The sequence below is a fragment of the Acinetobacter sp. YH01025 genome (assembly GCF_013420185.1).
In the GTDB taxonomy this organism is placed as follows: Bacteria; Pseudomonadota; Gammaproteobacteria; order Pseudomonadales; family Moraxellaceae; genus Acinetobacter; species Acinetobacter indicus.
Map to the genome: position 1 here is coordinate 1 of NZ_VOYR01000004.1, position 204,070 is coordinate 204,070.

The 204,070-nt window shown below is 45.3% G+C and carries 199 protein-coding genes, 2 pseudogenes and 1 riboswitch; of the genes and pseudogenes, 128 read left to right on the plus strand and 73 right to left on the minus strand.

The features are described from left to right. The first annotated feature begins 209 nt into the window (after window positions 1–209). A complete protein-coding gene (locus tag FTT89_RS05770; RefSeq protein ID WP_242898251.1) occupies window positions 210–626 on the plus strand; it encodes an outer membrane beta-barrel protein in 417 nt (138 codons plus the stop codon). A gap of 152 nt (window positions 627–778) precedes the next feature. On the opposite strand, the gene FTT89_RS05775 is transcribed toward FTT89_RS05770, so the two are convergent. The 3 genes from FTT89_RS05775 to paaZ form a co-directional block, all read right to left on the minus strand. Further along, window positions 779–1,273: a Dps family protein gene (locus FTT89_RS05775; RefSeq protein ID WP_005177343.1), complete on the minus strand. Its 495-nt coding sequence runs from the start codon at window positions 1,271–1,273 to the stop codon at window positions 779–781. A 267-nt stretch (window positions 1,274–1,540) separates the two neighbouring features. Continuing rightward, window positions 1,541–2,965 carry an MFS transporter gene (locus FTT89_RS05780; protein WP_160241383.1) on the minus strand — a complete coding sequence of 475 codons (1,425 nt, stop codon included), beginning with the start codon at window positions 2,963–2,965 and terminating at the stop codon, window positions 1,541–1,543. A 200-nt stretch (window positions 2,966–3,165) separates the two neighbouring features. After that, the gene (gene paaZ, locus FTT89_RS05785; RefSeq protein WP_180134078.1) at window positions 3,166–5,283 is read right to left on the minus strand and encodes a phenylacetic acid degradation bifunctional protein PaaZ; all 2,118 of its coding nucleotides are present in this window, start codon (window positions 5,281–5,283) and stop codon (window positions 3,166–3,168) included. A 261-nt stretch (window positions 5,284–5,544) separates the two neighbouring features. On the opposite strand from paaZ, the gene paaA reads away from it, so the two are divergent. The 12 genes from paaA to FTT89_RS05845 all read left to right on the plus strand — a co-directional run bounded on the left by paaA (window position 5,545) and on the right by FTT89_RS05845 (window position 16,610). Continuing rightward, window positions 5,545–6,489, plus strand: a complete 945-nt coding sequence (gene paaA / locus FTT89_RS05790) for a 1,2-phenylacetyl-CoA epoxidase subunit PaaA (RefSeq protein WP_016658270.1) — start codon at window positions 5,545–5,547, stop codon at window positions 6,487–6,489. Between the two features lie 36 nt (window positions 6,490–6,525). Continuing rightward, window positions 6,526–6,816 carry a 1,2-phenylacetyl-CoA epoxidase subunit PaaB gene (paaB, locus tag FTT89_RS05795; protein ID WP_180134079.1) on the plus strand — a complete coding sequence of 97 codons (291 nt, stop codon included), beginning with the start codon at window positions 6,526–6,528 and terminating at the stop codon, window positions 6,814–6,816. An 11-nt stretch (window positions 6,817–6,827) separates the two neighbouring features. Beyond that, window positions 6,828–7,583 carry a 1,2-phenylacetyl-CoA epoxidase subunit PaaC gene (gene paaC / locus FTT89_RS05800; RefSeq protein ID WP_168383024.1) on the plus strand — a complete coding sequence of 252 codons (756 nt, stop codon included), beginning with the start codon at window positions 6,828–6,830 and terminating at the stop codon, window positions 7,581–7,583. Between the two features lie 28 nt (window positions 7,584–7,611). Continuing rightward, entirely contained in the window at window positions 7,612–8,112 is a 501-nt protein-coding gene (paaD, locus tag FTT89_RS05805; protein WP_016658268.1) for a 1,2-phenylacetyl-CoA epoxidase subunit PaaD, read from the plus strand. A gap of 39 nt (window positions 8,113–8,151) precedes the next feature. Beyond that, window positions 8,152–9,210, plus strand: coding sequence for a 1,2-phenylacetyl-CoA epoxidase subunit PaaE (gene paaE, locus FTT89_RS05810; protein WP_005177359.1), 1,059 nt, complete (start codon window positions 8,152–8,154; stop codon window positions 9,208–9,210). Between the two features lie 24 nt (window positions 9,211–9,234). After that, window positions 9,235–10,005 carry an enoyl-CoA hydratase-related protein gene (locus FTT89_RS05815; protein ID WP_180134080.1) on the plus strand — a complete coding sequence of 257 codons (771 nt, stop codon included), beginning with the start codon at window positions 9,235–9,237 and terminating at the stop codon, window positions 10,003–10,005. Further along, entirely contained in the window at window positions 10,005–10,796 is a 792-nt protein-coding gene (gene paaG / locus FTT89_RS05820) for a 2-(1,2-epoxy-1,2-dihydrophenyl)acetyl-CoA isomerase PaaG (protein WP_160241378.1), read from the plus strand. The genes FTT89_RS05815 and paaG overlap by 1 nt, the downstream gene beginning before the upstream one ends. 2 nt (window positions 10,797–10,798) lie before the next feature. After that, the gene (locus FTT89_RS05825) at window positions 10,799–12,352 is read left to right on the plus strand and encodes a 3-hydroxyacyl-CoA dehydrogenase (protein ID WP_180172766.1); all 1,554 of its coding nucleotides are present in this window, start codon (window positions 10,799–10,801) and stop codon (window positions 12,350–12,352) included. Window positions 12,353–12,366: 14 nt separating this feature from the next. Beyond that, window positions 12,367–13,593 carry a 3-oxoadipyl-CoA thiolase gene (gene pcaF / locus FTT89_RS05830; protein WP_160243299.1) on the plus strand — a complete coding sequence of 409 codons (1,227 nt, stop codon included), beginning with the start codon at window positions 12,367–12,369 and terminating at the stop codon, window positions 13,591–13,593. 43 nt (window positions 13,594–13,636) lie between these two features. Then, window positions 13,637–14,929, plus strand: coding sequence for a phenylacetate--CoA ligase PaaK (gene paaK / locus FTT89_RS05835; protein WP_005177377.1), 1,293 nt, complete (start codon window positions 13,637–13,639; stop codon window positions 14,927–14,929). A 60-nt stretch (window positions 14,930–14,989) separates the two neighbouring features. Next, entirely contained in the window at window positions 14,990–15,937 is a 948-nt protein-coding gene (paaX, locus tag FTT89_RS05840; protein ID WP_005177380.1) for a phenylacetic acid degradation operon negative regulatory protein PaaX, read from the plus strand. 70 nt (window positions 15,938–16,007) lie between these two features. Next, window positions 16,008–16,610: a gamma carbonic anhydrase family protein gene (locus FTT89_RS05845; protein ID WP_180006546.1), complete on the plus strand. Its 603-nt coding sequence runs from the start codon at window positions 16,008–16,010 to the stop codon at window positions 16,608–16,610. 104 nt (window positions 16,611–16,714) lie between these two features. On the opposite strand, the gene FTT89_RS05850 is transcribed toward FTT89_RS05845, so the two are convergent. Beyond that, window positions 16,715–18,349 (minus strand): long-chain-fatty-acid--CoA ligase, encoded by a 1,635-nt coding sequence (locus FTT89_RS05850; RefSeq protein ID WP_163142067.1) that lies wholly within the window; start codon window positions 18,347–18,349, stop codon window positions 16,715–16,717. Between the two features lie 662 nt (window positions 18,350–19,011). Here FTT89_RS05850 and FTT89_RS05855 point away from each other — a divergent pair. Then, window positions 19,012–19,221 (plus strand): hypothetical protein, encoded by a 210-nt coding sequence (locus FTT89_RS05855; protein WP_075166751.1) that lies wholly within the window; start codon window positions 19,012–19,014, stop codon window positions 19,219–19,221. A gap of 42 nt (window positions 19,222–19,263) precedes the next feature. On the opposite strand, the gene bioB is transcribed toward FTT89_RS05855, so the two are convergent. From bioB to queG, 3 genes are all read right to left on the minus strand, one after another. Continuing rightward, window positions 19,264–20,265 (minus strand): biotin synthase BioB, encoded by a 1,002-nt coding sequence (bioB, locus tag FTT89_RS05860; protein ID WP_016658258.1) that lies wholly within the window; start codon window positions 20,263–20,265, stop codon window positions 19,264–19,266. Window positions 20,266–20,408: 143 nt separating this feature from the next. Next, window positions 20,409–20,624 (minus strand): hypothetical protein, encoded by a 216-nt coding sequence (locus FTT89_RS05865; protein ID WP_005177388.1) that lies wholly within the window; start codon window positions 20,622–20,624, stop codon window positions 20,409–20,411. Between the two features lie 120 nt (window positions 20,625–20,744). Further along, window positions 20,745–21,821 carry a tRNA epoxyqueuosine(34) reductase QueG gene (gene queG, locus FTT89_RS05870; RefSeq protein WP_180172771.1) on the minus strand — a complete coding sequence of 359 codons (1,077 nt, stop codon included), beginning with the start codon at window positions 21,819–21,821 and terminating at the stop codon, window positions 20,745–20,747. A 41-nt stretch (window positions 21,822–21,862) separates the two neighbouring features. Here queG and FTT89_RS05875 point away from each other — a divergent pair, with 41 nt between their 5' ends. Together FTT89_RS05875 and FTT89_RS05880 are read left to right on the plus strand one after the other, a co-directional pair. Continuing rightward, window positions 21,863–23,320, plus strand: a complete 1,458-nt coding sequence (locus FTT89_RS05875) for an NAD(P)H-hydrate dehydratase (RefSeq protein WP_180172767.1) — start codon at window positions 21,863–21,865, stop codon at window positions 23,318–23,320. A 3-nt stretch (window positions 23,321–23,323) separates the two neighbouring features. Further along, the gene (locus tag FTT89_RS05880; RefSeq protein ID WP_005177399.1) at window positions 23,324–23,599 is read left to right on the plus strand and encodes an acylphosphatase; all 276 of its coding nucleotides are present in this window, start codon (window positions 23,324–23,326) and stop codon (window positions 23,597–23,599) included. A 52-nt stretch (window positions 23,600–23,651) separates the two neighbouring features. Here FTT89_RS05880 and ruvC read toward each other — a convergent pair whose 3' ends face one another. Beyond that, the gene (gene ruvC, locus FTT89_RS05885; RefSeq protein ID WP_045795787.1) at window positions 23,652–24,197 is read right to left on the minus strand and encodes a crossover junction endodeoxyribonuclease RuvC; all 546 of its coding nucleotides are present in this window, start codon (window positions 24,195–24,197) and stop codon (window positions 23,652–23,654) included. A 482-nt stretch (window positions 24,198–24,679) separates the two neighbouring features. Between ruvC and FTT89_RS05890 the strand changes: the two genes are divergently transcribed. Beyond that, window positions 24,680–25,255 carry an FxsA family protein gene (locus FTT89_RS05890; protein ID WP_016658253.1) on the plus strand — a complete coding sequence of 192 codons (576 nt, stop codon included), beginning with the start codon at window positions 24,680–24,682 and terminating at the stop codon, window positions 25,253–25,255. 116 nt (window positions 25,256–25,371) lie between these two features. After that, window positions 25,372–26,007 carry a LysE family transporter gene (locus tag FTT89_RS05895; protein WP_005177415.1) on the plus strand — a complete coding sequence of 212 codons (636 nt, stop codon included), beginning with the start codon at window positions 25,372–25,374 and terminating at the stop codon, window positions 26,005–26,007. Here FTT89_RS05895 and FTT89_RS05900 read toward each other — a convergent pair. Further along, window positions 25,954–26,184 (minus strand): hypothetical protein, encoded by a 231-nt coding sequence (locus FTT89_RS05900; RefSeq protein ID WP_005177416.1) that lies wholly within the window; start codon window positions 26,182–26,184, stop codon window positions 25,954–25,956. The genes FTT89_RS05895 and FTT89_RS05900 overlap by 54 nt on opposite strands. 319 nt (window positions 26,185–26,503) lie before the next feature. Between FTT89_RS05900 and FTT89_RS05905 the strand changes: the two genes are divergently transcribed. Next, on the plus strand, window positions 26,504–26,740 hold the full coding sequence (locus FTT89_RS05905) for a hypothetical protein (RefSeq protein ID WP_370459256.1): 237 nt from the start codon (window positions 26,504–26,506) through the stop codon (window positions 26,738–26,740). A 39-nt stretch (window positions 26,741–26,779) separates the two neighbouring features. Here FTT89_RS05905 and FTT89_RS05910 read toward each other — a convergent pair whose 3' ends face one another. Together FTT89_RS05910 and metK are read right to left on the minus strand one after the other, a co-directional pair. Continuing rightward, entirely contained in the window at window positions 26,780–27,097 is a 318-nt protein-coding gene (locus tag FTT89_RS05910) for a monooxygenase (RefSeq protein WP_104489002.1), read from the minus strand. A gap of 139 nt (window positions 27,098–27,236) precedes the next feature. Then, a complete protein-coding gene (metK, locus tag FTT89_RS05915) occupies window positions 27,237–28,403 on the minus strand; it encodes a methionine adenosyltransferase (RefSeq protein ID WP_005177421.1) in 1,167 nt (388 codons plus the stop codon). Window positions 28,404–29,045: 642 nt separating this feature from the next. On the opposite strand from metK, the gene tkt reads away from it, so the two are divergent. The 3 genes from tkt to FTT89_RS05930 all read left to right on the plus strand — a co-directional run bounded on the left by tkt (window position 29,046) and on the right by FTT89_RS05930 (window position 32,268). Continuing rightward, a complete protein-coding gene (tkt, locus tag FTT89_RS05920; protein ID WP_005177422.1) occupies window positions 29,046–31,034 on the plus strand; it encodes a transketolase in 1,989 nt (662 codons plus the stop codon). An 87-nt stretch (window positions 31,035–31,121) separates the two neighbouring features. Then, window positions 31,122–31,571 carry a GNAT family N-acetyltransferase gene (locus FTT89_RS05925; RefSeq protein WP_180006544.1) on the plus strand — a complete coding sequence of 150 codons (450 nt, stop codon included), beginning with the start codon at window positions 31,122–31,124 and terminating at the stop codon, window positions 31,569–31,571. A 112-nt stretch (window positions 31,572–31,683) separates the two neighbouring features. Continuing rightward, window positions 31,684–32,268, plus strand: coding sequence for a YceI family protein (locus FTT89_RS05930; RefSeq protein WP_005177424.1), 585 nt, complete (start codon window positions 31,684–31,686; stop codon window positions 32,266–32,268). Window positions 32,269–32,353: 85 nt separating this feature from the next. Here FTT89_RS05930 and FTT89_RS05935 read toward each other — a convergent pair whose 3' ends face one another. Both FTT89_RS05935 and FTT89_RS05940 read right to left on the minus strand, forming a co-directional pair. After that, a complete protein-coding gene (locus FTT89_RS05935; RefSeq protein WP_180006543.1) occupies window positions 32,354–33,064 on the minus strand; it encodes a glutamine amidotransferase in 711 nt (236 codons plus the stop codon). Window positions 33,065–33,301: 237 nt separating this feature from the next. Further along, window positions 33,302–34,813, minus strand: a complete 1,512-nt coding sequence (locus FTT89_RS05940) for an aldehyde dehydrogenase family protein (RefSeq protein ID WP_005177426.1) — start codon at window positions 34,811–34,813, stop codon at window positions 33,302–33,304. Window positions 34,814–35,058: 245 nt separating this feature from the next. Here FTT89_RS05940 and FTT89_RS05945 point away from each other — a divergent pair, with 245 nt between their 5' ends. Then, window positions 35,059–36,240 (plus strand): transcriptional regulator, encoded by a 1,182-nt coding sequence (locus FTT89_RS05945; RefSeq protein ID WP_180006542.1) that lies wholly within the window; start codon window positions 35,059–35,061, stop codon window positions 36,238–36,240. A 57-nt stretch (window positions 36,241–36,297) separates the two neighbouring features. Here FTT89_RS05945 and FTT89_RS05950 read toward each other — a convergent pair whose 3' ends face one another. Then, complete coding sequence (locus tag FTT89_RS05950; RefSeq protein ID WP_168398626.1) at window positions 36,298–37,293, minus strand: alpha/beta hydrolase; 996 nt, start codon at window positions 37,291–37,293, stop codon at window positions 36,298–36,300. A 247-nt stretch (window positions 37,294–37,540) separates the two neighbouring features. Then, the gene (locus FTT89_RS05955; protein WP_104491824.1) at window positions 37,541–38,713 is read right to left on the minus strand and encodes an iron-containing alcohol dehydrogenase; all 1,173 of its coding nucleotides are present in this window, start codon (window positions 38,711–38,713) and stop codon (window positions 37,541–37,543) included. 454 nt (window positions 38,714–39,167) lie between these two features. Between FTT89_RS05955 and FTT89_RS05960 the strand changes: the two genes are divergently transcribed. The 4 genes from FTT89_RS05960 (at window position 39,168) to FTT89_RS05975 (ending at window position 45,517) form a co-directional block, all read left to right on the plus strand. Continuing rightward, window positions 39,168–41,186, plus strand: coding sequence for a hypothetical protein (locus tag FTT89_RS05960; RefSeq protein ID WP_180172768.1), 2,019 nt, complete (start codon window positions 39,168–39,170; stop codon window positions 41,184–41,186). An 87-nt stretch (window positions 41,187–41,273) separates the two neighbouring features. Next, window positions 41,274–42,989, plus strand: a complete 1,716-nt coding sequence (locus FTT89_RS05965) for an AAA family ATPase (protein WP_104484300.1) — start codon at window positions 41,274–41,276, stop codon at window positions 42,987–42,989. A gap of 252 nt (window positions 42,990–43,241) precedes the next feature. Next, a complete protein-coding gene (locus FTT89_RS05970; RefSeq protein WP_005177438.1) occupies window positions 43,242–44,162 on the plus strand; it encodes a LysR family transcriptional regulator in 921 nt (306 codons plus the stop codon). A gap of 173 nt (window positions 44,163–44,335) precedes the next feature. Beyond that, window positions 44,336–45,517 carry a CynX/NimT family MFS transporter gene (locus FTT89_RS05975; RefSeq protein WP_228289040.1) on the plus strand — a complete coding sequence of 394 codons (1,182 nt, stop codon included), beginning with the start codon at window positions 44,336–44,338 and terminating at the stop codon, window positions 45,515–45,517. A 43-nt stretch (window positions 45,518–45,560) separates the two neighbouring features. On the opposite strand, the gene FTT89_RS05980 is transcribed toward FTT89_RS05975, so the two are convergent. Then, on the minus strand, window positions 45,561–46,013 hold the full coding sequence (locus FTT89_RS05980; protein ID WP_034597660.1) for a DUF441 domain-containing protein: 453 nt from the start codon (window positions 46,011–46,013) through the stop codon (window positions 45,561–45,563). A 151-nt stretch (window positions 46,014–46,164) separates the two neighbouring features. On the opposite strand from FTT89_RS05980, the gene FTT89_RS05985 reads away from it, so the two are divergent. Continuing rightward, on the plus strand, window positions 46,165–46,875 hold the full coding sequence (locus tag FTT89_RS05985; RefSeq protein WP_180006540.1) for a pseudouridine synthase: 711 nt from the start codon (window positions 46,165–46,167) through the stop codon (window positions 46,873–46,875). A gap of 21 nt (window positions 46,876–46,896) precedes the next feature. On the opposite strand, the gene FTT89_RS05990 is transcribed toward FTT89_RS05985, so the two are convergent. The 3 genes from FTT89_RS05990 to FTT89_RS06000 form a co-directional block, all read right to left on the minus strand. After that, window positions 46,897–47,340 (minus strand): GNAT family N-acetyltransferase, encoded by a 444-nt coding sequence (locus FTT89_RS05990; RefSeq protein ID WP_005177446.1) that lies wholly within the window; start codon window positions 47,338–47,340, stop codon window positions 46,897–46,899. A gap of 92 nt (window positions 47,341–47,432) precedes the next feature. Then, on the minus strand, window positions 47,433–47,768 hold the full coding sequence (locus FTT89_RS05995; protein WP_005177448.1) for a type II toxin-antitoxin system RelB/DinJ family antitoxin: 336 nt from the start codon (window positions 47,766–47,768) through the stop codon (window positions 47,433–47,435). Window positions 47,769–47,880: 112 nt separating this feature from the next. Continuing rightward, window positions 47,881–48,783: an RluA family pseudouridine synthase gene (locus FTT89_RS06000; protein ID WP_016658238.1), complete on the minus strand. Its 903-nt coding sequence runs from the start codon at window positions 48,781–48,783 to the stop codon at window positions 47,881–47,883. A gap of 128 nt (window positions 48,784–48,911) precedes the next feature. Between FTT89_RS06000 and tsaE the strand changes: the two genes are divergently transcribed. The 4 genes from tsaE to hfq all read left to right on the plus strand — a co-directional run bounded on the left by tsaE (window position 48,912) and on the right by hfq (window position 52,931). Further along, window positions 48,912–49,391, plus strand: coding sequence for a tRNA (adenosine(37)-N6)-threonylcarbamoyltransferase complex ATPase subunit type 1 TsaE (gene tsaE / locus FTT89_RS06005; RefSeq protein ID WP_075166770.1), 480 nt, complete (start codon window positions 48,912–48,914; stop codon window positions 49,389–49,391). Then, entirely contained in the window at window positions 49,381–51,363 is a 1,983-nt protein-coding gene (gene mutL, locus FTT89_RS06010; RefSeq protein WP_180006539.1) for a DNA mismatch repair endonuclease MutL, read from the plus strand. Before tsaE ends, mutL begins: the two co-directional genes overlap by 11 nt. A gap of 6 nt (window positions 51,364–51,369) precedes the next feature. Further along, a complete protein-coding gene (gene miaA / locus FTT89_RS06015) occupies window positions 51,370–52,314 on the plus strand; it encodes a tRNA (adenosine(37)-N6)-dimethylallyltransferase MiaA (RefSeq protein WP_005177459.1) in 945 nt (314 codons plus the stop codon). A gap of 92 nt (window positions 52,315–52,406) precedes the next feature. Then, window positions 52,407–52,931 (plus strand): RNA chaperone Hfq, encoded by a 525-nt coding sequence (gene hfq, locus FTT89_RS06020; RefSeq protein ID WP_180006538.1) that lies wholly within the window; start codon window positions 52,407–52,409, stop codon window positions 52,929–52,931. A 132-nt stretch (window positions 52,932–53,063) separates the two neighbouring features. Here the strand turns inward: hfq and FTT89_RS06025 are convergent, their stop codons facing one another. Both FTT89_RS06025 and FTT89_RS06030 read right to left on the minus strand, forming a co-directional pair. Beyond that, on the minus strand, window positions 53,064–54,362 hold the full coding sequence (locus FTT89_RS06025) for a peptidylprolyl isomerase (RefSeq protein ID WP_016658233.1): 1,299 nt from the start codon (window positions 54,360–54,362) through the stop codon (window positions 53,064–53,066). After that, a complete protein-coding gene (locus FTT89_RS06030) occupies window positions 54,362–56,827 on the minus strand; it encodes an LPS-assembly protein LptD (RefSeq protein ID WP_180006537.1) in 2,466 nt (821 codons plus the stop codon). The genes FTT89_RS06025 and FTT89_RS06030 overlap by 1 nt, the downstream gene beginning before the upstream one ends. Window positions 56,828–56,947: 120 nt before the next feature. On the opposite strand from FTT89_RS06030, the gene FTT89_RS06035 reads away from it, so the two are divergent. From FTT89_RS06035 to pyrF, 28 genes are all read left to right on the plus strand, one after another. Beyond that, window positions 56,948–57,961: an aminoglycoside phosphotransferase family protein gene (locus FTT89_RS06035; protein WP_005177470.1), complete on the plus strand. Its 1,014-nt coding sequence runs from the start codon at window positions 56,948–56,950 to the stop codon at window positions 57,959–57,961. Then, complete coding sequence (gene murU / locus FTT89_RS06040; RefSeq protein WP_180006536.1) at window positions 57,961–58,650, plus strand: N-acetylmuramate alpha-1-phosphate uridylyltransferase MurU; 690 nt, start codon at window positions 57,961–57,963, stop codon at window positions 58,648–58,650. Before FTT89_RS06035 ends, murU begins: the two co-directional genes overlap by 1 nt. A gap of 86 nt (window positions 58,651–58,736) precedes the next feature. After that, entirely contained in the window at window positions 58,737–59,369 is a 633-nt protein-coding gene (gene rsmG, locus FTT89_RS06045; RefSeq protein ID WP_075166778.1) for a 16S rRNA (guanine(527)-N(7))-methyltransferase RsmG, read from the plus strand. Between the two features lie 24 nt (window positions 59,370–59,393). Then, complete coding sequence (locus FTT89_RS06050; protein ID WP_005177476.1) at window positions 59,394–60,176, plus strand: ParA family protein; 783 nt, start codon at window positions 59,394–59,396, stop codon at window positions 60,174–60,176. Continuing rightward, window positions 60,173–61,060 carry a ParB/RepB/Spo0J family partition protein gene (locus FTT89_RS06055; RefSeq protein ID WP_005177477.1) on the plus strand — a complete coding sequence of 296 codons (888 nt, stop codon included), beginning with the start codon at window positions 60,173–60,175 and terminating at the stop codon, window positions 61,058–61,060. The genes FTT89_RS06050 and FTT89_RS06055 overlap by 4 nt, the downstream gene beginning before the upstream one ends. Window positions 61,061–61,091: 31 nt before the next feature. Further along, on the plus strand, window positions 61,092–61,724 hold the full coding sequence (locus FTT89_RS06060; protein WP_005177480.1) for a MotA/TolQ/ExbB proton channel family protein: 633 nt from the start codon (window positions 61,092–61,094) through the stop codon (window positions 61,722–61,724). A gap of 8 nt (window positions 61,725–61,732) precedes the next feature. Next, the gene (locus tag FTT89_RS06065; RefSeq protein ID WP_005177483.1) at window positions 61,733–62,155 is read left to right on the plus strand and encodes a biopolymer transporter ExbD; all 423 of its coding nucleotides are present in this window, start codon (window positions 61,733–61,735) and stop codon (window positions 62,153–62,155) included. After that, a complete protein-coding gene (gene msbA, locus FTT89_RS06070) occupies window positions 62,155–63,879 on the plus strand; it encodes a lipid A export permease/ATP-binding protein MsbA (protein WP_180006535.1) in 1,725 nt (574 codons plus the stop codon). The genes FTT89_RS06065 and msbA overlap by 1 nt, the downstream gene beginning before the upstream one ends. Before the next feature lie 6 nt (window positions 63,880–63,885). Further along, window positions 63,886–64,902 carry a tetraacyldisaccharide 4'-kinase gene (gene lpxK / locus FTT89_RS06075; protein ID WP_180006534.1) on the plus strand — a complete coding sequence of 339 codons (1,017 nt, stop codon included), beginning with the start codon at window positions 63,886–63,888 and terminating at the stop codon, window positions 64,900–64,902. Continuing rightward, window positions 64,899–65,663: a 3-deoxy-manno-octulosonate cytidylyltransferase gene (gene kdsB / locus FTT89_RS06080; RefSeq protein ID WP_104488987.1), complete on the plus strand. Its 765-nt coding sequence runs from the start codon at window positions 64,899–64,901 to the stop codon at window positions 65,661–65,663. The genes lpxK and kdsB overlap by 4 nt, the downstream gene beginning before the upstream one ends. 8 nt (window positions 65,664–65,671) lie before the next feature. Then, the gene (locus tag FTT89_RS06085) at window positions 65,672–66,655 is read left to right on the plus strand and encodes a DNA polymerase III subunit delta' (protein WP_075166783.1); all 984 of its coding nucleotides are present in this window, start codon (window positions 65,672–65,674) and stop codon (window positions 66,653–66,655) included. Window positions 66,656–66,666: 11 nt separating this feature from the next. Further along, window positions 66,667–67,008, plus strand: a complete 342-nt coding sequence (locus FTT89_RS06090; protein ID WP_005177501.1) for a PilZ domain-containing protein — start codon at window positions 66,667–66,669, stop codon at window positions 67,006–67,008. A gap of 29 nt (window positions 67,009–67,037) precedes the next feature. Beyond that, window positions 67,038–67,811 (plus strand): TatD family hydrolase, encoded by a 774-nt coding sequence (locus FTT89_RS06095; RefSeq protein WP_005177502.1) that lies wholly within the window; start codon window positions 67,038–67,040, stop codon window positions 67,809–67,811. Between the two features lie 60 nt (window positions 67,812–67,871). Beyond that, window positions 67,872–68,486, plus strand: a complete 615-nt coding sequence (locus tag FTT89_RS06100; RefSeq protein WP_005177503.1) for a TetR/AcrR family transcriptional regulator — start codon at window positions 67,872–67,874, stop codon at window positions 68,484–68,486. A 5-nt stretch (window positions 68,487–68,491) separates the two neighbouring features. Then, window positions 68,492–69,064: a prepilin-type N-terminal cleavage/methylation domain-containing protein gene (locus FTT89_RS06105; protein ID WP_180006533.1), complete on the plus strand. Its 573-nt coding sequence runs from the start codon at window positions 68,492–68,494 to the stop codon at window positions 69,062–69,064. A 115-nt stretch (window positions 69,065–69,179) separates the two neighbouring features. Then, the gene (gene gspI, locus FTT89_RS06110; protein WP_228288776.1) at window positions 69,180–69,551 is read left to right on the plus strand and encodes a type II secretion system minor pseudopilin GspI; all 372 of its coding nucleotides are present in this window, start codon (window positions 69,180–69,182) and stop codon (window positions 69,549–69,551) included. Continuing rightward, window positions 69,548–70,183: a type II secretion system minor pseudopilin GspJ gene (gene gspJ / locus FTT89_RS06115; protein ID WP_152342358.1), complete on the plus strand. Its 636-nt coding sequence runs from the start codon at window positions 69,548–69,550 to the stop codon at window positions 70,181–70,183. Before gspI ends, gspJ begins: the two co-directional genes overlap by 4 nt. A 45-nt stretch (window positions 70,184–70,228) precedes the next feature. Continuing rightward, a complete protein-coding gene (gspK, locus tag FTT89_RS06120) occupies window positions 70,229–71,176 on the plus strand; it encodes a type II secretion system minor pseudopilin GspK (protein ID WP_075174516.1) in 948 nt (315 codons plus the stop codon). Between the two features lie 147 nt (window positions 71,177–71,323). Next, complete coding sequence (locus FTT89_RS06125; protein WP_005177512.1) at window positions 71,324–71,920, plus strand: 6-carboxytetrahydropterin synthase; 597 nt, start codon at window positions 71,324–71,326, stop codon at window positions 71,918–71,920. Window positions 71,921–71,961: 41 nt separating this feature from the next. Continuing rightward, the gene (ung, locus tag FTT89_RS06130; protein WP_005177514.1) at window positions 71,962–72,675 is read left to right on the plus strand and encodes a uracil-DNA glycosylase; all 714 of its coding nucleotides are present in this window, start codon (window positions 71,962–71,964) and stop codon (window positions 72,673–72,675) included. Then, the gene (locus tag FTT89_RS06135) at window positions 72,672–73,796 is read left to right on the plus strand and encodes an enoyl-CoA hydratase/isomerase family protein (RefSeq protein ID WP_005177517.1); all 1,125 of its coding nucleotides are present in this window, start codon (window positions 72,672–72,674) and stop codon (window positions 73,794–73,796) included. The genes ung and FTT89_RS06135 overlap by 4 nt, the downstream gene beginning before the upstream one ends. Window positions 73,797–73,799: 3 nt before the next feature. Beyond that, window positions 73,800–74,321, plus strand: coding sequence for a tRNA adenosine(34) deaminase TadA (gene tadA / locus FTT89_RS06140; protein ID WP_180134083.1), 522 nt, complete (start codon window positions 73,800–73,802; stop codon window positions 74,319–74,321). 57 nt (window positions 74,322–74,378) lie between these two features. After that, the gene (locus tag FTT89_RS06145; RefSeq protein ID WP_104473640.1) at window positions 74,379–74,810 is read left to right on the plus strand and encodes an SRPBCC family protein; all 432 of its coding nucleotides are present in this window, start codon (window positions 74,379–74,381) and stop codon (window positions 74,808–74,810) included. Between the two features lie 27 nt (window positions 74,811–74,837). After that, a complete protein-coding gene (cmk, locus tag FTT89_RS06150; protein WP_016658215.1) occupies window positions 74,838–75,521 on the plus strand; it encodes a (d)CMP kinase in 684 nt (227 codons plus the stop codon). 106 nt (window positions 75,522–75,627) lie between these two features. Next, window positions 75,628–77,304 (plus strand): 30S ribosomal protein S1, encoded by a 1,677-nt coding sequence (rpsA, locus tag FTT89_RS06155; protein WP_005177527.1) that lies wholly within the window; start codon window positions 75,628–75,630, stop codon window positions 77,302–77,304. 160 nt (window positions 77,305–77,464) lie between these two features. Beyond that, window positions 77,465–77,770, plus strand: a complete 306-nt coding sequence (locus tag FTT89_RS06160; RefSeq protein WP_005177533.1) for an integration host factor subunit beta — start codon at window positions 77,465–77,467, stop codon at window positions 77,768–77,770. 25 nt (window positions 77,771–77,795) lie between these two features. Beyond that, window positions 77,796–78,161, plus strand: a complete 366-nt coding sequence (locus tag FTT89_RS06165; RefSeq protein WP_005177535.1) for a lipopolysaccharide assembly protein LapA domain-containing protein — start codon at window positions 77,796–77,798, stop codon at window positions 78,159–78,161. Window positions 78,162–78,406: 245 nt separating this feature from the next. After that, entirely contained in the window at window positions 78,407–79,087 is a 681-nt protein-coding gene (gene pyrF / locus FTT89_RS06170; RefSeq protein ID WP_104488985.1) for an orotidine-5'-phosphate decarboxylase, read from the plus strand. Between the two features lie 69 nt (window positions 79,088–79,156). Here pyrF and FTT89_RS06175 read toward each other — a convergent pair whose 3' ends face one another. Then, complete coding sequence (locus tag FTT89_RS06175; RefSeq protein WP_104488984.1) at window positions 79,157–80,065, minus strand: lysine exporter LysO family protein; 909 nt, start codon at window positions 80,063–80,065, stop codon at window positions 79,157–79,159. A 41-nt stretch (window positions 80,066–80,106) separates the two neighbouring features. After that, on the minus strand, window positions 80,107–81,636 hold the full coding sequence (locus FTT89_RS06180; protein WP_180083839.1) for an NAD(P)/FAD-dependent oxidoreductase: 1,530 nt from the start codon (window positions 81,634–81,636) through the stop codon (window positions 80,107–80,109). Window positions 81,637–81,792: 156 nt separating this feature from the next. On the opposite strand from FTT89_RS06180, the gene FTT89_RS06185 reads away from it, so the two are divergent. The 5 genes from FTT89_RS06185 to FTT89_RS06205 all read left to right on the plus strand — a co-directional run bounded on the left by FTT89_RS06185 (window position 81,793) and on the right by FTT89_RS06205 (window position 88,898). Further along, the gene (locus tag FTT89_RS06185; RefSeq protein ID WP_168389801.1) at window positions 81,793–82,800 is read left to right on the plus strand and encodes an AraC family transcriptional regulator; all 1,008 of its coding nucleotides are present in this window, start codon (window positions 81,793–81,795) and stop codon (window positions 82,798–82,800) included. Between the two features lie 83 nt (window positions 82,801–82,883). Next, a complete protein-coding gene (gene zapE, locus FTT89_RS06190) occupies window positions 82,884–84,038 on the plus strand; it encodes a cell division protein ZapE (protein ID WP_005177549.1) in 1,155 nt (384 codons plus the stop codon). A gap of 379 nt (window positions 84,039–84,417) precedes the next feature. Continuing rightward, window positions 84,418–86,583 carry a malate synthase G gene (locus FTT89_RS06195; protein ID WP_180006530.1) on the plus strand — a complete coding sequence of 722 codons (2,166 nt, stop codon included), beginning with the start codon at window positions 84,418–84,420 and terminating at the stop codon, window positions 86,581–86,583. Window positions 86,584–86,718: 135 nt separating this feature from the next. Beyond that, entirely contained in the window at window positions 86,719–88,161 is a 1,443-nt protein-coding gene (locus tag FTT89_RS06200; protein ID WP_180006529.1) for an aldehyde dehydrogenase family protein, read from the plus strand. 68 nt (window positions 88,162–88,229) lie between these two features. After that, window positions 88,230–88,898, plus strand: a complete 669-nt coding sequence (locus FTT89_RS06205) for an SOS response-associated peptidase (protein ID WP_180006528.1) — start codon at window positions 88,230–88,232, stop codon at window positions 88,896–88,898. Window positions 88,899–88,921: 23 nt separating this feature from the next. On the opposite strand, the gene FTT89_RS06210 is transcribed toward FTT89_RS06205, so the two are convergent. Next, window positions 88,922–89,386, minus strand: coding sequence for a MarR family winged helix-turn-helix transcriptional regulator (locus FTT89_RS06210; RefSeq protein WP_005177561.1), 465 nt, complete (start codon window positions 89,384–89,386; stop codon window positions 88,922–88,924). 993 nt (window positions 89,387–90,379) lie between these two features. Here FTT89_RS06210 and FTT89_RS06215 point away from each other — a divergent pair. Continuing rightward, complete coding sequence (locus FTT89_RS06215) at window positions 90,380–91,900, plus strand: transporter associated domain-containing protein (protein ID WP_075166799.1); 1,521 nt, start codon at window positions 90,380–90,382, stop codon at window positions 91,898–91,900. Window positions 91,901–91,999: 99 nt separating this feature from the next. On the opposite strand, the gene FTT89_RS06220 is transcribed toward FTT89_RS06215, so the two are convergent. Further along, window positions 92,000–92,857: an alpha/beta fold hydrolase gene (locus FTT89_RS06220; RefSeq protein WP_180134084.1), complete on the minus strand. Its 858-nt coding sequence runs from the start codon at window positions 92,855–92,857 to the stop codon at window positions 92,000–92,002. 117 nt (window positions 92,858–92,974) lie between these two features. Between FTT89_RS06220 and FTT89_RS06225 the strand changes: the two genes are divergently transcribed. Continuing rightward, window positions 92,975–93,436 (plus strand): hypothetical protein, encoded by a 462-nt coding sequence (locus FTT89_RS06225; RefSeq protein WP_180134085.1) that lies wholly within the window; start codon window positions 92,975–92,977, stop codon window positions 93,434–93,436. Window positions 93,437–93,521: 85 nt separating this feature from the next. Here the strand turns inward: FTT89_RS06225 and FTT89_RS06230 are convergent, their stop codons facing one another. Both FTT89_RS06230 and brnQ read right to left on the minus strand, forming a co-directional pair. Continuing rightward, a complete protein-coding gene (locus FTT89_RS06230) occupies window positions 93,522–93,767 on the minus strand; it encodes a hypothetical protein (protein WP_005177570.1) in 246 nt (81 codons plus the stop codon). A gap of 489 nt (window positions 93,768–94,256) precedes the next feature. Beyond that, on the minus strand, window positions 94,257–95,549 hold the full coding sequence (gene brnQ / locus FTT89_RS06235) for a branched-chain amino acid transport system II carrier protein (protein ID WP_127799491.1): 1,293 nt from the start codon (window positions 95,547–95,549) through the stop codon (window positions 94,257–94,259). 343 nt (window positions 95,550–95,892) lie between these two features. Between brnQ and map the strand changes: the two genes are divergently transcribed. After that, window positions 95,893–96,687 carry a type I methionyl aminopeptidase gene (gene map, locus FTT89_RS06240; protein WP_075168198.1) on the plus strand — a complete coding sequence of 265 codons (795 nt, stop codon included), beginning with the start codon at window positions 95,893–95,895 and terminating at the stop codon, window positions 96,685–96,687. A gap of 174 nt (window positions 96,688–96,861) precedes the next feature. On the opposite strand, the gene FTT89_RS06245 is transcribed toward map, so the two are convergent. Then, the gene (locus FTT89_RS06245) at window positions 96,862–97,761 is read right to left on the minus strand and encodes a LysR family transcriptional regulator (protein ID WP_168395258.1); all 900 of its coding nucleotides are present in this window, start codon (window positions 97,759–97,761) and stop codon (window positions 96,862–96,864) included. Window positions 97,762–97,937: 176 nt separating this feature from the next. Between FTT89_RS06245 and FTT89_RS06250 the strand changes: the two genes are divergently transcribed. After that, window positions 97,938–98,273: a hypothetical protein gene (locus FTT89_RS06250; RefSeq protein ID WP_005177579.1), complete on the plus strand. Its 336-nt coding sequence runs from the start codon at window positions 97,938–97,940 to the stop codon at window positions 98,271–98,273. Between the two features lie 52 nt (window positions 98,274–98,325). Here FTT89_RS06250 and glnG read toward each other — a convergent pair whose 3' ends face one another. Both glnG and glnL read right to left on the minus strand, forming a co-directional pair. Further along, on the minus strand, window positions 98,326–99,801 hold the full coding sequence (glnG, locus tag FTT89_RS06255; RefSeq protein ID WP_005177581.1) for a nitrogen regulation protein NR(I): 1,476 nt from the start codon (window positions 99,799–99,801) through the stop codon (window positions 98,326–98,328). Next, window positions 99,788–100,897: a nitrogen regulation protein NR(II) gene (gene glnL, locus FTT89_RS06260; protein WP_005177582.1), complete on the minus strand. Its 1,110-nt coding sequence runs from the start codon at window positions 100,895–100,897 to the stop codon at window positions 99,788–99,790. Before glnL ends, glnG begins: the two co-directional genes overlap by 14 nt. Window positions 100,898–101,247: 350 nt before the next feature. Here glnL and rimO point away from each other — a divergent pair, with 350 nt between their 5' ends. The 14 genes from rimO to FTT89_RS06330 all read left to right on the plus strand — a co-directional run bounded on the left by rimO (window position 101,248) and on the right by FTT89_RS06330 (window position 116,308). Continuing rightward, window positions 101,248–102,591 carry a 30S ribosomal protein S12 methylthiotransferase RimO gene (gene rimO, locus FTT89_RS06265; protein ID WP_005177586.1) on the plus strand — a complete coding sequence of 448 codons (1,344 nt, stop codon included), beginning with the start codon at window positions 101,248–101,250 and terminating at the stop codon, window positions 102,589–102,591. A gap of 48 nt (window positions 102,592–102,639) precedes the next feature. Further along, window positions 102,640–103,368, plus strand: coding sequence for a UMP kinase (gene pyrH / locus FTT89_RS06270; protein ID WP_005177594.1), 729 nt, complete (start codon window positions 102,640–102,642; stop codon window positions 103,366–103,368). 79 nt (window positions 103,369–103,447) lie between these two features. After that, the gene (gene frr, locus FTT89_RS06275; protein WP_005177597.1) at window positions 103,448–104,002 is read left to right on the plus strand and encodes a ribosome recycling factor; all 555 of its coding nucleotides are present in this window, start codon (window positions 103,448–103,450) and stop codon (window positions 104,000–104,002) included. Between the two features lie 6 nt (window positions 104,003–104,008). Then, entirely contained in the window at window positions 104,009–104,761 is a 753-nt protein-coding gene (gene uppS, locus FTT89_RS06280; RefSeq protein WP_005177599.1) for a polyprenyl diphosphate synthase, read from the plus strand. Window positions 104,762–104,764: 3 nt separating this feature from the next. Then, window positions 104,765–105,589 carry a phosphatidate cytidylyltransferase gene (locus tag FTT89_RS06285; protein WP_045795728.1) on the plus strand — a complete coding sequence of 275 codons (825 nt, stop codon included), beginning with the start codon at window positions 104,765–104,767 and terminating at the stop codon, window positions 105,587–105,589. Next, window positions 105,590–106,786: a 1-deoxy-D-xylulose-5-phosphate reductoisomerase gene (ispC, locus tag FTT89_RS06290; RefSeq protein ID WP_005177604.1), complete on the plus strand. Its 1,197-nt coding sequence runs from the start codon at window positions 105,590–105,592 to the stop codon at window positions 106,784–106,786. 3 nt (window positions 106,787–106,789) lie between these two features. Continuing rightward, window positions 106,790–108,145 (plus strand): RIP metalloprotease RseP, encoded by a 1,356-nt coding sequence (gene rseP, locus FTT89_RS06295; protein ID WP_104498766.1) that lies wholly within the window; start codon window positions 106,790–106,792, stop codon window positions 108,143–108,145. 87 nt (window positions 108,146–108,232) lie between these two features. Then, window positions 108,233–110,653: an outer membrane protein assembly factor BamA gene (gene bamA, locus FTT89_RS06300; protein WP_373685555.1), complete on the plus strand. Its 2,421-nt coding sequence runs from the start codon at window positions 108,233–108,235 to the stop codon at window positions 110,651–110,653. Window positions 110,654–110,695: 42 nt separating this feature from the next. Beyond that, window positions 110,696–111,193, plus strand: a complete 498-nt coding sequence (locus FTT89_RS06305; RefSeq protein ID WP_180006525.1) for an OmpH family outer membrane protein — start codon at window positions 110,696–110,698, stop codon at window positions 111,191–111,193. Between the two features lie 3 nt (window positions 111,194–111,196). Continuing rightward, window positions 111,197–112,267 carry a UDP-3-O-(3-hydroxymyristoyl)glucosamine N-acyltransferase gene (gene lpxD, locus FTT89_RS06310; protein ID WP_104509726.1) on the plus strand — a complete coding sequence of 357 codons (1,071 nt, stop codon included), beginning with the start codon at window positions 111,197–111,199 and terminating at the stop codon, window positions 112,265–112,267. Between the two features lie 5 nt (window positions 112,268–112,272). Further along, entirely contained in the window at window positions 112,273–112,758 is a 486-nt protein-coding gene (fabZ, locus tag FTT89_RS06315; RefSeq protein WP_087662207.1) for a 3-hydroxyacyl-ACP dehydratase FabZ, read from the plus strand. Next, window positions 112,755–113,543: an acyl-ACP--UDP-N-acetylglucosamine O-acyltransferase gene (gene lpxA / locus FTT89_RS06320; RefSeq protein ID WP_016658197.1), complete on the plus strand. Its 789-nt coding sequence runs from the start codon at window positions 112,755–112,757 to the stop codon at window positions 113,541–113,543. The genes fabZ and lpxA overlap by 4 nt, the downstream gene beginning before the upstream one ends. Window positions 113,544–113,684: 141 nt before the next feature. Next, a riboswitch (glycine riboswitch) is annotated at window positions 113,685–113,771 on the plus strand. A gap of 132 nt (window positions 113,772–113,903) precedes the next feature. Continuing rightward, entirely contained in the window at window positions 113,904–115,154 is a 1,251-nt protein-coding gene (locus tag FTT89_RS06325) for a D-amino acid dehydrogenase (RefSeq protein ID WP_180006524.1), read from the plus strand. A gap of 245 nt (window positions 115,155–115,399) precedes the next feature. After that, on the plus strand, window positions 115,400–116,308 hold the full coding sequence (locus FTT89_RS06330) for an AEC family transporter (protein WP_180006523.1): 909 nt from the start codon (window positions 115,400–115,402) through the stop codon (window positions 116,306–116,308). 14 nt (window positions 116,309–116,322) lie between these two features. On the opposite strand, the gene FTT89_RS06335 is transcribed toward FTT89_RS06330, so the two are convergent. Beyond that, window positions 116,323–116,973, minus strand: coding sequence for a hypothetical protein (locus FTT89_RS06335; protein ID WP_005177627.1), 651 nt, complete (start codon window positions 116,971–116,973; stop codon window positions 116,323–116,325). A gap of 97 nt (window positions 116,974–117,070) precedes the next feature. On the opposite strand from FTT89_RS06335, the gene ispF reads away from it, so the two are divergent. Next, on the plus strand, window positions 117,071–117,559 hold the full coding sequence (gene ispF / locus FTT89_RS06340; RefSeq protein ID WP_005177629.1) for a 2-C-methyl-D-erythritol 2,4-cyclodiphosphate synthase: 489 nt from the start codon (window positions 117,071–117,073) through the stop codon (window positions 117,557–117,559). Here ispF and FTT89_RS06345 read toward each other — a convergent pair. From FTT89_RS06345 to FTT89_RS06355, 3 genes are all read right to left on the minus strand, one after another. After that, on the minus strand, window positions 117,547–118,071 hold the full coding sequence (locus FTT89_RS06345) for a protein tyrosine phosphatase family protein (protein ID WP_016658194.1): 525 nt from the start codon (window positions 118,069–118,071) through the stop codon (window positions 117,547–117,549). The two genes, ispF and FTT89_RS06345, sit on opposite strands and share 13 nt — an antisense overlap. Window positions 118,072–118,135: 64 nt before the next feature. After that, window positions 118,136–119,227 (minus strand): 3-deoxy-7-phosphoheptulonate synthase, encoded by a 1,092-nt coding sequence (locus FTT89_RS06350; RefSeq protein ID WP_005177632.1) that lies wholly within the window; start codon window positions 119,225–119,227, stop codon window positions 118,136–118,138. A 127-nt stretch (window positions 119,228–119,354) separates the two neighbouring features. Further along, the gene (locus FTT89_RS06355; protein ID WP_104490724.1) at window positions 119,355–120,245 is read right to left on the minus strand and encodes a sulfite exporter TauE/SafE family protein; all 891 of its coding nucleotides are present in this window, start codon (window positions 120,243–120,245) and stop codon (window positions 119,355–119,357) included. A 632-nt stretch (window positions 120,246–120,877) separates the two neighbouring features. Here FTT89_RS06355 and lpxB point away from each other — a divergent pair. Continuing rightward, on the plus strand, window positions 120,878–122,047 hold the full coding sequence (gene lpxB, locus FTT89_RS06360; RefSeq protein ID WP_127799507.1) for a lipid-A-disaccharide synthase: 1,170 nt from the start codon (window positions 120,878–120,880) through the stop codon (window positions 122,045–122,047). Here lpxB and FTT89_RS06365 read toward each other — a convergent pair. Further along, a complete protein-coding gene (locus FTT89_RS06365; RefSeq protein ID WP_016658191.1) occupies window positions 122,037–122,975 on the minus strand; it encodes an AraC family transcriptional regulator in 939 nt (312 codons plus the stop codon). The genes lpxB and FTT89_RS06365 overlap by 11 nt on opposite strands. Window positions 122,976–123,167: 192 nt before the next feature. Between FTT89_RS06365 and FTT89_RS06370 the strand changes: the two genes are divergently transcribed. After that, entirely contained in the window at window positions 123,168–124,373 is a 1,206-nt protein-coding gene (locus tag FTT89_RS06370; RefSeq protein WP_016658190.1) for an alkane 1-monooxygenase, read from the plus strand. A 91-nt stretch (window positions 124,374–124,464) separates the two neighbouring features. On the opposite strand, the gene FTT89_RS06375 is transcribed toward FTT89_RS06370, so the two are convergent. The 5 genes from FTT89_RS06375 to FTT89_RS06395 all read right to left on the minus strand — a co-directional run bounded on the left by FTT89_RS06375 (window position 124,465) and on the right by FTT89_RS06395 (window position 129,659). Beyond that, window positions 124,465–124,953: a GNAT family N-acetyltransferase gene (locus tag FTT89_RS06375; RefSeq protein WP_177155587.1), complete on the minus strand. Its 489-nt coding sequence runs from the start codon at window positions 124,951–124,953 to the stop codon at window positions 124,465–124,467. A 115-nt stretch (window positions 124,954–125,068) separates the two neighbouring features. After that, a complete protein-coding gene (locus FTT89_RS06380; protein ID WP_075167731.1) occupies window positions 125,069–126,268 on the minus strand; it encodes an acyl-CoA dehydrogenase family protein in 1,200 nt (399 codons plus the stop codon). 26 nt (window positions 126,269–126,294) lie between these two features. After that, complete coding sequence (locus tag FTT89_RS06385; protein WP_180006522.1) at window positions 126,295–127,590, minus strand: acyl-CoA dehydrogenase family protein; 1,296 nt, start codon at window positions 127,588–127,590, stop codon at window positions 126,295–126,297. A gap of 224 nt (window positions 127,591–127,814) precedes the next feature. Then, window positions 127,815–129,188 (minus strand): AarF/ABC1/UbiB kinase family protein, encoded by a 1,374-nt coding sequence (locus tag FTT89_RS06390; protein WP_005177645.1) that lies wholly within the window; start codon window positions 129,186–129,188, stop codon window positions 127,815–127,817. Between the two features lie 165 nt (window positions 129,189–129,353). Continuing rightward, on the minus strand, window positions 129,354–129,659 hold the full coding sequence (locus FTT89_RS06395; RefSeq protein ID WP_005177647.1) for a hypothetical protein: 306 nt from the start codon (window positions 129,657–129,659) through the stop codon (window positions 129,354–129,356). Window positions 129,660–129,856: 197 nt separating this feature from the next. Here FTT89_RS06395 and FTT89_RS06400 point away from each other — a divergent pair, with 197 nt between their 5' ends. The 3 genes from FTT89_RS06400 (at window position 129,857) to aroC (ending at window position 132,519) form a co-directional block, all read left to right on the plus strand. Next, window positions 129,857–130,234 (plus strand): lysozyme inhibitor LprI family protein, encoded by a 378-nt coding sequence (locus FTT89_RS06400; RefSeq protein WP_034597667.1) that lies wholly within the window; start codon window positions 129,857–129,859, stop codon window positions 130,232–130,234. Between the two features lie 168 nt (window positions 130,235–130,402). Next, entirely contained in the window at window positions 130,403–131,413 is a 1,011-nt protein-coding gene (gene prmB / locus FTT89_RS06405) for a 50S ribosomal protein L3 N(5)-glutamine methyltransferase (protein ID WP_045795711.1), read from the plus strand. Between the two features lie 14 nt (window positions 131,414–131,427). Then, the gene (gene aroC / locus FTT89_RS06410; RefSeq protein WP_016658184.1) at window positions 131,428–132,519 is read left to right on the plus strand and encodes a chorismate synthase; all 1,092 of its coding nucleotides are present in this window, start codon (window positions 131,428–131,430) and stop codon (window positions 132,517–132,519) included. A gap of 363 nt (window positions 132,520–132,882) precedes the next feature. Here aroC and FTT89_RS06415 read toward each other — a convergent pair whose 3' ends face one another. The 8 genes from FTT89_RS06415 to FTT89_RS06450 all read right to left on the minus strand — a co-directional run bounded on the left by FTT89_RS06415 (window position 132,883) and on the right by FTT89_RS06450 (window position 138,911). Next, window positions 132,883–133,185 (minus strand): cyd operon YbgE family protein, encoded by a 303-nt coding sequence (locus tag FTT89_RS06415; protein WP_005177656.1) that lies wholly within the window; start codon window positions 133,183–133,185, stop codon window positions 132,883–132,885. Window positions 133,186–133,188: 3 nt separating this feature from the next. Continuing rightward, window positions 133,189–133,290: a cytochrome bd-I oxidase subunit CydX gene (cydX, locus tag FTT89_RS06420; RefSeq protein WP_002120988.1), complete on the minus strand. Its 102-nt coding sequence runs from the start codon at window positions 133,288–133,290 to the stop codon at window positions 133,189–133,191. A gap of 26 nt (window positions 133,291–133,316) precedes the next feature. Beyond that, entirely contained in the window at window positions 133,317–134,462 is a 1,146-nt protein-coding gene (cydB, locus tag FTT89_RS06425) for a cytochrome d ubiquinol oxidase subunit II (RefSeq protein ID WP_180006521.1), read from the minus strand. Further along, a complete protein-coding gene (locus FTT89_RS06430) occupies window positions 134,459–136,045 on the minus strand; it encodes a cytochrome ubiquinol oxidase subunit I (RefSeq protein ID WP_127799519.1) in 1,587 nt (528 codons plus the stop codon). Before FTT89_RS06430 ends, cydB begins: the two co-directional genes overlap by 4 nt. Next, window positions 136,045–136,236, minus strand: coding sequence for a cytochrome oxidase putative small subunit CydP (cydP, locus tag FTT89_RS06435; protein ID WP_005177663.1), 192 nt, complete (start codon window positions 136,234–136,236; stop codon window positions 136,045–136,047). The genes FTT89_RS06430 and cydP overlap by 1 nt, the downstream gene beginning before the upstream one ends. A gap of 702 nt (window positions 136,237–136,938) precedes the next feature. Further along, window positions 136,939–137,556: an OB-fold-containig protein gene (locus FTT89_RS06440; protein ID WP_016658183.1), complete on the minus strand. Its 618-nt coding sequence runs from the start codon at window positions 137,554–137,556 to the stop codon at window positions 136,939–136,941. A 27-nt stretch (window positions 137,557–137,583) separates the two neighbouring features. Next, window positions 137,584–137,892, minus strand: a complete 309-nt coding sequence (locus FTT89_RS06445) for a Rieske (2Fe-2S) protein (RefSeq protein ID WP_171065079.1) — start codon at window positions 137,890–137,892, stop codon at window positions 137,584–137,586. Window positions 137,893–137,906: 14 nt separating this feature from the next. Continuing rightward, window positions 137,907–138,911, minus strand: a complete 1,005-nt coding sequence (locus tag FTT89_RS06450; RefSeq protein ID WP_180006520.1) for an adenosine kinase — start codon at window positions 138,909–138,911, stop codon at window positions 137,907–137,909. Window positions 138,912–139,047: 136 nt separating this feature from the next. Between FTT89_RS06450 and FTT89_RS06455 the strand changes: the two genes are divergently transcribed. From FTT89_RS06455 to FTT89_RS06465, 3 genes are all read left to right on the plus strand, one after another. Next, window positions 139,048–139,497, plus strand: a complete 450-nt coding sequence (locus FTT89_RS06455; protein WP_005177673.1) for a GNAT family N-acetyltransferase — start codon at window positions 139,048–139,050, stop codon at window positions 139,495–139,497. A 145-nt stretch (window positions 139,498–139,642) separates the two neighbouring features. Continuing rightward, window positions 139,643–142,582 carry an insulinase family protein gene (locus FTT89_RS06460; RefSeq protein ID WP_075167736.1) on the plus strand — a complete coding sequence of 980 codons (2,940 nt, stop codon included), beginning with the start codon at window positions 139,643–139,645 and terminating at the stop codon, window positions 142,580–142,582. A 21-nt stretch (window positions 142,583–142,603) separates the two neighbouring features. After that, on the plus strand, window positions 142,604–143,749 hold the full coding sequence (locus tag FTT89_RS06465) for a phospholipase A (RefSeq protein ID WP_005177679.1): 1,146 nt from the start codon (window positions 142,604–142,606) through the stop codon (window positions 143,747–143,749). Between the two features lie 71 nt (window positions 143,750–143,820). On the opposite strand, the gene FTT89_RS06470 is transcribed toward FTT89_RS06465, so the two are convergent. From FTT89_RS06470 to ilvA, 3 genes are all read right to left on the minus strand, one after another. Then, window positions 143,821–145,185 (minus strand): TrkH family potassium uptake protein, encoded by a 1,365-nt coding sequence (locus tag FTT89_RS06470; protein ID WP_168406313.1) that lies wholly within the window; start codon window positions 145,183–145,185, stop codon window positions 143,821–143,823. A gap of 11 nt (window positions 145,186–145,196) precedes the next feature. Beyond that, window positions 145,197–145,847 (minus strand): TrkA family potassium uptake protein, encoded by a 651-nt coding sequence (locus FTT89_RS06475; protein WP_005177682.1) that lies wholly within the window; start codon window positions 145,845–145,847, stop codon window positions 145,197–145,199. A gap of 144 nt (window positions 145,848–145,991) precedes the next feature. Next, window positions 145,992–147,530 carry a threonine ammonia-lyase, biosynthetic gene (gene ilvA / locus FTT89_RS06480; RefSeq protein ID WP_005177685.1) on the minus strand — a complete coding sequence of 513 codons (1,539 nt, stop codon included), beginning with the start codon at window positions 147,528–147,530 and terminating at the stop codon, window positions 145,992–145,994. 107 nt (window positions 147,531–147,637) lie between these two features. On the opposite strand from ilvA, the gene rpiA reads away from it, so the two are divergent. From rpiA to FTT89_RS06515, 7 genes are all read left to right on the plus strand, one after another. Then, window positions 147,638–148,309 carry a ribose-5-phosphate isomerase RpiA gene (gene rpiA / locus FTT89_RS06485; protein ID WP_005177689.1) on the plus strand — a complete coding sequence of 224 codons (672 nt, stop codon included), beginning with the start codon at window positions 147,638–147,640 and terminating at the stop codon, window positions 148,307–148,309. A gap of 110 nt (window positions 148,310–148,419) precedes the next feature. Continuing rightward, window positions 148,420–149,100 (plus strand): M48 family metallopeptidase, encoded by a 681-nt coding sequence (locus FTT89_RS06490; RefSeq protein ID WP_180006519.1) that lies wholly within the window; start codon window positions 148,420–148,422, stop codon window positions 149,098–149,100. Between the two features lie 183 nt (window positions 149,101–149,283). After that, window positions 149,284–150,339, plus strand: coding sequence for an N-acetyl-gamma-glutamyl-phosphate reductase (gene argC / locus FTT89_RS06495; RefSeq protein WP_171525122.1), 1,056 nt, complete (start codon window positions 149,284–149,286; stop codon window positions 150,337–150,339). Between the two features lie 79 nt (window positions 150,340–150,418). After that, entirely contained in the window at window positions 150,419–151,165 is a 747-nt protein-coding gene (locus FTT89_RS06500; RefSeq protein WP_075167738.1) for a DUF6776 family protein, read from the plus strand. Window positions 151,166–151,183: 18 nt separating this feature from the next. After that, entirely contained in the window at window positions 151,184–151,600 is a 417-nt protein-coding gene (gene clpS, locus FTT89_RS06505; RefSeq protein ID WP_035363010.1) for an ATP-dependent Clp protease adapter ClpS, read from the plus strand. A gap of 9 nt (window positions 151,601–151,609) precedes the next feature. Beyond that, a complete protein-coding gene (clpA, locus tag FTT89_RS06510) occupies window positions 151,610–153,886 on the plus strand; it encodes an ATP-dependent Clp protease ATP-binding subunit ClpA (protein WP_005177712.1) in 2,277 nt (758 codons plus the stop codon). A gap of 110 nt (window positions 153,887–153,996) precedes the next feature. Beyond that, window positions 153,997–154,350, plus strand: coding sequence for a YnfA family protein (locus tag FTT89_RS06515; RefSeq protein ID WP_005177718.1), 354 nt, complete (start codon window positions 153,997–153,999; stop codon window positions 154,348–154,350). An 83-nt stretch (window positions 154,351–154,433) separates the two neighbouring features. Here the strand turns inward: FTT89_RS06515 and FTT89_RS06520 are convergent, their stop codons facing one another. After that, complete coding sequence (locus FTT89_RS06520; protein ID WP_016658171.1) at window positions 154,434–154,907, minus strand: hypothetical protein; 474 nt, start codon at window positions 154,905–154,907, stop codon at window positions 154,434–154,436. A 358-nt stretch (window positions 154,908–155,265) separates the two neighbouring features. On the opposite strand from FTT89_RS06520, the pseudogene FTT89_RS06525 reads away from it, so the two are divergent. After that, window positions 155,266–156,519, plus strand: a pseudogene (locus FTT89_RS06525) (MFS transporter). Window positions 156,520–156,597: 78 nt separating this feature from the next. Here the strand turns inward: FTT89_RS06525 and argF are convergent. Together argF and FTT89_RS06535 are read right to left on the minus strand one after the other, a co-directional pair. Continuing rightward, window positions 156,598–157,512: an ornithine carbamoyltransferase gene (gene argF / locus FTT89_RS06530; protein ID WP_180006518.1), complete on the minus strand. Its 915-nt coding sequence runs from the start codon at window positions 157,510–157,512 to the stop codon at window positions 156,598–156,600. 114 nt (window positions 157,513–157,626) lie between these two features. Further along, window positions 157,627–158,277: a TetR/AcrR family transcriptional regulator gene (locus tag FTT89_RS06535; protein ID WP_075167741.1), complete on the minus strand. Its 651-nt coding sequence runs from the start codon at window positions 158,275–158,277 to the stop codon at window positions 157,627–157,629. Between the two features lie 226 nt (window positions 158,278–158,503). Between FTT89_RS06535 and prpB the strand changes: the two genes are divergently transcribed. Further along, complete coding sequence (prpB, locus tag FTT89_RS06540; RefSeq protein WP_016658168.1) at window positions 158,504–159,388, plus strand: methylisocitrate lyase; 885 nt, start codon at window positions 158,504–158,506, stop codon at window positions 159,386–159,388. Between the two features lie 4 nt (window positions 159,389–159,392). Continuing rightward, window positions 159,393–160,532 carry a 2-methylcitrate synthase gene (gene prpC, locus FTT89_RS06545; protein ID WP_045795691.1) on the plus strand — a complete coding sequence of 380 codons (1,140 nt, stop codon included), beginning with the start codon at window positions 159,393–159,395 and terminating at the stop codon, window positions 160,530–160,532. 77 nt (window positions 160,533–160,609) lie between these two features. Here prpC and FTT89_RS06550 read toward each other — a convergent pair whose 3' ends face one another. Continuing rightward, window positions 160,610–161,230 carry an aminotransferase gene (locus tag FTT89_RS06550; RefSeq protein WP_180006517.1) on the minus strand — a complete coding sequence of 207 codons (621 nt, stop codon included), beginning with the start codon at window positions 161,228–161,230 and terminating at the stop codon, window positions 160,610–160,612. A 74-nt stretch (window positions 161,231–161,304) separates the two neighbouring features. Beyond that, the gene (locus FTT89_RS06555; protein ID WP_005177742.1) at window positions 161,305–161,787 is read right to left on the minus strand and encodes a CinA family protein; all 483 of its coding nucleotides are present in this window, start codon (window positions 161,785–161,787) and stop codon (window positions 161,305–161,307) included. 209 nt (window positions 161,788–161,996) lie between these two features. On the opposite strand from FTT89_RS06555, the gene FTT89_RS06560 reads away from it, so the two are divergent. The 4 genes from FTT89_RS06560 to FTT89_RS06575 all read left to right on the plus strand — a co-directional run bounded on the left by FTT89_RS06560 (window position 161,997) and on the right by FTT89_RS06575 (window position 163,641). Next, the gene (locus FTT89_RS06560; RefSeq protein ID WP_005177745.1) at window positions 161,997–162,230 is read left to right on the plus strand and encodes a hypothetical protein; all 234 of its coding nucleotides are present in this window, start codon (window positions 161,997–161,999) and stop codon (window positions 162,228–162,230) included. A 177-nt stretch (window positions 162,231–162,407) separates the two neighbouring features. Further along, entirely contained in the window at window positions 162,408–162,551 is a 144-nt protein-coding gene (locus tag FTT89_RS06565) for a hypothetical protein (protein WP_168395233.1), read from the plus strand. A gap of 118 nt (window positions 162,552–162,669) precedes the next feature. Next, window positions 162,670–163,002, plus strand: a complete 333-nt coding sequence (locus FTT89_RS06570; RefSeq protein WP_160241333.1) for a hypothetical protein — start codon at window positions 162,670–162,672, stop codon at window positions 163,000–163,002. A gap of 402 nt (window positions 163,003–163,404) precedes the next feature. After that, window positions 163,405–163,641 (plus strand): hypothetical protein, encoded by a 237-nt coding sequence (locus tag FTT89_RS06575; RefSeq protein WP_005177751.1) that lies wholly within the window; start codon window positions 163,405–163,407, stop codon window positions 163,639–163,641. A 377-nt stretch (window positions 163,642–164,018) separates the two neighbouring features. On the opposite strand, the gene FTT89_RS06580 is transcribed toward FTT89_RS06575, so the two are convergent. The 4 genes from FTT89_RS06580 to FTT89_RS06595 all read right to left on the minus strand — a co-directional run bounded on the left by FTT89_RS06580 (window position 164,019) and on the right by FTT89_RS06595 (window position 166,274). Next, entirely contained in the window at window positions 164,019–164,366 is a 348-nt protein-coding gene (locus FTT89_RS06580) for a four-helix bundle copper-binding protein (RefSeq protein WP_104471465.1), read from the minus strand. Window positions 164,367–164,404: 38 nt separating this feature from the next. Beyond that, window positions 164,405–164,641 carry a DUF2171 domain-containing protein gene (locus FTT89_RS06585; RefSeq protein ID WP_168407358.1) on the minus strand — a complete coding sequence of 79 codons (237 nt, stop codon included), beginning with the start codon at window positions 164,639–164,641 and terminating at the stop codon, window positions 164,405–164,407. A gap of 525 nt (window positions 164,642–165,166) precedes the next feature. Next, window positions 165,167–165,652: a hypothetical protein gene (locus FTT89_RS06590; protein WP_104487559.1), complete on the minus strand. Its 486-nt coding sequence runs from the start codon at window positions 165,650–165,652 to the stop codon at window positions 165,167–165,169. Further along, on the minus strand, window positions 165,621–166,274 hold the full coding sequence (locus FTT89_RS06595; protein ID WP_104487557.1) for a hypothetical protein: 654 nt from the start codon (window positions 166,272–166,274) through the stop codon (window positions 165,621–165,623). Before FTT89_RS06595 ends, FTT89_RS06590 begins: the two co-directional genes overlap by 32 nt. Window positions 166,275–166,591: 317 nt before the next feature. Here FTT89_RS06595 and FTT89_RS06600 point away from each other — a divergent pair, with 317 nt between their 5' ends. Next, the gene (locus FTT89_RS06600; protein WP_104487555.1) at window positions 166,592–166,843 is read left to right on the plus strand and encodes a hypothetical protein; all 252 of its coding nucleotides are present in this window, start codon (window positions 166,592–166,594) and stop codon (window positions 166,841–166,843) included. Here FTT89_RS06600 and FTT89_RS06605 read toward each other — a convergent pair. Both FTT89_RS06605 and FTT89_RS06610 read right to left on the minus strand, forming a co-directional pair. After that, window positions 166,830–168,128 (minus strand): Y-family DNA polymerase, encoded by a 1,299-nt coding sequence (locus tag FTT89_RS06605; protein WP_104494738.1) that lies wholly within the window; start codon window positions 168,126–168,128, stop codon window positions 166,830–166,832. The genes FTT89_RS06600 and FTT89_RS06605 overlap by 14 nt on opposite strands. Before the next feature lie 22 nt (window positions 168,129–168,150). Next, entirely contained in the window at window positions 168,151–168,765 is a 615-nt protein-coding gene (locus tag FTT89_RS06610) for a LexA family transcriptional regulator (protein WP_168407357.1), read from the minus strand. Window positions 168,766–169,264: 499 nt separating this feature from the next. Here FTT89_RS06610 and FTT89_RS06615 point away from each other — a divergent pair, with 499 nt between their 5' ends. The 3 genes from FTT89_RS06615 (at window position 169,265) to FTT89_RS06625 (ending at window position 172,241) form a co-directional block, all read left to right on the plus strand. Then, window positions 169,265–169,780, plus strand: coding sequence for a Panacea domain-containing protein (locus FTT89_RS06615; RefSeq protein WP_168407356.1), 516 nt, complete (start codon window positions 169,265–169,267; stop codon window positions 169,778–169,780). An 11-nt stretch (window positions 169,781–169,791) separates the two neighbouring features. Next, window positions 169,792–170,802, plus strand: a complete 1,011-nt coding sequence (locus tag FTT89_RS06620) for a hypothetical protein (RefSeq protein ID WP_168407355.1) — start codon at window positions 169,792–169,794, stop codon at window positions 170,800–170,802. Window positions 170,803–171,080: 278 nt separating this feature from the next. Continuing rightward, the gene (locus tag FTT89_RS06625) at window positions 171,081–172,241 is read left to right on the plus strand and encodes an MFS transporter (RefSeq protein WP_168407354.1); all 1,161 of its coding nucleotides are present in this window, start codon (window positions 171,081–171,083) and stop codon (window positions 172,239–172,241) included. Window positions 172,242–172,289: 48 nt separating this feature from the next. Here FTT89_RS06625 and FTT89_RS06630 read toward each other — a convergent pair whose 3' ends face one another. After that, complete coding sequence (locus FTT89_RS06630; protein ID WP_016658162.1) at window positions 172,290–173,777, minus strand: amidase; 1,488 nt, start codon at window positions 173,775–173,777, stop codon at window positions 172,290–172,292. A gap of 197 nt (window positions 173,778–173,974) precedes the next feature. Here FTT89_RS06630 and FTT89_RS06635 point away from each other — a divergent pair, with 197 nt between their 5' ends. Next, window positions 173,975–174,466: a hypothetical protein gene (locus tag FTT89_RS06635; protein WP_171526481.1), complete on the plus strand. Its 492-nt coding sequence runs from the start codon at window positions 173,975–173,977 to the stop codon at window positions 174,464–174,466. Window positions 174,467–174,530: 64 nt separating this feature from the next. On the opposite strand, the gene accC is transcribed toward FTT89_RS06635, so the two are convergent. From accC to aroQ, 3 genes are read right to left on the minus strand one after another with little or no spacing between them, the layout of a single operon-like run. Continuing rightward, the gene (gene accC / locus FTT89_RS06640) at window positions 174,531–175,895 is read right to left on the minus strand and encodes an acetyl-CoA carboxylase biotin carboxylase subunit (protein WP_005177767.1); all 1,365 of its coding nucleotides are present in this window, start codon (window positions 175,893–175,895) and stop codon (window positions 174,531–174,533) included. A gap of 17 nt (window positions 175,896–175,912) precedes the next feature. Continuing rightward, window positions 175,913–176,335, minus strand: coding sequence for an acetyl-CoA carboxylase biotin carboxyl carrier protein (gene accB, locus FTT89_RS06645; protein WP_180006515.1), 423 nt, complete (start codon window positions 176,333–176,335; stop codon window positions 175,913–175,915). A 16-nt stretch (window positions 176,336–176,351) separates the two neighbouring features. Beyond that, window positions 176,352–176,807, minus strand: coding sequence for a type II 3-dehydroquinate dehydratase (aroQ, locus tag FTT89_RS06650; protein ID WP_005177772.1), 456 nt, complete (start codon window positions 176,805–176,807; stop codon window positions 176,352–176,354). Window positions 176,808–177,870: 1,063 nt separating this feature from the next. On the opposite strand from aroQ, the gene FTT89_RS06655 reads away from it, so the two are divergent. The 6 genes from FTT89_RS06655 to FTT89_RS06680 all read left to right on the plus strand — a co-directional run bounded on the left by FTT89_RS06655 (window position 177,871) and on the right by FTT89_RS06680 (window position 181,995). Continuing rightward, the gene (locus FTT89_RS06655; RefSeq protein ID WP_180006514.1) at window positions 177,871–178,128 is read left to right on the plus strand and encodes a hypothetical protein; all 258 of its coding nucleotides are present in this window, start codon (window positions 177,871–177,873) and stop codon (window positions 178,126–178,128) included. Between the two features lie 3 nt (window positions 178,129–178,131). After that, window positions 178,132–178,878, plus strand: a complete 747-nt coding sequence (locus tag FTT89_RS06660; protein ID WP_016658159.1) for a hypothetical protein — start codon at window positions 178,132–178,134, stop codon at window positions 178,876–178,878. A gap of 498 nt (window positions 178,879–179,376) precedes the next feature. Continuing rightward, window positions 179,377–179,793 carry a YeeE/YedE family protein gene (locus FTT89_RS06665; RefSeq protein ID WP_075167749.1) on the plus strand — a complete coding sequence of 139 codons (417 nt, stop codon included), beginning with the start codon at window positions 179,377–179,379 and terminating at the stop codon, window positions 179,791–179,793. A gap of 1 nt (window position 179,794) precedes the next feature. After that, window positions 179,795–180,217, plus strand: coding sequence for a DUF6691 family protein (locus FTT89_RS06670; protein WP_005177782.1), 423 nt, complete (start codon window positions 179,795–179,797; stop codon window positions 180,215–180,217). Beyond that, window positions 180,214–181,089 (plus strand): MBL fold metallo-hydrolase, encoded by an 876-nt coding sequence (locus tag FTT89_RS06675; RefSeq protein ID WP_168407352.1) that lies wholly within the window; start codon window positions 180,214–180,216, stop codon window positions 181,087–181,089. The genes FTT89_RS06670 and FTT89_RS06675 overlap by 4 nt, the downstream gene beginning before the upstream one ends. A 141-nt stretch (window positions 181,090–181,230) precedes the next feature. After that, window positions 181,231–181,995, plus strand: coding sequence for an alpha/beta fold hydrolase (locus tag FTT89_RS06680; RefSeq protein WP_168407351.1), 765 nt, complete (start codon window positions 181,231–181,233; stop codon window positions 181,993–181,995). Window positions 181,996–182,009: 14 nt separating this feature from the next. Here FTT89_RS06680 and FTT89_RS06685 read toward each other — a convergent pair whose 3' ends face one another. Genes FTT89_RS06685 through tssH form a run of 6 tightly spaced genes read right to left on the minus strand, consistent with a single transcriptional unit; the run spans window position 182,010 to window position 189,630 of the window. Beyond that, window positions 182,010–182,972, minus strand: a complete 963-nt coding sequence (locus FTT89_RS06685; RefSeq protein ID WP_075167752.1) for a M15 family metallopeptidase — start codon at window positions 182,970–182,972, stop codon at window positions 182,010–182,012. Further along, window positions 182,969–183,613, minus strand: coding sequence for a hypothetical protein (locus FTT89_RS06690; RefSeq protein WP_168407350.1), 645 nt, complete (start codon window positions 183,611–183,613; stop codon window positions 182,969–182,971). The genes FTT89_RS06685 and FTT89_RS06690 overlap by 4 nt, the downstream gene beginning before the upstream one ends. Window positions 183,614–183,627: 14 nt before the next feature. Beyond that, a complete protein-coding gene (icmH, locus tag FTT89_RS06695; protein WP_005177793.1) occupies window positions 183,628–184,434 on the minus strand; it encodes a type IVB secretion system protein IcmH/DotU in 807 nt (268 codons plus the stop codon). Window positions 184,435–184,446: 12 nt separating this feature from the next. Continuing rightward, on the minus strand, window positions 184,447–185,811 hold the full coding sequence (gene tssK, locus FTT89_RS06700) for a type VI secretion system baseplate subunit TssK (RefSeq protein ID WP_180006513.1): 1,365 nt from the start codon (window positions 185,809–185,811) through the stop codon (window positions 184,447–184,449). 5 nt (window positions 185,812–185,816) lie between these two features. Beyond that, the gene (gene tssA / locus FTT89_RS06705) at window positions 185,817–186,932 is read right to left on the minus strand and encodes a type VI secretion system protein TssA (RefSeq protein ID WP_168407348.1); all 1,116 of its coding nucleotides are present in this window, start codon (window positions 186,930–186,932) and stop codon (window positions 185,817–185,819) included. Between the two features lie 19 nt (window positions 186,933–186,951). Beyond that, the gene (tssH, locus tag FTT89_RS06710) at window positions 186,952–189,630 is read right to left on the minus strand and encodes a type VI secretion system ATPase TssH (protein ID WP_180172769.1); all 2,679 of its coding nucleotides are present in this window, start codon (window positions 189,628–189,630) and stop codon (window positions 186,952–186,954) included. A gap of 390 nt (window positions 189,631–190,020) precedes the next feature. Here tssH and FTT89_RS06715 point away from each other — a divergent pair, with 390 nt between their 5' ends. The 11 genes from FTT89_RS06715 (at window position 190,021) to FTT89_RS06765 (ending at window position 203,556) form a co-directional block, all read left to right on the plus strand. Then, window positions 190,021–190,659, plus strand: coding sequence for a hypothetical protein (locus FTT89_RS06715; RefSeq protein WP_104483770.1), 639 nt, complete (start codon window positions 190,021–190,023; stop codon window positions 190,657–190,659). Between the two features lie 20 nt (window positions 190,660–190,679). Continuing rightward, window positions 190,680–191,183 carry a type VI secretion system contractile sheath small subunit gene (gene tssB / locus FTT89_RS06720; protein ID WP_045795670.1) on the plus strand — a complete coding sequence of 168 codons (504 nt, stop codon included), beginning with the start codon at window positions 190,680–190,682 and terminating at the stop codon, window positions 191,181–191,183. Further along, window positions 191,176–192,657, plus strand: coding sequence for a type VI secretion system contractile sheath large subunit (tssC, locus tag FTT89_RS06725; RefSeq protein WP_005177804.1), 1,482 nt, complete (start codon window positions 191,176–191,178; stop codon window positions 192,655–192,657). Before tssB ends, tssC begins: the two co-directional genes overlap by 8 nt. 44 nt (window positions 192,658–192,701) lie before the next feature. Further along, window positions 192,702–193,205 (plus strand): type VI secretion system tube protein Hcp, encoded by a 504-nt coding sequence (locus FTT89_RS06730; RefSeq protein ID WP_005177807.1) that lies wholly within the window; start codon window positions 192,702–192,704, stop codon window positions 193,203–193,205. 67 nt (window positions 193,206–193,272) lie between these two features. Next, the gene (gene tssE / locus FTT89_RS06735; protein WP_045795669.1) at window positions 193,273–193,749 is read left to right on the plus strand and encodes a type VI secretion system baseplate subunit TssE; all 477 of its coding nucleotides are present in this window, start codon (window positions 193,273–193,275) and stop codon (window positions 193,747–193,749) included. Window positions 193,750–193,760: 11 nt separating this feature from the next. Further along, complete coding sequence (tssF, locus tag FTT89_RS06740; RefSeq protein WP_075175233.1) at window positions 193,761–195,566, plus strand: type VI secretion system baseplate subunit TssF; 1,806 nt, start codon at window positions 193,761–193,763, stop codon at window positions 195,564–195,566. Beyond that, window positions 195,530–196,525 carry a type VI secretion system baseplate subunit TssG gene (gene tssG / locus FTT89_RS06745; RefSeq protein WP_180108666.1) on the plus strand — a complete coding sequence of 332 codons (996 nt, stop codon included), beginning with the start codon at window positions 195,530–195,532 and terminating at the stop codon, window positions 196,523–196,525. The genes tssF and tssG overlap by 37 nt, the downstream gene beginning before the upstream one ends. Then, window positions 196,522–197,940: a hypothetical protein gene (locus FTT89_RS06750; protein ID WP_180108667.1), complete on the plus strand. Its 1,419-nt coding sequence runs from the start codon at window positions 196,522–196,524 to the stop codon at window positions 197,938–197,940. Before tssG ends, FTT89_RS06750 begins: the two co-directional genes overlap by 4 nt. 40 nt (window positions 197,941–197,980) lie before the next feature. Further along, window positions 197,981–201,796, plus strand: coding sequence for a type VI secretion system membrane subunit TssM (gene tssM, locus FTT89_RS06755; protein ID WP_160241321.1), 3,816 nt, complete (start codon window positions 197,981–197,983; stop codon window positions 201,794–201,796). Between the two features lie 31 nt (window positions 201,797–201,827). Further along, entirely contained in the window at window positions 201,828–202,787 is a 960-nt protein-coding gene (gene tagF / locus FTT89_RS06760; protein WP_180172770.1) for a type VI secretion system-associated protein TagF, read from the plus strand. A gap of 1 nt (window position 202,788) precedes the next feature. Continuing rightward, window positions 202,789–203,556, plus strand: a complete 768-nt coding sequence (locus tag FTT89_RS06765; protein ID WP_075175237.1) for an OmpA family protein — start codon at window positions 202,789–202,791, stop codon at window positions 203,554–203,556. A 405-nt stretch (window positions 203,557–203,961) separates the two neighbouring features. On the opposite strand, the pseudogene FTT89_RS06770 reads toward FTT89_RS06765, so the two are convergent. Continuing rightward, window positions 203,962–204,070, minus strand: a pseudogene (locus FTT89_RS06770) (IS5/IS1182 family transposase); the annotation flags it as partial.

Consider the following 204,070-nt stretch of genomic DNA (forward strand, 5'->3'; position numbering starts at 1 on the left):
AGATTCATGCACGCATAGCCGTATTGAACAGATTTACAGAATTAGGTCGTCCTCATACTCAAGTGATCACTTGAGTTCTGTTCAAATGAGCAGAGTGCTGTCTTTTAAATCTTTGTGCAACAAAGCCATTTTCTATTGCGCTTGGCTATGCCGGATCAAAGTTAGGCTCTGATGAATTTCTCGGAACCGAATCTTTTGATGGCTTATTTGTGAATGCTGCTTATCAGGTACATCCTAAAGCCAGCCTTTGGGCAGAGTATATGTTCCAAAGTTCAGATATTGACTACAATCAATTTGCATTCGGTTATAAATACAAATTTCTGGAAAGCGCAAAGTTGTATTCGGCAGCATCATTAGGTCTTGGCTATAGCTGGCTTGATGAAAGCGAAACCGATCCTGATTTTGGACGCGTAAGCGTTGAATTAGAATATTTCACAATTCCGGCAGCGCTGGAGGTAGGGTATAAAGTATCTCCACAGGTTGATCTGTTTGGTGCATTTGGCTATCAATGGATGTTCAACCGAGATGCCAAAGTGTGCTTCGAGGGTGAGTGTGTAGCGGGTAATGCCGATGAGCTGGATTTAAATGGAGTAACTTATAAAGTGGGTATTCGATACCATTTCTAAAACAAGCCGTCTTCGGGCGGTTTCTTCTTGGTTTTTTTGAACACCAAACTTAGCAGCTGATCCTTGTTTGTTGATCCTCACTTTAGATCAGCAGCGTCTAAAATCACCCAAAATAAAACCGGAGCATCGCCCCGGTTTTATTCTTCATCTATTTATTCTTCTAACAGGCTTCTTAACATCCAGGCAGTTTTTTCATGGACTTCCAATCGTTGGGTCAGTACATCCGCAGTTGGCTGGTCATTGGCTTCTTCCACCACATCAAAAATACTGCGTGCGGTACGGGCAACTGTTTCATGGGCACGAACCAATAACTCCACCATTTCATTGGCTTTTGGTACACCTTCGACTTCTTCAATCGACGCCAGTTTTACAAATTCTTTATAGGTTCCCGGCGCCGGAAAACCCAGCGCACGAATCCGCTCGGCAATAACATCCAGCGCATTCCATTGCTCGGTATATTGGGTCATAAACATGGTGTGTAGACTGTTAAACTGCGGCCCGGTCACGTTCCAGTGGAAATTATGGGTCATTAAATACAGGGTATAACTGTCGGCCAGAAGTCGGGAAAGTCCTTCAACAATTTTGGCCCGATTATCTTCAGAAATACCAATATCAATATGCATCGATGCTTTTTTCATTTTCGCCATGAGTCGCTCCCAAAGCTTGTCGTTATAAGGAATCAGATGATCAACATACATGAATGTAGCACAGTTGCGGCTGCAAAAAGATTGCAGATGGTAGTAATACTGTATAAGCATCATCACCAGAAATCAGATGAATTTTGAAGATGCTGAAAACGCGCAGATCAGGAGATAGAAAAGTCAATTTGAACAGGGAAGATGAGATAGGATGGATGATCTGCCAGAAATAAATGAAGAATGAGGCTGGCTCATTCTTCATCAGGGATGGAGCACTTAGTTCAATTTTTCATGCTGGATACTGTCACGATAATAGCGACAACCTTTATACAGCAGGAATACGCCAATCACACCGGCCACTGCATTGACAATTGAAATCGAGTTGCCAACCATCAGTGTGTTTTCAAAATAGTTATCGGTAATTAAAGCCACAGCCGTAGTACCCACACCCAAGGCAATCAGGTTGGAGATCAGCAGGAATTTGGCAGAAACCTGAGCACGGAGCTGGTTGGGGGTCAGCATTTGTGTCGCGGCAGCCGAGGCTGGAATCGGGAAGGTCGAGAAGAACATGGCCACAAAAATCAGCGCAAACGATAAGTACAGATTATCTACCTGGGTAAACAGCACACTTGGAATAATCAGCGCTGCACAGCCCAAAGCACCGGCACGAATAGCCGCATCGCTATAGCCACGTTTGGAGAAAAAGTCGATGAGCCAGCCGCAGAACAGCGCCCCCGCCGTATTCGCCACCAGAATAATACAGCCCAGGACATAACCGGTCTGACTGGCATCGAGACCAAAATGACGCATGTAATAGGCCGGTGCCCAGCCTAATAACGAATACAGCATCATGGTGTAGAAAGAGAAGCCAATAAAATGACAGAAGAAGGTTTTCTTGTGCAATTTAATAAAAGCCACCGAGTTCTTAAATGAGGCTTTAACGACTTCACCATCCTGACCGACTTTCACACCTTTACGGCTGGGTTCACGTACGGTCAGAATCATCACCAGGGCCAATAAAACACCTGGTAAACCGACAATAAAGAAAGTCAGTTGCCAGGTTTTTAATTCACCAATTATTGGCAATACCACAAAATCGACTTCTTTTAATAAGCCAATCACGTAGCCGCCAATCAGGAAGGCCAGACCAGAACCAATAAAGGCACCAATCGCATAAACACCTAAAGCACGGCCAAGTTTTTCTTTCGGGAACAGGTCAGCCACAATCGAGTAGAAGGCAGGTGACAGGGCCGCTTCACCGGCACCGACACTTAAACGTGCTAAAAACATCTGGATGAAGTTTTTACTTAAACCACAAGCCGCTGTGGCCAGACTCCAGAAGGCAATGCCGATGGAAATAATTTTAATCCGGGATTTTTTATCGGCCAGTGCGGCAATGGGTACGCCCATAAAGGCATAGAACAGCGAGAAGGCCAGGCCTTGCAATAAGCTGAACTGGGTATCACTGAGCATTAAATCAGCCTTAATTGGCTCAATCATTAAGGACAGAATCTGGCGGTCTACAAAAGACAGGATATAGGCCACCATACAGATAATCACCACATACCACTGATAGGTACTGCTGCTTTCCTGCGAACTAGGCGTGGCCGGCAGGTCAATGGGATGAGCCGCTTCAAACTGTTTACTTTCGGGTTGAATATTCCTTTCAACCGCATCTATCTCTAGAGTTTTATCATTCATTGTGCAACTTCCTGTGCTGAACGTATAAGATAATATGATACGTTTTAAACCTTGTTATTTTTGTTTTGTATCGTCTATCTTCAATTTATTCCTTTCTGCACAGCGGGTCAATCTGTTCTGAATAAAAAGATACATATTTTTAAGTATAAATAAAAAAAGGAATCATAAAGATTCCTTTTCTTGGTTCAATATAGTTCGGCTTAAGCTTCGCCACGTTCTACCAGTGTCAGAATATCGTAGGTGGCGACCAGTTCATTACGCTGGTTTTTCACTTTAATATCCCACACCACCACGCCGTGTGGCTTCTGGCTTGGGTCGCGTTGCTGTTTCGGGGTTTTCTGTTTGCAGGTCAGCTCGACCTGAATGGTATCGCCAATTTTCACCGGCTCGACAAAGCGCAGGTTGTCCATGCCGTAGTTGGCAATCACCGGGCCAGGCGCAGCATCGACAAACAGGCCGGCTGCGGCAGACACTACAAAGTAGCCATGTGCGACACGCTCTTCAAAAAGCGATTCTGCCGCGGCAATCTTGTCCATATGTGCATAGAAATAATCACCGCTCAAGCAGGCGAAGTTCACCAGATCGGCCTCGGTTACGGTACGGCGTGCGGTGAGCAGACGTTCACCAACACGTAATTCATCAAACGATTTTTTAAATGGATGAACCCGATCTTCAAACACCTGAGCACCGGCGGTCCAGCTATGCCCAATCTGGGTCATGGCATTCGGTGAACCTTGAATTGCGGTGCGTTGCATATAATGTTTTACCGCGCGCAAGCCGCCCAGTTCCTCACCTCCACCAGCACGACCCGGACCACCATGCACCAGATGCGGCAATGGCGAACCATGACCGGTACTTTCTTTGGCGCTTTCCTCATCCAGCACATGCACACGGCCATGCCACGGGGCAATCTTGGCAATCAGCTGTTCAATATTCTGCTCGCAATCACGTACCACCGAGGCCACCAGACTACCTTCACCGCGTGCCACCAGACCGGCCAGTTGTGCCAGATGATCATATGCCATCAGCGTTACCACCGGACCAAAGGCTTCAATCTGATGCAGGCTGCTGGCCTGTTCCGGTTGTTCACAGACCAGTACAGTTGGTGGATAGAATGCGCCGAGTTCGGGTTGATCGGCCTGAATACTAAAGTCCTGACGTAAATGGCTACCAAAGACAATTTGGGCTTCCTGGCTTAACTGTTCCACCTTGGCCGCCACGTCCTGTTTCTGTTTGAGGCTGGCCAGTGCGCCCATAGTGACCTGATCCAGCTCCGGATTACCGACTACCACTTTTTGCAGCTTGGCAATCAAACGTTCCTGCACGGTCGCTAAAAGTTCACGTGGCACAAAAGCACGACGAATCGCGGTACATTTCTGTCCGGCTTTGCTGGTCATTTCACGGAAGACTTCACGCACAAACAGGTCAATCGCCGTATCGCTGGCCTGTTCCGTCAGAATGGCGCTGTTGACAGAATCGGCTTCCATGCTAAATGGAATCGAGTACTGATTCAGGTGCGGATGTGCACGTAATTTCTGGCCGGTTGCCGCAGAACCCGTGAAAGTCACCGTATCTTGTGGAGTCAGCTGCTCAAACAGGTCATAAGTCTGGCCGCAAATCAGTTGCAATGCACCTTCTGGTAAATACCCACTGGCATGAATGGCTTTAACCACCGCATGGGTCAGCTCGGCACCTTCGGTCGCCGGTTTAACAATACACGGTACACCGGCCAATAAGGTGGGCGCGATTTTTTCCAGCATGCCCCAGATCGGGAAGTTAAAGGCATTAATATGCACCGCCACACCCGCTTTCGGGCTTAAGACGTGTTTGGCGCCAAAAGCGCCATGCTTGGATAGCGGAATCCAGCTGTCTTCCACCCAGGCGGTTTCATCACTCAGTTCGCGGCGCACCAGACTGGAGTAGGCAAACAGGGTACCAATACCACCTTCGACATCAATCCAGGCATCTTTACGGGTACAGCCGGTGGCTTTGGCCAGTTCATAAAAGTCTTCTTTACGTTCCAGCAGATATTGCGCCACCTGTTTTAGCGCATTGGCACGCTGATGAAAAGTCCAGGCAGCAATCGCCGCGCCATGCTGTTTGGCATAGTCGACCACCGCACGGGTGTCGAGGCCAAAGCTACTGACCTGATAAATGGTTTCACCGGTAATGGCATGCTGTACCGGACGGAAATCCTGACTGGCGACAAATTCCTGACCGCATACCAGTGAGCTTAAGGTCTTCAGTGCCGGGCGAACGCTTGAATAATCAGTCGCTTGTGATTCCGTCTGCGCTGTCTGGGTGTCTAACTCAAGCATGATATAACTCCTTTTATGATACGTTTTGAGTAATATTTTGGTTTTGATGTTTCATAATTTCTGACTTTAACGCGCTTTTGTCAATCATATTTCTGCTCAAATTTTGCAATAAAAAATTTTTTAAAAAATAAAAATATTAAAAAACAATAAATTGAGTTAATTTTGTGAATTATTTTATTTGATACTTAAAAATTAATATTGATTTTTAAAATGTATCGTTTTAATTTTAATACCAGAACACTTGGGATAAGTGAGGATAAAATGACAAATCAACTTCACAGCTTTGAGCAGGCAATTGAAAAGGACATTTCAATTGAACCTAAAAACTGGATGCCAGAGGCTTACCGTAAAACCTTGATTCGCCAGATTGGTCAGCATGCGCACTCTGAAGTGGTCGGCATGTTGCCAGAAGGCAACTGGATTACCCGTGCACCTAGCTTAAAACGTAAGGCCGTACTGCTGGCCAAAGTGCAGGATGAAGCCGGTCATGCGCTGTATCTGTACAGCGCGGCAGAAACTCTGGGCGCCGATCGTGACGACATGATGGACAAGCTGATTGCCGGTCGCATGAAATATTCATCCATCTTTAACTATCCAACCCTGAGCTGGGCCGATGTAGCCGCGATTGGCTGGCTGGTCGATGGCGCAGCGATTGTGAATCAGGTCGCGCTTTGCCGTACCTCTTATGGTCCGTATGCCCGTGCCATGGTGCGCATCTGTAAAGAAGAAAGTTTTCATCAGCGTCAGGGCTTTGAAGCCATGATGCAACTGGCCAACGGTACGCCAGAGCAAAAACAGATGGCGCAAGATGCGGTTAACCGTTTCTGGTGGCCGGCGCTGATGATGTTTGGTCCAAGCGATGACAACTCGCCGAACAGCGCGCAAAGCATGGCCTGGAAAATCAAACGTTTCAGTAATGATGAACTGCGTCAGAAGTTTGTCGATAACACCGTACCGCAAGTGTTGCAGCTTGGCCTGAGCGTGCCAGATCCGGATTTACATTTTAATCAAGACACTGGCCATTACGAGTTTGGTGAAATTAACTGGACCGAATTCTTTGATGTGATTGCCGGCAAAGGCCCATGTAACCACGAACGCATTGAAGCACGTCGTAAAGCCTGGGAAGGCGGCAAATGGGTGCGTGATACCGCAGCCGTTTATGCCCAGAAACAACAGACCCAGCAACAACAACAGAAAGTTGCTTAAACAGCTCACATATGGAAATGAAGAAGGAATACGCTCATGGACAATAAAAATCACTGGTCTTTATATGAAGTGTTTGTACGCAGCAAACAGGGTTTAAGTCATCGTCATGTTGGCAGCCTGCGTGCATCTGATGATGAAGTGGCGCTGCAAAATGCACGTGACGTTTATACCCGCCGCAATGAAGGGGTGAGCATCTGGGTGGTGAAATCGGAACTGATTACTTCATCTCAACCAGATGAAAAACCGGAATTTTTTGATCCTCCACTGGACAAAGTCTATCGTCATCCGACGTTTTACAATATTCCAGATGGCATTGAGCACATGTAAGGAGCAGTACAATGAATCAAACTGTATTAGCGCAATTTCTCCTGCATGTGGGCGACAGCCAGCTGATTTTATCGCACCGTCTGGCCGAGTGGTGTGGCCATGCGCCGGAACTGGAGCTGGACATTGCACTGGCCAATATCGGTCTGGACCTGCTCGGTCAAGCACGTACCGCTTTAAGTCTGGCTGGTGAGATCGAAGGTTTGGGCCGTGATGAAGACAAACTGGCTTATTTCCGCACCGAACGTGAATACCGCAACCTGTTGTTATGTGAACAGCCGAATGGTGACTTTGCCCAGACCATGGTACGCCAATGGTTGATGGATCTGTATCACCTGGAGCTGTTAACAGCTTTAAGCGAGAGCCAGCAGGCCGATGTCGCTGCTTTTGCGGTGAAATCTTTAAAAGAAGTCAAATATCATCTGCGTTTTTCTACCACCTGGATGGAGCGCTTAAGTCTGGGCACTGCCGAAGCGCATGAGAAAACCCAGCAGGGTTTGAACCAGTTATGGCGTTTTACTGCAGAGCTGTTTGAACAGACCGCAGATGAGCAGCAGCTGGTCGCACAGGGCATTTTACCAGACTTTGCACCTTTAAAAGCCGCCTGGACGGCACAGGTACAGACCGAACTGCAACGTTTTGGCCTGAGCCTGCCAGACACGGGTGCGTATCGTAGTGGCGCCAAACAGGGCCTGCATACCGAACACCTGGGCTTTATTCTGGCCGAACTGCAATATATGCAGCGTTCCTATCCAAATATGGCCTGGTAATTCAGCTTGATCACAGGGAGTGAGTCGCATGAATTTAATTCGACATTGTCTAGATGAATGCTGGGATGCGCTGGCGCAGGTGTCTGATCCGGAAATTCCAGTGCTGTCGGTGCTGGATCTGGGCATGATTCGCGGCGTTGAACTCAACGCGCAAGATGAAATTGTGGTGCGACTGACCCCGACCTATAGCGGCTGTCCGGCCACCGATCTGCTTAAAGATGAAATCACCGCGGCGTTCCAAAGTAAAGGTCTAACCCCGGTTCAGGTGGTGGTGGATTTATCGGAAGCCTGGACCACCGACTGGATGAGCGAAAGTGGCAAGCAGAAGTTGCAGCAGTACGGCATTGCGCCACCACAAGGCCAGTCACATCAATGTGGCACGCATGTGGCGCTCAGTGATGGCATTCGCTGTCCACACTGTCATAGCCAGCAGACCAAATTATTAAGCGAATTCAGTTCCACAGCCTGCAAAGCCTTATACAAGTGTCAGGACTGTCTTGAACCGTTTGACTATTTCAAATGTATATAAGTATGACAAGCATCGTCGGCATGCAAGAGGGATTTTCACATGAGCCAATTTATACCTTTAACCATTAAATCAATTCAGCCACAAACCGAACAGGCCATCTGTATTGCCTTTGATCTGGCACCTGAACAGGCCGATTTATTCCAGTATCAGCCAGGCCAGCATCTTACCATCCGTCATTTGACCGAGCAGGGTGAAATCCGTCGTTGTTATTCAATTTGCAGTGATCGTGCTGAAGACATGAGCATTGCCATCAAGAAAATTGATCAGGGCCAGTTTTCGACCTGGGCCAATGAACATCTTAAAGCCGGTGATGTATTGGAAGTGATGCCACCACAAGGCGTATTTTTTCAAAAAGCAGCCAAAACTGGCGGCCAGAATTATCTTGGCTTTGCTGCTGGTAGCGGCATTACCCCAATTTTGTCGATTGTGAAATCGGTGCTGAACCATCAGCCGGGTGCGCATTTTACCTTGGTTTATGGTAACCGTTCCTGGAAACAGACCATGTTCTCGGAACAGATCATGGATTTAAAAGACCGTTATAAAGAGCGTCTACAACTGGTCAATGTTTTCTCGCGTGAACTGAATGACAGCCAGTTACTCAATGGCCGGATTGATGCGGAAAAACTGCAACAGCTGTTTCAGGCCGGTTTAATTCATTCCCAGTTCGATCACTGCTTTGCCTGTGGCCCGGAAGAGATGATGAATGCAGTGGAAACAGTGTTACCAGAACTGGGCATCGAGCGCAGCAAAATTCACACCGAGCGTTTTAATACCGGCACTGCACCGAAAGCCAGCGCGGCACAAATTGAAAGCCGTAGCGAAGAGAAGGTCAATATTATTCTCGATGGCCGTGAGCTGATTGTCGACGTTTCCAAACAGGATGACAGCATTCTCGATGCCGCCTTACGTGCCGGTGCTGACTTGCCTTATGCCTGTAAAGGTGGGGTCTGTGCGACCTGTAAATGCAAGGTGCTGGAAGGTGAGGTCGAAATGGCCATCAACTACAGCCTGGAAGAAGATGAAGTGGCCAAAGGCTATGTGCTGAGCTGTCAGGCACGTCCGACCAGTGCCAATGTACGCTTAAGTTTTGACGAATAAGTAGCGGACAGGGAGTGACAAGCCATGGATTATTTAAAAAGCAGTCTGGCCGCGCCGGGTGTGGTGTTAATTGAACTGAACCGCCCGGAAAAGCGTAATGCCTTGAACAATGCCACCTTAAAAGAACTGGCTGGTCATCTGCAGCAGCTGGATACAGATTCCAGTGTAAAAGCCGTGGTGATTACCGGCAATCCGCAGTGTTTTGCTGCCGGGGCAGATTTAAATGAACTGGCACAACTGGATGTGGTGAGCATCCAGCAGGATCAGCGTCCATTGCTGTGGAAAGGCATTGATGAGTTTTCCAAGCCACTGATTATGGCGGTCAATGGTTATGCACTGGGGGCAGGTTTTGAACTGGCCTTGCATGGCGACATGATCATTACCGGTGAAAATGCCCAGTTTGCACTCCCTGAAATTGGTTTGGGCATGTTACCAGGCGCCGGTGGGACCCAGCGTTTGGCGCGTCTGGTCGGACAGCAACTGGCGATGCGCTGGGCCATGACCGGGGAGATGGTCTCCGCCAATACCGCGTTGCAACACGGCATTAGCAGTCAGGTCTGTCCAAGCGGCCTTACGGTGCAATATGCACTGGAACTGGCAACAAAAATTGCAGCGCAGGCGCCACTGGCCATCCGCGCCATCAAACAGTCCTTAAAGTCGATTCATGAAGTGACCTTGAGTCAGGGCCTCAAACTGGAACGTCAACATTTTGTCTGGCTGGCCGCGACCCAAGACCGTCAGGAAGGCATTCAGGCATTTTTAGAAAAAAGAAAACCGGAATTTAGAGGTGTGTAATGGATTACCAAACAATTATTGTCGAAGAAAAAAATGCAGTGGGTTATTTGACCTTTAACCGTCCGAAGCAGCTCAACAGTTTTAATGAAACCATGCATCAGGAAGTGTCCAAGGTTATGAAGGCCTGGGCCAAAGACAGCAAGATTCGCGCGGTGGTCATTTCTGCCGAAGGTCGTGGTTTCTGTGCCGGACAGGATTTGAATGACCGCGTGGTCGATCCGAATGCCGATGCACCAGATTTAGGCCTGTCAATTGAAAAATATTACAACCCTTTAATCAAGCTGATTACCGATATGCCCAAACCGGTGCTGTGCGCAGTCAATGGGGTTGCGGCCGGTGCTGGTGCCAATATTGCTTTGGCCTGTGACATTGTACTGGCGGCAAAATCGGCGTCTTTTATTCAGGCTTTCTGCCGTTTAGGTCTGGTTCCGGATTCTGGCGGCACCTGGTTCCTGCCGCGTCTGGTTGGCCGTGCCCAAGCCATGGGGCTGGCCATGCTGGGTGATAAAGTCAGCGCAGAACAGGCGCTGCAACTGGGCATGATCTGGCAGGTGGTAGAAGATGATCAGCTGAAAGCCGAAGCCGAGAAAATGGCCGAGCATTTAGCCAAACAGCCCACCTATGGTCTGTCCTTAATCAAAAAAGCCATTCATGCTGCAGCCGACAATAATCTGGATGAACAGCTCATTCTGGAACGTGACCTGCAGCGTCTGGCCGGCCGTTCAAATGATTATAAAGAAGGCGTCCAAGCCTTTATGCAAAAACGCACACCGCAATATACAGGATGCTAATCATGGAACAACTTTGTTTACAGCAGGCCCGTGTCGCGGTGATTGGCGCCGGCACCATGGGCATTGGTATTGCACAATTGGCGGCGATGCATGGCCATCCAACCCAGCTGTTTGATGTGGATGTGCAAAAATCTGAGGCTGCTTTGGCGCAATTGAAAACACAGCTGGAAAAACGTGTTACGGCCGGGAAAATGACAGCGCAGCTGTTACAGCAAACGCTGGCCAATTTAACGATTGCTAGTGATCTTCAGGCACTGGCGAATGCACAACTGGTGGTCGAAGCCATTGTGGAAAAGAAAGAGGTCAAACAAGCGCTGTTTCAGCAACTGGCGGCACTGTGTCCAGCGGAAACGATTTTTGCCTCCAACACCTCATCCATTTCTATTACTGCCATTGCCGCGACAATTCCACAGCCTGAGCGTGTGGTCGGACTGCACTTTTTTAATCCGGCACCGGTAATGAAACTGGTAGAAATTATTCGTGGTCTGAAAACCTCAGCCCAGATTGCACAGGCATTGTTCAGCCTGATGCAAAGTTGGAACAAAGTGCCAGTGACGGCCAAATCAACGCCGGGTTTCATTGTCAACCGGGTGGCGCGTCCTTATTATGCCGAAGCTTTTCGTGCCTTGCAGGAAAATGTCACCACGCCTGAACAATTGGATTTTATCATGCGTGAATGTGGCCGCTTTGCTATGGGGCCGTGTGAACTGACCGACTTAATCGGGCAGGATATCAATTTTTCCGTGACCCAAAGCGTCTATCAGGAATTCTTTTATGAGCCGCGCTATCGTCCGTCTTTAATCCAGAAAGAACTGGTGGATGCCGGCTGTTTCGGCCGTAAAAGCGGGCAGGGTTTTTATGATTATCGTCAGGCTGAACGTTCACCGGCCTATCGTTTGCCGGCCATGCCGAGCGTTGCACCGGGTGAACTTGAGATTGAGGTCAATGGGAGCTGGTCACATTCTAGCGGCTTGATCTCACGGATTCAGGCTGCCTCACAGCTGAAAGTACAGTGTCAGCCACAGGCAGATGAAGAGATTGTACTAGGTGATGTACGCCTGCGTTTAAGCCGCGGTGAATCGGTCGAGCTGGACTATAGCAAGGACAAAGTAGTGCTGATGGACTGGCATGCTGACTGGAATGTGGCACAGGCGTTACCAATCGTGGCCTCACCGGCCTGTAACGCAGCCGATATCGCCAAAGTCGAGCAGTTTTTTACCGCGATTGATCTGATACCAATCTGGACTAAAGATCATGCAGGTCTGTATGTGCTGCGTACCATTTCCATGCTGGTGAATGAAGCCAGTGAAGCAGTGCTGCATGCTATAGCAACCGAACAAGATATTGATTCAGCAATGAAATATGGTGTGAATTATCCGCAAGGTCCATTCCAGTGGGCAGAAAAAATTGGATATAACACTATTTTACAAATTTTGAAAAATATGTATCTTATTTATGCTGAAGAGCGCTACCGTTGTAGTATATATTTAAGCAAGAAGGCTGCACAGGAACGTACGCAGTCAGAGCAAGAATTAGAATTTCGCCAAGCAGGCTAAGGAAACCACAGGACATGGAACAGGTATTTATTTGCGATGGAATTCGCACCCCAATTGGCCGTTATGCCGGTGCGCTCAGCAGCATCCGTGCAGATGACCTGGCTGCCTTGCCAATACAGTATTTAAAAGCCCAGCATCCTGAACTGCCTTGGCAGGAACTGGATGAGGTGATTTTAGGCTGTGCCAATCAGGCTGGTGAAGATAACCGTAATGTGGCGCGTATGGCTGCCTTGCTGGCCGGCATGCCGGACAATGTCGCGGGCATTACCCTAAACCGTCTTTGTGCTTCAGGTTTAGATGCGGTTGCCACAGGCGCGCGTATGATCAAGGCTGGTGAAGCGCGGTTTGTACTGGCCGGTGGGGTCGAGTCCATGAGCCGTGCGCCTTTTGTCCAGTCCAAACCGGAAACCGCTTTTAGCCGTACCCCGGAAATTTTTGACACCACCATCGGCTGGCGCTTTATTAACCCGAAATTTAAAGCGCAGTTTGGTGTCGACAGCATGCCGGAAACCGCCGAGAACGTTGCAGAAAAATACCAGATTCATCGTGCCGATCAGGACCTGTTTGCCTATCGTAGCCAGCAGAAAACTGCAGTGGCCCAGCAAAACGGAATTCTGGCCGAAGAAATTATGCCGGTTGAAATTAAAGACCGTAAGAAAAACAGCATCATCTTCCAGACCGATGAGCATCCACGTGCTGACACCACGCTGGAGGCTTTAGGCAGCTTGAAAACCCCGTTTCGTAAAGAAGGTGGTTCAGTCACTGCTGGTAATGCTTCCGGGGTAAATGATGGCGCTGCCTGTGTCATGCTGGCCAATCAGGCTTTTGTGAATCAACATCAGCTGAAACCCTTAGCCAAAGTCGTGGCTTCGGCCAGTGCCGGTGTTGAAGCCAGATATATGGGCATCGGGCCGGTGCCGGCGGTACGTAAAGTGCTGGCGCTGACCGGGCTAACCCTAGATCAGATGGATATCATTGAGCTGAACGAGGCCTTCGCCGCACAGGCACTGGCGGTGACCCGTGAACTGGGCTTGCAGGATGATGATGCCCGGGTCAATCCAAATGGCGGCGCGATTGCCTTGGGACATCCTCTCGGGATGAGTGGAACGCGTCTGGTGATTACCGCCATGAAAGAATTAAAACGTCGTCAAGGGAAATATGCACTGTGCACCATGTGTGTCGGTGTGGGCCAGGGCGTGGCCATGATTATCGAAAATGTGGATGAGGACACATCCAAGTAAAAAATACAGCACTCAATCAGGATGATTGAAAAGGAGTAATAAGATGAATAACAATGCAATGGAAAAAATCGAAACTGTTTCAATCGATGAGTTACGTAGCATCCAGCTGCAACGCATGAAAAAAACGCTGCAGCATGCCTACCAGAACAGCCCGGTGTATCAAAAGAAGTTTGATGAAGCAGGGGTCCATCCTGATGATTTCAACACTTTGGAAGATCTGGCCAAATTCCCGTTTACCACCAAACAAGATTTACGTGACAACTATCCGTTTGGCATGTTTGCCGTGCCACAGGAACAGATTGTGCGTGTGCATGCCTCATCAGGCACCACCGGCCAGCCGACCGTGGTCGGGTATACCCAGCAGGATATTCAGACCTGGTCAGATGTGGTGGCGCGTTCCTTACGTGCAGCCGGTTTAAGCGCCAAAGATACCATTCAGGTGTCCTATGGTTATGGTCTGTTTACTGGCGGTTTGGGTGCGCATTATGGTGTAGAGCGCTTAGGTGCCACGGTTATTCCAATGTCGGGCGGCCAAACCGAGCGTCAGGCGCAGCTGATTCATGACTTTAAGCCTACCGCTTTAATGGTTACGCCATCTTACTGCCTGAATATTATTGAAGCGCTGGAAAAGAAATTTGGCACAGCCAAAGACTGTTCTATCCGTACCGGTATTTTTGGTGCCGAGCCGTGGACCAATGAAATGCGCAAGGAAATTGAAGAGCGCTTGGGCATTGATGCGCTGGATATTTACGGCCTGTCTGAAGTAATGGGGCCGGGTGTAGCAATGGAATGTCTGGAAAGCAAAGACGGCCCAACCATCTGGGAAGATCATTTCTATCCGGAAATTATCAATCCGGAAACTGGTGAAGTCCTGCCAGATGGTGAACTGGGCGAGCTGGTCTTTACCACCATCACCAAAGAAGGCATGCCGGTGATCCGTTACCGTACCCGTGACCTGACCCGTCTGTTACCTGGCACGGCACGCACCATGCGTCGTATGGATAAAATCGTTGGACGTAGCGATGATATGATGATTATCCGCGGTGTGAACGTGTTCCCGTCACAAATTGAAGAGCAGATTTTACATATTCCGCAGCTGATTCCGAATTATCAGATTCATATTTGTAAACAGGGACACCTCGACACATTGCATATTCAGGCAGAAATGCGTAAAGATACCAATGATGTTATGGCGCACCAGTTGGCCGGGCAGTTAAAAGCCCAGATTAAAACCATGGTGGGCATTAGCGTGACGGTGGATGTGTTGCCGGAAGGTAGTCTGCCACGCTCAGAAGGTAAGGCGCAGCGGGTATTTGATATCCGAAAGTCTGCATAGGTTCAGTGGGCGATTGACTGCGGTCAATTGCCCTCACAAACAGGGTGTGAATACATCGCAATGAATCCAAAATTAAAACAAAGTATTGATGATTTTATTCAGCATGAAGCCTTAAGTGGCACATCGCTGATTATGACCGTATTTGGTGACTGTATTTTTCATCGCGGTGGGATTATCAGTCTGGCTAGCCTGATCCAGCTGATGGATGTGTTTGGCCTGAACGAACGTTCGGTGCGTACCGCTGTGTTTCGTCTGGTACAAAACGGCTGGTTGGTGTCGGAAAAAATTGGCCGCACCAGTTATTACCGTATTACCGAAAACAGCCGCCAGCGTTTTATTATGGCGGACCAGAAAATTTACAGCTTCCAGCACAAGGAATGGGATCAGAAATGGGATCTGGTACTGCTCAGTTCGGTCGAGCTGGAAAATAAAGCCATTTTAAAGAAAGAACTGGAATGGCTCGGTTTTGCCAATATTGCCACCAACGTGATGGCTTATCCGGGCTGTGATCATCTGAAACTGCAAAATCTGCTACTGAATCTGCAAATGACCGATCAGGTGGTGATCTTTAAAGCTGAAACCTTGCAGTTATGGCAGGAGTCGTATCCAACCATTAAACGCATGGTGGCAACCAACTGGCCGGTGCCGGAACTGCATCAGCGTTATGAAAAATTCATGGGTGATTTCCGCGAATTTCTGAATCTGGTTGATGCTGAAGATGAACTGGACCCGGTACAGGCCTTCCAGATCCGGATTTTGCTGATTCATCAGTATCGCCGGATTTTGCTGAAAGATCCGAACCTGCCGTTTGAGCTGCTGCCATCGGACTGGTTATCGCTGAATGCACGCAACTTAAGTAGCAACCTGTATCAGCGTGTGGTCAGTGCCGGAGAAGAATTCTTTATGGAACTGGCGCGCACGTCGGAAGGTTCAATGCCACCGGCGCATCCGCAATTCTTCAAGCGTTTTGGCGGTATTAAAATAGAAGAACCCAGCTCATTGGCTTGAGCTTATTCATAGAGCTTCCTTGCCTCGTGGTGGGGAAGCATCTACTCCGCTTATTTTAAAGGAATAAAATATGCCGTGTTACTCCATTGATGGTGTGATTCCTGTGGTGCATCCGCAGGCTTATGTGCATCCAACTGCTGTACTTATTGGTGATGTGATTATTGAAGCCGGGGCTTATATTGGCCCATTTGCTGCCTTACGTGCCGACTTTGGCCGAATCCATATTCAGCAGAATGCCAATGTGCAGGATTCCTGTACCGTGCATGGTTTTCCAGACAGCGTGACGCTGGTAGAAGAATATGGCCATATCGGACATGGGGCAATTTTGCATGGCTGCATCATTCGTAAAAACGTACTGGTTGGCATGAATAGCGTGATTCTGGATGAAGCGGAAATTGGTGAAAATACCATTATTGGTGCCAACAGTACCGTAAAAGCCAAAGCCCAGATTCCGGCCAATGTCCTGGCACTTGGCAGTCCGGCTAAGGTGGTGCGGCCACTGGAAGACAAGGAAATTGCCTGGAAACGTCATGGCACCCAGCAATATATTGAACTGACTGCACGCTGTCTGCAGAGCATGCACGAGGTCGAGCCATTGCCTGAACAAACTGCCTCACGCCGTAGCTATCGTGATTTTTACGCCGAGCATGTGATTAAAAAAACGCTTAATTGAATATAAAAACCTGTGATCTTTAGGTATATCGCATTGTTGATCCCATAAAAAAGCGCTGAATCCATCAGCGCTTTTTTCTATCTTATCTCTACATAGACCAATATTTACACGGGCGCTTCCATCAGCACCTGACCATATTGTTCGCGTAAATCTTTTTTCAGCATTTTGCCGGTCCCGCTGAGTGGAATACTGTCAACAAAAATCACCTTGTCCGGAATCTGCCATTTGGCAACCTTATCGGCATAGTAGTCCAGCAATTCGCTTTCGGTAAGCTGACTGTCCGGCACTTTCATGGCAATCACCACCGGACGTTCATCCCATTTTGGATGGCTGGCGGCAATCACTGCGGCCATGGCAATCTCCGGATGGCACATGGCCAGATTTTCCAGTTCTACCGATGAAATCCATTCACCACCCGATTTAATCAGGTCTTTAGAACGGTCACTAATGTGCAGGAAACCATCACTGTTCAGGCTGGCAATATCACCGGTATCGAACCAGCCATCACTGGTCAGGGCAGATTCCTCTTTGCCAAAGTAACGCTCGATAATCCAGTGGCCTTTAATCTGTAAATTGCCGGTGGTCTGGCCATCACGTGGCAGCAAGTCGGTGCCTTTTTCTGCAGAAGCCAGACGTAAATCTACCCCAAATGGTGGACGACCTTGAGATAGGCGTAGCTGGGTTTTCTCTTCCGGGCTGAGCAGTTCATGCTTGGCTTTGAGCTGGTTGGCAGAACCCAGCGGACTGGTTTCAGTCATGCCCCAGGCATGAATGGTGTCGCAGTTATACTGCTCTTTAAAGGTTTTCAGCATCGCCGGCGGGCAGGCCGAGCCACCAACAACATTGCGGTTCATACTTTCCAGCGTGCTGCCAGCCTGTTTGGCTGCGGCCAGTAAACCTTGCCAGATGGTCGGCACACCCAAGGCCACCGTCACTTTATAATTATCAATGAGCTGTACCAGACTGGCACCATCCAGCCCTGGTCCCGGCAACACCAGGGTTGAGCCAACCATCGCCGCAGCATATGGCGTGCCCCAGGCATTGACATGGAACATCGGCACTACCGGCAGCATTACATCTTTGGCCGATAAATTCAGGGAGTCGGGCAGGCTGATGCCATAACTGTGCAGCAAGGTGGAACGGTGGCTGTAGAGCACGCCTTTTGGATTACCGGTGGTGCCTGAGGTGTAGCACAGGGAACTGGCCATATTCTCATCCAGTTCTGGCCAGTCAAATGTCTTGGACTGGGCGGCAATCAAATCATCATAAAACTGAACTTCAGGCAATTTTTCCCGGACCGCATCATCCGGTGCATCCAGACAGATAAAATGCTCCACCTGCGGCAAATGCTGTTTGACCCCGACAATTAGCGGCAGGAAGGTTTTATCAAAAATCACCACCCGGTCTTGAGCATCATTAATAATAAAAATCAGCTGTTCAGGAAACAGACGCGGGTTAATGGTGTGGCAGACCAGACCACTCCCGGAAATCGCATACCAGCTTTCCAGGTGACGATGATTGTTCCAGGCAATGGTCGCCACACGGTCACTCTGCTCTAGCCCTAAGGCTTGCAGGGCATTGGCAAAGCGTTTGGCATTCTCTGCCACAGCGGCCCAGTCAGTGCTGCTCATGCTGCCATCGGTATTTTTTGAAATGATGGGTGTATCGCCATGATAGCGTGCTGCATGTTCAATCAGCGAGCTAATCAATAACGGTTGATACATCATACGTCCAAGCATGTTGATATCCTTATTCCATTTTTTTGTTGTTTAAATAATGTCTTGTTTCTTGACTACTTTTCCGAGGCATCATTGCCGAAAAAGGCTGTTTTTTTCATCCTAAACACTTGCGTGATGAAATCAAGAGGGGATTACAAAAAATCTGTTTTGTGCAGACTTAAACCAAAAAATGCGCTAGCTATTTGAATATAGAGTAAAAGCTTCAATAATTATGATGAATGACGTTCAAAAGAAGTCCTTGAAATAACACTTGATCTTTTTAAAAAATGTGTTAAAAAATGAGTATAACCAATTTTGGTTATGCTTGTTTCAGGATGAAATAAGCGGCAAGAAGCTGAATGAAAAAATAATCAAAAATAGGAGTGTTAGGATGCTTCAATTATTAAAAAACTTTTTCTGCTTACATATTTATGAATATGAGCAAATGGAGGAAATTGGTGCGCATATTGAGTGTCGTAAGTGTGGGGTCAATAAATCATAGAGGGGATCAAACCAGATTCAACAAAGAAGTGGGCTAGACTCACTTCTTTTTGTTTATACACTGCATCAACATTCACGCAGGCTCATCTCCGCCTTTAAATATCTAAATCTCATTGCAAGCTGCTTTATTTACTGCCATTTCAGGCTAAAATCCTGTCATCTCTCTATAACTGAATGTGCACATGGCCAAAGATTTTAATGCCCCGACCTATATTGTAGATGATCAGCTCAGCGATACCTTGGCCTGGCTGTGTCAGCATCAGGACTGTTTTGATGCCTTTCATTTTGATGTCATCAAGCAGGAACTCACGGTTTATCATGCCAATGGTGCCGATCTGATTAAACCGGGCATGTATCTGAATGCCAATTATGGCTTGTTGATTACCTCATAAAAAAAGCCCATCCAGAAGATAGGCTTTTTCGTGTGATGCGGATTAAACCGCCATCGCATCTACCGACAGTTCCTGAACGGTCGGTTTGGCTTTTTCCGCCACCAGTCCCAGTTTCTGGAACAGTTGACGGTCTTTACCTTCACCGGCATTCGGGGTGGTCAGCAGCTTTTCACCCGAGAACAGCGAGTTGGCACCGGCCATAAAGGCCAGGGCCTGATCTGAATCAGATAAAGATTCACGACCGGCAGACAGGCGGATATAACTGGTTGGCATGATAATGCGTGCCACGGCAATAGTACGAATCCATTCGGTGACATCGAGTTTTTCTACATCGGCCAGTGGCGTCCCTTCAATTGGCACCAGCATGTTAATCGGTACAGATTCCGGATGAATCGGCAAGGTGGCCAGTTCATGTAACAGGCCAATTCGGTCTTGAGTGTCTTCACCTAAACCGACAATACCGCCGCTACAGACTTTCATGCCGGCATTACGCACATGCTCCAAGGTATTTAAACGGTCATCGAAGCTGCGGGTACTAATAATGTTGGCATAGTATTCGCGTGAAGTATCGAGGTTATGGTTGTAATAATCCAGGCCGGCATCTTTCAGACGTTCTGCCTGAGACTGGTTCAGCATACCCAGCGTCATACAGGTTTCCAGACCCAGCGCTTTTACTTCACGCACCATTTCCAGCACATAAGGCATATCGCGTTCATGCGGATTGCGCCACGCTGCGCCCATACAAAAACGTGAAGAACCTGATTCCAGCGCTTCCTTGGCTTCCTGAATCACTTTTTCAACGGCAATACGTTTTTCAGCTTCCAGCTGTGAATCATAATGAGCCGATTGAGAGCAGTATTTGCAGTCTTCCGGGCATTTACCGGTTTTAATCGAGAGTAAGGTACTCACCTGAATGGTATTGGCGGCAAAATGCTCACGATGTACGCGCTGCGCCTCAAAAACCAAATCTAAAAACGGTTGCTGATAAAGTGCCTCAATTTCTTCACGAGACCAATCATTACGTACCGGACGCATACTGCTCATAAGTCTGTCCCTAATTATCCATATTTTGCATACTGCATATTAAGCAAAAGCGGCAGGCGCTTCATTAGCAAAATATGACGTAATCCAAAAACAAAGTCCACCTGAAGTGGACTTTGTTGAGCGAGGGAACATGAACTTCAGCATTATTCACGATGATTGCCGTGCATGTTCTGGTTTTGCAGATCGGCGCGATGCTGTTTATTCAGCATCCGGTCATCCTGTTCGTGCTGGTTGTTTTTAGGGCTATCAATAGGCCCTTGGGGTTGCTGCTGTTGCTGTTTTAAATGTTCAGTCTGCTGTTCAAGTTCCTGCTTTTGCTGTTGTTTCTGCTGCTGTTGGTTTTTATGATGCGTTTGCATAATAAATTCCTCCTGATGACAACATCTTTTCTGTTGGATTCCTCTATTGAGCCACAATTCACTACCACGCGCTGTAGGGCTTGTGTGGGGATCTGTGAGCTCAGGTAAAGAAATGAAAAATTATGCAGATTTGGTCAACTGCTCCTGAATGGCCCAGTCGATATGCACATTCACCACCTCATCATGCAGCGTTTTGGCCTGTTGCAGCTGGGCAATAATATCTGCGGAATAAGGCGCATTGCCCAGACCAATCGCAATATTGCGTTTAAAACTCTGATAACCGGTCCGTCTGAGTGGACTGCCTTCGGTGCAGGCCAGGAAGGTGGCTTCATCCCATTGCCAGAGTTCCAGCAGGCTCATCCGGTCTAGCCCATTACGCGGGGCAAAATCATCCAGCGGAGTCAGCTGGGCAAAACTGTTCCAGGGGCAAATTAACTGGCAGTCATCACAGCCAAAAACCCGGTTGCCAATCGGCCGGCGCAAATCTTCAGGAATAATGCCTTTATATTCAATAGTTAAATAGGCAATACATTTACCAGCATCCAGCACGTAGGGCTCGACAATGGCTTTGGTCGGGCAGATGTCGATACAGGCGCTACAGGAACCGCAGTGCGCCGTGGCCGGTTCATCAAACGGCAACTCAAGCGAGCTAAACAGCTCACCTAATACAAAGAATGAGCCGGATTTTTTATGAATCAGCAGGGTATGTTTACCGGTCCAGCCCATGCCGGCACTTTCGGCCAGCGATTTTTCAAAGATGGGGGCTGAATCGGCAAAAGGGCGCGATTCAAAATCACCAACTTTGTCCCGAATCAGGCTGGCCAGAGTTTTAAGACGACCGCGCATGACTTTATGATAATCGCGGCCGCGGGCATAACGCGCAATAATGGCGCTATTGGGTGCATCTGGCACGTGTCGTGGTGTAGGCCGATCGACCAGATAATTCATGCGCACACAAATAATGCTCTTGGTGCCCGGCACCAGTAAGGCCGGGTTGGCACGTTTCTCCAGATTTTCGCCCAGAAAATGCATATCTGCCTGATAACCTTGTGCTAAATAGGCTTCCAAACGGGGTAATTCTGCTTGAGCATCGGGCCGGGCAATGACACAATCAGCAAAGCCCAGTGCTAAAGCCTGCGCTTTAATCCATGCTTTTAACTGGACGGGATCAAGTTGACTGACCGGAATATTCTGCATGGCAGGCGATGAGTTCATAATGACAAAACAAGGGAAAAACAATGCATCCACAAGTTTATCATAGCCGTGATATTCAAGCATGGGAGCAGCGCTGGTTTGCTCGGCAAAACTCGTCTTATGGCCTGATGCAGCAGGTGGCCTGGTCGATTGCCCAGCGCGTCATTCCCGTTTTACAGCAACATAAATATCAGACAGTGGCGGTTTGTTGCGGGCAGGGCAATAATGCCGGGGATGGCTATCTGCTGGCCAAATATTTACAGCAGGCCGGTTTTCAGGTGCATATTTATGCGGCTGAATTGGGTTCTTCACCTGATTTGCAGCAGGCTGAACACGAGGCTCGAGCGGCTGGCCTGGATATTCAATCTGGCTTTCAGTTTCAGCAGTCGTATGAGGTCTATGTTGATGCGCTGTTTGGGATTGGCCTGAATCGTGAACTGAGCGTTGAGTGGCAACAGATTATTCATCAGATGAATCAGCAGCGCGGCTTGAAAGTGGCGATTGATATTCCAAGTGGCTTGGATGCCAATTGCGGTCAGCCTTTACCCTGTGCAATTCAGGCCGATTTGACCTATAGCGTATTGGGTTTAAAAGCTGGACTCTTTACCGGTAAGGGCAAAGCCTACGCCGGACAGGTGGAAGTGATTGCTGCCATTCCTCCCGATGCCGAATTACATGCCATCGCCCAATTGGTACCCACCCAGATTCAGCTGCCACCACGACAGGCTTTTGGTCATAAAGGCAGTTATGGGCATGTGCTAGTGGTCGGCGGTCATGCTGATATGGGTGGCGCGGTAATAATGGCGGCGGAAGCGGCGTTTGCGGCTGGCTGTGGCAAAGTGACCGCGGTTTGTGATGCCAAACATCATACCGCTATTTTAAGTCGCGCTCCGAATATCATGCTGCGCGATATTAACACTCTGCAGGATGATGCCATTGAACAGCTGCTACAGCAGGTCGATGCCATCTGTTTTGGTATGGGACTTGGACGTGATGACTGGGCTGCCCGTCAATATGCACTATGGTTGCCGAAACTGTTACAGGCTGAACTGGAACGGGTACTCGATGCCGATGCCTTATGGTTTCTGGCCGCACATCCGCAGCAGTTACCTGAAGGTAGTTATTTAACGCCACATCCGGGTGAGGCGGCGAAACTTTTAGGCCTAACGACAATGGAAGTTGAGCAGAACCGCTTACAGGCTATTCAGGAATTACAGGCTCGTTATGGCGGCCAGTGGGTGCTTAAAGGCGCGGGCAGCCTGATTCTGGAAGATCAGCTCTGGCTATGTACTGCCGGCAATGCCGGAATGGGCACAGGTGGCATGGGCGATGTCCTGTCCGGCATGATCGCCAGTTTAAAAGCGCAATATCATACTGAACTCAGTTTACATGAGATTGTCACTTTACATGCGCAAGCTGGAGATGTACTGGCGGAATCCGGTATGCGCGGACTTCAGGCACAGCAGATGAATCAGGCCATTTATCAGGTCGTGAACAGGTGAGAGATGCAAGCACTTAAAATTATTATTCAGGGAAATGTGCAGGGCGTGGGGTATCGCCGCTGGTTTGAACAGCAGGCGCAAGAACTGCAGCTAACCGGCTATGTCAAAAATCTGGACAATGGTGATGTCGAAGCAGAAATTATTGGCGAGGAAATGCAGATTCAGGAAATTCTGAAACGCAGTCTGGTTGGACCATTGCGGGCACAGGTCACTAAAATTGAGCGCATCCCGTTTGATCCGGCAGAACGTGAATACACCCATTTCCAGATGATCCGTTAAGTAGAAACTCCCGATTTGGACATCCCCTCACCGGGATCAAGATGGCTTCCAGTTAGCGCCGTCTGCTGCTAGAACGGCTACGGCCGCGCGCCATACCACCCAGGGCATTCAGTACCGCCATTTTGCTCATACTGCCGGAGGCGTGGGCATGGCAGATGGCAGCGGCCAGCGCATCAGCTGCATCAGCTTGCGGTTTAATGCTTAAATTTAACAGCTTCATCACCATCATCTGCACCTGTTCTTTATCGGCTGCCCCATAGCCGACCACAGACTGCTTGATTTGGCGGGCGGTATATTCCGCCACCTGTAAATCCAGATTGGTCAGTGCGGCAATGGCAGCACCACGCGCTTGACCCAGTTTCAGTGCCGAGTCCGGGTTTTGCGCCATAAAAACCTGTTCAACTGCGGCCTCAGTCGGGCCATGAAATTTTACAATCCGGTCAATACCACCAAAAATACGTTTCAGGCGTTCAGGCATTTCCGTGGTTTCGGTCCGAATGGTGCCGGCATCTACAAAACGCAATTTTGAGCCATCACGCTCAATAATGCCGTAACCGGTAAGCCGGGAACCGGGATCGATACCAATAATCAGTGACATGCCAAGCCTTAAAAAATTACATCAAAATGAATTATATGATTTTACAGCGGTATTGTGTGAGGGAATTTGCAGCAACCGGTGCGGATACTCAAGACTATCAACAATGCTTCAAACTCGCTGGAGCTGCTATTAAAAATAGCAGGGACAATATATAGGTTATCTTGGTAAAAAAGGCTGCATCTTCATTTTGGCTTAAGTTTCGGGGTTTATACTGTACATCTACAGTCAAAAGCCGTGCAGTACAGTGGCCGCGGCAGTGTTTATCGGGCTGTGGCTGCTGCTCGTGTATGCGGCTTATGTTTATTTTTATCGTGCTACAGCATAAAGCTCAGGTCTGTCATTGAAAATATTAATGACAGGCCTGCACTTTAAAAATAGAATAATGCCCATATTGTTACATAAGCGTGTCAAAAAAAGCTTGATGCTGATTAAGCAGTTGATGCCTGCACTCTATTTATTTTGTTGAGATTAGATTAATTTTCATGAAATTATTTCTTATTATTCTGGCTGGTTTAATTCTGGAAGTATTCGTCTGGATCGGCGTGGGTGACCTGGTCGGTAGCATGTGGTACGTGTTCTTCTGGTTTATTGCCGCCTTCTTTATTGGTATGAATCTGATCCGTAAGTATTCTGCGGGCATCATGCCACAAATGCAGCAGATGCAGATGGGACAAATGAGTGCAGATCCGGCATTAAGCAATAACTTGCCTAAAATCTTTGCAGGTTTCCTGCTGTTGATTCCAGGTCTGATCACCGATGTGCTGGCTGTGCTGATTATGATTCCGGGCGTACAAAATGCCTTTAAAGCGGCCATGATGAAAGCGATGATGAAACGTCAGCAAGCCATGATGAACCAGATGATGGGGGGCATGATGGGCGATATGAATGGCATGGGTGGTGGTGCACAAGGCCAGAATCCGTTCGCCGATCTGATGCGTCAGATGCAGGACATGCAAAACCAGCAGGCGGGCCGCGACTCGACTATTATTGATGGTGAAGCGCGCGAAGTGACGCCAGAAGCAAAAAAAATTGAAATGAAAGATGTGAATAAACACTAAGCCATCTTTATTTGAAAAACCGGATCTGCAAGGATTCGGTTTTTTTATGCTTGCAGTGCTCGTATATTTTTGAACGGGCGATATAATAAATGACTTTTTAAGCTTCTCCCTGTGTTATGTCCTTACTGTTGACCATTTGTGCCTTACATTTTGTGGCACAGCTTAGTCCCGGCCCCGATATTATTCTGATTGCCAAAAGCTCGGCATCGACCACACGTCGCAATACCATTCATATTATTGCCGGAATTTCATTGGGCATTGTGCTGTGGGTGGTTTTAACCCTGCTGGGCTTTACCGTTCTGGTCGAGCAGTTTCCATGGATTCAGCAGGTATTGATGCTGATAGGCGGTTTGTTTCTGGCGAAAATGGGCTGGGCCATGCTCAGTGGCGGACTACGCAGTTTAAAACAGTCTAGTGCACTGGAGGATGTGCAGGCACAGAGCTCTGCACAGAAAAACTATTTTTTACTGGGCCTGTTCACCAATTTATCTAATCCTAAAACCCTGATTTATTTTAGCAGTGTATTTTCATTGGCGCTCAGTTCATCGGCCAGTGATTATTTAAAAGCACAGCTGGCAGTGATTATTCCGCTGCAAACCTTCCTGACCTTTGTGTTGCTGATGCTGTTATTGTCACAGCCGAAAATTAAGGCGGTGTACCAGCGTTCAGGCAGTTATATTGATATTTTATCGGGCGCCTTATTCCTGATTTTTGCCCTGTGGCTGGGCTATGACGCCATCGGTATGTTCTGATTCAGAATCTGGTTGATCCTGTTCACTAACCAAAGCAGAAACAGCCGTTTCTGCTTTTTTATGGGCAGATGAATAACGGTTTGGTGCCAGAGTGGTTTCGGTATTTTCAGAGCCATGAAAACGGCGGCTGCGGTTGGCGCGTTCGCGTAATCCGCCTTTTTTGATCAGTTGTACCATCTTCATCCTCCTGTATTTCAGTCCGCTAGTTTAAACAAAAGGGCAGCCGGATGCATCTGACTTAAGAGTAGTCCGATAAAATTATTGGCAGAGAATACGGTGTTAAAGCAGCAGCTTAAGTGTCTGAAAGCGTGCATAAAAAGATAAATAAAGTCAACAAAAGCAGGCAGGGTTTACTTAAGCTTACATAGACTCACCAGTAATAGAGCTTGCTATGCTACACAGGCTCACATAAGATAAAACAATATTACAAAAAGCGTTTTTCGCATGATGTAAAAATAAAAACAAGAATTACAGTAAATTAGGAGAACTGCCTATGCTGTACCATCAATACCATTGCTCATGTTGCAATCAAGTGGTGGCGTCAACAGAAAAAGAATGTCCAAATTGCGGTTCACACAATATTCGTAGTCCTTATGGTTTCTGGATGTTCTGTATTTTAAGTTGTCTGGCCTTTGCGGTTATTTTTAAAGTCGTGCATGTCTATTTGCAGGACCATCAGGAAACCCCGACACAGCCGACTTTATTGGAAGTCTTAAAACAGGAATCCAGCTAACTGGATTCCTTGAATCTGATGAGTTAACTCAACTTTCGTTTAGCGGGATGACGCCAGAAAAGCGGCCTGATTCAGCACCGACAGTTCAGTATTAATGTCAAAAATTTTCCCGTGAATCTTGTCGATGCCAAAACTTTGCAGACGCGCCGTGTGCATCTGTAAATATTGTTCTGCATGATGCTTTGTATCAAACAGGTAAATCCCGCCAGCCTGCTGGGTGTCACTATTTTCGGTCCAGATTTTCCAGATGAGACCTGGTTCCTGGTTAATACTGGCTGCCAGCTCGCGATAGGCCGTGGCCATTTCTGCGCCAAAAGGGCCATTTGAAGGGAAATCAACCTGAAGAATTACCGCCATCATGTTCATCCTGTTTTAAATGTTCCATCTTATTGTAAACAGTTTATGTTTTTATAAAATGATATTTCTGCCCAGAATTGCGATAAAGCAGACAATAAAAGACCCATCACGTGGATGGGTCTTTTAATATCTTCAGAGCTTAAAGGCCAGCAGCGGCTTTTAAGATATCGACTTTGTCGGTTTTTTCCCAGGTAAAGGCAGTGTCTGAACCTTCGCGGCCAAAGTGACCGTAGGCAGCAGTCTGCTTGTACATTGGTTGTAACAGGTCCAGCATACGGGTAATGCCGTATGGACGCAGGTCAAAGTGTTCACGAACTAGCTGAACAATCAGTTCATCAGCCACTTTACCGGTGTTAAAGGTGTTAATTGAAATTGAAGTTGGCTCCGCCACACCAATTGCATAAGACACCTGAATTTCACATTTGTCTGCCAGGCCAGCAGCGACAATATTTTTCGCCACATAACGACCGGCATAAGCAGCAGAGCGGTCTACTTTCGATGGGTCTTTACCAGAGAAGGCACCGCCACCATGACGCGCCATACCACCGTAGGTATCTACAATAATTTTACGGCCAGTCAGACCACAGTCACCCACTGGGCCACCAATCACAAACATCCCGGTCGGGTTGATGTGGAATTTGGTGTCGGCATGGAACATGTCCGCAGGGATGATCTTTTTCACGATTTCTTCAATCACGGCTTCTTTCAGCTGTGCTTGACTAATTTCAGGATCATGCTGGGTTGACAGCACCACCGCATCTAAACGTACCGGTTTGCCATTTTCATAGGCAAAAGTCACCTGGCTTTTCGCATCTGGACGTAACCAAGGCAGGGCACCGCTACGACGCAGTTCAGCCTGTTTTTCCATTAAGCGATGCGCATAAGAAATTGGCGCAGGCATCAGCACATCCGTTTCACGGCTGGCATAACCAAACATCAAGCCCTGGTCGCCGGCACCCTGATCTTCAGGTTTTTGACGGTCTACACCTTGGGCAATTTCTGGTGACTGCTTACCAATCATGTTAATCACGGCACAGGTTGAACCATCAAAGCCGAGGTCAGAATGATGATAGCCAATACCATTTACGGTTTGACGTACAATCGCTTCAAAGTCCACATTGGCTGTGGTTGTGATTTCACCCGCAAGTACGACCGCACCGGTTTTTACAAGCGTTTCACAAGCAACCCGCGCATATGGGTCTTCTTTTAAGATTGCATCCAAAATGGCATCACTGATTTGGTCAGCCATTTTATCTGGATGGCCTTCGCTTACAGATTCCGAGGTAAATACAGCGTACTCGCGCATAAGTCCTATCACAGTTATTTCAAAAGACGCAATATGTTACATCGAGTTAGACTTTAGGACTAGCTCAATACGACCAAATTGGCTGAATTTATTTCAATTCAATGGCTTTTTATGTGATATAGGCATTTAAAAAACTGATATAAAATCCAAAACGGTATAGATTCATCATCCGGATAAACTTGAGTTTTAATTCAATAAATCACTATTTTAAAAGCGGCTGTATTCTTATAATTTATATTAGGAATCAACCAATTATCTTGTTTTTAGAGTTTTGGGAAAATGCTGTCTGTCATCTTTTGGTCGTCATCATGCTCTAAAATGAAGTCTGTTACTGTTGAGCAGGATTGTGCAGTTTTGAATTAAATTGAATGAATTTCACAATGAGCGCTTTTTTGTATAAAAAACCATCCAAACAGGTCAGTTATGTAACGGGAAAATCCGGATGAGCTACCCGGTTATTCGCCAGAACTTCAATTTTCTCATGCCTCTAGCCAGGAATTGTACGAAAATGCGCAGGCAAACGAATAAATACCGAAAAATTACCGCTGAGGCTTTACCCCATACGCTTTTTTTAAGACAATAGACGTGTTTTGAATTCCTATTCATCTTCCTTTATTAAACGATTTATTTGGACTCTGACCTATGACGACCCCGCTTAATGAACGTCGTATTGCAAACGCAATTCGTGTATTGGCTATGGATGCCGTGCAAAAAGCAAATTCCGGACATCCAGGTGCGCCGATGGGGATGGCAGACATCGCTGACGTGGTGTGGCGTGAATTTTTAAATCATAACCCGACGAACCCGCAATGGGCTAACCGCGACCGTTTTGTTTTATCCAATGGTCATGGCTCTATGCTGCATTATGCACTGTTACATTTAACCGGTTATGATCTTTCAATTGAAGATTTAAAAGCATTCCGTCAACTACACTCTAAAACACCAGGTCACCCGGAATACGGCTATGCACCAGGGGTTGAAACCACCACTGGTCCACTTGGTCAGGGTATTGCCAATGCGGTTGGTTTTGCTCTGGCTGAAAAGACGCTGGCAGCGCAGTTCAATAAAGATGATATGCAAGTGGTTGACCATTACACCTACTGTTTCCTGGGTGATGGCTGCCTGATGGAAGGTATTTCTCACGAAGTATGTTCACTGGCCGGTACTTTAGGTCTGGGTAAACTGGTGGTTTACTATGATGACAACGGCATTTCAATTGATGGTGAAGTTGAAGGCTGGTTCTCTGATGACACTGAACAACGCTTCCTGTCTTATGGCTGGCAAGTGCTGAAAGTTGATGGTCATGATGCAGATGCTATTCGTGAAGCAACTGTGGCTGCCAAAGCTGAAACCGCTAAACCAACCATTATTATCTGTAAAACCATTATCGGTTTAGGTTCACCAAACAAACAGGGTAAAGAAGATTGCCACGGTGCACCGCTGGGTAATGATGAAATCGTGTTAACCCGCGAAGCGCTGGGCTGGACCGATGAAGCGTTTGTAATTCCTGAAGATGTGTATGCTGCTTGGGATGCGAAAACCAAAGGTGCTGAAACTGAAGCTGCCTGGAATGCTACTTTTGCTGCCTATGCAGCAAAATATCCTGCAGAAGCGGCTGAATTAAAACGCCGTTTAAGCGGTGAATTACCAGCAGAATTCCTGGCACAGGCCGATGCCTATATTGCTGAAGTGAACGCGAAAGCAGAAACCATTGCGACCCGTAAAGCCAGCCAGAATACGCTACAGGCTTTTGGTCCATTATTACCTGAATTATTGGGTGGTTCTGCGGACCTGGCTGGTTCAAACCTGACGCTTTGGAAAGGTTGCCAGGGCGTACAAGACAATGCCGCAGGTAACTATGTGCACTACGGCGTACGTGAATTTGGTATGACCGCGATTGCCAACGGTGTGGCGCTGCACGGCGGTTTCATTCCTTATGTAGCAACATTCTTAATGTTCATGGAATATGCGCGTAATGCCGTGCGTATGTCTGCGTTAATGAAGCAACGCGTAATTCATGTTTATACCCATGATTCGATCGGTCTGGGTGAAGATGGTCCTACGCACCAGCCAATTGAGCAGATTGCATCGTTACGTGGTACGCCAAACCTGAACACATGGCGTCCATGTGATACGGTTGAAGCAGCGATTTCCTGGAAATCTGCTTTAAGCCGTGCGGAAGGTCCATCTGCGTTAATCTTCTCTCGTCAAAACCTGCCATTCCAGGCGCGTACTCAAGCACAAATTGAAAACGCGGCCAAAGGTGGTTATGTGCTGGCTGAAGAAAAAGGTGAATTGAAAGCAATCATCATTGCGACCGGTTCTGAAGTGGCCTTGGCGATGGAAGCACATGCACAGCTTGAAGGTGTACGTGTGGTGTCTATGCCATGTGCTGAAGAATTCATGCAGCAAGATGCGGCGTATCGTGAAGCGGTTCTGCCATCGAATATCCGTGCCCGTGTTGCAGTTGAAGCAGCGCATGTGGATTACTGGTGGAAATTTGTGGGTCTGGACGGTCGCGTGATTGGTATGACCACTTACGGTGAATCTGCACCAGCCAAAGACTTGTTCCAGCACTTTGGTATTACCACTGAAGCAGTGGTTGCTGCAGTGAAAGAACTGACGGCTTAATCGCTCAGAAATTTCAAAAAAGACGCTCCGAATGGGGCGTTTTTTTATGCTAGTTTTAAAGGCTGAATGATATAAAAGAAGATCCACATGACAGCAATTAGCATTGTGCCTTTGGCACAGACCAGTCAGCCGCAATGGCACGCACTTTGGGCCGGTTATCAGGCCGTTTATCAAACCAAGTTATCACATGAACTGAGTGCCCATACCTGGCAGCGTCTGACATCAGCCGAGTCGGCGCATATGTATGGTTTTGCGGCACTGTTTGAACAGCAGATGGTCGGCTTTGTTCATGTGATTGAACATGACAGCTGCTGGACATTCAGGCCTTATGCCTATTTGCAGGATTTATTTACCCACCCCGATTATCGCGGGCAGGGTGTGGCCAGATTACTGATTGAACAGGTCTATATGGAAGCCAAAAAACGCCAGTGCGACCGGGTTTACTGGCTGACACAAGAAGCCAATCAAACTGCACAAATATTGTATGATAAAGTGGCACACAAGACCGGATTTATTCAATATAAACAAAGTCTGTAACGGCATCCATGCGTTAATCGTTTCATTGCTGCAACAGAACGTTTTATCTGTAGCAATGAACTCTAACAAGAAATCTATACACTAATAAGCATTCAAAAAGCGAGATAAAAGCATGAACTTTAAAGCACTTGTACTTGGTTTGGCGGTCACTTCAGTAGCAACAGCTGCGTTGGCAAAACCAGTGGCGTATCAAATTGACCCGACCCATACGGCAACTGTATTTAGCTGGGATCACTTCGGTTTCTCTACGCCATCAGGTAACTTCTCTAACATTCAAGGTACCATTAATGTTGATGAGAAACAGCCAGAAAAATCATCTGTCAACGTGACTATTCCATTAAACAGCCTGAACACCAACGTCAAAGCGCTGGATGAGCACTTAATGGCAGCAGACTGGTTTGATGCAGCAAAATATCCAACTATTACTTTCAAAAGTACCAAAGTTGAAACTCAGGACAAAAAGAACTTTAAAATCACAGGTGATTTAACTGTGAAAGGTGTAACGAAACCTGTAGTTCTGGATGCGGTACTGAACAAACAAGGTCCACATCCAATGACCAAAGCGGCAACTGTTGGTTTTAATGCCACCACGTCATTTGACCGTTCAGCATTTGGTATCGCCGGTTTTGTACCAAATGTAGGTGATAAAATTACTGTAAACATCACCACTGAAGCTTCTGTTGCTGCGAAAAAATAATCGCAAGAACAGCACAAAAAGCACCCGCTTCAGGGTGCTTTTTTTATGATGATGATAAATGTAAGGACAATTTAAAGCTTTCCGGTCAGCTTTGAGATTTTAAGCCGGCTAGAAACTGACCAAGAACCGTCGCGCTAACCTGTTGCAGTTGCGGCGCGTATTGCTGATGAGCGGCGCGTAAGGTGGGAATATCAATCTGGGCCTGACGTAATTCACAGGTATGGCCAATCAGCCATTTTTCTAAACTGTCTGCTGCAACTTCAGCATGAAACTGTAGTGCCAGAATATGTGGTCCGACCCGGAATGCCTGATTCGGATACAGGTCGGAGCTGGCCAGTAATTCAGCCTGTGCTGGTAAATCAAAAGTATCGCCGTGCCAATGTAAAACCGGTGTGTTGGCTAATGCCGCCAGTGGATGATGGGCGGCATTAGCCAGACTGAGCGTACTCCAGCCAATTTCTTTGGTATGGCCGGCATAGACTTTGGCACCCAAGGCATGGGCAATGAGCTGTGCACCCAAACAAATACCAATAGTGGGTAATTTCTTTTCCAGACGTACTTTTAGTAAGTCTATTTCTTTTTGTAAGAAAGGATAGTCTGTGGTTTCATAAACGCCAATTGGGCCACCCAAAATAATCACCAATCCTTCATGCGCAAACGCCTTTTCTAGATTTTCCACACCGGCTTCAAAATACCGTACCCGTAAACCTTGTTCATACAGGACATCTTCCCACGCGCCGAGGTCTTCAAACGCAAGATGTTGAATGGCATAGACAGTGTCGGGTAAATCGAACATGGCAGATACTTCAGGCTGAAAGGGAGATTTAATGTAACGTGAAATACACTCGAACTAAAGCGTAGCGTATGAATAAAGGATAGACTTTTAACTTGATCTTCCGGTTTATACAACGCTGAAAGAGCGTGCTGCGAAAGTCATAGCATTTTATGTCGCAATAAAAACGCCCGATGCAAATACATCGGGCGCAGCTTGAAACGGTAACTTCAACGCTGTTGGAATCCTAAAGATGAGTCTTTAGAAGAAGCCAGCAGGTTTAGTTGAGTAGCTCACCAACAAGTTTTTGGTTTGTTGATAATGTTCTAACATCATCTTGTGGTTTTCACGGCCAATACCTGATTTTTTATAACCACCGAAAGCGGCATGTGCAGGGTAGATGTGGTAACAGTTCGTCCAAACGCGACCCGCCTGAATAGCACGGCCTGCACGGTAAGAAGTGTGCGCAGAACGTGACCAAACACCTGCACCTAAACCGTAAATGGTGTCATTGGCAATTTTAATGGCTTCATCAAAGTCTTTAAATGTAGTCACAGAAAGCACTGGGCCGAAAATTTCTTCTTGGAAAATTTTCATATCATTGGTGCCTTTGAAAATGGTCGGTTCAATATAGAAACCGCTACCCACTTCCTGACGTTCACCACCACCTGTTAAAACTTGTGCACCTTCGGCACGGCCTGTTGCGATACAACCCAAGATTTTATCTTGTTGTTCTTGTGACGCCTGCGCACCAATCATGGTTTCAGTGTCTAATGGGTGACCTGTTTTAATGCGCTTAACACGTTCAATGGCTTTTTCCAAGAAACGGTCAGCAATACTTTCCTGTACTAGCGCACGTGATGGACAAGTACAAATTTCACCCTGATTCAGCGCAAACATAGCAAAGCCTTCGAGTGCTTTGTCTAAGTAGTCGTCATCTTGCGCCATAATATCTTCAAAGAAAATATTTGGAGATTTACCACCAAGCTCCAAAGTCACTGGAATGATGTTTTCAGTGGCGTATTGCATGATCAATTGACCGACCTGGGTCGAACCTGTGAATGCAATTTTGGCAATACGTGGATTGGTTGCCAATGGGCGACCCACTTCTACACCGTAACCATTGACTACGTTTAATACGCCTGCTGGCAATAAATCTTGAATCAGTTCAACCAAAACTAAAATGCTGGCAGGGGTTTGTTCTGCAGGTTTAAGTACAATACAGTTACCCGCAGCCAAAGCAGGTGCAAGTTTCCATGTTGCCATTAAAATTGGGAAGTTCCATGGAATAATTTGCCCCACAACGCCCAACGGCTCGTGAAAGTGATAGGCAATGGTATCTTCATCAATTTCAGAAATTCCGCCTTCTTGGGCACGAATACAGCCTGCAAAATAACGGAAATGGTCAATCGCCAATGGAATGTCGGCAGCCAATGTTTCCCGAACAGGCTTACCATTATCCCATGTTTCTGCCACTGCCAATAATTCTAGATTTTGTTCTAAACGATCTGCAATTTTTAACAAAATGTTAGAACGTGTTGTAGGAGATGAGCTGTTCCATTGTGCTTTGGCTTTATGGGCTGCGTCTAAAGCCAGTTCAATGTCTTCTGCCGATGAGCGTGGGACTTTGGTAAATACTTTGCCGTCCACAGGAGAGATATTTTCAAAGTATTCGCCTTTTACAGGGGCGACCCACTCGCCACCAATAAAGTTTTCGTATTGTGCTTTAAATTGAACTTTTGAACCGGGTTGATTGGGATCTACGTAACGCATAATTCTCTTCCTTTGATGGTTTTTTATAATCTGCCGTCATCTTTACCGTTTAGCACAATCCTGTGTCTAAAATCAGGTTAAATTTACGGCTAAGGTATAAGGTACTTTAGTACGTTATTTGTTTAGCATACCAATATAAGGTTGGAAAAAGGTTGGAAAGTTGCAGGTTTACAAGCAGCGAACAAATCCTTACAAAAGTAAGCGGTACAATGGATGTAATGCCCACAGGATTGTGAGAATCAATAATGATGAAAAAACAAGACCTATTGGAAAAAAGGCAGCATATTGAACAGTTTAGACAAAGCAGCAGTTTATCGCCGCTGCATGCGCAGCAAATTCAGCAGAGTATTTTAAAATCTTGGCAACGCTCTCAAATTGCTGAAATTCCTGTTGATCGGTTGGCAGCCCCGTTAAATTATAGTCTAACGCATACATGTGGTGGTTCGGCCTTACAACGTGCTGTGCAAAACTGCGCAGAAGATTTAAGACATATCGCACAGCAGTCCGACATGGTGGCAGCCGTGGGCGATGTGGGCAGTACAATTATTTGGACGGCAGCGAGCGCGCAAATGCGTAATGTGGCGGAACAGGTGCATTTTGTAGAGGGCGGGCAGTGGCGTGAGGAGTTGGTAGGTACCAATGCTTTGGCTTTGTCACTTAAAACGCAGCAAGCAAGTTGTGTGTTTTCCAGTGAACACTTTATGTCATCATTACATGACTGGGTTTGTTATGCAGCGCCTATTTTAGACCCTTATTCCAAACAAGTATTGGGCGTAATTGATTTATCGACTACTTGGAAAAACCATAACAGTTTGGGGATGTTGGCAGCAGAACGCTGTGCTTCTTTGATTCAAAATGCACTGCTTGATCAGCAAAAACAGCAGATTTATATTCGCGCGTTTCGCGTGCCACAAGTGTTATTTAATGGCAAAGTGGTGGTGATGACACCACGTCAAATTGAAATATTGGTGATTTTAGCACTTTGTCCACAAGGCATGAGTTTAGATACTTTACACCAAGCTCTATATGGTGAGCGTAAAGTCAGTATGGGCACGCTTAAAGCTGAGATGTCTCAATTACGTGATATTCTAGGCGGGATGCTTGGTTCGCGTCCTTACCGAATTTTGGCGCATATAGAAGCCGATTTTTTACAAGCTGAGCAGGCTTTAGATGCTGGTTATGTGCAGTCTGCCTTACAAACGTGTGCAGGAGTATTTTTGGCGAAAACTGAAAGTCCATTTTTATGTGCATGGCGAGATTGCTTAGAATCTCGCCTGAGTGATGCCATTTTTAATGCACAAGATACTGATGTATTGCTAAAACATTTGGCACGCAGCCCTGAAGCGATTGACGCAGTGGAGCGTTTAATTGAATTGATGCCAAAGGGGCATCCTGCACATCAAATTTTATTAAAATACACAGCTTAAGGGATGCATCAAGTCATTTAGCCGTTAATTCACTTCCTTTAGTTCTAGTTTTTAGTTTTATAGCCCCTTGCGGTTTAACCAGTCAAACAAGGACTGATACACTTCCGCACGGACTTCGGGCGCAGAAAGTACCAAATCATGCACGCCATTTTCAATTTGGCAAAGCTGAATATCGCCATGCATGTGATGTCCATATTTTTGCATATCTGCAACATTTAAAATTACGTCAGTGCGTTGCGCAATCTCATTCCATTGGCGTGGATAACTACTTTGACTCGCATGCATAATTAAGGTGGGTACACCTAAATGCACACTGGCATGAATTTCTTTTTGCGCTTCATGAATTGCACGTACAAAACTTAATCGCACTTTTGGATAACGCGGTTTCTTCCATTCCAAATTAAATAACCATTCACCATGATATTGTTTGTGTAGACTTGGTACATAAAATGGATTAAGGCGGCTTGGAAATTTCATTTCTGGCAACAATTTGCCCAATTGGCTCAAACGAGGAATGCCGAATTTTTTCTCAATCTCGCTCATATTGAAATCATAAAAAGGGCTGTTACACCATAAACCACGAATCAGTGGATGATTGGGATGATGTGCTACATATAACGTGGTGATTAATCCACCTGTTGAATGTCCCGCCAAAATCACCGAGTCATGTTCTTCTGTGGCAATTTGCTCAAGTGCAGCGGAAATTTCTGCATCATATTCAGACAAGCTGCGCACATTGTACCAATGTTGATGTGACAAATGCGAACGCCCGTATTTACGCAAATCCAACGCATAAAAGTCATAACCGCGCTGATTAAACTGGTCTGCCATTTCTGTTTGAAAAAAATAGTCAATAAAACCATGAATATAAAGTACGGCTTTACGGGTTTTCTGTTCGGCTTTTTTGCGTACCAAGGTAGCAATCACTTTGCCTTCATAATCCGAAGGAAAATCCAGCGTCATTTGTTGGTAATCGGCACCCAAAATATCGGGTTGATAGCTTGGTGTTGTTTTTTGTTTTTTACCTAACAGCATAAGGTGTTCGTCATCCATTTTATTTTGACTATATCCTTGATGCGCTGTGCGCATTTGTCAAATTGAATTATGCAAACCCTCTGCATCTACATCGCTTTAGTTTTATGCTGCGAGTTCATTTTGTTCTGAACAGCAAAAAAAAGCAGAACGCATCTGAGATGGTTCTGCCAAAGGGAAGGATAAAAATAAAACAGCAAAAGAGGAAAATTGAAAAAAAGATGGGAGATGCTGAGCAAATCGTGATTCACTCAGCAGGAGATTCAAATTACATCGCGGCTTTAAAAATTTCGACCACTTGTGCATGATTGGCTTTACGTGGGTTGGTGAGCATGCAGGCATCTTTTTGTGCATTTTCAGCCATAATCGCCAAGTCATTTTCTTTCACGCCTAACTCTGCTAAACCTGTTGGAATACCAATCGAGCTAGATAGTTCACGAATTGCATCAATTGCAGCATAAGCAGCCTCTGTGGTGGTTAATCCATCAGTATTGACTCCCATCAATTCTGCAATATCGGCATAACGCTCAGGGCAGGCAATCAGGTTAAACTCGCAAACATGCGGCAATAAAATTGCATTACAAACGCCGTGCGGCAAGTTGTAGAAACCGCCAAGTTGATGCGCCATGGCATGCACATAGCCTAGAGAGGCATTGTTGAATGCCATACCTGCCAAATATTGCGCATAGCTCATGGCATCACGTGCTTCAATATTTTCACCATTTGCCACAGCAGGGCTAAGCCACTGGCTAATCATACGAATGGCTTTTTCTGCACAGGCATCGGTAATAGGATTGGCTGCAGTTGAAACGTAGGCTTCTACAGCATGGGTTAAGGCATCCATGCCCGTTGCTGCGGTTAAACCTGCAGGTTTGGCAATCATGAGTTTTGGATCATCAATGGCGATGAGTGGTGTACAGCGCCAATCGACAATTGCCATTTTAACGTGCGTGTCTGTATTGGTAATAATACAGAAACGGGTCATTTCCGAAGCTGTACCTGCAGTGGTGTTAATGGCAATCAGTGGGGTCATTGGCACAGTACTTTTATCAATGCCTTCATAATCACGAATATGCCCACCACCTGCGGTCACTAAGCCAATGCCTTTGGCACAGTCGTGGGAAGAACCACCACCTAAGGACACAATGAAGTCGCAGTGATTGGCATTGTAGGCATCAACACCGTTATGCACGTTAATATCGGTCGGATTTGGCTCTGCACCAGCAAAGATATGGCTGGCAACGCCTGCTTCGGTGAGGTAGCCTGCAATGGTATCGGCAACGCCAAATTTAAACAGTCCTTCATCAGTCACAATTAGGGCTTTTTTGGCGCCTAAATTTTGTGCTCTTACGCCAATTTCTTTGGCACAACCAGGGCCGAAGAGTGACACACAAGGAATATAAAAACCGTTGGTTTGATCTGCAATATTTTTAAAAGCCATGCTCAGATTCCTTCTTGCATTGGATATTGGAATAATGTGTTGTTATCGCGGTGTTGAACCGTAATTTGAGTATCCATTGCTTTGTTGTGAAATCCTACCTACCAAATACCAACCCTAGTTGCTGATCAAAGAGTGTAAAATAATCACTTGAAAATTATGGATTTTTAATTTGTTTTATTATCTGAAGTAGTGCGCAGTCTATAGGCAAGAGCACAAATCTTGTTTATAGTATTTTTTGTATCTCTAATTTTAAGGTGTGAATACAGCACACACATATTTAAAGTGTAATTCAATTAATAAGTGGCTTAAGCTAGATTGAAGAATTGTCCACTTTTTGCAGATGGGAAATAAAAAACAAAAAATAGGGATGTATCACGTGATGGGTCTATTCGGTGTAATCAAATAAAAATAAGATGACACTTAGATAGACCGCACTTAAGCATGAGGAGCGTATATGCAGCCAAGTCGCCAGCATAGCCAGTTGCATGCCGTTGCACAGCAATTGGTTCGTATTTCCAGTGTGGCCGCAGAAATCTATCAAGATCAAATGGATCTGGTTGGGCATTTTACAGCACAAAATATGTTTCGAATTGATCCTTTGCAGCATCGGGTCGAATTGTTGAATGGTCTGTTTAGCCTTGAATTTTATTCGCCAAAATCGCATACAAATTTAATAGAAACCCACTTTGAATTTGCGCGGCAACAGCAAGAAGCGTTTGAAGATTTTTTCTTACATGATCTGCATTTTTTGACAGGGGATTTAAAACCGCAGCATTCCTTATTTTTGCGTAAGCAGGCGCAGCAATTGCGGCAATTGATTCTGCAGCAAGTTTATCTTTGGGTAGATGGTGCAGCACGGGTTAAGCAATTGTTGTTGCATTTAGATGCTATGCAGGCGCAAATTTTAGATCAGGCATTAATGCAGGTAGACGATCAGTATCAACCAGTATTGACCAAATTTGTGCAGCAAGGGCAGCCGATTCCTGAAGATGTTTTAACTGCTTTATCGACACTATGCGCTTTGGAATTTGTAGAGGGTGAAACCTTTTTGCCAGTGCAAGCACTGATGCAAAGTTATGATGATTTTTGTTTTAGTGCAGCAGAATTTCTACCTAAAGCCATGTATCGTATTTTAAGTATCTCATTTCCAGAGCGATTTAATTTACAGGATTTAATCGATCATCAGGACGATATTCGGCTGTTGTATCGACACGCGGTAGAGCAGAGTCATTTATTAGGCTTTGTCCGGATTATGAACCGCGCGGTCTGGGCCGAAGATAATATTCTGGCCAAACGGCATTTTCTGGAAAAAAATACCCGCATCTGGCAGACCAAAGTTGCGCGTTTGCCACTGTTTGATTATCCACGCGCAGTCAACTGGCTGTTTCGGCAATCGAAACTGGTGCTGGACTGGCTCAGTGACAATATTCATCATTCCAGTGTCCGTGTGGCGGTGGTGGCGCTAAGTTTTGTTGATTGCAGCCAGATTCATCCACGCATTATTCTGGCCACCTTGCAGTATTTCCAGTATGCCTCGGCGCGGCTGTTTATTCAGAGCTGTGATCATTTTGCGCTGCGACATCAATGGTTTGAACATCAGCATAATTCCCGGGTGGTGCAAAAAGGCCAGCGCCAGTCACTGGAAGACCCGCGAATTAGCATCAGCCCGTCTATTTTGTATTTAGATGAATGGATGAATTTGCTGGCGATTGTTGCGGCGCAGGATGAACTGCAGGTGAAACAGGTCTATGCCCGCTTAAGCCGGGTGATGCAGGCCTATATGCTGCATCTGCATAAGGTCACGGCGGAACTGCCGTCTGAATTAATACAGTTTATTCATCCGGAGAGTCAGCAATCGCGTGACTTTATGCACTGTTTACGCCGTCATCAGCTGACGCTGGAACAATTTCGGCAGCTGTTTTATTTAAAGGCCGGGCCGGTGCGTGAATCGGTGTTTGATGCTTATGTGCGCGATTATCTGGTCGATTATTTTAATGAAAAAAATTACACCCCGAAAAATGTCAGCTGGAGCAGTATTTTTCAGCGCGCGGTGCGCTGGCATCATGAAGTACATAAAGCCGAAATTCTGGCCAAGCTGAAAAAACAGTTAAACGTCAGCCACTGGCCGCCCGTATCGCTACAAGGCAGAACCCAGTATCTGGGCTGGTGCTTTGAGGAATTGAACAGTCTGGAGCGGATTATTCAGGAGTCGCGCAGTTTTCATCATTGTCTGGCGGTGAGTTATAGCCAGAAAATTATTGAAGGCGAATATGTGGCTTTTCATATGTCATCGCCGTGTTATCGCCAGTCCTTAACGCTGGGTTGTCATCTGCTCGATGGACAGCTGCGCTTTGATCAGCTGGAATATCCGAACAATCATAAAGCCGAACAGTTGCTGGTCAATATTGCGGAACAGTTTATTCAATGGCTGAACAGCCGCTTAAAACAGGACCCATCTGCCGGAACTTTATGACAAGTGATGTCGCCAGATGTGGTTTTTGCCTTAACTTTTTGCTGAAAAATGGGTAGGCTATAGCCGTTCATCTACGGTATAGGTCTTATGAAACAGGAAACTGCACTCAAACTCTTAAAAGCGGGCGAAAATGTATTTTTAACAGGCTCGGCCGGTGCAGGGAAAACCTATACGCTCAATCAGTACATCAACTATTTAAAAGCACGTAAAGTGCCGGTGGCGATTACGGCCTCGACCGGAATTGCCGCCACACATATGAATGGTATGACCATTCACACCTGGGCCGGCATTGGTATTAAAGATGTCTTGTCTGATGCCGACCTGAAAAATATGAAAGAGCGCAAATATCTGAAAGAACATCTGGAAAATGCGCAGGTCTTGATTATTGACGAAATTTCGATGCTGCATGCCAAGCAGTTGAATCTGGTCAATCAGGTACTGAAATATTTTAAGGAAAGCGATGAAGCCTTTGGTGGTATTCAGGTGATTGTCGCCGGTGATTTCTTCCAGTTGCCGCCGGTGGGCAGAAATGATGAACGTAATCGCGATAAATTCTGCTTTATGTCGGAGGCCTGGGTCGAGGCCAAATTCCGGGTCTGCTATTTGACCGAGCAGCATCGTCAGGGCAATGACTTTTTAAACGATATTCTCAATGCGATTCGTCGTCAGGATATTGGCCCGCAGCATCTGCAGGCGCTGCAAAATACCCGTCAGCAGGATATTGGCGACACCTTTACCCGTTTATATACTCACAATATGGATGTCGATACCATTAACTTTAAGCATTTAAATGAAATTGATGCTGAAAGTCGCCAGTTCGATGCCAGCTGTGATGGGAATGACAAACTGATTGAAACCTTAAAATCTTCGGTGCGTGCGCCTGAAACCTTGACCCTGAAAAAACATGCCAAAGTGATGTTTGTTAAAAACAACTTTGATATGGGTTATATCAACGGCAGTCTGGGCGAGGTGATTGGCTTTGAAGAAGATGATGAATATGGCTGCCTGCCGAAAGTCAAACTGACTGATGGCACGGTGCTGCTGGTCGAACCAGAAACCTGGTCGATTGACAATGAAGCCGGAAAAACCATTGCCAGTTTCCAGCAAATTCCGTTGCGTCTGGCCTGGGCAATTACCATTCATAAATCACAAGGCATGACTTTAGAAGCGGCAGAAATTAACCTGAGCCATACCTTTGAAAAAGGTCAGGGCTATGTGGCACTGTCACGTTTAAAAACTCTAGATGGCCTGCGTTTATTGGGCTTTAACGAGCAGGCGCTGGAGCTGGACAGTCTGGCAATTAAAGCCGATCGCCGTTTTCAGGAACTGTCAGATGAAGCAGAACAGAATTTTGCCGAAATTGACCTGACCGCACAGCATAAAGCCTTCATCCGGCATTGTGGCGGCACCTTGAATGAGGTTGAAATTGAACGCAATGAACGGAAAATCGCACGCAGTGGCGGTAAGCAGAATTATGCCTCGGCAACGCTAGATGAAACCCGGGCCTTGTTTGAAGAAGGTTATGAGATTGAAGATATTGCCCATGAACGTGGCCTGACTCCAGCGACGATTATTAACCATCTGGCGCGTTTGCATAAGGAACAGGGACTGGATATTTCGGTGGCGCATCCGGGTGAGGAAGTGGTGGAGCAAATCCGCAAAATTTATAAACGCCTGCAAAAACGTCAGCAAAGTGATCATTTTAATGATGATGGCACGATCAAGCTGCGTCCGATTGTCGAGCTGACCAGTCCGCGCATGGGCTATGATCAGGTGCGTCTGGCCTTGCTATATGTAGAATAAACTTTTCATCCTTCCGTAATAAAAGAGCATCTTAAAGATGCTCTTTTTTATGCTTATTCGTTATTTAGACGTATTTCAACTCATCTTCATCTTGCTTAAAAACAGCGTCATCTCTTAACAGCTGCCTTATTTAGAATAATGAAACCAACTCATGGAATTTATGCTAAGATGAATTTAATTCATATTTTTATTTTTAAGGCGACATTGCATTCAGCGCAGTGCATCTCCTGATTTTGAGATACTTCATTTCCCATGCTTGAAATTCGTCATTTAAAAACCTTATTGGCCTTACGCGAACATGGTTCACTGGTGGCCGCGGCCAATGATTTATGCCTGACCCCATCTGCCATTTCCCATCAGTTGAAAGAGCTGGATCACTGGTATGGGGTGGAAGTGGTTAATCGTCGCTCGCGTCCGGTGACGTTTTCCAATGTGGGGCAGCGTTTACTGAAACTGGCAGATGATATTTTGCCGCAGATCCAGATTGCCCAAACCGATATTACCCGGATTGTGCATGGGCAAACCGGCCGGATTATTTTTTCTTCGGAATGTCATAGCTGTTTTGACTGGCTGATGCCGCTGTTAAATCAGTACCGCCAGCAATATCCCGATGTTGATTTGGACTTTGCTTCCGGTTTTGAAGCCAATCCGCATGAATTATTACAACATGCCGAATTTGATTTGCTGATTACTGCTGACCCGATTGCCTTAAAAGGCATCGAGTATTTCCCGATTTTTGAATATGAGTCGCGTCTGGTGCTGTCCAATACCCATCCATTGGTACGTGCTGCGGACATTTCGGTGCAGGACCTGGCCGAAGAAACTTTAATTACCTATCCGGTGGATAAACACCGCCTGGATATTATGGCCAAGCTGTTTATTCCGGCCAATATCTATCCGAAAGCCATTCGCACCACAGATTTAACCCAGATGTTAATCCAGCTGGTGGCCAGCGGTCGGGGTGTGGCGGCCTTACCGGACTGGGTGGTAAATGAATATGAACAAAAAGGTTGGGTCACTTCACGCCGTCTGCATTGTGTTTCGGCAGAAGGACTACGCCGCACGCTGTATGCTGGCTATCGCAGTGAAGAAAAAGAAAAAAGCTATTTTGAAGGCTTCCTGAAACAGCTGGAAAAATTTTCGCAAAAGCGTAGTCATTACTATGCACAATAACATCCGCACAAATAGCGTAATTTTTGAGTAAATAATGGTGAGGATTCAGGTCGTTGAATCATCTGCCAGCTACGCCATTTATTTAGGAAAAACATAAGCTGAGATGTTTTTTCAATAAATGACAGTTACTGAACTTGATAAGCTCAAGTCACAAGATTGAAGTGAGTAAGGGTATGTCCAAAGTACAATGGTTCAGCAGGGATATTTGGATTATTTGTGCAGGTTTTGTCGCGGCGATGCATGTCGGTAAATTACCGCCAGCGGTGCCGGTATTACAGCAGGAACTGGGGATCGGGCTGGTACAAGCTGGTTTGTTGCTGTCGCTGGTGCAAGGGGCTGGTATGCTGTTTGCACTGACCTTGGGCAGTTATGTCGAAAAAATTGGACTGAAACGCTGTGTCTTGCTTGGACTGGGCTTACTAAGCGCAGCCAGTTTGCTCGGTGGGCTTAGCCAAAGCGTCAGCAGTTTGCTGCTGCTGCGGGTAGTGGAAGGATTTGGCTTTTTACTGGTGACCTTAAGTGGTCCGGCCTATATTCGCCAGCTGGTGCCGGCAGAAGAAATTTCCGCCAAAATGGGCTTGTGGAGTGCCTATATGGGCGGCGGCATGGGGATTTCCTTATTACTGACGCCGTGGCTAATCACCATGATGGGCTGGCAAGGGGTATGGCTGACGCTAACACTATTGACCTTAAACCTGTTTGCGCTGGTCGCCACCCGAGTGCCGAAACCGCAACAATCAACCCAGAAAATTGAAGTGTTTCAGCTGATCAAAACCACGCTCAAACATCCACCAGCGTGGATGCTGGCATTGATGTTCGGCACCTATGCCGGACAATGGTTTAGTCTGGTCGGTTTCTTACCGACGATTTATCAGCAAAACGAGATTTCCTTGACGCTGGCAGGCGCATTAACTGCCTCGGTGGCGATTGCCAATGCAGTCGGGACCTTTGCCTGCGGCATCATGTTGCAGCGCGGTTTGCTGCCTAAAACTTTAGTCCAAACCGGTTTTATCATCTTGATGCTGTGTGCCTTAAGTTTCTATATCTTTCAGGCCCAGTTACCATTTTTACTGCAGTTTGCCTGCGTGTTTAGCTTTTCGTTATTTGGTGGTCTGGTCGCCGCGGTGGTCTTTGCTCAAGCCTTGCGTTTTGCGCCTAGTCCGGTGGCCATTAGTGCGACCATTGGCATGATTTTACAGTGCTCAGCGACATCGCAGTTTCTGTTGCCACCAGCAATTGCTGCGATTGTTTCTGCCACCGGAGACTGGTTCTGGGTCGGTATTGTGATGGCTGCGTTCTCGGCAATGGGCTGGCTATTATGCCAAAAGCTGTTTCAGGCCGATGTACGTGCCTAATCGTGTATCCGTATCTCTTTAAAGCCGTGTCTGTATGAAGCGGCTATTTAGAACCAATCAATAACGATAAAATGCCGGCGGCAATTAATGGTCCGACCGGCACACCGCGCAGCAAGGCCACACCGGCAACCGTACCAATCAGCAGGCCAGCGACAATATTCGGTTGATGGCTCATCAGCTGTACCCCACGTGCACCGAGCCAGGCCACAAACAGGCCTATGCCAATCGCGAGTATGGATTTCCAGTGCATAAATGATTTCAGGATTTCATCACCGGGGATTTTACCGCTGGCAATGGGCGTTAGTACGCCAATGGTCAAAATGATAATGCCAATATTTAAACCATGCTGTTGCAAGAGCGGAAAATATACTTCCAGTGGTGTGATGCGAAACACGATTAACACCGCGGCGGCAATGGTGACGGCAGTATTGTGACTAAAAATACCGCAGGCCAATAAAATAAGCAGAACAATCAGGTTTAAATCGAGGTGTGACATACAGGCTGAACACGGTGGCATGGGAGAAAAAGAGGCCATTATTGTAGCCTTTTTCAGCGGGGCCTGCTGATAGATTCCAACTCCAGCGCGGTTTCAGTATAAAATACGCCATCTTCCATATTGATACAGCTTTCACTCCACAGGTAATTCGATGACTTTAGAAAAAATGTTGCAATCGCAAGGCTTTGGTTCACGCAAACACTGCCAGCAGCTGATTCAAAATGGTGCGATTGCCATTGAGGGTGAAGTCATCACCCAACCCAAACAGAAACTGCAGTTGCAGGGTTTAAAATTTTCGGTCTATGGGCAGGACTATACCTATCGGGAGAAGGTCTATATCGCGTTAAACAAACCGCAAGGTTATGAGTGTTCACATCAGGCCACCCATCATTTTAGTGTGTTTGATCTGTTTGACGATATTTTGCTGAACCGTGGCCTGCAATGTGTGGGACGTTTAGATCAGGACACCACCGGTTTGTTATTGCTAACTGATGATGGCCAGTTTTTACAGGCGCTGACCCATCCGAAAAAGTATGTGGCCAAAGTCTATCGCATGTACACCGCAGATCCGGTCACAGATGCGCAAATCCAGCAACTGGCAGATGGAGTCGAACTGCGCAATGAAAGCGGCATTTTTGCTGCCACCGATATTTGCCGTCTGGCCGAGCACGAGCTGGAAATGACCATTCATCAGGGTGTCTATCATCAGGTAAAGCGGATGCTGGCAGCAGTTGGCAATAAGGTGGAAAAGCTGCATCGTCAGCAAATTGGCGCTTTAAACCTGCCAGAACTCGAGTTGGGGCAGTGGATCTATTTAGATGACGCCCAGGTACAGCAGGCGCGTACCCGGATGCAGGATTAAACCGGCTTTTAATAGATTGGGCTATTTTAAGAAACAGTGGTAGGTCTGAAACTCATTGTCTTTAATAAAGCCCATCTGTTCATACAGTTGATGCGATTGATAGTTGTTGTTCTGGGTTTGCAGACTAATCCGTAGTGCATTGTTATGACGGGCAAAATGAATTGCGGTATCAATCAGCTGTTTGGCCGAGCCTTGACGACGATAGACCGGCGTCACATAGACATCATCCAGAATATAATAGGTGGTACAGGCCACCGAAGAAAAGCCTAAATACAGCAGGATAAAACCGGTAATCACCTCATCTTTCACATGAATAAAAATCACGCTTTCATGATTTTCAAAACGCTGTTGTAAAAACTGGTGTGAAAGCTTCAGGTTAGAAGATGCACCATAAAATTGACGATATTCATCAAATAATACGGCCAGCTGCTCGAGATCTGCTACGGTTGCGCGTCTGACAATCATCCATGACTCCCTGCATATCTTATTGTTGTCTATGCAGCATAACCAAGTTTTTAGCAGATTAAATTAAAATATTGTTTATAAATACAACACTGTTAACTTTTGTCAGTTTCACCCAAGAGGGCATTTAATTCGGCAAACAGGTCCAGATCTTCATCGTCCAGTGGGGAAGTGTCGGTGCTGACGGGCGCAGGTGTTGGTGTGGCCTGAGTATTTTGCTGTTCTTGCTTGAGCTTTCTTAACTTGATCAGCTGCTCCAGATTAATATTCTGGTTTTCGATAGAAAAAGGAATAGATTTGGTCAGAACGACCTGTTTAAAGAACAGACGAACCGCTTGTGCCGGTGTAATCCCCAACTGTTTAAACACGGCAAAAGCCTGTTTCTTTTCCTGAGAATCCAGGCGAATTTGATAAACTTCAGTTTTTCTCATGATTTTAATTAATTTAAGTGCACTTAACTGTGTAGACACATTTTAATCTAACCATTTGTAATTTCAATATTCATACACAGGAAAAATTGAAATAAATGTAATGACAATTAGATTACAGTGTCAGGTCAAATTGGGAGCTAAACGCCATTGCTGCTTTGCTGATTGGGTCCTGAAAGCAAATATCTTTGGCCAGAAGCTGTAAAGGCGCAGAAAAATCATCTTCCGTTTTATGCTGCACCTGCGGATAAAATGGATCGTTTAAAATGGCAATTCCAAGCTGATTTAAATGCACCCGCAATTGATGCTGCTTACCGGTGACAGGTTTAAGCAAATACTTTGCCAAATGACCGTTATGCGCTAACAGCTCAATATCGGTTTCGCTGTTGGGTACTCCATCCACCACCTGCATGGTATAAAACGGCTGACCTTTTTCCATGCGGTAACGGGTGGTGCAAGGAAAACTTAAATCGGCACGAAAAGGTGCAATCGCATGATAGGTCTTGCGGACCTGACGTTCGGCAAACATTTGCTGATAAAGACCACGACTGGCCGGCTGTTTGGAAAATAGCACCACGCCGGCAGTTTCCCGGTCTAAACGGTGAATCGGGGTCAGCTGTTCATTGCCAGTTTGCTGTTTCAAACGCACCAGTAAGGTTTGCTGCACATATTGTCCGGTTGGGCTCATGGTCAGAAAATGCGGTTTATCTACCACCAGCAAATCTTCATTTTCAAATAAAATCTGGTGTTGAAACGGTACTGTTACTTCATGGGCTAAAAAACGATAGTAAAAACAGTGTGTATGTGCCTGAAAGGGACTGTCTGTGTTTAGACGCTGACCATGTGCATCATAGACCAGACCATCCTGAAAGCGCGACAGCCATTCAGCTGCAGAAATATGCGGAAACTGCTGGCACAGGTAGGCATACACTGTACTTGCCGATGATGGCTGCAAGTAAACTTTGCTGGCGCTAACACCATTAATCATCGGGGGAATAAAATCGGCAGTGGAGCTCATGAACGGGTGCACATCTCAAATTAGGTAACAAATGCTGTGAAAAAATACAGATTCTGACGCAGTCGAATAGGCTTTTAAACGGCTGCGATGCTATCATAATTGCTGTTTTGAATCATGTCGCGAGTATTATGCAGTATTCATTTTGTCTGAACCTGAACAATGAACAAGAGACCCAAAATCTGGCTCAGGTTTTGGCGGCGCATTTCCCGCGCGGGGTGATTTATCTGATTGGGGATTTGGGCGCAGGGAAAACCACGCTAACCCGTTATCTGTTACAAAGCTTAGGTCATCAGGGATCGGTAAAAAGTCCGACCTATACCCTGGTGGAGCCGTATCAGGTCAATGGTCAGGATATTTTCCACTTTGACCTGTATCGCCTGAATGACCCGTATGAACTGGAGCTGATGGGCATCCGTGATTATCTGGATACAGCAAACGCCTTATTTTTATTTGAATGGCCATCAAAAGGTGGGGATGAAATTCCAGCACCGGACCTGATTATTAATATTCTAAAGTCTGAAGATGAACTGAGCCGCACCGCAACTCTCAACTCGTCTTCTGCCGCTTTGCAACACGCTCTGGAGCAGAATTTTACCCATGTCGGCTGATTTAAGTACACGTCGTATCCGCGCGCTTGATCCGGCACTGGCTAACCAGATTGCCGCCGGAGAAGTTATTGAGCGTCCGGCTTCTGTGGTCAAAGAATTATTAGAAAATGCGATTGATGCCGGTGCGACCGAACTGATTATCCGGGTGGAACAGGGCGGCAGTACCCTGATTGAAATTATTGACAATGGGCGCGGCATTCATCCTGAAGATCTGCCCTTGGCAGTGATGCGTCATGCCACCAGTAAAATTCAAACTGCCGATGACTTGCATGCCATTGTCAGCCTCGGTTTTCGCGGTGAAGCGCTGGCGTCCATTGCCGCAGTATCGCGTTTAAGCCTGATCAGCAGCCAGACAGATGAAGGGGTGGGCTATCAGGTTGAAGTGAATGGCACGGCTTTTGATTATCAGGAGATTGTGCCGGTGGCTGCGTCGAAAGGAACCCATATTCGGGTGCAGGATCTGTTTTTTAATGTGCCGGCACGCCGTAAATTTTTAAAAAAGCCGGGTACCGAATTTGGCCATATTGAAGAAATTGTGCGCCGTCTGGCACTGACGCATTTTGATATCCGTTTTGTGCTGGAACATAATAACAGCATCAAGCTGAACCTGCCGGTTGCTGACAGCGGCGAGCTGCGTTTTCAGCGTGTACAGCAATTGCTGGGACGACAGTTTACCGAAAATGCTTACTGGATTGATGCCGATAGTATCAGCATGCGTCTGTCGGGCTGGTTGGGCCATCCTTCCGATGCGCGGGCACAGGCCGATTTACAATATGTCTATGTAAATGGCCGGATTGTTAAAGACAAGACCATCTCACATGCGCTGCGCATGGCCTATGATGGTATTTTGCATGGTCATCAGCATGCGGCGTATTTGCTGTTTCTGGAAGTTGAACCTGAAAATATTGATGTCAATGTGCATCCAACCAAGCATGAAATCCGCTTTTTAAACCAGCGTGAAGTGCATGAGTTTGTGCGTCATTATGGCAAAGAAACCCTAGCACAGTTCCAAACCGCCAGTGCCGACTTGGCCACGGCCATGAAAACTGAAACCCCGGAGCCGGTGTTTGCGGCGCAGCCACGTTATCAGGAACAGTTCCAGCTGCATAAAGCAGCCGAAGCCATCGTGCCAGTATCTAATCAGGCGGCACCAGAATTACTGACAGATTTTAGCGATGCTCGCCCGCAAAGTGTGGATTATGCACTACCACAAGGCCAGAAAATGGCCAGTGGCCAGAATACCGGTTATAGCAATGCCTATACCGGTTCACAGCAGCTGAACAATGCGCTAAAAAGCTATCTGGCACCGTTACGTGAGCTGGATGAATCTGCATTGTCCAGCCCACAGTCGGCCGCAGGTGAGACGCAGCCAGCTCCGGTAGATGAACATCCGCTTGGGATTGCCATCGCCCAGTTACATGGAATTTACATTCTGGCGCAAAATACCGAAGGCTTGATTATTGTCGATATGCACGCGGCACATGAGCGGATTTTATTACAGCAAATGAAATCGGCTTGGGATAAGCCGGAATTCTGGACCTCACAGCAGCTGCTAATTCCTAAAGTGATTAGCATTAGCCGGATGCAGGCGATGCGGATTGAAGAGCTAAAACCGCAGCTGGCACGTTTAGGGCTGGATCTGGATCAATATGGTGATGAGCAGGTGATTGTGCGTGGGGTGCCGGCGATTTTGCATAAGGCCAATTTTGATGCGCTGATTCCTGAATTGTTGAATGATCTGGACCCGGCCGATGAAGCACAAGCGCTGCTACAAAAACGTGACCAGATTCTGGCCGGCATGGCCTGTCATGGTGCCGTGCGTGCGCATCGTATGCTGAGCCTGTCTGAAATGAACGCCTTGCTGCGCCAGATGGAACAAACCGAATTTGCCAGCCAATGTAATCATGGCCGCCCGACCTGGCGTGCCTTTCCATTGGCTCAATTAGATAAACTTTTTGCTCGAGGAGAGTAGTGGTACATGTCAAATCAATTGCCGGTCATCAATTTAATGGGACCTACTGCAAGCGGTAAAACTGCTTTGGCGTGTGAACTCTATGAACTGGGGCATTTTGAGCTGATTTCAGTCGATTCCGCTTTGGTGTATCAGGATATGGACATTGGCACCGCCAAACCAAGCAAAGCCGAGCAGGCGCGTTATCCGCATCATCTGATTGATATTATTACCCCTTTAGAGGTGTATTCTGCTGCGCAGTTTGTAGAAGATGCCTGTGCTTTAATTGATGATATGCATGCGCGTGGCAAAACCCCGATTCTGGTGGGCGGAACTATGCTGTATTTCAAGGCCTTGCTGGAAGGGTTGTCCAGTAATTTGCCAAGTGCAGATTATGCGGTGCGCGCTGAAATTGAAGATAAGGCTGCACGTGAAGGCTGGGAAGCGGTGTATGCCGAATTGTGCACGGTAGATGCTTTAGCCGGACAGAAATTTAAAGTCAGCGATAAGCAACGGATTATCCGGGCCTTGGAAGTGTTCAAGTTAACCGGTCAACCTATTACCAAACTACAAGCAGAACAGCCCAAAAATGTACCATATCGTTACACTTTTCATAATCACGCCTTGCTGCCAGATCGGGTAGAATTACATCAACGTATAGAAAAACGATTAGAAATAATGTGGTCAATGGGTTTTTTGAATGAAGTAGAAAGGCTTATTGAAAAATACGATTTAGATGAGAATTTACCCTCTATGCGCTCTGTTGGATACCGACAAGCTTTAGAATTTCTAAAGAAAAGTGATAAAAGTCTCAATAAAAAGCAGGAAATGGAGGATAAGGCCCTATTTGCAACACGACAACTTGCAAAACGTCAATATACTTGGCTCAGATCGTTGCAGGAATCGCATAAAATTCAAACATATTTTACGATAAAGCAGGCTCAAGAAGACTTGCGAAACTGTTACGGATAAAGCAAAATTTATGAACTGTCTTTTTTATAAATTTTAATTGAAAAATAAAGATAGTTTTTGCGCTGATTTTTAATTATTTTTGGAGTTATAACATGTCTAAAGGTCAAACTTTACAAGATCCGTTCTTGAATTCTCTCCGTAAAGAACGTATTCCAGTTTCTATTTTCCTTGTAAACGGTATTAAATTACAGGGTCATATCGAATCTTTTGACCAGTATGTGGTGCTATTAAAAAATACAGTAAGCCAAATGGTTTACAAACACGCGATTTCTACAGTTGTACCTGCACGTAATCCACGTCCTGCTGGTGCACCTGCTGGTGCTCAAGGTGCTGGTGGCTTCGGTGGTCAAGGTGGTGGCTTCGGCGGCGGACAAGGTGGTGGCTTTGGTGGTCAAGGCAGCTTCGGTGGTCAAGGCGGCGGCTTCGGTGGTCAAGGTGGCTTCGGTGGTCAAGGCGGCGGCTTCGGTGGTCAAGGCGGCGGCTTCGGTGGTCAAGGCGGCGGCTTCGGCGGTCAAGGTGGCTTCGGTGGTCAAGGCGCTGGCTTCGGTGGTCAAGCTTCTGGTTTTGACAACGACTCTAAATTTGAAGATTCTCAAGAAGATGACAACAACCGTTAATCAATATTAATGGCTTAAGTCCTCTTATAAAAAACCGCTGAATTCAGCGGTTTTTTTATTGCTATTGATGGCGAGGTGAAAAGCCAGAATTAAAAAAACCAGTGCAGGCACTGGTTTTTCATTTTTTAAGACCTAGTTATTTTTACGGTCCAGGTTTGGATCTTTAATATCGACAAAGGCATTGCTGCGAATTTCACGTAACCAGCTGTCCAGTTCGGTATCAAACTGACGTTCACCTAGAATCTGGCGTGCCATACGTTCCTGGTATTCGCGGGTCATGTCCTGCTGGCGGGTATCTGTCACCTGTAGAATATGCCAGCCAAACTGGGTTTGAAATGGCTGGCTGATTTCACCTACCGGGGTGCTTTTCATTTGCTGTTCAAATTCAGGCACCATCACTCCAGGGCTAACCCAGCCCAGGCTACCGCCATCACGGGCAGAACCGGTATCGGTTGAGAAAGTACCGGCCAACACTGCAAAATCTTCACCGGCTTTGAGGCGGTTATACAAACTGTCAATCATGTGCTTGGCATTTTCTGGGCTCACCACTTCTGTTGGCTGAATCAGAATATGACGGGTTTGATATTGTGGGACCAGCGCGCGCTGTTCACCGGCTTTACGATCGACCAGTTTCAGCACATGAATACCATCATTGACTGCAATCAGCTCAGTGGTCTGACCGACGTCAAGTGCACTTACACGTGCAGCCAGTTCAGCCGGAATTTCAGAAAGGCTGCGGAAACCCATATCAGCCGATTCAACTTTGGTGGCAGCTGTGCTGAACTGCTTGTTAATGGCATTGAGGTCATTGCTGTTATTCAGTGCAGTTTTAACCTGTTCCGCGGTGGCCTGTGCATTTTCACCGGATACGCGCACATGCAACACATGCGCCTGACTGCCTAAAGCGGCCTGACCTTGCGGGGTTTTCAGGAAGTTATCGACATCCTGATCGCTAATTTTAATTCGCGACATCACGACTTGCTGACGCAGACGGTTAATTGCCAAATCTTCAGCAATACGGTTGCGTAAAGAGGCATAGGTCCCCGGTGCAATACGGTCGACTTTCTGCTGGAAATCTTCCAGACTTTTGCTGCCATTTTGTTGGGCCACACGCATCACCGCTTCATTTAAGGCTTTTTCATCAGGCTTGATGTTATAGCGTTTGACCTGTTCCAGCTGTGCCTGACGCACGATCAGTTGTTCTAAGGCCTGTTGTTGTAGATATTGAGCCGGTGGCACGGTTTTGTTCTGTGCCTGTAATTGTTGCTGCATTTCAGCAGCGGTTTGCGCTAAATCACTTTGTAGGATGACACTGTTATCCACCACGGCCACGACCTGATCTACAGTTTGTGCAAAAGCAGGTGCAGCTGAAGAAATACATAAAGCTAAGGCAGTGGCTTTAAAAAATTGTTTTAACTGTGGTGTCTTCATTAACGTTGTGTCCAAGTTTGATTAGTTCTATTAAACCCTAAAATACGGTTTTCAAGTAAAGATGCAAGTTTATTGTTGAAACTGCCGAGGCCTTTCAGGTTTAATTCGGCCATGATGGCGCGTTTCGGCTTGACGTTGTGATCGGAGACATCATCCAGATCATTATAATAAGAGCGGCCGTAGACCGAGATGCCCCAGCAGCAGGATTCATAGTTCACACCGAGTAAATATTCACGGGCGACGCTATTGTCCAAATCGTATTGGGCATGACCCAGAATACGCCAGTTGTTGTAGACCGGTTGAATGAACGAGGCCACCACCTGATCATAATGATCCTGACGGTTTGGAATATGACGACGGTTAATATAGCCGACATTGTATAAATTGCCTTGTTCACCGGTATAGAACAGGTGCAGATCGCGCTGGGCATTGTCACCGTTTGACATCCAGGCTGCATTGGCACCAATATTCAGGTTTTCGGTTAACTGGCTGGCCAGACTCACTACCGGGCCGGTGCGGCTTTCGGTATCAAAGCTGTCTGCAGTATTTTCCAGGGTCACACGACGATCTTCAAAGAAGAAGCTTTGACCCAGGCTGGCGCGAATCCGCTCTAAACCTACTTCATCAAACAGGCTGTAGCTTAAACCAAGCGACAGGAAGTTGTTGTCTTCCAGGCGGTCATGGCCGTAGAAACGGTATGGGCTAAACAGCTGGTCATAATTAATGGAAGCAGTGGCTGAATCAAAATTTGGATGACCATCCTGCTTCTGATACGGCGCATAGGCATAGAAGGCGCGCGGGGTAATGGTTTGCAGGAAGCGACCTTCTTTTTCAAAGGTCAGACCGGCGTCCAGGGTAAACTGCGGCACCGTCACCGATTTGGTTTCGCTAGACGAATCAAACTGATTCAGCGCATTTTGGGTGTCTTTGTCAAAGAAGGTGTTGACGTTGCGAAGCGATACTTCTGGAATCACAAAAGACCATGGGTTGCGGTAGTTATAACGTACTTTAAAATCGTTATAGATACGGGTACCACTTGGTTCATAGCTGTTCAGGTCAGTGGCACTGGCTTCCAGATTGTTAATATCTTTCTTGAAGTAAGCCGTGTCGTGGTTAAACTCGATCTGGAAACCTTGCGGATTACCAGTTTTATAGTTCAATAAGAACTGTGGTAAACGCGCATACGGACGGTCTTCATCTGGAATAGTTGGGTCCAGCGTCTGGAAATCTTCAACTTTTAGCTGCGCTCTTAAACCCGGAATGCCATTGCGATAATTTAGTTCCCAGGCGCGGCGTAAGTTCAGGTCGGTTCTGGAGTTCGGGTTGTTGTTTAAGTCAGCAAAATAGTCTTTATCTGAAGCGTAGTTATATTCCAGATTGGTATTGAACTGCTCGTTAATCTGCCAGTTATGCAGAAAGTGAAAATCCTTACGATCTTCATCATTGTATTTATTGTCAGAGGCCAGGTAGCCGCCCCAGATCTGACCCTGACCAAAATTCTCGGTCAGATAGCGGAATTCACCTTCCAGCATCGGGCCACGGTCACCAATATAGCGTGGTGTCACGGTGGCATCATAGTTTGGAGCCAGGTTCAGGTAGACCGGTACCGCCAGTTCAACTCCACCATCATTGGTAAAGCCAAAACTCGGGGTCAAAATACCGGTAGTACGACGGTCATCAATCGGGAAGTTAAAATATGGCACTGCCAGCACCGGCACATCTTTTACATACAGTTTGGTGCCACGGGTTTCACCGCGACCGGTTTCCTGATTTAGCTTGATTTCATCGGCCTGAATTTTCCAAGTCGGTGCCTGTTCAGGCGGGCAGGTGCTATAGGTGGCATTGTTCAATACCAAGGTATTGGTTGAAGGGCGGGCAATCTTTTCCGCCATGCCATGTGCGTGCTGTTCTTCTGCAATATAGAAGCTGTTGTGTAAATCGCCTTGCTGGGTTTTCAGGTTGTAATTGATCTGGTCGCTTTGCGCCAGTAAACCGGCTTGCGCCATTTGTACCCGGCCTTCGGCACTGGCATAGGTCTGGGTCTGGTCAATGGTAATTTTATCGGCACGAATCTGGCGGCCTTGCTGGTCAATTACCACATTGCCTTCTAAAACCGAATCCCCATTAGGATTATAGTGACCATAATCAGCGGTAACGGTCGAGGTGGCTTCTTCAGCAGCAACGGCCACGGTGTCCGGGCTAATTGGCGTGACCCAGGCGCCTTGACAATAGGCTGAACTCAGCTCTTGGCCAAAACGCTGCTGGGCTTCCGGCGCGGTTTTATCGACATAATACTGTTCAAAAAACGACTGGCCCGGATAAGCATCCTGAATGCTCTGTTTGAGTTGTTGATTGGTGATGGATGAAGCGGGCTCTGTGGTCTCTGCATGACTGCTCATCGCGTGTCCACATAACAGGGTCAAGATCGCAGTCGCTAAAGGATTAAATTTAAACTGATGCTTCATTTGTCTCATTAACCAAGAGTGCTTAATCGCAATTAATTATTGTCGCATCATAGAGAAAAAGCGCAGAAGTAGCTACACTTAGCACTTTAAAAACTCAGCCTGTATTAGAATTTATTGCAAATGAATACACAACGTGAACAATTGATACAAACATGGATTACATCTGTACTCGGTTCAGATCAATTTGAAACTCATTTTTTAGCAGGCGATGCAAGCTTCCGTCGTTATGCACGAATCAAATTGAATAATAAAACATTTATGCTGATGGATGCACCACCAGAAAAAGAAGATTGTGGTCCTTTTGTGACGATTGATGAATTTTTTGATGCGCATGGTGTACGCGTGCCGCATATCATCGCCAAAGATCTGCAGCAGGGCTTTTTGCTACTGGAAGATTTTGGTGATGTATTGCTCTCGACCCTGTTAAATGAACAGACTGTCGATGACTACTATGCACAAAGCTTTAAGCAGCTGATCCAATTGCAGTCCATTGCTGGCGAAGGCCATTTCCCGGACTATTCCTATGAAAAACTGATCAGTGAAATGGAGCTGCTCACCGACTGGATGTTGCCCTCATTACAGATTCAGCCAACCGCAGAAGAGAGCGCGTTAATCAAGCGTACCTTTGCCATTCTGGCCAATGCGGCTTTGGCTCAGCCACAAGTGATTGTACATCGTGATTTTCACAGCCGGAACCTGATGAAAATTGCAGGTGAAACCGAACTTGGGGTGATTGATTTTCAGGATGCGGTAATTGGCGCCGATACCTATGATCTGATTTCAATTACCCGCGATGCCTATGTGCAGTGGAATGCAGATCGTGTCTATCGCTGGTTTAAAACCTTTTATGATTTGTTGCCAGAAAGCGCCAAGCAGGAGCGTGATTTTGAGCAGTTCAAGAAAGACGCCGACCTGATGGCGATTCAGCGTCATATCAAGATTCTGGGTATTTTTGTGCGCCTGTTCGAGCGTGATGGCAAATCGGGTTACTTAAAAGATTTGCCGCGCGTGATGTGGTATCTACTGGAAGAATCGCAGCCTTATGCCGAATTGCAGCCTTTTATGCAGTTTATTCGTGAAAAAGTTATGCCGGCATTTGAAGCCAAATATGGTCGTTATGAGGTAGCTGCCTGATGAAAGCCATGATTCTTGCTGCCGGTTTAGGTAACCGGATGCGTCCTTTAACCTTGCATACGCCTAAACCCTTGCTGGAAGTGGGCGGTAAGCCGCTGATTGTTTGGCATATCGAAAAACTGCAGCGCATTGGCGTAACCGAAATTGTGATCAATACCGCCTGGCTGGGTGAAAAACTGGCTCAGGCTTTGGGGGATGGCAGCCAGTTTGGCGTTAATATTCTCTGGTCGCATGAAGGCGAAGGTCTGGAAACCGCAGGCGGGATTATTAACGCGCTGCCGCTGCTCGGCAATGAGCCCTTTATTCTGGTCAATGGCGATGTCTGGACCACCATGGATTTTGCGCCATTATTGTCGGTACAACTACAGGAACAGCTGGCGCATCTGGTGCTGGTGGAGAATCCGGCGCAGCATCCGCAAGGCGATTTCACCTTATCGGAACAAAAAGCCTATACCTTTGATCAGGAAAAATCCGGTGAAAATCTGACCTATAGCGGTATTGCCGTGATTGATCCGCAGATGTTTCAGGGCCTGGAAGGTGGCAAGCGTCCACTGGCACCGTTATTGAAACAGGCCATGCAGAATGAAAAAATTGCCGCCAGCAAATTGCAGGGTGTCTGGGTAGATGTTGGCACTCCTGAGCGATTAAATGCACTGGATCAACAAATTCAGCAAGGTGTGTACGCTTAAGTGCATATTCACTAAGCACTCGCTGCTGTGACTTGGCAGATAAATCGGTATACTTTCAGCTAACTTTTTCGAGACGTTCATTGTTTATGCATACGTTTTTTCAGGAACTCAAGCAGGGTAGTCAGGCCTTGGGTTTAGAGCTCAGCGATGAGACTTTAAATTTATTACTCCAATATCAAGATGCTTTGGTGCTATGGAACAAAGCGTATAACTTGACCGCAATTCGTGATCCGAAAGAAATGCTGGTCAAGCATTTGCTCGACAGCCTGAGTATTCTCAAAGATTTACCTGCCGGCCGTTTGCTGGACATTGGTACCGGTGGCGGTATGCCGGGCATGATCATTGCCTTATGTCAGCCGGAACGTCAGTGCGTGTTGCTGGACTCGAATGGCAAAAAAATCCGTTTCTTGAAGCAGTTTATTGCCGATCTGAAACTGCAAAACGTGGTGGCGGTCCAAACCCGAGTCGAAAATGAAGACAGTATCCGTGAGTTAGGCCAGTTTGATGTCATCACCAGCCGTGCCTTTGCATCTCTGACCGATTTTGTGGCGGCATCAAAACCGTTTATGCATGGACAGAGTATTATTGCTTCCATGAAAGGTCTGATTCCGGCCGATGAGGTTGAAGCATTGAAAGATGAGTTCAGCTGTGAAATTATCGAGCTAAAAGTTCCACGTCTGGACGAACAGCGTCATCTACTTTTATTAAAACATATTTAATTCATTCTAAGGATTGGGGTTACCATGGCACAAATTATTGCGATTGCGAACCAGAAAGGTGGTGTCGGTAAAACTACAACCGCAGTAAATTTGGCAGCATCGTTAGCTGTTTTGAAAAAGCGCGTTTTACTTGTGGATATGGATTCACAGGGAAATGCCACGATGGGTTCTGGTATCCAAAAAAACGACCTTCTATATTCCATTACCGATGTGTTGCTGGGCGAAGTGCCAATTGAAACGGCCATTACCAAATCGGAAGTGGGTTATAAGGTTTTAGGTGCAAACCGTGATTTGTCCGGTGTGGAACTGGCTATTGCCGAGCAGGAAGGGCGCGAGTTTATTCTGCGTGATGCACTGGGCGAAATTGAAAAAAGTTTTGACTACATTATTGTCGATTGTGCGCCAAGCTTAAGCTTAATTACCGTGAATGCGCTGGCTGCGGTACAGGGCGTGATGATTCCAATGCAATGTGAATACTATGCGCTGGAAGGTCTGGCCGATTTAACCCAGACCATCGACCGGATTCAGCAGGCTTTAAATCCAGAGCTGGAAATTATTGGCGTGCTGCGGACCATGTACGATGCGCGTAATGCATTAACCCGTGATGTGTCTGAAGAGCTGCAGCAGTATTTTGGCAAAAAACTGTATGACACCGTGATTCCACGTAATGTGCGTCTGGCCGAAGCACCGGCGCATGGTTTGCCTGTAATTTATTTTGAGAAAAGTTCAAAGGGTGCAGTTGCTTACCTGAATCTGGCAGCTGAAATGTTAAAGAAAAGCAAAGTGAAAAAAGGAAGTAAAGCATGACCATAAAAAAACGCGGACTCGCCAAAGGTCGTGGTTTGGATGCCTTACTTGGGTCGATCCAGAAAGAAAAATTACAACTTGAAGCCCAGTCTTTGGATCATGGTCAGCTAAAACAGATTGATGTGCATTTATTAAAACGGGGTGAATATCAGCCACGCCGTTTTATCCATGAACAGGACTTACAGGAACTTGCCGCCTCGATTGAAAAACACGGGGTCATGCAACCGATTGTGATTCGTCCGATTGATGACGAACAGCATCCGTATGAAATTATTGCTGGTGAACGTCGCTGGCGTGCCGCACAGCTGGCGGGACTCACCGAAGTTCCGGCAATTGTCCGTGACCTGACCGATCAGGTGGCGATTGCACTGGCTTTAATTGAAAATATTCAGCGTCAGGATCTGAATCCGATTGATCAGGCCATGGCCTTGCAGCGCTTCCATGACGAGTTTGGTCTGAGCCATCAGGAAATTGCCGACACCGTCGGTAAGGCACGAACTACGGTCAGTAACCTGTTGCGTTTGTTGACTTTAACTGAAGAAGTTAAAGACCTGATGCAGCAAGGGCTGCTGGATATGGGCCATGCGCGCGCCATTTTGACCTTAAAAGCCAAAGATCAGCTGAAAGTGGCTGAACTGGTGATTGAAAAGAGTTTGTCGGTCCGTCAGACCGAACAGCTGGTGCGTGACTGGAGCGCACCAAAAACAGAAAAACCAAAAGCAGAACCGGCACCGGATATTCAGCAACTGACACAACGTCTGTCAGAGCGTTTCAGTGCTAATGTCAAAATTGATCATAACAAGCAGGGTAAGGGGAAGCTGGTGATCAGCTATCACTCCTTAGAAGAACTAGATGGTATTTTAAATATCTGCTTGGCTGATTAATTTTTATTGTAGATTTATTGGGGAAAATCGAATGTGGGAATTGGTAAAAGCAGGCGGCTGGCTGATGCTGCCGTTACTGTTGTGCTCTGTGTTTACGCTGGCCATCAGTATTGAACGTTTTTTACGTCTTAAGCGTGCCGGTGTGGTGCCGAAAGCCTTGCAATTACAAACCGGACAGCCGGTGCAAGGCGTGTTACAGCAGTTGCAGCAATCGGAAAATTTACAGCACAGTACTTTGGGCCGAATCTTTATGGCTGGTGCGCAAAATAAACACCAGTCTGAACAGTTTGCGCGTGCGCAGATGGAAGCGACAGCCTCTCAGGAAATTGGCTATCTGGAAAAAAATATTAATTTCCTCGGGACTTTAAGTGCTGTGGCGCCGTTGCTGGGCTTATTGGGGACCGTTCTGGGGATTATTGAATCTTTCCTGATGATTGATATCAGTTCAAGCAATCCGACTTTAATGATTCCGGGGATTTCCAAAGCACTGATTACCACCGCAGCGGGTATGCTGATTGCAGTGCCGGCTTTATTTGCTTACCGTTATTTCCAGCGTCTGGTACAGGAATATGTGGCCGAGCTGGAACAGCAGGCGACATTGTTTCATGCTGCGCTGTTTCATCAAACCCAGATTGTTGATGAAGACATTAAAAAAGCAGGCTAAGGTGACCTATGAAATTCAAACGCTCGCAAGTGGAAGATATTCATATTAACCTGACACCAATGATTGACTGTTTGCTGTTTATTCTGGTGTTCTTGTTACTGTCCACCAGTTTTAACCAGTTTAGCCGGATGAACCTGACCTTGCCGGAAGCGCAAGGGGTGCCACCGAAAGCCTATGACCAGAAAGTCGAGGTGGTGGTCGATGCTTCCGGGCATTATTCGGTCAACGGGCAGGCGCTTTCCAGCAAGGAAGTTGCTGATTTAAATACAGCAATTAAACAAATTTCCAATGATCGACGTGATTTAATGTTTATCATTGCGGCAGACGCGAAAGCTTCTCATCAGGATGTGATTCGTGTCATGGATGTTGCGGGACAACTGGGTTTCGTCAACATTAACATCAGTACGAAAGTACCAACTCGAGGCTATTAGTGAATCCGGATTATAAAGTCTACCTGCGTCTACTCGGTTATTTAAAACCTTTCTGGGGAATCGCAATTCTGGTTGTGGTGGGTTTTGCCATCAATGCGGCGACTGAAGTTTCAGTGGCCAAGTTGCTGGAAAAAATTATTACGGCAATTCAGGAAAAAGACTACACCTTCACCCACCTGTTTCCTTTTCTGGTGGTGTTGCTGATGTTTTTCCGTGGTGTCGGCCTGTTTCTGGGCGGCTACTATACCGCGGTCATTTCACGTAATCTGGTGTTTAATGTGCGTCAGGAAGTATTTGCCAAATTGCTGCGCTTACCGTCGCAGTATTATCTGGACAATACCAGTGGCCACATTACTGCCAAAATCATGTATAACGTGGAGCAACTGACAGCGGCCTCCACCGAATCTTTACGTACCTTGCTGCAACAGGGTTTAATTACCATCGCCTTGCTTGGTTACCTGTTTTATAGCAACTGGCGTTTGACCATCTGTATCCTGATTTTTGCCCCGCTGATTGGCCTGTTAATCCGGAAAGCCGCCAAGCGTATGCGTAAGCTGTCAATTCAGGTGCAGGATACCATGGGTGATGTGAACCACGTGGTGCAGGAAACTGTAAACGGCAATCTGGTGGTGAAAGGTTTTGCCGGTCATCAATACGAGCAGGAACGCTTTAAACAGAACTCACTGGAAAACTTGCGCCGCGGCCTGAAAATGGTAGCTGTGCAGCAGCTCAACAGCCCGGTGGTACAGTTGATCATGTCGATTGCACTCTCCATCGTGATCTGGATTGCGCTGCGCCCGGAAATTTTACGTGACACCTCAGCTGGTGAATTTGTGGCCTATATTACTGCCGCTGGTATGCTGAGCAAGCCAATTAAAGCGCTAACCGATATCAACGAAAAACTGCAACGCGGTATGGCGGCGGCGCATTCAGTATTTGAACTGCTGGATATGCCGGAAGAAAAAAATACTGGTACCTTAACTCCAGCCTTAAAAGGCAATATTGAATTTGATCAGGCCAATCTGGTCTATGCCGATGGCCATCATGCCATTCATGACTTTAGCCTGAATGTTAAAGCCGGTGAAACCGTGGCACTGGTCGGACGTTCAGGGGCGGGCAAAAGCTCACTGGTTAATTTGCTGGTGCGTTTTCAGGAATTATCTTCAGGCCAGATTAAGCTGGATGGGCTGGATATTCATCAGATTGAACTGAATAGCCTGCGTACCCAAATTGCCATGGTCAATCAGCAGGTGGTGCTATTTAATCGTACCGTGCGTGAAAATATTGCGTATGGTCAGCTGGAAGGTGCCTCGGATGAAGAGATTATCGCGGCGGCTAAAGCGGCGTATGCGCATGATTTTATTATGGCCTTACCACAAGGCTATGACACACCACTCGGTGCGCAGGGTTTAAACCTGTCCGGTGGTCAGCGTCAGCGTATCGCGATTGCCCGTGCTATTTTGAAAAATGCACCGATCCTGATTCTGGATGAAGCGACCAGTGCATTAGACAATGAATCTGAATACTTTATTCAACGTGCCTTTGATGCAGCGATGCAGAATCGTACCACCATTGTCATTGCACACCGTTTATCTACCATCGAAAATGCCGACCGTATTGTTGTGATGGATCAAGGGCGTATTATTGAACAGGGTACCCATCAGGAACTGTTAAATCAGCAGGGTGCTTATTATCAGTTGCATCAGCGCAATTTCGAGGAATAATCAGCCATGTCATTTGCACAATTCATTCAGGACGCTTGGAACAAGCAAGCCAAATGGTTGGTTGTGCTACGGCCGTTGGCGCTGTTATATCGTGGTGGCAGTGTGCTGAATCAGAAGCTGTATGCTTCGGGGATGAAAGCAGCCTATACCGCACCAGTGCCGGTGATGGTGATTGGCAACATTACCGTAGGCGGTAGCGGCAAAACGCCGCTGCTGATTCATCTGGTTAATTATCTGCATAGCCTGAATGTGCGTGTTGGCGTAATTAGCCGCGGCTATGGCGGCAAAGGCCCATTCCCGGCCTATGTTGATTTTGAATCGACGCCGGACATGGTCGGCGATGAACCCTGTCTGATTGTACAATCTACCGGTGCGCCAATGGCGGTCGGTGCCAATCGTCAGCAGAGTATTGAATTGCTGCTGTCCAGACATGAACTGGACCTGATTATTAGTGATGATGGTTTACAACATCTGGCGCTCAATCGCCAGTTGGAATGGATTGTGCTGGACAATAACCGCGGTCTGGGCAATGAAAAAATTCTGCCTGAAGGTTATTTGCGAGAGCCGAAAAGCCGCCTGAATACAGCAACCGTGATTGAACATGCAGCACAGCCAGGTTCAGCGCTGAATATGCATCTGGAAGTGGCCGAGCCTTATTTACTTAATGCCATAGAGGGTAAGGTGTTTAATCCGCAAGATGCTTTTTATGCCGTGGTTGGGATTGGTTTTCCGCAGCGTTTTTATCGCACCTTAGAGTCGATGGGCATCCAGCAATTCCAGTGCCACGAATTTCCAGATCATCATGATTATGAAATTGATGACTTGCAGTTTGAAGATCATCAACCGATTATTACCACCGAAAAAGATGCGGTGAAAATTTTGCCCTTGCTGAAACAGTATCCTGATTTTAACCGGGAAATCTGGGTGGTGCCGGTTGAAGCGGTATTGTCACCTGCTTGTTATCAGGTTTTGCATCAACAGTTAGCGCAACTGGGTTTGACCCTGAATGAAGGACAGTTATGAAACACATCGTTATTCCTGCACGTTTTGCCAGTTCACGCTTACCGGGTAAGCCCTTACTTGAAATTCATGGCCGTCCCATGATTTTACGGGTGGTGGATCAGGCCAAAAAAGTTGAAGGTTTTGATGACTTATGTGTGGCGACAGATGATGTGCGTATTGCCGATGTCTGCCGCGCTGAAGGGGTGGATGTGGTCTTGACTTCAGCGGATCATCCTTCTGGGACTGACCGTTTAAGTGAAGTAGCGCGGATTAAAGGCTGGGCCAGTGATGACATTATTGTCAATGTGCAAGGTGATGAACCTTTGTTGCCCGCGCAGCTGGTGAAACAGGTGGCGCAGCTCTTGGTTGATCAGCCCGGCTGTTCGATGTCGACACTGTGTGAACCGATTCATGCACTGGATGAGTTCCAGCGTGACAGCATTGTCAAAGTGGTGATGTCCAAGCACAATCAGGCTTTGTATTTTAGCCGCGCGACCATTCCTTATGATCGTGACGGGGCGAAAAATGCCGTGCCGCAATTGCATGATCAGGCTTATCGTCATTTGGGCCTGTATGCCTATCGGGTAAAACTGTTACAGGAATATGTGACTTGGGAGATGGGTCTGCTGGAGCGTCTGGAAAGTCTGGAGCAGCTGCGGGTGCTGGAAAATGGACATCGGATTGCGATTGCCGTGGCTGAAGCCAATTTACCGCCGGGTGTCGATACCCAGGAAGATCTGGATCGTTTGAATGCGCTTGATCTTGCACATTTTGAATCGTAGAGCTGGCCATGCAGAATGAAGTGACTGCGCAGATTTATCCCTGGCAGCAAACAGTTTGGGATACACTAACGGGCAGATTTCCCCAGTTGGGCCATGGACTGCTGTTTTATGGTAAAAAAGGCTGTGGCAAAGAAGCTTTTGCGCAGCAGTTTCTGGCCTGGATTTTGTGCCAGCATCGTCATGAGCGCAATCTGCCCTGTGGCGAGTGCGGCAGTTGTCAATGGTTAAAATCAGATACGCATCCGAATTATGTTTATATCACGATCGATGAAGAGAATAAAAAACAAAACGCGAAAATTAAGATCGAGAAGATCCGTGATTTATTACCATTTGTGCAACAAACCGTAGATGGCTGGCGGGTCATTGTGATTGAGCCGGCAGAAGCCTTGAATATTGCCTCTGCCAATGCCTTGCTAAAAACACTGGAAGAACCCGGCGAGCGGGTGGTGATTATCTTGCTGGCCGATCATTATCTAAAGCTGCCCGCAACTATTCGCAGCCGTTTACAGCATTTTGCCCTCGACCGGATTGCCCCGGAACTGGCCCATGATTTTTTAAGCCAGCACTTGCCGGAAAGCAGCGAGCAGCAAAAACAGCTGCTGATGAACCTGTCCAATCAGATGCCGCTGCAAGCCATTCAGGTGGCCGAGCAGGACTGGTTCTTTAAGCGCGCTGACTTTGTGCAAGACTGGCAAAAATTGGTCAGTCAAAAAAATATGCCGATGGCAATTGCGACCAAGTGGAATAAAGAGCTGAGTTTTAGTGAATTTGGTCAGATGTTTGAATACTTGTTGTCAGATTTGATTTGTGTCAAGCTAAATCAACCGGTGAAAAACATCGACTTGACACTAAGCGCGCTGGCCGAGCAGTATTCGCTGGAAGCATTATTTGATATTTATAGTGATATACAACAATCAAAACAGATGACAGAGCAGAATGTTCAAAGCAATCTGATTCTTGATCAGCTGTGTATAAAATTGATGAATCTTTAAGGGGAAACAGTATGCAGCCACGTATGGGCGGAATTATCCAGGCCAATATTCCAGATCTAGAAACGCTTTATTTAAGTTATATGCCCTATGTGGTCGATGGCGGACTGTTTATTCCTTCCAAGCAACCGGTGCAGATGGGCGAAGAAATCTTTGTACTGGCGACCTTGCCGGAACAATCACAAAAAATTCCACTGACCGGTAAAGTAATCTGGATTTCACAAAAACAGAATGGGGTGAAATTACAGGGCTTTGGTATTCAACTCAGTGGTGAAAAGGGTCTGTATTACAAAGCAGAAGCAGAAAGACTACTGGCAGGACTTAAGTCTTCAAATCGAAACAGTTACACTATGTAGTCTGTTCTAAGTTGTTGTAGGAAACGCCTGTGTTTGTAGATACGCATTGTCATTTAACCATGCTCGATTTAACTCCGTATGATGGAAATCTGGATCTGGCATTGGCGCAGGCGCGAGAAGCCGGCGTATCTAAATTTATGAGTATTTCGGTCGATCTGGATGACCATATCGAACTGGCAAAAATTGCCGCACGTCATGCAGATGTCGGTTATACCGTGGGTGTGCATCCTTGTGAAGATGCGGCCACCATGGCGCGTGCCACCACTGACTATCTGGTCGAGCTGGCACAACCGGAAAAAGTCTGGGCGCTGGGGGAAACCGGGCTGGATTATTATCACAGTACCGATTTTATTGCCGAGCAGAAAGACTGTTTTGCCCGCCATATCCATGCCTCGCAAATCGTAAAAAAACCGGTGGTGGTGCATACCCGTTCAGCCAAGCATGATACGGTTGATATTATCCGCGCAGAAAAATCAACCCATGGGATTTTGCACTGTTTTACCGAAGACTGGGAAACCGCCAAAGCGGTACTGGACTGCGGTTACTATGTCTCTTTCTCGGGTATTGTGTCGTTTAAAAATGCCCAGGATTTACGGGATGTGGCCAAGCAGGTGCCGCTAGATCGTGTCCTGATTGAAACCGATTCGCCGTATCTGGCGCCAATGCCATATCGTGGTAAATCAAATGAACCAAAATATGTCCCATATGTAGCCAAAGCCCTGAGTGATGTATATGATAAGTCACTGGAAGAGATGGCTTTCATTACCATGCAGAATTTTGAGAACCTCTTGAACCAAAAGTAAAAATCTAGAAATTTTTAAAACTGACCGATAAGTGCATAAGAGAGAGTTTATAGGGTGAAGATGGATCGTCAGGCTCAATTTCGAGCAAGAGAAACCTTAATTTTTCAAGTGGCAGAGCAATTGCTATTAGAAAATGGTGAAGCAGGGATGACGCTTGATGCCTTGGCCGCAGAATTGGACCTGGCCAAAGGCACGCTTTATAAACATTTCCAGAGTAAAGACGAGCTGTACATGTTGCTGATTATTCGTAATGAGAACATGCTGCTCGAAATGATCAAGGATGCTGAGAAAAAGTTTCCTGAACATTTGGCCTTCTTTATGCTGCATCACTTGCATCATCCAGAGCGCACGGTACTGTTTCATCAGATTGAAGAGCGCCTGTCGACTACCGGTATGGGCATCAACCATCTGTTTAACGAGCTGTATCAGGTGCGTAAACAGCGCCTGCGTCTGATTATTCGCATGACTGAGCATTATCTGGAATCAATTCAGAGCAAAATGTCGGTGCGTGACTATCTGGCTTCGATCTGGTCGTTGACGCACGGTGCGGCAGCCATTCTAAACTCCAGTTTCTACCAGCGCTATCTGGGTTCACGCGATACCTTGCGCGTGGCCTATATCGACCAGGCGCTGGCCTTGCCGAAACAAGTTCAACATCTCGAACAGATCACTTAAACCTCATGACTAGATCGCATCACTTCTCATCTGTTCGTGGTTTTACACTCATTGAATTGATGGTGGTGATTGTGGTCATGGCCATTGCCGCCTCACTGGTGCTGATGAATATTGGCGGGGTGGACCAGCGCAGCGCCATGCAGGCACGTGAAGTGTTTTTGATGGATGTGAAGAAGCTGCAACGCGAAGCAGACGATCAGTCGCGTGTGCTGGCTCTAAATGTTCAAAATGCCACCGATGTGTCACCATTTCGTTATGAAGTTCTGGAATATTTGCCAGCAACCACCGCTACCGACAGTTCAAGCGTCATGCTCAGTCAAGCCGCGACCCGCTGGCAAAAATATGCCGAATTTGAGATGCAAAGTTTGCCTGATGGGGTGAGCTTTCAGATTCAGCCTTTACAACACGGATTTGAGAATGCGCAGAATGCTGCCTTGCTGCAAGGCGATGCACCGAAATTGATCTGGCTGGGGAATGGTGAAGTTAAGCCGGTGCGGATTCAGTTTTATTTCGAGCAGCGTCCGGTTGGGGCTGAAATCGAAATTGATCATCTGGGTAAGATCGTGAATGAAGAATAGATTATTTTCAGCGTTCTTGTCGCCTGATCTGCAAAAACTAAACCGGCTTTTCTCCAGCTGTTCAACATCCGCGTACCGATTACGAGCACATCCGCATCAGACCCGATTCAAGCGTATTGCCGGTTTTACCTTGCTGGAAGTAATGGTGGCACTGGCGATTTTTGCTACAGCTGCTATGGCGCTGACTCAAGTGGCCATGCAATATACCCAGTCGACCTCTCATGCCATTTTAAGAACCAAAGCGCAGTTTGTGGCCTTAAACGAACAGGCTCTAATGGAAATCCAGCAGGACTGGCTGACGGGTACGCAATCAAAACAGGTCACCCTGCAAGGTGAAAGCTGGCAAATTGATAAAAGCGCACAGCCGACCATTAGCCCGAATGTGCAGCGGGTAGAAGTGCAGGTCAGCTTATTTAACCCCGATACCGGTCAGGTTGAAGCCGGCATCACCCATTTGGTGTTTTTTAATCATCGGGTGGCGCAATGATTAAGGCTAAACGCGGATTTACTCTGGTCGAGCTGCTGGTGGCCATTGCCATCTTTGCGGTGCTGTCTGCCTTAGGCTGGAAAGTATTTGATTATCTGGTCAAGGTCAAAGACCGTAACCAGTGGCATGAACAGCAGTTAGAAGGATTGCAGGGTGCCTATCAGCAAATCTTGCGTGACAGCATTCAGATTGTACCGCTGACGGCCAACATCAATAATGATATTCAGCCAGCTTTGGTATTACAAAACGGCCGTTTTAATTTTAGCAAGACCGGTGTGACCGATCCTTTGCAGCAGGGCATTGCCCCCACTGAACGGATTGAATATCAGTACCGGGCCGACGAACAAAAACTGTATCGTCTGAAATATGCCAATTTGCATCAATCCGGGCAGGATCAGCCGGTTTCCAGCGTATTATTGGACAATGTTAGCCAGTTTCAGGTTAGTGTGCTGAATCCGCAGGAACTGAGTAACTGGCCAGACAGCAGTATTGACTTAAATGATAATCAACAAAAACGCAAACTGCCAAAAGGCATTAAAATAAATTTAACCGTACAAGATGTACAATATGAATGGATTTTTAGCCTGTTAAATACTGACTTCCTGAAATCAGACAATAAAACCACATCATAAAACAGGCACTAAAGATAGGCAGTGAATGGGGCAATGGGACAGAACATGAAGCAGCAACAGGGTATTGCGCTAATCACCATTTTAATGATGGTGGTATTGGCCACCATTTTGGCGGCGACCATTGCCAAACGTCAGGCCTATACCGCAGAAAGTACTGCTTATTTAATGCGACAGAACCAATCCTTGCTCTATGCTAAAAGTGCCGAAGCCTTCTTCGCTGAATTGCTCAAAGATGATGCTGAAAATGCTGCCGAGGTCGATCATCTGCAAGAAAACTGGGCCCAGCCAATGCCAGCTTTTCCTGTCGAAGATGGTTTTGTGGCGGGTGTGTTGAGTGATGAATCGGGGAAGTTCAATTTAAATGCCTTGCTGAATGACAATGGCAATGTTAATGAAAATGCCAAACTGTATTTTGAACGGCTGCTGGTGCGTGTTGGCTTGCCTGCCCAAATCAGTGAAGCGGTAATTGACTGGCAAGATGCCGATGATTTACCCATCGGGCCGATGGGTGCCGAGAGTAGCTATTATCAGGGCCTACCTAATGGTTATTTACCTTCAAATTCCCTGTTTTATAGTGTCGAAGAACTGAAACAGGTGCGCGGCTTTGAAGAGGGCCAATATCAGCTGTTACTGCCTTATGTCAGTGCTTTGCCGAACCGCAGTACCAGTATCAACATCAATACGGCACCGGCTTTGGTGCTGGCCAGTATTGATGACAAGCTGGATGTGAACCAGATTCAGCAGGTGCTGGAACAGCGTCAGGCCAATCTGGAGCATTTTGCCAATACGCAGGAACTGTGGGAGCTGGATGCCTTTAAACAGGTGGATGCCGCCCTGAAAGCTCAGGTCGGTGCTTTACTGGGGGTACAGTCCAATTACTTTAAGGCAAAAATTGAAGTGATGCTGAGTGAACGCAAACGCCAGTTTAGTAGTGATCTGGTGCGCGATAAAAAAACGGTTTATGTGGCCTATCGCAGCATGGCACCATTTTAAAACACAGCCTTTCAGCGCAATTTTCACTGTGTATAAAGCGAGATAGGTTTTAGCTATCAAGTTAAACAGCAAATTTAATGCTTATTCCTTTAATTTTGCTTTATAATTAATAGTCGATTCACAAATAATCTGGCCTGATCGGGACACATGTTAATTCGTAAGTTATTTAAGTTTGAAAATGCTCATATTGTGCGTAACTGCACTTCAGACCGCTGTAAACGTTCAATACACGGCCATAGCTATAAAGTTGAGCTGTTACTTAAGGCAACGAAATTAGATCATGGTCAAATGGTCTATGATTTTGGCTTGCTAAAAGGTGTGATTAAAGAAATTTTTGATTCTTTCGATCATGCGATCTGTTTCTGGCAACAGGACAATCCGGACTATATTCAGGCCTGCCAAAACTTCAGTGCGCGCTGGGTGTCTTTACCGGTGTCGCCATCTGCCGAGCAGTTTTCCCGTATTTTCTTCTTTTTGGCACAGCAGGTGCTGGCCTCAACCATCACCCAGAATGGTGAAGGTGATGTCGAAGTCTATTCGGTAATTGTGCATGAAACCGATACCGGTTATGCGCAAAGCTTTTTGGAAGATATTGAAAATGAACAAATGGGACGGCTTGCCTTGGATCAGATCGAGTTTTCAGCGCAGGTGCGCGCGGAATGGTCAGATCCAGAGATGTATGAAAAATTGAAACAGGGTATTAAATTCCAAAACCCAAGCGTAGATTTACAGGTTAAACTCTAATACACACATCCTGACATGGATATAAAGGATTTAATACAGGTATGTCTTTAACTGAACAGCAACACGCGAAACTGGAGAAGGTTCAGTTAGATGCGAGCTGGAAATATGCCCTGAGCGATTTTTTGCTGGGTGAGAAAATGGATGCCTTAAAAGCGTTCCTACTCGAAGAAAAACAAGCCAATAAAGTGATTTATCCACCAAGTGGCTTAATCTTTAATGCACTAAATACCACGCCGCTAGAGCAGGTCAAAGTCGTTATTCTGGGCCAAGATCCTTATCATGGTCCGAATCAGGCACATGGCCTGAGCTTTTCTGTGCAGAGAGGGGTTGCATTACCGCCATCTTTACGTAATATTTTCCATGAGTTACATACCGACTTGGGGCTAGATATTCCCAAGCATGGCGATTTAACCCGTTGGGCGGAACAGGGTGTGCTGCTGTTAAACAGTGTCCTGACTGTTGAGGCTGCACAGCCAACATCGCATCAGAAGCGGGGCTGGGAAGAATTTACAGATCATGTGATTGATGTCTTAAATGAACAGCGTGAGCATATTGTGTTCATTTTATGGGGTGCCTATGCACAGCGTAAGGGACAACGCATTGATCCGAATAAACACTTAATCTTGAAAGCCGCACATCCGTCGCCGCTGGCGGCAAACCGTGGTGGTTTTTTTGGATGTAAAGTGTTTTCAAAAACAAATAATTACCTGAAACAACATGGCATTGAGCCTATAGACTGGCAGCTGGACGCATGACACAAACTCCCGTATTGAAACAGTATCATCCCGATTTAATTGTTGAAGAAGCACAAAATGGCTGGCGTATTGTTCGTTTGAACCGCCCAAAGTCATTACATGCACTGGATGAATCTATCGTGACTGCTTTACTGGAAGTCTTTCAGGACTTTCATACGGATGAGCAGGTGAAAGCCATTTGGCTTGACTCTACTACACCAAAAGCCTTCTGTGCCGGCGGAGATGTGCGCAAACTGCGTCAACTGGTGATTAATGACGAAGTTGAGGCCGCCAATAAATTCTTTGAACAGGAATATGCGCTGGATTTGTTGCTGCATAACTATGCCAAGCCGGTGCTGGTCTGGGGTGAAGGTTATGTGATGGGCGGTGGTTTGGGTCTGTTTATGGCAGCACCATTCCGTCTGGTAACCCCACATTCACGTCTGGCAATGCCGGAAATTAATATTGGTCTTTATCCGGATGTAGGTGCATCGCGCTTTCTGGCAGATCGGGGTGCTATTGGTCTGTTCACTGGTTTAACCGGTTCGATTATGACTGCCGCCGGCGCTTACGGAATTGGCTGGGCCACACATATCTGCGATGTCGCACGTGATGTGGTGTTGGACCGGATGATTAATATTGACTGGGATCATTATCCGGCCGGTGATTTCCGTGCTATTGATGACACTTTGAACAGTATGCATCGTCCGGTTGGACCAGGACCATTACAGAATTCATTGGATGTAATTCATAGCGTGTGTCGTGGTGTCAACTTTGAACATGACTATGAAGCAATTGTCGGTTTAAGTGATGCGCGTAGCGACTGGCTGCGTCAGGCCAGTGAAAACCTGCAAAAAGGTTCACTGACAACTGCAGCCCTAAGCTGGTTATTATGGCAATGGGGCAAACAGGTGCATTCATGGAATGAAGTGTTTGAACTGGAAACCCAGATTTCGGCCTGGAAAATCAATCACCCTGACTTTGTTGAGGGTGTGCGTGCCCGTCTGGTCGATAAGGATTTATCTCCAGAGTGGAAGCAGGGCGCTGATCGCAGCCTGAAAGGTATTCTGGCCGATGATCCACCGGTGACTTCAATTCAAAGCTGGAATGACCTCCTGAAACGTCATGGTGTTATCAGCTGATTTATGTCTGATGTAGAAGTTTATTCTGATGAATACTGGATGCAGCATGCTTTTGAGCAGGCTGCATTAGCGGCCTCGCAGGGAGAAATTCCTGTCGGGGCAATTTTAGTCAGTCGGAACCAGATTGTTGGGTCGGGCTATAATGCGCCCATTTCCCTGAATGATCCTACCGCGCATGCTGAAATTCTGGCCATTCGTCAAGCCTGTATTCACATTGAAAATTATCGCTTGCCGGAAGATACCACGCTTTATGTTACGCTTGAGCCGTGTACTATGTGTGTGGGTGCGCTGATTCATGCCCGGGTAAAACGGGTAGTCTTTGGCACCACCGAGCCGAAAGCCGGTTCTCTGGTCAGTGCACGCCAATTGCTGGACAGTGGCTATTATAATCATCTGTTTGAGTTTGAAGCGGGTTGTTTACAAGCCCAATGTGCAGCCCAGCTGAGTGATTTTTTCAAGCTGCGTCGTGAGCAGAAAAGACAGCAAAAATTACAACAAAAGTCCTTAAATGATCAGAATCTTTAAAGCATTTTCCTCTACACTAAGCCGTGTATGTGATTGAATCCCTTTAGGAACAATAAAATGAACGCTATTCAAATTAAAAAAGAATTTAATGCGCCTGTAGCACAGGTATTTGAATTAATGTCGAAACATGCCACCTATAACACCGCTTTTGCACCTTTACAGGTTAAGCGTGTCAAGGATTCCGCTGATCCTGAACGCCCGGATGGTGTGGGTTCAGTGCGCCGGATGGGTTTTGGCCCGGTTAAGCCTTTGCAGGAGCAGATTACGGTGCTCGAGCCAAATCAAAGGATTGAATATAAAATTATTAAAAATCCGTTGGTGAAACATCATTTGGGCGTGATTGAATTTGAGCCTGTGGCAGAAGATAAAACCCTAGTGACCTACCGGATTGAGCTACAGGCACGCGCGCCTTTTGTTAGTAAACTCATTCTTGCCCAGTTGAAAACTGCAATTAAAATTGGTTTAAGTAAACTGGCTAAATCTGTATAAAAATCTGTAAATATGTCTGGAAACGCAATGACAGTTCAAATTATTACCATTGATGGGCCAAGTGGCTCAGGTAAAGGTACGCTTGCCGCCAAACTGGCTGCACATTATCAATTTCACTTGCTGGATTCAGGCGCGCTGTATCGTCTGCTTGGGCTGTCATTGCATAAGGCAGATTTGCTGGAAAGTCTGAGTAACGAACTGAGCAAATGCATCGAAATTGCAACAAATTTAGACATCAAATTTCAGAGCACAGCAACCGGCACTCAGGTCATGCTGGATGGCGAAGATGTCAGCCAGACCATCCGTACCGAGCGTGTCGGAGAATATGCTTCAAAAGTAGCAGCAATTCCGGAACTTAGAACGGCATTGTTGGCCCGTCAGCGTGCTTTTGCCCAGGCGCCGGGGTTGGTAGCCGATGGTCGTGACATGGCCACCTCCATTTTTCCTGAAGCACAAGCCAAAATTTATCTGACTGCATCGGCAGAGTCGCGCGCGCAAAGACGTGTAAAACAGTTGCAGGGTATGGGGCTGGATGCTAAAATAAACGACATTTTAGCTAATATCGAAGCTCGCGACAAACGGGATATGGAGCGCGAAGTTGCTCCACTCAAGCCAGCGGTTGATGCTTACATCATTGACAGTTCAGATTTGAACATCGATGAAGTCTTTCAACTGATGACACGTTATGTCGATCAGCAATTAGCAAACTAAATTTATTCAGCGAATGCATAGCTTGATCAGTTTTATACGGACTATGTAAACGCTTAACTAAACCGGCCTTGTCTGATCCAAGACCGCTGACTTTATCGGAAATATCATGACCGAATCTTTTGCAGCCCTCTTTGAAGAAAGCGAATTAAACCTCAACGTTGAAAAGGGTGCTGTCATCCAAGGCGTTGTAGTAAGCATCGACTCTGATTGGGTAACAGTTGACACTGGCCTTAAATCTGAAGGTATTGTTGACCGTGCTGAATTCTTAAATGAACAACGTGAACTTGAAGTTCAAGTTGGTGATACTGTTGATGTTGTTGTTGAAGCTCTCGACAACGGTATGGGTCAAACAGTTTTATCACGTGAAAAAGCGAAACGTGCTGAAACTTGGACTAAACTTGAAAAAATCTTTGAAGACGGCGAAATCGTTACTGGTGTTATCTCTGGTAAAGTTAAAGGCGGTTTCACTGTTGACATCGGTCCAGTTCGTGCGTTCTTACCAGGTTCTTTGGTAGACACTCGTCCTATCCGTGACACCACTCACCTTGAAGGTAAAGAGTTAGAATTCAAAGTTATCAAGCTTGACGCTAAACGTAACAACGTTGTTGTTTCTCGTCGTGCTGTTATGGAAGCTGAATCTTCAGCTGACCGTGAAGCGCTTCTTGCTCAGCTTGAAGAAGGTCAAACAGTTACAGGTACGATCAAGAACCTTACTGATTACGGCGCGTTCGTTGACCTTGGTGGTATCGATGGTCTTCTTCACATCACTGACATGGCTTGGAAACGTATCAAGCACCCATCAGAAGTTGTTGAAGTTGGTCAAGAAGTTACTGTTAAAGTACTTAAGTTTGACAAAGAACGTAACCGCGTATCTTTAGGCCTGAAACAATTAGGCGAAGATCCATGGTTAGCGATCATGAGCCGTTATCCTAAAGGTTCTATCGTTAAAGCTCGCGTAACTAACTTAACTGACTACGGTTGCTTCGCTGAAATCGCTGAAGGCGTTGAAGGCTTAGTACACGTTTCAGAAATGGACCACACAAACAAAAACATCCACCCATCTAAAGTTGTTCAGATCGGTGACGAAGTTGACGTTATGGTTCTTGAAGTTGATGAAGAGCGTCGTCGTATTTCTCTTGGTATCAAACAAACTCGTGCTAACCCATGGGAAGAGTTTGCTAAGAACCACGACAAAGGTGAAAAAGTTTCAGGTACAATCAAGTCAATCACTGACTTCGGTATCTTCATCGGTTTACCAGGCGGTATCGATGGTCTAGTTCACTTGTCTGACATCTCTTGGAACGAACAAGGCGAAGAAGCGATTCGTCGTTACAAGAAAGGTGACACTGTTGAAGCGGTTATCCTGTCTGTAGACGCTGAAGGCAACCGTATCAGCCTTGGTATCAAGCAATTGAACAGCGATCCATTCAACGATTTCTTAGCTGCTAACGAACGCGGTGCGCTGGTTAAAGGTACTGTAACTGCAGTTGACGCGAAAGGCGCGACTGTTAAGTTAGCTGACGAAGTTGAAGCAACTCTGAAAGCATCTGAAATCAACCGTGATCGCGTTGAAGATGCAACTAAGTTCTTAGAAGTTGGTCAAGAAGTTGAAGCGAAAATCATCAACGTTGACCGTAAGTCTCGCTCTATCAACTTGTCTATCAAAGCGAAAGACGAAGCTGAAGAGAAAGAAGCAGTAGCTAACTTACGTCAAGCAACAGCTTCTCAAGACAATGGTCCTAAGACTATTGGTGATCTGATCAAAGCTCAGATGAACCACTAAGTAGCCGTGGAAAAGTATGATTAATGTAATTTAACTCTTACTTTTTACACAAATACTGTAAACGGTAGCGTAGTATTAACTTATTGCGCTACCGTTTTGTATTTAAACAGGTTATTATCGGTTTTAAGTTAAAGTAGCTTGATAATTAAAGAGGTCGCAGATGACTACTGAAGCACTTAATAAGTCTGACTTAATAGAGCGAATTTCCCTAAAAAATCCACATTTAGCGGAACCTTTAGTTGAAGAAGCTGTTAAGATTATGATTGATCAAATGATTGAATCACTGTCTGCAGATAACCGAATTGAAATTCGTGGATTTGGTAGCTTTGCATTACATCATCGTGAGCCACGTGTAGGTCGTAACCCGAAAACGGGCAAGTCAGTTAAAGTGGCGGCAAAAGCGGTACCTCATTTCAAACCAGGTAAAGCATTGCGCGATGCAGTGAACGCATCTGCAGAGAAATAATTAATTTATATCCTGAGGTGTGTTTATGCGTTACGTCTTAGTCGCATTATTGATTGTACTGTTTGGCTATTCATTGGCTCTGGTTTTACAAAACGGGACCGAGCTGTCGGTTGACCTTTTGTTCACTCAAGTTCCAGCCATGCGTTTGGGGTTGTTGTTATTACTGACCCTGGCATTGGGTGTTGTTGTTGGACTTTTACTGGGTGTGCAGATTTTCCGCGTATTCCAGACCAGCTGGGAAATCAAGCGACTGCGTAAAGATATTGACCATCTGCGCAAAGAGCAAATTCATACGGCACAGTTGGCAGCGGCTGAGGCAGCTGCAAATACGCGCCATGAAAAAACGGTAGTCGATATTCATCCGAATGATCGTTCATCTACACCTTTATAGTGGACGCTTGAATAAAGTTGAATGGCTTTTTTGAGGTCTGCAACTTGAAATATTTAACGCTTAAGAGCTGATCTCCTAAGCGTTTTTTTATGCAGCCATGTTTTGAAACGCTTAGTTTAATCCATAAGGTTTTATAAATAAGCAGTTTAATTTAACTGCTTTGCTTATATTCAATAAAATTCACTTGGTTGCCAGATTTGAAATTCGTATAATGCTTTAATTTTGTCAGTTTTAAGGGTCTTCTCATGAGTATTATCGTTGCTTTAGATGCAAAAAGTCATTACGACGCAATGACAATTGCCGAGCAGCTAGACCCAGCCTTATGTCGGGTCAAGGTCGGTAAAGAGCTGTTTACCCATGAAGGGCCAGCAGTGGTTAAAGCACTGCAAGATAAAGGCTTTGAAGTTTTTCTGGATTTGAAATTCCACGATATTCCTAATACCACGGCTCAGGCTGTATGTGCGGCAGCAGACTTAGGGGTGTGGATGGTGAATGTGCATGCCTCTGGCGGCCGAAAAATGATGGAAACCTGTGTAGAGCGCTTAAAAGCAGGGAATTACAACACCCAGCTTATTGCGGTGACTGTTCTGACCTCAATGGGCCGTGAAGATTTACGTGATATCGGTTTAGATATTGAGCCATTTGAACAGGTGAAGCGTTTAGCCGCCTTAACCAAAGACAGCGGTTTGGATGGCGTAGTTTGTTCAGCGCAAGAAGCCAAGATGCTACGTGACAGCTTGGGTCAGGAATTTGCTCTGGTAACGCCGGGGATTCGCCCTGAAGGTTCAGCTGCAGATGACCAGAAGCGTATCGTCACGCCTAAACAGGCGATGCTGGATGGTTCTACACATCTGGTGATTGGTCGCCCAATTACCAAGGCGGAACATCCTCGTCAAATGCTTAAAGATATTCTAGCGACGTTGTAATCTCCCTAACCCCCCCTTTTCCAAAGGGGGACTCCTCCCTTTGTAAAGGGAGGTTGGAAGAGGTTAAATCTAAATCACTGCCAGAATACTGACCACGATAGGTGCCAATACTGACAACACAAAACCACTGACCATGGCATGAGGAATAAAGTCATTGCCACAGGCCTGTTTCACCATTGGTAAGGTCACATCCATCGCTGTAGCGCCGGCAGAAGAAATGGCCGCACGCGGATAACGCCAACCAATCAGATACATCAGCACAATCGCAAAGATTTCGCGGAATAAATCATTCATCAGGGCAATACTGCCCAGTTCAGCTGTACGCAGTTCACTAATTACAATCCCGCTCATGGAATAAAAGCCATAGCCTTGCGACAGCATGATCAGATCTTTTAGGGAAATGTGTGATAGCCAGAATAAGCAGAACAGCGCCCCTAAAATCGAGCCAACAATACAGCCCACTGGCACCAGCAGGATGTTCCAGTTTAACCAGGAGTGGTCAAGTGGCGCACGTGCGAGATCAAAACCAATCATTAGCATAAAGACCAGTAATAAATGCCAGGTACTAATATGTAAATTGAGCTGCCAATATTCACTGCCCAGATAAAGCAGATAACCAGCGGCTAAAGCAATGAAGGCATAACTGATATTGAGTAAGGATTGTAGTACCAGACTGAAGGATACGCGTCCTTGGCTGGGCTGAAAACCGGCCCATTTAAACAGGCCATAACAGCAGGCGAAAGCGCCGAGACTGGTGCTAAATGAAATCAGCATTGCGCTGGTTAAAATACGTTCCGGTTGAGGGATTTGGTTTAAAGTCTGGGCAAATTCAAGTGAAATGGCGATCAGTAGAATATAGCTGAAATAAGGTAACAGTTTCAGCATAAGCTGTTGCAGCCAGCGGGGAAACCGGGCTGCAAAGGCATAGCCGAGATAGAGACAAAATAGTAGCTGGAAAATAAGCCAAAAGGATTGCATCTATACTCGCCTAAAATCAATTCCTGCTTATTATGCCTGAATTAGCTGGCCAGCTGTTGTTTTGCACGTTTATTCAGTAAGCGATAATCAGCCGGATTCACTTTCTGGGTTTTTAACCAGTATTTCCAGGTATAGGTCGGCCAGAGGGCAAAGTTTTTACCGCCATCTTGCTGATACCAGCTGACACAACCGGATTGCCAGATGGTCCCGGCCAGCATCTCCTGAACATAACGGTTATAGTCATCATGAACCTGATCTTTAATGACTATGGCATCGGTCTGGGTACGTTCGACCAGCTTGATCATCTGCAAAATATAGTCAATCTGTGCCTCAATCATAAACACTACGGAATTATGCGCCAGCACGGTATTGGGGCCTAGTAGCTGGAACAGGTTGGGAAAGCCTTTGGTGCAAATGCCATAATAACTTTCGGCGCCATCTTTCCAGGCCTGTTTCAGCTCCACGCCATGTTCACCGACGCAATCAAACGATTTCAGATAAATGCGTGGATCGGTAATAAAACCGGTGCCATAAATCAGACAATCAATTGGACGTTCTTTGCCATCTTTGGTGATGATACTGTGTTCGGTCAGTTCCTGAATGGCATCAGTCACCAGTTCGACATTGGCACGATTAAAGGTCGGATAATATTTATTGGAGACCAGAATACGCTTACAACCCATAATGTAGTCGGGAATCAGCTTGGCGGCGATGCGTTTGTCCTTGACCTGATATTTTAAAAAGACTTCGGCCAGTTTCTGGGTATATTTCATTACCCCTGGTTTTACAATCGGCACCACGCGGGATTCATTGGACCAGTATAGGCGGGCACGGTGCAGTTTTCTAAACCAGTCAAACTTTTTAAACAGCTTTTTTTCAAGCTGGCTATAGAGTCGTTCATCGCGTGGAATCACCCAGGCGGCGGTACGCTGAAACACATACAGCTGTCTGGTTTGTGGGGCAATTTCCGGAATATATTGAATGGCACTGCCGCCAGTACCAATTGAGGCGACATTTTTACCGTTTAAGTCGTATTGATGATCCCACTGCGATGAATGAAAGACCTTGCCTTTAAATTTTTCGATCCCCGGAATATGTGGAATTTGCGGCACATGCAAGGGTCCGGAGGCAAATACCACGTATTGGGCAATTAGCTTGCGCTGCTGATTGAGCTCTAAATGCCATTCACAGTCCTGTTCCTGATAATGTGCAGACAGAACTTCAGTCTGAAACTGACAATAATCTCTGAGCTGGAACTGATCGGTCAGGCCCTGAATATAGGCAAAAATCTCTGGCGCTTCGGCATAGCGTTTCGACCAGTCGGTTTTGGGCGCAAATGACAAGGAATACATATGCGATTGTACATCGCAGGCCGCACCCGGATACTGGTTTTCCCGCCAGGTGCCACCAACCTCATTGGCTTTTTCCAGAATCATAAAATCGGTGATCTGTTGCTGCAGCAGGCGAATAGCCATCGCCAGGCCACCAAAACCGGCACCAATAATGGCAATTTTAGTTTTTTGAACGGCATGATTTGTAGAAAAATCATGATTTGACAATGCATCATGCATAGTTGTATATCCTTTTCTTTTTATTTCTATGATTAGCATATAAGCGGGTCAGTGCAGATGCCATGATAGCACTGACAAAAAATTGATATTTTCGGCAATTTAAAAATAGTGAATGATATAGTAAAACAGATACACAGACGTGACTCAAGCGCCCCTATGAAACGATCCATTCTCGGTCTCATGTACTTAATTCAAGGTATGCGAAATGCCGGAATTGATGTGGATGAGCGTTTGCAAAGTATCGGGCTGCATGCAGATGCACTGGATGCCAGTTCGGTGATTCATCCGCGGCTGGAACTGGATATTCTGAAGATTATTGGCGCCGGGGTGCGACCTGAGCAGGGTATTTTTATTGGCCAGCATTATGCACTGGCCGGTTATGGTCCCTTGCTGATGTTACTGGTAACCTCTGACACCATTGCGACCGCGATTGAAAAAGGCATTCAGTATCAGGGGTTGACTCATCTGACGGGGCAGCTAAAGCTGAAACATGAAGCAGATCGGGTGGCGCTGCAATATCTGCCGAATGATCTGGATAGCGATTTGGGTATGCTGCGGGCGCAATGTGAAATTTCCGGGACTTTCAAGTTTATTCAGGATCTTTACAAGATGATGAGCCTGAATGTGCCGCAAATCCGTATTGAACTGCCATTTGCACGTCCAGATCAGGCACAGGCCCTGGTGGCTTATCATGACTATTATGGTCATGACTTGTGTTTTGGCCATGACCATGCAGCGTTCTGGTTCGAGCAGTCGGTGCTGGAAGTGAAAATTCCATCCGCCGATTCAATTACCTTTAAGACCTTTGAAGAAAAGTGTATTGAAGAGCTGCAGCGCTTAAAACTGGAAGATCAGGCACCGACCTTGGTGCAGCGGGTCAAAGATTATCTGGAATTGCAGCAGGGCGTGATGCCGACCATGGCCGAAACCGCGCAGGCCTTACAGATTCCAGAGCGCACCTTGCGTCATCAGTTACAGCAGCTGAACACCAGTTATAAACAGATTCGTGAAGATTTAATTAAAGACAAGGCATTGAGATTAATTGAATATCAAGCTTATTCAATTGAAATGATTGCAGAGTTACTGGGTTATTCAGAACCTGCGGCCTTTAATCATGCCTTTAAACGCTGGTTTGGACAAAGTCCGCGCCAGTATGGGAAATAGCCTAAGCATTTTAAACCCAAAGTGGTATATTGTGCGGCGGTTATCTTCGTTATCATTTATTAACCCCAAAAGTACTGAATAATATGTCTGACTTCAACTCATCCCACAACACAGCATATACTCCATTGTCTCCGGCAGAACGCTATGCACAGGCGTTGGCGTCGGGGCAGTTCATGCCAGATGAAGCACAGGCCGAAGCGGTACACGAGCTGGATCGGGTGTGGCAAGAGTTAATTCAGCGTTATAAAGCCTCGAAAAAGGCCTTTCGCCGTTTTCGTCGTCAGACATCTCCGCGCGGTGTGTATATGTGGGGTGGGGTTGGACGCGGTAAAACCTGGCTGATGGACCAGTTCTATGAATCAATTCCGTTTCGCCGCAAAATCCGTATGCACTTCCATCACTTTATGCAGCATGTGCATCGTGAACTGAACAAACTGTCAGGGCAGCGTAACCCGCTCGATACAGTGGCTGACCAGATTTATAAAGATGCGGTAATTATCTGTTTTGATGAATTCTTTGTATCTAACGTGACTGATGCCATGATTCTCAGCGACCTGTTCCAGAAGCTGTTTAATCGCGGTATTACTTTGGTGGCCACCTCAAACATCGCGCCAGATGGCTTGTATAAAAATGGTATTCACCGTGACCGCTTTATTCCAACCATTGAAATGGTGAAAAAGAACTGTGCCATTTTAAATGTCGATGCCGGGGTGGATTACCGTTTACGCGTGTTAAAGCAGGCACAACTGTTTAAATCACCGCTGACACATGATCATAATGTCTGGATGGCGCAACGTTTTGATGCACTGACTCATACCCAAACCCATTCGGATGAGCCCATTACCATCAACAACCGTTTAATTGAAACGGTGGCGCATACTGAAGATGTGCTGTGGTGTGAATTCTCGGAAATGTGCCTGAAACCGCGTAGCCCGGCTGACTATATTGAAATTGCTAACCTGTACAATACCGTGCTGGTCAGCAATGTGCCGCATTTAACCGATTATCTGGCCGATGGTACACGCCGTTTTATTTATCTGGTCGATGAGTTTTATGATCGTGGTGTAAAACTGCTATTAACCTCTGAAGATTCGATTATTGAACTGTATCAGGGTGAAAAACTGGCCTTTGAAATTGAACGGACGCGTTCACGTTTGCTGGAAATGCAGTCAGATGATTATTTACATGCAGCGCATCGTCAGATTTCAGCTGCGGGTGCATCGACTGAAGCATCTTAATACTGAATTCGACATATTTAAAAAGCGTCCAACCGGGCGCTTTTTTTGTAGCAAAAAATCTTTGCTGCTTTTATCGACATTTTGTTCAATTCATGGCTTAATCTTGGCTAATAATAAAACCCGGAAGGGCTGAAGTGCCGAATTTTCTTTACAATTCTGAACTTAAGTCTAATTCCGACATTTCAAAAACTTTATACACTGTAGGTTATATATTTCGCTTAATGATAATGTCACATCCTAAGATTATTTTATTTTTAAATAGCAACATTTATTTAATAAAAAATGATCACTATTTAGCAATGTGATAATACTATTCAGCCAAATATAAATCGGTATACTAGAATCTCTTGTATAAAAAGTAGCAATATCAGGAAAGACAATGACTGCACGTATTCAAAAAGGCAAGTTAGCGATTGCTAAAGAACTTTACGATTTCATCGAAAATGAAGCATTACCAGGTTCTGGTTTAGACAGTGACACCTACTGGAAAAACTTTGAGCAAGTCGTTGTCGACCTTACGCCTAAGAACAAGGCATTGCTTGCCAAACGTGATGATCTGCAAGCGAAGATTGACGAATGGCATCGCAATAACACATTTGAACTAGAAGCTTACAAAGCCTTCTTGTCTGAAATTGGCTACTTATTACCAGAAGTAGAAGATTTTCAAATTACGACTGAAAATGTAGATGAAGAAATTGCATTACTGGCAGGCCCACAGTTAGTTGTCCCTGTACGTAATGCGCGTTACTGCCTGAACGCAGCCAATGCACGTTGGGGTTCTCTATATGACGCACTATACGGCTTTGACGTAATCTCTGAAGAAGATGGCGCAGAAAAAGGCAAAGGCTATAACCCGAAACGTGGTGAGAAAGTTATCGCATTCGCGAAAAACTTCCTGGATGAAACTTTCCCGTTGGCGCAAGGTTCACACGCAGATGCAACAAAATATGCGGTTGAAGGTAATGCACTGGTTGTTAGCCTGAAAGATGGCTCAACTACGACTGTTGCAGATGCTGCTAAATTTGTCGGTTATAACGGCGAAGCGGCTGCACCAACTGAAGTTGTGCTGAAAAATAACGGCCTGCATGTCATCATCCAGATTGATGCCAACAGCCCAATTGGCCAAACTGATGCTGCTGGTGTTAAAGACGTAGTTCTTGAAGCTGCAGTAACAACAATCCAAGACTTGGAAGACTCTATTGCAGCGGTTGATGCTGAAGAAAAAGTAGAAGGCTACCGTAACTGGTTAGGCCTGATGAAAGGTACACTGGAAGAGTCGATTGAGAAAAATGGCAAAACCATTACCCGTAAACTCAATGCTGACCGTACCTTCAAAAATGTTGAAGGCGGTGAAACCAAGGTTCATGGCCGTTCATTGATGCTGCTTCGTAACGTAGGTCACTTGATGACTAACCCGGCGATTCTGGTCGATGGCGAAGAAATTTATGAAGGCATCATGGATGCATTGGTAACACCTCTGCTTACTGTGGCTGACATCCGTGGTGAAAACACGATCAAGAACTCGCGTAAAGGTTCAATGTACATCGTGAAGCCAAAAATGCATGGTCCAGAAGAAGTTGCATTTGCAGTTGAATTGTTTGAACGTGCTGAACAAGTACTTGGCTTGCCTGCGAAGACTTTAAAAATCGGTATCATGGATGAAGAACGTCGTACTTCTGTAAACTTGAAAAACTGTATTGCTCAAGCTAAAGACCGTACTATCTTCATTAACACTGGTTTCATGGACCGTACAGGTGACGAAATCCATACCTTCATGGAAGCAGGTCCATTCGTTCGTAAAGGCGAAGTAAAAGGTCAAATTTGGTTCCCAGCGTATGAAAACCGTAACGTGATGATTGGTTTGAAAGCAGGTTTACGTGGTAAAGCACAAATTGGTAAAGGCATGTGGCCAAAACCAGACATGCTTTTAGACATGTACAAAACCAAAACTGAACATCCTGAAGCGGGTGCAAGCTGTGCATGGGTTCCATCACCTACAGGTGCTGTGATTCACGCTATCCACTATCACCAAGTGAACGTAGCAGACCGTCAACAAGAATTGTTGGCAACTGAGCCTTTATCTTTAGATGACTTGTTAACTCCGCCATTGGCGAAAGACACTAACTGGTCTGACGAAGAAAAAACTAAAGAGCTTGAAAACAACTGTCAAGGTATCTTGGGTTACGTTGTACGTTGGGTAGATTTAGGTGTAGGTTGTTCTAAAGTTCCAGACATCAACGATGTTGGCTTGATGGAAGACCGTGCAACGTTACGTATTTCTTCACAACACGTTGCCAACTGGTTACGTCACGGTATCGTGACACGTGAGCAAGTTGAGGAAGTAATGCAGCGTATGGCTAAAATTGTGGATCAGCAAAACGCTAACGATCCATTATATACGCCAATGTCTAACGACTTTGAGAACAACATCGCATTCCAAGCTGCGTCTGACTTAATCTTTAAAGGTGGTGAGCAGCCAGCAGGTTATACCGAGCCGCTATTGCACGCAGCACGTTTAAAATTAAAAGGCTATACAGGTGACTAATCCTGAATTTGCCTGATCTAAAAAAGCCTTCTTCGGAAGGCTTTTTTTATGGCAATAATTACACACCGAATAGCACTAGAACTTTCTGTGCAGACCTTTTAGAGTGAAGGAAATCATCAAAATCTGGAAGATGTTATGGGCGCGTATCAATTTCTTGATCAACAGTTTATTGCTGGTGAATGGATCAAGGGCACTTCAACCCGAATCCTGGACAATCTGAATCCTTATACCCAAGAAAGCATTTTAAAATTACAAGGTGCCAGTATTGTCGATGTCGACAGTGCCTATGCGGCGGCTTTGGAGTATGCTGCAAGGTGGGCAGACAGTTCAGCTGAAGCACGAAAAAACCTGCTGCTGCGTGTGATTGAGATTATTCAGGCGCGTCGGGAGGAAATTATCGACTGGCTGATTCAGGAATCGGGCAGTACCCGTTTAAAAGCCAATATTGAAGTCGATGCAGCAATAGGCATTTTAAAAGAAAGCTCGACTTTCCCGGAGCGCATGTTAACTCAGGAACTACCATCTCCCGATCCGACCCGTCAAAGCTATGCGGTACGTAAACCGCTGGGTGTGGTGGCGGTAATTAGCCCATGGAATTTTCCTTTTCATTTAAGTATGCGTTCGGTGGCTGCAGCACTGGCGCTGGGCAACACTGTGGTACTGAAACCGGCCAGTGATACGCCAATTACCGGTGGCCTGCTACTGGCGAAACTGTTTGAAGAAGCCGGTGCTCCGATGGGCAGCCTTAGTGTGCTGGCAGGTGCAGGTAGTGAAATCGGCGATTATTTTGTTGAACATGAAGTGCCGAAACTGATTTCCTTTACCGGTTCTACCGAAGTGGGCAAGCGCGTGGGTCAGCTAGCAGTGAGCAGTCCTAATTTAAAACGGCTGGCGCTGGAGCTGGGCGGAAACGCACCTTTGGTGGTGCTGGATGATGCCGATCTGGACTTGGCGGTAGAACTGGCGGTGATGGGGCGCTTTTTGCATCAGGGTCAGATTTGTATGAGTACCAATCGCATTATTGTCGATGCAAAAGTGCATGACAGTTTTGTCGGTAAATTGGTTGAACGCAGTAAAAGCATTCCTTTTGGTGATCCGAATGAAGATACTACAGTGATTGGCCCAATTATTAACCGCGATCAGGTGCAGAAGATTCAGCATATTATCCAGCAAGGACAAGAGGCTGGCGCGACGCTGGTACTGCAAGGTGCCACGCGCGGTCATGTGATTCCACCGCATATTTTTATTGATGTTGACCCGGCGTCGAGTCTGGCGCAAGAAGAAAGTTTTGGGCCGGTACTGCCGGTGATTAAAGCGCAAAATGAAGCTGAAGCACTGATGCTGGCCAATGCCACACGTTTTGGCTTATCCAGTGCAGTCTGTAGCGCCAATATTGAACGTGCCAAAGCCTTTGCCTTAAAAATTGACGTCGGGATGACGCATATCAATGCCATTACCGTGGCGGATTATCCGAATGCGCCTTTTGGTGGCGAGAAAAATTCCGGTCTGGGGCGTTTTAATGGTCAATGGGTCTTAGAAGAGTTTTGTCGCACCCACTGGTTAACGCTACCCAGTTAAAGCACAGACGCAACTTAACCGCCTGAAGGCGTATAATAGAGCTGTCTAAACTGAGCAGCCATATTTCCATGTGTGCCAACTTTAAACCGCTTACGCCACAACAGCGACAGGATTTAAATCTCCCGGATATTCCTTTTGAATATGAAGATGAGGTCTATCCGGGTTATCACTTACCGTTGCTGTTCAAATCTGAACAGGGGCTGGAATGGCGTAAGGTGATGTTTGGTTTGGTGCCGAAGTGGGCGGAAGATAAGAGCATTGCCCATAAAACCTATAATGCCCGTAATGAAACCCTATTGCAGAAACCCAGCTTTCAGGAAGCGGTGCTGAAACGCAAGTTTGGGGTCATTCCGGTAAGGGAGTTTTATGAGTCCAAATATATTGACAATAAACCGCAGCGCTGGGGTGTGCGCCGTAAAGATGGGCAGGCGTTTTATATTGCGGCTTTATATGAAATTTGCAAAATTCAGGATGAGATTATTCGTTCCTGCACCATGATTACCATGGATGCAATTGACCACCCAATGATGAAAGACTTTCATGAGCCGGGCAATGTCAAACGTTCGGTGATTATGATTCCACATGCACGTTTGCAGGAATGGCTTGGCCAAACTCAGCCGGATATTCAGCGTTTTGTCGAAGGCTTTCCAGTTGAAGAGTTTGAATGCTCGCATGTGCCAAAAATAAAAATCGAAAAAGTTAGTCCCCAACTGAACTTTTTCGATTCTTTGTCATAAGCAGTGTGCAGAATGCTGGATGATTAACGCGATAAGTTATTAAAAATATGACGCAAACTGTCCATCATTTTTTCAATCTGTAGCGGGGTTAAACCTTCAAAGGACTGTTCCAGTACCACACCGGTCAGGTCATTGATTTTTTCGGTCATGGCATGGCCCTGATCGGTCAGAATAACCCGGGTGATGCGCGCATCATCTTCACAGGAGTAGGTCTCCACCAGGCCTTCTTCTTTCAGGCGATAGACAATTTTGGTGGTGGTCGACATCTTTGATACCACCATGTCTGACAGGTCGGAAACGCTGGCATTCGGTTTGGCTTTTAGCGCAATCAGAATGCGGCGGCGTGAGTTATCCAGACCATATTTCTTGAGTGCATGATCGACATTTAACACATATTGAGCATGGACTTGGGTTACCCAGTAATAAGGAAACTGCTCAATATTGAAGTCTTCAGTAGAAGGCAGAAATTTGGAATATTTCTTGGTCATTTAGTTATTCCTTGCATTTTTAATTGTATTTGTGTGAAATCCCATCACATTTTATTTGAAATGTCATATGCTTAGCAAGTTGTTTTAATCGTATTCGTCAATAAAAGGCTGAGGCAAAGCGTTTTTATCGGGAGATCAGCTGGCTTAGACTGGGATAGTTAGGGAGAAATCATCCCTATTTTAGTCCTGATAAATGGTCATAATCTTCTGTGTAAACTTCAGTATTTCATCTTAAAGATGCGTATTTTTAAAGTGGTTTAGATGAGTAATGAGGATGAAGGTTTTATCCAGCAATCATTCTGCCCAAAACACCCCAAGGTCTTGTCTCCTAAAAAAACAACCATTTTCACTTGATCTTAATTGGCTGTTTTTTTCTGCTTGAAATAGCAACTGATAGAGCGTGACACCTCTCTCGCGCAGTACTTTGATAAACGTATATTTGTTGTATTGTCATATATTTTTATTCGTTATTTTTTGCATGAAAATGATCATGATGATGATGTTAAGAGTGAAGCATTGAGGTTAGGGACTTGCTTATCTTTCTTCAGGATTTACTTTCAAACCGTTTAAGTAAAAGTAACAAATTGAAAACTGGGCTACATTTATCTCAATACTAGAAATTTGAGTCTTTTAGATAGAAAAATAATATCTTGGAATTTATTTTTTAATAAAATAATAAAAATCAAATATTTATATTTAAGTTGTGAAATCTAGCCCCGATTTTTGCTCTGATTGCAGTCATTTATCTCTCTTTGGAAGTTTTAATAAAACCTGAAATTTAATTACAAACTTGTACTTTTTTTAAGCAGAAAACTTGGCTTAATTTAACCAATACAGGAATTTACCAAAAAAATTCCGAAAAAATGATTACAAAAATAGAAGATTATGCATAATATTTTTATCTACAGTTGAAAAGGTTAAATTTATGGATCCGTCGCCGGGCCCAGGTCTACATTTCGAATTACACGCTAACCCTATCGGAGAGATGAACTAATGGAGTTTTTATTAGATCCGGGAATTTGGGTTGGTTTAATAACACTTATTATTTTAGAAATTGTTCTAGGTATTGATAACCTAGTCTTTATTGCCATTCTGGCAGAAAAATTACCTCCTGAGCAGCGTGATAAAGCCCGTGTGATTGGCTTGTCTTTGGCCTTGCTCATGCGTTTGGGGTTATTATTCGCAATCTCTTGGTTAGTCACCTTGACTCAACCGCTTATTTCGATATTTGATTTAACATTCTCAGGGCGGGATCTGATTCTCCTGTTCGGTGGTTTGTTCCTGGTCTATAAGGCCGTGACCGAATTGCACGAGAAGATGGAAGGCAAGCCGGAAGTTAAAGTGACCACCAATGTGGTTTATGCCAGCTTCACCGCAGTGGTTGCCCAGATCGTAATCCTGGATGCCGTATTCTCTTTAGACTCTGTTATTACCGCAATTGGTATGGTCGACAACATCTATGTGATGATGGCTGCCATGATTGTAGCGATGGCGGTGATGCTACTGGCGTCTAAACCGCTAACAGCCTTTGTTAACCGTCATCCAACCGTGGTAATCCTGTGTTTAAGCTTCCTGCTGTTGATTGGTATCAGCCTGATTGCAGAAGGTTTTGGTTTCCACATTCCGAAAGGTTATATCTATTCAGGTATTGGTGTGGCCATTGCCATTGAAGCCTTTAACCAGTTTGGGCAGCGTAATGCGGCAAAACATGAAGCGAAAATTCCGCTGCGTCACCGTACTGCAGATTCGATTCTGAAGTTAATGGGCGGCCGTATTGAAACTACGGACATGCATTCAAGTGAAGCACAAGAAACCTTTGCGCATGAAGAGCGTTATATGATTGGCGGCGTATTAACGCTGGCAGAACGTTCGGTTGCGTCGATTATGACGCCGCGTAACCAGATTTCCTGGGTGAACATTGAAGATACACCAGAACAGATTCGTGAGCAGGTATTGTCGGTACCGCACAGTTTATTCCCAGTGTGTCGTGGTAGCCTTGACAAAGTCATCAGTATTGTTCGTGCCAAAGAGCTACTGGATGTGCTAGATGATGAAGAAGCCTTTAAGGCGCTGGTGAAACGTCACCGTCCAATTTACATTTTTGAAAAAATGAAAGTCATTGATGCGATCAATACTTTGCGTACTTCAAAAGGTTCATTGGTATTGGTGAGTGACGAGTTTGGTAATGTGCAAGGTCTGATTTCGCCGCTGGATGTGTTTGAAGCGATTGCCGGTGAGTTCCCGGATGCCGATGAACAGCCAGATTTAATCCGTGTTAACGACACCACCTGGAAAGCGACCGGTATGCTGGACGTTTATCAGCTTGAGCTGGAACTGGGTATGCTGGATCTGGTGGAAGAAGATGCAGGCTATATTAGTGTTGCCGGCTTAATCTTGGATAAAACCCAGGGCGATGTACAAGTCGGTACGCATCTGGACTATCAGGGCGTACACTTTGAAGTCACCGAGCTGGAAGGTAACCGCATTAAAACCGTGATGATTACCTACGCTTAATTGCCAAAAGTTGGTAAATCAAAAAAGCCTCACTGATGTGGGGCTTTTTCTGTTCTGGTGTTTATTTAAAGCTCATCTTTTTTCAAGAGAGTTGCAGTTTTAGATACGTAACTCGGCCGCAATCACCGGCCACAGGTTCTGGTGAGAGCGTTTAAACATCAGCATATGACCAATTGTTTTATGACCATACTGCTGTGGTTTTAGTTCAATCATCCGGGTAGCAGCATTAGGATAAAGGCGCAGTAAATCTTTGACGTTGGCTTCAGTGGCAATTTCGTCATCGGAACTCCAGAGTACGCTCATCGGGCTACGGATGTCAGCATGAAAATCTTCAAATACACTTTTACCAATAGCATTGATCACATAACCGGGTTTGCCGCAAAACTCTGCCCATTGCCGGGCCACATTTTTCGGTAAATTTTCACCCATACCAATAGCCTGGGTCGGGCCATATCCATGGGTAATGCGGGCGATCGGGAAAATGACCTGAAACATTAGTGGCGCCAGTAGTTTGGTGCGTCCTTTAAGGCCTTTGACATGGCCGGTCGAACCCGATACCGCTACAACTTTGGCCACCTTGGCATGGTTGGGGCAAATACCCAGCAGCTGGCCGCCAGCACTATGTCCCAATAAAATCACCTGTTTGGCCTGGTTCAGTTGCAATAGATGCTCGATACCGGCTGCAATGTCCAGTTGGCCCCAATCGACAATACTGGCTTGTGAGTGCTTTAATTTCCCTTGTAAAGAGCCGCCAATACCGCGAAAATCAAAACTGAGCACGTCATAACCTTGCTGGCTTAACCACTCGGCAAAAGGATGATAAAACCCTTGAGTAATACCGGTGGCGGGACAAATTAGAACTGGGTAAGGCTGCTTTTCAGCCTGATGGGTATAGAAGCGGCCACTCAGCTGATAGCCATCTGCGCAGGTGATATGGACGGGATCAAACGAAGTCATAGGATGAATATTAAAAAAAGTGAATGACTCTAATGTAAAGGAGTTTGCTGTGAATGCAGTTGCAATCTCTGACTTCGGGGTCATGCGGACAGGCAATTCAAATAAGGACAAAACGAAATGAATGCAATGGATCTTGATGTTACGGTGAAAGGGGCGATTCTGGCCAGCGGTATATTTTTATGGGTGGGCATGCTGACCGGGGTATGGAAATACTGGCAGATTCGGCATTCACCACAGGCGCGTGCTCATTATTATGTCGATATTGCGCATCGTAGCAGTTTGCTCTATGCGCCGGCCAGTCTGATTCTGGCAGCCATGGCTTATTTTTCGGTATGGTCCACCGAACTGAATTTGCTACTGGTGGCAATTAACCTGTTTTTCTTTGCTTTTTCAATCTTGAGTTATGCACTGCATGGCTATTTAAAGGACACCACCAATCAGTTTAAAACTCCGCATCAGTTGGGCAAATGGCATCTGCCAAAAAGTTTAATGAGTCTGGCGATGTTGCTGCTGGTACTGGGTGAGGTACTGGCCACCTTGCTACTGGTGGTGGGTGCGGGACTGTATTTATGGGCTTAAGTGAGTGTTGCCAAGACGTGTAAAAGGCTATTTTTCTGATTCTGAGCAGATGGATGAATGCTCATCCATCTGGGTGGGTTAAAGATTATGAATTGTGCTGATCGATGGGAGCCGGCTGTCGATATTTTTCATCGACCACAGCCCAAATATAGAAGGCGATACAGACGATTAGTGCGTACATAAAGTATGCCGGTTTCAGGTTGCCCTGAATCAATCCTTGAAAGACCAGCGTCAGCAGCAGCGCAAAGGTGGTGCTGAGGAAAGTCACTAAATTGTTATTTGCCTTCAGAGCGTTAATGAAGACTTGCTTATTGAAATGTAATGATAACATCTCCATCCCTCCTGTATTTTGATCAAAAACAGACTATTTTGATCGGATTAGTTTGTTTAGTTGTACTGCGAATTGCAGTGTATTTCAAGCGCCTATCGCAATATTTTGAAAGAACATAGTGTGTATAAATAAATGCTCGAATTCAGTTCATTTATTTACGGAATATTAGGGCATCACTGTAAAGAAGTGAGTAAAGATGTAGCATTATTTATGCCAGCTTAACAATAGGGCAGCTATTAGGCTTTGGTAGAAGGTATGCAAAAAGAGGGTAAAGAGGAGCATTGCGCTGAATTGAAGGGTTTCAGAGAATGAGGAGAAGCGAAAGTGGATGAGCTTACTTCAATAGGCTTAGAAGTTAAGCAAGATTGAGCTAAACCAGACTGAAAGAAAGTGACACAATAAGAGTCAGTTTGGGTAAAACTTGACCATTATTGAGCAATTTAAAATCGGGTTTGGGTAAAACCAGACTTTAACGACTCGGGTTAAGGCTTAGTGTTTAACCTTGTCGATCACAATACAAATCAGCAGGACAATGGTAGATGGAATCAGCCAGGCCAGGTTTTGCGCGCTTAACGGTAAGTTCAGTAAAGCTTCTGGTAAAAAGCCATCTAACCCCGCCACTTTTAAGCCATCAATCACGCCAAAGAATAAGGCTACTGCGGTGACCGGACGAATTACACGCGCTGGAGAATGGAAGTTTTTCCAGAAAAAGCCCAGTAAGATCACTACAATCGCAGGCGGATAAATCGCACTTAATACCGGCACTGAGAGTGCAATCAGTTTGGTCAGACCGAGGTTGGAAATCACCAATGAGAAACCGACTAATACAAATACCCAAGTACGATACCTAATGCGGGTAATTTGCGAGAAGTATTCTGCACAGGCACAGGTCAGGCCAATCGCGGTTACCATACAGGCAATGAAAATCATGGCACTTAAGAATAGTGAGCCTAAGTCACCAAAAGCATGTTGCACATAGGCATGCAGGATCACTGCGCCATTGGCTGCATTCGGTGCTACTTCATGACTGCCCAAGCCCAGTTTGAACAGGCTTAAATACACCAGGGTTAAACCGATACCAGAGATCAGTCCGGCAATCATGGCGTATTTGGTCATCAGCTTTTTATCGCTGACCCCACGCGAACGCATGGCATTAATAATCACAATACCAAATACCAAGGCACCCAGGGTATCCATGGTTAAATAACCATTGACGAAACCTTCAGAGACTGGACTGTTGATATAGTTATTAATGGCTGGCGGAATATGACCCGCGGGAATGAACGTTGCTGCAACACCCAGAATAATTAACGATAAAATTTTCAGGGGCGACAGGAAATAACCCACCGTATCCAGAATCTTGTTGGGATACAGCGCAACAATAGTCACTACAATAAAGTAGATCAGACTGTAAATCAGCAAGCTGCTCGGAGCTGCACCAAAATAAGAAGAGAAACCAATTTCATAAGAAACGGTTACGGTACGGGGAATGGCAAATAAAGGGCCTACCGCTAAATAACACACCACGGTCAAAATCAGACTGGCTGCTTTGCCCAGTGGCGAACTTAAAAGCTGGATCGAACCTTCTACACGAGACAGGGCAATAATGGTCAACACCGGCAAGCCCACGGCTGTAATTAAAAAGCCGAAAGCTGCTAACCAAACGTGTTCACCTGCCTGCTGTGCAACAATAGGCGGAAAGATAATATTGCCGGCACCGATAAATAGTGCAAAGGTCATTAAACCTAAGGCAATAATATCCCGTGTACGTAAACTCGTCATAAGGGAGATAGATCGGTTAAACAAAAGAAAGCGATTCTAGAACATGGCAACTGCTTTGGCTAATTTATTTTATAAATCTTATGAATTATTTTTATATCTTGGCTTGGGAAATTGATCGGGTTGTCAAAAATTAGTGAAACTATATTGTTGATTTAATTTTTAAAAGATGAAAACTGTTAAATATCAAAAGATAAATTTGAAAAAACAGTCAATAAATATAAAGGTTTTTAATTGTTGAATATTTAAGCAGTAGTGGGTTTGTGGCAGATGGAACCGCTTGTGATCAAACAAAAGTCACTGAAAAGGACTATACTAAGCAAATGTTTCATAGGGGATTTTAAGCATGAGAGCGTCTGCCGTATCGATTAAAACCGAGCAGGATTTAGAAAAACTGCGTATTTCAGGTCGTTTGGCTGCTCAGGTTTTGGCGATGATCGGGGAGCATATCAAGCCGGGCGTGACCACTGAATATTTAGATGACCTGTGTCACGACTATATTGTCAATACCTTGCAGGTGATTCCGGCCAATGTCGGCTATTGCGGCTATACCAAAACCACCTGTATTTCACCGAATGAAGTGGTTTGTCACGGTATTCCATCTGCGTCGGTTGTGCTTAAAGATGGCGATATTATCAATATTGATGTGGCGGTAATTAAAGACGGCTACTACGGCGATACCAGTCGCATGTATTACGTTGGGACAATCAAGCCGGAAGCGAAAAGGCTGGTCGAAACCACCTATGCGGCGATGGTCGCAGGGATTCATGCGGTGAAGCCGGGTGCGACTTTAGGCGATGTTGGTCATGCAATTCAAACTGTCGCGCAGCAGGCCGGCTATAAAGTGGTGCGTGAATATTGCGGGCATGGTATTGGTAAAATTTATCATGAACAGCCAAGTGTACTGCATTATGGTCAGCCGGGTCAGGGGCTACAACTCAAGCCAGGTATGGTGTTCACGATTGAGCCGATGGTGAATGCCGGCGGCTCCAGAGTCAAAGAGCTCAATGATGGCTGGACCGTCGTGACCACCGATAAATCACTTTCTGCACAGTGGGAACATATGATTGCCGTGACTGAAACCGGCTTTGAAGTGCTGTCGCCGTGGCCGGAAGGTACCGGAGCATACCCGGAAATCTAGCTATAAAATGGCTTATTTATACTTTAAAAGTATTAAGTGATATAAATTGGCTATTTGTTAATGCTGTCTTTTGTACATATTATGTATTCATAGATTCTTGCTGTAGTTTCTAGTTTTTATAGCTTATCCATCCCTGGATAAGCTTTTTTTTTGCCTGAAATTTGATGGTTGGCTTTAACGCTGTGACAGTTTTTCCACCAGAAAATCAATAAACACCCGTACCGCCGGTAATAGCCCGCGACGGGATGGATACACGGCATGAAAAACCCCGTGCGGCGCATGCCAGTTCGGTAGTACGCGTACCAGTTCGCCTGACTGAATATAGGGTTCCACAATATTGTCCGGGAGCAGGGCAATCCCACAGTCCTGACGGGCCAGTTGTGCCTGTAGCATCAGATCCGAACCCATTACGGTCGGGTTGACTTTAATTTTCTTCTGCCGCTGATGTTCATCATAGACCACAATATGCTGATCGACATGATCATCAGCCATACTGAGAATATGATGCTTGGCCAGATCTTCCGGCTGTTTCAGGTCGCCGTGCTGGTTTAAATAGGCCTGACTGGCAAAGAGATGCTGTTCAATGGTTTCAAAGGTACGAATCACCAGATTCGGATCATCATCCAGATTGCTGCGTACACGCAAGGCCAGATCAATCCCTTCATTAATCAGATCAACCCGGCGGTTACTGACCAGAAGCTGGACTTTAATTTCCGGATAGGTCTTTAAAAATTCCGGCAGAATTCTGGACATTTCATTCTGGGCAATGGAGACCGGCAGGCTAACTTTAATCAGGCCGCGCGGCTGAATACTCAGATGATCAACCAGATCATGCGCTGCCTGTGCTGCATTGGCCATCACCTGTGCATGTCGATACACGTTCATGCCAATATCGGTTACGGCAAAATGGCGGGAATTGCGCTGAATCAGGCGCACGCCCAAACGTTCTTCCAGATTGTGCACACGGCGGCTCAGTTTGGATTTGGGGATATCGGTTGCACGTTCTGCGGCGCTAAAACCGCCATGCTCAACCACCTGGGCAAAGCAGTAAAAATCATCGAGGTCCGAAAGCATGTGTAGTTATTCCATTTATGCAACGATAAGCAGATTAAATTATGATTGTTCTGGGCTGTCAATTTGATTTGTGCGGTTTTTGCAGCGTCTCTTTTCGCCGTTGTCATGTCTGGTGAGCTTAAGTTATGGCTACAAATCCTTTACACTAAGGATAAAGTCCATGAGATGATCAATACATGTCTTATCAACTGATTCAACAGCCCGATGCCGATGCCAACGTGATTTGTCCTTGCTGCCAGCAGGCGATTATTGACTGGTCACAAGAGCAGTATATTCAGCCCTGTGAGCATACGCTGTTTGTGGCGCTGGATTTGGGTTTTGAATATATTGCCGATGTATTTGAAGCAACCATGGCGCGTAGTGTCGATGAAATTCACGCACATGATGATCAGCTGAATATGTTTCAGGAACTGACCACAGCCAGCTTTCCGCATTATCTGATCATTCGCACTGATTTGGGTGTGCAGGATTTATCGCGTTATATCGGCATTGCTGTACCAGAATCCAATTAAAAAAAATAAGCTCCATAAGGAGCTTATTTTTTATCATAAAGATCAGGCTGGTTTAGCCTTCAATTTCTTCCTCGACATCATCATCAGCACTGTCCATGCCCAGTTCTTTCAGCTTGCGGGTCAGGGTATTACGTCCCCAGCCCAGCAGTTCAGCGGCATGGCGTTTGCGGCCACGGGTCTGTTGCAGCGCGGCATTAATCAGGGTGCGTTCAAACATCGGTGTGGCGATGTCCAGAATTTTCATTTCGCCGTTTTTCAGTTTCTGTACGGCCCATTGACCCAGCAGCTCATCCCAGTGATGGATCGAGACGCGGTCTAAATGCAGATTGGACGGTACATCGCCTGATTTTTCAATTGGAATCTGTTTCAGTTCCGAAGGTAAATCTTCCGGATAGACTTCACGGCCGGTAATCATGACGGTTAACCAGCGGCAGGTGTTTTCCAGCTGGCGCACGTTGCCTTGCCAAGGCAGTTGCTGCATATACTCCTGGGTTTCCGGACGCAAGATTTTCGGACTCACGCCTAGCTCTTTACCGGCACGCGCCAGGAAGTGCTGCGCCAGCATTGGAATATCTTCACTACGATGCGCCAGTTTTGGAATATGAATCCGGATCACGTTCAGACGGTGATACAAGTCTTCACGGAAACGGCCTTCGTGTACCAGCTTTTCCAGGTCTTGGTGCGTTGCTGCAACAATACGCACATCTACCTTCACCGGAATATGGCCACCAACACGGTAGAATTCACCATCGGCTAAAACACGTAATAAACGGGTCTGGGTTTCAAATGGCATATCGCCAATTTCATCCAGGAACAAGGTGCCGCCATTGGCCTGTTCAAAACGGCCCTGACGCTGGGTGTTGGCGCCGGTAAAGGCACCTTTTTCATGACCAAATAATTCGGTTTCAATCAGGTCTTTCGGAATGGCGGCCATGTTGAGCGCAATAAACGGTTTGCTGCTACGCGGTGAATGGCGATGCAGGGCATGTGCCACCAGTTCTTTACCGGTACCCGATTCACCATTAATCAGTACGGTAATATGCGATTGTGATAAACGGCCAATGGCACGGAATACTTCCTGCATTGCCGGTGATTCACCAATAATTTCGGTCGACTGAATGGGCTGTGCGGTTTTGGCTGATTCCTGTTGCTGTAATTTGGTGATATGCAAAATGGCACGATTCACCAGCGCCAGCGCTTCATCAATATCAAACGGTTTTGGCAAATATTCAAAGGCACCAGTTTGATAGCTCGACACTGCAGATTCCAGATCCGAATGTGCAGTCATGATAATCACCGGTAAATCTGGATAGCTGGCTTTGACTTTACCGAGGAAGGTCAGGCCATCAATACCCGGCATACGGATATCGGTCAGAATTACATCCGGTGCATCGACACCCAGTTGCTCCAGGGCAGATTGGGCTTCTTCAAAACTGGTAACGTCAAAGCCTTCTTCCTTGAAGGTTTTTTCCAGTACCCAGCGCATGGCACGATCATCATCAATTACCCAAATTTTATTTCGCGACATGGTTAGACTCCCAAGGTATATATAAGCTAAATATTGTTTTTCCTGGAACAGATTGGCACTCAATCATTCCGTTGTGTTGATGCATAATATTCTGTGCGATGCTCAGGCCCAGTCCGGTGCCTTTGGCGCGCGCCGTAACCAGCGGATAGAACACCGATTCAATAATTTCTTCCGGCACACCGGGGCCATTGTCTTCAATATCAACCCGCACCACCGAGCGGTGAATCACGCCATTAATGGTGACCAGGCGCTGAATACGGGTTCTTAAAATCAGTTCGGGTTGATGTTCTACAAAGAACTCCTTGTTTTCCATCATGGCCTGTACCGCATTGACGCTAATATTCAGCATGACCTGAATCAGCTGGTCACGATCCGCCATCACTTCCGGCAACGACAGGTCATAATCCCGGATGATTTTGACTTTTTTCTTGGTCTGGTTGGCAATCAGCGAACGCACGCGTTCCAGTGGTTCATGGATATTGACCAGTTCGTAACTCGGTAACTGACGTGAACCCAGCATGGTGTCAGCCAGATTTCTGAGCCGATCGACTTCATTAATAATAATGTCGGTAAACTCGGCATATTGAGAGTCATTCAGACTGCGTGCCAGTAGCTGGGTTGCACCGCGAATCCCGGCCAGTGGATTTTTAATTTCATGCGCCACGCCGCGCACCAGTTGCCGCGCCACCTGATGCTGTTGAATCAGATTTTCTTCTTTGGAAATTTTCAGCATCCGGTCAATCGGATTCAGTTCAATCAGCAATAAAGGATGATAGCTTTTGCCGGCATTCAGCTGCGAAGCGGTGTAATCGACATGAATGTCTTTAAAGTTGACATTAATGGTGGCTTCACGGCGGGTATAAGGCTGTCCGGTGCTTAAAGTATTCTGTAGTGCTTCGTAGGTATTAAATTCATCGGTCGGGAGATGCAGTAAATTCATTACCGGCTGTCCGGCAGCACGTAATAAACTGATATCAAACAGCGCCTCACAAGATGAATTGAGGTAAAAAATATTCAGGTTGCTGTCAACCAGTAAAATGGCAGTGGTCAAATTGTCCACTAAAAGGCGATAGTCGATAGCCGGGCTTTGATCCATTAGCGGTGGCATCCTGTATTAAAATAGCGCAATGGTATCTTCATAAAGCAATAGGTTTCTGAATTAAGAACGTTAATGATGCAAATTAAGCAAAATGCACGCCAACTTTGTTCAAATTCCTGTAAATCAAGCCAATTTATGAGAAAAATGCGCTGAAATGGACGGGTTGATTCAGGTATAGCGGATAACGCCAGTGCTGTAAACCAAAAGTGAATCAAAATGGTGCAATATTGTGTATAAGCCGGCTTTAGTGGTTGTATTTTGGTGCATTATGCAAAGAGTGGGCTATTTCTCTATTTTTATGGCCAGAAAAGTCATACAATACGCGCATTCTAGTGGAGCGCAGATTCATGAAGTCCCCCAAAGTCGGTTTTGTTTCTTTAGGTTGTCCTAAGGCATTGGTAGATTCTGAACGAATTTTAACTCAGTTAAAGACTGAAGGTTATGATGTCGCATCGGATTATGACGGTGCTGATTTAGTCGTGGTTAACACCTGTGGTTTTATTGAATCTGCAGTACAAGAGTCTTTAGACGCCATTGGCGAAGCCATGAATGCCAATGGTCGCGTCATTGTGACTGGCTGTTTAGGTAAAGACGAAGACAAGATTCGTCAAATGCATCCGAATGTCTTAAAAGTGACCGGTGCAGCAGCCTATGAAGAAGTCATGGATGCCGTGCATCAGTATGTGCCGGAGCCGCCAAAGCACAATCCGTTTATTGATCTGGTGCCAGAACAGGGGATCCGTTTAACCCCGAAACATTATGCCTACCTGAAAATCTCAGAAGGCTGTAACCACCGTTGTACCTTCTGTATCATCCCGAGCATGCGTGGTGATTTAGTCTCCCGTCCGGTCGGTTCTGTTCTGGAAGAAGCCGCAGCGCTGAAACGTGCTGGTGTAAAAGAAGTTCTGGTCATTTCTCAAGATACTTCAGCTTATGGTGTGGATACCAAATACAAGCTGGATTTCTGGAACGGTCAGCCGGTTAAAACCAAATTCTATGACATGTGTGAAGCCCTGGGCCAGTTGGGCATCTGGGTCCGTTTGCACTATGTCTATCCTTATCCGCACGTCGATGCTGTGATTGACCTGATGGCGCAAGGCAAAATCTTGCCGTACCTGGATATTCCATTCCAGCATGCCAGTCCGAAAATCCTGAAACTGATGAAACGTCCGGCGCACAGTGAAAATACACTAGAGCGCTTAAATGTATGGCGTGAAAAATGTCCGGATCTGGTGATTCGTTCCACCTTCGTGGTTGGCTTCCCGGGTGAAACCGAAGAAGACTTCCAGATGTTACTGGACTGGTTGAAAGAAGCGCAGCTGGATCGTGTCGGTTGCTTCACCTATTCACCAGTAGAAGGTGCAACCGCGAATGATCTACCAGATCATGTGCCGGAAGAAATCAAGCAGGAACGTTATGAACGTTTCATGCAGGTGCAGCAGGAAATTTCAGCTGCAAAACTGCAAAAACGCATTGGTCAGACCATGACTGTGCTGGTGGATGATCTGGAAGAAGAATTCCCGGTTGCCGTTGCGCGTTCTTATGCAGATGCACCTGAAATTGATGGTAACGTGTTTGTTGAAGATATCGACAAGTCAAAAATTAAAGCAGGCGATTTGCTTGAAGTCGAAATTACCGATGCAGATGAATACGATTTATTTGCCAAGCTGATTGCGATCAAATCTGCTTAAGTACTGATATACAGAAAAAATTTAAATTAAATACTTTGGAGTTTGATGATGTTGGATTCTAAAAAGCCACGTTATGAACGTATTTTGCTGAAGCTTTCAGGCGAGGCACTGGCGGGTAATAAGGATATGGGGATTGATGCCCAAATCCTTGATCAGATGTCTTTGGCAATTGCACACCTGGTCGGTCTGGGCGTGCAGGTCGGTATCGTGGTTGGTGGCGGTAACCTGTACCGTGGCAGCCAGTTACAAAAAGACGGTCTGGTCGGTCGTGTGACTGGTGACCAGATGGGTATGCTGGCAACTGTGATGAACGGTCTGGCCATGCGTGATGCTTTAGTACGCCGTAACATTAAAACACGTCTGCTTTCAGCACTGCCAATTGGTACCGTTGTAGAATCTTATTCAAGCCGTGATGCAATTCGCCACTTAACCCAAGGTGAAGTGTGCGTATTCGTTGCCGGTACAGGTAACCCGTTCTTTACCACAGATACAGCTGCCTGCTTGCGTGGTATTGAAATTGAAGCCAATCTGATTCTGAAAGCCACCAAGGTAGATGGCGTTTATAACAAAGATCCAAGCAAATACGAAGATGCGGTGAAATATGACACCCTGACGTTCGATCAGGTGTTAGATGAAAAGCTCGGCGTGATGGATTTAACCGCAATCTGCTTATGCCGTGACCACAATGTACCGTTACAGGTATTCGATATGAATAAAGCCGGCGCTTTACTTTCAGTGGTTATGGGTGAAAAAGAAGGAACTCACGTTACGAACTAATGTACGTGGGCCTGAAAGCTCTTTATACTACACGCTATTTTAGTAATTACATCTTTAAGAATTAAGTAAGGAAGATCATATGATTAACGATCTTAAAAAAGACAGCGAACAGCGTATGCAAAAGACTCTGGAGTCTTTGGAGCAAGGTTTTGCCAAAGTTCGTACCGGCCGTGCCCATCCATCAATCTTAAACGGTGTGATGGTTCCTTACTATGGCTCAGATGTGCCGTTAAACCAGGTGGCGAACGTGGGTGTTGAAGATTCACGTACTCTAATCGTACAGCCATTTGAACGTACCATGGTGTCTGCAATTGACAAGGCGATTCGTGAGTCTGACCTCGGTCTGAACCCGATTACCGCTGATTCGATTCGTGTGCCGCTACCAGCTTTAACCGAAGAAACCCGTAAAGACATGCAGAAAGTTGCGCGTTCTGAAGCGGAAAATGCCAAAGTGGCGATTCGTAACATCCGTCGTGACGTCTTGGGCGATATCAAAGCATTGTTGAAAGAAAAAGAAATTTCTGAAGATGATGAACGTCGTGCAGGTGATGATATCCAGAAAATCACAGACAAATATGTTGCTGAAGTCGACAAGCGTTTGGCTGCTAAAGAAGCTGAGTTGATGAAGGTCTAATTGTCGATGACCACATCTGAAGACTGTCAGACGCTTCCAAAACATGTTGCCATCATCATGGATGGCAACAACCGTTTTGCCAAGAAAAATCAATTGCAAAAAGGCGACGGTCACCGTGAAGGTAAAAATATTCTAGATCCGATTGTTGACTATTGTCGCAGCAAACACATTCAGGCACTCACCGTTTTTGCATTTTCAAGTGAAAACTGGAATCGTCCGCAATATGAAGTTGATTTACTCATGCAATTGCTGGAAGACACGATTCATGAGCAAATGCCGCGCATGGAAAAATACCAGATTGCCTTGCGTTTTATTGGTGATCGCAGCCGTTTATCCCCACATCTACGTGACTTGATGTTGCATGCTGAACAAAGGACTGCTAAGTTCAGTAGCATGACTTTAACCATTGCTATCAGTTATGGGGGCATGTGGGATATGGCAGAAGCAGCCAAACAGATTGCGGCTGATGTGCTGGCCAATAAAGTCGCGCTGGAACAGATTGATAGCACGCTGTTCGGTCAATATGTGTGCCTGGGCGATTTACCGCCTGTGGACCTGTTGATTCGTACGGGTGGAGATTATCGGCTGTCCAATTTCTTGCTTTGGCAGGCCGCGTATGCCGAACTGTACTTTACTCCGACCTTGTGGCCAGAGTTTAGTGTGGAAGAGCTGGATGATGCGTTTCATGTGTTTGCAGGACGCGAACGTCGCTTTGGAAAAACTTCAGAGCAAATCCAACAAGAGAAACTTGAGAATTAATACATGTTAGAGCGGATAATTACCGCATTGGTATTGGTCGCTGTGGTGCTGAGCTGTATGTTTGCAACTCAGTCCCATTATCCAATGTTTGTGCTGATGATTTTTGCAGCAGGGGTTGCGGGCTATGAGTGGTTCAAACTCATGCCAAGAACAACAAAATATGTCATCAAGCCCATGGCTTGGGGTTATGGTCTGGTGACCGCCGCTCTTTCCGCGCTTGCTTTATATTTTAGTGATATTGCGTTATTGCTGTGGTCAGCCTCGATTTTAACCTGGCTGCTCAGCCTGTATTGGGTCAAATCCTATCCTGAATATGATGGCTGGTACAATCCAAGCCTGAACTTTATTGGCTTTGTGCTGATTTCTGCCGCCGTGACTGCCATTTATGCGGTCTGGACCCATTCACCGTGGTGGCTGATGTATCTGTTCCTGCTGGTTTGGGGTGCAGATTCAGGCGCTTATTTTGTCGGACGCAAGTTTGGTAAAAAGAAACTGGCACCACATGTCAGTCCAAACAAATCGGTGGAAGGTTTATATGGTGGCGTGTTTACCGCCATCCTGATTGTGCTGTTTGTAGAAATTGTCTATCTGGACTTAAGCCTGACCCAACATATTTTATTCCTGATTCTGTCCATGATAACCGTGTTTAGTTCGGTACTGGGCGATCTGTTTGAATCCATGATCAAACGCCGTGCCGGAATTAAAGACTCTGGTCGTATTCTGCCAGGACATGGTGGAGTGCTGGACCGCATTGACTCCTTGCTCGCAGCGGCTCCAATCTTTGCTGCAAGCATGTATGTACTGAAACTTATTGGCGTAGATTTATAGATGTTACAAGCTGTTTGTATATTGGGTGTTACAGGTTCAATTGGTCAAAGCACCTTAAAAATACTGCAACAACATCCTGAAAAATATTCGGTATATGCCGTAACGGCTCACAGTCGTATTGCTGAGCTGGTTGAAATATGCAAACAGTTTCATCCCAAAGTGGCCGTGGTACCTGCTGCACAGGTCGATTCCTTAAGACAGCTGTTACAGCAGGCCAATCTTGCCGATATTGAAATCCTCTGTGATGAAGCTGGTTTAATAGCTGTGGCTTCACATCCTGAAGTGGATGTGGTGATGGCGGCAATTGTTGGTGCCGCAGGTTTAATGCCAACGTTGGCCGCAGTGCAGGCCGGTAAGCGCGTGCTACTGGCCAATAAAGAAGCCCTGGTGATGTCCGGTGACCTGATGATGCAGGCAGCGCGTGATCATGGCGCTTTATTATTGCCGGTCGATTCCGAACACAATGCAATTTTCCAGTGCCTGCCGCAAAACTATTTTGAGGTCGAGCGTAATGGTCAACCAAAACTGGGTGTGCAGCAGATTCTGCTGACCGCATCGGGTGGGCCATTTTTAAATCATAGTCTGGAACAGTTACACAGTGTGACCCCGGCGCAAGCCTGTAAACATCCCAATTGGTCTATGGGTCAAAAAATTTCCGTCGATTCCGCCACCCTGATGAACAAGGGTCTGGAGCTGATTGAAGCCTGCCATTTGTTCGCAGTAAAAGAACAATTTGTTACAGTGGTGGTGCATCCACAGAGTATTATTCACTCCATGGTTCAATATGTCGATGGAACAACTTTGGCGCAAATGGGTAATCCGGATATGTGTACGCCAATTGCGCATGCGTTGGCCTGGCCGGAACGTCTGCAGACGCACGTTCCGCCGCTGGATTTATTTATCCATTCACAGCTGAATTTTCAGGCACCGGACACCACGCGTTTCCCGGCCTTAAAGCTGGCACGTCAGGCCATGCAGGCAGGTGGTATTGCACCGACCTTGCTAAATGCGGCCAATGAAATTGCAGTGGCATCTTTCTTGCAAAACCAGCTTGGGTTTACCCAGATTCCAGAAATTGTTGAACAGACCCTGAATCATCTGGCCAATCGCGCCGCAGATTCAATTGAAACCATTCTTCAGGCAGACCAGAATGCCCGTGCTTTTGCACAGCAGTGTGTGATTCAGACAGGAAGCTAAGACATGAGTGCCTTATTTATTATTGTTGCGGCCATTCTTTTGTTGGGGCCGTTAATTGCAATTCATGAATTTGGGCACTACTTTGTTGCACGCAAACTGGGGGTCAAAGTCCTGGTTTATTCTATTGGTTTTGGCCCGACAGTGCTGAAATGGACCTCGAAGAAATCCGGTATTCAATATCAGCTCTCGGCTTTGCCTTTGGGCGGCTATGTCAAAATGCTGGATGAACGTGAGGGCAATGTGGCAGAAGAAGATCTGCCTTTTGCTTTTAACCGTCAGCATCCGTGGAAACGGATCGCGATTGTCGCGGCAGGTCCTTTAATTAATCTGGTTTTTGCGATTGTACTGTTCTGGATTCTGTTTTTACCGTCGCAGGAACAGCTGAATACCCGTGTTGGGAAAGTCTTGCCACAAACGCCCGCAGCTGAAGTGAATATGCAGCCGGGTGACCGGATTACCGCAGTCGATGGTACCCAGGTCAGCACTTGGGAAAAACTGAATTTTGCGCTGGTGGATCGTGCTGGTGAAACAGGTACCATTCATATTCAGGCCAACCGCGATGGTCAGCCACAAAACTTTCAATTACCGATTCAAGATTTCTTGAAAGATCAATCTCAGTCACCACTTGAGGTGCTGGGCTTTACGCCATATCGTCCGAATATTCCAGCAGTGGTCAGCAAACTGAGTGAAGATGGCGCTGCCATTCGTCAAGGGATGAAAGAAGGTGACCAGATTTTAGCGATTGACGGTGTTGTCATGAAAGACTGGTACGATGTGGTACAAGTGGTACAGGCATCGCCAGAGAAACTGTTGAAGATTGATGTGTTGCGTCAAGATCAGCGGGTACAGCTGGAAATTATGCCGCAGGCCAAACGCGACAATATGGGCAACACCACCGGTATGTTAGGTGTACAAAGTGACCCTGGAAAAATAACAATTCCTGAAGAATATAAACAAACCATTCAATATAGTCCTACAGAAGCCTTAATGATGGCGGTCGATAAAACCGGTCAAATCTCCTCGATGATTTTGAACTCCATCGTCAAAATGGTGCGTGGTCTGATTGGTTTAGATAACCTGTCTGGCCCGATTACCATTGCCAAGGTGGCAGGACAAAGCGCTGAAATGGGCTGGCAAACTTTTATTTCGTTTATGGCCCTAATGAGTGTAAGCTTGGGTATTCTAAATTTACTGCCAATTCCAATGCTGGATGGTGGACATTTGGTTTATTATTTTATAGAACTAATTCGTGGTAAACCTGTTTCTGAACAAATACAATTAGTTGGTTTAAAAATTGGTATGGTATTGCTCGGTAGCATGATGCTTCTGGCATTATTTAATGATTTTATGCGTTTATAACAACGTGGATAGGCAATAAATTTAACATTGGAAAAGACTGGCATGCAGCACACACATTTATTTATGCCTCTGGCACTGGTTAGTGCTATGGCAGCAGTACAACAAGTATATGCAGCAGATGAATTTATCGTAAGAGATATACAAATTGACGGACTTGTTCGTTTAACGCCAGCCAATGTTTATGGAATGATTCCTGTAAATAGTGGTGATCGTGTCAACGATGCCACCATTGCAAATGCAATTCGCAGCCTGTATGCCACAGGTTTATTCGATGATATTAAAGCTGCCCAGCAAGGTGATACCTTGGTGTTTCAGGTGGTAGAACGTCCGATCATTTCAACAGTCGAATTTAAAGGCAATAAATTAATTCCAAAAGAAGCCCTTGAAGAAGGCTTAAAGAAAATGGGCGTGGCTGAAGGTGAAGTGCTGAAAAAGTCTGCTTTGCAAACACTAGAATCGGAACTTGAACAGCAATACATGCAGCAAGGCCGTTATGATGCCGATGTCAAAGTCATTACCACAGCACGTCCGAATAACCGCGTCGACCTGACCATCGAGTTTATTGAAGGTAAAGCGGCCAAAGTTTTTGATATTAATATCATTGGCAATACCGTCTTTAAAGACAGTGAAATTAAACAGGCCTTTGCAGTTAAGGAAAGTGGCTGGGCGTCTGTGATTTCACGTAACGACCGTTATGCGCGTGAAAAAATGGCAGCAAGCTTGGAAGCTTTACGTGCGCTGTATTTAAACCGTGGTTATATCAACTTTAATATCAATAATTCGAGCCTGAACTTAAGTGAAGACAAGCAGCACATCTTCATTGAAGTGTCGATTGATGAAGGTGAGCAGTTCAAATTTGGTCAAACCAAATTCCTGGGTGATGCTTTATATGCACCAGAAGAATTAAAAGCGCTGCAAATCTATAAAGATGGTGAAACCTATTCGCAAGAAAAGGTCAATGCGGTTAAACAGCTGCTGCTTCGCAAGTATGGTAATGCGGGTTATTACTATGCAGAAGTAAATGTGGTACCGCAAATTAATGAAGAAACCAAACAGGTTGATCTGAACTATTACATCAACCCGGGTCAGCAAGTCACAGTACGCCGCATTAACTTCAGTGGTAACACCAAAACTGCCGATGAAGTGCTACGTCGTGAAATGCGCCAGATGGAAGGTGCATTGGCCAGTAACGAAAAAATTGATCTGTCTAAAGTCCGTTTAGAACGTACTGGTTTCTTTAAAACCGTGGATATTAAACCGGTGCGTGTTCCGAATGTGCCGGATCAGGTTGATCTTAACGTTGCGGTGGAAGAACAGCATTCTGGTACCAGTACCTTGGCGGTGGGTTTCTCGCAAAGTGGCGGTGTAACTTTCCAGGCCGGTTTAAGCCAGACCAACTTCCTGGGTACCGGTAATGCCGTGTCGATTGACTTGTCGCGTTCTGAAACACAGGACTACTATAACCTAAGCGTAACCGATCCGTACTTTACCATTGATGGTGTGCGTCGCGGTTATAATATGTACTACCGTAAAACCAAACTGGATGATGACTATAACGTTAACAACTATGTGACCGACAGTTTTGGTGGCGGAATTAACTTCGGTTACCCAATTGATGAAAACCAAAGCATTAGTGCAGGTTTAAATATTGACCAAACTGAAGTTACTACAGGTGCGGGTGTATCAACCTATGTAAGAGATTATCTCCTAGCAAATGGTGGCAAAGAGACAGGAAGACAAGATTCATTTTGTAAACCTGAGTTCTGGAATGCTGCTACACGTGAGTGTAGTAATCCATCGAAGTTTTTCGATGAATTTAAGGGGGAATTCCTAACTTATAATCTGAATTTAGGCTGGTCATATAACACCCTTAACCGTCCAATTTTCCCAACAACGGGGATGTCGCATCGGGTGAATGCAGAAATTGCCTTGCCGGGCAGTGATGTGGAATATCAAAAAGTCACTTATGATGCACAGGCCTATTATCCGCTGGGTAAAGATTTTGTATTACGCGGCTATGGTAAATTGGGCTATGGTAATGATTTACCATTCTATAAAAACTATTATGCCGGTGGTTATGGCTCGGTACGTGGTTATGATAACAGTACGCTTGGTCCAAAATATGATGGTGTTTATTTTAGTGAAAGAGGTGAGCCAGACCCATCCCCAGAAGAAGTGGGTGGTAATGCTTTAGTACAGTTTGGTACTGAACTGGCTTTGCCGGTACCATTTAAAGGGGACTGGGCACGTCAGGTTCGTCCGGTGATTTTTGCTGAAGGTGCACAAGTCTTTGATACTCAGTGTGATGTTCAAGCCACGGATGCAGGCCGTCAATACTGTAAAGATAATTACGGCTTTGACTTCGGTGAAATGCGTTATAGCGTCGGTGTCGGCTTTACCTGGATTACCATGATTGGCCCATTGTCCTTAAGTTATGCATATCCGCTGAATGAAAAACCAGGCGATGAAACCAAGAATATCCAGTTTGAAATTGGCCGTACGTTCTAAGTACGGTCTGTTCATGGATGCTTGAAATAGGGATAGATCAAGATGAAGAAGATACAACTGGCGGTTTTAGGTTTCACACTGTCCTGTGCCGCAGCGGCACAGGCGGCAGGTTATGGTGTGGTCAGCTTAGAGCGTGTGGTTGAAAGCAGCAGCTATTTAAAACAGCAAAATAGTGCATTGCAACAATCGCTTAAACCTCAAACCACTAAACTTGAACAGCTGGGTAAAGAGCTGGAAAATTTGCAGCAACGTGCCCAGCAGTCAGCGAACTTATCTGAAGCCGATAAGCAGAAATTATCGGCGCAGTATCAGGCCAAGTTAAAAGAATTTAATACTTTACAGCAAGGTTTGCAGACCAAAGTGCAGGCTGATCTGCAAAAAATGAATGACAATTTTGAGCAGCGCATCAAGCAGGCAGCAGAACAATTGCGTAAAGAAAATAATTTAGATGTGGTTTTGAACAAAAACTCAGCACTTGCCTATGACCCTAAGTATGATTTAACTGATAAAATGATTCAAAAGGTTAATGCAATCAAGTAATCAATGAGTTATCAACATTATCGCTTAGAAGAACTTGCTCGTCTGGTCCAGGGTGAGCTGGTCGGTCAGGCCGATTTAGGTCTCCAGGGTTTAGCGAGCCTGGAGCTTGCTGAACCGCAGCACATTGCTTTTGTCAATGCTGACAAGTATGTGGAGCAGGCAAAAGTGTCTAAAGCGGGTGCTTTAATTGTCACGCCCGAGTTACAGCAGCAGCTTGATACGCATCAGAACTTTATTGTGGTGGCAAATCCCTATTTGGCGTTTGCAATTTTAACCCATGTCTTTGAGCGTAAGCACACTCAAACCGGTATTGAAAGTACCGCACAAATTCATCCCTCAGCGATCATTTCCGAAAGTGCTTATATTGGCCATTATGTGGTGGTGGGTGAAAATTGTGTGGTGGGTGATAAAACCATTATCCAGTCGCACAGCAAAATTGATGATTTTGTTGAAATTGGTAAAGAATGTTTTATTGATTCGCATGTCACCATCACTGGTGAAGCCAAAATTGCTGATCGGGTCCGCATTCATGCCAATACCGTGATTGGGAGTGAAGGCTTTGGTTTTGCTCCGTATCAGGGCAAATGGCACCGTATTGCACAGTTAGGTTCAGTACAGATTGGTAATGATGTACGAATTGGTTCGAATTGTAGTATTGACCGTGGTGCGCTGGATGACACAATTTTGGAACATGGTGTCATAATTGATAACCTTGTGCAAATCGCCCATAACGTGAAAGTAGGGGCCAATACTGCGATCGCTGCAAAATGCGGTATTGCCGGCAGTACCATCATTGGCAAAAACTGTATTCTGGCAGGCGCATGTGGAGTCTCTGGTCATCTTTCTATTGCTGACAACGTGACTTTAACCGGAATGTCAATGGTCACAAAGAGTATTTCTGAACCAGGAACCTATTCTTCGGGCACCGGTGCATTACCAAATGCGCAATGGAAACGCGCGGTGATTCGCTTTAGACAATTAGCAGATGTGCCATTGACCCAATTGCAGAAAAGACTCGATCATATGCAGACTCAAATTGAGTCCCTTGAATCAACTTTAAAATTGCGTAAATAATTATGATGACTGAGTCGAATACCCCAACATTTACGAAACCTGAATTGCCAATGCATATTCAAACCATCCGTGAATATTTGCCACATCGTTATCCATTCTTATTGGTAGATCGAATCGTTGATGTAACTGACAATGGGATTGTGGGTTATAAGAACGTTTCGATTAATGAAGAGTTTTTACAAGGACATTTCCCTGAATATCCAATTATGCCAGGGGTGTTGATTGTAGAAGCGCTGGCACAGGTTTCAGGCGTGCTTGGCTTTATTATGAATAATCAGAAACCGACTGCGGGTGCATTATTCCTATTTGCCGGTGCCGAAAAAGTTAGATTTAAAAAACAAGTGGTTGCAGGCGACCAACTTGTATTAAAATCTGAATTAGTAATGCAGAAACGTGGTATTTACAAATATAATTGTATCGCCACGGTCGATGGCATTGTTGCAGCAACCGCGGAAATTATGATTTCGCATCAGAAAACAGAGCAAGCATGAGCAATAACCCCCTCATTCACCCCACCGCTATAATTGACTCCTCTGCAGTCATTGCGCCTGATGTGCAAATTGGACCTTATAGTATTATTGGTCCGAATGTCAGCATTGGTGCGGGTACAAAGCTGCATTCACACGTGGTGGTGGGTGGCTATACCCGTATTGGTGAGCATAATGAGATTTTCCAGTTCGCAAGTGTTGGCGAAGTCTGTCAGGACCTGAAATATCAGGGTGAAGAAACTTGGCTGGAAATTGGTGACTATAACCTGATTCGTGAACATTCCAGCTTACATCGCGGGACGGTTCAGGACAAAGGCATCACTAAAATTGGTAGCCACAACCTGTTGATGGTCAATACGCATATTGCTCACGACTGTATCGTGGGTGATCACAATATTTTTGCCAATAATGTCGGTGTCGCAGGGCACGTGCATGTCGGTGATTATGTGGTGGTGGGTGGAAACTCGGGTATTCATCAGTTCTGTAAAATTGACTCTTACAGTATGATTGGTGGCGCATCTTTAATTCTGAAAGATGTACCGGCCTATGTGATGGTTTCGGGTAATCCTGCGCATGCTTTTGCTATGAATATTGAAGGTATGCGTCGTAAAGGCTGGTCGAAAAATGTGATTCAAGGATTACGGGACGCCTTTAAACTGATTTACAAATCAGGATTAACCACTGAAGAAGCCATTCAGAAAATCCGTGCAGAGATTCTGCCAGAAGTGCCGGAAGCACAGCGTTTAATTGATTCACTAGAACAGTCTAAACGCGGGATTGTACGCTAACACGCTGTTTGAAGCTGATTCAAAAAACTGCTCCAATTGGGGCAGTTTTTTTATATCCAGATTTTGAGGTTTCTTGAACATCAGATACAAATTTCTACTCGTGCTTGGCCCGGATTTTGCTCATATTCAAGCTATACAATAAAAATTATTGCGGGAGAGCGGCACTTGGTGCTCGCCGAAGGAGCAACGACCCCGGAAACTCTCAGGCAAAAGGACCGTAATAATTCAAAAATCTGGAGAGAAGCACGCGCAGTGCTCACCGAAGGGGATGGTTGGGCTGAACATCAGTTCAATCGAAGCTCTCAGGTACCCTGACAGATGGGGCATCACGTCTGGAACAGCTGTTCCAAGGAGCGTTTTATGCCGCATGTTGTTGTCATTGGTGCAGGAATTACCGGGGTCACTTCAGCCTACGAGCTGATGCGTTTAGGCTATCAGGTCACGGTGATTGACCGGCATTTATACCCGGCGATGGAAACATCGTATGCCAATGGTGGCCAGTTATCGGCCAGTAATGCAGAAGTCTGGAATCAGAAAGCCACTGTACTGAAAGGCCTGAAATGGATGTCGCAAAAGTCGGCGCCGCTCTTATTAAATCCTGCATTTGATCTGCATAAGTATGGCTGGCTGATCGAGTTCTTAAGCAATATCCGCAACTATGAACACAATACCCAGGAAACAGTGCGCCTGGCACTTCTGGCACGCAAACGTTTATTTGAAATTGCAGAACAGGAACAGATTGATTTCAATCTGGAAAAACGTGGAATTTTACATTTTTATCATAATAAAGCGGATTTTGACTTTGCAATTCGGGTCAATGATTTGCTCTGTCAGGGGGGGCTGGAGCGTTATCAGGTCAGTCTGGATGAAATCCGACAGATTGAACCAAGTCTAACTGGGCAATATTATGCAGGTTTTTACTGCCCGGGAGATGCCACCGGCGACATTCATAAATTCACGGTGGGGCTGGCTCAAGTCACCATGCAGCAGGGTGTACGTTATATTTTCGGCCGGGATGTTCAGGATATTGAGCTAAACGCCCAGCAGGTACAGCTGAGTTATCGGCCAGCCATTGAAGATCCGCTGGCAGATCAGCCGATGGTGGAAACCTTACATGCCGATGCCGTGCTGATTTGCGGCGGTGTGGGGAGCTATCAATTGGCGCGACAGGTAGGTGATCGGGTCAATGTTTATCCGGTCAAAGGCTATTCTATTACCGTCAATCTACAGGATGAACAGAGCCAAAAGCAGGCACCTTGGGTCAGTCTGCTAGATGAAAGTGCCAAAATTGTGACCTCACGTTTAGGCACAGATCGGCTGCGGATTGCCGGAACGGCCGAATTTAATGGTTATAATCGCGATATTCGCCATGACCGGATTCAGCCACTGGTGCGCTGGGTGCAGCGGAATTTTGATATTTCAACCGAAAGCGTGGTGCCGTGGGCAGGTTTACGTCCGATGATGCCAAATATGATGCCGGTGATTCGGCAGGGCCAGCATCCACGGGTATTTTATAATACTGGCCATGGGCATCTGGGCTGGACCTTATCTGCGGCGACAGCATTGATTATTAGTCAGGAAATTGCGCAGCATTATCCGGTGACCGGGTAATGAGAACATTCAGTTAAGCTCTGTTTTAAAGTAACAGGGCTTTAGGAGAGATGCTGATCATCTGCCGGGTTCTGGCAAAATAAATCCATCAAAATGAAGCAAATCGCTGTCAATTCAACGGGCTATTTGGCTTATACTCAGGCTTTAAATAAAATATCTTTTTGCTTTAAGATTTTGAACTGCCATTAAAAAAATGGATTGAGATGCTGCCGTCCTGGGCAGACCGCGATATGTATGGATAAACGATGGCAAATATAATTCTGGTTGCGCTATTTCCTTTAATCTTTCTGATTGCGTTGGGCTATGTACTCAAGCGCTTTAGGTTTTTAGAAGATAAATTCTGGCACGGTGCAGAAAAGCTCAACTACTATCTGCTGTTCCCGGTGATGCTGTTTTTGGGCCTGGCGCATGCCGAAATTCAGGCCAGCGAAATTCGCCACATGATGCTGGGAGCGGGTCTGACCCTGCTGATTGCGGTTTGTCTGTTATATATCCTCAAGGCGCTGTATGGCACTGCAGCGGCACGTTTTGGCGTGTATATGCAGGGCATGGTGCGTTTTAATACCTATATCGGTCTGGCGCTGTCGGCGTCTTTGTTTTATCAGCAGGGTATGGCGCTGTTTGCTATTCTGCTGGTGTTTTGCATTCCTCTGGTCAATGTGCTTTCGGTTTTGGCCCTGACCAATTCAGAAGGGATGCGCTTGCAATCCATCCTGTTATCATTATTGAAAAATCCCTTAATTTTAGGCTGTATTGTAGGCGGGGTGTTTAATCTGCTGAATTTACGCTTATGGATTGGCTTTGAAAATTATTTAAAACAGATTGCCATTTCCAGTTTGCCATTGGGCTTGATGTGTATTGGTGCAGCATTACAGTTTCAGGGGCTGCGTAAAGATCTGCGGACCTTGTTATTAAACACTTTTGGACGCTTGCTGTTGATGCCGATGATTGCGTTGGCGACCTGTCTGGCATTGAATCTGCCGGCCCTGCATACCCAGATTCTGGTGATGTTTTTTGCCTTGCCGACGGCCTCATCGGCTTATATTTTGACCAAAGTTTTGGGGGGAGATAGCCAGCTGATGGCCAGTGTGATTAGCCTGCAGACTGTGTGTGCGGCGTTCAGTTTGCCATTGATTTTGTGGTGGGTGATGTAAAGCGCTGTCAGGTTTTAATCATAGAGTCGATAAATACCACTAAAACGCTCGCAGCCTTTTTGTTCAGTACGCACGGCTAAATAAGCCTTCTGGAAGTCGAGCTGGTAATTGCAGTCATGTTCATTATCAATAATATGCTGCTTTTGCTGCGGTGAGGTATAAGCCAGTAAGGAAATGGTTTGGGTATCTAGCTTGTTGTTTGGACTGCGATAGGCCACACCTTCAATTTTAATACTGTCTTTATTCAGTTGATGAATCTGCAAATGTACCGGTTGCTTGGCCAGTTGTCCCTGTTCAAATTTCAGATAATGCTGGGTCATGCTCTGGTTCATCGAGCTAAAGAAATTTAACTGATCCAGACGCGCTTCAAACTGTTGTTTAAAACACTCGGTGGTTTTACACTGCTGCGCACGTTTAAACCAGAGCTGATGGGTATCTTGCAGAATACGCAGCGGGGCATCGGTCACCAGAAAAGCTGTCAGAAACTGATCATTGAGCTGCTCACGAATCTCCTGTAAATCGGCATGGCAGATTTTATTGAAAGCAGGCGTGTTGGCCTGCTCGCAATTGATTTTCTGTGCATGCGACAGCGGGGTGCCCGCGGCGCCCAAAAACAACAGGGTTCCAATGATTTTTATAAGATTCATCTCGGTTTTCAACAGCATGATCGCTTATACTTTCATTAGCTTGCGTAAGCTAACTATAGCGAAAGAGAAACTGTGAATACAAGATTTCAATCGTTTATTTCTGAAGGAGTTGAATATGGTTGCACAAATACGAATTGGGCAGGGAATAGACGTACATGCCTTTGAAGAAGGCGATTTTGTGACATTGGCTGGGGTTAAAATTCCACATACCCATGCTCTGAAAGCCCACTCAGATGGGGATGTGATTTTACATGCGCTATGCGATGCCTTATTGGGTGCATTGGCACTGGGCGATATTGGACAGCATTTTCCCGACACCGATCCTGAATTTAAGGGCGCTGACAGCCGGGTGTTGCTGAAGCATGTTTATCAGCTGATTTTAGACCGCGGTTATCTATTGAATAATGCCGACATTACCGTGGCCTGTGAACGCCCGAAACTGGCCAAGCACAATCTGGAAATGCGTCAGAGCATTGCCGATGTACTGGATGTGGATGTGACTCAAATCAGCATTAAAGCCACCACCACGGAAAAATTAGGCTTTACCGGCCGTCAGGAAGGAATTCTGGCTACAGCTACGGTGTTAATTTGTCACGCAAAGTGATCGGTTTTCATTAAGGAAATTTGCAGTTCCTGGGTTGCTTTACGGCCCTGAAGTTGTAAGGCAACAGCATGAATCAGACCGGTCCAGGTTTCATTCGGTTCCCAGATCTGGTGCAACATTTCCTGCGCGGTAGGCATGTCCATATTCATATAATACTGACGATATAAATACATCAGGCTGCTGACATGCTGATTGGTACCGCAGTGCAACCACACCATCTGATCCTGTACCAGATGATCAATCAGGTCTAAAACCAGCAGACATTGGGCGTCAGATGGAGTTTCCCAAGAAATCGGTAATTGTACATAGTTCAGGCCCAGTTCCAGACAGATTTTATCTTCATTGGCTAGATGCTGCTCGGCATCACTCAGTGCGACATTAACCACGGTGGTAATGCCATATTCTTTAATCTGACGTAACTGTTCCGCATTCGGCTGGCCGGATGTGTACAGGTGTTCATGCACAAACTGAAAGTGATCAATTTGGCTTAAAGCGGTTTCAATTTCATTCATCAGATAAAATTTCCTGCAACTGAAATGGAAACGCCATCTTGACGATGGCGTTTTTGAGTCAGTTTTAGCGGCTGGCTAAAACCTCTTTCAATGCTTCATGCATCTCAAGCAGGGATTTTTCAGTGGTTTCCCAGTCGATGCATCCATCGGTAACAGACTTACCATACTCCAAATCGCAAAGATTTGCAGGAATATCTTGACGACCGCCTTTCAAATGACTTTCGACCATAATCCCGACAATTGATTTATTGCCATCTAAAATCTGTTCGGTGATGTTTTTTAAGACCAGTGGTTGCAGGTACGGGTCTTTGTTGGAGTTGGCATGACTGGTGTCAATCATGATTTTGGTGCTGACTTTGGCTTTAATGAGCGCTGCTTCTGCATCGGCGACTGAACCGGCATCATAGTTTGGCTTGCCATTACCACCACGCAATACCACGTGCGCATAGTTGTTACCGCTGGTACGAATTACCGACACCTGACCATGTTCGTTCAGCCCCAGGAAGCTGTGACCATGTTTTACAGACTGCATTGCGTTGGTCGCAACAGTTAAGCCGCCATCGGTACCATTTTTAAAGCCAACCGGTGAAGACAGGCCAGAAGACATTTCACGGTGAGTCTGACTTTCTGTGGTACGCGCACCAATCGCTGACCAGGAAATCAGATCCTGATAATACTGTGGAGAGTTCGGGTCCAGTGCTTCAGTGGCACAAGGCAGACCTTTTTCATTTAGTTCCAGCAGCAGTTTACGGCCAATACGCAGACCTTTTTCAATATTGAAAGAGTCATTCATGTCCGGGTCGTTAATCAGACCTTTCCAGCCTACGGTCGTACGCGGTTTTTCAAAATACACCCGCATTACGATGTATAAGGTATCTTTTACTTTTTCGCTCAGCACTTTCAGGCGGTCTGCATAATCATGTGCTGCCACAGGATCATGAATCGAGCAAGGCCCAATGACCACAAACAGACGTTTGTCTTTACCATCAAGAATATTGCGGATGGTTTCACGACCTTTCAGTACGGTGTGATAAGCAGAGTCAGTCAGTGGAAGTTCTGCTTTGAGTTCAGCAGGGGTCACAAGTGGCTGGATGCTTTTAATATTCACATCATCGATATCTGAAGGTGTAATAGGGTTAGACTGTAAAGTGTTCATTGCCGTCACTGGTTTAATCGTATACAAGATTGTTTAATAGCCTGAATATAACACGAATATAGCAGCCTATTGTTATAAAAAAGATCAATAGATTATTGAAAAAAAAGTGATGAATCGCAGAGATAAATTAAACTGGCGATGTTTTTTCAGCGCTCACCACCATCGCCGCTTCAACTGGTTGTGCCGGTTTGGATTTGACCGGGTTCAGCATAAAGTTCACTCCAAGCGCAAACAGGGTAATGCCCAGCACTTTACGGATAATTTTTTCAGGTAAACGTGAACTGACTAAAGTACCGACCACAATTGCTGGAATAGAACCGACCAGTAACCACATCAGCAGCTCAAAATCGACATTGCCCGAGGTCATGTGCCCCATACCGGCGACAAAGGTCAGTAAGACTGCGTGGACGACATCGGAGCCGATAATGCGGATCATTGGCAAGTTCGGGAACATAAGCACCAGCGCCATAATGCCAAACGCACCTGCACCCACCGAAGATAGGGTGACGAACACACCCAGGACAATTCCCATCACCACAATCATCACACGTTTGTTGGTGGCCTTCAGGTCGACCTTTTCCAGGTCTTGGGTCATATCTGGCAATTCATGTTTGCGATATTTGTTGAAGAATTTTTCAATCTGGCTGCGGAAAATAATAGATATGCCGGTTAGGGTCAGCATAAAGCCCAAGACCATGGTCAGCACAGCTTTATAATGCGTGGACTGGCTTAAATAGTTGTCGAGTACCCAATGCGTTGCAAAAGACGCCGGGATACTGCCGACAGACAGCCAGATCACAATTGGCCAGACGATATTCATTTTTTTGGCATGGACTAGTGAACCACAGAATTTGGAAATTGCGGCATAGAGCAGATCGGTACCAATGGCAATGTGCGGTTCAATCTTAAACAGGCTGATTAAAATCGGGGTCATTAACGAACCACCGCCTACACCGGTCACACCTACACAGAAGCCAACCAAAACACCTGCCAAAATAAACTCAACTGCACCAAACATGGGGATATGCCATACATCAAAAAACGTGCTTATCTTATGACTTTCGGATATAAGTCGTTGGCATGATTAATGATTTGCTTATTCTAAAAAATGCTAAAGATGAGAAAAAGATCAACATTTATAGTGAAACAGCGTGGAGTAGATCTATCTGAAATCTGCTGGATTTAAAGCTGAAAAAAAGGGGATTTTTTAGTAAAAAGATCAGGATGTGCAGGGCCGAATAGACGGATTTTGTGATGACAGCGCAGCAAAATGGAAAGATAAAAAGATTAAAAATAGCAGGAAATTTCACTTTAAAATTATTATTTGTGTATTCAGTGTCATCACATAGGGATGACATGTGTTGGGGTTTTGGATTTTATTTGATCAATCTTTCAGCATGATAAAAAGCAGTTAATGGTCATGAAACTGCAAGTCAGGTGGAATAGAGTGAGATAAAGCGGTGAAAGCGTGATAAATGAATGGGCCCAGCACAGCATCATCAATCAAACCTGATAGTCATGCTGTATAAAAACAAAGCAGTTAAAATATAGAAAAACCTGAATTTTTTCTCAGCTCAGGACAAACAGTCGTTACAGTCACTTCAAGCAGAATATGTTAAAATTCCACGCAGCAATTGAAGGAGCAAGGTCTTGCAAAAACGAAAACTGAAAATAGGCATTGTGGTGGGAGAAGTTTCTGGGGATACCTTGGGTGCCAGACTGATCCGCCGTTTTCGTGAGCAAGGCATTGAGGCTGAATTTGAAGGTATTGGCGGCCCGCAAATGATTGCTGAAGGCTTTAAAAGCTATTATCCGATGGATATTTTGTCGGTCATGGGCATTGTTGAAGTCTTAAAAGACATTAAAAAGCTGTTTGCCGTGCGTGATGGACTGGTTGAACAGTGGAGCAAGGAGCCGGTCGATGTTTTTATTGGGATTGATGCGCCGGATTTTAACCTGCGTTTATCGAAAAGCCTGAAGCAGAAAAGTCCAAGCATTAAAACCGTGCAGTATGTCAGTCCTTCGGTCTGGGCATGGCGTCAGGGCCGTGTCCACGGCATTAAAGCCAATATTGATCTGGTGCTGTGTTTATTTCCATTTGAAAAAGCCTTTTATCAAAAATGGCAGGTTCCGGCTGCCTTTGTCGGGCATCCATTAGCGAGTCAGTTGCCTATCGATAATAATCTGGCCGATGCCAAACTGGAACTGGGGCTGGAAGCTTCGCAAAAGCATATTGCCTTATTGCCCGGTAGTCGTCGTGGTGAAATTGAGCGTTTAGGGCCATTGGTTCTGGCAGCCGCTGAAATTCTGGCTGCGAAATATCCAAACTATCACTTCTTAATTCCCGCCATTAACGATGCGCGTAAACAGCAGATTGAAAGTTTATTACAGCATTGTGCTGCTGATCTGAGATCACGGGTTAGTCTGCTGGAAAATACCGATACAGAATCAAAAATTGGCCGTCAGGTCATGAATGCAGCGGATATTGTTGCGCTGGCTTCAGGTACTGCAACGTTGGAAGCGATGTTATTGCATCGTCCAATGGTGACTTTTTATAAGCTCAACCGGATTACCTACTGGATTGCCAAACTGCTGGTTAAAATTCCGTATTACTCGCTACCGAATATTATTGCCGGCAAAAAAGTCATTGAAGAGCTGATTCAAGAAGAGGCTACACCAGAGCGTCTGGCGCATGAAATTGAAAAGCTGATGCATATTGAAGCTGCACAAATTCAGGTGATGCAGCATCGTACCATGCATAAACAGCTGCTATCCGGCAATTGTGAAGACCCGGTAGCGGCGATTCTGGCTATTTTATAAGAGCCTGCTGAAACTGCTGCCGGTACTGGCTTGGGGTCAGGGCAAACTGTTTTTTAAAAGTCTGGCTAAAGGCGGTTTCAGAAGAATAGCCAACTTTATAGGCAATTTGCTGGATTGAGAGCTGGCCATGACGTAAATATTGAGCCGCCAGTCTTAAACGATGTTGCTGTAAATAGGCCAGTGGCGATTCACCAACAATCTGGGCAAACAGATTGGCAAATTTTGAGCGCGACATGCAGCATTGTTCGGCCAGGGTTTCGACGGTCCAGCTTTTTTCCGGTTGTCCATGAATGGCGGTTAAAGCATTGGACAGTTCCGGATGGGTCAGGGCACTGAGCCAGTTATTAGAATCATTCAGCTGGGCAATATAATCACGCACACATTCAATAAATAAAATACTGATCAGATGATCAAGAATTTTATCGCGGCCGGGCCGGATCTGATGGCTTTCTACCGCCAGAAACTGTAAGCCAATTTGCAGCCATTCCGGGGCGGTGCTGCTCATAATATGATGAATATGCATATAGTCCGGCAAGGCATTTAACAGCGGCTTGGCCATAATGCTGTCCATTGTGCCGTGCATGGCTAAAATAAATGATTTTTCACCGGATGCTTCACCAAACTCGATGGTCTGCTGGCGTTTCTGCTGAAACAGGTCACTAATATCCAGGGCATCTAGCCACTCCAGTTGCGTGCTACTTTTGCCAACATGGCTACCGCCGGAAGGAATCAGCACAATATCACCGGCCTGCGCATAGACCTGACGCTGGGTCGATAATTCCAGATATAATTCACCACTTAGTACCACATAGGCAATAATGGCGCTGTGATCCTGATATTGAAATGCCCAGTTTCCCTGTGGATTCAAATAGATAAATTCAGATTTGTTGAGATGAATATCATCAAAAATTTTACTTAAAGCATCCATACCGGGTTGATATCTTCTTATTTGAGCTTAGCTATTTGGTCATTAAGCCTGAATTTATCGTGTGATGAAAGGCCAATTTCAGGCAATGTGGGCCAAAGACGTTTACATAGCTTTTTTGGACGTTTGCAACTGTTCTCTGTGGCTTGTTTGCTGAAATATATAGATAAGTTAAGCAGGATGGAAGTGCAGGCAATGAATGCTCCGCTACAACTCACAGAACAACAACAGCAATTTTTACTTGAAAAATCCGGTCTGGCTTTAGATAAAAAACGTTATTTATGGCTGATTAGCCCATTTTTACCGGTTTTGGGTATTGGGATTCTGGCCGGTTACCAGTTTGCACCGAAACCATTTAAAACTGTATTTGCCCTAGGTGGACCACTGTTAATTCATGTGATTATTCCCAGCATTGATACTCTGGTTGGTAAAGATGAGCACAATCCAAGCCCGGAAGAGGTCAAGCTCTTGGAGCAGGACCCGTATTATTCCCGTCTGGTAAAAAGTTTTATTCCTTTGCAGTATATCGCCAATATTTATGCGGCCTATCTGGTCTCACGTAAAGAGACTTCGCTGCTGGATAAAATTTTTCTGGGTGCGTCGATGGGACTGGTTAATGGGGTGGCGATTAATACTGCACATGAACTGAGCCATAAATCCTCCAAACTGGAGCATTATCTGTCGCATCTGGCGCTGGTGCCGTCGGGTTATAACCATTTCCGGATTGAACATCCGTATGGGCATCATAAACGCGCTGCAACCCCAGAAGATCCGGCGTCTTCCCGTATGGGAGAAACCTTTTATGAATTCTGGCCACGCACGGTGAAAGGCTCGTTTAAATCGGCAATTGAAATTGAAACCCAGCGTTTAAAACGCAAAGGCAAGAATTTCTGGTCAAAAGACAATGAATTGCTACAAGGCTGGGGCATGAGTGCGCTGTTTCATGCCGGAATGCTGGCCAGCTTTGGAAAAGGCATTGTGCCGTATTTAAGCACGCAGGCCTTTTATGCCATCAGCCTGTTTGAACTGGTCAATTATATTGAGCATTATGGCTTGCTTCGACAAAAAGATGCGCAGGGCAAATATGAGCGTACCCAGCCGGAACATAGCTGGAACAACAATAATATTGTCACCAATCTGTTTTTATATCAGTTACAGCGTCATTCCGATCATCATGCCTATCCGACCCGTCCATTTCAGGCCTTGCGACATTTTGATGAAGCGCCTGAATTGCCAAGCGGTTATGCCAGTATGTTGCTGCCGGCGCTGATTCCACCGCTCTGGTTTAAAATGATGGATAAACGCGTGTTCAAGCATTATAAAGGTGATTTAAACAAAGCCAATATCCAGCCGAAACGCCGTTTAAGCCTGTTTAAAAAGTTCGGCCTGAAGGCAGATTAAGTATAGAAAAATCCATTCGACTGTTTTAGTCAGCCCTATGGTGAGTAGGGCTTTTTTGTACGCAGGCGGTTGATGTTACCCAGATTCATGTTCATTTAAAGCTCTTTTCCATCCAGATTTCACAGGCATGACTATGACCGGTCTGGCCTTGTGGGGCAGACAAATGTACAAAACCGAGCTTTTCATAGAGTTTCACTGCCTGCCACAGTGATGCTGTGGTTTCCAGATAGCAGGACTGAAAACCGGCCTGCTGGGCAAAGTCAAAAGCGTGTTCCAGAATCTGTTTGGCAAACCCGTAGCCACGTACTGCTGGCAGAAAATACATTTTCTGGATTTCTAGGCGGCTCGGATCACCCTGCAAAGGCGCAGCACCGCCACCACCAAAAATATCGCCCTGATCATTGGTAACGACCCAATACTGTGCGTGTGGCTGTGAATACGCCGCATATAAATTATCGACCGCAGCATCGGCCACGGCAAAACCGGATTCCGGCGCCAGTCCAAATTCTTTGGAAACCTCACGAATAATACGGGCCAGTGCAGGATTGTCTTGGGCTTGAATCGGGCGTAAAAAATACATAAGCGCAGCAGTGAATAATAAAGAGATGAATTTTATCACTAAATATTCATCTCTTGAGCGGATTTGAGACACATCTGTTGGACTTTAAATATCGCTTGATGCTGCGTTTAATATCTTATTTAAGTTCACTGGAGTTTTTACCCAGTTCACGCCGGGCAATAATCAGTTGCTGAATTTGTTGGGTGCCTTCAAAAATATCCAGAATTTTGGAATCGCGTGCCCATTTTTCTAGCAGCTCATCTTCGTTATAGCCCACAGCGGCGGCCAGTTCTACGCATTTCAGGGTAATTTCATTCCCGACACGGCCAGCTTTGGCTTTGGCAATTGAGGCTTCTTTGGAATTAGGCTGCTTGTTATCGGCCATCCAGGCAGCTTTAAGCATTAATAAACGCGCTGCTTCCCATTCGGCTTCCATGCGATAAATCTGCGCGGCTATCTGGGAGCTGTGTAAATAGGCGGTCTGATAATGCTCATCCAGCTCGTGTTTAAAAATCTGCTTGATCCGTTCCAGCGATGCTTTGGCACAGCCAATCGCCATGGCCGCGACCAAAGGACGGGTGTTGTCAAAGGTCTCCATCACCCCGGCAAAGCCTTTGGAGACATCAATCTCGGCATTGCCGAGCAAGTTGCTGGCTGGCACCCGGCAATCGACAAAGCTGATGGCTGCAGTATCCGAGGCTTTAATCCCGAGTTTATGCTCCAGTCGTTCTACGGTCATGCCGGGTGTACCTTTCGGTACCACAAAAGACTTGATGGCCGCACGGCCAAGCTTTTTATCCAGTGTGGCCCAGACCACCACGGCATCGGCGCGTTCACCCGAGGTCACAAAGATTTTCTCGCCATTCAGGATATAATCATCGCCATCTGCGACCGCTGTGGTGCGAATTGCCGCTGAATCGGAGCCGCAGCCGGGTTCGGTAATGGCCATGGCGGCCCAGGTGCCGTGAAAACGCTGTAACTGCTCGTCATTGGCCACCGCAGCAATGGCGGAGTTCCCCAGACCCTGACGCGGCATACTCAGCAGCAGGCCGGTATCGCCATAACACATTTCGACAATACTTAAAGCGGTGGACATATTGACGCCATTTTTATTGCCACTGGCGGTATCGCCACGTTTATTCACCGCAGCGCCGGCGTTCATGCCATCGCCACCCGCATTCATGCCATCGACCACTGAGGCCAGCATATCCAGTTCTTTCGGGTAGGCATGTTCCGCCTTATCATATTTACGTGAAATTGGACGCAGGACATTCAGGGCAACCTCATGTGCCTGATCAATCAGCAGTTTAAATTTTTTCGGGTTCTGTAAATTCATGGGCTGTTCCTTATTTTTATGGTTATTTAGGCATGCAGGCCAGACTGGACAATCGCGGTCGCGCGCAGATCACGATACCAGCGCTCGACCGGATGTTCTTTGGTAAAGCCGTGACCGCCCAGAATCTGCACGCCATTTGTGCCAATTTGCATGGATTTTTCTGCACATAACAAGCGTGCCAGATAGGCTTCCCGATGAAAGTCCTGTCCAGCTTCGGCCAGACTGGCAGCATTCAGCACTAGCATGCGCATCGCATCAATTTCAATCGCCATATCGGCAATCATAAAAGCCACACTTTGACGATGTGAGATGGGCTCGCCAAAGGCCGTGCGCTGGTTGGCATAGTCAATACAATAGGCTTTCACGGCTTCGCAGCACCCAACCGCCATGGCACACCAGACTAAATTACCCAAATCAATAAAAGCACTATAGTCAAAATCATCATCGCCCAGACGTTCGGCTGGGGTATACTGAAAACTGAGGGTGACTGTTTCTGTGGCCTTCAGCCCCATTGCCGGGCTTTTTTGTGCACGAATGCTGCTGTCGCGTTTCACCACAAATACTTCTGGCTGGCCATTGAATTCAGCACTTACCAGATACAAGTCCGCCGTTTCACCCAGCATTACCAGAGTTTTTTCACCCTGAATCCAGTACTGGCCCTGGCTAAAAGTGGCTTGTGTATTTAAACGCAGCGGATCAAAAGCCGGTGTAGCTTCCTGCACGGCAAAGCTGGCGCGCAGTTCCGAATCTTCTGCAAAACTGGTCAGATAACGTGACTGGATGCTTTCAGAACCCCAGCGGGTCAGGGCATTGATTACCCCAAAGGTCGACAATAAACCTGCGGTCAGGCTGAAATCACCCCGGGCCAAATGCTCGGCCATCAGAATATTAGTGACAATATTCTGCTCGCTGGCCACGCCACCCAAAGCCTCCGGCAGTGCATAATCATTCAGGCCCAAATCCTGACTGTGTCGCCATAACACTTCGGGAAACTGTTCCAGATGATCCGCCTGATGCGCCAGTGGATAAAGCACCTCTGTGGCAAACTGCTGCATGGTATCTACCGTCATTTGCTGTTCTTCGCTCAGGCTTAAATCAAACAGGGATTTTTGCTGATGGGGTAAACGCTGTCTGGGGACATCATCGTGCTTTTGAAAAGCTTTCTGGGTCACGCTTAAGGTTTTAAAGCCGGCTTTGGCCCCCTGATATAAAGATTTTTCTACAAATTTACGCAGTTTGAGCTGGTCTAAAACCTCGCTGCTGGCAAGCCGAGTGAGCAGCGACAGTCCAAATCCTTGGGCCTTGTTTACCATATTGGTCATTGTTGTTGTTCCATCATGCGGGTGATTATTTTTATGCTGACACGCGGCTGTTTAAAAAACCATGTCAGAACTGACATACTCAATTGTCAAAGATAAACGGTTGTTGCAAGATGAAACAGGAATCTAAATAGTTGCTTCTGTTTATATTTTTAATTTTTGGAAAGAGCGGGGAAGGGAGAGGATTGACCCGAATGACATTAGCTGCATTCGGGTCGGGTGTGGCTTTACTGGAATTTTTTGATCATGTCGCGCACATTGGTTTTGGCATCAATCACGGTCATAAAGGTATAAGCCCCAATAAATTTACGGCTAATAAACATAAACTCTTTCGGCGGAACACTGAAATAACGTGAAGCCATGGATTTAGAGGCCTGTTGCATCACCCGGCTATGCAGCTGGCTTTTTTTCCAGTCATAACGATGCTGATCATCCATCACACCGGCTGGTAAATCCGGGTTGTTTTCAGGACTGCTAAAGGCTTCGGTGGCCAGTAAAAAGACTTTGGCCATATCCGGCTTAATGCTTTGCGGAATGGAGTCAAAAAACTCATAACCGGTCATGGCTTTCACCATCATCTCCGCGTCATGCTGATAGCCGGCCTGAATCAGGTTACGTGCGACCGAGAGCAGGTTGTCATCAAACTGGCGAATGGCACCGAAATCCAGCAGCACAATTTTATCCTGTACATCTGCGCCATTGCCCAGACGTACTAGATAGTTACCGAAGTTTGGGTCGGTCTGCATTTCGCCCCATTCAAAAATTTCCCGCACTGCCACTTCTAAAGAGGCTTCACCAAGCAGGTTACGACGTTCTTGTGGTAAAGACAGCATCACCGGACTGTTGATTGGTACGCCACGTTCAAAGGTCATGCACAGCACCTGATCGGTACAGTAATCTTCAATAATGGTTGGAACGATATAGCGCGGGTCCTGCTTTAAACGCTCGGCAAAACGGCGTGTGGTGGCTGCCTCAATCCGATAATTGACCTCGCGGTGCATCATTTCGCGGACTTCATCAAACCACTGATCAAATTCGCGGGTTTGCGGCACCATGCGGGTCAGTTTCAGCATGTTTTTAAACAGACTCATATCCGAATCAATGGCATCGGCCACACCCGGATACTGGATTTTTAATACCAGTTCCATACCATCAGATTTACGGGTGGCGCGGTGTACCTGAGCTAAAGAGGCGGTACCTAAAGGCTCATGGTCAATGGTGAGATCATTAAGTTTGGAACCTAACTGGTCCTGTAACTGGGTTTTAATCGCAGGCCAGGCCAGGGCAACAGTCTGGTTATTCAGGGTATTCAGGGCTTGGGTGATTTCTTCAGGCAGGAAATGTTCGCCGTAAAGCGCCATCATCTGGCCAATTTTAACGATAGAGCCTTTCAGTTTGCCAATTTCTGCGACCAGATAATCGGCCTGTTCTTTCATGGCTTTTTTGCGTTTCTTTTCTTTTTCTTCTTCACTGGAAAAGATTGAACCGGCGCTGGAGGCGGCCCAACGTGTCCCGGCCAGCAACGATGCCTTCGCGATCGATAAGCGTCGATCCATAGAGGAAGTTTTCAATTGTTTAAGCTTATCGTTCTGATCTGACATGTAAATTTAATCCTTCAATCAGCAATTCGCAGAAAGGTCATAGTTTAACGAATATTAACGGGTCTTAACGTATTAAAAAAGTTCAAGTTGCTGAATGTCGAGTTAAGTTTTGCATTCTCGATGAAATAGCCTAAGCAAAATCTATAAAGATGCAATTTCGCTCACTCACATCCGGAATTTAATCTTGAGGGTACTTTTTTGTTGCAGCATCTGCTTGTTTTCATCAATGTATTTTAAAATCAGGCTTTGTACCGATTCATGCAGAAAACCATGCGCATAGCCTTTGACAATAATAATGCTGGGCAGGTTAAAGAACAGATATTTGGCATCATCCAAAGTCGCATCCTGAAAAATGCCGCGTTCCACCAGCATCTGCTGTAAAAACTGTTTTTCCTGCAAGACACGCGGTGAATCGTTGTCATTCCAGTAGTTTTGACGCATGGCCAGCAGGTTATTGTGTTTGTAACTCATATCAACAGGTTCACGGGAGTCTCATAGTCAATATAAGGTCTATTTTTGCAGATTCAATCGCAAAATGGCAGGAAATTGTGAAGATCTGGAAATTCTATCCTGTTCATCGCTATAGGTTTTTTGCTTGAAGTTCAGTAATATGCTTTACATAAATTAAAACAAAGATGATCGCTGTGTTTGGCAGCAAGGGGAATATGATGCGTTTAGCATTCATCGGGGGAATGGCCTGGGCGCTGCTGGCGGGTTCGGCCTATGCGCAGGAAAGTTATTCAAAACAGTATATTCAATGTAGCAATCATGCTTATGGGCAAACATCGGTCTTGCAAAAATGTGTCAATAAAGAACTGAAACAGCAGCAAAAACGCTTAAAGAAAAGCTATAAGTCTTACTATCGGGCCAGTGGGGCACATCAGGCCAATATTGCCCAGCAACATGCGCTGTGGGAGCAGCGTTTAAAGCAGCAATGCTATCGGGGCATGAACGGTGATGTTGCCAAATTGCAGCAATCGCGTTGTACGCTGGCACAGGTGATTGATCAGGCCAATTATTATCAGAGCAAATTTATTGCCCGTTAATCGTGTACTTACCATTTCAGGGCTTTATTCCAAATCTGGCTAAGGCCGTGAAAGTTGAGATCAATTTATCAGATTGAAATCCGGCTTTTACGCACAGAGACATTATAAAAGCGCACAAAACAAGGTATCATAAGGCGTTTTAAAAAATTGACTCTGGAGAGACCTTAGGTGGATCGACCGACTATTAGCCCTGAACATTTGCAGGAAGCCGCTGAAACATTAGTCACCATTCGTGATTTTATCCGTTTTGGTGTAACAGCATTACGTCAATATGATGCACATCTAGGTCAAGGTACAGAAGATTATTTTGCTGAAAGTTCCGCGTTGGTATTACAAACCCTGTCGCTGGACTGGAATGCCGATGCAGAAATTCTGGATGCCAAATTACTGCCGAGCGAAAAGCAGGAATTTTTAAGTCTGCTGGAGCGTCGTATTAATGAACGCACGCCAACCTCTTATCTGCTCAATCTGGCCTATTTCTATGGCAAGCCGTTTTATGTCGATGAGCGTGTACTGATTCCACGTTCGCCAATTGCTGAACTTATCGAAAACCGTTTTGCGCCATATTGTCTGGATGAAAATGGCCAGATGGGCGAAGCCAATAATAACTTGCCAGCCAACCCAAATCCGCAAATGCCACGTCGTATTCTGGATATGTGTACCGGTTCAGGCTGTATCGCAATTGCATTGGCTTATGCTTTCCCGGATGCAGAAGTGGATGCGACCGATATTTCTAAAGATGCTTTAGAAGTTGCGGCCATTAACACCGAACATCACAACATGCAGTATCAGGTGGCGCTGCTTGAGTCGGATTTGTTCTCTAAAATTCCAGCAGAAAATCAGTATGATCTGATTGTGTCGAATCCACCGTATGTCGATGCCGAAGACATGGCCGATCTGCCAGATGAATTCCGTCATGAGCCAGAGCTGGCGTTGGCTGCCGGTCAGGATGGTCTGGACTTGGTGCGTAAAATGCTGGCCCAAGCGGCAGACTATTTAACCGAAGATGGCCTGATTGTGATTGAAGTCGGTAACTCTGAATGGGCCATGAAACAGAACTTTAATACCGTCGATTTCCACTGGCTACAATTCCAGAAAGGTGGTTCAGGCATTTTTGCCCTAACCGCAGCACAGTGCCGTCAATACCGCGATTTATTCATTCAATCTGTTAATTCATAAAGGAGTCGTTGCACATGGCAGGTAATAGTATTGGACAACTCTTCCGTGTCACGACTTGTGGTGAATCGCATGGTGTAGGCCTGATGGCCATTGTTGATGGTGTACCGCCGGGCCTGGAACTGACTGAAGCCGATTTACAGCACGATTTGGACCGCCGTAAGCCGGGGACTTCCAAATTTGCAACCCAGCGTAAAGAGCCGGATCAGGTTGAAATTATTTCTGGGGTATTTGAAGGTAAAACCACCGGTACGCCAATTGGCTTGCTGATTCGCAATACCGACCAGAAATCCAAGGATTATGGCAACATTGCCCAGACTTTCCGTCCGGGTCATGCCGACTACACCTATACCCAAAAATACGGTTTCCGTGATTATCGTGGTGGTGGTCGTTCCAGTGCCCGTGAAACCGCGATGCGTGTTGCTGCCGGTGCGATTGCTAAAAAATATCTGGCAGAAAAATTCGGGATTCTGATTCGCGGTCATGTGACCCAGATTGGCACCGAAAAAGCGGAAAAGCTGGACTGGAATGAAGTGCCGAATAACCCGTTTTTCTGTGGCGATGCCGATGCTGTGCCACGTTTTGAAGCGCTGGTCACTTCACTGCGTGAACAAGGCACCAGCTGTGGCGCCAAACTGGAAATTCTGGCCGAAAAAGTGCCTGTGGGCTGGGGCGAGCCGGTATTTGACCGTTTAGATGCCGATATTGCCCATGCCATGATGTCGATTAACGCGGTTAAAGGCGTAGAAATTGGTGATGGTTTTGCCGTGGCGGAACAGTTCGGTCATGAAACCCGTGATGAACTGACTACCCAAGGTTTCCTGGCCAATCATGCTGGCGGTATTTTGGGGGGTATTTCCAGTGGTCAAACCATTCGTGTGGCGATTGCGCTTAAACCAACCGCATCTATTACCACACCGGGTAAAACTATTACTATTGATCGTGAAGATACCGATGTACTGACCAAAGGCCGTCACGATCCATGTGTGGGTGTGCGTGCTGCACCAATTGCGGAAGCGATGCTGGCGATTGTGCTGATGGATCATTTCTTACGTCACCGTGCACAAAATGCCGATGTGGTGGCGCCATTTGCACCGATTGAGCCATAATTATCCCAGATTAAAGAAGCCGGACTGAATGTCCGGCTTTTTTTATGGCGATAGGTTGTATCCGTTTGAAATTTCCTAAGAAAATACCACGATCAATGAGATAAATACAGAAGTTGATTGAGCTTGAATCTAAATATTGGTTGCTTTATCACCACCTTAAATTAAGCATCCATATAGACATCAATTCAGATATAAATAAAAAGCGGGGTTGGATAAAAATAGATTTTAATTTTTAAAAGAGATCGGACTGATCTTTTTTAAAGGATGTGGGAAATCATCTTGTGATGAAATTGTGCTGATCCCATTTTGTATCAGAATGGATCTCCCAGAAATTAAAAAGCTCCCCGAAGGGAGCTTGTTTCATCAAGAAAAGAACCAGGTGTAATAGCCCCAGATCATTAATGGCCAGGCCACAAATGGACTAAAAAGCCATTTCCACAGCCAGAAACGTGGGACAAAACCAACACCATGGATAAATCCGCCGGAAATGCCAATCATTATATACATCATGGCACTGTGGCTGTAATTGCCATCGGCATCCAACATGGCAGCTGGATGAAGTAATAACACGGCTGCCAATGGAAAGGCCAATAAGCAAGAAATGACCATCGCAAGTTTATTCGGTTTTTTTTCGATTACTGGAGTTTCCATTACAACCTCTGTCATGACTTATTCCTCATCCAGGTCTTGATGATGCTCGATATAGAGCGCACTCAGTACACCTGCAAAACAGGCCATCAAAATACCGAGAATCCAAGCAAAATACCACATAATCTTTACTCCTTTAGCGCATAGCCTTAGTACAGGCTATGCGAATTCTCTTTGATGTGTTCGTTGGTAATCACGCCCCACATCTTGTAGTAACACCAAGTGGTGTACAGCAAAATGATTGGCACAAAAATACAGGCTGCAACAGTCATTACCGTTAAAGTATTTTGACTAGATACCGCATCCCACATGGTCAAGCTAGATACAGGATCTATGCTCGATGGCATCAGGAATGGGAACAGGGCAAAACCTGCAGTCAGAATCGCACCTGTTACTGCCAGTGCAGAACCAGTGAAGCTTAAACCTGCTTTACCTTTAGAGGCTGCCAGAATCACAATGATACCGCCAAGAATACCCATAATTGGTGCAATCATGGTGATCGGGTAAGCCGAGTAGTTGTTCATCCAGCCCGGGTTGGCATTGGTCATCACTTCTTTGGCTAACGGGTTTGCAGCGCTACCGGTGTCATATGGTGTAACCAGGGTATAACCTTGGATGCCACCGAAGTATAACCATGCACCTGCCAGCAGGAAGCAGACCAGGAACACGATACCGCTGATTTTGGTGGCTTTAGCAGAACGCTCGCGTAAAGCACCATCGGTACGTAACATTAACCATGCACCACCATGCGCACACAGCATGGCCAGACTCACGATACCGCAGACCAAAGCAAACGGGTTAAGTAGGGCAAAGAAGCTGCCGGTGTAGTTGGATCGTACAGTCTCATCCAGTTCAAAAGGTACACCCAAGAACATGTTACCGAACGCTACGCCAAATACCAGCGCAGGTACTGCACCACCGATACATAGACCCCAGTCCCAGGCAGTACGCCATTTAGTGTTTTCCAGCTTGGAGCGGTAGTCAAAGCCGACCGGACGCAGGAATAGCGCAAACAGGACTAAAAGCAGCGCCCAGTACATGCCCGAGAAGGCAGTTGCATACACCATTGGCCATGCAGCAAATAGTGCACCACCAGCAGTAATGAACCAGACCTGGTTACCGTCCCAGTGTGGGGCAATCGTATTGATTGCCGCACGACGTTCTTCATCATTTTTTCCAACGAATGGCATGATCGCCATAGAGCCCATATCGAAACCATCGGTGAGGGCGAAACCGATGAGCAGTACGCCCACCAGTACCCACCAGATGATTTTGAGTAATTCATATTCGATCATGCTTGAGTCTCCTCAGATGCTTTTTTGGCAGCTTCCAATTTTTCGAAATGGTATTTGCCGGTATGTAACGAGCTTGGACCAAGACGAGAGAATTTAATCATCAGGTACATTTCAATGATCAGCAGTACGGTATAGAACGATGCTAATGCAATGATTGAACCCCATACATCGCCAGTACTTAAGCTAGATGCAGAGAGATATGTTGGTAGAACTTCACCAATAGTCCAAGGTTGACGACCTACTTCAGCCACATACCAGCCAGTTTGCGCAGCAATCCATGGCAATGGTAGGGCAATCAGGGCGAATTTTAATAACCAAGGTTTGTTTTCTGCATTACGTTTTGCTACAGCCAGTGTTGCCAGAACGAACAGGAGTAGCATTAAGAAGCCAGAAGCCACCATGGCACGGAAGGCCCAGAACAAGCTTGGAACGTGTGGAATAGTGTCTGCTGCAGCAAGTTTGATTTGCTCATCAGTCGCATCTACCACGTTAGGTGTATATTTTTTCAGTAACAGGCCATAACCTAGGTCTTTTTGAGATTCATCAAATGCCGCTTTGAGTTCTGGTGAGCTGTCACCTGCACGCAGTTGTTCAAGTTGCTGATAAGCCACCATACCGTTACGGATACGCACTTCATGCTGGGCAATCAGGTCTTTGATCCCGGTCACTTCTTCAGTGGTTGAACGTGTGGCAATCAGACCCATCACATACGGAATTTTAATCGCGTAATCGGTAGTCTGGGTTTCCTGATTTGGAATACCAAACAGGGTAAATGCAGCCGGTGCCGGGTGAGTTTCCCATTCCGCTTCAATTGCAGCCAGTTTGGTTTTTTGGACATCGCCCAGTTCATAACCAGATTCATCACCCAGTAAAATTACAGACAGGGTAGATGCCAGACCGAAGATAGCCGCAATCGCGAAAGAACGACGCGCAAATGGCAGGTCACGTTTTTTCAGCAGGTAGTAGCTCGAAATCGCCAGAACGAAAATCGCACCTGTAACATAACCGGCAGAAACGGTATGGACGAATTTAACCTGTGCCACCGGGTTGAAAATCAGCGCACCGAAATCAATCATTTCCATACGCATGGTTTCATAGTTAAACGCAGAACCGACCGGGTTTTGCATCCAGCCGTTAGCCACCAGAATCCACAGCGCCGACATGTTTGAGCCCAAGGCCACCAGCCAGGTTACACACAAGTGTTGTACCTTGGACAGACGATCCCAGCCGAAGAAGAACAGACCAATAAAGGTCGATTCAAGGAAGAAAGCCATCAAGCCTTCAATGGCCAGCGGAGCACCAAAAATATCACCCACGTAGTGCGAATAATACGCCCAGTTTGTACCGAACTGGAACTCCATGGTCAGGCCGGTAGTTACCCCTAAAGCAAAGTTAATACCGAACAGTTTTCCCCAGAATTTGGTCATGTCCTTATAAATTTCTTTGCCGGAAATCACATAGGTGGTTTCCATAATGGCCAGAATAAAAGCAAGACCAAGTGTCAGTGGAACAAAAATAAAATGATACATCGCGGTCATTGCGAACTGGAACCGCGAGAGATCGACCACGCTTTCAGAAATCATCAACGTGTCTCCTTGATTTGGGAAGGATTGCTGGCAATACGCTCAGCAACTTGAGAGTCAAAATTTTCAGGAATGGTAGGGGCATCGAACCAGATATTTTTAATCGCCATTAAAATAACAACCTTAATTATTAAAATGGCTGCTATTTCTCGGGTTACACGACGGTTCAAATCTTTCGGGACTAAGCTCATAGAAACAAGCCTGTTTTTTAAACTGTGTCTTATATTATTAAACAAAATAATACAAAAAATAAATAGCCTGCACAGTTAAAATAAAAATATATTGTTTATGTATTAAAATACAATAACTTATAAAAAGTTTTTTTAATTTTTAATCAAAAAAATTCCAGTTAAAAACCTGACTAAAACGCTTGTATTTATAGTAATTATTATTCTGACTAAAATGGTGCGAATTAAAATTTAATTCTGACTAAAATAGTTATATTTGAAAATTTTGACGATTTTATTAAAAATTCCAGCTTTTAATTTTTAACTTTTATTCAATAATCGGGTGTTAAAAAATGGCTGTAAGGCTTGAGGTGTAAGCATTTGCGCGGAAAACAATCAAGCACCAAAATGAAGCAATTTGTAGCAAATATGCACAATGAAGTGCGATAAAAGTGCAATAAGCAGCGACACGGAAAATTTCTTTTTTAGTCTTCAACGTGGAGGGCAGAGTGAACAATCACAACGAACAACCACAGCGATGGTCATAATGTGCAGAACAGCTGATCTTGAGGCCAAGAGAAAGTGAATCGAGCAGCTTAAACGGAAAGAACGAACGTACACGGCAAGGAAGAAGGGAAAGCTGCGAGATACATGGCGTTGTAGCTTTATCTTGGACAAAGTAAGGATGTGTATCTGACTCGTGGCTGAAAGATGAGCGAGCTTAAATCAGCTGCTAGTTTCACCATAGAACAGATTGTTCGAAGCGGAAATTTTCTTGGCAATGTAATAGGATTTTTTTTGCCGGATTAAAATGACTTGTGCCTGAAATTCCAATTCACCAAATTCCGGTTCGACCTGCACGTAATGCAGCTGGCCGTATTCATCACGAACCCGGGCCTGAGCCGAAAAACCGGGACGGGCATTGCCACTGGAAATGGTGGCCAGTCGGCCCAGCAAATTGACATGCTGAATGGTTTTTTGCGGTTTAATCACCTGATCCAGACAGTGAATCATAAACACGGTAAAAAACAGGGCAATGATAAGCGCCGGTAAAATCAGATAGTACGATGGAACAAAACTTTGCTGCTGCGAATAGAGCGCAAACTGCAGGAAATAGCCTGCAACACTAAAATTCAGGAGCAGAAACACGAAAATTAGCAGTTTGGAGAATTTGACATTGAGTAAGGGAGAGTCTAGCAGCCGCTGCGGAAAGAGCTGCTTGAATATCGCGCTGGGCTTGAGATTAAAATAATGCCCCACAATTTCCGCCAGGCTGAGCAAGACAAGTGCAATCAGACTTAAATGAAAAGGAATTAAGTCGATGTCTAATACAAACTCAAGCATGGCGTAACCTGCAGATGGGGCTTAAAATTATTCTGTTAAGTAAATTCCGCCATCAGAATGCACGGTAATCTCTACTTTTTCAAGTGCTTGACCTTGGCATGGGCCAGAAATACATTCCCCGGTTTCAACCACAAACAGCGCACCGTGGGTCGAACATTCAATAAATTCTTGATCCCGGTCTAAAAACTGGTTTTCCAGAAATTCAAGCTCGACCTGCAAATGCGGGCACAGGTTCTGATAGGCATAGAACATGCCATCGCGTTGGGTAATAAAAATGGTATCGCCATCTGGAAGCTCGAACGAGCGTGCTTCGCGTTCAGGGATATCTTCGGTCATGCAGATTTTATGCATTAGGCACATTCCTTGTTATAGCTCTGAAGAAGGGTTGCGTACTGTTCAACCTCTAGACGTGGGCCAAATTGTGATACCACTTCACTGGAAATTAAAATGGCCAGCTCGGCAGCGGCTTTAAAGCCAAGGTTGGCATTCAAGGCATACAGGAATGCACCGGCAAAGGCATCACCCGCACCATTGGCATCAATGGCATGCACCTGACGGCCTGCAATGCTAAAGGTATGTTGACCATCAAAAATCATTGCGCCTTGTGCGCTCATTGTAATGACAACGTATTTACTTTTTTGCTTCAGCTGTTCCAAAGCGGCTTCTGCCGTGTCGGTGCCGGTATACATCATGGCTTCCTGTTGGTTACAGAACAGCAGGTCCACGCCATCATCGAGTAATTCATCTAAACCTTGACGCGCATATTGCACCATTGCCGGGTCAGATAAGGTTAAGGCAATTTGGGTCTGGTGAGCTTTGGCAATTTCGCGCGCCTGTTTTACCGCCTGACGTGCGCTGTCCGAAGTCGATAAATAACCTTCGATATACAGCCATTTCGCGGTTTTTAAGGGTTCAAAGTCAATTTGTGCATCGGTGAGTTCTGCAGTAATACCCAAATAGGTATGCATGGTGCGCTCAGAATCCGGGCTGACTAATACCATACAGGTTCCGGTTACGCCTTCACTGACCGATTTTGCGGTGGTGCGAATGCCCGCATCATTCAGGCCATTCAGGTAAATTTCACCCAAGTCATCATTACCTACGCGGCAGGCATAAAAGGCAGAACCGCCCAATGCGCTAAAGGCAACTGTTGTATTTGCAGCCGAACCGCCTGAAGCTTGACCTTTATAGCTTTGCGTTTGCTGTAAGTTGTTGTATAAATTTGCTTGGGTTTCGCCATCGGTCAGCTGCATGGTGCCTTTTTGCAAATTTTGTTGAGTAAGGAAGTCATCAGAGACTTGAAATTCCTGGTCAATGAGTGCATTACCAATTGCAAAGAGGTCAACAGTTGCCATGTCGTTCAATCACATCAAAAAATAAATGCTAAGTTTACACCAATGCTCAGGATTGCTGTAGATTTGTGAATAAAATTCATTTTTTAGACGGTTTTATTCATTGAGGAAAGTTAGTAAAGCAGATCAGGATAGTGAAATGAATATCGAGATAAAAGAAGCGCAAGGATTACCAGAGCAAATTGTAGAGCTTGAAAAACAGGCATCGAAAGAGGGTTTTGCTTTTGTACAGCGTTTAATTGATGAGTATCAGAGTGCCAAGAATCGTTTCGATCAGCCTGGGGAGTTTTTACTTTTTGCTTATGATCAGGACAAGCTGATTGCCTGTGGCGGCCTGAATCAGCAGTGGAATGATCAGGAAGTGGAACAGGGAATTGGCCGGGTGCGCCGTTTCTATGTATTGCCTGAATATCGTAAACACGGCGTGGGCAAGCTGTTATTGCAATACTTAGAGAAAAAGGCGCGTCCTCATTTTTCGGCCTTGTGTCTGGATACCGAAACCAAATCTGCGGCGCATTTTTACCAGAAGCAGAATTATGTCTATGTCGAAAACCATCCCAATTATAATTATTTTAAATATTTGGTTTAAACGGCAGCATGAGCTTCGGACTGGGGTTTGAAAATTGCCTGGTTTGCAAATTTCTATAATTTTAGTCGGGATTTAAGCGTGAATTATATCAAGAACTAAAGCTATAATGGCTTTAGTTTTTTTATTTTGATGATTAGGAGATCGCATGACTGTAGATGTCACTGAAACCATTTCTCAAACCGTTCATCCTGCGTTTCAGTTGGTACGTCAACACCATGTTGAAGCCTTAGACATTTTAGTGTCTGAATATAAGCATCGGGTTACCGGTGCGGTGCATTATCATTTGGCCACCAATCATGATGAAAATGTATTTCTGGTGGCATTTCGTACCCAGCCCATGGATTCCAAGGGCGAAGCGCATATTCTGGAACATACTGCACTGTGTGGCTCTGAAAAATTCCCGGTACGCGACCCGTTTTTCCTGATGATTCGCCGTTCATTAAACACCTTTATGAACGCCTTTACCGCAGCCGACTGGACGGCCTATCCATTTGCCACCCAAAACCAGAAAGATTTCCAGAACCTGCTGGAGGTGTATCTGGATGCAGCCTTTGCAGCTAACCTGAATCCACTGGATTTTGCCCAGGAAGGGATTCGTATCGAGCTGGAAAATGGTGAGCCTGTATATAAAGGCGTGGTCTTTAATGAAATGAAAGGCGCGATGAGTTCGCCTTCAGATCAGCTGTATCACCAGTTGGCACATCATTTGTTCCCGGAAACCACCTACCATTACAATTCCGGTGGTGACCCGAAAGATATTCCAGACTTAACTTACCAAGAGTTAGTGGATTTCTATAAATCCCATTATCACCCAAGTAATGCGGTATTTATGACTTTTGGTAATCAGTCAGCGTATGACTTGCAAGAACAGTTCCAGAGCTTGGCTTTAGCCAAGTTTGAACAGGGCGAAACCCTGTATTCAAAACCTGAGCGCCGTTTGGCTGCGCCAGTGACCGTAACTGAAAGCTATGCGGTCGATGCTGAAGATTTAAAAGACAAAACTTACCATGTTCTAAGCTGGTTATTGCCAGAAGCCAGTGATATTAAACTGCGTTTGGGCATGCGTCTGGTCGAAGGTGTGTTACTGGAAAACTCGGCTTCACCACTGCGTCATTATTTAGAAACCTGTGGTTATGCGCAATCAACCGGGCCATTTATGGGCGTGGATGATTCCAACTTTGAAATGACTTTCTTCTGTGCCATTCAAGGTTCTAATCCTGAGCATGCAGCAACCTTTAAAGAGGGCGTCTTCAAGGTACTGCAAGAAGTGGCGTCTAAACCGGTCGACAGCGATACTGTCAATGCCATTTTACACCAGATCGAGCTGCATCAGCGTGAAATTAACGGCGATGGTATGCCATACGGTTTAAGCCTGATTCTAAACGGCTTGAGCAGCGCGATTCACCATAGTGATCCGGTGCATGTCTGGGATGTTGACAGTGCCATTGAACAGGTTAAAGAAGAACTGAAAGATCCAATGTGGCTGTCTCAGTTGATTCAGCAGCACTTGATTGATAATCCGCATCGCGTCCAAATGACCCTGGTCCCAGATGCCAGCAAATCAGCCAAAGATGCCGAAGCTGAAAAAGCCCGTCTGGCTGAAATTGGTGCGCAGCTGACCGAAGCACAAAAAGCAGAAATTATCGCCCAGACCGAAGCGCTAAAAGTGCGTCAGGATACCCCGGATGATTTAAACCTGCTGCCAAAAGTCGGCCTCGAAGATGTGCCGGCAGAATTGCAAATTGTACAGGGGCAGCTACGTGAGATTATCTGCAACCGCATTGATACACCATTAAACCTGTATCATGCCGGTACCAACGGTATTTATTACCAGCAGGTCTTGGTGCGTATTCCCGATGAGATCGTGAAATCGCCTTATTTTAATCTGCTGTCGATTTTAATGGGTGAAGTCGGTGCCGGTGAATATGATTATCTGGAACTGCAACAGCTGCAAACTGCAGTGAGTGGCGGTCTGGGTATGGGGGCATCCTTACGCTCTAAGGTCGATGACAAAAACCGGATTAGTGCCTGGCTGACCTTAACCACCAAATCACTGGTGAATAATTTTGATGCCATCCGCCTGCTAAAAATTGCCTTTGAGCAACTGCGTTTTGATGAAAAAGACCGGATTATCGAGCTATTACAGCAACGTAAAACGCGCTGGCAGTCCCGGGTATCGGGTGCAGGACATAGCTATGCCATGCAGGCCGCTTCACGTAACCACAGTGCTTTAGCGCTGCGTGATTATCATAATACTGGTCTGGGCGCATTGAACTGGTTAAGCGAGCTGGTCAGCAAAATTGAACAGGATGATGCTGCTTTTGATGCGCTGATGGATGAGCTTAAGCTTATTCACAGTATGTTGCTGCAAGCGCCAAAACAGTTCCTGCTGGTCTGTGAAGAGCCACAATCAGACCGTCTGATTGAAGAAATTCAAACCGTGTGGGACAAGCTGGCAATTGAACCGCACGAGGCAGCTTTAACTCAAGTGCCTGTTGAAAATAACAATGCAGATGAAGCCTGGCTGATTCAGGCCAATGTACAGTTCTGTGCGGCAGCGTATCCTGCGGTGGAAGTATCGCATCCAGATGCAGCACCATTGATGGTCTTGGCGGCGTATTTGCGCAATGGCTTCCTGCACAGTGCCATCCGTGAAAAAGGCGGCGCCTATGGTGGCGGTGCCAGCTATGATGGCAATGCCTGCTCGTTCCGTTTCTATAGCTACCGTGACCCGCGTCTGGCTGAAACCTTTAAGGATTTTGACGCCAGTGTGGACTGGTTACTGAATACCGAGCAGTTACCGCATCAGCTGGAAGAAGCCATTCTAGGTTTGATTGCCAGTATGGATAAACCAGGCTCTCCAGCCGGTGAAGCAATTACCGCATGTTATGCCTTATTGCATGCGCGCACCCCGGCCTTTAGAACCAAACTGCGTGAACGTTTACTGGCGGTTACTTTAGATGATCTGAAACGTGTGGCCGACGTTTATTTACGTCAGCAAACCCCGGTGAAATCGGTGGTGGCACCGGTGGCGAAACGTGAAGCGCTGCAGGAGCTAGGTTTCCAGATCAAACAAGTCAATTAAAAAAACAATAGAGGAAGTTCTATGGCGTTCAATCCTGTTGAGCGCACAAGCTGGTCGCTGAGTGTTACTGCACTCAGCGCTTTGTTTGTGACACATGTACAGGCGCTGGAAGCAACGGTGGTCACCATTCCGCCGACACCGGAAGCCTGTGTGGCGCTGGAGTCCAATGCCGAGCGTTTAGCCTGTTATGATGCTTTATTCAAGCTGCCGGAAGCGGAAAAGGCAGATCTGGTTTCCGAGCGTCAGGCAGCGCAGCAATTGGCCCCTCCACCAGAAACCGTTAAAGAAAAAATTGTGGCCGGGGTGAACAACCTGTTTTCGCTGGAAGGCTCACATATTGATCCGAATGTGTCGTTACTGGATAAACGCTGGGAACTGGCACCCGAAAGCAAGCTGGGCACCTGGAATATCCGGGCTTATCAACCGGTGTATCTGATGCCGGGCTTCTGGACCTCCGATAAAAACGAACGTCCATCCAGTCCGAATGAAAACAATACCGTTACTGAAGCGCAGCAGCAGAACCTGACATCAACCGAAGCCAAATTCCAGTTGTCACTAAAAACCAAAGCGGTTGAAAACCTGTTGGGCGATAATGGCGATCTCTGGCTCGGTTATACCCAGTCCTCACGCTGGCAGGTTTATAATGGTGAAGAATCACGCCCATTTCGTGAAACCAATTATGAACCTGAAGCCAGTTTAATGTTCAGAACTAATTATGAGATTCTGGGCTTGAATGGGCGCTTGTTAGGCCTGACCTTGAACCATCAGTCCAATGGCCGTTCCGATCCGCTGTCACGGAGCTGGAACCGGGTCATTTTGAATCTGGGCTTTGAAAAGAACAATTTTGCGCTGATGTTGCGTCCGTGGTATCGCATTGAAGAAGACCGCAGTGATGACAACAACCCGGATATTAAAAACTATATTGGCCGTGGCGATATGCTGGCATTCTACCGCTGGAAAGATCATGATTTCTCGCTGATGTTACGGCATAGCCTAAAAGGTGGAGATGATGCGCATGGCGCTGCCCAGTTTGACTGGGTATTCCCGATTAGCGGCAAATTAAGAGGGCATTTCCAGCTGTTTGATGGCTATGGAGAAAGCCTGATTGATTATAACCACCGCGCGACCTATGTCGGCCTAGGTGTATCGTTAATGAACTGGTTCTAAATTCATGCACCCGCAAAAAGCCACTGTAGACAGTGGCTTTTTTAATTTCAGTTGATAACGGAACTCGCGCATCAACCAATCTGAATATCGGTGGTGGGATGTTGCAGGCGGCTGCGTTTTGGGGTAGCAATTAAATAGGCCAGGGTCAGTGGGCCTAAACGGCCGGCAAACATCAGCAGCATTAAGGCCACCAGACTTAAGGGTTGTAATTCCCCTGTAATCCCGCGAGATAAACCTACGGTACAGGCCGCAGAAACCGCCTCAAACAGCAAGTCCATAAACTCATGTTCAGGTTCCAGCAGCAACAGGCTGAAAATCCCGGCAAAGACTAAAAATGCAGTAATCGACACCACAGCCAAGGCTTTAAAGGTGGTTTTTTCCGGTACCGAATAATTAAACACCCGCACTTCATCGGCGCGTCGTAAAAAGCTGATCACGCTTAATACCACAATAATAAAGGTGCCGACTTTAATGCCACCGGCGGTACTTAAAGAGCCTCCGCCAATAAACATTAGGAACATGGTCAGTAAATTGGAAGCATCACTCATGCTGGCAATATCCAGACTGTTAAAGCCGGAAGAACGGGGTACGGTAGCATGGAACCAGGCATTCCAGGCCTGATCGGTCAGGCTCATGGCGGCCAGCGTCGCAGGGTTACTGGCTTCGAGTAACCAGATGGTGATAAAGGCAAACAGGTTTAAACCCAGAATGGTGGAGAGGATCAGCTTGCTGTTGGCGCTGAGTTTATGCCAGTGCCGGGTTTTTTTAATGTCCATTAGCACCACAAAGCCCACACCGCCAATAATGTAAAGCATGCTGATGGTAAAGGTAATCAGGTACTGGTCGGCAAAGCTCATTAAACTGTTGGGAAATAATGAAAATCCGCCATTATTAAAAGCCGAGACACTATAAAAGGCGGCATAGAAAAAGGCTTCCAGAAAATCGTAATCTTGCAACCAGGCCAGGGTCAGAATAAAGGTGCCGATGCCTTCAAAAAACAGCGAATAGAGTAATACGCCTTTGATGGTAAAGCCTACCGTCGCCAGACTGGTCTGACCAATGGTTTCCTGGGCCATCATCTGCTGTTTTAAGCCAATTTTCGGTGACAGGCTCATGGCGGCCAGAATTGCGAAAGTCATAAAGCCCAGCCCGCCACATTGCAGCAACAGCATAATCACAATCTGGCCAAATACGGTATAGGCCTCGCCGACATTGACCACCGACAAGCCGGTAATGGTCACCGCAGAGGTGGCAGTAAATAAAGCCTGTAACCAGCTCAGGTCCCCCTCATGGGCAAAGGGCAGTTTAAGCAATAGAGTGCCGATCACAATAAAGCTTAAAAATCCCAGCGCGAGCAGACTCGGCGGGCTTAAATTGACCGTGGTTGCTGTGCTGGGCTTCGCCGTATTTTTATAGGCAGTCTTATTCTTCGTCATGTGATTCATGGCTATTTAAAATGCTTGGATAAGCGTTTCAGCTGTTCAACCTGGCCTTCAAGCACCAGAATATCGCCTTGCTGCATAATTAACTGCGGATCAAGGCTGAACTGAATCTCGCTGCCGCGTTTATGCAACAGGGTTTTTACTTCTGGCGCATGACCGATAAATTCATGATAGCGTGTGCCATTTAAGGCTTCAGTCACCTCGACTTTGACAATAAAGTGATCATCTTCCAGTGCCATATAGCGGCTGACCATCGGATAACTCAGTGACTGGGCAATGCGGACACCCATATCTTCTTCCGGATGAATAATTTTGCTGACCTGCAGATGGGTCAGAATCATGTGGTGGGCTTTGGACTTGGCTTTGACATAAATTTTTTCCAGCCCCATATTTTTCAGATGCAGCACACATAAAATACTGGCTTCAATATCTTCACCAATGGCCACCACCACCGCATCACAGTTCTGGATATTCAGCTCCTGTAGCACGTGTTCGTCGGTGGCATCGGCAATCACGGCATGGGTAATTTCCTCGGCAATATTTTCCACATATTTTTTATTAATATCGATGCCAATCACATCATGTTTCAGGCTGACCAGTTGCGTGGCAACGGTGGCACCAAAACTGCCTAAGCCAATGACTGCAAATTGCGCCATAGTGTGTTCCTAATTACATTTTTATGGTTAGCGTGAATATAAATTTATTTTAAAGATCAGGTGGATATTTACATCATTTTTCTTAGGGTGTTTGTGTAAACCAATAAAAAACCGCCAGCAAATGGCGGTTTTTTAAACTAGATTTTATTTCAGGAAGCGCTGATAACCTAAGTTATTGCTAATTTCCGCATATGGATAGCTAATGCTTTCCAGGGTTTCAATCAGCCCGTCCGGGTTCTGTTTGGCATCGCTGGCTTCCAGACCCACCAGCACACGGCCTTCGGCGGCGCCGTGGTTACGGTAATGGAACAGGGTGATGTTATGGGTCGGGCCTAAACGCTCCAGGAAGGTCAGCAGGGCGCCTGGACGCTCCGGAAATTCCACCCGGAACAGACGTTCATTTTCAATATCGGCATGACCGCCAATTAAATAGCGGATGTGCAGTTTGGCCACTTCATCATCGGACAGATCATCAACATCATATTGCACTTTCAAGGCCTCAAAGATGTCATGACGTTCTTTTTCACCGCCTTTTAAGCTAATGCCGACAAAGACCTGTGCGGCCGATGCATCACTGGCACGATAGTTAAACTCGGTAATATTACGGCCTTGCAGGGCGCGGCAGAAGTTCAGGAAAGAGCCTTTCTGTTCTGGAATAGTCACCGCAAAAATCGCTTCTTTGCGCTCACCGAGTTCAGTGCGCTCGGCGATATAACGCAGGCGGTCAAAGTTCATGTTTGCGCCGCAAACAATTGACACGATATTTTTGCCAATCAGCTCATGCTGCTCGACATATTTTTTGATGCCGGCCAAGGCCATAGCACCTGATGGTTCCACAATGCTGCGGTTTTCATCAAAAGTATCTTTAATTGCAGCGCAGATTTCATCGGTATTCACCAGCACCACATCCGGTTCGACAATCGGGCCAGAGTTGTCTGATTTTTGCAGGCGAATCACATCAAATGGTTTTTCACCAATCTGTGCCACGGCGGTTCCATCGGCAAACAGACCAACCGAAGGCAGAACAATACGCTCACCGGCTTCTAAGGCTGCTTTCAGACAGGCCGATTCATCATATTCCACTGGAATGACTTTGACATGCGGAGCGACATCACCCAAGTACGCTGCTACACCGGCAATCAGGCCACCGCCACCTACGGCAACAAAGACATAATCGACATCGCGCCATTGACGTAAAATTTCATTGGCGATGGTGCCTTGGCCGGCCATGACCAGTTCATCATCATAAGGTGGAATGAAGGTCATGCCATCATCCTGGGCACGCTGAATGGCATATTTGTTGGCCACATCAAACGAATCGCCGTGTAGTACTACTTCGCCACCTAAACGTTTTACCGCCTGTACTTTAATATCTGGCGTGGTTTTAGGCATCACGATAATGGCACGAATCCCCAGTTTTTTTCCTGAAAGAGCCACGCCTTGAGCATGGTTGCCGGCTGAAGCTGTGATCACGCCACGTTCTAACTGCGCTTTAGGTAGTTGGCTAATACGGTTATAGGCACCGCGTAGTTTGAAAGAAAAGACCGGTTGTAAATCTTCCCGCTTGAAGCGGATGTTGTTATTCAGTCGTTCACTAATTCGTGGCGCTGCTTCGAGTGGGGTTTCGATTGCAACATCGTAGACTGTTGCTTGTAAAATTTGTCGAACCAAACGAGACAGCATGTTAATCTTCCATCTAACAGTTTAAAATAGGGGTTTATTGTAACAAACCCCTGTACATTTGGGCTGTAAAATCAGCATCAAATGTCAAAAAATAGTTGAGCGAAGTCATGAGTCTGTATGCAACCCAAGATGAGAAGAAACAAGCTGCGGCAAAAGCAGCCTTAAAACATTTGCCTAAAGGCGGGATTCTGGGTGTAGGCACAGGCAGTACCGTCAATTTTCTCATCGATTTATTGCCTGAATTGCAATTGGAAGCGGCTGTAGCCAGTTCTGAAGCAACGGCAGAGCGCCTGAAAAAGCTGGGTATTGAAGTCGTGGATATGAACAGCGTGGGCGGTTTAGATGCCTATGTCGATGGCGCAGATGAAATTGACCGTCATATGCACATGATTAAAGGTGGCGGTGCGGCGTTAACCCGTGAAAAAATTGTCGCGTCGATTGCGAAAAAATTTGTTTGTATCGTCGATGATTCAAAATGGGTTGAACAGTTGGGCCGTGAATTCCCGCTACCGGTTGAAGTAATTCCAATGGCGCGTTCTGCTGTGGCACGCAAGCTGGTCGCACTTGGGGGTGATCCGGCGTACCGTGAAGGTGTGGTAACCGATAACGGCAATGTGATTTTAGATGTTTATAACCTGAATATCTTAAATGCACTGGAACTGGAAAAAACCATCAATGATATTCCGGGTGTGGTGTGTAACGGTATTTTTGCTTTAAACAAAGCTGATATTGCTATTGTTGCAACCAATAACGGTATCGAAGAGCGTACTGCAATTTAAACTTAACAGCTTTAAGAGTTAATCTCCCCAAACCCCTCTTTAAAAAAGAGGGGCTTTTCTCCCTCCTTTATTAAAGGAGGGTCGGGGAGGACTCTCTAAAAAGAACAATAATGACATTATCCGACCTTCCTGAAATTCAAATCACCCGTAATGTTCGTGCGACGCGACTGCGTTTACGTGTCGATGGTCAGCAGATTAAAGTCACGGCGCCTGTTTTTTGTAGCAATCGTCAAATCCAGAAATTTATTGCCGATGCCGAAAGCTGGCTGTTAAAAACCTGGCAAGCGCAACAGGCCCAGTTGCAGCGGGTTGATCAGAGCCTGCCTGCTGAATTACAACTGTTTAATCTCAATACACCCATTCAGATTGGTTATCAGAGCCAGAAACAGAATTTTATCTGGGATGAATCTGCTTTACAGCTGTGGATTAGTGATCGGCATCCTGAAGCTTATTTAAAAACCTTTATGATTGCTTATGCCAAGCAGCATTTGCCGCTGTATTTAAAACAGTTGAGTCTGGATACTGGGCTGAACTTTAACGGCTGTAATATCCGCCAGCCGAAAACCCGTTGGGGCAGTTGCTCGGCCCGCCACGATATTATGCTGAATAGTGCGCTGGTATTAATGCCAGAAGCGATTTGTCGTTATGTCTGTGTGCATGAGTTGGCGCATACCCGCCATTTTGATCATAGCCCGCGCTTTTGGGCAGAGGTGGCGCGGCATGATCCTGAGTTTCAGCAGCATCGACAATTTTTAAAACGCTTTCAGTTGCCGTATTGGTGGTTGGGGTGAGGGTGCCGGGTCATCCTTGTTGAACTCACCCATTCCTCGTTCATTTTTCTGAAAAATCAGTACTCTGATCGATCCAATAGGCACATAAGACAAAAAACCATCAATACCGAGTAAAAAGGTTTAGAAAGCACAAACTTCCTGTCATACTACTGCTTTATTGAACATAGCACACTTGATTGAGGTATGAACGTGATTTCAGTAGGTATTGTCGGCGGTACAGGTTATACAGGCGTTGAACTTTTACGTCTTTTACTACGACATCCAGAGGTACAGGTCACTGTATTAACCTCACGTACTGAAGCTGGTCGCCGTGTCGATGATATGTTCCCAAGTCTGCGTGGTCATACCGATTTATGCTATTCAGATTTAAATATTGAAGATTTAAAACAGTGTGATGTGGTGTTCTTTGCTACGCCGCACGGTGTTGCCATGAAACACGCGGCCGATCTGGTTGCGGCCAATACCAAAGTCATTGATCTGGCGGCAGATTTCCGTTTACAGGATTTGGCCCAATTCGAAAAATGGTACGGCATGGAACATGCCTGCCCAGAGATTCTTAAAGATTCAGTCTATGGTTTATCTGAACTGAACCGTGAGCAGATCAAAACTGCACAGGTGATTGGCAACCCGGGCTGTTATCCAACTACCGTGCAATTAGGTTTGGCACCATTATTAAAATCTGCTGAAACCTTGATTAAACCTGAAAGTATTATTATTGATGCCAAATCGGGCGTATCCGGCGCCGGCCGTAAAGCCAGCCTGGGCATGATTTACTCTGAAAATGCCGATAACTTCAAGGCTTATGGGGTGGCAGGTCACCGTCATCATCCGGAAATTGTGGAAGCATTGGAAAACATTTCTGGTCAAAAAGATGTGTTTAACCACATTGTGTTTGTGCCGCATTTAGTACCGATGATTCGTGGCATGCTCAGCACCATGTATATTGACCTGACCGATGCAGGGGATGCGGCAGATGTACAGGCGCTGTATGAACAGTTTTATGCGCAAGAGCAGTTTGTAGATGTAATGCCAGTAGGTAGCTCACCGGAAACGCGTTCAGTACGCGGCGCGAACCAGCTGCGTATTGCCCTGTACAAGCCGCAACCGAAGAAACTGGTGGTGCTGGTGGCGCAGGACAATTTGGTGAAAGGTGCAGCCGGTCAGGCGGTACAAAACATGAACCTGATGTTTGGCTTTGCAGAGCAGGCTGGCCTAGAGGTGATTGGTCTATTACCATAAGAAACGCTTTTCGACTTCACACACATTTAGATTTCGATTTAAATGTGTGGTTTGAATGCAATCAAAACAAGAGATGACGATGCAGAATACGGATACCAATACCACGTCACAACCGACGCCACCGAAAAAACCTTTTATGCAAAGCAATTTACCTCTCGTACTCGGTGCAGCTGTATTAATGTTAGGCAGCGGCTTTTTGGGCTATTCGGTGGGGCATCGTCAGGGTTTGACTGTGGTCGGTTATGATGCCGATGCAGAGCAGCTGGTTGAAGTCGTACAGGAACAGAAAGTTCGTCTGGAAAGCCTGAATAAAACCCTGAATGCAGCGGTTCAGGAGCGTGATGTAGCGGTCAGCAATGCCAATGACCTGTATGCGGCCCTGAATCAGGCACGTAATGATAAAATCCAGGCCGATGGCATGGGCAATTTATACCGTGAAGTGCTGCGTGATCGGGGTGGTTTAAGTCTGACCATCCAGAATATTGGGATTAAACCTTTACCCGATAATGCCTATGAATATCAGCTCGATCTGGTGCAGATCAGCCCGAATAAGCGCCGTGCTTCAGGTAATGTTGAACTGCGTCTGATTCAGGGCACCGAGGTGCTGGTGGTGCCTATGGAAGACAATAATTTCAATTTTGATAATTACGAGCGCCTGACCGGTCGCTGGACCATGCCAAAAGGCTTTAGTCCGCAATTTATTGAAGTGCGTTTAACTGGTAGTACCCCTGTGACCAAGCGATTCAGCTGGGCACGTGGAAAAGCCACTGAAGCGCCTTCTGCCTTTATCTCTGAAATACCGCAAGCAGAAGCCACTGCGCAATAACTGTGAAATAAATCTCTTATGCGAAGTAACAAACGACCAATTTGTTTAAACGAAATCAAACAGTCTTTTCAGCAGTCCGGCATGGTGGACTGGCATTTTAATCCGCGTTTAAGTACGGATGAGCCGAATGAGCATGAGGACGGAGACATTGCAGTACAGACGGCGCCGCCTGAATTAAAGCGTCCACCACTATACGCTGTCGTTTTATTGAACGATGACTATACCCCAATGGACTTTGTAATTGAAATTTTACAACAATACTTTGCAATGAATCTTGACCAAGCGACTCAAGTAATGCTAACTGTACATTACGAAGGAAAAGGTATTGCAGGGGTTTATCCGCGAGACATCGCAGAGACCAAAGCAAACCAAGTCAATAATTACGCTCGATCTCAAGGTCATCCATTACTTTGTCAGATTGAGCCTAAAAACTAAGGGGGTTACATGCTCAGTCGTCAATTAGAAGTATCATTACGTTTGGCTGTTAGCATGGCTCGTCAAAAGAGACATGAGTTTCTGACGGTAGAACATTTATTATTGGCTTTGCTCGACAATGATTCTGCAGTAAATGCGCTAAAAGCATGCGGGGCAGATATTATTGTGCTGCGCAAAGAACTTGAAGAATATGTAGAACAACATACCCCTAAACTCGGTGAAAACAGCGATCAGGCACCGCATCCAACGGAAAGCTTTGACCGTATTTTGCAACGAGCAATTTTCCATGTGCAATCCAGTGGTGGTGATCGCACAGTCGAAGGCGCAGATATTCTGGTTGCGATGTATTCGGAACGGGATTCTTTTGCCGTATATCTATTAAAACGCCATCAAATTAACCGTTTAACCTTAACTCAGTATCTTTCTCATGGTACGCGTAAAGAAGAATCGCAAGCCGAAGAAGAAATTGAAGAACTCGATGGGGAAAGCTCAACTTCGGCCAATAGCGGTCCACTGGAGCTGTATACCACCAACCTCAACAATGAAGCGGTGAAGGGCAAAACTGACCCACTGATTGGCCGTGAAAAAGAAATTGAACGCGCCGCGCAAATCTTATGTCGCCGTCGCAAAAACAACCCGCTGCTGGTCGGTGATCCGGGGGTGGGTAAAACCTCAATTGCCGAAGGTCTGGCCTGGTTAATCGTGAATGGTAAAGCGCCAAAACCACTGCTCAATTCAGAAATTTACAGTCTGGATATTGGTGCCTTGGTGGCCGGAACCAAATACCGCGGTGATTTTGAAAAACGCCTGAAACAGCTGTTAAATGCGTTAAAGAAAAAGCCGGAAGCGATTTTATTTATTGATGAAATCCACATGATTATTGGTGCCGGTTCCAGCATGGGCAGCACCATGGATGCCTCGAACCTGATTAAACCGGCGCTAGCCAATGGCACTTTGCGTTGTATCGGTTCGACCACGTTCCAGGAATATCGTCAGGTCTTTGAGAAAGATCATGCCTTGTCGCGTCGTTTCCAGAAAATTGATGTCAATGAGCCATCAATTCCTGAAACTATTGATATTTTACGTGGCTTGAAATCGAAATTTGAAGATTTCCACCATGTGCAATATGACGATAAAGCGCTGGTTTCTGCGGTTGAGCTGTCATCTAAATACATCAATGACCGTTTCTTGCCAGATAAGGCGATTGACGTGATTGATGAAGCCGGTGCACAGCGCCGTCTGAAAGATGAACAGGAAGATCGTCTGATTACCGTTGAAAATATCGAAGATATTGTGGCGAAAATTGCCCGTATTCCACCGAAAACGGTGTCTAAAGATGACAAGACTGTGCTTGAGCATCTGGAACGTGATCTGAAACGTGTGGTGTTCGGTCAGGATGAAGCGATTGAAGCACTGGCGTCTGCCATCAAACTGTCACGCGCCGGTTTGAAATCGCCTGATAAACCAGTGGGTAGTTTTGTATTTGCCGGCCCGACCGGGGTGGGTAAAACTGAAGTCACCAAGCAGCTGGCCAAATTGCTGGGTGTCGAGCTGGTCCGCTTCGATATGTCGGAGTACATGGAACGCCACGCGGTGTCCCGTTTAATTGGTGCGCCGCCGGGCTATGTCGGTTTTGATCAGGGTGGTTTGCTCACCGATGCGATTCATAAAAATCCGCATTGTGTGCTGCTACTCGATGAAATTGAAAAAGCCCATCCGGATGTGTTTAACCTGTTGCTGCAAATTATGGATCATGGCTCATTGACCGATAATAACGGGCGTAAGTCAGACTTCCGTAATGTGGTGCTGGTACTGACCACCAATATTGGTGCAGAAAGTATTTCTCGTGTCAGCATTGGCTTTATGGAACAGGACAACAGCAATGACAACCAGGAAGCAATGAAAAAAGCCTTCTCGCCTGAATTCCGTAACCGTCTGGACAGCGTGATTCAGTTTAAAGCCTTGCCGACCAGCGTGATTGAAAGCGTGGTCGACAAGTTCCTGACTGAACTGCAAGCTCAGCTGGATGAGAAAAAAGTCATTCTTGAAGTAGATCAGGATGCACGTGAGTGGATGGCTGAACATGGCTATGACCGTTTAATGGGTGCACGCCCAATGCAGCGTTTAATTCAGGAACACCTGAAGAAACCACTGGCAGAGATGATCCTATTTGGTGAGCTGGCTGAACACGGCGGCAATGTAGCCGTATCTGTCAAGAAAGAAAACGGTAAAGCCACCGGTTTGAAACTTGAAGTATTTGAAGATCAAACCGCTGAACCGGCTTAATCCTGTACTTGAATATGAAAGCCCGTGTACGCACGGGCTTTTGTTTGTTTAAGGTTTATCTTTTTACCTTTCTATTGGAAAGCTGCGCGTCACTTGTATTGTGAGTTTTTATGGATTTTTCTATCACTAAAATTCTGACCACGGTTTGTCTGTTCTTGGTGACGGCGGTGGCGGAAATTTTGGGCTGTTACTTTCCTTATTTAATTTTGAATCAGGGGAAATCACATTGGCTCTGGTTACCAACAGTATTGGCCTTGGCGGTATTTGTCTGGCTGTTAACCTTGCATCCGGCAGCATCAGGGCGAATTTACGCCGCTTATGGTGGAATTTACATTTTTACCGCGCTGATGTGGCTGAAATTTGTTGATCAGGTCAGTTTGAGCCGTTGGGATCTGCTGGGCGGTCTGGTGGTGATGTGCGGCGCGCTGATTATTATTTTGCAGCCACAAGGACTGGTGCGTTAATTTTTCTATTGTCATTGTGGGCTGAAAATGGGAATTTACTGCGGCAGGATTTACTACCGCAGTTAGTGATTAATCGGGTTGGTTTAGAATTGACATTCCGAATTTTTTAGCTGTAACTGATACTGCTGCTGCGCCGAGCTTAACTGCAGCTCAATCCGGTAGGGATTGACGCGTTGGAACTGATGCTCAAAAATCATCTCGCAATTCTGCAGTAAATTCTTTTTCATGATTTTTTTCACTTCGCTATGGCCAACATCCTGAGCAAACTGCTCGAAATCCGGGCTGCTAATCAAACCTTTCACTTCAACTCGGTCTGCAAATAGCTGCATCTGTTCAATAATCGTATTCTGATCGACCTGATACGGCAGGGTGCGTGAATCTTCCACACTAATAATATTCAGAATTTCATTAAGTCCGGTCGTATTCTTGATTTTGTACTCGGCATCAATGATCTGTTTTTGTTGCAGATACTGGTCCAGTTCACTGGCATGGCTGGTGAATGAAAGGGCACTGAGTCCGAGGGCTAAAACTGTCGACAAATAGATTTTATTGTTCATTCGAGTCACACATTATGAGCTGTATTCTAGACATTTATATCAACATGAATAGGGCGGATAAGCAACCATCCGATCTGGCTTTATCTCTATAAATTTAAGAAATATATAATCTATTTATCTATAAATTATTGTTTTTAAAGACTTTTTAACTAAAAAATTGATTAAAAATTACATTTTATTTTTTGTGTGAAGTTTCCATTAAAAGTTATATTAGCAACGTGCTTATGCTGTATCTAAGCAAAAATATCTCCTTATGTGGCAAGAGCTTATCGCCTCTACATGAGAAATTTCAATAAATTAAAAATGAGGAAGATAAACCTTGGGCCAAGCTTAAACCAAACAGGAAAAAGCCAGTCGAATTAAGGGAATTATCGGGGCGGCCTCGGGCAACCTCGTCGAATGGTTCGATTTCTATATCTATGCTGTATTTGCGGTTTACTTTACCCAAGCGCTGACTGCACCGAACATGGATAGTTCTACCCAGGCCATTTATGTCTGGGGGGTATTTGCGGCAAGCTTCTTTATGCGTCCGATTGGCAGCTGGCTGTTTGGACGTATTGCCGATAAACATGGCCGTAAAAAGTCCATGGTGATTTCCATCTGCCTAATGGCCTTCAGTTCCTTTCTGTTTGCTGCATTGCCGACTTATGACCAAGTCGGGATGGCGGCACCGTTCCTGCTGTTGCTGGTGCGTTTGTTACAAGGCTTGTCGGTTGGCGGGGAATATGGTGCGGTTGCCACCTATATGAGTGAGCTGGGTTTAAAAGGTCAGCGCGGCTTTTTTGCCTCGTTCTAATATGTGACTTTAACCGGCGGACAGTTACTGGCCAGCTTGCTGGGTGTAATTTTCCTGAGTTTTATGACCGAGCAGCAGTTACAGGATGGCGGCTGGCGTATTCCGTTTGTGATTGGTGGTCTGGCTGCCATTGCCTCACTGCTGGCACGAAGCCGTCTGGAAGAAACGTTGTCACATGAAGACAGCGATAAAGAAGAGTCGGGCAGCTTAAAAGAGCTGTTTAAAAATCACTGGAAAACTTTCTTGCTGGTGGTGGGCTATACCTCGGCGGGTTCACTTAGTTTCTATGTGATTACGGTTTATTCCAAAACCTATCTGACCAATATCGGCATTGATTCGCAGACGGTCGGGCTAATCATGACGGGCTGTATTTTTATTCTGATGGTGGCGCAGCCATTCTTCGGGATTTTATCAGACAGGATTGGTCGCAGAAATTCGATGCTGCTGTTTAGTGGTCTGATGGCGATTGCCATTTATCCTGTTATGGCAATCGGGATGCGTGCCTTTAGTGATTCACCCATGATGGTGGCCTTGCTGTTGATTTTCCTGATGATGCTGTTAAGTCTGTATACCTCGATCAGTGGAATTGTAAAAGCGGAAATGTTCCCGCCGCATGTGCGTGCACTCGGTGTTGGTTTCTCTTATGCGGTTGGTAATGCAGTATTTGGCGGCTCAGCCCCTTCAGTGGCTTTACAGTTTAAATCAGCCGGTATTGAAAACAGTTTCTTTATCTATGTGATTGTGATGCTGGTGATCTGTTTCTTCTATAGTCTGCAAATTCCTCGTGAAGCGCGCTATTTAAAAGATGATCATTAATCCGGATTTCATGACTTGATCAAAACGAAAAAAGCACCGGGAATGAACGGTGCTTTTTTATCTTGATGCGGTTAGCAATTATTTTAAATGCTCGTTGATCAGGAATTCCATTAGGGCTTTTTGTGCGTGTAGACGGTTTTCCGCTTCATCCCAAACCACAGAATTTTTATGATCCAGCATATTTTCTGAAATTTCTTCACCGCGGTGTGCAGGCAGGCAGTGCATGAACAGACAATCTGGATGCGCTAGATCCATGAGGCGTTCATTAACCTGATAGTTGGCAAATGCCTGTTCACGGATTTTCTGTTCTTCTTCTTGACCCATGCTGGCCCACACGTCGGTCACGATTAAATCGGCATTGACTGCGGCATCTTCAGCAGAATCGACCAGTTCAACACAGTGAGCAAATTCAGACAGGAATTTTTCTTGTGGCTCATAACCTTTAGGTGCGGCCACTTTCAGCTTGAAGCCCCACATGTGTGCCGCTTCAATATACGAGTTACACATGTTGTTGCCATCACCAATCCAGGCCACGGTTTTGCCTTCGATTGGACCGCGATGCTCAAGGAAGGTTTGCATATCGGCCAGTAATTGACATGGATGATGATCGTCAGTTAAGGCATTAATCACCGGCACTTTGGAATAAGAAGCAAAACGCTCCACAATGTCATGTCCAAAGGTGCGAATCATGACAATATCCAGCATGCTTGAAATCACGCGTGCTGAATCTTCAATAGGCTCACCACGACCTAACTGGGTGTCGCGTGGAGATAAGAAAATTGCGCTACCACCAAACTGATTCATACCAGCTTCAAACGATACACGGGTACGGGTACTCGACTTCTCAAAAATCATGCCCAAAACTTTACCAATAAAAGGTTGGAAAACTTCATTCTGATGCTGCTTGCGTTTAAGTTCAATTGCGCGTTGCAAAATCTGGTTAAGTTCTAAAGTCGACAGGTCGCGTAAAGTGAGAAAGTGACGTAGAGCCATTCGTTACTCCACAATAATTGCTGAAATTGAAATCAAAACAACAATTAGTTGTTGGTTGGTTAAATAAAATAGGGAATCGGCTAATATACTATATTGAATCGAAATTGCAAAAAACTAGACGATTTGGTGACCTTGCAGAAAGTGATCGACACAGTAATGAATATAGTCATCTGTGGTTTGCGGGTCATCCTGAACAGGCAAGCCCATTAAAATCCGCCATTCCAGATTACGCAGAATGCCAAAGAACAGCTGCGCTGAATAAAGTGAATTCTCACAGCGAATCAGACCCTGGGCGGCGGCATGATCCAGCGCATGTGCAATGGAAGTTTGCAAATGCTTGGGGCCTTGTTCATAGATATAACGTGCCAGTTCCACATTGTGCTGGGTGCGCTCCAAAATTAACCTTAAAAAGGCAGAATTGGCCGGCACACTTAAATGGCTTTTAAAGTTATCTAGTGTATGAATTAAATAAGCCCGTAAATCACCCTCAAAAGATTCAAAGGGTAAGCAAATGTCTTTAAAGAACTTTTCCGCACGATAATCACAAATGGCGGTAAACAGGCCTTCTTTATTGCCAAAATATTTATAGATAAAGGCCTTGGAACCACCGGCATGATGCACGATATCATCCAGCGAGACAGCATCGTAGCCATGTTCCAGAAACAGGTCATTGGCGCTCAATAATAAAGCCAGACAGCGTTCATGCCCACGCTTGGTCGGAGGGACATCTTTGCTAAAGGGTTCTAACTGAGCCAAATCATGCATAATCAGGGAGCAGGCCGCCAATTGGTAAGGAATAAATATAATTGTAGCAAATATATGACCGCTTGGCATGGAATAGCGTAGACGGAAATGTATTGACTTTTTTCTTACAGATTTACTTGAATATTTGACTAAAGTTTTAGGGACTTTATTCTAATTGGTCATGGTTTAGGCAAAGATTCTGAGTATACTCAAGCCTCAATAATTAGAAACTACTGTGGAAAGGACGATGACAGAACAAACATCTGCAGGCTTAAGATTCAGACAGGCGCTGGACACGGAAAAGCCCTTACAAATTATCGGTACAGTCAATGCCTATGCAGCCATGATGGCAAAACAGGTCGGCTATAAAGCCATTTATGTATCGGGTGCAGGTGTCGCCAATTATTCCTACGGTTTGCCGGATTTGGGCATGACCAGCCTCGATAATGTCCTGGAAGATGTACGCCGTATTACAGAACGTGTCGATACACCTGTGCTGGTGGATATTGATACCGGCTGGGGCGGTGCATTTAATATTGGCCGTACCATCAAGCAAATGATTGCAGCAGGTGCTGCTGCGGTGCATATTGAAGATCAGGTGGCGCAAAAACGCTGTGGCCATCGTCCGAACAAGGAAATTGTGACCCAGCAGGAAATGGTGGATCGTATTAAAGCGGCAGTCGATGCCAAAACTGATCCCAACTTTGTGGTGATGGCGCGTACCGATGCCTTGCAAAAAGAAGGTTTGCAGGCGGTGATTGACCGGGCCTGTGCCTGTGTCGAGGCAGGTGCAGATGCCATTTTTGCAGAAGCCATGACCGACATTACCATGTACAAAACTGTTTGTGATGCAGTCGGTGTACCGGTACTGGCCAACATTACCGAATTTGGTGATACGCCGTATTACACCACTGATGAACTAGCTGAGCAGGGCGTGCGTATGGTGTTATATCCATTGTCGGCAACACGTGCAATGCAAAAAGCAGCGCTGGAAGTGATGCAGTCGATTCGTGAGCATGGCACACAAACCCATGTGCTGGATAAAATGCAGCAACGCAAAGAATTATATGAATTTTTAGATTACCACACCTTTGAAAACACATTAGATAAACTGTTCAAGCAGGAGAATTAAAACAATGGCTGAAGGAAAAGTACTGACTGGCGCTGGATTGCGCGGACAAGTCGCAGGGAAAACCGCATTATCGACGGTTGGAAAAAGCGGTGCGGGTCTGACCTATCGTGGTTATGACGTGCAGGATCTGGCAGAAAACTGCCAGTTTGAGGAAGTCGCTTATCTGATCTTCTTTGGTGAATTACCTACCACCGAACAGCTAACCAGCTATAAAGCCAAGCTGAAATCTTTACGTCAGTTACCAGATGCACTAAAAGAAGTACTGGAGCGTATTCCGGCCGATTCACATCCCATGGATGTAATGCGTACCGGCGTGTCGATGCTTGGCAATCTGGAAACCGAACAGTCGTTTGATGTACAGCAAGATGTTGCTGACCGTATTCTGGCCGCTTTACCGGGCATTATCTGTTACTGGTACCGTTTTAGCCATGACGGCGTACGTGTTGATGAAAACACCGATGATGATTCAATTGGCGCGCAATTCCTGCATCTGTTACGTGGTGAAAAACCAAATGAGCTGCATGAACAGGTGATGAACGTGTCATTAATTCTGTATGCAGAGCATGAGTTTAACGCATCCACCTTTACTGCACGCGTGTGTGCATCAACCTTGTCTGATATGCATTCATGTATTACCGGCGCGATTGGTTCACTGCGTGGTCCACTGCATGGCGGTGCCAATGAAGCGGCCATGGAAATGATTGAAAACTGGACCTCTCCAGAAGAAGCTGAGCGTGAAATGCTGGGCATGCTGGAGCGTAAAGAGAAAATCATGGGCTTTGGTCATGCTATTTATAAGGACAATGACCCGCGTAATGGCATTATTAAAGTCTGGTCAGAGCGTCTGGCCAAAGATGTGGGTGATACTGTGCTTTATCCGGTATCGGTCCGCTGTGAAGAAGTGATGTGGCGCGAGAAAAAACTGTTCTGTAACGCAGACTTCTTCCATGCTTCGGCCTATCACTTTATGGGTATTCCGACCAAGCTGTTCACGCCAATCTTTGTGATGTCGCGTGTGACCGGTTGGGCGGCGCATGTGATGGAACAGCGTGCAGATAACCGTATTATCCGTCCAAGTGCGGATTATACCGGTCCAGAACTGCGTAAAGTGGTGCCAATTGCAGAGCGTACTTCGGCGGCTTAATCTGCCGTGTACTTGAATAAAGCCTCATCTGAGGCTTTATTTTTTGCTGCTATATTTTTTTCGCTCCATTTTTGCTGTTATTGAGAATTGCTGAGTAGAACCGGATCTTCAATCGGATAGCCCATTTCAAACGGAATGCCTAAATATTTCACAGTCACCAGCATTTTGGACTGCTGCGGGATGTTATAGGCCTGGTGAATGTTCAAGCCTTGCTTATAACTGGTGGCTTGCTGGACGGTACTGCGGAAGTTCCCCGCATCAACCCGATAGCAATACTGCCACTGCGGCACTGGTTCCGTACCATTAATCCAGTCGGCACGACGTTTGCTACTGTGCAAAACCTTAATTTGTGCCTGTTGCGTTCTAAGCTTGGTTAAGGGGTTTAGGCGGTTTTTAATTTTGGCCAACTCGGCATTAAAGCGGGTAGGCTGCTGGTCATAGTCAATCTTTTTGGTTTTGGGGTTAATATACAGCGAATTGACCTGAACCAGCTGATTCGGCTGTTTAGATTTAAAGTTGTAATAATACAGCTGCGGCAAACGGCCACGGCCATCTTCATAATGGCGCAGCAGATAGACTTTTTGATCTTTCTGGTCATAGCCCAGCACTTCAATCCGTTGCTGGCCGCCGACGGTGGCAGAACTGATGATGGGCAGACAGGCTAAAGCAGAAAATAATAATGGTTGAATCAGTTTCATACTTCGACTCCACATTACAGGATATGGTTTTACTTTAAGCCAAAATCATGGAGAAAAGATGAGAAACAGTGTATCTAGGCGGGTGAAGATAAAATAAGCGCCAATACTTCCTGTGCTACCAATTGGGTCAGCTGATCCAGCCGTTCAATCGGGCTGCCATCGAGCAGATAATGAAAATTATGCAATTGCTGCTGATAGTGAATGGCAATATAAAAAGTGCCTTCGGGTTTCTCTGCAGAGGCGCTGCCACCGGGTTTTAGCAAGCCGGTACAGGCCACCACAATATTGGCCTGTTTAAACAGAGCCTGGCCATGCAAGGCCATCTGCGCGGTAATTTCCGCAGACTCCGCCGTGTAATGCGCAATCAGTGCCGGATCAATCTGTAACAGGTTGGCTTTAATACTTGGGTCATAGCTGACCAGCGCCCCGAGTAAAATATCTGCGCCGCTATTTTTATAAATTGAAAACTGGCTGCATAAATAGCCTGAACTGGCACTTTCAATAAAGGCAATGGTCAGTTGCTGTTGTTCCAGCGCATCACAGCAGCGTTTCAGCATGATGAATCTCCATTTCTTCTTCTTTTCCAAGCGATTTTAAGCGAGATCAGCCTCAATCTTGTTGCTGATTCAGGCATTTAGCGCTAAAGATAGCGCGTTCCGGTTTCAATTGTATAGCAGTTAGGCGAAACTCGAAATTATCGGTTTATTCTGCTGCAAAAGAATGGTAAAACTAAAAATAAAGTGCTTAGTGAAAGTAGGTTAATACAATGAAAACGATTGTGAAATATATGGTCTTAAAAGACCTCGACTACCAGTTAGGAACCTTACTTTTCCAGGAAGAATTACAGGCCGATGCTTTATATTTTGACCAGATTCCTGAAGTAATTTCTTATCAGAACCATCAGTTTAAAGTGATTAGTAAAGAACTGAAACGCGTCCAGAATGCAGCAGAGCCAGAAAACCTACAACGTATTATTGTCAAAGTCGTGACTGTGGCATAACACGGAAAGTCGCCTGCGGGCGGCTTTTTTTATCTACCTTATTTTTAAAAACTGTTGCAAGAACAAAGCCTGAATTAACAAGAAAGCTGAAATATTGACCAAAGCCATACAGCGCGGCTGTCTTAAATCATGAACAATAAAAACAGTTCAACACAACAATAAAGACAGGAGTCGATGATGGCTAAACCAGAAAAAAACTCGAATGAAAAGACCCAGCAACAGCAACCTCAGCCCAAGACCGATTCACAAGTGATTCCAAATAAAAAGAATCCGCATCCACAACATCCAAGAGATAAACAGGATACCGCCGTACAGCGCTAAGTCTGGGGGATGTTTATCCATCAGCTCCTAATTTCTCATAGTTCAATCAAACGTGTTGCAGGGCAGGAAGCATCAGTATAGCGCAGAGCTCGCAGCAGTTTGATCAAGGAGATGCAAGATGAAGATCGGTTTATTATTTGGCATGTTTGCCAGTTGTACGCTGATGGCATGTCAAAGCGTACCTTCTACACCAGCACAACAGGTAGATGTGACCAAGTCCTTAGGTTTAAAGCAGTGTGAGGGGGATGATCCCAAAGTGCGTTTACAGCAGCTGAAAGAGCAACTGCAGCAGGCCGGGATAGAAGTTTATAATGAAGCACTCGGGCATGATGGTCTGGTACATATTACCGTATGTGGTGCCAGTACCGGCCAGACTGCCATCTTTACCATTTCGGCAACACAACTGGGTGCGGCGCAAGGCTTGGGTTATCAGCTAACGCCAGCACCTTAGTCAATAAAATGTGATAAGTAACGTTTTGAAATTACTTTGAAAAATATGACTTATCGTTTAAAAAAAATAAAAAATGGAAGCTTTTGCCAATGCTGGAAATCCAGGAAAATAGGACAATTTTAATCAGGAAATATGCGCTGTAAATTCTTATTTTCTCTTGACTTTTCTCTTTATGAGTTTGAGTCCATACATCCCTCGTATGGACTCTTTTTTTGCCTGGATTTTAATAGAAATGTAATTTATTAAAATATTTTAAACAATGGTAAAAATCGAGCAAAGCTAAATAACTGATATTTTTTATATTATATATCTATATATTATTTTTTCTATATTCTTAAAAATGAAACTTTTGCTACTTATATTTAAAACTAATGAATAAAGGTTAAAGTGAGGTTAAAGCAGATGAACGATGTCAGCTTGGAGTTTTTAAATCAGGCCATTGATAAGTGCCTAAAAGAGGGCAAGAAACCGAAAAAACTACGTTTGGGCTATAAATTGTATGCGCATTTTATGCATGATATGCGTTTTTCCAAGGAAGTCCGAGATTCTGCACTCGATCCGGACAAGCGCCGTTATCGTGGAATCAAGCTAAAAGTGACCCAAGATGAGTATGAATTAAGTTTTGTGGAAAAAGAATAATCCGTATTTTTAAATAGATAAAAAAAGTAAATGTTATTTTTTGCTAATTTTGGTGATATAAATTTAATATAAATTACCAAGTATTCTGGATTTATATACATGTAGGGGATGTATATTATAAATAGGTGAGCTTTTGTAATATAATGCAATTGGTCATATCACTATTTATTGGTATAAGAACAGAACAATAATAAGAAAGGAGTATGGATATGAAAGTGAATACACGACGGTCTTTAGATATTACGGTTCTGGTGAGTGCTTCATGTATTATCACCTGTCTGATTTACTTATTAGGGCAAACCAGAGTCGTGCTCTTTTAAAAATAAAAACCACCTTCGGGTGGTTTTTATTTTCCAGTTGAGATTCGTTAAACCATATTAACCTTCAATCTGACAGGCTTCTGCGCAGGCACGACAGGCGCGGGCACAGTTTTGACAATGTTCATCTTCATGCTGGCCACATTCTTCGGCACACAGTTCACAGGCTTTGGCACACAGGTCCATGGCTAAATGATGTAGCTCCGAGTTGCGAACTTCAAAGGTAACACAGAGTTTGCAGGTTTCAACACAGTCCAAACAGCGCTGGATGCAGGTTCGCATCATCTGCACATGTTCTTCGTGTAAACAGGCATCTGCGCAGCGTTGACAAGCAACAATGCATTCCAGACAGGCCTGTATTGAAAGCGAAGATTGTTGAACGGATGAAAGATGTGGCAGCTGATTCATAAGCAGATCCTCGAATAAAGTCCGGTTGATGTCAAAATTTATTGCGGTATTTCAATCCAGGTTTCTTGTACTTCTTGCAGGTTTTTAATCAGGATTATACGCTGCTCACAAATATCACCCACCCACGATAGCGGGATCAGATGTGCTTTGCCTTCGGCATCCTGACTTAATTGGATTCGATCAAAATCCAGAAACTGTTCAATTTGGCCCAGATGAACGCCGTTAGCGGTAAAGACCTCCGCATGTTGTTGCACATGATGACGAAACTTGGCCATACTGCTGCCTCAAGAACAGGATTTTTTCACTCTAATGCAAGCTATCGTACAAAAGATGAAAAGCAATAAAAGCGATACAAATCAGCGGCAGATATTCACGTCGTATTAAACGGTTACATGCTTTTAAATAGAATAAAGAGAGGCGTGGGTTTTATTTATATACAAAAGTATTTTATTTATGACAGGATTGTCCTATTTATATCAGACAGTTTAAGTGGATAAACTGCCTGATTTATTTTGATTTAAAACCGATATTTATTTATCGCTCGAAATCATACTTTTCAGGGGCTTTGTTGCATAAATATGTAAGCATCTGATTTAAATAAATTTAATTTTGGATCAAAAAATAATCAAAACTTTTAAAATCATATAGTTATGAAATCTTTGTGCAACAAAGCCGGTTGCTGCAAAAGCCGTGGCCAAAGTGCTGATTGATTATGAAAAGTGCAATTAAGATTTTACTGCTGTGCAACCTTGGGGTTCACAGCTTTTTTAAAACTTTAATATAATGCTTGGCTTGAAAAATTAATCTTTATTGCATTTAGTGTCTTGGCCTAAAGCACGTAGTCTATCTCGCTCCAAACGCTTTTGAAGTAAATTTTGATTGGCTTTTTCTGTTAATAGCTGAGCTTTCATCAAATGAAGAGTAAGCTTAGAATTGTTAGCATCAGATGGCGTGATAGTTGTTTTAAACAAATAGGTGCCATAAGGTGCTTTACCAAAAAAAATGGCAAGATTTTTTTCCCGATCTAAATTTGCATCAACTAATACATATGAATTCGCAGTTTTTACCTGCTCACATCTTAAATACGCTTGCTTTAAATTCGTATAAGCATCTACATATCCCAATGGAACATCTATTGACCCACCTTTGCCAATTGACTTAGAGATTAATTCACTTTCAGAAGTCGGCAAGATCATTTTTACGCAGCCCTGTAATAGGACTAAGGATGCCAATAATCCGAAAGTAGCTGTTTCTTTAATATACTTTGACACTTTTGAGATTTGCATGCTCAACACCTTCAACAATTCGTTTTTTAATTACAATAGAGTCTGGATCGTTTGATTTAAATCTTGAATCCACTTCATATTCAGCAATAAATACTCTTGGCTTGCTGCCTGGAATACGATCAACACCAATCACATAATCTTTATTTTCTTCCAAGGTTATATTTTTAATTTCAGTGAAATAACTATGGTTACCTATTCCGCTAACAAAAACAATGTCATGTTGACCAACCGGTAGTTTTAATTTTGCTTGAGAGTAATCAAATCGAGTCATTGTGGTAGAAGGGCTGATGATTGAATTCTCAACAAATCTTACGCGTTTTCCATCAAAGGTATAAACGGTATATGGGTACGCACTAAGGGAGCCAGAACCCTGAAAAAATGTATAAGGAATAGTTTTTATCGTTGCATATTTTTGCTCTTGGCTAACGAGTTGATTTGTATATGCCGTCAACTTTTCAGAGGTGGGTGCATTCGATGGAGTATTTAAATAACGCGCTTCTTTAGGAATATACAGTGGTAGCATAGAAACAGATTTTTTATCATCTGCAGTTTCTACAACCTGACATCCAGTTAAAAATCCCAATATCCCTAATAGTAAAAAATTTTTTATATTCATTGCCATATATTCAAATCTGATGATAATTTCGTAAATGCAATATACTCATAAAATATTAATACTCAAATAAATTTACTGTATATTCCATATTTTTTTAAACTAACTGGCTGTAATTTAAGTAAAAGTAGGTTTATTTAAGTTTTTTAACGCTGTGCATGCTATCAGGCTGCACAGCTCATTCGATCTCGACAAAAGTTCACGTTACGGTATGCGTGCAGTGTGTGAATTGAAAGCCCCCTGGTGAGGGCCTCATTCATCGGCTTGTACTTTATTTTTCATAATTTCACAGTAAAGTATCAGCTTTCAATTCAAGAAAAATAATAATGAAAAACATATTCTATGCAGTCCTTGGGATTGCCATCGCCGCCACTTTATCACTCGCACTCTTCAAAAAGAATGAAGCACCTAAAGACTTTGAGCGTGGTGAGCCCTTTGCTTATGAAAATCAGCTGAAGTCAGCGGAAGAGTGTAGCTTAGCGAATACTGAATTCCCAGATCTACCTAATGTCAGCAGTGACTTCATAAAAGGGTGTGAAGGTTATTTTGCTCAAAGTCGACAATCTACTTATCAATAGACAGCATTTCACTCCATTTGAACGGGTTCTTGCTTAACTTGTCGCGGCTCATGGACCAGCTCCGACCAGGTATAAAGCAGCTCCCCACTGCAATTTTCTTCTTCCCATATTTTTTATGCACGCCTTCGAGCGCTTGCATTAGATTCTCTTTCCTTTCAATTTCCTGCATATCGGTCAGCAAGTCATAGGTATGGCTAGACTTTGGCTCAAGCGCAGTCAAAATAACCCCACATTTTTTAAACTTTACATCCTTTCTATACAACAGATTCAGTATCTGGACGGACCTATCAACAAGATCAAGTACACAATCAGTCGGCTGCGAAAATGTTGACGTATATGCATTGTGGTAAAAGGGCACATTGGGATCGAAGGGATTTGATTGCACAAAAGCTGTGATGCAACCGCACAACAGGTTTTCATCTCTTAATCTTGAACAAGCATCTTGGGCATACATAGATATGGCTTCTTTTAGATCGGCCAGTTCTGTAACTTTTGCTCCAAAGGATCTGCTTGCAACGATCTGTTTTTTACTCGGCGGGGTGTGTTCGATTTCAATACATGACGTTCCCTGCAGCTCAGCTACGGTTCTGGCCATAACGATAGAGAACAATTTTTTTATATAGCGCGGGTCGGTATTGGCAAGGTCGAATACAGTGTGAATATTCATATCGGCCAACTTTTTGGCATGCTTCCGGCCCACACCCCACACTTCAGATACATCAATCTCTTGAAGCATGAGCTCTTTAACCGTTGAATCTATGCTGACTAAATCACATACGCCTTTTAAGTAAAAATTCTTCTTTGCAATATGATTGGCAATCTTTGCTTCAGTCTTTGTTCTGCCGATGCCTACACACACCGGCAATCCAAGCCAGCGCCAAATACGAGTACGCATTTGCTGTGCATAGCGTGCGAGATCAAAAGTATTGGCATACGCCGTCAGCTCTAGAAAGCACTCATCAATTGAGTAAACCTCTTGTTCACCCGGGCCCACAAAATCAGAAAGGATGGAGTGAAACCGCCGGCTCATCTCTGCATATAGAGCATAGTTGCTGGAAAGAACTTGAACATTATGTCGCTCAACAATGTCTTTAATCTGGAATAGGGGGGCACCCATTTTTATCCCGAGGTCTTTTGCTTCCTGGCTCCGGGCGACTGCACATCCATCATTATTGGACAGCACGATGACCGGCTTATCATTTAGGGCAGGGTTAAACACGCGCTCACAGCTGACGTAACAGTTATTCACGTCAACGAGCGCAAATACACGATTTGCGGATTTCATGGTTATTCTTCTTATGTGGGGTTTATACAGTGAGGTTCTTTAAGTTCCAGGTCACTACGGCTAAAACTTCAAAGGTCTGGCCATCTTTTAAATAGATACTGTCGTAATCTGGGCTTTCTGCTTTTAGCCAGGCTTCGGGTAAATCTTCTGGCTTGTAGTTCTCACCAAAGTACTCAACAATCTCGCTTTTAGACATCTTGGCAGTGATCATTAAGCGCTTGATCGTCAGGTCTTTATTATCAATAAGCGCAACCACAATACTGCAATGTTTGGCCTCTTTGCTGCGGTCGACGATCACCACATCGCCGTATTCAAGACCGACATTCACCATCGAGGTTGTACGAATTACATTTAGGAATGTGGCGTTTGGATTGGAGATCAGGTGCTCGTTCAAATCAATGGTTTTATCAACATAGTCCTGAGCCGGCGATGGGAATCCGGTTGGGATCGACTCTAAAGCGACAGGAATAGAGATACTGGTTCGTGCTGAAACAGATTGAAAGCCATGATCGTCAAGCAGCTTAATATGCTCCAGGAGAGCATTGATTGTGGGGCTGGGCTTACCTTCAGGGCCCATTATTTTTTGAAGGGATGACCATGCGTCATCCGAGAAGTAGATTGGCAACTTCTTAGACATAAAAACTCCTACGCTACTGGGCGTGTTTGGAAGTTAAAAGCTATTTATAGGATACAGATAGTTGGCAGAGATTTTCAACTTTTGAAATTTATATTTATTTTTCCTTAGCTAGTTGCAGAGGAGGGGCATAAGCCCTCTAAGTGAGGGCTTTTGGTCTTAAATTTCGCATGATTATACCAATCCACCAACATCTTTGATTTCATTAAAAAATTCCTTCTGATTTTTAAGCATAAATCTGTCTTTATTGATAGTTAGCAAATGATTGTACTTATACGCCTGTGAAACAATTATGTTCCACAGTATTGCATATTTGCGGTATATGTTATTAAATAGAGCGACAGGCAGTATGACGAACAACAAGTTCCGATCTGTCTTTTTTTGACCATAAATATTTGATATTGAGAAGATTATGAGCACCTTCACCGAATTCCGACAATGTTGATCCTTCGATTTTTTGATCTAGGTTTTGTTGATTTGAGTGTTAATTTTGGAGGTGAATATGAATAATAAATATACTGCGATGGATGTTGCTAACTATATTGTTTGGTATGCAAACCATGAACCGAATAATGTATCTATCTACTCACTGAGTCCATTAAAACTGCAAAAGATTTTATATTATATTGCTTCCGAGTATTTTAAAAAATCTGGAAAGCGATTATTTAGTGAAGATTTTCAAAAATGGCAGTATGGGCCAGTGGTTAAAGATGTTTATCATGAGTTCAAATCTTCAGGTTTCCATCATATTGCCAAACCAAAAGCAATCTTAGAAATGGGTGAAATGGGTTTTTCTCGTAAGGATTTTGATGCTCATATATTAAATGGGGACACCGAGTTTAAGTCTGTCGCAGAGCCTGTTATAAAGCATTATTTACCTTGGAAAGCTTTTGATCTTGTCGAGCGCACACATGACGAGGAGGCATGGAAGGCCTTTGAGTCAGAAATCATGAAAGGCATTGAACTTACTTATTCAGATTCTGAATTAATGTCCGCAAAGACGATTAATGATAAATGAGTACAAATCACGTGCTGAATGCCTTTGTAGAAAGGCATTTAAGACCAGATGAATTTAATAGGAAAGCAGTTGTTGAAGAAACTGCTGCAATGTTTAGTTTGTTAGTAGATGTTTATGTAACAAAGGCTGCTGACGAAACATTTTATAACCTACCTTATAAAGATATTTCAGTCTTAGTTTTTAACGATCAATTAAGTGAAATTAAATCAGATACATTTAATGGGTTTATAACAACTGTAACTGAAGAAATTAAGAATACGTTTGGTTTATATAATTTAAGCACCAAACTAGAACATGCAATTGCTTGTTATGAAAAATTTGCTTTACACATTGAGCTCGCCTTAATTCAAAAGAATTTTATGCTCAACTCCGCAAAAGAGGCAAAAAGAGTAGCAGATATTGCTCAAAAACAGGCTGAATTTGCGAGAAAACAAGCTAAAAAAGCAAAAGATATGTCTAGTGGAATGGTTACAAATTTTGTGACTATTCTGGGTATATTTGCTTCAATTATTTTCACGCTCTTTGGTGGAGTGAACCTAATTGGCTCCACTGTAAAACTATTAGAAGTAAATTCTAGGTGGCCGTATTTAACCTTTATTATTTCACTGTTGATGATCTGTTTACTGACATTATTGAATATGTTGGTTAAATGGATTAACTCAATGAGTAACTTAAAAAGGGCATTAGAGACCCAGAATAAAAATGATGCTGTACACAACACTTATAAGTGTCGGTTGTACAATCCTTTTTCATGGGATTTTTATAGCAAGTCGGTTTCTTCATTCCTGGTAATTTTAATAATAAGTTTGGTTGGTATGTACAACGTAAATAAGGAGAATTTATTTACCGTTACTAATGAAACTACCACTAAAATAGTTGCTGCCACGCCACCAAGTGTAGATTCTAATAATAAAAAACCGTCAGAAACTGTTGAGACAACAGAAGTTAAAAAACTAACTGTAACCAATAAGATTAAAGAGGATGCAAGGGAAGAAAATAAAGAGGAAAAAACGGAGAATTGATAGTAGGCAGAGTAACACTTGAAGTGCGACATAAACCACCTAAGAACCCCATCAATCCATCACTTCACTTAATGCAACGTGCTTTTCATCAAATTTAATCATAAAATTAAGAATATCTGTGTCTTATGCTGCGGTCTACAAAAAATTAGGAAAAATATTTTTTTAAAGTTTGTAGACTGATTTGTAGACAGTTGAACTGCAATCAAGGATAAACTTATGCAATGCTATGCAACCTTTGAATATTTTAAGTTATTGAAAATGCAAGGATATGCAAGCTAATGCAACCTATTCCAATTCGACACAAACTAAGTGGATTCTACTTTTTCTACTACGCCATTGTTGGCACATTTATGCCATTTTGGAGCCTGTATCTGGAAGATCAGGGCTTCAATTATCAGGAAATCGGGATTCTGTCTTCCATTGCAATTATCACCCGGTTTTTTGCCCCTTTTGTTTGGGGATGGATTGCCGATAAATCCGGTAAACGCATGTTGCTGGTGCGTATTGCCACCTGGATGGAAGCCTGTATCTGGTTCATGCTGTTTATCATTCCGAATAGTTTTCAGTCAGTCGCGTTGCTGATGCTAATTTTTAGCTTTTTCCAGAATGCCATTTTGGCCCAGTTTGAAGGGGTGACTTTATTCTGGCTGGGCGATCAACGTGAACAGCTGTATGGCAAGGTGCGTAAATGGGGATCGGTCGGTTTTATTGTTGCGGTATTTGGTATCGGTGCCTTGCTGGAAATTATACTAATCTCCATGCTGCCGGTATTGTTGCTATGTATCGCGTTTCTGGCATTTATCTGGTCTTTTAGTATTAAAGAACCCAGCGCTGCACCAAGTTCCCAAAAACAGCTGGAGCCTTTGTGGCCAGTGTTAAAACGGCCTGTAGTGGCCTGTTTTTTCCTCATTGAGTTTATTCTGCTATTTTCGCATGCGCCGTTTTACAGTTTTTATAGCAATTATCTGAGTCAGGCTGGTTTTAGTACTTCAATAATTGGTTTGTTGTGGTCAGTAGGCGTGATTGCAGAAATTATCATGTTTGCTTATGCAACCTTTTTCCTGTCGCGCTGGTCATGGCGAACGCTGGTGATGGCCTGTTTGCTGCTGACTGGTTTACGCTGGATTGTTGTTGGTTTGGTACCTGACAGTTTTATCGCCCAGTTTTTTGCCCAGACCATCCATGCCTTTAGTTTTGGCTTATTCCATGTGATTGCGATGCGGGTGATTTTTCAGAATTTCAGCTTGGGTCAGCAAGGACGAGGGCAAGCTATCTATAGCACTATGTGGGGTATGGGTGTGGCGTTGGGAAGTATTTTGGCTGGTTATTATTGGGATATTTTTTCAGGGCAAACGGTCTTTATCTGGGCTGGCTTATCTACATTACTGGGTTTGTTACTGGTCTTTGGTTTACCGAAACAGCTACAAAAACAGGCGTAGAAAAAGCCGGTCATATCGACCGGCTGTTGAATCAGGCTATTCAAGTCTTTAAATTTTGATGTGCTGATATTGCGGGAACCACGGCTGAGCCTGTTCCAGTTGTGCAGCCAGTTGTAGTAATACATCTTCACGAGCAAAAGGTGCAATAAACTGAGAACCTAAAGGCAAGTGCTGTTTATTCCAGTACAGTGGCACAGACATCGCCGGTAAGCCGGTAATATTGGCCAGCTGGGTAAAAGGTACCCATTTCAGGTTTTCCCGTACAATCTGATCGACCAGTTTGCCTTGGGTTAACAGATGCGCCTGTCCGACTTTCAACAAGGCTTTTAACACCGGTTTTTGCCAGGCTGGCGTTTTAACTTCGCCATTCTGGGGAGCTACCGAGGCTGTGGCTGGGGTCAGATATAAATCATAACGGTCAAAGAACTGGTTCATTTGCGTGGTATAAACGCCCCAGTTATTCAGGTTGTGAATATAGTCCAGCGCAGAGGTTTTGGCACCAAATGCAGCCAGCGCCAGTGAGTCCAGCTCGAAATCATCATCACGTGAAGGATACTGTGCGCGAATCTGGCTGAGCATATAAGAGAACTGACTAAACCAGGTGGTAATAAAATCTTTGGCTAGTTGCATGCCATCAATAGCCGGCTGATCTTCAATTACTTCATGCCCAAGGCTGGTTAAGAGTTTTACAGTGTGCTCAATCGCCTGAATAGCATCTTTAGATACAGCGGTGCCAATTGGAGAGCGGGTGCTAAACGCAATTTTCAGTTTTTTTGGTGCTTGCTGCATCAGCTGCAGATATTGACCTTCCGGGCGCTGAATCTTAAATAAAGAGCTGTGTTCTTCGCCGTGGGTTGCATCAAGCATGGCAGCGCTATCCCGGACACTGCGCGTCAACACATGCTGAATGGCAGCGCCGTGCATGGCTTCACTCATGGACGGTCCCCATGGGGTACGGCCACGACTCGGCTTTAAACCGAACAAGCCGCAATAAGAGGCAGGAATACGAATCGAGCCACCGCCATCGCCGGCACCGGCCAGTGGCACAATACCGGCGGCCACAGCAGCCGCAGAACCACCCGATGAGCCTCCACTATTATGTTTTAAATGCCACGGGTTTTTACAGCTGCCCCAAGCATCCGGTTCGGTAATGCCTTTAATCCCAAATTCAGGAGTGTTAGTACGGCCAAAAGTCACAATTCCGGCCTGTTCCCAACGATTGACAATTTCAGCGTTTGTTTCGGGAATATAGCCCATTCTTTTTAAGCCTTGACAGCCATAAGAAGTTGGGTAGCCCGCATATTCCTGAAACAGGTCTTTGACCAGAAAGGGTACCCCAGCAAATGGACCAGACAATGGTCCTTGTACGCGTTGCTGGGCATGTTCATGCATCGGAATAATAATTGCATTCAGGCTTTTGCTTTGTTCGGCGCGTTGTACGGCCAGTTCCAGCAGTTCCGATGCCTGAATTTCTTTTTTTGCCACTAATTCGGCCAGCCCCAGACCATCATATTTTAAATATTCTTGTAACTTCATTTTCAATCCTGAAAATATAAATTGTCAGAAACTGTTGTAAGAGATTTTACGCAAAGTTGCAAGGCGAGATTAAAATTTAAACAGTAAAAATTAGCGATTTTGGGGCTTAAAAAAATTGTTGAGTTATGTTTATGCACTAAGTTTATTGCAAAAAATATGCTAACGTTAGCGGGTACTTTATATCATTGAATCAATGTATGAAAAAACTTTATCTCACCAGTTTAATGTTAGTATGTTGCACTGCCGTGATGGCCAATGAAACAAAAACGACAACAACAAATAGTGCTGCCGCAACCGCTGCAAAAGCGCCTGTCAATGCCAATACCATTCGTGTCATTACCCGTCCTGAAATTGTGGGATTGTGGGGCATGGAAATTCCAAATAACCGCAAATGTATTGAATATTATAATTTTCGGGGTGATAACGATGTCATTATCAAAAGCGGTCAGGAATGGTCGTCTGGCATCTATGACTATCAGCCGGCAGAAGATCCGGCCAGCAGTTTACCTGCCTTAATCATGCAAATTAAATATGACAATAATGAGGTCGATTGTTCCGGTTATCAGGAAGATCAGACCGGGGAGATTTCACAATATTTTGTGCAATGGAAAAACCCGCATACTATTCATTTCTGTAGTAATGAAAAAGCCGAACAGTGCTTTGCCACTTTGCGCCGTGTTTTGCCTTAAAGCTGAAATTCAGCCATAAAAAACCGCTGAAATCAGCGGTTTTTTTATTTTCACAAGGAAACACTCAGGCTTCCTTGTTAGCACCTTCAAGCTGCTTTAACAAATGCTTCTCCAGGTAGTGAATATCCATTGCCTGTTTGCAGAAGTTTTCATCTTGCAAGATCAGATCTTTATGTAATGGAATATTGGTTTTCACACCGGTCAAAATCATTTCATCCAGCGCCTGACGCATGCGCGCAATACTGGTGCTACGGTCTTTACCATGCGCAATCAGTTTAGCGATCATCGAGTCGTAATAAGGCGGAATGCTATAGCCCGGATAGATATGTGAATCTAAGCGGATACCGGCACCACCAGACGCGTAGAAGTTTTCAATCTTGCCTGGTGATGGCAGGAAGGTTGATGGATCTTCCGCATTGATACGGCATTCAATGGCATGACCTTTCACCTGAACATCTTCCTGCTGAATGTCGAGGCCTAAACCACCGGCAACGCGCAGTTGTTGTTCAATAATATCAATACCTGTGACCATTTCAGTTACCGGGTGTTCTACCTGAACACGGGTGTTCATCTCGATAAAGAAGAACTCGCCATCTTCAAACAGGAACTCGAAAGTACCGGCACCGCGATACTGCATCATCTTACAGGCGTTGACACAGGCTTCTAAAATATCTGCACGTGCTTGCTCTGGCAGGTTTGGTGCTGGTGCTTCTTCCAGAACTTTTTGATGGCGACGCTGTAAAGAGCAGTCACGGTCATACAGATGGATGGCATGGCCGTTACCATCGCCCAGTACTTGCACTTCAACGTGACGAGGCTTTTGCAGGAAACGTTCCATATAGACCGTATCATCACCAAACCACATTTCCGCATCACGCTGCGCCGCTTGTACCGATTCCAGCAGGGTATCGACACGTTCAACAATACGCATACCACGACCACCACCACCGGCAGCTGCTTTAACAATCAGTGGAAAGCCGATTTCTTTGGCTTCAGCCAGGGCATTTTGTGGTGTTACTGCATGGGCAGAACCTGGTACCGTCGGTACGCCGGCTTTACGCATGGCGGTAATGGCAGAAACCTTGTTCCCCATTAAGCGGATGTGTTCTGGACGCGGACCAATAAAGATAAAGCCTGAGCTTTCTACAATTTCGGCAAATTCCGCATTTTCAGACAGGAAACCATAACCCGGGTGAATGGCATCAGCACCGGTAATTTCCGCTGCGGTAATAATCGCAGGAATATTCAGATAACTGTCGCTGCTCGCGCCCGGACCGATACACACGGCTTCATCACAGAAACGTAAATGCATCAGGTCTTTATCGGCATCGGAATAGATACCGACAGTTTTGATTCCTAAAGTTTTGCAGGCCCGGGTGATGCGAAGCGCAATCTCACCACGGTTTGCAATTAAAACTTTTTGCAACATTGTGAGTCCCCGTGGTCTTAAGCGCGGTAGCGGAAGAGTGGTTGACCAAACTGAATCACTTCACCATTTTTAACTAGAATTTCTTCAATCACGCCGCTTTGAGTCGCTTCAATCGGGTTCATGATTTTCATGGCTTCGATAATACCTAAGGTTTCACCTGCAGAAACGGTTTGACCGATTTTCACAAAAGGTGCTTCACCTGGGCTTGGTGCTGCATAGAACACACCAACCATTGGAGAAGTTTCAACTGCGCCACGTGGAGAAGATTTCGGTGTTGATGGCAGATCTGCTGCTGGTGCAGGCATTGCTGGAACCGCTGCCGCTACTACTGGACTGCGACGAGTAAGCGCAATCGCCTGATCGCCTTCTTTAACTTCAATCGCTTGTAAGTCAGATTCAATCATCAGGTCGATGAGTTTCTTGATTTTACGGATATCCATGAGACAGTATTCCTAATTAAGATTGCGAAGTGAGTTGAATTTTTTCGATAACGTAGTCAAGTGCAGCAGCATAGCCTTTTGCACCCAATCCGCAGATCACGCCTACAGCTTTATCGGACAAATATGAATGATGTCTAAATGCTTCACGTGCATGCACGTTAGACAGATGGACTTCAATAAACGGGATGGCAACGCCAAGAAGTGCATCACGTACTGCGACTGAGGTATGGGTCAGGGCTGCAGGATTAATAATGATGAATTGAACGCCTTCTTGACCTGCCTGATGAATTCGGTCGACAATGGCACCTTCCCAGTTACTCTGGAAAGTTTCTAGCGAAAATGATGCATTTTGCGCTTGTGTCATGAGCTGCTGATTTATATCCTCAAGGGTAAGGTGTCCATAAACCTCAGGTTCTCGCTTTCCTAGCAAATTTAAATTCGGTCCATGAATAACCAAAATGGTTGAACTCATCCAGCCTGCTCCAATTAATAAGTTGCAAATAGTCTTTGCAAGATGTCTGCAAAGTTTGCTTATTATGGCATGAAATTCCACATTTTTTTTATAATTTCTTTAAATTTACGTGAAAAGCATGTCGCAAAATATGGCTATATCATGCAAACTTTGCATACAATTCGCAATGTTAAAAGATTCCAAATTTGCACGAAATTACGGTTTTTTACATTGTAATGAGAATTGACCAAAACCATTCACAGGTTTGCCGCAAAATAGTTTGATGAGTTTAAGCCCAAGTAGATGGCCTGCATGTGCATCCGGTTTTATCTCTGGATTTCCCCCGGAATGCTATCCCTGAATTTGGGGAGTTTTTATCCTCCTCCTGATTTCTATATTGAATTGGCCGCGTTTTAAAATTTATACCATTCAATATATCTGCTGAGAGGTTGCCGCTATAGATTCTGTTTTATCTGGCTTTAAACTACCGTGTTGATATCTTTATTTATTATTGAATTACAAATATTTATCTTTATTTTGTGCTTGGGATATAGTAATTCGATTAGTCATTAGCGTGCTGTTTAGATCAGTTTAGCATGTGCTTAATAGTTGGGCTGATCTTTCAGATAGAGGGTGTATGGGAATAAGTTAAGACGCTAACAAGAGATGAGCAATCCTGATTATGAACAGTCATTGTGAAGAGAATTAGAGTAGAGTGGATTCAAAAGTGTTGGATTTATTTTCAGGAAGTCATTGACCAATTCTTTCATTGAAAAAGACAGTTTCGTGTCTTTCTGTACGAAAGCCGTTCAGGCAAGGTTGGCAAAATTTGATAGTTCACGTATTGCCTAAACTGATTTGGCGAGTAGGGCCTTGATTTTAGAATTAAAAAATAACAGTATTGCTTTATTAAGGGGAAATCTTCTTAAAAGCGACGAATATCTTAATTTAGCCTAAATAAGGCAGATCTATCTAATTCAGTCTGTGACAACCTTGTATCGGCGAAATGCTGTATAAATAGACAAATAGCCCTGATGTGCTAAGATAAAGACATATTACACACAGTGTGAACAGGAGTTGTCCAATGACAGCTTATACGATTATGAAAGCAGGCAAGGTGGAGGATGATATGATTCCAAAACTGGCGATTCACGCATTCCGTGATGCTTTTAAGCAGGCATGTGCGTCTTCAACTGTGGTGTATGTGAAAGATCAGCAACTGGTACAGCGCCAGCCGAATGGTCAGGAAAGCGTAATGAAGGATGTATCTGCGGCTTATCGTAGTGCGCAGCATCTTCGAAAAACCTTGACACGTAAAAAGAAATTACAGACCGTTCACTAATTTATGCCACAACCCCGCATCAGGATGTTTGCAGGTCCGAATGGTTCAGGAAAAAGTACCATTAAGGAATATTTGTTGCCCCATCATATTGGGGCATATTTAAATGCAGATGAACTCGAATATCAGCTTAAACACTCTGCAGTTTTGCATTTGGACCATTATCATCGGGCATTGAATGCAGCTGCGTTAATTTCCTTTCTAGAACAAAAACAACGACCGCAGGCAAATACATGGGTGCCTTTATTACGTCAGCCACCGGTACTGATTAGTGCAAGCTGCGTACAGTTTGATCCTGCGGAAATCGACTCCTATTTATGCGCGCGTATTATTGATTATATTCGCCTGGAGTTTTTACGTTTAAAGGTGAGTTTTACCTTTGAAACAGTGATGTCGCATATTTCCAAGGTAGAATTTTTACATGAGGCAAAACGCCACGGATTTAAAACCTATCTGTACTATGTTTCCACGGTTGATCCGCTGATTAATATTGCGCGGGTGCAGTATCGCGTAGAGAAGGGCGGGCATGGCGTGCCTGAACAGAAGATTAAACAGCGTTACTACCGCAGTATGGATTTATTAATGCAGGCGGTGGATGCCACAGACCGAACCTACTTTTTTGATAACTCAACGGATGGTCAAGCTGCATCTTTCCTGGCCGAAATTGAAAATGCCGAACTGTTAAAAATAAATCCCGAGGCGCAGGTGTTGCCAGAGTGGTTTGTAGAGAAAGTTTTAAATGCTTTTGAGTAAGTCAGTTCACTTGGATGGGTACTCATCTCTATTTCTGATCAGCAGCTTTAAAACGCCAAGAAATTAAAGCCAAACTACATAATATTCTGCCGAAGTACAAAATTCCCCGAGGATATATTCGGGGGATTTGCCCAACTATCAAGATCAGCTAATTAATTCACATGATTTTTCTAGCAAACTGTTTTCCATTTACGACCTGTAAGGCGGTTTATTAAACTAAAATAGTCTTTATCCAAGTCCTATTTTTAGAGATGTGCTGGCCGCGCTAAGCCTCTAGTCAGTGGAAGCTTTTTTTTTACTTCCTTTATTTTTAAGCCCTTCATTCTTATTCTTATAATCTAGAAATAGCCTAAGCAATACTCTCCTTAATCAGCAAATGACAACGCAAAAGCCAGAATAAAGGAAGGGGGGAGGATGGTTAGCTCTTTGTAAGAAAGGATAGCTATTTATTGATATTTTATATATTATAAAAAAATATAATGTTTTGGGTGTATGGCGATGCATGATTTCCTGATTGCGTTTTTAGGTGGTCTTTTATTAGGGGCCGCCGTGGTCGGCTATTTATATGTGAACGGACGAATCGCAGGGATTAGCGGCTTGCTGGCGCAGGTGATGCAGCCAAGCACCATCTTTAAAACACCCGCGCTGTGGTTTTTATTGGGACTGTTTATTACGCCGTTTATTTATGGAATCTGGCAGCAGCCACAGATTGAACTTGACGCCAGTCCACTCATGATGGTGGTGGCCGGTATCCTGGTTGGTTTTGGGACCCGTTTAGGTTCGGGTTGTACCAGTGGTCATGGTATTTGTGGAATCAGCCGTTTATCCAAACGTTCGATGGTAGCGACCTTGACCTTTATGCTGACGGGCGTATTGACAGTGTATGTCATCCGCCATATCACAGGAGCATTCTAAAATGAAAAATATCTGGGCGTTTCTATTTGGCGGATTATTTTCATTGGGCCTGATGATTTCGGGTATGTCCAATCCGGAAAAAGTACTAGGTTTTCTGGATATTTTCGGCGATTGGGATGCCAGTCTGGCTTTTGTGATGATGGGTGCCATCGCCGTGGCTTTTATTCCGTTTCAAAAGGCAGTACGTCAGGCCGAACCTAAGACGGTGTATCATGAGGCCATTGAGTTACCGCGGCAAAATCAGCTAGATTCTAAACTGATTATCGGCAGCGCTTTGTTTGGGATTGGCTGGGGAATTGCCGGCATTTGTCCTGCACCTAGCTTTACGTTAATTGGTTTGGGCTATTATCAGGCGCTGTACTTTATTGCTGCGATGATGTATGGCATGTATCTCCATCATCGACTTTTAGGGAAAAAATCATGACCGCTACGCCAGTTGTACAACATTTTTTTGACAAAGAGACCAATACATTCAGCTATGTAGTGACCGATCCAGCCACGCAGCAATGTGCAATTATTGATAGCGTCTTGAATTATGATGCGGCTTCAGCATCTACCTCGACTGAAGGTGCAGACGCAATCATTAGCTATATTCAGCAAAATAGCCTAAGCGTTGAGTGGATTTTAGAAACCCATGTGCATGCAGATCATCTGACCGCAGCCCAGTATTTAAAAGAAAAGCTGGGTGGAAAAATTGCCATCAGCAACAAGATTATTGTGGTGCAGGATACGTTTGGCCGTATTTATAATCTGAATTTGAAATATCTGAATGCGCATCAAGCCTTTGATTATCTGTTTGATGATCATGAGCAATTCAGTATTGGTGAATTAACGGCCTACAATATTCCAACACCAGGGCATACACCGGCCTGTTTAAGCTATGTGATTGGTGATGCAGTCTTTGTCGGCGATACCTTGTTTATGCCGGATTATGGTACTGCACGCTGCGATTTCCCGAAGGGTAGTGCAGAGCAACTGTTTGATTCTGTGCAAAAACTGTATAAGTTGCCAGCACAGACACGGGTATTTTTATGTCATGACTATCTGCCTGAAGGGCGTGAGGTCTTTATACACGAAACCAGTATCCAGCAGCAAAAAGCCGAGAATATCCATATTCACGATGGCACGCAAAAAGCTGAGTTTGTAGAAATGCGTAATCGCCGTGATGCCGGCTTGTCGATGCCAAAACTGATTCTGCCTGCCATTCAGATCAATATGGTGGCCGGACATTTCCCTGAACCGGAAGCCAATGGCACGCGCTATCTGAAACTGCCACTCAATTATTTCAACAAATAAACTGGATCGGCCAATGCTTTCGTGCAACTGGCCGATATTTTTGAACCGATACAAAATAGCCTAAGCAAAAATACAATTTTAATAAAACACTTATCCTATAATATCGAGATAGCCAAAACCGATGCATACAAGGAATCAAAAATGCTGCTCAATTTCCAGACTTCACAACAACATCTATCAAGCACCGACATTCCGGTTGTTCTTATTCATGGTTTATTTGGCAGCTTGAGTAATTTAGGTATGCTGGCACGTGCGTTACAGGAACGTTATCCGGTCATTCAGATTGATGTGCGTAACCACGGAAAATCGGAACATTGCCAGAGCATGAGCTATACCGAGATGGCGCAAGATGTACTGGAAACCCTGGATGCGATTCAGGTACAAAAATTTATCGTGATTGGCCATTCCATGGGCGGAAAAATTGCCATGCAACTGGCTGACCTTGCACCAGAGCGGGTAGAAAAACTGGTAGTGCTGGACATGACGCCATTTGCCTATCAGGAAAATCATCATGATCAGGTGTTTGATGCGCTATTTGCCGTCAAAAAAGCACAAGTAGAATCACGCCAGGATGCCACCCAGATTATGCAGCAGCATTTGCGTGAAGATGCGGTGATTCAGTTTCTGATGAAATCGTTTAGTAAAGGGCAGTGGTTATTTAATGTCGATGCGCTTTATGCATCTTATTCGAAAATTTTATCTTGGCAGCCAGTTCAGGTGGATGTGCCAAGTTTATTTATTCGTGGCGGTGCATCTCCGTATTTATCTAAACCGGAACACTATGCTGCCATTGAACAGCAGTTCAGTCAGGCCAGCATTGAAACTGTTGAAAATGCTGGCCATTGGCTGCATGCAGAGAAAACTGCTGAAGTGGTCGATAAAATCCAGCTGTTTTTATCTGCATAAGCCCGGTATTATTTTTAATCGAGTGCATTGGCCATCAGCTGACCTTCCGAGGTCAGCTTTTCTGCCATTTCCCGGGTTTTCTTTAAGCCTGGCATCCGGTATTCGGTATGGCCATAATCTTTAATGGATTTCCAGCGGCCACCCCAGGTCAGGCCGACCGACTCCGCCACTTCACCATACAGTTCATAACCGCGCATTGCCCACGGGTCACGCTCGGAAATTACCACTTTGCCATTGCGTTTAAAGGCCACATCGGCGGCTAAACCAAATTGATGATAGCTTTGATAACCACGGGCACGGGTGGTGTTTTTATTTTTGGACAGCGAGTTTTGTCGCTCCGGACTACGATAACCCTCCAATAGCACCAGCTCATAGCCATGGCGTTCTTTCATGATTTTAAACACCATCAGCAGGCGCTGTTTATAACGTGGATTCATCTTGTGCCATTTCCGATCAGCGCTGACAATTGATGGATTGACATGAGAGTGAGCATGTAAATCTTCTACTGCCGGATCATAACTATGCTGATCAGCTGGCACAGCCGCCCACTGATTTTCCAGTTGCATGGCCTCAACCACGGCGGCTTCAACCAGTGCTTCTTCTACTTCAGGTGGTGGCGACAGCATTTCACCTTCAAGCAGGGCATAAACTTGAGGATCAACTTCCCTTAAATAGTCGGCTTCAATTTTGGTGGCGCTAATCGGGCGGGTAAAGGCAAACAGAATGATGCTGGAAAACAGAAAAAATCCGGCAATCAGAATCCACCATTGCTGAATATGCCAATGGGTTTGAGTCTGTTCTGCTGCAGCCGCATGATTAAACTGTTGAGCCAGACTTTTCACCGAGCTCAACTGTTTTTTGCTGTTGGGAATAAGTGCCTGAAAACCGGATAATACCTTAGCCCGCAGTTCATAAGACAATAGCAGTGCCAAACTGCAGGCAACAAGCACAAAGGCAATAAAAATAACCGCAATCATGGATGAATAGCAGTGTCCTGTACGCTTACAGTTTCAACTTTTTCTACCGGTTTACGGGTGACCGAAATTTGGACACTGGCCTGTGGTGTTTCTTCTGGTTCTACGGCGGCCATTGGTACCACGACCGGTGCAGCCGGTTTAGCAGGAACAGCTTTGGCTGGTGCTGGAGCTGGTTTTGGTACAGGCGGCTGTTTTGCTGTCGCCGCAGGAGCACTGGCCATGTCTTGCGGAAAGTTCGGAGCTACACGCGCTTGATTTGGCGCAGGCTGGGCAGCAACTTTTGCTGGTTGATGGGCAAAGATTTTACTTAAATCACCATCATTGGGTTGCTGAAACTCAACCGGATGTTCAGCCTGCACATCTTCGAGCTCGTCAAAACTGCCAGAGTGATCGGTCATCTGGTTTTTTAATTCTTCCAGTTCTGCCGGCAGTTCCGATGGAGTAGCCGCTGGCGCGGCCATTGCCTGAGTGGACTCTGCTAGTGTTGTCGATGGCTGGCCTGCATAAAAATAGGCATAACCGGCTAAACCGGTGACCACGACCCCCGCCACAAAACCGCCCAGACTATATAAAAGTGGCGACGGCGATTTTGGCTTGTTACTTTGTAAAATCCGTAATGAAGTTTGTTTTTCGTTTGCCATGTTTTATCTAAATTTTATGGTAAATGAATGGTGATATGCGCCTGTTCCGTTGGTGCAGTAATCACGTTTTGATATTGGCTCATTGCGCTATTATTCTGGTTGGACAGCATGTAACGCAGGCCGGCAAAGGACAATAAGGCAAAAAGGGCTAAGAACAGCAAAATCCAGAAAAAAGGTAATTCACGGTGAATAATATGTTTGATCTGATCCGGTAAGGCGGCAAAAGGCGAAAACGCGGTTTTCTTGCCTTTCAGATAATCAATTTCATCGCCAACACGCGCCACAATATGGTTCAGCGCTTCCATCGACTCAATACGATATTTGCCCTGAAAGCCCAGCAGCATGCAGTAATGATAAACCTCTAAAGCCGCCAGACGTTCTTTGCCACGACTTCTGAGCTGTTCCAGCATTTCAAAAAAGCGATAGCCGGCCAGCTGCGAACCGAACAGATTGAGTTGTAGGGGATTAATCAGCCAGTGATTCTGCAAATCAAAAAATTGCGGGTCCTGCTGGGTCACAATGGTTTCATCCAGCAAGGCACAATACGCATATTTGGCATCGTGAATATCATCGGCTGAAAACTGCAGTTTTTTTGCCTGGGTTTCAAAGCGGTTCAGCATATCCATGATTTTTTCACGGAATGCTTCAACATTGCCTGGCACATACTGGTTCTTGATCAAGAACACAATATAGAAGCCGTCATGAAGTAAATCGACCAGATTGGCACTATTGCTAATTTTCGGGTTGACCTGTGGTGGGGTCAGACCAGTACCAATCTGACCATCATCAAATAAGGAAGGTGCATGATGTGGAGTATTCATGAAAAAATGTCCTTAACCGTTCATGACAGCAATAAGTTCAATAGAAAGATCCTGGAAGCCGGCCGGCACATAGATACAGATCGATTCCGAGTCGAGCATGCGTTGATACAGGTCATTATTCGGCTCAATTTCAAAATAGCTCACTCCGGAACGTACCGGAATAGCGGTCGGAACCTGCATCAGGTGATGAATTGGAATAGCCGGTAAGGCAGCCATCACGCGCTGTTCAACATCAACCGTATTACCGACTTTAAAACGCAGTGGCACAATCTGGATCAGTTCATGCGCCTGCATCATCGAGCTGGACACGGCAATATACAGACGGGTATCGCGAGTAATCTTGTCGGATTCCAGACTGCCGACCCAATAAGACGGACGGATTTCTTTCAGGGCGATGCTGATATAACGGCTGGAAATAATGGTATCCAGCAATTCTCTCAGAATGACATCCAGCTGTTCAAAACTGTCCTGTAGCTGATGATGCTTATAATGCGGCAACTGATCGACTTCATAGGCCGTCGAGAAGGTCAGCAAAGAACCGGTTAAACGTAATAATTCAAAAAATAGACGTTCCGGATGAATCTGAGGATATTGCAGAACATGACTTAAAGTCGCATGTGCAGTATTTAAGGCATTCACCAGCCAGAACGAAACAATATCGCCAGAACGGAACTCAATCAGTTTCTGTTCATTTTCCCGGTTATTGGTTTGAATGGTTTTGATTTTGGCTTTAATCACATTCAAGGTACGGCGCAGGCCTTGCAGCAAGCTGTCGCTCGATTCAATATGTAAAATTGGTGGAATAAATTTGCGCTCAAACTCGAAATGGCCGGAACTGTGGCGTTTGATTTTGGCCACCGGCAAATAGATAAAGCCATCCATTTCATGATTTGGTTCAAACTGGGCATCCAGCAGTTTAAATTCGGCACGGCGTTTCAGCAGGGTAATATCTGCCGGGGTAGCGTCGGTGAATAAATCATGGGTTTGAGTGAGATGTGAATGGTAACGGCCCGGTTGAGCGCCAGATTCAAACACCACATTATTTTTATTTGGCTGTACAATCGGTAGCGCTAGATAAACCAGCATTTCACCACGCAGATTCAGGTCATCCAGCTGTACCGGTTCAGGTAGTAAATCACGTGCTGGCGCCTGATAGATTTCTCCATCTTGCCACAGCATTTCAATACTTTCTAAAGCCAGCACATGGGTATTTAGCTGAGCTTCATCAAACTTTATAGATTGCACACCATAAGCAAATGGAATGGTGGAACGAACAGTATGGTTCAGGCGCTGTTCATGATAGCTGTCTTGCAACTGAAAATGTTGCGGGCGTAAAAATAAGCCTTCGCCCCAAAGAATTTTATCTGCTTTAAACATGGCACTTACCAATCACTATTTGTTTCATTAGAGCTTTGCACACCCAGTAATTCCTGAATATTTTCAAGCGGGTTGTCATTTTTAATTACCTGAGTCAGCCATTCATGCAGCGGCATCTGACTCCATTTAATGGTTTTTTGCAGCATGTAGCTGACCGGGCTATGGGGTTCATTGGCCTGAAAGTAATCGGCAATTTCCTGTAAAACCTGCATGGCCTGTTCACGGTTGGCCAGATGGTTTTGAGGTTGCGGTTGAAAACCGGTCGGTGCATTCATGATGGGCATCGCTATGGCAGGGGCTGCTGTAGCATTGATGGCATCAGCAGTCACAATGTTATTCTGTTCAGATGCTTCAACCAGAGTCTGCGCGGCAAAGGCATCTGTTTTATATAATTTTTTAAGCGTGGAATGAATCGAATCGAGCTGTGAGTCAATGGCGGCAAAACTTGGTGCATCCAGGCCCATCAATTGATCCAGTACTTCTTTTAAACTTGACCACTGCTGCAAAATGTCCAGAAAGTGCTGGTAATTCTGGTATTGCAGCGACTTCGAGGTATTCAACAGCGCCTGATCAAACTGTTCCAGCTGTGGCGCAGCTGATTGATCAGATGAATCTTCACTTTGCTTGCGACGCAAATTGTCCTGATACAGAAAATTGTCATAATCACGCAGGCTCAGGTGCGGTGCAGTCACAATCGGCACGGTTTTAATCAGTACCGGAATCTGGTTGATCAAACCTTGTAATAAACCAATACGCTGATCCAGATCATCATCTTCAATTTCCGGATGCAGCTGCAACCAGTATTCATTCAAGCTGCGATGGCTAAGTTGAATGGCCTGAGCAATACCCTCAAAACCATACAAATTGCTCCATGCTTCCAGCAGCCAGCCATATAAACGGATATCCTTGGTTTTGCTTTCCAGTAATTCAGTCGATTTGCTATGTACAAAATCCCAATCGGCCTGTTTGGGTTCGGAGACCCAATCGCCCTGATCGAGAAGCGGATCATCCTGAGTTTTGGCCTTTTTAATGGCATGAAACTCATTGGAAAAAGAATAATCTTCTCCGCAAGGCTGTTCGGCAGAAATCGGGTGTAACAATACATCGAGGTTGAGGTTCATTGCTGTTCTGAATCCTTGATCACGCTTCAGTCATCTTTGCTTTTTTACTGCTTTGTTTTTTGGCCGTTTTTTGTTCCGGATCGAGCTGATAGATGATTTCATCGTCTTTGACATCAATATGAATCAGTTGCGGAATTTTTTGCTCGGCCAGTGCCATCAGGATTTCTGTCGCCAAGGCCGGAAGCACCGAAGAATTCAGAATATTGTCGACATTACGTGCACCACTATCGACTTCGGTACAGCGACTCAGCAGTAATTCGATTAAATCGTCGGAATAGCTGACTTTGGTCTGGTACTGCTGTTCCAGACGCGCGGTAATTTTACCGAGTTTGTGCTGGATAATTTGCACCAGTAAATCATCATGCAATGGGTAATACGGCACAATCCGCATACGTCCTAAAAAGGCCGGTTTGAACTGCTTGTACAAACTTGGTTTCAGCTTTTCAATCAGCTGTTCTGCGCTTGGCCATTCATCTACCGGCAGCGGCAGGCAACTTTGCATGATGGCGCCGGAACCGGCGTTAGAGGTCAGCAGGATGGTGGTATTTTTAAAGTCAATCAGGCGACCTTCACCATCTTCGAGCATGCCTTTATCAAACACCTGATAGAACAGTTCCTGCACATCACTATGCGCTTTTTCAATTTCATCGAGCAGGACCACGCTATATGGATTACGACGTACGGCTTCCGTCAGCACACCGCCTTGACCATAACCCACATAACCCGGCGGCGCACCTTTTAAAGATGAAACCGTATGCGCTTCCTGATATTCCGACATGTTGATGGTAATCAGATGCGATTCACCACCGTATAACTCATTGGCCAAGGCCAGGGCAGTTTCAGTTTTACCAACCCCACTTGGGCCGACCAGCAGGAACACGCCTTGCGGTTTGTTTGGATCTTCCAACTTGGCTTTTGAGGTTTTAATACCTTGCACCAGTTGATGCAGGGCATAGTCTTGCCCCATAACACGCTCAGAAAGTTTATCTTCTAAGGTCAGAACCTGCTTGATTTCATCATTAATCATTTTTCCGACAGGAATACCGGTCCAGTCCGAGATAATTTCATTAATAATCTGGGCATTGACGCGTTCAAATACCAGCGGATGTTGACCTTGCAGTTGCTGCAACTGGCTGCGTAACTGCTGCATCTGGGTCTGGCTGTTTTCATCGGCTTCGGTCTGCTGTTCTAGCGTCTGAATCTGCTGAACCAGTTCCAGTTCTTGTTGCCATTGCTGTTGTGTATCGGCAATTTCCTGCTCAAGAGCAGTAATTTTCTGATTTAAACCGTCTAAACGTTCATGATGAATCGGGAAGTGTGCATGTTCTTTTTCAACAATTTCGCGTTCAAGTGTTAAATTGTGCAGCTGCGCCTGTAACTGATCGAGTTTCACCGGCTGGGCATTTTGAGTCAGCGCCACACGTGCAGCGGCGGTATCTAATACACTAATCGCTTTATCCGGGAGCTGGCGACCACTGATATAACGATGTGAGGCATGCACAGCCGTGACAATTGCTTCATCATCAATATTCAGCTTAAAGTGATTGGCCATCACCGGAATCATGGCGCGCAGCATATCAATTGCGACTTCTTCAGTTGGCTCTTCAACTTTGACCACCTGGAAACGGCGGCTGAGCGCGGCATCTTTTTCAAAATACTGTTTATATTCGGCCCAAGTGGTGGCCGCGATAGTACGTAACTCACCACGAGCCAGTGCTGGTTTCAGCAGGTTGGCGGCATCATTTTGACCAGCCTGACCACCAGCACCAATTAAGGTATGCGCTTCATCAATAAACAGGATAATCGGATGAGTCGAAGCCTGAACTTCCTGAATCACCTGTTTTAAGCGGTTTTCAAATTCACCTTTAACACTGGCACCAGCCTGTAACAGGCCCATATCCAGCACATGCAAATGCACGTTTTTCAGCGCATCGGGTACCTGGTTATTGGCAATTTTAAGTGCCAAACCTTCTACCACCGCAGTTTTTCCGACACCGGGTTCACCCGTTAAAATCGGATTGTTCTGACGGCGACGCATTAAAATGTCCAGCATCAGACGGATTTCAAATTCACGGCCAATCACCGGATCAATTGCGCCCGTTCTGGCTTTTTCAGTCAGGTCAATGGTGTATTGATCCAGCGCAGGTGTTTTTTTGCTATTTGGTGCAGGCTCGATAGCTGTGACGCTTTCAGTTTCAGCCGTTTCCGGGACAGTAGCGTTTTCATTTTCGACACTTTTGACACATACATCTAAGAATTTGTGCTTCATGGTGTCAATTGGGAACAGGTCAAACAGGCTCGAAGCACGCACTGCAATCTGATAAAGATCAGGTGCGGTTAGCAAAGCAACCAGTAAGTGACCGCTACGAATTTGCGGATTTTGCTCGGCTGAGGCTAATAACCAGGCTTGCTCTAACAGACGAATGATAGATTTTGCAAAGATAGGTGTACGAGAATTACCCTTTGGCAGGTGACTGACACTTTCTTTTAAATCATGAATGAGATCATCTTTTAAAATTTTATATTTATCGAGAAGGAGACTCAGGTCATTTTTATGGTCTTGGGTTAATAATTCTAGGAAAAAGTGTTCTATTTCAATTTCGTAGTTCTGCTGATTAATACAGGCATTGGCAGACTTTTCTAAGGCTGTTCTGGCATGACTTGATAGTTTATTAATCAAAATTTTTAAATTATTCATAACACGCTCTAGTTATAATTCCAGTCCAAATGGGTTAAAGTAGCGACCATGGGCTGAACATCTTTTTCAGTAAATAAAATAAATTTTACTTACATATCAATAATTTGCATTGATATAGATATTGGGGTTGTAGTATTCTACCTAAAATTTTTTCAAAAATGAAAACAAATAAGACAAAAATAATTTTACCGGAAACAAAAATATGACAATTATTGTCGATAGTTGGCAGAATTTGTCTTGACGCCAGAAGTTTATTTTTTGTTAAATTTGCGCGATGTTTTTTTTTGATAAAAATTGTTCGTGTTCAGTTTTCAAATACACCCATTCACTATAAATGAATTTAGAAATTAGAGGCTCGTTTTGAAAAAAAGTATTCTTCTTTTTCCCCTAATGGCGACACTTTGTGCCACCCCAATTGCTTATGCAGATGAGCAGATTGAGCTAAAACGAGGCTGTATCAAGGATTATCCGCTGGTTAAGGGAGAAACTGATCAGGCATTGTTGGGGATTTATCAGCAAGTGTGTGCCAAAGAAAATAAAAAAAATCAAGAGGTGAAACAAGAACTGCAAGTTCAAGCCGCAAAACGTTTTCAGGAACTTGGTAAAAATATGAAGACCCTGCAGCTGGTAGAACAGCTGGAAAACCAGGGCGTACGCCATCCTGACCTGACCGATGCACACTTTTTAGCAGGCGTTTCGATTGCCAAAAATGCCTTAAACTATATGCGTACCGAGCAAATGCGCTTTTTATCTGACGAAGTGACCTATCCAGCGGCCAAGGAATTATCGGATACTATCCGCGCTTCAGTGCCTGCTCCGGATACCAGTTCTGCCAAGGCCATTACCAATGCATCGCTTGCCAAAAAAGCTGCAGCCCAACGTGCTGCAGCACGTAAAGCAAGCAGTAATGCAAGTCGTGCTAAAACCACACGTACCGCATCGACCAAGGCAGCAACTGCAACAAGAACAACTGCTCCGGCAGCAAAACCAGCGGCTTCAAATAATCCATTTGAATCGCTACGAAAATAATAAAACAGGATCACTGTATTATGGCTAAACGTGAAAGTGTACAAAAGAAACTTCAGCGCATTCGTCCTCCACGTGTTCAACTGACTTACGATGTTGAAGTGGGTGATGGCAAAGAAGTGAAAGAATTGCCTTTTGTGGTGGGGGTGTTGGGGGATTTCTCTGCTGCTTCTGAACTGGAAAAGACCAAATTAAAAGATAAAAAATTCATTAATGTTGACCTGGATAACATTGATGAAGTGATGGAATCTTTGGCGCCACGCGCAGCATTTGATGTGGAAAACACCTTAACCGAAGAGGGCGGTCGCATGTCGGTGGATCTGACCTTCACTTCCATGGAAGATTTCCGTCCGGAAAGTGTAGTACAACAGGTTGATCCGCTGCGTAAACTGGTCGAAGCACGTGAGCGTTTAACCGATTTGCGTAACAAGATTTCCAATAGCGAACGTCTGGAAGATCTGCTGGATGAAGTATTAAAAAATACTGACCAGATTCGTAAATTAAGCGCGGAGGCAGATCATGACTAATGCTCAGGCCGTTCAGGCGCAAACCCAGACTGCAGAAGAACTGACTTTGCTGGACTCGATTGTCGAGCAAAGCCGGATTGCCCGCAATGAAGAAGAACATGACCGTGCCAAAAGCCTGATTGGTGAACTGGCCAAAGAAGTCATGGCCGGGACAATTACTGTTTCTGAAAACATGACTTTGTCGATTGACAAACGTATCGCTGAAATTGATGCGCTGATTTCTGCCCAGCTCAGCAAAATCATGCATCATGAGCAGTTCCAGAAAATTGAATCGACCTGGCGCGGTTTATATTATTTCTGTCAGGAAACACCGTCGAATCCGCTGATTAAAATCCGCATGCTGAATACGACCAAAAAAGAACTGGTCAAAGATTTCCAGGGCGCGACTGATTTTGATCAGAGTACCTTGTTCAAGAAAATTTATGAAGAAGAGTATGGTTCATTTGGTGGTGCACCGTATGCGACTTTAATTGGTGACTTCGAATTTGACCGTACGCCTTCAGATATGTATCTGCTGGAGCAGATTTCGCACGTGGCTGCGGCATCGCATGCACCATTTATTTCTGCGGCAAGTCCGAGCATTCTGGGGCTGGAATCGTTTACCGATATTGACCGTCCACGTGATGTATCCAAGATTTTCGAAACTGCAGAATATGTACAGTGGCGTTCATTTCGTGACAGCGAAGATTCACGTTATGTCGCATTGACCATGCCGCGTGTATTGGGCCGTTTACCGTTCCATCCGAAAGATGGTGCAGCCACTGAAGGCTTTAACTTTATTGAAGAAGTGTCGGGCCAAAACCATGATGAATATTTATGGATGAATGCGGCGTATGCCTTTGGTACCCGTTTAACCAATGCCTTTGATATGCATGGCTGGTGTGCGGCAATTCGTGGCGTTGAAGGTGGTGGTCTGGTCGAAGGCCTGCCGGTCCATACCTTTAAAACCAGCGATGGCGAAGTGGTCTTCAAGTGTCCAACTGAAATTGCCATTACTGACCGTCGTGAAAAAGAATTAAGCGATTTAGGCTTCATTCCACTGGTACATTGTAAAAATACTGACTACGCGGCGTTCTTTGGTGCGCAATCTGCACAAAAACCGAAGAAATACGACAGCGATAGCGCCAATGCCAACTCGGCCTTATCTAGCCAGATTCAATATATTATGGCGGTTTCGCGTATTGCCCATTATTTAAAAGCCATGATGCGCGACAAGGTCGGCAGCTTTGCCTCTGCTGGCAATGTTGAAGCCTTTTTAAATGACTGGTTATCGCAATACGTCTTGCTTGACGACGGTGCCTCTCAGGAAGCGAAAGCACAATATCCGCTTCGTGAAGCATCGGTAAAGGTTGTAGAAAATCCTGCTCAGCCGGGACACTACAAGTCTGTGGTTTTCTTAAGACCGCATTTCCAGTTGGACGAGTTGTCGGTTTCTTTGCGACTTGTTACTGAGTTACCTCAGTCCTCAAATTGAGGCAACTTATAATAACTTTTAACTAAAACAGGAAAATTTATAAAATGAAAGATATCTACGTACAGTTTCGAGGGAAGTATAAAGTTGATGGCGAATCGCGTGACGCAGAGCACAAAGATTGGCTAGAAGTAAATTCTTGGGCGCACAATATCCGTCAGCCTAAATCAGCAACTTCTTCAAGTGTAGGTGGTCATACTGCTGAGCGTGTAGAACACTCAGACATGGTTTTTGTTAAAGATTTGGATGCAACCAGTCCAAAACTTTGGGAAGCATGTTCTGCGGGTTATACCTTCGATGAAGTACAGATCGATTTCTATCGTGCTAACGGTGACAAGCGTATCAAGTACCTGCAAATCAAACTGAAACATGTACTGGTTTCAAGCGTAACGCCAACTGTGAATGAAGAAGGTGTTCCAACTGAATCATTCGGTTTGAAATATGCCGCAGTCGAGTGGACTTATAACCAGCAAGACATTAACGGTACCCAAAAAGGTGCAGTTACTAAAAAATGGTCACTTTCAAATAACACAGCATCTTACGCTGCTTAATTTGTATGACCACGGGAGGCTGGCGCTATGCCAGCCTCTAGCTGATTTTATGCTTAATTAGTAATACATGAATTTAGACCAGCTTTATCCGTACGGTTTTAGAACTACATTATTTGACCGGCTTTTAACTACAGAAGATTATCATTTAAAGGGGTTGTCATTACAGGAACTTCGCGAATCTGTCGCTGCAGATCTGGAAGACCTGCTCAATAGCCGCATGGCATCTTTGCATGAACAGATTGATGATTTTCCACTGGTTAAAAAGTCCATTATGCAGTTTGGGATTATTGATTTTGTCGGCTTATCGACCGCTAATCCAAGTGACCGCGATAAAATCTGCCAGTCTATTGCACAATCCATCGCGGCACATGAACCGCGTTTAAGACAGATTAAAGTTGAAATGTTATTAGATGAACAGGATATGGGGGCTTTGTGCTTGAGTATTCAGGCCTATATCAATATTCATCCTTTATATGAACCTGTGATTTTTGATGCTTTATTAAAACCAACAACACAACAATATGTTATTTCGGCACGTGCATAAGTGGGATTCCTGTGATTGAAGACTTGTTACCTTATTACGAAAAACAGCTGCAAGAATTCGGCCAGCAATCTCGTGAATTTTCCCAGAAATATCCTAAAATCGCGCAGCGTCTGTCTTTAAATCAGGAACAGATTGATGACCCGCATATCGAGCGTTTAATTCAGGCATTTTCACTAATAGCCGCACGTATTGATAAAAAACTGGCAGACAGCTACGACATTTTTACCCGCGCCTTGTTTGAGGTCATGTTTCCACAGTACCTAAAGCCTTTTCCGGCCTGTTCTGTGGTCAGCTTTGAAGATCTCAATAAAATTAAACAGCTGACCGAAGCACATACAATTCCCAAAGGCACGGCGTTAAAATCCAGGAGTTTCAAAGGCGTTCAGTGCGAGTTTTCAAGCACACACAGCGTGAATTTATTGCCAATTCAGCTCAACAAGCTGGAATTCAAGAGCAATCCGAGTGCGCATATGCACTTGAACCAGAACGCAACCTTAAGTCTGAGTTTTGAAATTTTTAATCAGGCACACACATTGCTGCAACAACAGCAGTTGCCAATTTATCTTGATGCGATTTCCAATTTTCCACTCCAGGTACTCGATGGTATTTTCAGTCCCAGTACCGGATTTTCGCTAAAAATTGGCCAGCGCCAAATTCAGATTGCTAATCCATTTCAGCTGATGGGTATGCATGAGCAGGAGAGTGTACTGCCGCTAGATGAGCATACCCATCATGCCTACCGGTTATTGCTGGAATATTTCTGCTTTCCGGAAAAGTTTAATTTCCTGAGTCTGAATCTGGATTTTCTGCATTATTTCGAAGATCAGAGCCAGTTTGAATTGCTGATTCATCTGAAACTGAATCTGAATGATCAGATGGTGATTCGCAATTATTCCGAACTGAACGTGGCTAACTTTAAATTATTTGCCACACCGGTGGTGAACCTGTTTGAGAAGCAAGCCGAACCGCAAAAAATTGATCACAAGCAGCTGGAATATCCACTGGTGACCGATGCGCATCATCCTGAGTTTTATCAGATGTATAGCATTCAGGAAATGAACATGATCCGGGAAAAAACCAATCAGGATCAGGTGGTTTTTCCGGTTTATCCATTTTTTGCCATGAGTCATTATCGGCATGAAGATATTCAGTTTTATTACGCCCTAAATGCCAAGCAGCTGCATAACCGTTTTGTGGAAACGGGCTACAGTGTATTGTCAAAGCAATTACAACCGCAGCACACCAAGTCGGATTTTATCAGCGCCAAACTGCTTTGCTCAAACCGTGACTTGCCACATGAGGCTTTAAGCCAAGCCAATAATATTTTAAATCTGAATGACAGCAGTCTAGCACGGCGCGCTCTGGTACTGAAGCGTCCGAATAAGCCGTATTATTTTGAGCAGAATAAAATGGAACAATGGCGGGTGATCTCGCATTTATCCTTAAACACCTTGTCTTTGATGAAAGGCGATGCGATCAGTCATATCAAAGAGCTGCTTGAACTTTATAACCTACCAAAATCTAAAGAAAATCATTTAATTATTGACTCAATTAAAGCGGTCGAGTTTTCGTTAACCCAGAAAATGGTCGAAGCTAAACCCTTTCCTTTATTTGTCCGTGGTCTGAAAGTGCATCTGGATATTGATCCACAGGTATTTCGTGGCCATAGCCTTTATATTTTCAGTACCTTGCTCAGTCATATCTTTAACTTAAAAGTTCAGATGAACAGCTTTGTGGATGTGGTGGTGCGCGATGCCAACAGCTTACAGGAGTTATACCAATGCGTGCAGAACGTTGGTGGCAAGAAACTTCTGTAATTGCAGATCTGGTTGAACAGCCGACGGCGTATGAGTTTATTCAGGCCACGCGGCTGCTGCGTCATGCACCTGAACAGGCCGTACAGGCCGACTGGAAAAAGGGCTTTCAGTTTCAGACCTCGCTCAATCTGAATTTTCCGGCGGCAGAAATTGAAACGTTGGCGGTTGAAGATGATCAGATTCAGCTGACCAATTTAATGGTGGGACTCACCGGCATTCAGGGGGCCTTACCGTATACCTATACCCAGCGCGTCCGCCAGAGTCCACGTATCCAGCGTGAAGAAACCGTGCAGTTCCTCAGTTTGTTTAATAACAAACTGACCGGACAATATATTGAAGCCAGCTTGGCTTATAACTTGCCGGTACGTTATGAGGTCGAACACGACAATCATTATCTGGATATTCTGCATGCGCTCAATGGTTACATCCGTTCACAACATGAACAGGATGAAATGGACCATTATTTTGCAGAATTTTCAGGCCTGATGCAGGGCCAGAACAACACTGCACATGCCTTAAAAACCGTGCTGAACTGTATTTTTAAAACCGATTTTACTGTGCATGAATTTATTGAAGAAAAATTCAAACTGAATGATGCGCATAAAACCTGTTTAGGTGGCAGCAATCCGGCCTTGCTTGGCGTAAATACCTTTTGTGGGGAAACCATCCGCCAGATTGATGGCAAGATTGAAATTGAAGTCGGACCTTTAAACCGGCAGCAATATCAGGAATTTTTACCGGGACAGCGAGCCAGCACTAAACTGAAAAAACTCTTACAGACCTGGTGCAGTCCGACTCTAATGGTTGACTTGCGTTTGGTGCTGAGCAAAGAAGACATTCAGCCTTTGTGTCTGAACTCCAGTCATCATGCGGGGCTAGGGCAAGGGGCTTTTTTAATGCCACAGGCACGGGCAGATAATCGTGATAGCTGTTATCCGCTGTTGGGGGATCAAAGATGATCAAGTGGATCATTGGCACTTTTGTCAGTATTTTTATTCTGGTCAGCACCGCCATTATCTTTTACTGGCGCGATATTCAGCATGATCCCGATACGGCAGATATGCTGGCATTTTTTGTGTTTTTGCCTTTGGCGATTACGCTGCTGCTGACGTCACCTTTCATCATTTATAGTGCAGTCCAGCGTTATAAAAAACGTCAGGAAGAACAAAAACAGCAGCAGGAGCAGGCGGCACTTGCCCAGCAACAGATTCCTGAAGAAAAAGTGGAGCCGGTCAGAACGGTGGCGCTGAACCTGTACAGTGGTTATAGCCAGCATGCCTTTGGTGAAAATGAACAGATTGTTGAAGAATTAAAAAATTTCACCAGTCCGGAGCTGGATCATCAGCTGTTAAATGCCTACGGCTTGCCAATTCTGTCCTATCGGATTAAAGACCTGGATGATGAAATTGAGCTGGACGACGATGCAGATGAATATAGCATTGACAGCCAGCGCAGTTTACGTATGCGCCGGCTGGTCCAGCAGCAGCTGGTTCAGCACAGCGATGTACTGATGCAAATTGCCGAACATTTAAAACAGTCGGCACTGTTCTATGACAGCGAGCTGGCCTATCAGTACCGTATGCATCCGGGCTGGATTGATCCCAACCATCAGGAAGATGACAGCCTTGAACCTGAGCCGGTGCAACCTGTTATGCGTTTAAACCGGATTAATATTCATGTGGTGCTGGCAGAAGATTTGCTGCATTTGTGGAATGAAATGGACAGCCAGCAGATGATCATGGAGTTTATCCAGGATTTTCAGGTGATTCCGGAGCAGATTCATATCGAGCATCATTACTGGGGCAGTAAAAATGCCTATCAGGACTGGTTTGAATTGCTGGAACAGACCGCAGCACAAACCGAAGACGTATCACTAATTGTGCTGGTCGATTCTGAAATTGATCAGGACGTGATTGATGAAAAAACCTGGCTGACCGACCATTATTTACCGGCTGAATTTGTCTCTAGCTGTATTGTGGCCTCCACCGCGGTGCAGATTAACCAGTTAGAACCATTCAAAATGCTGCAGCTGGTGTTGAATGAAAAAAATATTGCCCATTACCTGCAGCAGCATCAGATGACAGAACTGGCGCAATTCGATCAGGAACAGCCTTTTGTGCTGATGCCGGATGATCCGACCCAGATTAAAGTCGTGAAGCAGATTGAACAGAGTTTTGCTGAGTCTCAAATCGAAACTCATCATTTTTTATATACAAAACAAAGTATTGGTCATACCCAACACTTATCGAAAGTGTTTTCTTTCATGTTGGGCATGCATCTTCCAGAGGGAATTATTTCCATGATTTACAGTACCGAACATCCGGCCACCCACGTACTTTTTATGCCGGTTTCCCATGAAACCCCACAGGGCTGATGTTGCAGTATCGCGCGAATTTTAGAACAACGAGAACAGTATGTTTTATACCATTTTAGGCTATGTCTGGCAGTATGTGACTAATCCGAAAGCGATTATTGCACTGTCTATTTTTGTGGCACTCATAGCATCTTATAACACCATTCCGCGCAATCTATTCTGGGCGCTGATGGCAGTGTATATTCTGGGTGTGGTCGGATACGGGATTTATGCCTTGATCCAGCGTTATCGTCATGAAAAGCAGGGCGAAGAGCTGGCCGAAGCCATCAGTAAAGACACCGAAGCTGAATACGGCAAGCAGAAAGATAAAGAAGAATTACAGCTGATTCAACAACAAATGAAAGAATCGATTCAGCTGATCCGCAAGTCTAAACTGGGCGATAAAAAGGGCAATGCGGCCTTATATGAATTGCCGTGGTATATGGTGATTGGTAACCCGGCCGCCGGAAAAAGTTCGGCGATTTATAACTCCGGTCTGAAATTTCCCTTTGAAGAAAGTCATCAGAAAATGGTGTCTGCCGGTTTAAGCGGTACCCGTAACTGTGACTGGTTCTTTTCCACCGAAGGGGTATTGCTGGATACAGCCGGGCGTTATTCGGTCTATTCCGAAGATCATTCTGAATGGCTCGGTTTTTTAGGTTTACTGAAGAAAAACCGTTCTCAGGCGCCAATTAATGGCCTGATTGTAATTGTCAGCATTGCCGAGCTGGTCAGCCAGAGTCCGGAAAAATCAATTAAACTGGCCAAGAATTTACGTGCCCGGATTCAGGATTTAACCGAGCGTCTGGAAATTTATCCTCCGGTGTATCTGGTGTTTTCCAAAATGGACCTGATTGCCGGCTTTACCGAATTCTTTGAATGTTATGAAGTGAATGAGTTTGATCAGGTCTGGGGCGCAACCTTACCTTATGATGCGGAATCTTCTCAAAATGCGGTCGAGTTGTTTGAAAAGCATTACGGCATTTTATATGACGGTTTAAAAGGCGTGAGCACCACCCATTTAAGTCGCCGCCATTCACAGAATATTTCCCCAAGTGTCATGACTTTCCCGCTGGAATTCAAGAGCTTAAAGCCAGCACTGAAAACCTTTATTGGCACCTTGTTTGAAGATAATCCGTACCAGTTTAAACCGGTATTCCGTGGTTTCTATTTCACCAGTGCCTTACAGGAAGGCACTATTGAAAGCCCGATGACCGAGCAGATTGCACAGGACTTTTTACTGACCAAGATTCCCAACAGTGAACATGGTGTGCCGACCCGTTCGGTTTCACAAAACCATGGTTACTTCCTGAAAGGGCTGTTTTCTGATGTGATTCTAAAAGACAAGAATCTGGTCAAACAGCATATTAATCCACTGCGTAAACGCCAGCGTTATGTTGGCTTTATTGCCGCATTGTTTGGTGTGTCGATTATTCTGGGACTGTGGGTCTGGTCGTATCGCAATAACCAGCAGTTAATTGCCGAAGTGCAGCAAGACCTGAATAAAGTGGTGCAGATTGAGCAGCGCTCCGGTACCGAACTGGCCGGACAGCTTGAAGCCTTGCTGATTCTGCAAAACCGTATGTCACAGCTGGACAGTTTTGCTGAAGATCGTCCATTAAAATTTGGCTTTGGTTTATACCAGGGCAATGAGCTGCGTGAAAAGCTGAAGACTGAATATTTGCAAGGCGTGCAGCAGATTGTGCTGCAGCCAGCACAGCAAAACATGGCACAGTATCTGCAACGGGTAAAAGCCAATGAAGAAACCCTGAAGGCCAATCATGTCAATGTGGAAATCAAGCAGGCGGCCAACCAGCAGAAATATCTGGAGCCATCGGACAGTAATCCGCAAGATGCGTACAATGCACTGAAAGCCTACTTGATGATGAGCAATCCGGAATATCGTGAAGCTGGTCATTTAAGTGATCAGGTCACGCGTTTCTGGCGTCCGTGGTTAGATGCCAACCGGGGGGATTTGGCGCGCGGCCAAATGCTGAAAGATGCCGAGCAGATTTTATCTTATGCCATGACCCTGGCCAATGATGCCAAATTCCCGAATCTGGAAGCGGATACCTTGGTGGTTGATCAGTCACGTCAGGTGTTATTGTCTGTGGTGCGTGGTATGCCGGCACGTGATCGGGTCTATAACGAAATTAAAATGCGTGCAGCGGTACGTTTCCCGGCCTTAACCGTCAAACAGATGGTCGGTGAGAATAATCAGGCGGTGGTGCTGGGCAGTTATGCTTTACCGGGTGTATTTACCCAAAAAGCCTGGGCAGAATACGTCGAAACCGCCATTGATGAAGTTTCCAACCGGCCAACAGATTCTAAAGACTGGGTGTTAAACAGTACCCAGTCCGATGACCTGACCTTTAGTGGCAGCCCCGATCAGATCCGTAAACAGCTGACCGATCTGTACAAGCAGGAATATATTGCAGAATGGCGTAAATTCCTGGCTGGTGTGCACTATGCCAAAGGCAAGGAATTTAAACAGTCTGCGCAGAATATTGAAAAACTGGGTGAACCGGAAAATTCACCAATCCGTCAGATGATTACCCGGATTGCACAGGAAACCTCGTGGGATAATCCGGTGGTTCAGGCAGAACTAGCCGCACCGCAAAAAGGTTTTATTGCCTGGTTTAAACGTAAAGTGTTGAACCGCGATGAAGCGAAAATGGCGGAACAGGCCGTAGCCAGAGCACAAGGACCAATTTCCAAAGAATTCCAGATGTTCTATCAGCTGGTACGTAAGCGTGATGACCAGCAGAACAAGTCTTTACTGGATGAGTATATGCAAGCGATTGCTCAGGTGCGCAGCAAGTTCAATGACCTGAAAAGTGCGGGCGATATTGGTCCATCGGCCATGACCTTGGTGAAACAGACCATCAATGATCAAAGTTCGGTGTTTAACAGTACCCAGAAACTGGTCGATGAGAAGATGACGGTGGGCTTAAATGAACGTGACCAGCAGCTATTACAAAAACTGTTGATCAGTCCATTAACGCATTCATTTGAAAGCCTGTTAATTCCGGCGCAGGATGAGATCAATAAACTCTGGACCATGCAGGCTTATCAGCCATTTAGCGCCAATTTAAGCAAAAAATATCCATTTAATTCCTCTGCGACCTTACAGGCGACCAGCAATGAAATTAGCCAGATTTTTGGTGAAAATGGCAGTATCGCCCGTTTTGTGAAAGAGCATTTAGATCCGCTGGTGATCCGTCGTGGCTATACTTTAACCTCAAAAACCTGGAAAGATTTAGGTATCAGCCTGAACCCGCAATTTGTGATGAATTTCCAGAGCTATGTCGCGCCTAGCAATGGCATGGCGACAGGTGAATTGTCTCAAACCGCGGCGCAAGCACCGGTGAATCAGTCCAACTTCCAGTTCTATCCATTACAGAATCCGCAATTACTGGCCTATACCATTGATATTGATGGGCAGCGTATGGTTTATGAAAATGGCATTCAGCAATGGGTGAATTTCGTCTGGCCAAATCCGGGTGCGATTCCGGGTGCGCGTATTACAGCGGTGGATTTAGAAGGTAAAACCCATACCGTCTTTGATGAACCGGGTGAGTACGGCATTAACCGTCTGATTGACACGGCTCAGCGTACCCAGCAAGGCGGCAGCTTTGAAATGGTCTGGAAAAGCAAGCAGGACCCGAATATTGCGGTGAAACTGAACTTCCGACTGATTAGCGGCAACTCGGGTAATATTGGCTCAAGCCGTGGCTATGCGGGTTTACAGCTGGTTGATCAGGTGGTTACCAATAAATCGGTACGTGTCGTGGCTGCGCAAACAGCACCGACACCTGCCACTGCACGCACCAATAGCACATCGCCTTTAAAAGGAATTGAAGGAGTACAGCCATGATCAGCCAGAACAGGCGAGTGGGAGAGCAGGGATGAATGAGCTGAAAACCCTGCCATTTTATTATGGTAAATGTCCGGCCCGAGGCGATTTTTTGAAAACCAAAGGCCAATCTTCACTGATTCAGGTACTGGATCAGTGGATTACTGAGGCGCTGGAAAAAGCGATGCAATCTCCAGAGTTTCAAAGCCGCTATACGCAGTTGCCATCACTGGATTTTTTCATTGCCAATCCGCAGGAATATAAATTTCTGGTGGCCAACTTAATTGCCAGCGAAGACAGTTCGGGACGACAGTTTCCGATGGTACTGAGCCATCTGTTAGATGTAGATGTCCCCCTGGAGCATTTGCTGTACGCACCGTATCGCTATAAACAGACCCTGATTGATCTGTTTCAGAAAAACCGGGTGCTCAAGTCGATTCGTGATCCTGAGATTTTGCTGGACAAGCTGGCCAAACTGAATAACCAGATTCAGGTGTTTGATGTGCATGAAAGTGCAGCATTTTATGAACATCATACGACACATTCTTTTGCCCAGTTGATGAAAATCAGCACCTATGAGCTGGCACAAAGCATGATTGGACTGGGATTATTGCTGCAACCGGTGATCCATCAAGGCACCAGTAAATTAAATAAAGTCCTGATTTTACCGATTAATAATCATGCCTATTGCTATGAAATTGCAGCATTTTGGGTCAGTCTGATTAGCCGTTTTGTCGCCAATCAGAACACAGAATTGCTGGTCGGTTTACTGCATTATGACAAACCCTTGCTGATTTTTGGCTTTCATGGCGCAGATATTCAGGCTTTAAGCGAAATTTTCATCCAAAACCTGGACAGTTCACATTGGGTCTCATTGGTCAATGCCAGCTGGATTGATCCGTATCTGGAGCAAAATGCAGGTTTGGCGGCGTTGGAACAGGCTTTATGTGAACGCCAGCTTAGCTTAAGCCAGGGAATCAAACTCTTTAGACAGACTTTTATAGATGGATAAAATGATTAAAAATCAATTAAATACATATAAAAAACAATGGCTGTCTGTACTCTTGTTCAGTGTTAGTAGCTGGGTATGTGCACAGCCGATTGTAGTTGAAGGCGTGGTCCCGAATGAAGCCAGCAAACAGGCCATCCTGACTAAAATGCACAGTGTGTATGGTGCGGACCAAGTCATTGATAAAATTCAGGTTAAATCGGTTGCTGCACCCAATGGCTGGAGCGAATCGGTCACACGAATGATCACGCCAGACCTAAAAAAAGTGAAGCAGGGTCAATTGTCGGTACGCGGTACGCAAATTGATTTAAATGGAAAAATGTCCAATCAAAATGATATCCAGCCAACCACAAATGCTTTTCAGGGCTTGGTACAGGCGCCATATCGTTTTAATGCACAGTTATCTGTAAATCAGGCCGAACAGAAAATTATTGATGATGCCTTGAAAAACCGGATTATTGAATTTGAATCTGGCAGTGCGGTTTTAGCCGCATCTGGGACAAAAATTCTTGATGAGATGGCGATTGCCTTAAATAAGGTTGGTGGCAAGCAGGTGAAAATTATTGGCCATACTGATAGCTCTGGTGATGCCAATAAAAACCTGATCTTAAGTAAAGAGCGTGCACAGGCGGTAAAAGATTATTTGATTGGCAAAAATATTCCTGCAGATAGTTTGAGTGTGGAAGGTTTAGGCGCCAACAAACCTGTGGCAGACAACTCAACAGCTGAGGGTCGTAAAAAGAACCGTCGTATTGAGTTTGAAGTGATTTAAGTGGTCATTAAAGGAATAAGAGCCATCTACAGGATGGCTTTTATTTTGGAGTTACAATTTTATTTCGTATAATGTATATTATGTTAAATAGAATGTCGGGGATTGTGCCCTATACAAACTGTATGCTGGCACAACTTCACTGGAGAGATCCACCGATAGTTTAATCTCTCCAGTGAAGCATCCTAAGGAACATAATATACGTTATGCGGAAATCCGGGAGCTAAACTTATCCTGGCATGAATATATTCTTTTATCCTGGTGTGGATACAAACTTATCCTGGCATAAATATATATAAAAGAACCCTGTTGTTTTAATTTTGGTCAATCGTAACCCGCATATTATAGAACGCTACACCGGATTAAAGCCTATCAATTGTATGATCAAGTTTAGGGTCTGTTGACATTTCATAATGGTAGCCAAATAAAGATACAAGCTAAGGCAACAGAATTTTCATAGCTTTGCTTTAGCTTGTCATAGCGTGTGGCAATTCCTCTAAATTGCTTTAATCTAGCA

What these genes read in the sequence shown, in the direction of transcription:
- FTT89_RS05775 (WP_005177343.1), bottom strand. Translation starts at nt 1,273, where the DNA reads ATGGCGAAAATGAAAAAAGCATCGATGCATATTGATATTGGTATTTCT.
- FTT89_RS05780 (WP_160241383.1), bottom strand. Translation starts at nt 2,965, where the DNA reads ATGAATGATAAAACTCTAGAGATAGATGCGGTTGAAAGGAATATTCAA.
- paaZ (WP_180134078.1), bottom strand. Translation starts at nt 5,283, where the DNA reads ATGCTTGAGTTAGACACCCAGACAGCGCAGACGGAATCACAAGCGACT.
- paaA (WP_016658270.1), top strand. Translation starts at nt 5,545, where the DNA reads ATGACAAATCAACTTCACAGCTTTGAGCAGGCAATTGAAAAGGACATT.
- paaB (WP_180134079.1), top strand. Translation starts at nt 6,526, where the DNA reads ATGGACAATAAAAATCACTGGTCTTTATATGAAGTGTTTGTACGCAGC.
- paaC (WP_168383024.1), top strand. Translation starts at nt 6,828, where the DNA reads ATGAATCAAACTGTATTAGCGCAATTTCTCCTGCATGTGGGCGACAGC.
- paaD (WP_016658268.1), top strand. Translation starts at nt 7,612, where the DNA reads ATGAATTTAATTCGACATTGTCTAGATGAATGCTGGGATGCGCTGGCG.
- paaE (WP_005177359.1), top strand. Translation starts at nt 8,152, where the DNA reads ATGAGCCAATTTATACCTTTAACCATTAAATCAATTCAGCCACAAACC.
- FTT89_RS05815 (WP_180134080.1), top strand. Translation starts at nt 9,235, where the DNA reads ATGGATTATTTAAAAAGCAGTCTGGCCGCGCCGGGTGTGGTGTTAATT.
- paaG (WP_160241378.1), top strand. Translation starts at nt 10,005, where the DNA reads ATGGATTACCAAACAATTATTGTCGAAGAAAAAAATGCAGTGGGTTAT.
- FTT89_RS05825 (WP_180172766.1), top strand. Translation starts at nt 10,799, where the DNA reads ATGGAACAACTTTGTTTACAGCAGGCCCGTGTCGCGGTGATTGGCGCC.
- pcaF (WP_160243299.1), top strand. Translation starts at nt 12,367, where the DNA reads ATGGAACAGGTATTTATTTGCGATGGAATTCGCACCCCAATTGGCCGT.
- paaK (WP_005177377.1), top strand. Translation starts at nt 13,637, where the DNA reads ATGAATAACAATGCAATGGAAAAAATCGAAACTGTTTCAATCGATGAG.
- paaX (WP_005177380.1), top strand. Translation starts at nt 14,990, where the DNA reads ATGAATCCAAAATTAAAACAAAGTATTGATGATTTTATTCAGCATGAA.
- FTT89_RS05845 (WP_180006546.1), top strand. Translation starts at nt 16,008, where the DNA reads ATGCCGTGTTACTCCATTGATGGTGTGATTCCTGTGGTGCATCCGCAG.
- FTT89_RS05850 (WP_163142067.1), bottom strand. Translation starts at nt 18,349, where the DNA reads ATGCTTGGACGTATGATGTATCAACCGTTATTGATTAGCTCGCTGATT.
- FTT89_RS05855 (WP_075166751.1), top strand. Translation starts at nt 19,012, where the DNA reads ATGGCCAAAGATTTTAATGCCCCGACCTATATTGTAGATGATCAGCTC.
- bioB (WP_016658258.1), bottom strand. Translation starts at nt 20,265, where the DNA reads ATGAGCAGTATGCGTCCGGTACGTAATGATTGGTCTCGTGAAGAAATT.
- FTT89_RS05865 (WP_005177388.1), bottom strand. Translation starts at nt 20,624, where the DNA reads ATGCAAACGCATCATAAAAACCAACAGCAGCAGAAACAACAGCAAAAG.
- queG (WP_180172771.1), bottom strand. Translation starts at nt 21,821, where the DNA reads ATGCAGAATATTCCGGTCAGTCAACTTGATCCCGTCCAGTTAAAAGCA.
- FTT89_RS05875 (WP_180172767.1), top strand. Translation starts at nt 21,863, where the DNA reads ATGCATCCACAAGTTTATCATAGCCGTGATATTCAAGCATGGGAGCAG.
- FTT89_RS05880 (WP_005177399.1), top strand. Translation starts at nt 23,324, where the DNA reads ATGCAAGCACTTAAAATTATTATTCAGGGAAATGTGCAGGGCGTGGGG.
- ruvC (WP_045795787.1), bottom strand. Translation starts at nt 24,197, where the DNA reads ATGTCACTGATTATTGGTATCGATCCCGGTTCCCGGCTTACCGGTTAC.
- FTT89_RS05890 (WP_016658253.1), top strand. Translation starts at nt 24,680, where the DNA reads ATGAAATTATTTCTTATTATTCTGGCTGGTTTAATTCTGGAAGTATTC.
- FTT89_RS05895 (WP_005177415.1), top strand. Translation starts at nt 25,372, where the DNA reads ATGTCCTTACTGTTGACCATTTGTGCCTTACATTTTGTGGCACAGCTT.
- FTT89_RS05900 (WP_005177416.1), bottom strand. Translation starts at nt 26,184, where the DNA reads ATGGTACAACTGATCAAAAAAGGCGGATTACGCGAACGCGCCAACCGC.
- FTT89_RS05910 (WP_104489002.1), bottom strand. Translation starts at nt 27,097, where the DNA reads ATGGCGGTAATTCTTCAGGTTGATTTCCCTTCAAATGGCCCTTTTGGC.
- metK (WP_005177421.1), bottom strand. Translation starts at nt 28,403, where the DNA reads ATGCGCGAGTACGCTGTATTTACCTCGGAATCTGTAAGCGAAGGCCAT.
- tkt (WP_005177422.1), top strand. Translation starts at nt 29,046, where the DNA reads ATGACGACCCCGCTTAATGAACGTCGTATTGCAAACGCAATTCGTGTA.
- FTT89_RS05925 (WP_180006544.1), top strand. Translation starts at nt 31,122, where the DNA reads ATGACAGCAATTAGCATTGTGCCTTTGGCACAGACCAGTCAGCCGCAA.
- FTT89_RS05930 (WP_005177424.1), top strand. Translation starts at nt 31,684, where the DNA reads ATGAACTTTAAAGCACTTGTACTTGGTTTGGCGGTCACTTCAGTAGCA.
- FTT89_RS05935 (WP_180006543.1), bottom strand. Translation starts at nt 33,064, where the DNA reads ATGTTCGATTTACCCGACACTGTCTATGCCATTCAACATCTTGCGTTT.
- FTT89_RS05940 (WP_005177426.1), bottom strand. Translation starts at nt 34,813, where the DNA reads ATGCGTTACGTAGATCCCAATCAACCCGGTTCAAAAGTTCAATTTAAA.
- FTT89_RS05945 (WP_180006542.1), top strand. Translation starts at nt 35,059, where the DNA reads ATGATGAAAAAACAAGACCTATTGGAAAAAAGGCAGCATATTGAACAG.
- FTT89_RS05950 (WP_168398626.1), bottom strand. Translation starts at nt 37,293, where the DNA reads ATGGATGACGAACACCTTATGCTGTTAGGTAAAAAACAAAAAACAACA.
- FTT89_RS05955 (WP_104491824.1), bottom strand. Translation starts at nt 38,713, where the DNA reads ATGGCTTTTAAAAATATTGCAGATCAAACCAACGGTTTTTATATTCCT.
- FTT89_RS05960 (WP_180172768.1), top strand. Translation starts at nt 39,168, where the DNA reads ATGCAGCCAAGTCGCCAGCATAGCCAGTTGCATGCCGTTGCACAGCAA.
- FTT89_RS05965 (WP_104484300.1), top strand. Translation starts at nt 41,274, where the DNA reads ATGAAACAGGAAACTGCACTCAAACTCTTAAAAGCGGGCGAAAATGTA.
- FTT89_RS05970 (WP_005177438.1), top strand. Translation starts at nt 43,242, where the DNA reads ATGCTTGAAATTCGTCATTTAAAAACCTTATTGGCCTTACGCGAACAT.
- FTT89_RS05975 (WP_228289040.1), top strand. Translation starts at nt 44,336, where the DNA reads ATGTCCAAAGTACAATGGTTCAGCAGGGATATTTGGATTATTTGTGCA.
- FTT89_RS05980 (WP_034597660.1), bottom strand. Translation starts at nt 46,013, where the DNA reads ATGTCACACCTCGATTTAAACCTGATTGTTCTGCTTATTTTATTGGCC.
- FTT89_RS05985 (WP_180006540.1), top strand. Translation starts at nt 46,165, where the DNA reads ATGACTTTAGAAAAAATGTTGCAATCGCAAGGCTTTGGTTCACGCAAA.
- FTT89_RS05990 (WP_005177446.1), bottom strand. Translation starts at nt 47,340, where the DNA reads ATGATTGTCAGACGCGCAACCGTAGCAGATCTCGAGCAGCTGGCCGTA.
- FTT89_RS05995 (WP_005177448.1), bottom strand. Translation starts at nt 47,768, where the DNA reads ATGAGAAAAACTGAAGTTTATCAAATTCGCCTGGATTCTCAGGAAAAG.
- FTT89_RS06000 (WP_016658238.1), bottom strand. Translation starts at nt 48,783, where the DNA reads ATGAGCTCCACTGCCGATTTTATTCCCCCGATGATTAATGGTGTTAGC.
- tsaE (WP_075166770.1), top strand. Translation starts at nt 48,912, where the DNA reads ATGCAGTATTCATTTTGTCTGAACCTGAACAATGAACAAGAGACCCAA.
- mutL (WP_180006539.1), top strand. Translation starts at nt 49,381, where the DNA reads ATGTCGGCTGATTTAAGTACACGTCGTATCCGCGCGCTTGATCCGGCA.
- miaA (WP_005177459.1), top strand. Translation starts at nt 51,370, where the DNA reads ATGTCAAATCAATTGCCGGTCATCAATTTAATGGGACCTACTGCAAGC.
- hfq (WP_180006538.1), top strand. Translation starts at nt 52,407, where the DNA reads ATGTCTAAAGGTCAAACTTTACAAGATCCGTTCTTGAATTCTCTCCGT.
- FTT89_RS06025 (WP_016658233.1), bottom strand. Translation starts at nt 54,362, where the DNA reads ATGAAGACACCACAGTTAAAACAATTTTTTAAAGCCACTGCCTTAGCT.
- FTT89_RS06030 (WP_180006537.1), bottom strand. Translation starts at nt 56,827, where the DNA reads ATGAAGCATCAGTTTAAATTTAATCCTTTAGCGACTGCGATCTTGACC.
- FTT89_RS06035 (WP_005177470.1), top strand. Translation starts at nt 56,948, where the DNA reads ATGAATACACAACGTGAACAATTGATACAAACATGGATTACATCTGTA.
- murU (WP_180006536.1), top strand. Translation starts at nt 57,961, where the DNA reads ATGAAAGCCATGATTCTTGCTGCCGGTTTAGGTAACCGGATGCGTCCT.
- rsmG (WP_075166778.1), top strand. Translation starts at nt 58,737, where the DNA reads ATGCATACGTTTTTTCAGGAACTCAAGCAGGGTAGTCAGGCCTTGGGT.
- FTT89_RS06050 (WP_005177476.1), top strand. Translation starts at nt 59,394, where the DNA reads ATGGCACAAATTATTGCGATTGCGAACCAGAAAGGTGGTGTCGGTAAA.
- FTT89_RS06055 (WP_005177477.1), top strand. Translation starts at nt 60,173, where the DNA reads ATGACCATAAAAAAACGCGGACTCGCCAAAGGTCGTGGTTTGGATGCC.
- FTT89_RS06060 (WP_005177480.1), top strand. Translation starts at nt 61,092, where the DNA reads ATGTGGGAATTGGTAAAAGCAGGCGGCTGGCTGATGCTGCCGTTACTG.
- FTT89_RS06065 (WP_005177483.1), top strand. Translation starts at nt 61,733, where the DNA reads ATGAAATTCAAACGCTCGCAAGTGGAAGATATTCATATTAACCTGACA.
- lpxK (WP_180006534.1), top strand. Translation starts at nt 63,886, where the DNA reads ATGTCATTTGCACAATTCATTCAGGACGCTTGGAACAAGCAAGCCAAA.
- kdsB (WP_104488987.1), top strand. Translation starts at nt 64,899, where the DNA reads ATGAAACACATCGTTATTCCTGCACGTTTTGCCAGTTCACGCTTACCG.
- FTT89_RS06085 (WP_075166783.1), top strand. Translation starts at nt 65,672, where the DNA reads ATGCAGAATGAAGTGACTGCGCAGATTTATCCCTGGCAGCAAACAGTT.
- FTT89_RS06090 (WP_005177501.1), top strand. Translation starts at nt 66,667, where the DNA reads ATGCAGCCACGTATGGGCGGAATTATCCAGGCCAATATTCCAGATCTA.
- FTT89_RS06100 (WP_005177503.1), top strand. Translation starts at nt 67,872, where the DNA reads ATGGATCGTCAGGCTCAATTTCGAGCAAGAGAAACCTTAATTTTTCAA.
- FTT89_RS06105 (WP_180006533.1), top strand. Translation starts at nt 68,492, where the DNA reads ATGACTAGATCGCATCACTTCTCATCTGTTCGTGGTTTTACACTCATT.
- gspJ (WP_152342358.1), top strand. Translation starts at nt 69,548, where the DNA reads ATGATTAAGGCTAAACGCGGATTTACTCTGGTCGAGCTGCTGGTGGCC.
- gspK (WP_075174516.1), top strand. Translation starts at nt 70,229, where the DNA reads ATGAAGCAGCAACAGGGTATTGCGCTAATCACCATTTTAATGATGGTG.
- FTT89_RS06125 (WP_005177512.1), top strand. Translation starts at nt 71,324, where the DNA reads ATGTTAATTCGTAAGTTATTTAAGTTTGAAAATGCTCATATTGTGCGT.
- ung (WP_005177514.1), top strand. Translation starts at nt 71,962, where the DNA reads ATGTCTTTAACTGAACAGCAACACGCGAAACTGGAGAAGGTTCAGTTA.
- FTT89_RS06135 (WP_005177517.1), top strand. Translation starts at nt 72,672, where the DNA reads ATGACACAAACTCCCGTATTGAAACAGTATCATCCCGATTTAATTGTT.
- tadA (WP_180134083.1), top strand. Translation starts at nt 73,800, where the DNA reads ATGTCTGATGTAGAAGTTTATTCTGATGAATACTGGATGCAGCATGCT.
- FTT89_RS06145 (WP_104473640.1), top strand. Translation starts at nt 74,379, where the DNA reads ATGAACGCTATTCAAATTAAAAAAGAATTTAATGCGCCTGTAGCACAG.
- cmk (WP_016658215.1), top strand. Translation starts at nt 74,838, where the DNA reads ATGACAGTTCAAATTATTACCATTGATGGGCCAAGTGGCTCAGGTAAA.
- rpsA (WP_005177527.1), top strand. Translation starts at nt 75,628, where the DNA reads ATGACCGAATCTTTTGCAGCCCTCTTTGAAGAAAGCGAATTAAACCTC.
- FTT89_RS06160 (WP_005177533.1), top strand. Translation starts at nt 77,465, where the DNA reads ATGACTACTGAAGCACTTAATAAGTCTGACTTAATAGAGCGAATTTCC.
- FTT89_RS06165 (WP_005177535.1), top strand. Translation starts at nt 77,796, where the DNA reads ATGCGTTACGTCTTAGTCGCATTATTGATTGTACTGTTTGGCTATTCA.
- pyrF (WP_104488985.1), top strand. Translation starts at nt 78,407, where the DNA reads ATGAGTATTATCGTTGCTTTAGATGCAAAAAGTCATTACGACGCAATG.
- FTT89_RS06175 (WP_104488984.1), bottom strand. Translation starts at nt 80,065, where the DNA reads ATGCAATCCTTTTGGCTTATTTTCCAGCTACTATTTTGTCTCTATCTC.
- FTT89_RS06180 (WP_180083839.1), bottom strand. Translation starts at nt 81,636, where the DNA reads ATGCATGATGCATTGTCAAATCATGATTTTTCTACAAATCATGCCGTT.
- FTT89_RS06185 (WP_168389801.1), top strand. Translation starts at nt 81,793, where the DNA reads ATGAAACGATCCATTCTCGGTCTCATGTACTTAATTCAAGGTATGCGA.
- zapE (WP_005177549.1), top strand. Translation starts at nt 82,884, where the DNA reads ATGTCTGACTTCAACTCATCCCACAACACAGCATATACTCCATTGTCT.
- FTT89_RS06195 (WP_180006530.1), top strand. Translation starts at nt 84,418, where the DNA reads ATGACTGCACGTATTCAAAAAGGCAAGTTAGCGATTGCTAAAGAACTT.
- FTT89_RS06200 (WP_180006529.1), top strand. Translation starts at nt 86,719, where the DNA reads ATGGGCGCGTATCAATTTCTTGATCAACAGTTTATTGCTGGTGAATGG.
- FTT89_RS06205 (WP_180006528.1), top strand. Translation starts at nt 88,230, where the DNA reads ATGTGTGCCAACTTTAAACCGCTTACGCCACAACAGCGACAGGATTTA.
- FTT89_RS06210 (WP_005177561.1), bottom strand. Translation starts at nt 89,386, where the DNA reads ATGACCAAGAAATATTCCAAATTTCTGCCTTCTACTGAAGACTTCAAT.
- FTT89_RS06215 (WP_075166799.1), top strand. Translation starts at nt 90,380, where the DNA reads ATGGAGTTTTTATTAGATCCGGGAATTTGGGTTGGTTTAATAACACTT.
- FTT89_RS06220 (WP_180134084.1), bottom strand. Translation starts at nt 92,857, where the DNA reads ATGACTTCGTTTGATCCCGTCCATATCACCTGCGCAGATGGCTATCAG.
- FTT89_RS06225 (WP_180134085.1), top strand. Translation starts at nt 92,975, where the DNA reads ATGAATGCAATGGATCTTGATGTTACGGTGAAAGGGGCGATTCTGGCC.
- FTT89_RS06230 (WP_005177570.1), bottom strand. Translation starts at nt 93,767, where the DNA reads ATGTTATCATTACATTTCAATAAGCAAGTCTTCATTAACGCTCTGAAG.
- brnQ (WP_127799491.1), bottom strand. Translation starts at nt 95,549, where the DNA reads ATGACGAGTTTACGTACACGGGATATTATTGCCTTAGGTTTAATGACC.
- map (WP_075168198.1), top strand. Translation starts at nt 95,893, where the DNA reads ATGAGAGCGTCTGCCGTATCGATTAAAACCGAGCAGGATTTAGAAAAA.
- FTT89_RS06245 (WP_168395258.1), bottom strand. Translation starts at nt 97,761, where the DNA reads ATGCTTTCGGACCTCGATGATTTTTACTGCTTTGCCCAGGTGGTTGAG.
- FTT89_RS06250 (WP_005177579.1), top strand. Translation starts at nt 97,938, where the DNA reads ATGTCTTATCAACTGATTCAACAGCCCGATGCCGATGCCAACGTGATT.
- glnG (WP_005177581.1), bottom strand. Translation starts at nt 99,801, where the DNA reads ATGTCGCGAAATAAAATTTGGGTAATTGATGATGATCGTGCCATGCGC.
- glnL (WP_005177582.1), bottom strand. Translation starts at nt 100,897, where the DNA reads ATGGATCAAAGCCCGGCTATCGACTATCGCCTTTTAGTGGACAATTTG.
- rimO (WP_005177586.1), top strand. Translation starts at nt 101,248, where the DNA reads ATGAAGTCCCCCAAAGTCGGTTTTGTTTCTTTAGGTTGTCCTAAGGCA.
- pyrH (WP_005177594.1), top strand. Translation starts at nt 102,640, where the DNA reads ATGTTGGATTCTAAAAAGCCACGTTATGAACGTATTTTGCTGAAGCTT.
- frr (WP_005177597.1), top strand. Translation starts at nt 103,448, where the DNA reads ATGATTAACGATCTTAAAAAAGACAGCGAACAGCGTATGCAAAAGACT.
- uppS (WP_005177599.1), top strand. Translation starts at nt 104,009, where the DNA reads ATGACCACATCTGAAGACTGTCAGACGCTTCCAAAACATGTTGCCATC.
- FTT89_RS06285 (WP_045795728.1), top strand. Translation starts at nt 104,765, where the DNA reads ATGTTAGAGCGGATAATTACCGCATTGGTATTGGTCGCTGTGGTGCTG.
- ispC (WP_005177604.1), top strand. Translation starts at nt 105,590, where the DNA reads ATGTTACAAGCTGTTTGTATATTGGGTGTTACAGGTTCAATTGGTCAA.
- rseP (WP_104498766.1), top strand. Translation starts at nt 106,790, where the DNA reads ATGAGTGCCTTATTTATTATTGTTGCGGCCATTCTTTTGTTGGGGCCG.
- bamA (WP_373685555.1), top strand. Translation starts at nt 108,233, where the DNA reads ATGGCAGCAGTACAACAAGTATATGCAGCAGATGAATTTATCGTAAGA.
- FTT89_RS06305 (WP_180006525.1), top strand. Translation starts at nt 110,696, where the DNA reads ATGAAGAAGATACAACTGGCGGTTTTAGGTTTCACACTGTCCTGTGCC.
- lpxD (WP_104509726.1), top strand. Translation starts at nt 111,197, where the DNA reads ATGAGTTATCAACATTATCGCTTAGAAGAACTTGCTCGTCTGGTCCAG.
- fabZ (WP_087662207.1), top strand. Translation starts at nt 112,273, where the DNA reads ATGACTGAGTCGAATACCCCAACATTTACGAAACCTGAATTGCCAATG.
- lpxA (WP_016658197.1), top strand. Translation starts at nt 112,755, where the DNA reads ATGAGCAATAACCCCCTCATTCACCCCACCGCTATAATTGACTCCTCT.
- FTT89_RS06325 (WP_180006524.1), top strand. Translation starts at nt 113,904, where the DNA reads ATGCCGCATGTTGTTGTCATTGGTGCAGGAATTACCGGGGTCACTTCA.
- FTT89_RS06330 (WP_180006523.1), top strand. Translation starts at nt 115,400, where the DNA reads ATGGCAAATATAATTCTGGTTGCGCTATTTCCTTTAATCTTTCTGATT.
- FTT89_RS06335 (WP_005177627.1), bottom strand. Translation starts at nt 116,973, where the DNA reads ATGCTGTTGAAAACCGAGATGAATCTTATAAAAATCATTGGAACCCTG.
- ispF (WP_005177629.1), top strand. Translation starts at nt 117,071, where the DNA reads ATGGTTGCACAAATACGAATTGGGCAGGGAATAGACGTACATGCCTTT.
- FTT89_RS06345 (WP_016658194.1), bottom strand. Translation starts at nt 118,071, where the DNA reads ATGAATGAAATTGAAACCGCTTTAAGCCAAATTGATCACTTTCAGTTT.
- FTT89_RS06350 (WP_005177632.1), bottom strand. Translation starts at nt 119,227, where the DNA reads ATGAACACTTTACAGTCTAACCCTATTACACCTTCAGATATCGATGAT.
- FTT89_RS06355 (WP_104490724.1), bottom strand. Translation starts at nt 120,245, where the DNA reads ATGTTTGGTGCAGTTGAGTTTATTTTGGCAGGTGTTTTGGTTGGCTTC.
- FTT89_RS06365 (WP_016658191.1), bottom strand. Translation starts at nt 122,975, where the DNA reads ATGGATGCTTTAAGTAAAATTTTTGATGATATTCATCTCAACAAATCT.
- FTT89_RS06370 (WP_016658190.1), top strand. Translation starts at nt 123,168, where the DNA reads ATGAATGCTCCGCTACAACTCACAGAACAACAACAGCAATTTTTACTT.
- FTT89_RS06375 (WP_177155587.1), bottom strand. Translation starts at nt 124,953, where the DNA reads ATGTATTTTTTACGCCCGATTCAAGCCCAAGACAATCCTGCACTGGCC.
- FTT89_RS06380 (WP_075167731.1), bottom strand. Translation starts at nt 126,268, where the DNA reads ATGAATTTACAGAACCCGAAAAAATTTAAACTGCTGATTGATCAGGCA.
- FTT89_RS06385 (WP_180006522.1), bottom strand. Translation starts at nt 127,590, where the DNA reads ATGACCAATATGGTAAACAAGGCCCAAGGATTTGGACTGTCGCTGCTC.
- FTT89_RS06390 (WP_005177645.1), bottom strand. Translation starts at nt 129,188, where the DNA reads ATGTCAGATCAGAACGATAAGCTTAAACAATTGAAAACTTCCTCTATG.
- FTT89_RS06395 (WP_005177647.1), bottom strand. Translation starts at nt 129,659, where the DNA reads ATGAGTTACAAACACAATAACCTGCTGGCCATGCGTCAAAACTACTGG.
- FTT89_RS06400 (WP_034597667.1), top strand. Translation starts at nt 129,857, where the DNA reads ATGCGTTTAGCATTCATCGGGGGAATGGCCTGGGCGCTGCTGGCGGGT.
- aroC (WP_016658184.1), top strand. Translation starts at nt 131,428, where the DNA reads ATGGCAGGTAATAGTATTGGACAACTCTTCCGTGTCACGACTTGTGGT.
- FTT89_RS06415 (WP_005177656.1), bottom strand. Translation starts at nt 133,185, where the DNA reads ATGACAGAGGTTGTAATGGAAACTCCAGTAATCGAAAAAAAACCGAAT.
- cydX (WP_002120988.1), bottom strand. Translation starts at nt 133,290, where the DNA reads ATGTGGTATTTTGCTTGGATTCTCGGTATTTTGATGGCCTGTTTTGCA.
- cydB (WP_180006521.1), bottom strand. Translation starts at nt 134,462, where the DNA reads ATGATCGAATATGAATTACTCAAAATCATCTGGTGGGTACTGGTGGGC.
- FTT89_RS06430 (WP_127799519.1), bottom strand. Translation starts at nt 136,045, where the DNA reads ATGATTTCTGAAAGCGTGGTCGATCTCTCGCGGTTCCAGTTCGCAATG.
- cydP (WP_005177663.1), bottom strand. Translation starts at nt 136,236, where the DNA reads ATGAGCTTAGTCCCGAAAGATTTGAACCGTCGTGTAACCCGAGAAATA.
- FTT89_RS06440 (WP_016658183.1), bottom strand. Translation starts at nt 137,556, where the DNA reads ATGCTTGAGTTTGTATTAGACATCGACTTAATTCCTTTTCATTTAAGT.
- FTT89_RS06445 (WP_171065079.1), bottom strand. Translation starts at nt 137,892, where the DNA reads ATGACCGAAGATATCCCTGAACGCGAAGCACGCTCGTTCGAGCTTCCA.
- FTT89_RS06450 (WP_180006520.1), bottom strand. Translation starts at nt 138,911, where the DNA reads ATGGCAACTGTTGACCTCTTTGCAATTGGTAATGCACTCATTGACCAG.
- FTT89_RS06455 (WP_005177673.1), top strand. Translation starts at nt 139,048, where the DNA reads ATGAATATCGAGATAAAAGAAGCGCAAGGATTACCAGAGCAAATTGTA.
- FTT89_RS06460 (WP_075167736.1), top strand. Translation starts at nt 139,643, where the DNA reads ATGACTGTAGATGTCACTGAAACCATTTCTCAAACCGTTCATCCTGCG.
- FTT89_RS06465 (WP_005177679.1), top strand. Translation starts at nt 142,604, where the DNA reads ATGGCGTTCAATCCTGTTGAGCGCACAAGCTGGTCGCTGAGTGTTACT.
- FTT89_RS06470 (WP_168406313.1), bottom strand. Translation starts at nt 145,185, where the DNA reads ATGACGAAGAATAAGACTGCCTATAAAAATACGGCGAAGCCCAGCACA.
- FTT89_RS06475 (WP_005177682.1), bottom strand. Translation starts at nt 145,847, where the DNA reads ATGGCGCAATTTGCAGTCATTGGCTTAGGCAGTTTTGGTGCCACCGTT.
- ilvA (WP_005177685.1), bottom strand. Translation starts at nt 147,530, where the DNA reads ATGCTGTCTCGTTTGGTTCGACAAATTTTACAAGCAACAGTCTACGAT.
- rpiA (WP_005177689.1), top strand. Translation starts at nt 147,638, where the DNA reads ATGAGTCTGTATGCAACCCAAGATGAGAAGAAACAAGCTGCGGCAAAA.
- FTT89_RS06490 (WP_180006519.1), top strand. Translation starts at nt 148,420, where the DNA reads ATGACATTATCCGACCTTCCTGAAATTCAAATCACCCGTAATGTTCGT.
- argC (WP_171525122.1), top strand. Translation starts at nt 149,284, where the DNA reads ATGAACGTGATTTCAGTAGGTATTGTCGGCGGTACAGGTTATACAGGC.
- FTT89_RS06500 (WP_075167738.1), top strand. Translation starts at nt 150,419, where the DNA reads ATGCAGAATACGGATACCAATACCACGTCACAACCGACGCCACCGAAA.
- clpS (WP_035363010.1), top strand. Translation starts at nt 151,184, where the DNA reads ATGCGAAGTAACAAACGACCAATTTGTTTAAACGAAATCAAACAGTCT.
- clpA (WP_005177712.1), top strand. Translation starts at nt 151,610, where the DNA reads ATGCTCAGTCGTCAATTAGAAGTATCATTACGTTTGGCTGTTAGCATG.
- FTT89_RS06515 (WP_005177718.1), top strand. Translation starts at nt 153,997, where the DNA reads ATGGATTTTTCTATCACTAAAATTCTGACCACGGTTTGTCTGTTCTTG.
- FTT89_RS06520 (WP_016658171.1), bottom strand. Translation starts at nt 154,907, where the DNA reads ATGAACAATAAAATCTATTTGTCGACAGTTTTAGCCCTCGGACTCAGT.
- argF (WP_180006518.1), bottom strand. Translation starts at nt 157,512, where the DNA reads ATGGCTCTACGTCACTTTCTCACTTTACGCGACCTGTCGACTTTAGAA.
- FTT89_RS06535 (WP_075167741.1), bottom strand. Translation starts at nt 158,277, where the DNA reads ATGCATGATTTGGCTCAGTTAGAACCCTTTAGCAAAGATGTCCCTCCG.
- prpB (WP_016658168.1), top strand. Translation starts at nt 158,504, where the DNA reads ATGACAGAACAAACATCTGCAGGCTTAAGATTCAGACAGGCGCTGGAC.
- prpC (WP_045795691.1), top strand. Translation starts at nt 159,393, where the DNA reads ATGGCTGAAGGAAAAGTACTGACTGGCGCTGGATTGCGCGGACAAGTC.
- FTT89_RS06550 (WP_180006517.1), bottom strand. Translation starts at nt 161,230, where the DNA reads ATGAAACTGATTCAACCATTATTATTTTCTGCTTTAGCCTGTCTGCCC.
- FTT89_RS06555 (WP_005177742.1), bottom strand. Translation starts at nt 161,787, where the DNA reads ATGCTGAAACGCTGCTGTGATGCGCTGGAACAACAGCAACTGACCATT.
- FTT89_RS06560 (WP_005177745.1), top strand. Translation starts at nt 161,997, where the DNA reads ATGAAAACGATTGTGAAATATATGGTCTTAAAAGACCTCGACTACCAG.
- FTT89_RS06565 (WP_168395233.1), top strand. Translation starts at nt 162,408, where the DNA reads ATGGCTAAACCAGAAAAAAACTCGAATGAAAAGACCCAGCAACAGCAA.
- FTT89_RS06570 (WP_160241333.1), top strand. Translation starts at nt 162,670, where the DNA reads ATGAAGATCGGTTTATTATTTGGCATGTTTGCCAGTTGTACGCTGATG.
- FTT89_RS06575 (WP_005177751.1), top strand. Translation starts at nt 163,405, where the DNA reads ATGAACGATGTCAGCTTGGAGTTTTTAAATCAGGCCATTGATAAGTGC.
- FTT89_RS06580 (WP_104471465.1), bottom strand. Translation starts at nt 164,366, where the DNA reads ATGAATCAGCTGCCACATCTTTCATCCGTTCAACAATCTTCGCTTTCA.
- FTT89_RS06585 (WP_168407358.1), bottom strand. Translation starts at nt 164,641, where the DNA reads ATGGCCAAGTTTCGTCATCATGTGCAACAACATGCGGAGGTCTTTACC.
- FTT89_RS06590 (WP_104487559.1), bottom strand. Translation starts at nt 165,652, where the DNA reads ATGCAAATCTCAAAAGTGTCAAAGTATATTAAAGAAACAGCTACTTTC.
- FTT89_RS06595 (WP_104487557.1), bottom strand. Translation starts at nt 166,274, where the DNA reads ATGGCAATGAATATAAAAAATTTTTTACTATTAGGGATATTGGGATTT.
- FTT89_RS06600 (WP_104487555.1), top strand. Translation starts at nt 166,592, where the DNA reads ATGAAAAACATATTCTATGCAGTCCTTGGGATTGCCATCGCCGCCACT.
- FTT89_RS06605 (WP_104494738.1), bottom strand. Translation starts at nt 168,128, where the DNA reads ATGAAATCCGCAAATCGTGTATTTGCGCTCGTTGACGTGAATAACTGT.
- FTT89_RS06610 (WP_168407357.1), bottom strand. Translation starts at nt 168,765, where the DNA reads ATGTCTAAGAAGTTGCCAATCTACTTCTCGGATGACGCATGGTCATCC.
- FTT89_RS06615 (WP_168407356.1), top strand. Translation starts at nt 169,265, where the DNA reads ATGAATAATAAATATACTGCGATGGATGTTGCTAACTATATTGTTTGG.
- FTT89_RS06625 (WP_168407354.1), top strand. Translation starts at nt 171,081, where the DNA reads ATGCAACCTATTCCAATTCGACACAAACTAAGTGGATTCTACTTTTTC.
- FTT89_RS06630 (WP_016658162.1), bottom strand. Translation starts at nt 173,777, where the DNA reads ATGAAGTTACAAGAATATTTAAAATATGATGGTCTGGGGCTGGCCGAA.
- FTT89_RS06635 (WP_171526481.1), top strand. Translation starts at nt 173,975, where the DNA reads ATGAAAAAACTTTATCTCACCAGTTTAATGTTAGTATGTTGCACTGCC.
- accC (WP_005177767.1), bottom strand. Translation starts at nt 175,895, where the DNA reads ATGTTGCAAAAAGTTTTAATTGCAAACCGTGGTGAGATTGCGCTTCGC.
- accB (WP_180006515.1), bottom strand. Translation starts at nt 176,335, where the DNA reads ATGGATATCCGTAAAATCAAGAAACTCATCGACCTGATGATTGAATCT.
- aroQ (WP_005177772.1), bottom strand. Translation starts at nt 176,807, where the DNA reads ATGAGTTCAACCATTTTGGTTATTCATGGACCGAATTTAAATTTGCTA.
- FTT89_RS06655 (WP_180006514.1), top strand. Translation starts at nt 177,871, where the DNA reads ATGACAGCTTATACGATTATGAAAGCAGGCAAGGTGGAGGATGATATG.
- FTT89_RS06660 (WP_016658159.1), top strand. Translation starts at nt 178,132, where the DNA reads ATGCCACAACCCCGCATCAGGATGTTTGCAGGTCCGAATGGTTCAGGA.
- FTT89_RS06665 (WP_075167749.1), top strand. Translation starts at nt 179,377, where the DNA reads ATGCATGATTTCCTGATTGCGTTTTTAGGTGGTCTTTTATTAGGGGCC.
- FTT89_RS06670 (WP_005177782.1), top strand. Translation starts at nt 179,795, where the DNA reads ATGAAAAATATCTGGGCGTTTCTATTTGGCGGATTATTTTCATTGGGC.
- FTT89_RS06675 (WP_168407352.1), top strand. Translation starts at nt 180,214, where the DNA reads ATGACCGCTACGCCAGTTGTACAACATTTTTTTGACAAAGAGACCAAT.
- FTT89_RS06680 (WP_168407351.1), top strand. Translation starts at nt 181,231, where the DNA reads ATGCTGCTCAATTTCCAGACTTCACAACAACATCTATCAAGCACCGAC.
- FTT89_RS06685 (WP_075167752.1), bottom strand. Translation starts at nt 182,972, where the DNA reads ATGATTGCGGTTATTTTTATTGCCTTTGTGCTTGTTGCCTGCAGTTTG.
- FTT89_RS06690 (WP_168407350.1), bottom strand. Translation starts at nt 183,613, where the DNA reads ATGGCAAACGAAAAACAAACTTCATTACGGATTTTACAAAGTAACAAG.
- icmH (WP_005177793.1), bottom strand. Translation starts at nt 184,434, where the DNA reads ATGAATACTCCACATCATGCACCTTCCTTATTTGATGATGGTCAGATT.
- tssK (WP_180006513.1), bottom strand. Translation starts at nt 185,811, where the DNA reads ATGTTTAAAGCAGATAAAATTCTTTGGGGCGAAGGCTTATTTTTACGC.
- tssA (WP_168407348.1), bottom strand. Translation starts at nt 186,932, where the DNA reads ATGAACCTCAACCTCGATGTATTGTTACACCCGATTTCTGCCGAACAG.
- tssH (WP_180172769.1), bottom strand. Translation starts at nt 189,630, where the DNA reads ATGAATAATTTAAAAATTTTGATTAATAAACTATCAAGTCATGCCAGA.
- FTT89_RS06715 (WP_104483770.1), top strand. Translation starts at nt 190,021, where the DNA reads ATGGCGACACTTTGTGCCACCCCAATTGCTTATGCAGATGAGCAGATT.
- tssB (WP_045795670.1), top strand. Translation starts at nt 190,680, where the DNA reads ATGGCTAAACGTGAAAGTGTACAAAAGAAACTTCAGCGCATTCGTCCT.
- tssC (WP_005177804.1), top strand. Translation starts at nt 191,176, where the DNA reads ATGACTAATGCTCAGGCCGTTCAGGCGCAAACCCAGACTGCAGAAGAA.
- FTT89_RS06730 (WP_005177807.1), top strand. Translation starts at nt 192,702, where the DNA reads ATGAAAGATATCTACGTACAGTTTCGAGGGAAGTATAAAGTTGATGGC.
- tssE (WP_045795669.1), top strand. Translation starts at nt 193,273, where the DNA reads ATGAATTTAGACCAGCTTTATCCGTACGGTTTTAGAACTACATTATTT.
- tssG (WP_180108666.1), top strand. Translation starts at nt 195,530, where the DNA reads ATGCGTGCAGAACGTTGGTGGCAAGAAACTTCTGTAATTGCAGATCTG.
- FTT89_RS06750 (WP_180108667.1), top strand. Translation starts at nt 196,522, where the DNA reads ATGATCAAGTGGATCATTGGCACTTTTGTCAGTATTTTTATTCTGGTC.
- tssM (WP_160241321.1), top strand. Translation starts at nt 197,981, where the DNA reads ATGTTTTATACCATTTTAGGCTATGTCTGGCAGTATGTGACTAATCCG.
- tagF (WP_180172770.1), top strand. Translation starts at nt 201,828, where the DNA reads ATGAATGAGCTGAAAACCCTGCCATTTTATTATGGTAAATGTCCGGCC.
- FTT89_RS06765 (WP_075175237.1), top strand. Translation starts at nt 202,789, where the DNA reads ATGATTAAAAATCAATTAAATACATATAAAAAACAATGGCTGTCTGTA.